General features: G+C 58.5%; 164 protein-coding genes, 2 tRNA genes and 2 riboswitches. Of the genes, 75 read left to right on the plus strand and 91 right to left on the minus strand.

Annotated elements, in window-relative coordinates:
* Positions 1-980: 980 nt before the first annotated feature.
* Positions 981-1691 carry a Crp/Fnr family transcriptional regulator gene (locus VF694_RS14665; RefSeq protein WP_039943950.1) on the plus strand — a complete coding sequence of 237 codons (711 nt, stop codon included), beginning with the start codon at positions 981-983 and terminating at the stop codon, positions 1689-1691.
* Here VF694_RS14665 and VF694_RS14670 read toward each other — a convergent pair.
* Together VF694_RS14670 and VF694_RS14675 are read right to left on the minus strand one after the other, a co-directional pair.
* A complete protein-coding gene (locus VF694_RS14670; protein WP_336579939.1) occupies positions 1630-2997 on the minus strand; it encodes a hypothetical protein in 1368 nt (455 codons plus the stop codon). The genes VF694_RS14665 and VF694_RS14670 overlap by 62 nt on opposite strands.
* Positions 2998-3001: 4 nt before the next feature.
* Positions 3002-3223 carry a DUF2249 domain-containing protein gene (locus VF694_RS14675; RefSeq protein ID WP_059318453.1) on the minus strand — a complete coding sequence of 74 codons (222 nt, stop codon included), beginning with the start codon at positions 3221-3223 and terminating at the stop codon, positions 3002-3004.
* 249 nt (positions 3224-3472) lie between these two features.
* Here VF694_RS14675 and ubiU point away from each other — a divergent pair, with 249 nt between their 5' ends.
* From ubiU to ubiT, 3 genes are read left to right on the plus strand one after another with little or no spacing between them, the layout of a single operon-like run.
* The gene (gene ubiU, locus VF694_RS14680; RefSeq protein WP_429643565.1) at positions 3473-4468 is read left to right on the plus strand and encodes a ubiquinone anaerobic biosynthesis protein UbiU; all 996 of its coding nucleotides are present in this window, start codon (positions 3473-3475) and stop codon (positions 4466-4468) included.
* A gap of 18 nt (positions 4469-4486) precedes the next feature.
* Positions 4487-5389, plus strand: coding sequence for a ubiquinone anaerobic biosynthesis protein UbiV (ubiV, locus tag VF694_RS14685; RefSeq protein ID WP_003804510.1), 903 nt, complete (start codon positions 4487-4489; stop codon positions 5387-5389).
* Positions 5390-5428: 39 nt separating this feature from the next.
* Entirely contained in the window at positions 5429-5911 is a 483-nt protein-coding gene (gene ubiT, locus VF694_RS14690; protein ID WP_003804509.1) for a ubiquinone anaerobic biosynthesis accessory factor UbiT, read from the plus strand.
* Here the strand turns inward: ubiT and VF694_RS14695 are convergent.
* The 9 genes from VF694_RS14695 to VF694_RS14735 all read right to left on the minus strand — a co-directional run bounded on the left by VF694_RS14695 (position 5908) and on the right by VF694_RS14735 (position 14547).
* Positions 5908-6657, minus strand: coding sequence for an anaerobic ribonucleoside-triphosphate reductase activating protein (locus VF694_RS14695; RefSeq protein ID WP_440164784.1), 750 nt, complete (start codon positions 6655-6657; stop codon positions 5908-5910). The genes ubiT and VF694_RS14695 overlap by 4 nt on opposite strands.
* Positions 6658-6661: 4 nt before the next feature.
* Positions 6662-6856, minus strand: coding sequence for an anaerobic ribonucleoside-triphosphate reductase (nrdD, locus tag VF694_RS14700; protein ID WP_440164787.1), 195 nt, complete (start codon positions 6854-6856; stop codon positions 6662-6664).
* A 175-nt stretch (positions 6857-7031) separates the two neighbouring features.
* Positions 7032-8918, minus strand: coding sequence for a ribonucleoside triphosphate reductase (locus VF694_RS14705; protein WP_440164789.1), 1887 nt, complete (start codon positions 8916-8918; stop codon positions 7032-7034).
* 320 nt (positions 8919-9238) lie between these two features.
* Positions 9239-9697, minus strand: a complete 459-nt coding sequence (locus VF694_RS14710) for an HIT family protein (RefSeq protein WP_059318456.1) — start codon at positions 9695-9697, stop codon at positions 9239-9241.
* A complete protein-coding gene (gene trpC / locus VF694_RS14715) occupies positions 9694-10494 on the minus strand; it encodes an indole-3-glycerol phosphate synthase TrpC (protein ID WP_426345448.1) in 801 nt (266 codons plus the stop codon). Before trpC ends, VF694_RS14710 begins: the two co-directional genes overlap by 4 nt.
* The gene (gene trpD / locus VF694_RS14720; RefSeq protein ID WP_003804497.1) at positions 10491-11525 is read right to left on the minus strand and encodes an anthranilate phosphoribosyltransferase; all 1035 of its coding nucleotides are present in this window, start codon (positions 11523-11525) and stop codon (positions 10491-10493) included. The genes trpC and trpD overlap by 4 nt, the downstream gene beginning before the upstream one ends.
* Before the next feature lie 4 nt (positions 11526-11529).
* Entirely contained in the window at positions 11530-12093 is a 564-nt protein-coding gene (locus VF694_RS14725) for an anthranilate synthase component II (RefSeq protein ID WP_003804495.1), read from the minus strand.
* A 38-nt stretch (positions 12094-12131) separates the two neighbouring features.
* Positions 12132-13652, minus strand: a complete 1521-nt coding sequence (gene trpE / locus VF694_RS14730) for an anthranilate synthase component I (protein WP_003804493.1) — start codon at positions 13650-13652, stop codon at positions 12132-12134.
* A gap of 214 nt (positions 13653-13866) precedes the next feature.
* Positions 13867-14547, minus strand: a complete 681-nt coding sequence (locus tag VF694_RS14735) for a phosphoglycolate phosphatase (protein WP_207307393.1) — start codon at positions 14545-14547, stop codon at positions 13867-13869.
* A 209-nt stretch (positions 14548-14756) separates the two neighbouring features.
* Here VF694_RS14735 and VF694_RS14740 point away from each other — a divergent pair, with 209 nt between their 5' ends.
* Positions 14757-16559, plus strand: a complete 1803-nt coding sequence (locus VF694_RS14740; protein WP_003804489.1) for a GGDEF domain-containing protein — start codon at positions 14757-14759, stop codon at positions 16557-16559.
* Between the two features lie 36 nt (positions 16560-16595).
* Here the strand turns inward: VF694_RS14740 and rpe are convergent, their stop codons facing one another.
* A complete protein-coding gene (gene rpe, locus VF694_RS14745) occupies positions 16596-17291 on the minus strand; it encodes a ribulose-phosphate 3-epimerase (RefSeq protein ID WP_003804487.1) in 696 nt (231 codons plus the stop codon).
* A 118-nt stretch (positions 17292-17409) separates the two neighbouring features.
* On the opposite strand from rpe, the gene apaG reads away from it, so the two are divergent.
* The 7 genes from apaG (at position 17410) to VF694_RS14780 (ending at position 26382) form a co-directional block, all read left to right on the plus strand.
* Positions 17410-17784: a Co2+/Mg2+ efflux protein ApaG gene (gene apaG / locus VF694_RS14750; RefSeq protein WP_039943828.1), complete on the plus strand. Its 375-nt coding sequence runs from the start codon at positions 17410-17412 to the stop codon at positions 17782-17784.
* 15 nt (positions 17785-17799) lie between these two features.
* Positions 17800-19095, plus strand: a complete 1296-nt coding sequence (gene mltA / locus VF694_RS14755; RefSeq protein ID WP_039943827.1) for a murein transglycosylase A — start codon at positions 17800-17802, stop codon at positions 19093-19095.
* Positions 19092-20285, plus strand: coding sequence for an FAD-dependent monooxygenase (locus VF694_RS14760; protein WP_440164794.1), 1194 nt, complete (start codon positions 19092-19094; stop codon positions 20283-20285). The genes mltA and VF694_RS14760 overlap by 4 nt, the downstream gene beginning before the upstream one ends.
* A gap of 39 nt (positions 20286-20324) precedes the next feature.
* Positions 20325-21056, plus strand: coding sequence for a DsbC family protein (locus tag VF694_RS14765; RefSeq protein WP_059318458.1), 732 nt, complete (start codon positions 20325-20327; stop codon positions 21054-21056).
* 312 nt (positions 21057-21368) lie between these two features.
* Complete coding sequence (locus tag VF694_RS14770; RefSeq protein WP_003804477.1) at positions 21369-22982, plus strand: EAL domain-containing protein; 1614 nt, start codon at positions 21369-21371, stop codon at positions 22980-22982.
* Between the two features lie 78 nt (positions 22983-23060).
* Positions 23061-24695: a methyl-accepting chemotaxis protein gene (locus VF694_RS14775; RefSeq protein ID WP_440164797.1), complete on the plus strand. Its 1635-nt coding sequence runs from the start codon at positions 23061-23063 to the stop codon at positions 24693-24695.
* Between the two features lie 109 nt (positions 24696-24804).
* Positions 24805-26382, plus strand: coding sequence for an alpha/beta hydrolase-fold protein (locus VF694_RS14780; protein WP_219235463.1), 1578 nt, complete (start codon positions 24805-24807; stop codon positions 26380-26382).
* Between the two features lie 510 nt (positions 26383-26892).
* Here VF694_RS14780 and VF694_RS14785 read toward each other — a convergent pair.
* The 25 genes from VF694_RS14785 to VF694_RS14905 all read right to left on the minus strand — a co-directional run bounded on the left by VF694_RS14785 (position 26893) and on the right by VF694_RS14905 (position 53701).
* On the minus strand, positions 26893-27681 hold the full coding sequence (locus tag VF694_RS14785) for a 2,3-dihydro-2,3-dihydroxybenzoate dehydrogenase (protein ID WP_059318462.1): 789 nt from the start codon (positions 27679-27681) through the stop codon (positions 26893-26895).
* 13 nt (positions 27682-27694) lie between these two features.
* Positions 27695-28333: an isochorismatase family protein gene (locus tag VF694_RS14790; RefSeq protein ID WP_003804470.1), complete on the minus strand. Its 639-nt coding sequence runs from the start codon at positions 28331-28333 to the stop codon at positions 27695-27697.
* A 14-nt stretch (positions 28334-28347) separates the two neighbouring features.
* Complete coding sequence (locus VF694_RS14795) at positions 28348-29553, minus strand: isochorismate synthase (RefSeq protein WP_440164801.1); 1206 nt, start codon at positions 29551-29553, stop codon at positions 28348-28350.
* A 64-nt stretch (positions 29554-29617) separates the two neighbouring features.
* Positions 29618-31015 (minus strand): YncE family protein, encoded by a 1398-nt coding sequence (locus VF694_RS14800; RefSeq protein ID WP_440164803.1) that lies wholly within the window; start codon positions 31013-31015, stop codon positions 29618-29620.
* 97 nt (positions 31016-31112) lie between these two features.
* Complete coding sequence (gene entS, locus VF694_RS14805; protein WP_219235469.1) at positions 31113-32363, minus strand: enterobactin transporter EntS; 1251 nt, start codon at positions 32361-32363, stop codon at positions 31113-31115.
* Between the two features lie 3 nt (positions 32364-32366).
* A complete protein-coding gene (locus VF694_RS14810; protein WP_440164805.1) occupies positions 32367-36290 on the minus strand; it encodes an amino acid adenylation domain-containing protein in 3924 nt (1307 codons plus the stop codon).
* A gap of 21 nt (positions 36291-36311) precedes the next feature.
* A complete protein-coding gene (locus VF694_RS14815) occupies positions 36312-36557 on the minus strand; it encodes a phosphopantetheine-binding protein (protein WP_003804459.1) in 246 nt (81 codons plus the stop codon).
* Positions 36554-38200, minus strand: coding sequence for a (2,3-dihydroxybenzoyl)adenylate synthase (locus VF694_RS14820; RefSeq protein WP_440164808.1), 1647 nt, complete (start codon positions 38198-38200; stop codon positions 36554-36556). The genes VF694_RS14815 and VF694_RS14820 overlap by 4 nt, the downstream gene beginning before the upstream one ends.
* Before the next feature lie 41 nt (positions 38201-38241).
* The gene (locus VF694_RS14825) at positions 38242-38928 is read right to left on the minus strand and encodes a 4'-phosphopantetheinyl transferase family protein (protein ID WP_440164809.1); all 687 of its coding nucleotides are present in this window, start codon (positions 38926-38928) and stop codon (positions 38242-38244) included.
* Between the two features lies 1 nt (position 38929).
* Positions 38930-39646 (minus strand): ABC transporter ATP-binding protein, encoded by a 717-nt coding sequence (locus VF694_RS14830; RefSeq protein ID WP_003804453.1) that lies wholly within the window; start codon positions 39644-39646, stop codon positions 38930-38932.
* Entirely contained in the window at positions 39643-40401 is a 759-nt protein-coding gene (locus VF694_RS14835) for an ABC transporter ATP-binding protein (RefSeq protein ID WP_440164810.1), read from the minus strand. Before VF694_RS14835 ends, VF694_RS14830 begins: the two co-directional genes overlap by 4 nt.
* The gene (locus VF694_RS14840; RefSeq protein WP_440164811.1) at positions 40398-41336 is read right to left on the minus strand and encodes a branched-chain amino acid ABC transporter permease; all 939 of its coding nucleotides are present in this window, start codon (positions 41334-41336) and stop codon (positions 40398-40400) included. Before VF694_RS14840 ends, VF694_RS14835 begins: the two co-directional genes overlap by 4 nt.
* On the minus strand, positions 41337-42206 hold the full coding sequence (locus VF694_RS14845) for a branched-chain amino acid ABC transporter permease (RefSeq protein ID WP_039943940.1): 870 nt from the start codon (positions 42204-42206) through the stop codon (positions 41337-41339).
* An 8-nt stretch (positions 42207-42214) separates the two neighbouring features.
* Positions 42215-43417 (minus strand): ABC transporter substrate-binding protein, encoded by a 1203-nt coding sequence (locus tag VF694_RS14850; protein WP_240208868.1) that lies wholly within the window; start codon positions 43415-43417, stop codon positions 42215-42217.
* A 251-nt stretch (positions 43418-43668) separates the two neighbouring features.
* Entirely contained in the window at positions 43669-44130 is a 462-nt protein-coding gene (locus VF694_RS14855) for a MarR family winged helix-turn-helix transcriptional regulator (protein ID WP_003804443.1), read from the minus strand.
* 124 nt (positions 44131-44254) lie between these two features.
* The gene (locus VF694_RS14860) at positions 44255-45067 is read right to left on the minus strand and encodes an ABC transporter permease (protein WP_237714456.1); all 813 of its coding nucleotides are present in this window, start codon (positions 45065-45067) and stop codon (positions 44255-44257) included.
* A 4-nt stretch (positions 45068-45071) separates the two neighbouring features.
* A complete protein-coding gene (locus VF694_RS14865; RefSeq protein WP_003804439.1) occupies positions 45072-45857 on the minus strand; it encodes an ABC transporter permease in 786 nt (261 codons plus the stop codon).
* The gene (locus tag VF694_RS14870; RefSeq protein WP_003804437.1) at positions 45854-46618 is read right to left on the minus strand and encodes an ABC transporter ATP-binding protein; all 765 of its coding nucleotides are present in this window, start codon (positions 46616-46618) and stop codon (positions 45854-45856) included. The genes VF694_RS14865 and VF694_RS14870 overlap by 4 nt, the downstream gene beginning before the upstream one ends.
* Positions 46615-47667: an ABC transporter substrate-binding protein gene (locus tag VF694_RS14875; protein WP_440164812.1), complete on the minus strand. Its 1053-nt coding sequence runs from the start codon at positions 47665-47667 to the stop codon at positions 46615-46617. The genes VF694_RS14870 and VF694_RS14875 overlap by 4 nt, the downstream gene beginning before the upstream one ends.
* The gene (locus VF694_RS14880; RefSeq protein WP_003804433.1) at positions 47664-48680 is read right to left on the minus strand and encodes a 3-hydroxybutyryl-CoA dehydrogenase; all 1017 of its coding nucleotides are present in this window, start codon (positions 48678-48680) and stop codon (positions 47664-47666) included. The genes VF694_RS14875 and VF694_RS14880 overlap by 4 nt, the downstream gene beginning before the upstream one ends.
* Positions 48680-49762, minus strand: a complete 1083-nt coding sequence (locus tag VF694_RS14885) for an NAD/NADP-dependent octopine/nopaline dehydrogenase family protein (RefSeq protein ID WP_003804431.1) — start codon at positions 49760-49762, stop codon at positions 48680-48682. Before VF694_RS14885 ends, VF694_RS14880 begins: the two co-directional genes overlap by 1 nt.
* A 164-nt stretch (positions 49763-49926) precedes the next feature.
* Positions 49927-50706 carry an alpha/beta hydrolase gene (locus VF694_RS14890; RefSeq protein WP_003804428.1) on the minus strand — a complete coding sequence of 260 codons (780 nt, stop codon included), beginning with the start codon at positions 50704-50706 and terminating at the stop codon, positions 49927-49929.
* Positions 50707-50712: 6 nt separating this feature from the next.
* Positions 50713-51846: an ABC transporter substrate-binding protein gene (locus tag VF694_RS14895; RefSeq protein WP_131071199.1), complete on the minus strand. Its 1134-nt coding sequence runs from the start codon at positions 51844-51846 to the stop codon at positions 50713-50715.
* Between the two features lie 13 nt (positions 51847-51859).
* Positions 51860-52645 carry an ABC transporter ATP-binding protein gene (locus VF694_RS14900; protein ID WP_440164813.1) on the minus strand — a complete coding sequence of 262 codons (786 nt, stop codon included), beginning with the start codon at positions 52643-52645 and terminating at the stop codon, positions 51860-51862.
* A gap of 3 nt (positions 52646-52648) precedes the next feature.
* Positions 52649-53701, minus strand: a complete 1053-nt coding sequence (locus VF694_RS14905; RefSeq protein WP_003804421.1) for a FecCD family ABC transporter permease — start codon at positions 53699-53701, stop codon at positions 52649-52651.
* Positions 53702-53784: 83 nt separating this feature from the next.
* On the opposite strand from VF694_RS14905, the gene VF694_RS14910 reads away from it, so the two are divergent.
* From VF694_RS14910 to VF694_RS14920, 3 genes are all read left to right on the plus strand, one after another.
* Complete coding sequence (locus tag VF694_RS14910; protein ID WP_440164814.1) at positions 53785-54552, plus strand: alpha/beta hydrolase; 768 nt, start codon at positions 53785-53787, stop codon at positions 54550-54552.
* A gap of 374 nt (positions 54553-54926) precedes the next feature.
* Positions 54927-58127, plus strand: a complete 3201-nt coding sequence (locus VF694_RS14915; protein ID WP_440164816.1) for a helicase-related protein — start codon at positions 54927-54929, stop codon at positions 58125-58127.
* Between the two features lie 180 nt (positions 58128-58307).
* A complete protein-coding gene (locus VF694_RS14920; protein WP_003804414.1) occupies positions 58308-59495 on the plus strand; it encodes a multidrug effflux MFS transporter in 1188 nt (395 codons plus the stop codon).
* A 7-nt stretch (positions 59496-59502) separates the two neighbouring features.
* Here the strand turns inward: VF694_RS14920 and VF694_RS14925 are convergent, their stop codons facing one another.
* Entirely contained in the window at positions 59503-60075 is a 573-nt protein-coding gene (locus VF694_RS14925) for a DMT family transporter (protein ID WP_059318479.1), read from the minus strand.
* Between the two features lie 89 nt (positions 60076-60164).
* Between VF694_RS14925 and VF694_RS14930 the strand changes: the two genes are divergently transcribed.
* Positions 60165-61067, plus strand: coding sequence for a LysR family transcriptional regulator (locus tag VF694_RS14930; RefSeq protein ID WP_440164859.1), 903 nt, complete (start codon positions 60165-60167; stop codon positions 61065-61067).
* A 161-nt stretch (positions 61068-61228) separates the two neighbouring features.
* On the plus strand, positions 61229-62203 hold the full coding sequence (locus VF694_RS14935; protein WP_230406236.1) for a FecR family protein: 975 nt from the start codon (positions 61229-61231) through the stop codon (positions 62201-62203).
* Positions 62204-62411: 208 nt separating this feature from the next.
* Here VF694_RS14935 and VF694_RS14940 read toward each other — a convergent pair whose 3' ends face one another.
* Positions 62412-63971: a TerC family protein gene (locus VF694_RS14940; RefSeq protein WP_059318481.1), complete on the minus strand. Its 1560-nt coding sequence runs from the start codon at positions 63969-63971 to the stop codon at positions 62412-62414.
* A 72-nt stretch (positions 63972-64043) separates the two neighbouring features.
* Complete coding sequence (locus VF694_RS14945; protein ID WP_153008917.1) at positions 64044-64394, minus strand: hypothetical protein; 351 nt, start codon at positions 64392-64394, stop codon at positions 64044-64046.
* A gap of 298 nt (positions 64395-64692) precedes the next feature.
* On the opposite strand from VF694_RS14945, the gene VF694_RS14950 reads away from it, so the two are divergent.
* The 4 genes from VF694_RS14950 to VF694_RS14965 are packed head-to-tail and all read left to right on the plus strand — an operon-like array spanning position 64693 to position 69202.
* Positions 64693-65430, plus strand: a complete 738-nt coding sequence (locus VF694_RS14950) for a sterol desaturase family protein (RefSeq protein ID WP_440164817.1) — start codon at positions 64693-64695, stop codon at positions 65428-65430.
* Positions 65427-66341: a fatty acid desaturase gene (locus tag VF694_RS14955; protein WP_003804385.1), complete on the plus strand. Its 915-nt coding sequence runs from the start codon at positions 65427-65429 to the stop codon at positions 66339-66341. The genes VF694_RS14950 and VF694_RS14955 overlap by 4 nt, the downstream gene beginning before the upstream one ends.
* Before the next feature lie 14 nt (positions 66342-66355).
* Positions 66356-68266 carry an iron-containing redox enzyme family protein gene (locus VF694_RS14960; protein ID WP_440164818.1) on the plus strand — a complete coding sequence of 637 codons (1911 nt, stop codon included), beginning with the start codon at positions 66356-66358 and terminating at the stop codon, positions 68264-68266.
* Between the two features lie 3 nt (positions 68267-68269).
* A complete protein-coding gene (locus tag VF694_RS14965) occupies positions 68270-69202 on the plus strand; it encodes a DUF6999 family protein (RefSeq protein ID WP_440164819.1) in 933 nt (310 codons plus the stop codon).
* Positions 69203-69325: 123 nt separating this feature from the next.
* Here VF694_RS14965 and VF694_RS14970 read toward each other — a convergent pair whose 3' ends face one another.
* The 10 genes from VF694_RS14970 to VF694_RS15015 form a co-directional block, all read right to left on the minus strand.
* Positions 69326-70168 (minus strand): branched-chain amino acid aminotransferase, encoded by an 843-nt coding sequence (locus VF694_RS14970; RefSeq protein WP_003804381.1) that lies wholly within the window; start codon positions 70166-70168, stop codon positions 69326-69328.
* Between the two features lie 131 nt (positions 70169-70299).
* A complete protein-coding gene (locus VF694_RS14975) occupies positions 70300-71070 on the minus strand; it encodes a fumarylacetoacetate hydrolase family protein (RefSeq protein WP_440164821.1) in 771 nt (256 codons plus the stop codon).
* Positions 71071-71076: 6 nt separating this feature from the next.
* Positions 71077-71742 (minus strand): aspartate/glutamate racemase family protein, encoded by a 666-nt coding sequence (locus VF694_RS14980; RefSeq protein ID WP_131071205.1) that lies wholly within the window; start codon positions 71740-71742, stop codon positions 71077-71079.
* Positions 71743-71749: 7 nt separating this feature from the next.
* Positions 71750-72388, minus strand: coding sequence for a flavin reductase family protein (locus VF694_RS14985; RefSeq protein WP_426345460.1), 639 nt, complete (start codon positions 72386-72388; stop codon positions 71750-71752).
* Between the two features lies 1 nt (position 72389).
* Positions 72390-73652 (minus strand): Zn-dependent hydrolase, encoded by a 1263-nt coding sequence (locus VF694_RS14990; RefSeq protein ID WP_440164822.1) that lies wholly within the window; start codon positions 73650-73652, stop codon positions 72390-72392.
* Positions 73649-75016 (minus strand): dihydroorotase, encoded by a 1368-nt coding sequence (locus tag VF694_RS14995; RefSeq protein WP_059318485.1) that lies wholly within the window; start codon positions 75014-75016, stop codon positions 73649-73651. The genes VF694_RS14990 and VF694_RS14995 overlap by 4 nt, the downstream gene beginning before the upstream one ends.
* Before the next feature lie 122 nt (positions 75017-75138).
* Entirely contained in the window at positions 75139-76647 is a 1509-nt protein-coding gene (locus VF694_RS15000) for an amidohydrolase family protein (protein ID WP_440164824.1), read from the minus strand.
* A gap of 2 nt (positions 76648-76649) precedes the next feature.
* Positions 76650-77468, minus strand: a complete 819-nt coding sequence (locus VF694_RS15005) for an ABC transporter permease (protein WP_003804367.1) — start codon at positions 77466-77468, stop codon at positions 76650-76652.
* The gene (locus VF694_RS15010) at positions 77468-78229 is read right to left on the minus strand and encodes an ABC transporter ATP-binding protein (protein WP_003804366.1); all 762 of its coding nucleotides are present in this window, start codon (positions 78227-78229) and stop codon (positions 77468-77470) included. The genes VF694_RS15005 and VF694_RS15010 overlap by 1 nt, the downstream gene beginning before the upstream one ends.
* Positions 78230-78294: 65 nt before the next feature.
* A complete protein-coding gene (locus VF694_RS15015) occupies positions 78295-79308 on the minus strand; it encodes an ABC transporter substrate-binding protein (RefSeq protein WP_440164825.1) in 1014 nt (337 codons plus the stop codon).
* Between the two features lie 150 nt (positions 79309-79458).
* Here VF694_RS15015 and VF694_RS15020 point away from each other — a divergent pair, with 150 nt between their 5' ends.
* The 19 genes from VF694_RS15020 (at position 79459) to VF694_RS15110 (ending at position 100059) form a co-directional block, all read left to right on the plus strand.
* Complete coding sequence (locus VF694_RS15020; RefSeq protein ID WP_003804363.1) at positions 79459-80367, plus strand: LysR substrate-binding domain-containing protein; 909 nt, start codon at positions 79459-79461, stop codon at positions 80365-80367.
* A 260-nt stretch (positions 80368-80627) separates the two neighbouring features.
* Positions 80628-81602: a substrate-binding periplasmic protein gene (locus tag VF694_RS15025; protein ID WP_219235498.1), complete on the plus strand. Its 975-nt coding sequence runs from the start codon at positions 80628-80630 to the stop codon at positions 81600-81602.
* An 85-nt stretch (positions 81603-81687) separates the two neighbouring features.
* The gene (locus VF694_RS15030) at positions 81688-82419 is read left to right on the plus strand and encodes an amino acid ABC transporter ATP-binding protein (protein ID WP_003804360.1); all 732 of its coding nucleotides are present in this window, start codon (positions 81688-81690) and stop codon (positions 82417-82419) included.
* Between the two features lie 8 nt (positions 82420-82427).
* Entirely contained in the window at positions 82428-83099 is a 672-nt protein-coding gene (locus VF694_RS15035) for an amino acid ABC transporter permease (protein ID WP_003804358.1), read from the plus strand.
* Between the two features lie 12 nt (positions 83100-83111).
* Positions 83112-83780: an amino acid ABC transporter permease gene (locus VF694_RS15040; protein ID WP_219235501.1), complete on the plus strand. Its 669-nt coding sequence runs from the start codon at positions 83112-83114 to the stop codon at positions 83778-83780.
* 14 nt (positions 83781-83794) lie between these two features.
* Complete coding sequence (locus VF694_RS15045; protein ID WP_059318488.1) at positions 83795-84700, plus strand: dihydrodipicolinate synthase family protein; 906 nt, start codon at positions 83795-83797, stop codon at positions 84698-84700.
* 833 nt (positions 84701-85533) lie between these two features.
* Entirely contained in the window at positions 85534-86091 is a 558-nt protein-coding gene (locus VF694_RS15050) for a methylated-DNA--[protein]-cysteine S-methyltransferase (protein WP_003804353.1), read from the plus strand.
* A gap of 125 nt (positions 86092-86216) precedes the next feature.
* Positions 86217-87707 (plus strand): aldehyde dehydrogenase family protein, encoded by a 1491-nt coding sequence (locus tag VF694_RS15055; protein WP_003804351.1) that lies wholly within the window; start codon positions 86217-86219, stop codon positions 87705-87707.
* A 113-nt stretch (positions 87708-87820) separates the two neighbouring features.
* Positions 87821-88693 carry a transporter gene (locus VF694_RS15060; RefSeq protein ID WP_301606473.1) on the plus strand — a complete coding sequence of 291 codons (873 nt, stop codon included), beginning with the start codon at positions 87821-87823 and terminating at the stop codon, positions 88691-88693.
* A gap of 31 nt (positions 88694-88724) precedes the next feature.
* A complete protein-coding gene (locus tag VF694_RS15065; RefSeq protein ID WP_003804346.1) occupies positions 88725-89897 on the plus strand; it encodes an amine dehydrogenase large subunit in 1173 nt (390 codons plus the stop codon).
* Between the two features lies 1 nt (position 89898).
* Positions 89899-90441 (plus strand): MauE/DoxX family redox-associated membrane protein, encoded by a 543-nt coding sequence (locus VF694_RS15070; RefSeq protein WP_003804345.1) that lies wholly within the window; start codon positions 89899-89901, stop codon positions 90439-90441.
* Between the two features lie 9 nt (positions 90442-90450).
* Positions 90451-91092, plus strand: coding sequence for a methylamine dehydrogenase accessory protein MauD (gene mauD, locus VF694_RS15075; protein ID WP_003804344.1), 642 nt, complete (start codon positions 90451-90453; stop codon positions 91090-91092).
* Positions 91076-91624: a methylamine dehydrogenase light chain gene (locus tag VF694_RS15080; RefSeq protein WP_003804342.1), complete on the plus strand. Its 549-nt coding sequence runs from the start codon at positions 91076-91078 to the stop codon at positions 91622-91624. Before mauD ends, VF694_RS15080 begins: the two co-directional genes overlap by 17 nt.
* A 137-nt stretch (positions 91625-91761) precedes the next feature.
* Entirely contained in the window at positions 91762-92262 is a 501-nt protein-coding gene (locus VF694_RS15085; RefSeq protein WP_003804341.1) for a hypothetical protein, read from the plus strand.
* A 118-nt stretch (positions 92263-92380) separates the two neighbouring features.
* A complete protein-coding gene (locus tag VF694_RS15090) occupies positions 92381-93331 on the plus strand; it encodes a helix-turn-helix domain-containing protein (protein WP_003804340.1) in 951 nt (316 codons plus the stop codon).
* A gap of 115 nt (positions 93332-93446) precedes the next feature.
* Positions 93447-94250, plus strand: a complete 804-nt coding sequence (locus VF694_RS15095; RefSeq protein WP_003804338.1) for a hypothetical protein — start codon at positions 93447-93449, stop codon at positions 94248-94250.
* A 31-nt stretch (positions 94251-94281) separates the two neighbouring features.
* On the plus strand, positions 94282-95358 hold the full coding sequence (hemE, locus tag VF694_RS15100) for a uroporphyrinogen decarboxylase (protein WP_003804336.1): 1077 nt from the start codon (positions 94282-94284) through the stop codon (positions 95356-95358).
* A gap of 285 nt (positions 95359-95643) precedes the next feature.
* On the plus strand, positions 95644-97737 hold the full coding sequence (locus tag VF694_RS15105) for a primosomal protein N' (RefSeq protein WP_440164827.1): 2094 nt from the start codon (positions 95644-95646) through the stop codon (positions 97735-97737).
* 246 nt (positions 97738-97983) lie between these two features.
* Positions 97984-100059, plus strand: coding sequence for a UvrD-helicase domain-containing protein (locus tag VF694_RS15110; protein ID WP_059318490.1), 2076 nt, complete (start codon positions 97984-97986; stop codon positions 100057-100059).
* Between the two features lie 322 nt (positions 100060-100381).
* Here the strand turns inward: VF694_RS15110 and VF694_RS15115 are convergent, their stop codons facing one another.
* The 8 genes from VF694_RS15115 to VF694_RS15150 form a co-directional block, all read right to left on the minus strand.
* Positions 100382-100618, minus strand: a complete 237-nt coding sequence (locus VF694_RS15115) for a hypothetical protein (protein ID WP_022983381.1) — start codon at positions 100616-100618, stop codon at positions 100382-100384.
* 697 nt (positions 100619-101315) lie between these two features.
* Entirely contained in the window at positions 101316-101420 is a 105-nt protein-coding gene (locus VF694_RS15120) for a glutamate synthase (RefSeq protein ID WP_440164828.1), read from the minus strand.
* A gap of 101 nt (positions 101421-101521) precedes the next feature.
* Entirely contained in the window at positions 101522-101626 is a 105-nt protein-coding gene (locus tag VF694_RS15125; protein ID WP_440164829.1) for a glutamate synthase, read from the minus strand.
* A 101-nt stretch (positions 101627-101727) separates the two neighbouring features.
* Positions 101728-101832 carry a glutamate synthase gene (locus VF694_RS15130; RefSeq protein ID WP_301606482.1) on the minus strand — a complete coding sequence of 35 codons (105 nt, stop codon included), beginning with the start codon at positions 101830-101832 and terminating at the stop codon, positions 101728-101730.
* Between the two features lie 101 nt (positions 101833-101933).
* Complete coding sequence (locus tag VF694_RS15135) at positions 101934-103406, minus strand: glutamate synthase subunit beta (protein ID WP_426345471.1); 1473 nt, start codon at positions 103404-103406, stop codon at positions 101934-101936.
* Positions 103407-103439: 33 nt separating this feature from the next.
* Positions 103440-108173 carry a glutamate synthase-related protein gene (locus tag VF694_RS15140; protein ID WP_131071212.1) on the minus strand — a complete coding sequence of 1578 codons (4734 nt, stop codon included), beginning with the start codon at positions 108171-108173 and terminating at the stop codon, positions 103440-103442.
* Positions 108174-108393: 220 nt separating this feature from the next.
* Positions 108394-109137: an enoyl-CoA hydratase/isomerase family protein gene (locus VF694_RS15145; RefSeq protein ID WP_003804325.1), complete on the minus strand. Its 744-nt coding sequence runs from the start codon at positions 109135-109137 to the stop codon at positions 108394-108396.
* Positions 109138-109150: 13 nt separating this feature from the next.
* Entirely contained in the window at positions 109151-110122 is a 972-nt protein-coding gene (locus VF694_RS15150; protein ID WP_003804322.1) for an NAD(P)H-dependent flavin oxidoreductase, read from the minus strand.
* Between the two features lie 245 nt (positions 110123-110367).
* Between VF694_RS15150 and VF694_RS15155 the strand changes: the two genes are divergently transcribed.
* Positions 110368-111600, plus strand: coding sequence for a CaiB/BaiF CoA transferase family protein (locus VF694_RS15155; protein ID WP_131071213.1), 1233 nt, complete (start codon positions 110368-110370; stop codon positions 111598-111600).
* Positions 111601-111631: 31 nt separating this feature from the next.
* Positions 111632-113167 (plus strand): 3-hydroxyacyl-CoA dehydrogenase, encoded by a 1536-nt coding sequence (locus VF694_RS15160; protein ID WP_336579920.1) that lies wholly within the window; start codon positions 111632-111634, stop codon positions 113165-113167.
* 257 nt (positions 113168-113424) lie between these two features.
* On the opposite strand, the gene VF694_RS15165 is transcribed toward VF694_RS15160, so the two are convergent.
* The gene (locus VF694_RS15165; protein WP_003804317.1) at positions 113425-114318 is read right to left on the minus strand and encodes a c-type cytochrome; all 894 of its coding nucleotides are present in this window, start codon (positions 114316-114318) and stop codon (positions 113425-113427) included.
* Between the two features lie 244 nt (positions 114319-114562).
* On the opposite strand from VF694_RS15165, the gene VF694_RS15170 reads away from it, so the two are divergent.
* A tRNA-Arg gene (locus VF694_RS15170) sits at positions 114563-114637 on the plus strand.
* A gap of 414 nt (positions 114638-115051) precedes the next feature.
* On the opposite strand, the gene VF694_RS15175 is transcribed toward VF694_RS15170, so the two are convergent.
* The 3 genes from VF694_RS15175 to gshA form a co-directional block, all read right to left on the minus strand.
* Positions 115052-115828, minus strand: a complete 777-nt coding sequence (locus tag VF694_RS15175) for a class I SAM-dependent methyltransferase (protein WP_003804316.1) — start codon at positions 115826-115828, stop codon at positions 115052-115054.
* Positions 115825-117879, minus strand: a complete 2055-nt coding sequence (locus tag VF694_RS15180) for a TonB-dependent receptor domain-containing protein (RefSeq protein ID WP_440164832.1) — start codon at positions 117877-117879, stop codon at positions 115825-115827. The genes VF694_RS15175 and VF694_RS15180 overlap by 4 nt, the downstream gene beginning before the upstream one ends.
* A 206-nt stretch (positions 117880-118085) precedes the next feature.
* Positions 118086-119669 (minus strand): glutamate--cysteine ligase, encoded by a 1584-nt coding sequence (gene gshA / locus VF694_RS15185; protein WP_131071215.1) that lies wholly within the window; start codon positions 119667-119669, stop codon positions 118086-118088.
* 208 nt (positions 119670-119877) lie between these two features.
* Here gshA and VF694_RS15190 point away from each other — a divergent pair, with 208 nt between their 5' ends.
* Positions 119878-120393 carry a hypothetical protein gene (locus VF694_RS15190; protein WP_440164834.1) on the plus strand — a complete coding sequence of 172 codons (516 nt, stop codon included), beginning with the start codon at positions 119878-119880 and terminating at the stop codon, positions 120391-120393.
* Here the strand turns inward: VF694_RS15190 and VF694_RS15195 are convergent.
* Positions 120323-120598 (minus strand): response regulator transcription factor, encoded by a 276-nt coding sequence (locus VF694_RS15195; RefSeq protein WP_003804311.1) that lies wholly within the window; start codon positions 120596-120598, stop codon positions 120323-120325. The genes VF694_RS15190 and VF694_RS15195 overlap by 71 nt on opposite strands.
* A gap of 203 nt (positions 120599-120801) precedes the next feature.
* Positions 120802-120880, plus strand: a riboswitch (SAM riboswitch).
* On the opposite strand from VF694_RS15195, the gene metX reads away from it, so the two are divergent.
* The 4 genes from metX to VF694_RS15215 all read left to right on the plus strand — a co-directional run bounded on the left by metX (position 120870) and on the right by VF694_RS15215 (position 124613).
* A complete protein-coding gene (metX, locus tag VF694_RS15200) occupies positions 120870-122114 on the plus strand; it encodes a homoserine O-succinyltransferase MetX (RefSeq protein ID WP_003804310.1) in 1245 nt (414 codons plus the stop codon). It overlaps the preceding riboswitch by 11 nt.
* On the plus strand, positions 122111-122746 hold the full coding sequence (metW, locus tag VF694_RS15205; RefSeq protein WP_003804309.1) for a methionine biosynthesis protein MetW: 636 nt from the start codon (positions 122111-122113) through the stop codon (positions 122744-122746). The genes metX and metW overlap by 4 nt, the downstream gene beginning before the upstream one ends.
* A gap of 11 nt (positions 122747-122757) precedes the next feature.
* Positions 122758-123987, plus strand: a complete 1230-nt coding sequence (locus VF694_RS15210; protein WP_059318496.1) for a muropeptide transporter — start codon at positions 122758-122760, stop codon at positions 123985-123987.
* 8 nt (positions 123988-123995) lie between these two features.
* Positions 123996-124613 carry a trimeric intracellular cation channel family protein gene (locus VF694_RS15215; RefSeq protein WP_039943818.1) on the plus strand — a complete coding sequence of 206 codons (618 nt, stop codon included), beginning with the start codon at positions 123996-123998 and terminating at the stop codon, positions 124611-124613.
* A 21-nt stretch (positions 124614-124634) separates the two neighbouring features.
* Here the strand turns inward: VF694_RS15215 and VF694_RS15220 are convergent, their stop codons facing one another.
* From VF694_RS15220 to VF694_RS15235, 4 genes are all read right to left on the minus strand, one after another.
* Entirely contained in the window at positions 124635-125369 is a 735-nt protein-coding gene (locus tag VF694_RS15220; RefSeq protein ID WP_059318497.1) for an LrgB family protein, read from the minus strand.
* The gene (locus tag VF694_RS15225) at positions 125366-125719 is read right to left on the minus strand and encodes a CidA/LrgA family protein (protein ID WP_003804305.1); all 354 of its coding nucleotides are present in this window, start codon (positions 125717-125719) and stop codon (positions 125366-125368) included. The genes VF694_RS15220 and VF694_RS15225 overlap by 4 nt, the downstream gene beginning before the upstream one ends.
* A gap of 145 nt (positions 125720-125864) precedes the next feature.
* Positions 125865-126359 (minus strand): RidA family protein, encoded by a 495-nt coding sequence (locus VF694_RS15230; protein WP_329956480.1) that lies wholly within the window; start codon positions 126357-126359, stop codon positions 125865-125867.
* Positions 126360-126452: 93 nt separating this feature from the next.
* On the minus strand, positions 126453-126830 hold the full coding sequence (locus VF694_RS15235) for a RidA family protein (RefSeq protein WP_059318498.1): 378 nt from the start codon (positions 126828-126830) through the stop codon (positions 126453-126455).
* 117 nt (positions 126831-126947) lie between these two features.
* Here VF694_RS15235 and VF694_RS15240 point away from each other — a divergent pair, with 117 nt between their 5' ends.
* The 5 genes from VF694_RS15240 (at position 126948) to VF694_RS15260 (ending at position 132538) form a co-directional block, all read left to right on the plus strand.
* The gene (locus VF694_RS15240) at positions 126948-127829 is read left to right on the plus strand and encodes an ATP adenylyltransferase family protein (RefSeq protein ID WP_440164835.1); all 882 of its coding nucleotides are present in this window, start codon (positions 126948-126950) and stop codon (positions 127827-127829) included.
* A 322-nt stretch (positions 127830-128151) separates the two neighbouring features.
* A complete protein-coding gene (locus VF694_RS15245) occupies positions 128152-128931 on the plus strand; it encodes a response regulator transcription factor (RefSeq protein ID WP_240208895.1) in 780 nt (259 codons plus the stop codon).
* 422 nt (positions 128932-129353) lie between these two features.
* Positions 129354-130151: a winged helix-turn-helix domain-containing protein gene (locus VF694_RS15250; protein ID WP_440164836.1), complete on the plus strand. Its 798-nt coding sequence runs from the start codon at positions 129354-129356 to the stop codon at positions 130149-130151.
* Between the two features lie 526 nt (positions 130152-130677).
* Positions 130678-132381 (plus strand): sodium:solute symporter family protein, encoded by a 1704-nt coding sequence (locus tag VF694_RS15255; protein WP_003804293.1) that lies wholly within the window; start codon positions 130678-130680, stop codon positions 132379-132381.
* 34 nt (positions 132382-132415) lie between these two features.
* Positions 132416-132538 (plus strand): putative transporter small subunit, encoded by a 123-nt coding sequence (locus VF694_RS15260; protein ID WP_003804292.1) that lies wholly within the window; start codon positions 132416-132418, stop codon positions 132536-132538.
* Between the two features lie 521 nt (positions 132539-133059).
* On the opposite strand, the gene VF694_RS15265 is transcribed toward VF694_RS15260, so the two are convergent.
* Complete coding sequence (locus VF694_RS15265) at positions 133060-133695, minus strand: threonine--tRNA ligase (RefSeq protein ID WP_039943925.1); 636 nt, start codon at positions 133693-133695, stop codon at positions 133060-133062.
* An 86-nt stretch (positions 133696-133781) separates the two neighbouring features.
* Here VF694_RS15265 and VF694_RS15270 point away from each other — a divergent pair, with 86 nt between their 5' ends.
* Positions 133782-134723, plus strand: a complete 942-nt coding sequence (locus tag VF694_RS15270; protein WP_059318501.1) for a LysR family transcriptional regulator — start codon at positions 133782-133784, stop codon at positions 134721-134723.
* Here the strand turns inward: VF694_RS15270 and VF694_RS15275 are convergent.
* Both VF694_RS15275 and VF694_RS15280 read right to left on the minus strand, forming a co-directional pair.
* On the minus strand, positions 134720-135244 hold the full coding sequence (locus VF694_RS15275; protein WP_059318502.1) for a carboxymuconolactone decarboxylase family protein: 525 nt from the start codon (positions 135242-135244) through the stop codon (positions 134720-134722). The two genes, VF694_RS15270 and VF694_RS15275, sit on opposite strands and share 4 nt — an antisense overlap.
* Positions 135245-135354: 110 nt before the next feature.
* Positions 135355-136686 carry an aspartate aminotransferase family protein gene (locus VF694_RS15280; RefSeq protein ID WP_059318548.1) on the minus strand — a complete coding sequence of 444 codons (1332 nt, stop codon included), beginning with the start codon at positions 136684-136686 and terminating at the stop codon, positions 135355-135357.
* Positions 136687-136867: 181 nt separating this feature from the next.
* Between VF694_RS15280 and VF694_RS15285 the strand changes: the two genes are divergently transcribed.
* A complete protein-coding gene (locus VF694_RS15285) occupies positions 136868-137728 on the plus strand; it encodes a MurR/RpiR family transcriptional regulator (protein WP_426345480.1) in 861 nt (286 codons plus the stop codon).
* Positions 137729-137733: 5 nt separating this feature from the next.
* The gene (locus VF694_RS15290; protein ID WP_440164838.1) at positions 137734-138771 is read left to right on the plus strand and encodes a C45 family autoproteolytic acyltransferase/hydolase; all 1038 of its coding nucleotides are present in this window, start codon (positions 137734-137736) and stop codon (positions 138769-138771) included.
* 69 nt (positions 138772-138840) lie between these two features.
* Here VF694_RS15290 and VF694_RS15295 read toward each other — a convergent pair whose 3' ends face one another.
* On the minus strand, positions 138841-139404 hold the full coding sequence (locus VF694_RS15295) for a cob(I)yrinic acid a,c-diamide adenosyltransferase (RefSeq protein WP_003804279.1): 564 nt from the start codon (positions 139402-139404) through the stop codon (positions 138841-138843).
* Positions 139405-139407: 3 nt separating this feature from the next.
* On the minus strand, positions 139408-139938 hold the full coding sequence (locus VF694_RS15300) for a GNAT family N-acetyltransferase (RefSeq protein ID WP_003804278.1): 531 nt from the start codon (positions 139936-139938) through the stop codon (positions 139408-139410).
* Between the two features lie 162 nt (positions 139939-140100).
* On the opposite strand from VF694_RS15300, the gene VF694_RS15305 reads away from it, so the two are divergent.
* Positions 140101-140355 (plus strand): copper-binding protein, encoded by a 255-nt coding sequence (locus VF694_RS15305; RefSeq protein WP_230406306.1) that lies wholly within the window; start codon positions 140101-140103, stop codon positions 140353-140355.
* Positions 140356-140600: 245 nt separating this feature from the next.
* On the opposite strand, the gene hslU is transcribed toward VF694_RS15305, so the two are convergent.
* The 5 genes from hslU to VF694_RS15330 all read right to left on the minus strand — a co-directional run bounded on the left by hslU (position 140601) and on the right by VF694_RS15330 (position 145157).
* Positions 140601-141938: an ATP-dependent protease ATPase subunit HslU gene (gene hslU, locus VF694_RS15310; RefSeq protein WP_059318504.1), complete on the minus strand. Its 1338-nt coding sequence runs from the start codon at positions 141936-141938 to the stop codon at positions 140601-140603.
* Between the two features lie 17 nt (positions 141939-141955).
* Complete coding sequence (gene hslV, locus VF694_RS15315) at positions 141956-142489, minus strand: ATP-dependent protease subunit HslV (RefSeq protein ID WP_003804273.1); 534 nt, start codon at positions 142487-142489, stop codon at positions 141956-141958.
* Between the two features lie 356 nt (positions 142490-142845).
* Positions 142846-143283: an RNA polymerase-binding protein DksA gene (gene dksA, locus VF694_RS15320; RefSeq protein WP_039943815.1), complete on the minus strand. Its 438-nt coding sequence runs from the start codon at positions 143281-143283 to the stop codon at positions 142846-142848.
* A gap of 82 nt (positions 143284-143365) precedes the next feature.
* Positions 143366-144466, minus strand: coding sequence for a CobW family GTP-binding protein (locus VF694_RS15325; RefSeq protein ID WP_003804269.1), 1101 nt, complete (start codon positions 144464-144466; stop codon positions 143366-143368).
* A 199-nt stretch (positions 144467-144665) separates the two neighbouring features.
* Positions 144666-145157: a Fur family transcriptional regulator gene (locus tag VF694_RS15330; protein WP_301606510.1), complete on the minus strand. Its 492-nt coding sequence runs from the start codon at positions 145155-145157 to the stop codon at positions 144666-144668.
* Between the two features lie 81 nt (positions 145158-145238).
* Between VF694_RS15330 and VF694_RS15335 the strand changes: the two genes are divergently transcribed.
* From VF694_RS15335 to VF694_RS15350, 4 genes are read left to right on the plus strand one after another with little or no spacing between them, the layout of a single operon-like run.
* Positions 145239-145388 carry a hypothetical protein gene (locus VF694_RS15335; RefSeq protein WP_162829365.1) on the plus strand — a complete coding sequence of 50 codons (150 nt, stop codon included), beginning with the start codon at positions 145239-145241 and terminating at the stop codon, positions 145386-145388.
* Positions 145389-145392: 4 nt separating this feature from the next.
* A complete protein-coding gene (locus VF694_RS15340) occupies positions 145393-146115 on the plus strand; it encodes a metal ABC transporter ATP-binding protein (protein ID WP_059318505.1) in 723 nt (240 codons plus the stop codon).
* Positions 146115-147017: a metal ABC transporter permease gene (locus VF694_RS15345; RefSeq protein WP_059318506.1), complete on the plus strand. Its 903-nt coding sequence runs from the start codon at positions 146115-146117 to the stop codon at positions 147015-147017. Before VF694_RS15340 ends, VF694_RS15345 begins: the two co-directional genes overlap by 1 nt.
* Positions 147014-148054 carry a metal ABC transporter substrate-binding protein gene (locus tag VF694_RS15350; RefSeq protein ID WP_440164840.1) on the plus strand — a complete coding sequence of 347 codons (1041 nt, stop codon included), beginning with the start codon at positions 147014-147016 and terminating at the stop codon, positions 148052-148054. Before VF694_RS15345 ends, VF694_RS15350 begins: the two co-directional genes overlap by 4 nt.
* Before the next feature lies 1 nt (position 148055).
* Here the strand turns inward: VF694_RS15350 and VF694_RS15355 are convergent, their stop codons facing one another.
* The 5 genes from VF694_RS15355 to VF694_RS15375 all read right to left on the minus strand — a co-directional run bounded on the left by VF694_RS15355 (position 148056) and on the right by VF694_RS15375 (position 152437).
* Entirely contained in the window at positions 148056-149009 is a 954-nt protein-coding gene (locus VF694_RS15355) for a tyrosine recombinase XerC (RefSeq protein ID WP_440164861.1), read from the minus strand.
* Between the two features lie 74 nt (positions 149010-149083).
* Positions 149084-149761 carry a DUF484 family protein gene (locus VF694_RS15360; protein ID WP_003804255.1) on the minus strand — a complete coding sequence of 226 codons (678 nt, stop codon included), beginning with the start codon at positions 149759-149761 and terminating at the stop codon, positions 149084-149086.
* 2 nt (positions 149762-149763) lie between these two features.
* The gene (dapF, locus tag VF694_RS15365; protein WP_131071226.1) at positions 149764-150687 is read right to left on the minus strand and encodes a diaminopimelate epimerase; all 924 of its coding nucleotides are present in this window, start codon (positions 150685-150687) and stop codon (positions 149764-149766) included.
* Positions 150688-150695: 8 nt separating this feature from the next.
* On the minus strand, positions 150696-151586 hold the full coding sequence (locus VF694_RS15370; RefSeq protein ID WP_301606519.1) for a lysophospholipid acyltransferase family protein: 891 nt from the start codon (positions 151584-151586) through the stop codon (positions 150696-150698).
* Entirely contained in the window at positions 151583-152437 is an 855-nt protein-coding gene (locus VF694_RS15375) for a lysophospholipid acyltransferase family protein (RefSeq protein ID WP_059318510.1), read from the minus strand. The genes VF694_RS15370 and VF694_RS15375 overlap by 4 nt, the downstream gene beginning before the upstream one ends.
* Positions 152438-152674: 237 nt before the next feature.
* On the opposite strand from VF694_RS15375, the gene metK reads away from it, so the two are divergent.
* The 4 genes from metK to metF all read left to right on the plus strand — a co-directional run bounded on the left by metK (position 152675) and on the right by metF (position 156819).
* Positions 152675-153838, plus strand: a complete 1164-nt coding sequence (metK, locus tag VF694_RS15380; protein WP_003804249.1) for a methionine adenosyltransferase — start codon at positions 152675-152677, stop codon at positions 153836-153838.
* 201 nt (positions 153839-154039) lie between these two features.
* Positions 154040-154131, plus strand: a riboswitch (S-adenosyl-L-homocysteine riboswitch).
* A gap of 73 nt (positions 154132-154204) precedes the next feature.
* On the plus strand, positions 154205-155602 hold the full coding sequence (ahcY, locus tag VF694_RS15385) for an adenosylhomocysteinase (RefSeq protein ID WP_003804247.1): 1398 nt from the start codon (positions 154205-154207) through the stop codon (positions 155600-155602).
* A gap of 42 nt (positions 155603-155644) precedes the next feature.
* Complete coding sequence (locus tag VF694_RS15390; protein WP_003804245.1) at positions 155645-155983, plus strand: phage holin family protein; 339 nt, start codon at positions 155645-155647, stop codon at positions 155981-155983.
* Complete coding sequence (metF, locus tag VF694_RS15395) at positions 155980-156819, plus strand: methylenetetrahydrofolate reductase [NAD(P)H] (protein ID WP_131071227.1); 840 nt, start codon at positions 155980-155982, stop codon at positions 156817-156819. Before VF694_RS15390 ends, metF begins: the two co-directional genes overlap by 4 nt.
* Before the next feature lie 140 nt (positions 156820-156959).
* Here the strand turns inward: metF and VF694_RS15400 are convergent, their stop codons facing one another.
* Positions 156960-157589 carry a 5-formyltetrahydrofolate cyclo-ligase gene (locus VF694_RS15400; RefSeq protein ID WP_003804239.1) on the minus strand — a complete coding sequence of 210 codons (630 nt, stop codon included), beginning with the start codon at positions 157587-157589 and terminating at the stop codon, positions 156960-156962.
* On the opposite strand from VF694_RS15400, the gene VF694_RS15405 reads away from it, so the two are divergent.
* Both VF694_RS15405 and VF694_RS15410 read left to right on the plus strand, forming a co-directional pair.
* A complete protein-coding gene (locus VF694_RS15405; protein WP_003804237.1) occupies positions 157588-159717 on the plus strand; it encodes a lytic transglycosylase domain-containing protein in 2130 nt (709 codons plus the stop codon). The genes VF694_RS15400 and VF694_RS15405 overlap by 2 nt on opposite strands.
* Positions 159718-159731: 14 nt before the next feature.
* A complete protein-coding gene (locus VF694_RS15410) occupies positions 159732-160874 on the plus strand; it encodes a tRNA CCA-pyrophosphorylase (protein ID WP_235587698.1) in 1143 nt (380 codons plus the stop codon).
* Positions 160875-161122: 248 nt separating this feature from the next.
* Here the strand turns inward: VF694_RS15410 and VF694_RS15415 are convergent, their stop codons facing one another.
* Positions 161123-162337 carry a class I SAM-dependent methyltransferase gene (locus tag VF694_RS15415; RefSeq protein ID WP_003804229.1) on the minus strand — a complete coding sequence of 405 codons (1215 nt, stop codon included), beginning with the start codon at positions 162335-162337 and terminating at the stop codon, positions 161123-161125.
* 4 nt (positions 162338-162341) lie between these two features.
* A complete protein-coding gene (locus VF694_RS15420; protein WP_003804227.1) occupies positions 162342-162563 on the minus strand; it encodes a hypothetical protein in 222 nt (73 codons plus the stop codon).
* A 118-nt stretch (positions 162564-162681) separates the two neighbouring features.
* Here VF694_RS15420 and VF694_RS15425 point away from each other — a divergent pair, with 118 nt between their 5' ends.
* Positions 162682-163224: a class I SAM-dependent methyltransferase gene (locus tag VF694_RS15425; protein ID WP_003804224.1), complete on the plus strand. Its 543-nt coding sequence runs from the start codon at positions 162682-162684 to the stop codon at positions 163222-163224.
* Between the two features lie 62 nt (positions 163225-163286).
* On the opposite strand, the gene VF694_RS15430 is transcribed toward VF694_RS15425, so the two are convergent.
* On the minus strand, positions 163287-164069 hold the full coding sequence (locus tag VF694_RS15430; RefSeq protein ID WP_440164843.1) for a sulfite exporter TauE/SafE family protein: 783 nt from the start codon (positions 164067-164069) through the stop codon (positions 163287-163289).
* A gap of 139 nt (positions 164070-164208) precedes the next feature.
* Positions 164209-167043 carry a phosphoenolpyruvate carboxylase gene (ppc, locus tag VF694_RS15435; RefSeq protein ID WP_131071230.1) on the minus strand — a complete coding sequence of 945 codons (2835 nt, stop codon included), beginning with the start codon at positions 167041-167043 and terminating at the stop codon, positions 164209-164211.
* Between the two features lie 163 nt (positions 167044-167206).
* Here ppc and ilvD point away from each other — a divergent pair, with 163 nt between their 5' ends.
* From ilvD to VF694_RS15460, 5 genes are all read left to right on the plus strand, one after another.
* Complete coding sequence (gene ilvD, locus VF694_RS15440) at positions 167207-169066, plus strand: dihydroxy-acid dehydratase (protein ID WP_440164845.1); 1860 nt, start codon at positions 167207-167209, stop codon at positions 169064-169066.
* A gap of 494 nt (positions 169067-169560) precedes the next feature.
* Entirely contained in the window at positions 169561-170388 is an 828-nt protein-coding gene (gene nadE, locus VF694_RS15445) for an ammonia-dependent NAD(+) synthetase (protein WP_440164846.1), read from the plus strand.
* A gap of 528 nt (positions 170389-170916) precedes the next feature.
* On the plus strand, positions 170917-171981 hold the full coding sequence (locus VF694_RS15450; RefSeq protein ID WP_003804212.1) for an AI-2E family transporter: 1065 nt from the start codon (positions 170917-170919) through the stop codon (positions 171979-171981).
* A gap of 308 nt (positions 171982-172289) precedes the next feature.
* A tRNA-Leu gene (locus VF694_RS15455) sits at positions 172290-172374 on the plus strand.
* Positions 172375-172771: 397 nt separating this feature from the next.
* Positions 172772-172963: a helix-turn-helix transcriptional regulator gene (locus VF694_RS15460; protein WP_311219480.1), complete on the plus strand. Its 192-nt coding sequence runs from the start codon at positions 172772-172774 to the stop codon at positions 172961-172963.
* 199 nt (positions 172964-173162) lie between these two features.
* Here the strand turns inward: VF694_RS15460 and VF694_RS15465 are convergent, their stop codons facing one another.
* Complete coding sequence (locus tag VF694_RS15465) at positions 173163-173564, minus strand: hypothetical protein (protein WP_440164848.1); 402 nt, start codon at positions 173562-173564, stop codon at positions 173163-173165.
* A gap of 150 nt (positions 173565-173714) precedes the next feature.
* Between VF694_RS15465 and VF694_RS15470 the strand changes: the two genes are divergently transcribed.
* Both VF694_RS15470 and VF694_RS15475 read left to right on the plus strand, forming a co-directional pair.
* Complete coding sequence (locus tag VF694_RS15470; protein WP_440164850.1) at positions 173715-174194, plus strand: helix-turn-helix domain-containing protein; 480 nt, start codon at positions 173715-173717, stop codon at positions 174192-174194.
* Positions 174195-174914: 720 nt separating this feature from the next.
* Entirely contained in the window at positions 174915-178550 is a 3636-nt protein-coding gene (locus tag VF694_RS15475; protein WP_440164851.1) for an AAA family ATPase, read from the plus strand.
* A 176-nt stretch (positions 178551-178726) separates the two neighbouring features.
* Here VF694_RS15475 and VF694_RS15480 read toward each other — a convergent pair whose 3' ends face one another.
* From VF694_RS15480 to VF694_RS15490, 3 genes are all read right to left on the minus strand, one after another.
* The gene (locus VF694_RS15480; RefSeq protein ID WP_440164853.1) at positions 178727-180715 is read right to left on the minus strand and encodes a hypothetical protein; all 1989 of its coding nucleotides are present in this window, start codon (positions 180713-180715) and stop codon (positions 178727-178729) included.
* 156 nt (positions 180716-180871) lie between these two features.
* Positions 180872-181969, minus strand: coding sequence for a plasmid replication initiator TrfA (locus tag VF694_RS15485; protein ID WP_440164855.1), 1098 nt, complete (start codon positions 181967-181969; stop codon positions 180872-180874).
* Positions 181962-182193 (minus strand): hypothetical protein (locus VF694_RS15490; RefSeq protein ID WP_440164857.1); only part of this gene is annotated, 232 nt, incomplete at its 5' end. The genes VF694_RS15490 and VF694_RS15485, both read right to left, overlap by 8 nt.

The following is a 182193-nucleotide window of genomic DNA, read 5'->3' on the forward strand; positions in this document are numbered from 1 at the left end:
ATACACCGGAACGATGCTGATCGTCTGGCCCCTGGGTTACGACTTCAGGCGTACCCCACCCCTTCCCAAGCCCGTTCTGGGCACCGTTTATTCCTTCTTGTTGCAGACTACGCCTCTTGGCCCAAGCCGATGGGGTCAGTCATTGCGTATGCTTCCTGGGCTTGAGGGTTGATGTTTAGTCCTCTGCGGGTGCTACCTGCACGATGGCAGCTCTACGAGGGGCGGGTTCAGCCTTAGCGGCTTGCTGAACCTCAGCCTCTCGCATCAATCCGTTGTCTATCTGCCGGGTGATCGCGCTACGCTTAGTGCTTCTAGGGTTTGCTGCTGTTGCGCAGCGTGAAGTTGCTTTTTTATTTATCTCGGCTCAGCCAGGCTTTAGCGACGCGGCTTGGCCGCTGGTTGCCACCAGATGGTGCCAAGTCCCAAGTCGGGTTACAACCTTCCGCTTTATCTAGCGGGTGGTTCACCGGTTATGTGTACTCCAGCCCCGCTCAATTTTTTAGCGACGGCATCCGACGGCCGAGATCAGATGGGTGTTCGGTCCGCTGTTTCTTCTACCTGCATTTCTCCTCCCCTGGCGCCCCTGAAATTCCCATTTTCCTATTTGGTATTGCAGCTATTCAGCCTGCGAAGGCGTATCACACCCATTCAGAATCGAAGTCGACTTGGAAACGAGGCCACTTCCTATCAACGCCACCCCTTGATATTCCCTATCACTAACATGGTCAAATTTGACCGCTTCCTGCTTGGATCTGCTCCTAAGTCATGCTGAACTAGCAGTTCTGACTGTTTTCTTACTTTCTCTCCAAGACCTCGATTTATCTGTTTGACGTGTATCAATCAGGCGCCGAGCAATGCTGAGCAGGCGGGAAAGGAGTATGTCAGTCTAGCGATGGTTCTACTTGATTCATGGAAAAGATATGGCGGCTCAAGATACGGCCTCACACACAGGCAATGATGATTTGTCGGACATCCGACTGATGCAGGGCGAAGGAGCTGGGCGTTGGAAGCGTATCCAGGCTCACTTGGCTCATCTGCCTATTTTCAAGGAGCTGCCGCTAGAGCAGCTTGAACCGATCGCCAAAGGTACTCAGGAAGTACACGCGTTACGCGGCACCACTTTGTTTCGTAGTGGTGACCCGTGCGTCGGGTTTCATATGTTGGTATATGGCCGAGTGAAGCTGGTGTTTGTTTCTTCATCAGGGGCAGAACGGGTGGTGCGTCTGGTCGGCCCAGGGGAGGGGTTTGGTGAGGCTTTAATGTTCATGGGCCGTAATTACATCGTGACAGCCCAGACACTCGTGGACTCTTTGCTCTTGCACATCAACAAGGACGCCTTGATGGAACAACTGGACAAGGGAAGTGATGTGGCGCGTTTGATGCTGGCCGGTTTAAGTGAGCGCTTATATCGTTTGATGGGTGAACTGGAAGCCTACACCTTGCACAACGGGGTGCAGCGCTTGGTCGGCTATCTCTTGCAGGAATGGCCAGGTGAGGAGGGCGTGCCGTTCAGAATTGACGTGGGCAAGTCCGTGATTGCTTCCCGTCTGAACCTGACCCCGGAGCACTTATCGCGCACATTGCGTGATCTGATGGACCGGGATCTGATACGAGTTCAGCGACGTAACTTTACGATTCTGGATAGTGCGGCCTTGCGGCAATACGGTGCTCTGCCTGATACGCGCGAATAGCGCGCAGGCTATGACGATAGCGCTGCCAGGCGGTCCAGAGATTCCAGCTCAAGGCTGTAAAAGACAACAGCAATGCAGGGGCTGCTACCCATGCGAAAGATGCGACTCCCAGGCTTGCCCCTGTCCAAAGCACCAGGCTTAGGCTGTGCAAGGCCCAATGTGCTCGGGCGGTGGACGCGGGGATGTAGTGAGCCGTCTTGGGAATCAACTGCAAGAGGGCGCGTGTGTGCTCGGTATTATCAGTGTCCATGCTGACATGCTCCTGTGCCTCGCGCCAGAGCAAAAAAGGCACGATGGTATAGAGCATTCCACAAACGACGGAACCTAAGGCTCCCATTATCAGCAAGACTCCCATGGCTAGCTCCGCGTTGGAGGCGGCGGGACTGTGGGCCCAGAAGTTCAAAAGGATCGCAACCACCAGACTGCTCAAGGAGCTGTACCAGAATAACGTGCTGGCCCCTGCTGTGGGGCGCTTGCGTTTCCAGAGTCGCGCCCAGGTAATCACTGCCCATAAGCCGTAGCTTAGAAAGATCAGATAGGTGACCAGATCACGCACGGGCAGCCAGGAGCCAGGCAAAGAGCTCAAGCCCCATTGGGCAATCAGCAATGCTCCTACGACCCAAGGAAGCCAACGCACCAGAGGCGCCGGGTAAAGTTCGGTGATTTGAAAAATAGGCAGCAGCTGGAACGACATGGCGATCAGCAGCAAGCCTGCCCAAGCGGCCAAACCCATCATCACGTGCAGGTTCAGCAGATTGGCGACCGCTTGTTCGTTTGTCAGGGCGACCAGCATGGCAAGCCCTGTTGAGACAGTCAGCAACAGACCCAGCATGGCCAGGCGGATAGGGGCGACGACCTCTTTGGCACCGCGAAAGATGTCACGCCGAGAGCGCCACAAGGCCAGCATGACAGTGAGCAGATAGCCGCCCAGAGCAAAGGCCAGACAAATGCCTGCCAGTGTGTACGCCCAGCGTTGCCAGCTCAGAAAGCCTGTCATCAGAAGTAGTGTGCCGGCGCCGAGCATGCTCCAGAAAATTAGCGCCCGACCGCGTGCCACCGGAATACGCACATTACAGGCCACTGCCAAAATATGTACCAAAGAGGCAAACATGGCGCTGCCCACGATTCCCAAGGTCCAGGCATGGGTTAAGGCCAAGATGGCCGGGTGCCAGCGGGAGTTGAATAGTTCCGGTCCGCTGTAGAGTGCCAGCATGGCGGCCAGTAGACCAAAAAAAGGGACGTTCGCAAACAGGGGCAAGGTCAGTGATAAAGAGGGGGACTGATCCAGCGATAAAGCGCGTTGCATAGACTTAGTTCCTGCGGATGATGAGCTGAAAGCCGTTTTCTGTTTGGGTGCCCTGGTAGTGAAAACCGGCACGACGCAGAATGTCATACAGGGGGAAAGGTTCTCTATCCAGCCACATGAGTAAAGTCTGGGTGGGGGCCAGCTCGGCCAGCACCTCCAGGCAATGCTCCAAAGGTTCAGGGGCGGGCAGGCCGCGTGTATCCAGCGTGATCTCTGTATGCGTCATCAAGACTCCAGCACAAAAGGCTTGGGAGGCATTGTGGACCATTCTGCCCGCTTATGGTGCAGACAAGGTGAGACTTGTTTGCCGTCGGTCAGGAGGTGGGAAGAATTTGATATGCGTTAAGGCCCCCCCGTTTCGGAGCAGGCATAGTGGTGGTCTTGTCGAGCCAGGATTCTGCCCTGGCCAGAGTGAAGATCGGGGAGTGTCATGAATACAGCGTTCACGGCTTTAGCCGCGTCTGATCAGCCGCAGATGGAATTGGTTTGCCCCGCAGGCAGCCTGCCCGCCTTGAAAGCGGCGATCGACAATGGGGCCGACAGTGTTTATCTGGGGTTCCGAGATGCCACCAATGCACGGAATTTTGCCGGGCTCAATTTTGATGCGCAGGCGATTGCAGAAGGCATTGATTATGCGCATCAGCGTGGCCGCAAAGTCTTGCTGGCACTCAATACCTATCCGCAACCCAATGCCTGGCAGCAGTGGCGCGATGCGGTGGACCGGGCAGCCGAGGCTCAGGTCGATGCGGTCATCATGGCAGACCCCGGTTTGATGGCGTATGCCAGCCAGACACATCCCAATCTGCGTTTGCACTTGTCGGTGCAGGGTTCAGCCACCAATCCGGAGGCCATCAGGTATTACCACCAGAACTTCGGTATTCAGCGTGTGGTCCTGCCGCGGGTTTTGTCCATGGCACAAGTGGAACAGGTCTGTGAGCAGGTCCCCGTTCAGGTTGAGGTTTTTGGCTTTGGCAGTTTGTGCGTGATGGTGGAGGGGCGCTGTGCCTTGTCCTCCTATGCCACCGGAGAATCGCCCAATACGCATGGGGTCTGTTCCCCCGCCGGGCATGTGCGCTGGGAACAAACAGATCGAGGCCTGGAGTCGCGTCTGAACGGAGTGCTGATTGATCGTTATCAGGAGGGTGAGAACGCGGCTTACCCCACTTTGTGCAAAGGGCGCTTTGATGTGGCGGGCGAAAACTATTACGCCCTGGAAGAACCCACCAGTCTGAATACCTTGTCCTTGTTGCCACAGTTGTTGGCGGCGGGTGTCAGCGCCATCAAGATTGAAGGCCGGCAACGTAGTCCCGCTTATGTCGCTCAAGTTACCCAGGTGTGGCGTCAAGCGATTGATTCGGCCAAATCCACGCCTGCCCGTTATTCAGTCCACCCCGCTTGGATGGGGGCTTTGAACAAATTGGCCGAAGGGCAGCAACATACGCTGGGTGCCTATTCTCGGCCCTGGAAGTAGAGCACGGGAGGCTCAAACATGAAATTATCTTTAGGCCCCTTGCAGTACTACTGGTCCCGCATCGCCACCATGCAGTTTTATGAGTCGGCCTGCGACTGGCCTGTGGATGTGGTGTATCTGGGCGAGACGGTATGTTCACGCCGTCACGAGTTACGGCTGGATGATTGGCTGGATATTGCGCAGATGCTGGCTCAGGCTGGCAAGATGCCGGTTCTGTCCAGTCAGGTCTTGCTGGAGTCCGGGCGGGACGTCAATACGCTACGCAAGCTTACCGAGCAGGCGGAGTACCTGGTTGAAGCCAATGATATGGGGGCGGTGCGTTTGATGCAGGGTCGGGACTTTGTCGCCGGCCCTTTTTTGAATGTTTATAACGGGCCCGTGCTGGATTTGATCGCCTCCCAAGGGGCGGTGCGCTGGGTGATGCCTCTGGAAATGGGCCGTGCAGGACTGGCGCAGTTGCAGCAGGACAGGCCTGCCGGTTTGGAAACCGAGGTCTTTGCTTTCGGGCGCCTGCCCTTGGCTTTCTCGGCCCGTTGTTTTGCCGCGCGTAATCGCAACTTGCCCAAGGACAATTGCCAGTACGTGTGCATGGACTATCCCGATGGTTTGTTGCTGGAAACACGGGAGGGGCAGGGTTTTTTGAACATCAATGGTATCCAGACCCAATCCGCCTGGGTGTACACCTTGCTGGAACAGATACAGGACCTGCGCGCCTTGGGTGTCGATATGCTGCGCTTGAGCCCGCAGTCTCAACATATGGATGCCGTCGTGCATTTGTTTCATGATGTGGTGCAGGGCCGTATCCAGGCATCAGATGCGCACGAGGATATGTTGCCCTTGCTGCCTGCCAAAGCCTGCAACGGATTCTGGCACGGTCGTCCCGGCTTGGAATGGGTGGCGCCGGTACCAGAGCGTTTTTAAGGGAGGGATGCAAGAGTGAATGAAATAAGGACACCTCGTTTGCCCGCTGTTGTGGCTGGTGTTGTAAGTCGTTTGCCCCCGTGGCCCGGCTCTCGTTTGTTTTGTACCGGCTTGAACGTGTTGATGCGCCCTCACGTGCCGACTGATGTGGCGGAACGATTGGAAGGGCGGGCGTTACGCATACAGGTGGCGGATGCGGGTTTGGCGTTTGACTACACCTGGCGCCAAGGAGCTTTTTACCCCCTGTCCGTACGCGCACAAAGTCCGGATTTGACCTTGAAAGCAGATCTTTGGGCGTTTTATCAACTTTTACAGCGGCAGGAAGACCCGGATACCTTGTTTTTTAATCGGCGTTTGTCGATTGAGGGCGATACGGAGCTGGGTCTGATGGTGAAGAACACTCTGGATGCTTTGGAACCTGATATTCTGCATCCCCGTGCCGTACTCAAGCAGGGCAAAGCGGCTTTACAGGATGTGCTGCGTCGTCCTATCCGAACGCCCGCTTCGTCCGAAGGCAGCTAAGAGCGCCGCACTTCAAAATGCGGAAACAGCTTTTGGAGCGTCTCTAACACTTCTGCGCCTGGGTAGGCCTCCAAAGCCTGCCCAGTTTCATTCAGAAAATTATCCTCACAGCCTTGTGTGCGGAAGATCTGCACGGCATAGCGCTGGACGCCCAGCTTATGTAAATGTTGCCCCAAGGCTTGTATCGAGGCCGGGCTATGCAACTGCGGGTGAAGGGTGCTGCGGCATTCAAACAGTGCCTCTCCGTTCAGTAGCAGCTGCAAGCTGCGCAAAGGTGCAGCCGCACTCTTGCTACGTTGGGTAATGGCATCGTATTGGCTGAACTCGGCTTTGATGTCCAGCCCTATCCAGTCGAGCCACGGGAGTATGGCCTGCAGTCGGGCTGGATGGGTTCCAGCCGTGTGCAGGCCAATTTTGAAGCCGAGTCTGCGCACCGCCTGGATTGCCGAGCCCAGGGCGGGGTCCAGGGTGGGTTCGCCGCCGCTAAAGACCACCGCATCCAGCAGGCCCACCCGGCGATTGAGAAAAACCATCAGATCGTCCCAATCAATGGCACTGTCAGTCGTACGCTCTTGTAAATGGGGGTTATGGCAGTAGCCACAGCGCCAGGGACAGCCTTGCACAAAGATGACAGCAGCGAGCTTGCCCGGGTAATCCGTGGCTGAGAAAGGAGCGCAGCCGCCCACTTTCAATGTCACGTTGTGAGTGTTGGCCTTTGGGTAAGGGGGGCGTGTGGCGTACGTCATATTATTAGCGGCTAGCCTGGCTGGAAGGGACGGCGCTGCTCAACGCAGTGCTGGTTTCTGTGAAGTAGCGTCGCTCATGAAATTCACCTTGCTTGCCAATATTGAAAGACGACATGGGACGGTGGTAGCCCATGACCCGTGTCCATATTTCGCAGGGCTGGCGCTCGGAATCTTGGAGAGTGATGGTTTCGGTGCTCATAAGAAAACTCCTTGGATAAAAGGGCCGTCACAAGGTCGGATGTGTTCGGCCACGGTGTGCCACGAGGCGGGTTAGCAAGTCGCGGTCAAGCTAAGTGGGTTGTCCGGATTTAGTGGGAATAGGCAGGACAAGTAGCGTTCGTTCAGGGGTGGCGGTCGGGTGTCCGAGAGCTGCTTTAGTAGGCGGATGCTTCTGGTTGGGCAGACACATTTACTTTTCGCGTTGCTGGTTCTTTGTCCTGCTCCTGCCTTTGTGTCTGTTGCGGCTTCGGTTTCTGCCCCTGTCCGGTTGGAGGGGTTTGCGGGTTCGGGCACGTCGGAACGGACGCTTCGTTGCGAGTCTGTGCGATTTTGTTGACCAGTAGTTCCTTGTCGCAGTGCGGGCAGAATTCGTGTTTCCCCGACAGATAGCCGTGTTTGGGGCAGATGGAGAAGGTGGGCGTGACGGTGATGTAGGGCAGGGAAAAGCGGCTCAGGGCTCGCTGCACCAGATTGCGGCAGGCATCGGTGCTGGACAGAGCCTCGCTCATGTACAGGTGCAACACTGTTCCCCCCGTGTATTTGCCTTGCAGCTCATCCTGGCGCTCCAGGGCTTCGAAGGGATCTTCGGTAAAGCCGACGGGTAATTGTGAGGAGTTGGTGTAGTAGGGCATGTGCGTGGTACCGGCCTGCAAAATATCGGGCCAGCGGGCGCGGTCTTCTTTGGCAAAGCGATAGGTGGTGCCTTCCGCAGGGGTGGCCTCCAGGTTGTACAGATGTCCGGTATGTTCTTGAAACTCCACCATGCGCTGTCGAATATGGTCGAGCAGACGCACCGCGAACTGGTGCCCCCAGACGGTACACAGGCTCTCCTGATCCTGGGTGAAGTTGCGGATCATCTCGTTAACGCCATTGACTCCCAGCGTGGAGAAGTGATTGCGCAAGGTGCCCAGATAACGGCGCGTGTAGGGGAACAGTCCTTGGTCCATGTGGTGCTGAATAACGGTGCGCTTGATTTCCAGGCTGTCGCGGCCCATTTCCAGCAGTTCATCCAGACGAGCAAACAGGCCGGCTTCATCGCCTTGATACAGATAACCCAGGCGGGCGCAGTTCAAGGTCACGACGCCCAGTGAGCCGGTTTGCTCGGCAGAACCGAATAAGCCATTGCCGCGCTTGAGCAGCTCGCGCAGATCCAGCTGCAGGCGGCAGCACATGGAGCGGATCATGTTCGGCTCCAGCTCGGAGTTAATGAAGTTCTGGAAGTAGGGCAGACCGTACTTGGCCGTCATGGCAAACAGGCGTTCGGCATTCGGGCTGTACCAGTCAAAGTCCCGGGTGATGTTGTAAGTGGGGATGGGGAAGGTGAAAGCCCGTCCACGGGCGTCGCCCTCGCTCATGACTTCGATGTACGCCTGGTTGATCATGTCCATTTCGGCTTGCAGGTCTCCGTAGCAAAACGGCATTTCTTCACCGCCGATTTGTGGCACCTGTTCGCGTAGGTCGTCGGGACACACCCAATCAAAGGTCAGATTGGTAAAGGGCGTTTGTGTGCCCCAGCGCGAGGGCACATTCAGGTTGTAGATCAGCTCTTGCATGCATTGGCGCACATGCTTGTAGTTCAAGCCGTCCTTGCGGATGAAGGGGGCCATATAGGTATCAAAGGAGCTGAAAGCCTGGGCGCCGGCCCATTCATTCTGCAAGGTGCCTAGAAAATTGACGACCTGGCCGACAGCACTACTGAGATGACGGGGAGGGCCGGATTCGATTTTGCCGGGCACGCCATTGAGTCCTTCATTCAGGAAGGTGCGCAAGGACCAGCCGGCGCAGTAGCCAGAAAGCATGTCCAGATCGTGGATATGCAGGTCGGCCTGACGGTGTGCCTGGCCGATCGCTTCGGGGTAGACATGACTGAGCCAGTAGTTGGCAATCATTTTGCCGGAGCTGTTCAGAATCAACCCGCCCAGCGAATAGCCCTGGTTGGCATTGGCTTGTACGCGCCAGTCCTGGCGGTCCAGATACTCGGTAATGGAGCGGATGATGTCCAGCTGAGCAACGGGACGCGACGCGGTTTCCTGGGTAGCCATATTGTTCACCAAAACCTATATATAGTGATTTTTACGATTCACGACACTATATATGGTGGTTTTTGGTGGGGCTAGGTGATTGTTGTCCAGGCTTGATCTAGGTTAATTTTGTGCTCGGAGCGACAAGGTCAAGGGGTGGCGGAACGAAGTCTTTGGGCACACCTTACCCTTATCCTTCTTAGGTGGGGATTGTTGAAGGCGAGAGGGTCGTGTTGCCAGGCGTAAAGAGGGGCTATGCTCTGCTACGCAAGCACACTGTTTGCGTGCAGGTAGCGCAAGAGCGGCTTGGCTCCTGCCGGTGGAGTCGCGCAGTAGCGTGTTTAGTGGTCGAACCGGGCTTGCAGCGCAGTACGCAGTGCCTGCTGATACTCGCTGACTTGCTCAAGCAGGCGTGCCTCATGGGAAGCCCAGCCTTGTTTCTGTTCTTCCGTGCGAGGGGGGGCGGGTGACCAGGCAGAATCCGGAAAGAACGGATCGTCCTTCCAGCGAGGAATGAGGTGCCAATGCAGATGCGGAACCTGATTCCCGAATTGAGCCAGATTGATTTTGGCGACTCCCAGCTGTTCACGCTGGATTTGCTCCACCACATAGACCGCCGCCATGAGGTGCTGCCGCTGTGCTTCAGACAGGTCTGTCATTTCAGCCACATGCTCTTGCCAGATCACCCGTGTATAACCGGGAAAGGGGCTGTCTGTGACGGCCAGTACCTGCAGCCCTGCGCCCGACCAGAGCAGTTGATCGGGCGTCAAGGCGCAAAGGGGGCAAGCGGGGGTGCTCATGCAGGCTGACCAAAGAACAGGTTCTGCAAGGCTACGCCTGGATCAGGTTCACGCATGAACGCCTCACCCACCAGGAAAGCCTGGACCTGGTTATCGCGCATCAGGGCGACATCCTCAAGGGTGTGGATGCCGCTTTCGGTGACAACGCGCTTTTCGCTGGGGATGAAGGGCAGCAGGTCCAGCGTGTTCTGGAGGTCGGTCTCGAAGGTGCGCAGGTTGCGGTTGTTGATACCCAGCAGGCTGGTTTTCATTTGCAGAGCAATATCCAGTTCGGCGCGGTCATGTACTTCAACCAGAACATCCATACCCAGCTCGTGCGCCATGGCTTCAAATTCCATCAACTGATCTTGCTCCAGGGCTGCGACGATCAGCAAGATGCAGTCTGCGCCCATGGCTCGGGCGTGAATGATCTGGTAGGGGTCAATAATGAAATCTTTACGCAGTACGGGTAGCGCACACACGGCACGCGCCTGGCGCAGGTGATCGTAAGAGCCTTGGAAATACTGGATATCCGTCAGGACGGACAGGCAGGCCGCACCATGGGCGGCATAGCTGGCGGCGATTTCGGTGGGGTTGAAATCGGCACGGATCACACCCTTGGACGGGGAGGCTTTTTTGACTTCCGCAATAATGGCTGGCTTGCCTTGGGCAATCTTGTCTTCAATGGCGCTGGCAAAGCCGCGCAGGTCGTTCCGGTTCTTCGCCTCGCGCAGCAGGTCGGACTCGCTGCGCAACTGGCGGGCGGTAACGACTTCAGCTCTTTTGGTGTCGAGGATCTTGGCCAGAATGTCGTTCATGGGTTTAACTTCCTTGTATAAGCGCGGAATTGTTCGAGTTTTTCGCGGGCGGCACCGCTGGCAATGGCCTCAAAAGCCATGCGCAGGCCTTGTTCAATGGAGTCGGCGTGGTTGGCAGCATAGATGGCCAGACCAGCATTGAGGCCAACAATATCACGAGCGGTGCCCTCTTGGTTATTGAGGGCTTCCATAATCATTACGGCGGATTCTTCTTTGCTGGAGACGCGAATGCTGCGGTTGGAGGTCATCGCCATTCCGAAGTCTTCGGGGTGAATCTCATACTCGCGCACTTGCCCGTCCTTGAGCTCACCCACCAGGGTGGCCGCTCCCAGGGAGGCTTCATCCATGCCGTCCTTGCCGTGCACGATCAGCACGTGTTTGGCCCCCAGGCGTTGCATCACGCGAACCTGAATGCCTACCAGGTCGGGGTGGAACACGCCCATCAACTGGTTGGTGGCACCGGCCGGGTTGGTCAGAGGACCCAGAATATTGAAAATGGTACGTACCCCCAGCTCCTTACGCACGGCAGCGACATTTTTCATGGCGCCGTGGTGAGCGGGGGCGAACATGAAGCCGATATTGGTATCGGCAATACTTTGCGCCACTTGCTCGGGTGAAAAGGTCAGGCGCACGCCCAAGGCTTCCAGCACGTCTGCGCTGCCTGAGGAGGACGATGCGCTGCGGTTGCCGTGTTTGGCCACTTTGACTCCGACGGAGGCGGCTACAAACATGGCAGCGGTGGAAATATTGAAGGTATTGGAGCCGTCCCCGCCTGTACCGCACATATCCAGCAATTCGTCGGGGTTAGGGGTAATCACAGGGGTCGCAAATTCGCGCATGACCTGGGCAGCGGCGGAAATCTCACCCACGCTCTCTTTTTTGACACGCAGGCCCATCAACAAGGCGGCTGCGATCTGCGGTGACATTTCGCCACGCATCAGCATGCGCATCAGATGCAGCATTTCATCGTGGAAGATTTCCCGGTGTTCGATACAGCGCACCAGTGCTTCGGTAGGAGTGATGGTGTTCATGATATTAGCGGTCCAGAAAGTTCTTCAGTAAGGCGTGGCCATGCTCGCTGAGCACCGATTCGGGGTGAAACTGCACGCCATAGACGGGCAGGTCGCGGTGGCGTACGCCCATAATCTCGCCATCTTCGGTTTGGGCGGTCACTTCCAGGCAGTCGGGCAGGCTGTCGCGCTCGATGGCCAGGGAGTGATAGCGGGTGACATTAAAGGGCGAGGGCAAGTTGCGGAACACATCCGTGCCCTGGTGGGTGATGGGGGAGACTTTCCCATGCATGATCTGTTGCGCACGGATAATGCGCGCACCAAAAGCATGCCCGATGGCCTGATGCCCAAGACAAACGCCCAAAATAGGCAGTTTGCCGGCAAAGTGCTGGATCAGGGCGACAGACAGGCCTGCATCCGCAGGGGATTTGGGGCCTGGCGAGACGCACAGATGGCTGGGATTCAGGGTTTCAATCTCTTCCAGCGTGACCTGGTCGTTGCGTCGCACCACTACCTCCTGCCCCAGTTCTCCAAAGTACTGGACCAGGTTATAGGTAAACGAGTCATAGTTATCGAGCATGAACAGCATGGGAATACTCCGGCAAAAAGAAAGTGGCAGTGGGGCGATTAAATAGGCTCGTCCAGACCGAATTGCACTTGTTCGGCAGCGCGGATAACCGCCCGTGCCTTGGCTTCGGTCTCTTGCCATTCTTTTTCTGGATCGGAGTCGGCCACAACGCCGGCCGCGGCCTGCACATACAGCATGCCGTCCTTGATGACACCGGTGCGAATGGCAATAGCCAGATCCATTTCGCCCGAGTAGCTCAGGTAGCCTGCAGCGCCACCGTAAACACCACGGCGTACGGGTTCCAGTTCATCAATGACTTCCATGGCGCGTACCTTGGGAGCGCCCGTCAGGGTGCCCGCCGGAAAGGAAGCACGCAAGACGTCCATCTGACTCATGCCGTCTTGCAGTTCCCCGCAAACGTTGGAGACCAGATGCTGTACGTGTGAATACCGCTCGATGGCCATGGTGTCAGTGACCTGGACTGTGCCGGTTTTGGCGATGCGGCCAATGTCATTGCGGGCCAGATCGATCAGCATCAGGTGTTCGGCGCGTTCTTTGGGGTCGGCCTTGAGCTCGGCGGCCAGTGCTGCATCGGCCTCAGGGGTGGCGCCGCGTTTGCGGGTACCGGCCAAGGGACGAATGGTGACGCGTTCTATATTGCGCCCATCCTGACGGTGCTCTTCTTGCCGCACCAGAATTTCTGGCGATGCACCTACCACCTGGAAGTCGTCAAAGTTCCAGAAGTACATGTAGGGAGATGGGTTGAGCGAACGCAGGGCACGGTACAGGGACAAGGGGGAGTCACGGAAAGGCTTGGTGATGACCTGGCCAATCTGCACTTGCATCAGGTCGCCAGCGGCAATGTAGTCCTTGGCGCGGGCGACGGCTTTCAGGTAATCCTCTTTATCGAAATCGCGCTCGCATTCGGTCTGCATGCTGGCGTAGGCGTAGGGAATCACCACAGGCGAGCGCAGTTTTTCACGCAGCTCTTTCAGGCGGCGCTTGGCCAGCACGTAGGCCTCGGGTTGGGCGGGGTCGGCGTAGACCAGCAAATAGGTGCGTCCGGCCAGGTTGTCCACAATCACCAGTTCGTCCACCTGCAGTAGCATGATGTCGGGCACGCCCTCTTCCTGATCGGCGGGGAAGGGCTTGCGGTTGGCGCCTAAAGACGGTTCGATGTGGCGAACGGTGTCGTAACCGAAGTAACCGGCCAGGCCACCTGCGAAACGAGGCATGCCAGGACGCAGAGCGACTTTGAAGCGGGCCTGGAATTGTTCGATGAATTCCAGTGGATCGCCTTCGGCAGTCTCCACCGGCTTGCCATCGTGCAGCACTTGGGTGTGACGCCCGTAGCTGCGGATGACGGTACGGGCAGGCAAACCAATAAAGGAGTAGCGACCGAATTGCTCGCCGCCCACAACCGATTCCATCAGGCAGCTATAACGTCCACCTTCGGGGCCGTTGTGCGCCAGTTTCAAATAAATCGACAGGGGTGTATCCAGGTCGGCGTAGGTTTCCGCAATCAGGGGGATGCGGTTAAAGCCTTCTGCTGCTAGGGCATTGAATTCTATTTCTGTCATTGGGATCTCGAGGGTCAGTGGGTACGACGAGCCGGACAGAAACAAAAAAAGCCCGGTCGTTGCGATTACCGGGCTTATTTCCTGGTGGCGCTACGCTGTGTACTACTTTGCAGGCGCGCCAGACTTCAAGGTTATATCTACCCGATACACGAACGCCACCAGCGCCAATAAGCGCCGTAGATGGTGGATGCGTGAGTGCGAGTAGACATGAATTTTATGACGTAAATATGGTGTTTCGTTGGTTGCGCAGCCAGATGGCCGCATCAGCAATAGAGGCAACTATACCATCGGAATCCAGGCTTTGCACATCCTTGCCTTCGTTATAGCCGTAAGGAACCAGCAAAACCGGGATGTGCGCCGCACGTGCCGCCTGGGCATCGTTCATGGAATCGCCGATGACCAAAGCCTGCTGGGGGCTGAGATTCATCTGTTCGCACGCATGCAGAAAGGGCAGGGGATCGGGCTTTTTGCGTGGGCAGGTATCGCCGCCCACAAGCAGTTCGAAATACGAGGCCAGCCCAGTCTGTTCCAGCAAGGGGCGGGCAAACTGTTCCGGTTTGTTGGTGACGACGGCCAGACGCAAGCCCTGATTTTTGAAGTCTTCCAATCCCTCTAGTACCCCGGAATACAGGCGGCTGTGTTGGCCATTGCACAATTGGTAATGGTAATAAAATGATTCCAGTGCCTGAGAGGGGTCGGCCAGCGGTTCGGGCAGGTCCGTTAAGGCGCGCTGCACCAGATTTTCCGAGCCTTTGCCCACGAAGGTGGCGATGCGTTCCTCCGGGAGCACAGGCAGACCGAAGTCAATACGCATGGCATTACACGCGGAGGCCAGGTCCGGAATGGTATCGAGCAGCGTGCCATCCAGATCAAACAGTACAGAGAAAATATTCATCTTTTTGTAGCGAACTTGTGACAAAATATTGTCAAATTCCTGTTAAGGTCGAGCAGAAAAGTTTTCGGAACATCGGGTTTTCATTTCGTTTGATTCATCATGTTAAAGCTCCTTACTGCGCGCGGGCTTATCAATTTAGTGAGCAAACCGTATTTTGGTACAAGATTGGCTTTCGATAGTCCGTTCAGTCAGGTCCTAGGAGCGGAAAGATGATGCTCGATACATTTCATCAGATTCTCGTAGAAAAACAAGTTACGCCGGTTTTTCAACCCATTGTGGATTTACAGTCGGGCTTGATTCTGGGCTACGAAGGCTTGATTCGGGGGCCGAAAGACACCAGTTTTTATTCGCCGCTGGCCCTGTTTGATGCGGCCCGGCAGTGCGGGCGTTTATGGGATCTGGAGGAGCTGTGCTGCCATACCCTGGTCAGCAGTTTTAATCGGCAGGGTCTGGCGGGCAAACTGTTTTTGAACTCCAGCCCGGATGTGGTGATGCGCATGTTGCCTTCGGCCCGTCTGGAGCCGCGTACCGGCATGCCGCAACTGCATGGTATTGACTGGAGCCGGGTGGTGGTGGAGCTGACCGAGTCCGAGCGTACCGACAGTTACGATTATCTGAACCAGGCCCTGGAGCTGTATCGGCAGGAAGGGCTGCAGTTTGCCATTGATGATCTGGGCGAAGGCTATGCCTCGCTGCGTTTGTGGTCCGAGTTGCGACCCGAATACGTCAAGATCGATAAGTATTTTGTACGCGATATTGATACCGATGTGCTCAAGCAGCAATTGGTCCGTTCCATTTGCGATATCGCCAGCCACGCGCAATCCACGGTGATCGCCGAGGGCATTGAGACGGGGGCGGAGCTGCGCACCTTGCGCTATTTGGGCGTGACCTGTGGTCAGGGGTATTTGCTGTGTCGCCCCCAGCCCAATCCACCTCCTCAGTTGGAGCCTGCCCAGGCTGCTTTGTTTGGCCCGTCCAGCCTACAGGTTCAGCGGCATGTGCATGGCCGCAATTCCATGAGTGTTCGACGCTTGCTGCGTCCGGCGCCAGCCGTGCCGGACAATACACCGACCAACCGCGTGTATGAACTGTTCCAAAGCCACCCCGATTTAAGTGCGGTGGCTTTGCTTCGAGGGGACAGGCCGACGGGCATTTTGCGTCGTAGCCAGCTCTACGACCAGCTTGCCCGGCCCTATCACCGGGAGCTGTATGGCAACAAGCCTTGCTCCCTGTTCATTGATACACCGCCGTTGATTGTCGATTGCGACACCAGCGTGCTGGAGTTGGGGACCTTGATGACACAAGGGGCGGGTGATGCGCTCAGTGATGGCTTCATTATTACGGGTGCGGGCGAGTATTTGGGCCTGGGCTCCAGCGTGGAGCTGATGCGCGAGATTACGCAGATTCAGATCATGACCGCCCGGTATGCCAATCCCCTGACGCAATTGCCGGGCAACGTGCCGATCGACGAACATATCGATGGTTTATTGCGCAACCGGCAAAACTTTGCGGTCTGTTATGCCGATCTGGATCATTTCAAACCTTATAACGATCTATACGGTTATCGCAAAGGCGATGAGCTGCTTCGCTCGATGGCGGAACTGTTTACCCGCTATACCGTAGCGCGCATGGACTTTGTCGGCCATGTGGGCGGAGACGATTTTATTCTGGTGTTCACCAGTCCGGACTGGGCCGAGCGTTGCCAGGGCATTTTGGACGAGCTGGAAAAAGAGCTGGAGTCTCTCTATCGCCTGGAGCATCGGCAGGCAGGCGGTTATATGGCGGAGAACCGGCAGGGCGTGCTGGTATTTCATCCACTGGTGAGCCTGTCTTTGGGGGTAGTGACGGTTGATGAGCCCGAGTTGTACTCGGGCTCCTTGATTGCGGAGCTGGCCAGCTCCGCCAAAGCGCAGGCCAAGCGCGTGCAGGGCAATGCCTTGTTTGTGGAGCGTCGCCGCCCCGACAGCCTGGTACGGCAGGGCGGCTACAGCCGCAATGCGATGTTGCAATAAACGCGTGCTCGGCCCGTCCCTGAGCAGGCCGGGTGATCAGGCCTGTTCGGCCAAGGCGATTTGCGCACGCATGTCGCGGATGACCTGGGCGTAATCGGGCTGCCCGAAAATCGCAGATCCGGCGACAAAGGTGTCGGCACCGGCGGCACGGATGGCGCCGATATTGTCCACCTTCACGCCTCCGTCAATTTGCAGCAGGATGGGCTGGCCTCCTTGCGCGGTCCAGGCATCAATGCGGGCACGAGCCTGACGCAGCTTGTCCATGGCACTAGGGATGAAGGCCTGTCCGCCAAAGCCAGGGTTCACGGACATCAGCAGAACCAGGTCCAGCTTGTCCATCAGGTGATCCATCCAGTTCAAGGGGGTGGCCGGGTTGAACACCAGGCCGGCCTTGCAACCGTGGTCACGGATCAGCGCCAGCGTGCGATCGACATGGCGGGAGGCCTCGGGGTGAAAGCTGATGTAATCGGCGCCCGCTTTGGCAAACTGGGGAATCAGCGCGTCGACGGGCTCGACCATCAGGTGTACGTCAATGGGAGCGGTGGTGTGGGGGCGCAGCGCGGCACAGACCATGGGGCCGAATGTCAGGTTCGGGACAAAGTGGTTGTCCATGATGTCGCAGTGAACCCAGTCGGCACCGGCGGCAATCACATTGCGGACTTCCTCTCCCAAACGGGCAAAGTCGGCCGATAAAATACTGGGAGCGATACGAGTGGAGCTGGCTTGGGACATAATAGGTGCCGTAAAGATTAGACATCACGAAAATCGTGGCCATATGTCATCATTATAGTTTCAAGCCGGGGGGCCGTGCAGCGCCCCGTGTATGTACAGCCGTAACCTGGAATCCATCATGAAGCCTGACGATATTGAGGTGCAGATCACGCCCCAGTACCTGCCTGAGCAATCCGAGCCCGATAGCAATCAATACGTGTTTGCCTATACCGTCCGGATTACCAACCATGGACAACAGACGGCCCAGATTATCAGTCGTCACTGGATCATCACGGATGACAACCAGCAGGTTCAGGAAGTGCGCGGTCTGGGCGTCGTAGGCCAACAGCCGGTTCTGGCTCCAGGCGAAACCTTTGAGTACACCAGCGGCTGCCCCCTGAACACGCCGTTTGGCACCATGCGCGGTAGCTACCAATGTGTTGGTGAAAATGGTGTGCCCTTTGAGGTCGCCATTCAGGAGTTCATCCTTTCTTCTCCCCGTACCTTGCACTAAGGGTCACCCCCAGCCATGAAGATAAAGTATTGCGTGCCAGCCGTTCTGCTGGCCTTGGGCGCCTGTTCCACTACGCCTGTGGACCGGGGTGCTTCGCCAACGGCTCCGGGTACTGCCGAAAGCGGGCCGGATATTGCACTGCAGCCGTTGCGCGTGCCGTCCCTGTCTGCCTTGCCCGAGACCCCGGCGCGTGCGCTGGCCGGGCGCTATCAGGCCGTGAACTGGTCGAGCCTGCCGGGCTGGCAGGCAGACTCGCTGGATCATGTCTGGAAAGGGTTTATCAATAACTGCAAGGGCCTGATGCGTCCTGTCAGTGGTTCGCTGGCCATGCCTGCTCGCGCCAACCCGCGAGCCTGGCAGCCGGTATGTCAGGCGGCGGCGTCCGCTGGACTGGATGCCAATACCCGGGATACGGCCGCGGTGCGCAATTTTCTGCAACAGCACCTGCAACCCTGGCGCCTGCTGACCGGCGAGGGCCAGGTGGCACAAAACACGGTCACAGGCTACTACGAACCCTTGCTCAAAGCCGCGCGCTCCCGTAGCTCCGGCTACCAATGGCCGCTTTTTGCCGCGCCCGATGATTTGCTGACGATTGATCTGGGGAGCTTGTATCCCGAGCTGGCAGGCAAGCGTATTCGTGGCAAGCAGGTTGGCAAGCGCATCGTGCCCTACGACACGCGTGAGCAGATCATGGCCCAGCCGGAGCGGCAGCCGCCTGTGATTGTCTATGCACAAGACCCGGTAGAAGGCTTCTTTCTGCAGATTCAGGGCTCAGGCCGCGCTATCTTGCCCGATGGGAGTGCGGTTCGTCTGGCCTACGCAGACCATAATGGCCGTCCATATGCCTCGGTAGGCCAATGGCTGGCCAAGCAGGGCGAGATGCCTTTGGCACAAACTTCCATGCAAAATATCAAGGCCTGGGCCAAGCGCAACCCGCATCGTGTCCAGGAAATGATGAACGTCAATACCGCCATGGTCTTTTTTAGGGAAGAAGCCATTGTGGACCCGGATCTGGGCCCCAAGGGCGCTTATGGCATCCCCCTGATCGGCTTGCGTTCCGTGGCCATTGATCCGACCTATGTGCCTTTGGGCACGCCGGTGTATCTGGCGACCTCGCAACCTGCCAGCAGCCAGCCCTTGCAACGGCTGGTCTTTGCCCAGGATACGGGGGCTGCCATCAAAGGCCCTGCTCGAACGGATCTGTACTGGGGCACCGGCGATGAGGCGGGTGCGCAGGCCGGACGCATGAAGCAGCAGGGGCAAATGTGGCTGTTGTGGCCACGTCAGGCAGGAGCACCAAGCGCGCGATGAAGAAAGAACGAATTGTTGTGTGTGGTGGCGGCCTGGCCGGGATGGCCTGTGCTCTGGGGCTGCGCAAGGCCGGATTTGAGGTCAGTATTTTGTCTCCGGCCTATAAGCCCATGCCATTGGCGGCCGGACAGTACCACCCCCGCGTCTATGCTGTCTCCGTAGCCAGCCAGCGTTTTCTGGCGCAGCTGGGGGCCTGGAATCTGATGTCAGCCCAGCGCATCTCGCCAGTCCAGGCCATGGAAGTGCATGGGGACGGCGGCGGTTGCCTGAATCTGCACGCCTGGCAGGATGCTCAGGACTGTCTAGCCTGGATTGTGGAGTCGGGCCAGATGGAGCAGGCGCTGTATCAGGCATTGCAAGTGTTTGGAGTGCCCTGGATTGAAGATCGCTTTGAGCGCCTGGAAGGCACTACCATGGTGACCGCCGGACAAAAGCGCATCAGCGCCGAGTTGTTTGTGGGGGCTGATGGTGCCCGCTCGGGCCTGCGTGCTGCCGCCGGCATTGAGCATCAGGGGCGTGAATACGGGGACGCAGGTCTGGTGGCCCATTTCAATGTAGAGCGCTCGCATCAGCACGTCGCCTTGCAGTGGTTTACAGGTGATTCGATTCTGGCGCTGCTGCCTATGCCCGATGTGGATGGCAAACCGCAAGTGTCCATGGTCTGGTCTGTACCGCAAGCGCAGGCGGACAAGGTACTGGCCCTGCCGCCGCAAGAGCAGGCCCAGTATGTACAAAACAGCCTGTTCTCCTTATCCAACGGCCGTCTGGGAGCGCTCGAACTGCGCAGTCCTGTCTACGGCTTCCCCCTGACTTTTGAACGCAGCGGCATGGTGGCGCCCGGTGTGGCGCTGGTCGGTGACGCCGCGCATCGCGTACACCCCTTGGCCGGTCAAGGCCTGAATCTGGGGCTGGGCGATATCGAAACCCTTATCAAGGTCTTGTCCGAACGTGGCTCCTATTACTCGGTCGGAGATATGCGCGTGCTCAATCGTTACAAGCGGGCCCGCGCCGAACCCATTGCTGCCATGCGAGCCGCGACCGATGGCCTGTATCGCTTATTTGCTGCGCCAGGGGCGCCGGTCTCCATGCTGCGCAATGTAGGCATGCAGGTCGTGGATCATTTGCCGTGGGTAAAACGCCGCCTGATTGCGCATGCTGCCGGAGTCAGCCCCGGTGCCCTCCTGTTTTAAGACCGCCCGAGTTTTGTCGATTAGCAAAGGATGTACGTCATGAAGTTGCCCCTTCGTTCTGTCTTGGCTCTGGCGCTCTTGTCGCTTGGCAGCCTGGTCCAGGCTGCCGGCCCTGCCAAAATAGACGCCCGTTTTGAAACGACACGCCAAGCCTTTGAGGCGGCTTTTCCGGGTGTGACGGTCGATGGCATCCGGGCCACTCCCTTTCCCAATTTGCTGGAGGTAGAGGTAGGGGGGACCTTGCTTTATACCGATCCCCAAGCCAGTTTTGTGATGCAGGGCTCTTTGCTCGATAGCAAAAGCCGGGTTGACCTGACCGAGCAGCGCATGCAGGAACTCAATCGTGTTTCTCTGGATGAGTTGCCCCTGGATAAGGCAATCAAGCTGGTGAAGGGTGACGGCAGTCGTCAAATGGTCGTTTTTGAAGATCCCAATTGTGGTTACTGCAAACGTCTGCATACGACGTTGCAGGAGATCGATAACGTTACGGTCTATAGCCTGATGTTTCCTATTCTTGGACCGGATAGTCGCCGTAAAGCGGAAGATATCTGGTGCGCTCAAAATCCCGCCAAGACCTTGAGTGATTGGATGGGAGGGGGAGTGCGCCCCGAGAAGGCCTCGTGTGAGCATCCCTTGGATCAATTATTGGCCGTGGGACAGAAATTGCGTGTTCAAGGCACCCCGGCGATTTATTTCGCGGATGGCAGCCGCGCCGATGGCTGGCTTCCTGCCGCGCAGTTGCAGTCTCGTCTGCAGGCGGCTGCCCAGTAATTATTTCGCCCCGTCTTGCGCTAGAACAACCCGCTCTTGAGCGGGTTTTTTTATGTCATAGTGTTATGAAAACTATAATTATTTATGAGGCACGATTTTAAAAGAACCTTGGCTGGAAAATAATCCTGTCGGGGTTTGCGGGGTAAGGCTGACGTTATTTTGAAGACAAAAAATTTCAAACGCCACATTTGACCATTCTTTACTTTGTGCTCTGTATTCTAGAAGTGATAATTCCAACTATTGATAAAAATAGTACTGTCGGCTCGCGCTGGGTGCGTCGCGAGACTGCTAATAATTAAATAGTAGGCGCTTATGGAACATGCACGCTGCGTGTTGATTGTTTTGGAAGAAGGCGAAGGCTTGCATTATTGGCTGGAGCAATTGCGGGTTTTCGGTACCAAAACAAGCGTTGTCAGATCTCTGGAAAAGGTGGCCGAAGCACGTCAGGCCCGGGCAGAGCTGTTGCTGTTCCCTGTTGAGGCCGGTTATGTCCCCTTGATGGTGGCCAAGCTGCGTAATGATTTTGGCTCCCTGGGGATTGTGGTGGTTCAGTCCGGCCTGTCTGCCAGTGCCCGCGTGCAGCTTTTGCTGACGGGGGCCGACGCCTGTCTGGCACTGGATGTGCAAGTGTCTGAGCTGATGGCCTGGTGCCATGCCGTGCGCCGCCGTAATGTGTACGCCGCTATTCATACTACCCAGACGGTGGAAGAGCCCCAGGACCCGGTCGGGCAGGAATGGACCTTGCGCGATAAAGGCTGGACCTTGGTGGCTCCTAATGGCGTGGGCCTGGAGCTGACCCATAGTGAACGCCAATTGATGGACGCCTTTGTCCGTCATGCCGACGCTCGTTTCAGCCGCGAGGATCTGATGCGCGACAAAGGCTTGGCCGCCAGCGACAGCCGGGCGGTGGACTCTCTGATCAGCCGTTTGCGCCGCAAGGCCAGCCGGGCCGGAATCGCCTTGCCGATCAAGTCGGTGCACGGTTGGGGCTACACCTTCACGGGCAAGCTCCTGGCCCAGCCCGAACCCCAGGACACGGAAGTCATGGAGTTTTACGCCCCGCGTGACGAGCAGGAAGCTGCTCAGCCTACCCCGGTGGAGTTGTTGCGTGCCCTGGAAACGCTGGATGTACTTGACCCGCGGGCCAGTGAAGCCTTGTCCTTCTCGTATCAGTTACGGGTGGCCACCGGCACGGGCCAGTACAGCGGGGTCGATGCCCAGGTGTTCTGGACCTCGCCCACCGGGCTGAGACTGTCGTCTGATCTGATTTTGCGCCATATGCCCGACTCGATACACCGCCAGGCCTTGTGCGAGTGGATGCTGCGCACCCTGATGGCAGATGTGCGCCGTTGGTGGCAGGACTATTCGCTGCGCGCCAGTCACATCGGTCTGAAGTTGCCCGTAGACATGCTCTTGCCTATTTACAAGCGCATACCTGGCCTGCTGCGGCAGTTTGAGCTGCAGCCGTGTTGTGTGGAGCTGGATTTATTCAGTGAAGACGAGCTGGAAGAGACACCGGAGCTGATCCAGGCCTTGCAGTATCTGAAAGACCATGAGATTCAGGTGTGGTTGACCAGTGCTGATATTGAAAACTACAAACTTAACCGTTTGCGCGGCTGGCCGCTTACTGGGGTCAAGCTGGAGGCCGACATCATTCAGCGCGCCTGCCGTGAGCCCACCTTTAAGGCCTTGCTGGAGACCGCTTGTCACTTGTTGAGCGAGCAGGGTTTCGAGCTGGTCATCAAGGGGGTGGACAATCTGGAGCAGCGCGATTTGGCCTTGAATCTGGAGCTGGGTCATTACCAGGGCCGTCTGACTTCGGAGCTGATGTCCGAGGACGGATTCCTGCTGACGTTGGCCAGTAGCGAACCCTCTTTCGGACAAGGTCCCGACTCGTCCCGACGGGTGAGTGGCAGCATTTTGTAAGCTGCCTTAGCATCCAGTCATCTCTATATGTAACTTTAATTAAGTATTCAAGCCCTAAGCCGTTACCCAGCTTGTCCGATGGGGCCTTCTCAACAGGCCGGCCGCCTTTCAGCGGTCGGTTTTTTGCGTATCTGGGACCTGTCTTTTCAGCGTTGCTCGGGGAATATGATGCGTTTGGGCTTGAAACAGAAGTTGTGGTTGCCATTGATCTTGGGGTTGATGGCATTGGTGGCGGTTTTTGTATTTGTGAACTATCAACTCTATCAGGCACAGATGGAGGAGCGAAAAAGCAGTTTGCAGCATATCGTCAATATCGCCGGGAGCATTACGCAGGACTACCAGCAGTTAGCCAGCAAGGGCGTACTGAGCAAAGAAGAGGCGCAAAAGCAGGCATTGCAGCGCATCAGCAGTATCCGCTTCGGACAGGAGGGCTATGTGTCGGTGTTGTCCTCCAGCGTTGTGTCCATTATGAACCCGACCCGCCCAGAGCTCGATGGTCAGGACGTCAGTGCAGTCGTCGACAGCAATGGAGTCCATCCGTTTACCGAGATGAGCCGCATCGGTCGCAATGGGGGCGAAGGTTTTCTGGAATATCACTGGCCCAAACTCAGCGACCAGAGCAATGCACCCAAGCTGGCCTTTGGCAAAGGCGTGCCCCAATGGGACTGGATACTGATCTCGGGTGTGTACATTGACAATATCAAGTCCCGCTTTCTGAGCAGCTTGCTGAACTCTTCAGTGGTGTTTGTCTTGATTGTCTTGCTGGTGTCGGCAGTGACGGTGTTTCTGGCACGCCAAATTCTTGCCGAACTGGGCGCCGAACCGAGCGTCTTGCATGAGGCGGCTCAGGCGATTGCTAATGGCGACCTGCGCGTTGCGCATTCCTTGCGCACGATTCCAGACAATAGCGTGATGGCCTCGCTGGAGCAGATGCGCTTGAAGCTGAATGATGTGTTGCGCACCTTGCAGCACAGTAGCGGCGTCATCGCGGACGATACCTCGCAACTGTCGGCGGGCAATCTGGAGCTGTCCAGCCGTACGACCCAGCAGGCGGCCGCCTTGCAGGAAACGGCCTCGGCCATGGAAGAGATGACGGGCACCGTGCGTATGAGCGAAGAAAACGCCATGCGCGCTGAAGAGGTGTCCAGTCAGGTGCAGAAAACAGCCCAGCATGGCGGCCAGATGGTCAGTGAGCTGGTGGACCGGATGGGTGCCATTCGTGATACCAGCGGTAAGGTGGCCGATATCACCACCGTGATTAACTCGATTGCCTTTCAGACCAATATTCTGGCCTTGAATGCTGCCGTGGAAGCGGCGCGTGCCGGTGAGCAGGGGCGGGGGTTTGCGGTGGTGGCCGGCGAAGTGCGTGCGCTGGCACAACGCACGACGGCCTCTGCACAGGAAATTGCCCAGTTGGTGGAGGCCTCGTCCAACAGCACGCGTGAAGGGGTACTGCTGATGGGGCAGGTCGGTGAGGTTATCGAGGAGATGGTCACGGGCAGCTCGCAGGTAATGACGATTGTGCATGAGATCGCCGCCTCGACCCGTGAGCAGACGATTGGTATCGAGCAGATCAACGTGGCGGTCGGACAACTGGATTCGGCAACCCATCAGAACGCGGAGATGGTCAATCAGGTTGCCCACACCTCCAGTGAGCTGCAGGATCAGGTGCAGGAGCTGGACCGACTGATTCAAGCCTTCCGTCTGGTTTGATAAAAGGGCTATCTGGCGCCGGCCAAGGGGCAGTGTCGATTATTTTTGATCGTATACTGCTCTTTGGGACTGGGCCTGGCCTGCGGCAAACCGGCATTTAGGAGGATGTATGTTGCGCGCACCTGTTGTAGCGATATTGATGGTGGGAATCGTTGAGTCGGCATGGGCGGCGGCGCTGCCTTCGGCTCAGGGTGAAGTTCAGGCGCACGAACATCATGAACGCATATTGAGTTTGCAGCAGAATGACCTGGTGCAAGGCAAATGGCAGCGCAATGGTGAGGTGGCGCTGGAGTTGTTTGGCCCTGATGGCACAGTCATTCGTCATTGGACGCATGCCCCGGAGCGGGGGAGCCCATTTGGTTTTGTTGCCGGGACGGCGGGCGAGTATCGTTTGCGCGTGTTGGGGCAGGGCCAATATCAGTGGCAGATCGAATCGGTGACGGCTGCGCAAGCGCCCGCCCAGGCCGAACCCTTGCAAGGGGATGTGATTCGCCAGTGGAGCATGCGTTTACGTGCTGGCGAACCTTCGCAGGGATTCTGGGATTATGTGCAGCGTGTCGGTTCCCCCTTGGTGGAGCGTTACAGCGCGACTCATGATCGTGTCACCTTTGTGTGGCGGGGTGCGCAGCAAGAGGTGCGTCTGCATGGCGGGCCTTTCGCGTACAGCGATCGCATGCATCGTTTGGGGGAGTCGGATATCTGGTATATCACCTACGACTTGCCGCGTGATGCCCGTTTTACGTACCGCATGGCACCGGATGTGCCCTATGTCGGCCAAGACCTGGCGCGTGAGGTCTTGCGGGCCGCATTGCAACGGGACCCTCACAATGCTCGGACCTTGCCGGAGAGCAGCAGCAATGTGTTTGAGGGCGAGTCGGTCGTACGTTTGACTCAAGCGCCTGCAGAAGTGGTGGCCCTGGAGCCACAGCAGGCCGGCCAAGGACAGTGGCGCACGGAACGTCTGCCCAGTCAGACCTTGGGCCTGGAGCGCCAAGTGCAGATTTATCAGCCTGCTGGTACCCATGCGCAGGATATAGAACATACCTTGATTTTGTTTGATGGCAGGGATTATCGAGATCTGGCGCGTGCACCTGCCATGTTGGATACCTTGATTGCCCAGGGACGCGTGAAACCCATGTGGCTGGTGCTGGTGGACAATCCCGGTATGGCGGAGCGCGCTCGTGAGCTGCCGCCTAACGAGGCCTACCTCAAATTTCTTGATAAGGAGCTGATGCCTTGGCTGAAGGCGCAAGGGGTGCAGTCCTCGGCAGACAAGACAACGATTGGTGGTTCCAGCTATGGAGGCTTGGCCGCCATGAATGCGGCGTGGCGTCTGCCGCAGTGGTTTGGCAATGTCTTGAGCATGTCGGGGTCGTTCTGGTGGGCTCCTGCCGGTCAAGAGCGGGGGCAGTGGCTGACGCGCCAGATGGCGGATTCACCTGCTGTGCCGGTGAGGATTTATATGAGTGCCGGGGTGTTTGAGTCTTCCGGCTCCAGCCGGGATGTCAGCCTGGTGCAGGCGAATCGTCATCTGGATGATGTGCTGCGAGCACGGGGCTATGACGTGCGTTACGTGGAAAGCGCGACGGCGCATGATTTTGTGGCTTGGAGGGATGCTTTGGCTTCGGGGCTGGAGCATTTGTTCGGGATTGTGCAGGGTGAAGCTCCGGTCGAGGACAAGAAGTAGCGGTAGCTGGACTTAGGCTTTGAGGGACGGGCTATAGGCGGGCTCAGGAGGCTGTGCCGGGGGGGGCTGCCCCGATCCGAACAGCAGGGTGGCAGTGCTCTTGAGTGGGCCTGCCTTCAACGGTTGTTGGCGGGGGCGGTTGGAACCGCTGGAGCTGCCCGATCTAGTTCACAGACTGGACGGAATTAAGACGTAGCTGATAGGAGGCTACCTGCATTGAGCAGGTCTAATCTGATGCTGACCTGACCTGACCTGACCTGACCTGACCTGACCTGACCTGACCTGACCTGACCTGACCTGATTCGATCCGATTTGACCTGACTGAGTCTGTCTTCATTGAGCCGCATTTACGATGTTTCGGTTCGCTCGTATTCTTCCTTGGCTTGGCAATAGGTGCTCAGTCCTTATCGACACTGTCACTCGTAGGGATGTGCGTATGCTTTTGTCCGGACTCGTTCTAATGGGTAATCAAAAAGGGCGGAATTTCCGCCCTTTTTTGCGTCTGGCTGTTTAGCCTTGGTCCAGTGTGGCACCGCCGTCCACGCGCAGGTCGGACAGGGTGATGTGGCTGGCGCGGTCCGAGAGCAGGAACAGGACGGCTTCGGCGATCTCTTTTGGGGTGGCGATTTTCTGCAAGGGGATGCCCAGCCGGTAGTTCTCTCCGGAGCCCGCGATGACGGTTTCACGCGAGCTGCCTTGTGCCCACATCGCTTGTTGCATGGGGGTGTCGGTGGAGCCGGGGGAGACGATGTTCACGCGGATGCCGTGTGGGGCCAGTTCCAGGCCCAGGCAGCGGCTCAGCTGGGTGACGGCGGCTTTGGAGGCGGCGTAGGCGCCCATGGCGATGCGAGGGGTGGCGGCGGAGTTGGAGCTGACGTTGACGATGGCGCCTTGTTGGCGCTCGATCATGCCTTTGGCCACGTTGCGGCAGACGTTAAAGACGCCGGTGGTGTTGATGGCAAAGATGCGATCCCATTGTTCGTTGCTCAGCTCGGTGATGCGGCCCATTTGCAGGACGCCCGCGACACAGGCTAAACGCTGAATGGGGCCCAGTTTTTCCTGCCCTTGGGCCAGCGCGGCATCGACGGCATCGGCTTGGCTGATGTCGACCAGGTGGCAGGAAACCCGATCACTGTATTCGGATTGATTCAGTTGGGTCAGGCCTTCGGCGTCCAGGTCCAGGGCGATGACGCGGGCGCCTCGCTCCAGTAGTAGGTGGGTGACGGCAGCGCCAATGCCACGAGCCGCGCCCGTGACGGCGATGCATTCACCTGCAAATTCTTGTGCGCTAGTGCTCATGTGTGCTTCCTGTTTAGCTTTGCAGGCTGTCCTGGATTTCGGCGCAGGTCAGGCTGACGCCGCAGCGTTGCGAGACGTGGCGAATGGCCATGTGGTGTTCTTCCAGCGAAAAGTCGGCCACGCCGTCGATGGCCAGGAAGGGCTGTACGTCTTGCATGAAGGCTTCCAGGGCAGTGCTCATGCAGCCGATGTGGGCGTAAACGCCGGTGATGATCAACTGGTCGCGGCCCAGATTGCGCAGTTGCTCGCGCAGGTCGGAGCGCTGGAAGGCGCTGTAGCGCCATTTGGTCAGCATGATGTCCTGCTTGGCGGGTGTCAGCTCGGGCACGACGGCTTGCTGGCTGTGAAATTCGCTGGCGGTCAGGCCTGGACCCCAGAAGTCGTTCAGCAAGGCGCGGTCTTTCTCGGGTTGTTCGGTAGGTTGAGCCGTGTAGAACACGGGAATTCCCCGCTTGTGGCAGACGTCGCGCAGGGCAGCGATGCGTTCGATTAGCATGGGAATAGGGGCCAGGCTCATATCGTATTTCTGCAGAAAGTAGGTCTGCATGTCATGAATGAGCAAGGCGGCACGATTTGCCTGTGGACGCCAGTTGACGCGGTTGGTCACGGGAGCTTGAGGCAGCTCGTAACTGGGCAGCGCGTGTATGGTCATGGTTCGTGTCTCCGTTAAAGTGCAATGTTTTGCGCCAGACCCAGTGAGTTGATCAGGGTCATGAGTTTGTTGCCGGTTTCCTGGCGTTCCAGAGCCGGTACAGAGCCTTCCACAATGCCCGCGCCCGCCGATAAGGTCAGACCTTGCTGGGTGTAGTGGCCGCAACGGATGGCCACGGCCCATTCGCCGTTGCCTTCGTGGTCATTCCAGCCGATCGCACCCGCAAAGTAGCCGCGATCAAAGACTTCGGTGGCTTCGATGGCCTGCATGGCGGGCTGGGTCGGCAGACCGCATACGGCCGGGGTGGGGTGCATGGCCAGGGCCAGCTCCAGAGAGCTGACGCCAGGGTCGCGCAAGCGGCCGCTGATGCGGGTGGACAGGTGCCACAGGTTGGCGGTACTGGTCAGGCTGGGGCCCTCAGGCACGTCCAGGGTGTCGCAGAACCGGGACAGAATGCGCACCACATCCTGGATGACGTAGGCATGTTCACGCCGATCCTTGCTGGAGGCCATCAGGGTCTGGGCGCTGGCCTGATCGCGTTGTGGATCGGCAAAACGCGGGGCCGTGCCCGCCAATGGGTTGACAGTAACCAGGTCGCCTTGGCGACGCACCAACAGTTCAGGACTGGCCCCGAAAAAGAGATCTGGGTCGTGCGCTGCTCCGCCCGGCAGGGGCAGGGCATAGGTGTAGCCGGCTGGATTGCTGTGGAGCATATTGCTCAACACGGTCTGACGGTCCAGGGCTTCATTCAGTGTGATGGTTACGGTACGAGCCATCACGGTTTTGGAGATGTTCTGTTCACGCATCGTGGCCAGAATGTGGCTGACGCTGTCTTCGTAGCCTTGGCCGTCGGGCAATAGCTGCTGGCTGGCGATTGTGTTGCGGGAGCGGGCCAGGGGTGGGCGCTGGACCGGGCGCCGCAATACGGGATCGCGCTGGTATGTGGTGGGCACACGCATATAAGCGTTGCGGGCAGGGTTAAAGGGAATCACGCCCAGCAAAAGCGGGGCGTGCAGTCCTTGCTGCGCAGCCTCTGACAACAAATCTTGGGCATCGCTGAGCAATTGTCCCTGAGCGTTATGGGTATGCCGCTCCAGTGCCGTGCCGTGTGCCATCAAACTGACGGTGGGAGAGGCAAAGACGCTGCTGTCGGCCTGGTAATGCTGTAACCATTTTTCAATGGTGGCGGGGCGGACGTGGTCGGCTATACGGCTGTTCATAGGAGTCCTTTTTGAGGGCAGGGGGCAGTGGCGTCCCTTTTTGTGAAAGGGACGCCTCAGGGGCTTATTTCAGATGAATGCGCGTGATGCGGTCAGCCGTCGGGTCATCCTTGCCTTTGGATTTGTTGACCAGGTAGGCATTGCCTTCACCGTCTACCGAGACATGGTTGGGGAAGCTGCCACCGTCCAGGTTGGCAACAATCTCACCGTTGCCGTTGACGGCAGTGACCGTGCCGGCACCGCGTGAGGCGACATAGGCCAGTGTCGTTTTGGGATCGAAGACCACATTCAGGGCGCCAGCCCCGATTTGGATGTCGTGCTGCACGGAGCTATCCTTGGCGTCCACGATCAGCAAGTTGTCGCTGCCCTGGGAGGCCACATAAATCTGGCCGTTTTTGCTATCCACCGCCACACCGGCAGCGCCTCGTGCGCCGGGCAGCGCGTAGACGGTCTGGGCATTGCCGTTGTTCAGGTCGACAATAATCAGCTCATTGGTGCTGGCGCTGACGGTGTACAGGCGACCGTTTTCGGCATCCAGAGCCAGACTCATGGGGCTGAGCGGACTGCGGGTCTTGGATTCCAGCTCAATCGGCTCCAGCGCAGTCAGTTTCTTAGTGTCAAAGACGGAAATCAGTTTGGAACCGGGCGACGAGACATAGGCACGCTGGGCTTGCTGGTCCACCACGACGTCACGGGCGTGGCTGGCGGCCCCTTGCTCAAACTGCTTGACCAGTTTCAGGTCTTTCTGACGGTAGACCGAGACCGTGTTGCTGCGGGTATTGCTGACCCAGACATTGCCTTGGGCGTCGTCCACGGCTACGCCGTATACCGCTTGTACCTGACCATCAGTCCGACCCTCCTGGGCCGCCGGGGTGACGCTGGCTTCGATTTTCAGGGTCTTGGGATTGACTTTGAGCAGTTGCGATTGCTTGACCGGCGGGCGGCCGACGGCCGAGGTCACAAACAGAGCCTGGCTTTTGGGACTGTAGGCGCTTTGATACAAGCCGGGAACCAGATGCTGCGATTGCAGTTCAAACTTGTCCTGACCGCTGAGCTCCACCTTAGGGGATACCTTCAGGTTGAAGATGCTGGCGGTCGAAGGTTTGCTCACTTGCATGACGACCGGATGCAGGCCCGTGGCCGCATCGGCCGGGATGGCCACTGTCGCACGCAGATTGCCGTCCTTGTCGGCGACCAGGGCTTCAGGCGTCAGCGTATGTCCGTTTTGCAGCAGGATGACTTCCTGGCCTGGTGTGAAACCGCGACCTGACAGTTGGGCTTCGCTGCCGGCATAGACCACGCCAGCAGCGTTCAAGGAGCCACGGAAATCTGCATCAGGCTGGTCAAAAGCAGGGGCGGCAAAGGCGTTGGCTAAAGACAGCGACAAAACCGCTGCGCTTAGGCCGGCTTTGCGTAGTAAGGCGGCAGGAGTACGACGAATGCAATTGACATTGATTAGCATTTTTTAATCCTAGATAAAGGTTCGGTCGACAAGACGGTCCATGCGGGAAGTCTTTCTACAGGCGTGCAGCAGACGTGGGTAGAGCAGAATCGGGGTCTCAGGCATGGGGCGGCCCATCCTGATTGCGGACCGAGCGCAGGCCCTGATTGAGCACGCCGAAACCACAGGCGACGGCGGCGCAGGCCAGTCCGCCAGCCGCGACGGCCACGGCTGGCCCCAGCAGGCGTGCCAGATAGCCCATCTGCAGATTGCCCAGTGCCTGACCCAGGGAGTATTGCGTCATCCACAGGCTGGAGACGCGGCCCAGCAGGTAGTCAGGGGTGTGGTGCTGCACCAGTGCCATGCGCATGATTTTGGAAATCGTATCGGCCGCGCCCATGATGGCCAGGCAAACCAGCGCCCATCCCAGGGACGCTTGCAGGGACAGTGCGGCAACGGCCAGACCCCACACCAGAACGGCGATCACGATGGCTGCGCCTGGGCGCGAGACCTGTCGGCACCAGCCGCTGGACAGCGCAGCCAGCGTTGCCCCCACCGCAGGAGCGGCGTAAAGGTAGCCGGTTGCCGTCGCTCCCATTTGCAAAATGGAGTCGCCCCACTCGGGCATCAGGGCAAGGGGAGTCGCCAGAATCAGGGCGGCTAGATCAATGAGCAGCAGAGCACGCAGCAGGGGGTGGGCGGCGACAAATGTCAGGCCGTCACGCAGGGATTGAAGTGCATTTTTCTGGGGCTGTTTGCCCGCTTGCGGCGGCAGCGGGGGCAGAGCGCGCAAGAGCAGGGGGGTGACGATGACCCCGCACAGCACAATCACATAGCAGAAAACCAGGCCGGGGCCAGAGATCAGGACGCCAGCCAGCGCGGGCCCAATAATGCCGCCCAGCTGCATAGCCAATCCGGAAAGAGCTGCCGCTGCCGCCAGTTTGTCACGACCGACCAGCGCCGGAGTGGCGGACATCATGGCCGGCACGCTGATGCCACCCGCGGCGCCGCCAATAGCGGCGGCTACGTAAATCAGCCAGATCTGGGGAGTGGGCAAGAGGGTGTTGAGCAAAAACAGCACGACGCTGATGATGTAGACACTGCGCGACCAGACCATCAGGCTGCGTCTGTCCAGACGGTCGGACAGAACTCCGCCGGCAATTAAGGCCAGCACCATGGGAGTGGCCATGGACACGGTCAGAAAGGCGACGGCGACACTGGATTTGCTCAGATCATAGAGCTGAACGCTGGCGGCCACCATCAACATTCCGGTTACCAGCACGGTGGCGGCACGGGCGAAGTAGGCAAAGCGAAATGCCCGGCTTTCGATCAGGGGTGAGATATCCAGAAAAAAACGTCTTACAGACATGGTTTATATATTGAGTTCAGGTTGGGCTTGTGCGTGTTCGGCACTTGCCATGGCCGTGTCCATCAGCGGAGCCATGACGGCCACGGCTTCAGTACCGGTCAAATGGGCGTGTAGGCAGGCGATGTCGTGGACCTCCAGCTGTTCTGCGTAAGGCTTCCACAAACCGGGATGCAATTGTGTGCCTGCGTGATCCAGCGCCGCGCGGAAATACAGCAGGGGGCCGTCATAGATGCGATGCTCGTGCAGGCGCACCAGGCGGTTATTGTTTTCCACCACCTGGAATACGCTGTCCAGACGCGTGTCGGGCAGCTCGGCCAGCGGGTGACCGCTGCGCTTGAGGAAGTCCACCACACCCTGACGCGTCAGGGAAACGTCGGGCAAGCTGTCCGGATCATGGCCCGCAATATGTAGCAGCGCCTTGTAGATGGCGTTGGGCTCGGGCGCCGGCTCGTTACGCCACGCATCGCTGGGGTAGGCGTCCAGCAAGGACAACATGCCTACCAGTTGGCCGCGACGACGCAGCTCGACGGCCATGGCCTGAGCAATAATGCCGCCCACGGACCAGCCTGCCAGATGGTAGGGGCCCCTAGGCTGAACGTGCTCGATACGATCTACATATACCTTGGCCATGGCGTCCAGGCTGCCATCCAGGTCCAGCGAGGAGTCAGACAGCACGCTAGCCTGTAAACCATAAACAGCACGGCCTGGGGGCAGATGACGCGCCAGCGCGCCATAGCACCAGGACAAGCCACCGGCCGGGTGAATCACAAACAGTGCGGGCTGATCGTTCTGCCCCGGACGCAAGGTGATGAGAGGACCAAAACCATCGGCGGTTGCATTGCCTGACTGATCCAGATGTCTGGCCAGGCGCGCAATGGTGGGGTATTCAAAAATAGTGCCAATCGACACGGCCTGACCGCGTGCTTCACGCAGCAGCAAGGCCAGCTTGGCGGCCAGTAAGGAGTGCCCGCCCAGGGCGAAGAAGTCGTCGTCGGCGTAAAAGGCCTCGCTGCTTCCCAGCACGCTGGCGAAAGCGGCGGCGATCTGGTGTTGAGTGGCACCTTCCAGCGGCAAACCGGCTGCACGCACTTGCAGCGCAGGCACCGGCAGGGCCTTGCGGTCCAGCTTGCCGTTGGCCGTCACCGGCAAGGCGTCCAGGCTGATCCAGGCGCTGGGCACCATGTAGGACGGCAAGTGCTCGCCTACATAAGCGGCCAGAGTCTTGTCCGTGCATGGGCTGTCTGCTTGCGGCACCCAGTACGCCACAATGGCCATGTGTCCGGGTACATCTTCACGAGCGATAACGGCAACGTGGGCCACAGCGGGGTGACGGGCCAGCAGAGCTTCAATTTCTCCCAGCTCGATACGTTGACCACGCAGCTTGATCTGGTGATCGGAACGACCCAGGAAAACCACGGCACCATCCTCACGCCAGCGGGCTACATCGCCGGTGGCGTACATGCGTTGCCCATGCAGGGCATAGGGGTCGGGTACAAAGCGTTCTTCTGTCAGATCCGGGCGGCCCCAGTAGCCTTGTGCCAGCTGACGGCCAGCCAGGTACAGATGACCAGCCACACCGGGCGGTACAGGTCGCAACTGCTCGTCCAGGATGTACAGGGCCGTGTTCCACACGGGAAAGCCGATCGGAACAGGCTGGGAGTGGTCTTCACGCGAAGCGGGCCAGTAGGACACGTCCACGGCGGCTTCGGTGGGGCCATACAGATTGTGCAGTTCGGCATTCAGCAGAGAGTGGAAGCGGTCGCGGGTAGCGGCCGACAGCTCTTCTCCGCTGCAAAACACTAGACGCGGCGCCAGTCCACGAGCAACAGGCTCATCCAGAAAAGCATTGAGCATGGAGGGCACAAAATGCAGCACCGTGATGTGTTGTTCGCGGATCAGGCGGGCGATATGGGCCGGGTCGCGGTGTGCTTGCGGGGGCGCCACGACCAAGGTCGCGCCCGACAGGAAAGGCAGAAAGAACTCCCACACCGACACGTCAAAGGTGGCGGGGGTCTTTTGCAAAATGCGATCACCGGCACCCATGCCGTAATGGGTTTGCATCCACACCAAACGGTTGACGATGGCGTCGTGGTTGACCAGCACGCCTTTGGGTGTGCCGGTAGAGCCGGAGGTGTAGATCAGGTAAGAGGGATCGTGCGGGCCTGCGGCGGTCCAGGCTTTTGCACTGCAAGCCTGTTCAGGCTGAGGAACCAGCAGGGAGGCGTTCAGCGTGCAATCGGGCTGGCCGACCAGCAGGCGCGGTTGAGCTGCCTGCAAGATGGTGTTCAGACGATCGGCAGGCTGGTCCAGATCCAGTGGCAAGTAGGCGGCCCCCGCGCGATGGATTGCGAGCAAGGACAGCACCAGCTCCATAGATCGGGGCAGGGCCACGGCCACGATATCGCCAGTTTGTACGCCTGCCAGACGCAGTTGCGCGGCCAGATTGGCCGTTTGCTCGTTGATCTGGGCGTAGCTCAGCTTCTTGCCTTCAAACTCCAGACCGGTTCGTTCCGGGTGGGCGACAAGCTGGGCCTGGATCAAGGCCCACAGCGTGGTTTCAGGAACCGGGTGAGCCGTCTGGTTGACGGCCTCAATCCAGTGATGATGTTCAGCATCGGTCAGGGTTGGTACGGCAGACAGGGTATCGGCCTGCAAAGCACGCAACAGGAATTGTTCCAGACGGACAAGATGGGTTTGAATCTGCTCGTCGGTGTACAAACGGGGGTTGGCTTCCACTTCCAAGCGCAGACCGCTGGCATCGGGTTGAGCGCGGAATGTGAAATTCAGATCTTCTACGGGCCCGGCGCACAGCACTGACTGGCTGGCACTCAGGCCCGCCTGCTCGTAGGGGGCGTCAAAGGGCAGCACGTTGATGATGGGGCCGTGCAGGCGGCGCATGCCGCCCAGCAAGCCCAGATCACGGCGCAGTTGCTCACTGCGATAACGACCATGACGACGTGCCTGGCGCAGTGCTTTGGCGACCTGGATCAGATACTGGTTTACAGGCAGGGATTCATCGATCTGCAGACGCAACGGGGCCACGTTCATGACCGTCGAAACAATGCGGGCGCTGATATGGCCCAGACGGCCCATCCAGGGCACGCCCACCGTGCATTCGTCCTGGCGGGTGTGACGGCGCACATAGGCGGCGGTCAGTCCCGTCAGAATGTCTGGCCAGCTGATGTCGCTGCTTTGTGCCAATGCTTGCAGGCTGGCCGTCAGCTCCGGTGTGACGGCGCTGCGTGCCAGCAGGAAATGATGGTCGCTCAAGGCCTGGGATTCGCTCAGGCTTTGTGCGGGTTGCGCATCGCTTAAGGTGTCCAGCCAGAACTGCCTGTCCTTGCTGCGGCGCTCGCTATCCCGATAGATTTGATCGTCATCTTGCAATAGAGTGAACGACTCCAGCTCATGCCCATGATCTTCACGGCCACTGAGCAAGGCCTGGTAGCGCTTGACCACACGCGTCTCGATCAATGCCATGCCATAGCCGTCCGCGGCCAGATGATGGATACGCTGATACCAAAGATGGTGCTTGGGCCCCAGCACAAACAGGATGTGTCGTGCCAGTGGTGCAACGGTCGGGTCCAGCGGAGTGCGCAGGTCGGCCATCAACAGGGTTTGGGCTTGTTCTGCACCATCGGCATGCGAGGACAGATCAACAACCTCCAGCTGAATCGGCTCTTGCGGGCGCAGATACTGGGCTGGGCCGTCGGGCGTATCGACCATGCGCAAGGTCAAGGCGTCGGCTTCTGCCAGCGTCAGATTGATGGCTCGGGCAAACAGCGCCGTGTCCAGCGCCGAATGAATATGCGTGCAGTGCCCGGTATTGAAAATCGGGTTAAGCGGGTCCAAACGCTGGGCGTACCAAAGACCTTCTTGTGCTTCGGTCAGGGGGCGCAATGGCAGTTCGGAAGGGGGGCTAAACATAAGCGTGTTGCAGTAAGAAAATCAGCGGCCGTTTTGTTGGGCACGCTCGATCAGCGACCACCATTGGCCCAGAGTGACCACGGAGGCCATTTCGGAAAATTCAATCGGCGCGCCCGCCTCGCGCCAGCGGGTGGCCAGGGTCATGACGCGCATGGAGTCCAGGCCCAGGTCGATCAGGTTGTCATCATCCAGAATGTCCTGGGGATCTTCGTGCAGCATGGCGGCAATATCGGCCCGCATGCGTTCCAGGGTAAGTGCTGTGCTCATGATTGCTCTTGTGTCGTGTTCTCGAGTTGTTCGCGCAGTTGGGCGCGCAGTTCCTTGCGGCTGATTTTCAAGGCCGCAGTTTCCATGAAACGATCCACAAACACGATCTGGTCCGGCACTTTGAAGTCGGCCAGACCGCGGCTGCGTATCCATTTCTTCAGTTCAATCGCGCGTGGTTTGTCATCCTTGGGGATGATGAAGGCACAGCTGCGCTCGCCCAGGAATTCGTCGGGCACCGATACCACGGCGGCGTCAAAGACTTGCGGGTGGGCCAGCAGATGATCTTCAATTTCCTCGGCGGAGATTTTTTCGCCCGCACGGTTGATATGGTCGGTGGCACGGCCCTGAACGATCAAATAGCCCTCTGGCGTCATGCGCACCACGTCGCCGGTGCGGTAAAAGCCGTCCTCGGTGAAGGAGCGGGCATTGGCCGACGGATTGTTGTAGTAAGCCCGGATCGTGTAGGGGCCACGAGTCAGCAGATAGCCAGGCTGGCCCGGGGCGACCGGATTGCCGTTGTCATCCACGATCAGTATTTCATCGTCCGGGCTGATAGGACGGCCCTGGGTGTTGATGATGATGTCCTGCGGATCGTCCAGGCGGGTGTAGTTCACCAGACCTTCGGCCATGCCAAACACCTGCTGCAAGGTCACGCCCAGCGTAGGGCGTACGCGTTTGGCCGCCTCGGCATTCAACTTGGCGCCGCCAACCTGAATGACCTTCAGCGAGTCCAGCCTGGCGTGGGTCTTGGTGGCCGCATCCATCCACAGCATCAGCAGCGGGGGAACCAGACTGGTGTCGGTCACGCCTTCGCGCTCGATCAGCTCAAAGCAAACGTCCGGGCTGGGGGCAGGACTGAGCACCACTTTGGCACCCGCATAGAGCGCACCCAGAAAGCCGGGCGAACTCATGGGGAAATTGTGTGCAATCGGCAAGGCGCCCAGGAACACACTGTTCTCGGTCAGACCGGCAATCTTGGCACTTTCGCGCAAGGTGTAGATGTAGTCGTCGTGCGTGCGGGGAATCAGCTTGGACAAGCCCGTGCTACCGCCCGAGATTTGCAGGAAAGCCACTTCGGAAGGCTGGGCCGCCGAGTCGGGCACGTCCACATCGGCCGCATAGCGTTGCAGTTGTTCCAGCGCGACAAATTCCTGAGCTTGGCCCACGATGTACACCTGCTCTACCTGAGGACAGCGCTCGCGCAGCTCGCGCACCAAAGGCAGATAATCAAAACCGGCATGCGTATCCACACCGATATAGGCGCGCGCCTGGGCAGTGTTGGCAAAGTGCTCGACTTCGGTAATGCGGTGTGCCGGCAAGACGTACACGGGCAGGAGACCTGCACGGAACAAGCCAAAGATAACGCTGACGAATTCAGGAATGTTGGGCAAGTGAACCAGAACCCGGTCGCCCTTGCGCAAACCGGCTTGCAGCAGGCCCGCCGCGATCTGGCTGGCGTACTGATCCAGCGCGCCGTACGTCCAGCGCTGGGTGCCGCCCACAATGGCTTCCCGCTCGGGGTGGCGTTGTGCTCGTGTGCGCAGCAAGGCGCCAAAGGTTTCTCCTTGCCAATGTCCTGCATCGCGGTATCGCTGGGCAAAGGCGTCAGGCCAAATTTGTTTAACAGGAATAGATGTCATCATGGTAATGAGAACTATTACATAAATAAGCAGGCTTGTCAGGTTTAGTCGTAGTCAGTCAGCTGGCTGTCAGGCAGTTGAGCGCTGTCCAGAAAGCGGATTGTCCAGGATGGAAAGGGAGTATTCAGGCAGACCGCAGCCGTGTAATTGGCGGCTGGCCGGCTGCTGTGTACGACCAGTCCCTGCAAGATGGGATGGGTGGATTGTACGGTGCAACCGCCCTGCGGGTGGGCGTTCAACCATAATTCTTGAGGCGGAATATGAAAGCCTGTTCCCGAATGCTTCAAGGCAGCTTCTTTGCCGCACCAGAGCGCGTAAAAGTCCAGATCGTTTTTTAGCCATGCACGTTCGGCGTGGACGCTGCAATGTTCTACCAGCCCGGCTCGCACGGGCAGCCGCATGGCTTCAATATCGACGCCTATGCTTTGATCGGCGATGCCCAACAACACGCGATCGCCGCTGTGCGACAGGCTAAAGTGCAGATCGGGGTTATCCAGATCCAGCACGGGCTTGCCATGCTCCAGGCTTTTGACAGGAACAGCGTGTGGCGCGCAGCCCAGCAGGGGAGCCAGAAAATGGCGCAAGGCACCGTGAGCCAGCAGGCTCAAGTGCTGGTCGGACTGGCGCTGGCGGCGGGCGATGGTGGCTCGCAGGCTGTCGGGAATCTGGTCCTGTAACCAGGATTCCAGGCCAGGGGCCAGGGGCAAGGACAGGCTATACACCGAGAACATGTCAAAGGCCCAAATGGCGTTGCAGCAGTGCGGCATCCTGACGCAACTGGGCCGCAGGGCCGTCGTAGACCAGATGGCCGTGGCCCAGCAGCAAGGCACGATCGGCCAGCTCCAGGGCCAGGCTCAGATTCTGCTCGGCGATCAGCACGGTAATGCCTTGTTGGTTCAAGGATTGCAGTTGGGGCAGCAAGGTATCTTGAATGGTCATGGGGGCCAGGCCCTCGCTAGGTTCGTCCAGAATGATCAGGGAAGACTGCGTCAGCAGGGCACGGGCCAGAGCCAATAACTGACGCTCGCCCCCGCTGAGCGCAGAGCAGGAGGATTGGCGACGCTCGTACAGCCGCGGCATGCCGTCGTAAATGCGTTCCAACGTCCAGCGGTCCCTGGTTTGCGGACGATGGGCCAGGCCAGCCAGACGTAGACTTTCCTGCACGCTCAACGTCGGGAAGCGCCCCCGCCCCTGCGGCACCAGGGCCATGCCCAGCAGGGCGATGCGGTACGTGGGCATGCCTTCAATGTCCTGACCCAGCACCTCAATCTGACCTTGCCACATGGGGCCCATATTGAACAAACAGTGCAGCAGGCTGGTCTTGCCCGCACCATTGCGGCCCAGCAAGGCCACGCTTTGCCCGACGGGAATGGACAGATTGATGTCGTGGAGGATGTCTGCCCGATCGTAATGGGCCGTCAGGCCGGAGATGCTCAGTGCGTTTTTCATACCGTCTCCAACGCCAGTTCGCCTAAATAGGCCTGTCGCGCACCCGCGTGCTGGCGCACGGCCTCGGGCGTATCGCAGGTCAGCAACATGCCGCCGGACAGCACGGCAATACGGTCACATTCTTGAAAAACAATATCAATATCGTGGCTGATCAGCAGCACGGCACATTGACCCCGCCTGGCATGGACCAGTGCCATGACGTCACGAGACTCGGATTCGGACAGGCCGGCGGTAGGCTCATCCAGCAAGAGTACGCTGGGTTGCTGAGCCAGGGCAATCAGTACATCCAGAATGCGCTGTTCACCATAAGACAGTGCGCTGGCCAGTTGATGGCCGCGGCCGGCCAGCGCGCTGTGTTCCAGCAGCGCCTGGGCTGCGTGCTGGCTGGCGGCACGGGCCGCTTTGCGTCCCCACCACTGGTAGCCACAGTCTTTCTTGATGCGTACTGCCAGGCTCAGGTTTTGCAGCAAGGTCAGCTCAGGGAAGATCCGGCTGGTCTGAAAGCTGCGCACCAGACCGTGACGAGCCCGCTCAATGGGGCCCAGGCTGCGCAGATCCTGGCCTTGTAGCAACACCTGGCCGCCTGTGGGGCGGGTAAGCCCGCTGATGATGTTGAACAGCGTGGTTTTACCCGCGCCATTTGGGCCAATCAAACCCAGCGTTTTGCCGGCGCGTAGTTCCAGACTGACGTCAGTCAGAATAGAGAGGCCGCCTACCTGCAGGGCCAGTTCGCGAGTGCTCAGTAAAACGCTCATGCAGACCTCTTGCGTCGTTCCGCCAGCCCATGGGGCATGAACAGAACCGTCAGCACAAAGATCAAACCCACCAGCAACTGCCACCGATCGGTATAGGAGCTCAGGTAGGTCTGGGCAAACAGATAGAACGTAGCGCCGATGAATGCGCCGCGCCAGGTACGTATGCCACCGATCACGCCCATGATGATCAGCGTGGCCGAGAAGCTCCAATGCACCTGCTGCGGGCTGACGTACTGATTCGCAAAGGGATACAGCCCGCCAGCGGCACCGGCTATCGCACCTGCAATCATGAAGGTGTAGAGGCGGATACGCCATGCCTGATAACCCAGGGCGGCCATCCGCAAAGGCTGGTCGCGCAGACCAGTCAAGGCCAGACCGATAGGAGCGCGGCTAAATGAGCGCAGCAACAACCAGCAGATGATAGCCAGCAGCAGGGCCAGAACCATCAAGGTATAGGGGGCGCTCAAGGGCAGTTCGCCCAGGCTCAGACGCGGGAAACCGCGCAGGCCATCGGCGCCGCCGGTGACATCCCGCCAGCGAAACGCCACTTCCCAAATCAGTTGACCGGTAACGAGCGTGGCTACCATGAAGAACAGTTCGGAGCTGCGCAGGCTGATCAGTGCCATCAATATGGACAGCAAAGTGCCTGCCGCCATGCCGACCAGAAGCATCAGGGGCAGGGATGCGCCCCAATACTGACTGCTGATGGCCGTGGCGTAGGCAGCAAAGCCAAAAACGGCGCCATGTCCCAGAGAGATCAGTCCCCCATAACCGATCAGCAGATTGATGCTGAGCACGGCGCAGCCGATCAATAGGGCTTCGGTGCCAAAGCGCCATAGAAACGGGTCGCCCCAGGCATGGCTGCTGAGTACGAGCAAGCAGGCCAGGGTGGGCCAAAGTCCAGTGCGCAGCTGGTGAATGTTGAGCGTGTTCATTTAAACCTGTCGGGTAGCGGACTTGCTCAGGCCGTTGGGCCAGCACAGCAATAGACCCAGCATCACGGCCAAGGTGGCGGCGTTGGCAAAGGCTGGGACCCAGACGCGTGCGAAGGTGGTGACAAAGCCCAGGATCAGTGCGCATAGCAAGGTGCCGCGCACTGAGTTCAGGCCACCAATGACCACAACCAGCAAGGCCAGCAACAGGATTTCTTCATCCAGACCGGGGTAGACCGACAGCATGCCTGCCCCCAACGCCCCGCCCAAGCCCGCCAGAGCGGCAGACAGGGCCATGCCGATGGCGAACAGGCGGCGCGAGTTCAAGCCCAGGGTTTCGACGATCTGCGCATCGTGCACACAAGCGCGAATGGCCGCGCCCCAGAGGGTGCGATCCAGCAGAAACCAGAACAGCAAGGCCAGCGTCAGGCCTGTGACGATCAGAAACAGGCGGTAGGTGGGAAAAGGCAGTCCCAAGATCCACACTCCGCCCCGCAGCACGTGTGGCAGCATGGGCGATAGCGTGTCGGCGCTGAAACCCCAGCGCATCAGGTCCGCCAGAATGACGGACAGGCCGTAAGTCAGCAGCACCTGCATCAAGTGGGTGCGCTGGTAAAAGCGGCGAAAGGGGAAGCGATCCAGCAAGAAACCCATCAGGCCGCACAGGGCAAAGGCGGCGGGAAAAGCTAGCCACCAGGGCGCGCCCGAAGCCAGCCACTGGACGCTGATATAGCCGCCCAGCAAAAAAAAGGAGCCATGCGTCAGGTTGATGAAGTTCATCAGGCTGAGCACCAAGGACAGGCCCAGCCCTGCCAGCATCAGCAGGGCTGAAAAAGACAGGGCATTGAGGATTTGGAGCAGAAAGTAAGACAAGGCGGAGCTCAAGAACGTGGGCCGGGGTCCTGGATGCGCTGGTAAGTGTGAACCACGGTGTTAAACGGGCGGCCCTGGTCGTCTTGTTCAACCCGGTTGACGTAAATGTCCAGAATTGACTGGTTGTTGCGCGGGTCAAACGCCATGGGGCCAAAGGCGGTGTGGATTGGCTGATCCAGCAGGGCTTGTTTGAAGGCGGCCTTGTTGGACAGATCGCCCTTGACCGCTTCCAGCCCTGCCTGGATGACCTGGCCGGTGACGTAACCGGCGGTGCTGGCCTCGCCGGGCAAGCGTCCCCGGCTGGCCTGGTAGGCGGCCACAAATTCCTGGGCCGCTGCCGCGCCTGGCGATTGGTGAAACGTGCTGACTCCTCCCAGGGCGGCCTTGCCGACCGTGGCAATTACGTCCTCTTGGTCATACAAGGCACCGGGGCCGACAATCTGGATTTTGCCGTGCAGCTGATAGTCCTGCATTTGCTGATGGAAGCGAACCGCATCAGCACCGGCCAGAAAGGTGTATACGAAGCGGGGGTTGCTGGCGGCCAGATTCATCAGGATAGGCGCGAAGTCCGGCGTACCCAAGGGGGTCCAGATGCGCTCCCCCAGGGTGCCACCCTGCTCCTGGTAGGTCTTGGCAAAATCTTCAATGTATTCGCGGCCTGCGGTGTAGTCCGAGCCCAGGGTGATGCCGCCGGATTTCTCGATCTGCTCAAAGGTCCACAAGGCGCCGGTGTGACCCAGCATCCAACTGGTTTTGGTGGGACGAAAGACGTAAGGGCTGGCTGCCCCCCGGGCCAGATCATTGGCTGCCGCATTGGAGATGAAGGTTGGCAGTTGGGCATCATGCACGATGTCACGAATGGCCAGCGCGATATTGGCGCTGATCACCCCGCCCAGAATATCGATCTGGTCGCGCTCGATCAGCTTGCGTACTTTACGGATGGCTTCGTCCGGCTTGCCGTGGTCATCTTCGACCAGCAATTGAACCTGGCGTCCGCCCATTTCGTGATTGCACTGTTTCAGCAACAACTCCAGGCCAGCCCGCATGCTTTCTCCCAAGGAGGCAAAGGGGCCGGACAAAGAGGTCAGCAAGGCAATTTTCAAGGGGCCGTCTTGCGCGCGAAGCAGGCGAGGGACGCCAAAGAGCAAAGGACCGGCCGCCGCGGCCAGCAATAGCCGACGACGTTCAGCGCGCGTAGAAGAAAGAGTCACGAGATCTTGTTTCCGTAAGAGAGCCACGGTTGCCTGGCAGGACATCTCAGGCGGGTGACTGCGATACTAAATGTTAATCATTATCATTTTATGGGCTTTTTACCGGTAAATAAAGGCTCCTTCAGGATGAAGGACGATTTCAAGTCTGGTTCACCGGCCGGACATGGCCTGTTTTTGAAGAAGGCGCAGTAGCCTGGGCATAAAAAAAGCGTCTACCTGGACGCTGGGGTGAAGCAAGGCAAGCACTGACCTTAGGGTGCCGCCCCGTTGATATTGGCGCGAATGCGGTTGAGAAATTGGCGCAGTAGGGCGAGCTCCTCAACCGAAAAGCCTTGAATGGCGCGGTGATGAATGTCCAGCGCGGCAGGCAGGACGCGCAGAAAATGCTGTCGACCCTGTTCATGCAGATGGATGAGCACGCGACGCTGATCCAGCGGATCAGCCTGGCGCGACAGGTGACCGGCGTTTTCCATAACGACCAGGGCGCGTGACAACGTGGTTTGATCCACGTCGGTGTATTGCGCCAGGGTGCTGACGCCCAAGCCATCGGTTTCATTCAGAAAAGCCAGTACCCGCCAATGCAGCAGAGTCAGGTCATGGCTGCGCAGCAAGGTCTGAAAGTCGGCATTCAAGGCCGAGGTGCTGCGATTGAGCAGATAGGGGATAAAGGTATCGTGCCCGGTATAGGCGTCGGTCAGAGGGCGGCTGGCCATAGTGAAGCGGCTTCCTTGAGGCAAAAAAAAGCAGGCTACCCGTTCTGAGTGATTGAGTCAGCCTGCGAAAACCCGGCCAGCGCTGCAAGGTGGCCGGGCAAGTGGTCAGTTCAGTCTTGATGGGTTAGTTCGTATGATCCACTTTGCGCTGTAAAGCGGCAATGGTCAGGTTCAGTGCGAAGCCCAGCACGCAGATCCAGACCAGGGGGACAAACATATCAATCGTGCGGTAGCTGCGTGCAGCGGCGGTCAGCATATGGCCCAGCCCGTCGGTAGAGGCAATCATCTCGGCCAGAAAGACCACCACACAGGCAATGACACCGGCTACTCGCACGCCGGCCAGCACGGTCGGGCTGATGGCAGGCAAAATGATTTTCCACAAACAGGCACTGCGGGATGTCCCCGCGGCACGGGCAGACCAGATCAGCTTGCGGTCCACCGTCTGCGCTGCCACCCAACTGGCCATCAGCACTGGGAAAATCGCATCCGAGACCACCAGTGCGATTTTCGATGAGCTTTCAAACCCCATGATGAGAATCAGCGCCGGATAAAGGGCGATTTTGGGAATAGGGGCCAGCAGACGGATCAGGGCATCGAGCAGAAAGGAGCTCCAGCGCGTCAGTTGAGCTGTCAGCGCCAGGCTTACACCGACCACGCAGGCGATCAGCAAACCACTGAGCAGGCGGTAGATCGTCATGCCCAGGTTGTGCCAGAAGTCGGCCTGAGCGGCCAGCTCCAGCACCCGCAAAAAAATGGCGGAGGGGGCTGGCAACAACTGCGGGCTGACCCAGCCCGAGCGAGTGCACAGTTCCCAGACTATCAGCATCAAGGCCGGACTGATGCACAAAGACAGTCCGGACCAGTCCCGGCGTTTGGCCGGGCGGCTTGGAGTAGAACGCCTAGCGTGTTCCGCTGAGGCAAGGGTTTTAGTGGTCATGGCGTCATCCTTTGTCCATCAGGCTTTGGGTGGAGTCATGCCAACGCGTGCAGCGTTTGCGAACAAACTCGAACAGGGCGTCGCAGGCAATGCCCAGTACGGCAAGCAGCATGATGACGGCATACACGGTGGAGTACTGCGCCATATCCATGGAGGTGAACAGCAGATTGCCTATGCCTTCCTGGCGCGCGATCATCTCGGAGGACACCATCACGATCAGCGCCATGACCACCCCCACGCGGCAGCCAATCATGACTTCAGGCAAGGAGGCGGGCAGCACGATCTTGCCCAGCCGCGCCAGCGGCCCCATGCCCATGGATTGGGCCACCCAGATCAGCTTGGGCTCGATACGGCTTGCGCCGTGATAGCTGTGATAGAGCAAGGGCAAGGACACCCCCAGCGCGATGACCAGAATTTTGGAAAAGTCACCCAGCCCGAACCACAGCATCAAAATCGGCATCAAGGCCGCTTTAGGCATGGGGTAGGCCAAGGCTACCAAGGGATAGAAGGCGGTATAGACCAGGCGACTGCGGCCCATGGCCAGACCCAGCGGTACTGCTACCAGCAGCGCCAGGGCGTAACCGGCAAACATGCGGCTTATCGATTGCAGGATAGCCGACCAGGCCATCGGGTCGCTGATCAGGGCCGGTACCTCATGCAGGGCTGCCCAGGGGCTGGGGAAAGAGTCCAGCCCTACCCAGCGGGCCAAGCCCGCCCAGACCAGCAGCACCAGGATGGCCGCCATGACCAGGCAGGCCCAGCGATGTTCATACCAGTGCTGGGGCGTCATGGATGGGCCTCCGCCATCAGGGATTGCTCCAGACGGATAATGGTTTCCTGATAGACCGGATTGCGTAGCAGTTCACTGCGGATACGGGGGCGGGGCAAGTCAATCTCCACCACCTCCTTGATGCGGCCGGGCGAGCCCGTCATGACAATGACGGTGTCGGACAGAAACACCGCCTCGTCCACGCCGTGCGTCACGAATACCACGGTATTGCGCAACTGCTCCCACAGACTGAGCAGTTCCGTTTGCAGGGTGACGCGGGTGTGGGCATCCAGTGCCCCGAAGGGCTCGTCCATCAGCAGGATGTCCGGCTCATAGGCCAGGGTGCGGGCGATGGCGGCGCGCTGACGCATGCCGCCGGACAGTTCACGCGGATAAAAGGAGGCGTATGGCCCCAGCTTGACTTTGTCCAGCCATTCGCTGGCACGCTGTTCGGCCTGCGCCTTGGGCATGCCTTGCTCACGCATGCCGTAGGCCACGTTTCCCAGGACGGTTTTCCAGGGAAACAGCGCGTACTCCTGAAACACCGGGCCGCGGTCCGGGCCCGGGCCGGTAATGGGCTTGCCCTTGACGCGAATCTGTCCGCTGGAGCAGGACTCAAAGCCTCCCAACATATAGAGCAGAGTGCTTTTGCCACAACCGCTGGGGCCCAGAATAGACACAAAACGCCCTGCCGGAATGCTCAGGGCGATGTCCTGCAGGGCGGTGTGGCTGCGGCCCTGCCGGGTGTTGAAGGTTTTGCCGACACCATCCAGTTCAATCATGGTGTTGCCTCGCGTAAATCAGCCCGGTAGAAGTCCTGCACGTTCAGCGCTTTTTTCAGGAAGCCGGCCTGGTGATAGCGATCGTAGGTCCCCTGAATCGATTCCAGATTGGGCTGCATGTCCGGGACACGTGCAAAGTCCTGGTCGGTGAACAGGTACTGTGCCAGCAAGTCCTTGGGCGCACGGGTGATCTGGGCGGTTACATCCACCGCCAGTGAGGGGTCTTTGCTGAGCATGCCCATGGCCGCTTTCAAATCCTGCACGTAGGCACGTACCACTTCGGGGTTGGCGTCGCTATAGGCTTTGCTGCAGGCTTCGAAAATCTGTACGGATGGGCTGGCCACTTCGGACAGGGAAAACAGCTTGCGCAAGCCACCTTTCTTCTCGTTCAGCAGGGCAAAGGGCTGGGCCATGGGACCGGCATCAATGCGGCCGCTGCGAATGGCGTCGGCGGCAGGCGGAAAGCCCGTTTCAACGATTTTCACGTCCTTGTCCGGGTCAATGCCGTTCTGACGCAGCCACAGCAGCATGTCGAAGTACACCCCGGCACCATAGGCATTGGTGCCGATGACCTTGCCTTTCAGGTCCGCCGCGGTCTTGATCGGGCTGTCTTCCTTCACGGCCCAGTAGACGGAGAAGTGATCATCGTCCGAGTGCACGTGCTGGGCCACGATATAGGCTTCCAGACCGCTTTCAATCGCACCATTGGCCAGCGACATGGGGGCCATGGTGGAACATTCCAGCACACCGGCCCGCATGGCTTGCACCATGGGGGAGGTGCCCTGGAACTGTGTCCACTGGATCTGGTATTTTTTGCCTAATTGTGGAAACAGCTCGGGGCGCTTGGCCATCAGATACTTGGCTTCCTCGCCCGGAATGGTCCAGCCTACCCGTAGGGTGGGGACTTCCTGAGCCTGGCTCAGACCATGACAGCTCATCAGGGCAAACAGCAAGGCAGCGGTTTTTTTCATCGTCGGGCCGCCCCAGGATGAAAAGCGCCCTCCTGGGGGGCAGCAAGCCGAAGGCGCAGCGTGGGAGTCTTTTTTCATTCCTGTGTCTCCTTGGCAAAGTGCTCGGCGCGGGCGGGGGCCAGGCCGATGTGATCCAGCATGCCCAGTACGCGGGCCAGCACGTCGCGTCGATAGGCGGGCTGCTGGTCCACTGGGTACTCGTGAAAGCCCTGTCCGCTGCGCAGACCGTTGCGTCCACTTTCCATATAACGGGTGATGATGTCGGGAACGGCGTAGCGCTCCGGGTCCAGGTTCTGCGACAGGTACTGGCCGGCGTGGTACAGAATGTCGTTGCCGCCATAGTCGATGAACTCGAGCACGCCGATGCTGGCAAAGCGGAAACCCAGACCGTAGCGGGTGGCTTTATCAATATCGGCGGCGCTGGCCACGCCTTCCTCAACCATGCGGGCCGCCTCATTCATGATGAGGGTCTGCAGGCGTGGCACGATGAAGCCGGGATGGCAGCCGCAGACCACGGGGACTTTCCCGATGGACTCCAGATTGCTTTGCAGACGGCTCAAGGTCTGTTCGCTGGTGCCGGGGTGGGCACTGATTTCCACCAGAGGAATCAGGAATGCCGGGTTGAGCCAGTGGGCATTGAGAAAACGCTCGGGGTGACTGAGCATGGGGGCCAGGTCGGAGGCCAGCATGGTGGAGGTCGTGGAGGCGATCAGCGCCTCGGGCCGGGCCAGTTCGCCAATGCGGCCCAGTGCGTCAGCCTTGGCCTCCCGGGTTTCGGGCACGCCTTCGTAAATCAGGTCTGCCTGGCCCAGCACCTGGGCCGCGTCGTTTAACGGGGCGATGCTGATGCAGGCCAGATAGTCGTCAATCTGCTGGGCTGCGAACATGCCCAGCTCGGCCAACTGCTCCAGCGTGGCGCGCAGCTCCTGGCGTATGTCGGCTTCCAGACGGGTGCGATCAGCAGGCTGACGGGGTTTGAAGTCCAGCAAGGTCACGGCGTGGCCGCGCAGCGCATAGGCCAGGGCAATGCCCCGCCCCATGCGACCTGCGCCCACCGCAACGATACTTTTGATCGGGGCGGGCGCGTTCATCAGGCTCTCCCGGCGTGCAGCATGGCTTGCAGTTGTTCGCGGTTCATCGTGTCCAGACCCAGGCTGGCCAGGGTGCGCCGGCCTTGACGCAGGTCTTCGCCCACGATGGCTCCGGCAATGGCCAGCAAGCCTTTGGTGACGGGGGCGTCCACACCGGCCCAATCGGCGACGGACGCAAAGAACGCCAGGCCCAGCATGGTGTCTTCCCGCATGTAGCGGTGCTCTTGCAGGTCGATCTTCTCGCGCCAGTCGCCGCTTTTCACCAGCTTGGAGTGCGAGGAACGGTCGCCATACATCCACTGATCGTTCTCGTAATGGTCAGACAGAGGGAAATGCGGGGCACCGTAGCCCAGCGCTTCACGAATGCGCATGCGCTCATTGTCCAGTTGCGTTGTTACCGCGCGCACCGAGGGCTGGGTGCCTTCGTTGTGGATATCCCAGGCCGGGAAATGCTCCAGCGGGCCGGCATTCATCATGATCAGTGGCGGGTGGATGATGGGGCCGGCATTCATCAGCGCGCCGGACAGGGCATCTTCGCAGCGCTCCACGCTGGGGAACACCTTGCCAATCACCGCCAGGGCGTGGTCGGTATTGCGGGCTGGGTAGACGCCGGTAGGCAAGCGGGTGGCGCGGGTAGTGATGTTGATGACGGTATCGCCATGCTTGCGGGCCAGCCAGGGCAGCGTGCCGGTTTCCGCCCAGCTGACATCGGCCTTGTTGCCGGTGCCGCGCACGATCTCGCTCATGATGAAAGAGCCAAACGTGCCGGGGGGCAGGAACACCACCTGGCCGTCTGTCAGGTGCGGAGCCATGGCGCGGGCAATATCTTCCTGGGCGATCGCAGGTGACGGGATCAGCACCAGATCGGCACCGGCGATGGCCTCGCCAATATCGGCGCAGATCTTGGCAATGGGAATTTCACGCTCGCCTGCTTCGTCTTTCAGCGTCATGACCGGACGGTCCAGCAAGGGCTGCAACTGAGCCGTATCCCGACGCCACAAACGGACCTCGTGACCCTGTTCGCTCAAGTCGGCTGCTGCCGCGTAACAACCGTGTCCGCCACCTAATACCGCTACCTTCATAATCTGTCTCCCATCTCTTTTGTAATTTCTATGCACTTGCATATAAATACAGACTAAAAGAAGTTGAGGCCTAAAACAAGGGGAGAAATGGGGGGAGTTACCCTAGGGCGGGAAAACTTGGATATGAAGTGAAAACGCGCGTCCTGCGCGCCGGGAGAACACGGCTAAGCCGCGCCACAAGCCAGTTCCAGGGCTCGTAAGGTGGCTTGTGCCAGAACGTGGCCGTGGCCGGCGCCGGGCAGAACATGCAGATTCGCCTGCATGCCTTGGGCTTGCAAGTGCGCTTGGAGTTGTCGCATGGTGGGCAGGGTAGGTACACCATTTTTGCGTCCTTCCGGGCCCGCTGCCTGAGCGCTCAGCGGATACCAGGCCTCGGAGGCACCGGCCAGAATATCCACCTGTACCGGCTTGCCCAATTGCTCCAGCAAAGTCCAGATCAGGGGATCGCGCCACCACAAGGACGGACTGGCGCACAGATAATGATGGATGGGCAGGCTCTGTTGACTAAGGGCGTACAGCACGAACAGACCCGCGTAGGAGTGGCCGTACAGGCTGATACGGGCACGGGTCAGTGCGGGCGCTACTCCTTGGGCCAAGGCCAGAGCCCTGCGCACTTGTTCGATCATGGCGGGTGCGCCACCGGCTTGCCACTCGGGAACGCGCGGATCTTCCCATAAGCCGCCGTCCGGGCCGGGCGGGGTGTAGTCCAGTGCGCGGTAACGGGTGATCTGATCGCGATCGCCTTGATAGCCCAGCGACAGAATCGCGCAGCGCTGCAAGGCGGGGTGGCCGCTTTCTTCCAGCAGTGGCAAGGTCCACTGACCATCAAGCAGGCACAGCACAGGCAGAGGGCCTTGTGCAGGCTTTCCGTCCGGCAGGCGCAACAGGACGTGATGGGGATGGCCGCCCGTGGGGGGCAGCTCCAGTGGAATCAGGCGCGACATGAAGGTTTAGGACGCGGGCTTTAGATCAATCATGTAAGTGCCTTCCATGGGCACGGTCAGAAAGCGCTGGTTTACTTCTTCCAGCGTTTTCAGGGCCGACACCCCTTCAAAGCGATCTGGATGAATCCAGCCTGCCAAGGCTTCGATGAAAATCATATGCAAGGGGGAGTCGTTGAAAGCGTGCCAGATACCGTGGCTGTTGCCGCTGCGCACGGCTGGCAAGGCCTGCAGACGGTTGCCGTCAATGATGGCCTGCAGGCTTTGACGCGCCTGATCTTCACTGACGCCCGTGCCAATGGTCAGCCCGCCGGAGGTGCTGCGCTTGCCGGCGCCTGTGCCGGTGGCCACATAAACCATCGGGGCGCGGGAGTGGATGTATTCAAAGTTCAGTTTGCCGGTAGCGCTTTTGAGTACATCCGCGCCAATATTATGGCCGCCTGCATAGCGGATCATGTCGTTGAAGGTGCCGGCGCCAGGCGAGTTGCAGCAGTCCGTGCTGCCGGCATGCGCATGCACGAAAACGGGCGGGTGATCGTCTTGGGGCAGATCCGTCAGTCGCTGGGCAACACCCTGCATGTGTTCTTCGTAAAACTGGATGAATTCCTCAGTGCGCTCCTTCTCACCAACGGCGTAACCCAGGGCGCGCAGGCTGGGCACGGTGTTCTCCAGCGGATTGACAAAGAAGTCGATGACAATGACGGGGACCTGGGCGGCGGTCAGACGCTGGATCAGGGCCGAGTCGCGCGTGTCCTGGCCGGGCGTCAGGCCGGCAAAGGCAGCGGTCAGCACCACCAGGTCGGGGCGCAGGGCCAGGGCTTGCTCTACCGAGAAGGTATCAGCCGTATGGCGTCCCACAACGGGGATGTTGGCCAGTTGCGGGTAGTGCTTCAGATAACGTTCATATTCGTTGGAAAAAGAGGTCTTGAACTCGTCCGACCAGCCCGCAATCAGCGTGGCCGGTTCGGGGTGAACCAGCGCCAGCACCGGAAAGTGTCGGGCCTGAGTCAGCACAATCCGTTTGGCCGGTCCGGGCAGGGTAACGGTACGGCCCATGACATCGGTGACTTCGATGGGCTGTGCGTTCACCCCCAAGGGCAGGAGCAGGCACAGCGACAGCAGCAGGTGGCGCAGGATGTTCATGGATTCTCCGAAGTCACAGCACAGGCTCTTGCAGCCCGTCGATAATGATTTGCAAGGTACCTTGCGAGCAACTTTCCACGCGGGCGCGCACGCCATAGGCCTGGGCCAGCGAGTGGGGGGTAATCACCTTGGAAGGCTCACCTTGCGCCAGCAGACCGCCGCCTTCAATCATCAGCGCGTAGTCGCTGTGGCGCAGGGCCACGTTCAGGTCATGCAGCACGATCAGGGTGATCAGATTGTTGTCGTGGGTTTCCTGGGCCAGCAGGTCCATGACATGGAACTGATAGTTCAAGTCCAGGGCGGACAGTGGCTCATCGAGCAGCAGCAAGGTGGGCTTGCGGATCAGGGCTTGCGCCAGACCGACCAGTTGTTTCTGGCCACCCGAGAGTTGGTCCAGATAGTGCATGGACAGGTGCGCAATACCCAGGCGCTGCAGGATGTGCAGGATGTGTTCATGGTCCACGTCCCGTGCATGGCCACCGGGAGCCGAGGCATTGGCAGCCACCAGTACCGATTCAAAGACGCGCAGGTGAACCGACGCGGGCAAGGACTGGGGCAGGTACACCACTTTTTGGGCCCGCTGCTCAAAGCTGGCACCGCTCAGTTCCTGGCCATCGAGCAAGACCTCGCCCGTGGTGGGCTTGAGCAGTCCTGCCAAGGACTTGAGCAGGGTGGATTTGCCGCTGCCGTTAGGACCGAGCAGGGCCACAAGCTGACCAGCTTGCAAGGGCTTGATGGTCAGCCGGGATAGAATTTCGCGTTTGCCGTAGGATAGGCTCAGATCGTGGACTTCAAGCATGGTTCACTTTATTTGGCGGCGCAGCACCACGCCCAGAAAGAAGGGCACACCCACCAGGGAGGTGACAATGCCGACCGGAATAATGATGCCGGGCACCATGTTTTTCGAGGCAATCGAGGCCAACGACAGAATCACTCCGCCCACCAGCGCGCTGCCGGGCAGGTAAAAACGGTGATCTTCACCAAACAGGCGGCGGGCAATATGCGGGGCAATCAGTCCCACAAAGCCGATGGTGCCGACAAAGGACACGGCCAGCGCGGCCAGCAGACTGATGCGCAGCAGGGACACCAGACGCAGGCGCGAAACATTGATACCAAAGCTGGCGGCGCGGTCCTCTCCCAGACGTAGGGCGGTCAGTTTCCAGGTATCGCGCAGGGACAGCGGCAAAATCAGCGCAAACACCGCCAGCATGATACCGACCTTGCCCCAGGAGGAGCGCGACAGGCTGCCCATGGTCCAGAACACCAGCCCTTGCAGGGCTTCGGCGCTGGCCACAAACTGCACCAGCGAGACCAGCGCATTGAATGAGAACACCAGCGCAATCCCAAACAACACCAGATTGGCAGTGCTCATCGCCCCCCAGCGCGCCACCGCGTCAAGCAGCAAGGCCGAAAACAGGGCAAATACAAAAGCGTTGGCCGCAATGGTCCAGGCCTGGGGAACACCGGGCAGCGACAGGTCCAGCACGATGGCCAGGGAGGCGCCAAAGGCAGCCGCCGAGGAAATGCCCAGCGTGAAGGGACTGGCCAAGGGATTATTCAGAATGGTCTGCATTTCCGCGCCTGACAGGCCCAGGGCCAGGCCAATGGCCATGGCCATGAGTGCATAAGGCAGGCGGATTTCCCAGACAATGACACGTGTGGTCGGATCGGACTGTTCCGGCTTGAACAGCGCGTGGCTGAGTTCGCCCAGGCTCAGGCCCGAGGGACCGAGCATGAAATCGGCCACAATCGAGGCCATGATGATCAGGATCAGGGCGCCCACCAGCAGCCAGCGCCGCTTGAGGATGTGTTGATAGTCGGCCAGCGCCGTGGCCGGAACAGCAGATGTGGACATTAAGTTTCTGAATGAGAACCGTTTACGCAGAAAGAAAGTATAGTTCATCGGCTACGCTTTGGCGTCATCACCGCGACTCTTTTATGCAGCTTGAACACCTAGACTATCTTTCGCCTTTGGGGCGTCATTATCGCCTGACCCTGGCCGTCCCCCTGGGCTCGGCCCCGGAAAGCGGCTGGCCGCTGGCCTGCGTGCTGGACCAGGCGCAGTTTCAGGCGGTGCTGGCCGCCGTACCCGGTGCGGCGCCTCTGTGCGGTGCGGTGCTGGGCGTGGGCTATGTCCAGGAAAATTGGCGCGAACAGGATTACACGCCCGGACCCGAGGGCGAAGCCGGGCGTGCCGATGATTTCCGGGTCTTGCTGCGCGATGTGTTTCTGCCCTGGGCGCACGGCAGGGCGCAACTGGATCCGCAACGCCGCTTGTTGTGTGGCCATTCGCTGGCCGGTTTGTTTGCCTTGCATGCGTTGGTGCACGAACCAGGCCTGTTCCAGGCCATGGCGGTATCCAGCCCTTCGGTGTGGTGGGGGGACGCCTATCTGGCCCGATTGCTGGCGCAGCCCCTGCCGCCGGCGGCCTTGACCGTCCCGGTGTCGATCACGGTCGGCGAATACGAACAGCGCCTGGGACCGGCCGAAGAGGCCCTGCCGGAACCGGCCCGCGAGCAGCGGCGTCAGCGTCTGCTGGAGCGCCGCATGGTCGATGGCGCGCGCGAGCTGGCGCGGGAGCTGGCTCAGCATCAGGGTGGGGAACCGCGCTTTCGCATGATACCGGGCTGCAATCACAGCCAGTCCGGTTGGGTCGCCTTGCCGCAAGGCTGTCTGGAATGGCTGGCTGATGTGTGGCCTCGCTGATCTTGTTTAGCTGAGCCGCTGTTTTGCTGCTGCGCTTGGCGAGGGCGCCGTGCTTGATGCCTTGTGCAAGCCGTCGTTCCCACGCGAAGGAAGGCAGTGTGACGGTTTCCTCGAGGCGGACCGCGGATGTGATTGGCTCTGCGCCATCTGCTGCGAGCCCAGTTTACTTTCTTTGCCTGCTTTGACTCGTTTGCTTGATGATTGTGGGCGGGGATTGTCCTATGTTTTCTTGCCCTCAATGACGTTTATTACGGTGATTGCCTGTATTCTCTGAACGTCCTAGAGCAGACCCGTATAATGCTGCTCATGCTTGCTGGAACCGGCTTTTCTGCCTTTCTCGTTCTCTTCTTCCCGTATTTTCAGGTCCCCGCCCTATGGCTGCGCGTCGCGCTTCGTCCGTTTCCGATTCTCCCGTCCCCACTCAAGCGGGCATGCTGCTCCATCCTCAATGGCTGGACTACCCGCGCCTGGAAGGCGTGGCTCGTCAGGTCGCCAAGAAAGCGCGTTATCAGGACCGGTCAGGCATACGGCGGATATGGCTGAAAGCCTGGCGCCTGCCGCAGGATGCCGCTTTTTTCAATCAGATCATCGCTGCCGAACTGGGTTTGAAGGATGCGGACCAGCGTCTGGCGTCCCAAGGGGTGCCCGAGCTTGTGATTGGCATCTTGCGCTTGCTCTATCAGATGAGCGTGGACAAGCTGGAAGCGGATGCGTATGAAGCCTTGCGTGAGCAACTGCTTGAACAGCGCGGCCGCTTGGCCGGGGCGATCGCGTCCCAGTCTTTGCCCTTGAGCGAGAACTGGCCGGAAGCTGAGCGTGGACCACGTTTGCAAGCGCTGCTGCAGGCCTGGCAGAGCTTGCCCTTGGCACAAACCTATTTGTGGCAGTTACAGGCTGAACAGCGCGACCGCGAGCAGCGTAGTCAGCGCTGGGAGCAGGCCCAGAAAGAACGTGAACAGGCGCGGCAAAAAGAACAAAGCGACAAGCAGCGCAAGTTCGATCACGCACAGGAGCGTTTGACGGCATGGTTAAAAGAGCAGGGTTGCGAGCCGCAACGCATTACCCTGGAGGCTTTTGAGGGCCTGCAAGCCGGTGAGCCTGCTCATTGGTTCCTGACGGTGTATGGCCGTAATGCCAGCGCCGCTGTGTTGACCCAGGAATTCAAGCTGGATGCCCAGCAGCAGGAGTTTCTGTTGCAGGCACAAGCCCAGCGTCAGGAACGTCAGCGTGAGCAGCGCCAGCAACGTTGGGCTTGGGAGCAGGAGTGTATCGGTTCCGAAGAAACCATGGCCTTGCTGGGGATTACCCGTCAGGAGTATGAGCTGTGGCTGGCGGACCGCCGTTTGCCCAGTACCAAGCTGGAAGTGCGCAGCGCAGCCGCTGGAGGGCGTGACCGCGTCGCCCATCATCCGGATTTACTGGCTGCGATAGATCAAAGCCAGATTGAGCAATGGCGAGAACAGCACGCCAGTACCCTGAGCAATCGTGAACGAGCGCAGTATCAGCGAGCCGCTGACCGCGCCCGCACGCAATGGCGTCAGCAACAAGTACTGAACCGGATCAGGACGCAGGAAGCGTGCGATTACGAGCTCGACCCGGAAGATCCGTTACGTCTGTGGTGGCACAAGGATGTGTGGCTGGCGGTGAATGTGCCCGTAGCGGGCGAGCGTCAGCATTGGCGCGCCAATGTACGCATGCAGGCGGCTGTGCCTTTGCCGCGTACCGGCTCGGAGCTGGATCGTCTGCCGGCGCGCGTGGCGGTCTTGTTCAATACGGCGGCTCAAAACCGTCTCTCCCAGCGTCTGGAAGATTCGCTGGATGCGTTTTTGCAAACCCAGCGCCCCCTGATTGATGGCTCGTCGTTTCTGGAACTGGCCAAGGCCTTGCGCATGGCCTTGGAAGAGGGCATCGAGCAAAAGGAAATCGAGGCCGGAGATTTTGAGAAGCGTCTGCTCAATGGCCCGGTGCGCCGCATTCTGGAGAGTGTGGAGCAGCAGCGTGCCCAGGACTTGATGCGTCTGGGCGATTTCCCGGAAATGTTCAGTCTGGCTCGTGGCATACGACGTCACCTGGTGTTTCGTTTGGGGCCGACCAATTCGGGCAAGACTCACGAGGCCCTGGAAGCGTTGATGGAGGCCCGCTCGGGGGTTTACCTTGCGCCCTTGCGCCTGCTGGCCATGGAAGTGCGCGATCGCTTGATGAATGCGGGCATCCCCTGCAATCTGGTGACGGGCGAGGAGCGCGTGATGGTGCCCGGCGCCCAGCACACCGCCTGCACGGTCGAGATGATGGACCCCACGATGGAAGTGCGCGTGGCCGTCCTGGACGAGATTCAAATGCTGCAAGACGAGCAGCGTGGCTGGGCCTGGACGGCAGCCTTGGTCGGTGTTCCGGCCCGTACCCTGTTTGTGTGTGGCGATGCCTCGGTGTTGCGCCCTTGTGAGCGGCTGGTGCGCTCCATGGAAGAGACCATGGAGCTGGAATTTACCGAACGCAAGACGCCACTGGAAGTGATGCCTTATCCGGTTGAGCCACCGCCCGCCACGGGCAGACAAGGGCGTCAACCTGCCGCCTGGCGTGGCCGCAAGGATCGTCAGCGTGAAGCGCAGGGAGTGTCCAAGGGCGATGCGGTGGTGGCCTTCACCCGTAAAGATGTGTTGACCTTGAGTGCCCGCTACCGCGCCCAAGGCTGGAAAGTGGCCACGATCTATGGTGCGCTGGCTCCGGAAGTGCGCCGTACCGAGTCCGAGCGCTTTTCCCAAGGCGAGGCCGATGTGCTGGTGGCGACCGATGCGATCGGCATGGGTCTGAACCTGCCGATTCGCCGTGTGCTGTTCTCCACGGTGCACAAGTTTGATGGCCGCTCCATGCGCGTCCTGAACGCCACCGAAATCCGCCAGATTGCCGGCCGTGCCGGCCGCTACGGTCTGTACCCCAAAGGGTATGTGGGGGCGATGGACCAGCAGGACTTGAACCACATCCGTACGCAACTGCAAACTGAGGCACCCAGTGTGGATCTGCGTTTGCCCATCGCGCCCAGCCCCGAGCATGTCCAGGCGCTGGCGGCTTTGCTGGATAACAACAATATTGGCGCGGTGTTGCAGTATTTTGCCCAGAAGGTGGCCTCAGACAGTCCTTTGTTCCAGACGGCCGGCCTGAAAGATGCCATCGAGCTGGGTTTTTGGGTGGACCGCCTGGCACCGAAACTGGAGTTGCGCGAGAAGTTCACCTTTGCCTGTGCGCCGGTCTCGGTGGATAAAGATACCGAGCTGGATTATTTCAAACGTTGCCTGTCGGCCTATGTGGCGCAACGGCCGATGGCCCTGCCCCCGGCGCCCTCCTGGCTGAAGTCGGCCAGTCCCTCGCGTCTGGAGGATGCCGAATTGTTGAGCAAGCAGATCAGTCTGTACGCCTGGTTCAGCATGAAGTTTCCACAGGTGTTCGACCAAGGGCCCTGGCTGCCGGAAGTGCGCTCTCAAGTCAGCCGCTTTATTGAACGCAGTCTTTTGCACCAAAGCGGCTTTGGGCAGACCAGCCGCGAGGCGTTTGGAACACCCTCGCCCGGCAAGCGCTGAACCGGTTGTTAATCCCGGTGTCAGCGCGTTGGCCCGGGCGCCTCCCAGGGATTCGATCCTGTCTGGGGCGTTTGATACACTATGCTCCGTACGGAGGTGTCCGTACGGTCCGGTTAAGGGGTACCATGCCCCTATCCCTGCGCTGTTGTCTGGCGCCCTCCCTGTTTTCCAAAGCTATCTATGAATTACCGCAAGCTGACCTTGGTGTTGGCGGCGTTGGCGATGCTAGGGCCTTTTGCTACCGATGCCTATCTGCCGTCCTTTCACCGCATTGGTGTCGAATTTTCTGTTGACCAGTCAATGGTTCAGCAGACCTTAAGTCTGTATCTGTTCGGTTTTGCTTTCATGAGCCTGTTCTGGGGCATGTTGTCTGACAGTTTTGGACGTCGCCCCGTGATTTTGGCCTCCCTGATCCTGTTTCTGATCGGTTCGATTGGCTCTGCACTGGCCCCCAGTTTTTCCTGGCTGCTGTTTTTCCGTATGGTGCAAGGCTGTTCAGCAGGAGCGGGCCGGGTGGTAGGCCAGGCCCTGGCACGAGACTGTGTGCAGGGCGTCACGGCCCAGCGTTTGTTTGCCCATATCACGATGGTGTTCAGCCTAGCTCCGGCGATTGCTCCCGTGTTGGGCGGCTACTTAAGCAGCTACTCGGGCTGGCGCTCGGTATTTTGGATGCTCACGGTGCTGAGCGTCGCGCTGATCGCCGTGTGTTGGCGCCAGTTGCCTGAAACCTTGCCCGTGGCCTCCCGTCAGCCCTTGAAGTTGGGGGTTATTCTGGCTAATTACGTGCGCGCTTTGAGCAATGGCCGCTTTGTGTTGGCGATCTCGGCGATTGCCTTCGCATTTGGCGGTTTTGCCTTGTACATTTCGTCGGCAGCCAGCTTTGTGATTGGCGTATTGGGACTGACGGAGACGGCATTTGCCTGGCTGTTTCTGCCCTTTATTGGTGGCATGCTGGGTGGCTCGATAATCAATGCGCGTTTTGCCGAGAAGCTGGCCCCGGCGCGCATGATCCGCCTGGGCCTGGGCTTGATGCTGGGAGGGGCGGCATTTAACACGGTGTACAACCTGCTGTTTCAGGCAGAGGTGCCCTGGGCGGTGATGCCGATTTTTGTCTATGCCTTTGGCATGTCCATGGCCTTGCCAGGCATGACCGTGGTGACGTTGGGGACATTTCCCAGCATGCGCGGCCTGGCCTCCTCGGTACAAAGTGCCTGGCAAATGCTCTTGTTTGCTACCGTGTCCGGCGTAGTGGCCCCGCTCCTGTTTGAGAGCGGTTTGTTGCTGGCGCTGGGCATGCTGGCGGCAGCGGCCTTGTCAGCCGGTTTTTGGTGGTGCAGCCAGTTCCGTTCTCAGTGCAAGCGGGCCTGAGTCGGCTTCAGGCGCGGGGCGGCGTGTTGGTTGGCGACTCTCGGGCTATCGCCTGATTCTCTGGCAGAGCTTCGCCGTGCTCGGCTGTGGCGTCTGGGCCCGAGGCCTTGCCGGTGGGTGCCGAGGGGGTAAACCATTGCACCAGTCCCATTCCGGCCAGAATCAGCAGCACGCCCAGAATGCGGCCCATAGGTACGGGACGGGGATTCAAACCCATCAGGCCATAGTGGTCGATCAGCATGGAGCTGAGCATTTGCCCGGCCACGACGCACACAATAAAGCTGGCCGCGCCCATTCGTGGGGTCAGGATCAAGGCCGCGCTGATGTAGATCACCCCGCCAATTCCGCCCGTCCAAACCCACCAGGGCGCCTGGGCCAATTGTGCGGTCACCGGTGCGGGGGCGCGCATCAGCCAAAGCGTGGGCAGAACCAAGGCGGCGCTGATGCACAGGGACACGAGCGTGGCCCAGAGTGGGTGACCTAGCATTTTTCCCAGGACGGCATTGCTGGCAGCCTGGAACGGCACCACCGTTCCCGCAAAAACAGCCACGAACAGGCTTATCAAAGCGGTACCGGACATAGACAACTCTCCATAGAAGGTAAAACCTTATCTTGCACTATTCGTAAAACTTATTGAAATTGATAGTGCGCACAGTCATTATTCGTTCTATGGATGAGCTACGTCGTATAGACCTGAATCTGATGCTAAGCCTGCATGCCTTGTTGACGGAGCAGCATGTGACGCGTGCTGCCCATCGACTGCATAAAAGCCAACCTGCGGTCAGTCACGCCTTGGCGCACTTGCGCCAGGTGTTTAACGATCCCTTGCTGATACGTCGAGGCTCGCGGCTGGAGCTGACAGCGATGGCGCTGCAATTGCAGCGTCCCTTGGAACAGGCTTTGCAGCAGCTCAATGCTTTGCTGGATACGGGTGGCTTTGACCCGGTCAGCGAGCAACGTGAATTTCGTCTGGCCATGTCTGATTACGGTGCGCAAATCGTACTGCCCCCCCTGATGCGACGTTTACGGCAGCAGGCACCGGGGATTCGGCTGGCGGTAAGCCAGGCCAGCCGCGAGGCCATGCTGGCCCAACTCAGTGATGGTGAGATTGATCTGGCCTTTGGCGTGTTCTCGGAAATGGCGGCCAGCTTGCAGGCGCAGACTTTGTTTGATGAGCATTTGATCTGCATCGCCGATCAAGCCAGCCTGAGCGGCGGGCAGCCCCCGGGCCTGGACGAGTGGTTGCAGCGTCCACATGTGTTGCTGGCCATGCGCCCCGGCGGCGAGAGCGAGGTCGACAAGGCCTTGAGCCAGCATGGCCTGCACCGGCAGATTGTGCTTTCCTTGCCGCACTGGAGTGCAGCGGCCCAGGTGCTGGAGGGCACGGACTTGATCCTGACAGTCTCCAGTCGTAGTGCCGAGCATTTACGCGATCAGGCCAGACTGGTGTTTTTCCAGCCCCCCCTGCCCATTCCCCCCGTCTTGTTTCAGCAGGTCTGGCATCGTCGCCGCCACACTGACCCTGCCCACGCCTGGTTGCGCCAGCAGGTGATGCAGTGCTGCCAAACCTAGGCTTTACCCTTTATGACGGCCTATTGCTTGACGATAGGCCCCGCAGTTTCCGACAATTTACGCTTACCGTTGAATTTCGCTTTTTATCCGTTTAAACGACGGGATAAAACGTTTGGATGACGCTCTGCGACCGGTGTGTCGCGTTTTTTTACTCATTGTTGATGAACCCCGCTACTGCCTTGAATCTGGATGAAGACACCTTGCACAAAGAGGCACGAGCTTGGGTCAGCCGCCTGAAAACGTCCTCGCTGACCTCTCGTCAGGCTCGGGAGCTGCGCCGCTGGTGTGGCCGCAGCCCGTCCCATGCGTCCGCCTTTGCTCATGCTCGCGAACTGTGGGATGCCATGCCCCAGCATCGCGAAGACTGGCTACGTGAGGCCAAGCTGACCCAAAAACGTGGCCATCGGCCTTTGCGCCGTGCCTTGCTGGGCGGCCTGCTGCTGGGTGGCGGTTTATACCTGGTCGCCAGGCCACCGTTGCAACTGTGGCCCTCGCTGGCAGATTTGCGTGCCGATTACCGTACCGGTGCGGGTGAGCAGCGGCGCGTGCAGTTGCTCGATCATGTCTGGCTGGACATGAATACGCGCAGTCGTTTGAATGTCAGCGATGATCCACATCTGGGCCGGGTCGTGGCCTTGCTTGAGGGCGAAGTGGAAGTGCGCCAGTCCGAACGTTCGGCATCGGTCTGTACCGTGTTTGCTGGTGCCGGGTCCATTCAGACTTTTAACGGCCGCAGCAATATTCGTTATGTGAATGGCGAAACCGAGGTGACGTGTTTGTCAGGCAGCGCCCAGGTGGATTTCGGTGGACAGGGTTATCGTCTGGCGGCCGGCGAGAGGCTGGTCTACGGACGCCACACCATCAGCGCGGTGCAAACCGTTCTGGAGAAGGATTTTCCTGCCTGGCGCCAGGGCCGGCTGGTCTTTCATGAACAGCCCTTGTCCCAGGTGGTGGCCGAGCTGAACCGATATTGGGCCGGGCACGTGATTCTACGGGACGCGTCCTTGGGTTCTATCCTGGTCAGCTTCGGGGTCAGTCTGGATAATTTGTCGGAGGCGCTGGACATCTTGCAGCAGCTCTACGGTCTGGATGCAATGCGTCTTCCCGGCGGGATTGCTCTGCTAAGTCGCGCCTGATTTTGGTACGCCCCCCTTGTCCTCGTCACAACAGGGCAGCGAATGCCGGTCGCCACCGGCATTCGTGAACAACAAGAGCTACATACAGCGCAGAGGATGCCTGTCATAGGTAACAAGGCCAGGGTAATACCCTGGCCTTGTTTGCTTGCGACCTGGAGGCGTTCCTGCAGACCCGCTCCAGTACGGCCGCTGTGTAGCGTGGTCGCCCTTATTCCTGCGCTTGCTCCGCTACGTGCAAGCGGCTGACGTGTACCGTGGCGATACGACGCTGGCTGACTTCGGTAATTTCAAAGCGCAGGCCCTCAGCTTCAACGACTGTGCCCACGGTGGGCAGGGAGTCCAGACGCTCCAGCAGGAAACCGGCGACCGAGTTGAAGCTGTTGTCTTTCAGGAGCAGATCGTCTGCTTCGACCGCCTGGGCCAGCAAGAGCAGATCTATGCTGCCGTCCACCTGCCACAGGTTGGGGCCGATCTGCTGGATGGCAGGCTGCTCGTCCTCGTCCGGGAACTCGCCGGCAATCGCTTCCAGAATGTCGATGGGTGTCAGCAAGCCCTCAATGGCGCCGTACTCGTCAGTGACCAGCACGAATTGGCCGTTGGACTGCTTTAGCATGGCAATCGCGCTCAGCACATCGGTGTGCTCGTGCACGATGATGGGTTCACGCAGATCCGGCCACAGCTTGACCTGTGGGTACTCGTCCAGATCCGCCAGCAGGTCCTTGGCGCGCGCTACACCGACGACCTGGTCCAGATCTCCCTGACAGACGGGCAAAAAGCTGTGGGGGGTCGCGCGCAACTGTTGACGCAAGGTGTCGGTGGTGTCTTCGATGTTCAGCCAGGTGATTTCCTGGCGAGGGGTCATCAGCGAGCGGATGGGGCGTTCGGCCAGACTGAGTACACCGCTGACCATATTGCGCTCTTCGGTGCGGAAGGTCTGTTCATCCAGATCCGGCTGGCCCTCGCTGCCACTTTCATCCTTGTCTTCATGCTTGCGGTTGCTGAGCATGCGCAGCACGGCCTCGGCGGTACGGTCACGCAAAGGGCGGCGCGACTCCGAACGCAGCAGGCTGCGGCGGGCAATCTGGTTGAAGAACTCGATCAGGATGGAAAAGCCAATAGCGGCGTACAGATAACCTTTCGGGATCTTGAAGCCCAGGCCTTCGGCGGTCAGCGTCAGACCAATCATCAGCAAGAAGCTCAAGCACAGCACCACCACGGTGGGGTGATTGTTCACGAAGGTGGTCAGTGGTTTGGAGGCCCAGATCATCAAACCGATGGAGATGATAACGGCCGTCATCATGACAGGCAGTTCGTCCACCATACCCACGGCGGTAATCACCGCATCCAGGGAGAACACGGCATCCAGCACCACAATTTGCGCCACCACCACACCAAAGCTGGCGTAAGCCTTGTTGGTGCTGGCGTGGTGACTGCCGCCTTCCAGACGCTCATGCAGCTCGCTGGTGGCCTTGAACAGCAGGAACAGGCCACCCAGCAGCAAGATCAGGTCGCGCCCCGAGAAACTGAGCGGGCCAATGGAGAACAGCGGCGTGGTCAGGGTAACCAGCCAGGAGACGATGGTCAGCAGACCCAGACGCATGATCAGCGCCAGAGACAGGCCGATCAGGCGAGCACGGTCACGCTGATGCGGGGGAAGTTTATCGGCCAGAATCGCGATAAAGATCAGGTTGTCGATGCCGAGAACAATCTCCAGCACCACCAGAGTTAATAAGCCGACCCATATGCTGGGATCGAGTAGCCATTCCATGATGTTGTCCTGTTAGACAGAGAAATAAGTGCAAAAACGCAAAACAAGCAGGGCGCAGGGGCGCGTCAGGAGTCAGACTCGTGGTGGACGATGCTCGGGGGCGAATTCGCAGCAAATAGCGGGCAGGGAATAAGGCGGGCAAGCCGAAGGCCAGGCATGCAGCCAGAACGACTGAACCGGGCAGGGCAAAGGGGTATCCGCATGGTCAGCGTACTGTTGCATGGGCGTATGCGCCAAAATGGCGCTGAGCTGCTGCAAAGGATGCTTTCCGGATTTGACTCGGTGGTCCACAGGCTCGGCCGCATCCGATTCGTGTTGAGCGAATAAGGCGGACTGACCACCTTGCACGGTTGCGTGGTAGTGAGAGCTGTAAGCCTGCAGGGGTAGGACGAGAAGTAAGACGACGACGAACCAACGTCTCATGGTGTCTAGGGAAAGTCTGTGACGACTCAGTATATCGTATGCGGACAAGTTCAAGGCAAGCGCAAGATCAAGTTCTGCTGTGTTGTGTATTCCTCACACAGGCGCCCTGGGTGAGTACCGGCTTCTCAATGGCACTGCCACGGAGCAAAAGTACACGGCTGTTGTTCCCGCGCCGGGCTGCTGCAAGTCGGCCTGGCGTGGGCCGCCTGGACGGCGGCAAGCAATTAGTAACTAAATTAACAAACGTGATTTTTCTGACCGCGCTAGCATTAGCACATTTTGTTACGTAGAGAGTGGAATGGGGCAGGCTTTTCAGGCCTTGAGCGTCTGGCAGGTAATGGGCGTGGGCTTATTGTTTTTCGGCGGCATCTACCTGCTGTTTGCACTGGTAACCCTGGCGCTGACACGATGGCTCTTGCCGGCTTTGGGCTGGGGGCGTCCTCTCGATACGCGTCCGTTGCGGCCCGGTCAACTGCGCCGGGAACTGAAGCAGTCGGGATCGGCCATTCTGATTTTCGGCCTGGGCATGGTGTTCCCCTGGGGGCTGCTGCAATTGGGCTGGGCGCGGTTGACGCCGGACGCCAGCGCCACCCGCATTGCCTTGGAAATCCTGGCCCTGATGATCTGGAACGATGTGCATTTCTGGGTGAATCACCGTTTGCTGCACACGCGTTGGTTGCGTCGTTATCATGGCCCGCATCATTCTTCTGTGGTGGTGACGCCGTTTTCCACCTACAGCTTTCACCCGCTTGAATCTCTGATGCTGGGCAATGTGATTCTGTTGCCGATGGTTGTGCATGATTTCAGCTTCTGGTCGCTCTTGTCGGTGCCCCTGTTCAGCCTGTTTTTCAATTGCATAGGCCACTCCAATTACGATTTTTTCCCCCATGTCTCCAGCCGGAACTGGTTGGCCGCCAGTCGTCGTCACCAGCGTCATCATGCCCAGTACAACGGGAACTATGGGTTTCAGTTCAGTTTCATGGACCGCCTGTTTGGCACGCGCCTGCCTGATCGCCCCGAGGAGGCGCGGGGATGAGTGCTGCGTGGCGTTTACGTCACCCGCGTGACTGGCAAAGCCTGCTGTACCTGATTGTCTACCCGGTCGTGGTGGTCGCGCTGTGGCGGGGTGGCTTCTCCTGGATTCTGTATGGCTTGCTGCTGTTTTTGACACTGGGTATGGGTGTCATCAACCACAATCATCATCATGTGCGCATGTGGCGAGGCCGTCTGCCCAATCGCCTGACGGATTTCTGGCTGACCCTGTTACAGGGCCATCCCGCTTGCGTGTTCTGGCCGGCGCATGGCTGCAATCATCATCGCTATAAACATGGACAAAAAGACGTGGCTCGTACCTACCGCTTCTGGCGTGGCGATACCAACGACGCGCTGGGCTGGTTGATGCACCCCTTTGAAGCCGTGCTTGCGCTGTATCCGGCAATTTATGCCTGGCTGGGCCGCCTGCGCCGACACTGGCCGGGTGTCTGGGGCTATTGCCTGGCGCAGTACGGACTGTGGCTGGGGAGTTGGACGCTTGCCCTGGCCCTGGACCCAGTCAAGGGTTTTTTATACGTCATCGTGCCGCAGCTGCATGGTTTGCACTGGCTCTTGACCACCAATTATCTGCAGCATGCCCATGCCGATGGCAGTCATCAGGCCCATCAGGGCGGTCAATTGAGCTACGCGCGCAATTTTGAGGGGCTGGTCAACCCCTTGCTTTTTAATATCGGCCTGCATGTGGCCCACCATGAGCATTCGCGTGCGCATTGGTCGGAGCTGAAGCGGCTGCACGATACCGAATACCGAGCCCGCACCCCCGAGACCTTGAATGAAGGGGGGCTGGTGCCCTATATGCTGCGTGTTTTTGTGTTGGGTCTGTTCGTGCCCCGCTACCGCAGTCAAACCATGAACGCCGTGGGCCAGACAACGCATTGGCGTGATGGCGTGTAATCAGGAGTAGTGTTATGCCCGTGGCCTTTGATCAGGTCGTGATTCATCAGGCTCAGTGGTTTATGCCCGGCGAGCCGGTCGACAACGCCGCAATGGACAAGTTTATCGCCCCGCTGAACCGTATTTCAGGGCGCATCAAGCAGCGCATTCTGGCCGAAAACGGTATTGCGCAGCGCTATTACGCCATTGGGGAGGATGGCAGTACGCGCTGGAGCAATGCCACCATGGCCGCTAATGCCGTGCGGGCCTGCCTGGAGCAGGCAGGTTTGACCATGGCGGATGTGGGCCTGCTGGCCAGCGGGTCCTCGGGCGGGGACTTGCTGATGCCCGGTTTTGCCAATGCCATTCAGGGAGAGCTGGCGGCCCCGCCCCTGGAAGTGCATTCCGTTCACGGGATCTGTGCCGCGGGTGTCACGGCGCTGCAGGCTGTTGCCCAAGGGATTGAGCTGGGCACACACCGTCACGGTGTGGCAGTAGCCAGTGAAATGCCCTCGCGCTTGTTCCGCCGTTCGCGCTTTGCGTCACAAGATTATCAGGCAGATTTTGACTCCCATTTTTTGCGCTGGATGTTATCCGATGGCGCGGGAGCTGCGTTACTCAGCCACCAGGATCAGATTCTGCCTACCACGCAGGCCGGTGTGCGTTTGCGTTTGCGCTGGATTCATCAAAAATCCTTTTCCGGCGATTATCCCGTATGCATGCAGCTGGGCGCGGCGCGTGATTCGACGCGCAGCCATCTGGATTACGACTCCTGGTCTCAGGCGGAGCAGGATGGCGCCTTGTCCTTGCGTCAGGATATCCGTTTGCTGCCTCATTTGTTCGATATCGGAATTCACGAATACGTAAAACTGGTGCGAGACGGTTGGGTTGACCCTGAGCGCATCAGCCATTTCCTGTGCCATTACTCGTCCGAGAAGTTCCTGCCCGTGGTGGCGGACTTGCTGGAGCAGGCAGGCCTGGGTATTCCTGCCGAGCGCTGGTACAGCAATTTGCGCTGGCGCGGTAATACGGGCGCAGCCTCGATTCTGATCATGCTGGCCGAGTTCATGCGCGATCGGACCTTGACGCCCGGCGAACAAATCCTGTGCTACGTGCCCGAGTCGGGTCGCTTCATGACGGCCTACATGCTGCTGGAAGTGGAGGCCTGCGATGCACCGGCCCCCGCCGTGTCCTACCCGTCTGCCAAGCAGGCGGCGTTGGCGTCCTGCGATCTGGTGGACATCGCTCCCCCGCACGACCCTGCCACGGCCCCACAAGGTTTGCGCGACTTGTTGACGCAATTGGCCCCTATCTGGCATGACTATCGTTCGCAAGTGTGGCGTACGCCTTTGCTGCGCAGCCTGCACGACGGCTCTATCCGGATGCAGGATTATCAGAAATGGATGGCCGACTGGATTCCCCAAGTACGGGAAGGGGCTAAATGGATGCGTGAAGCCTGCGACTCCTTATCGCCCGCCTACGCGCCCTTGGCAGAGCTGATTCGCCTGCATGCTGGCGAAGAGCAGGATGATTTCAACATTCTGTTCGAGGACTACCGGCACGCAGGCGGTACCGCTACCGAGATAGAGCAATTGACGCGTAATCCAGGCGGTCAGGCGCTGAATTCCTATTTGCATGCTCTGGCGGCCAGCCAGGACCCGATTGGCTTGCTGGGCGCGATCTACATTATTGAAGGTACCGGTCAGCGCATTGTGCCGGCCTTACTTCCCTTGCTCAAATCCGCGTTGTCGCTGGAGCCGGATATGTACCGCTTCCTGCACTATCACGGCATGAATGACGAGCATCATCTGGCCCGATGGCTGGTGGCGGTGGAATTGGCCCTGGACTGCGATGAAACAGGCCGTGCCGAGCAGATTATTATTGACACCGCGCGTCGTACCGCCGCCTTGTATCTGATGCAGTTCCAATACGCGAAAGAGTATTAAGACATGGACCCCATCCCGGATTTTTTAAGCAAACCGCATGACCCGCAGGACCCCAATCCCTGGCGGGCCCTGTATCTGGATCGCAGCACCCCCTTGCCAGACGAGGTCAAGCAGGCCTGGCTGACTGATTCCAGCTCGTCCTCGCGCCAGTATTTGTTGCCGTTTTTGCGGCCCCTGGCCCGTTTGACGATTGTGCTGATTCAGGTCGTTAAAACCTTTTTGCCGCGCAAATGGTCGCACTCGGGCCTGCTGCACCGCATTTTGGTGTGGGGCCTCAAGCGTTTTGTTTCGCCTCAGGCAAACTGGCTGATCTTGCGACACTTTCACCTGGGCTCACAGGTGCTGGCTTTTATTGCCGCCAACTCCCCCACCTCGGTGCCGACCACGCCGCTCACGCCCATGAATCTGGACGAATTGCGGGATCACACCTTTGTGAAGCACGATTTGAACCTGTTCAATTTCGTCATCCGTCTCAATCAGGCGTTGCGGGACAATCATCAGGAAATTGGCCCGCCGGAGCGGGTGGATTTTTCCATGATTCAGCCCGTGCCCCTGGTCTTGGAGGATATGCCCCAAGGTCCCTTGAACAAGGTGGACCTGCAAAGTGCCATCGAACTGTTCACGCCCTTGTATCAGTTGCTGCTGACCGATAACGACTTCTGGCGCGCGGCCAACTCCCTGCAGCTGGATGAGACCATTGGCATTTACGCGGCCAAGATCCTGCAGGCTCCTGAGCACCTGATTCTGGTGAACAATGGCCACCCTCTGGTGCCCATGTCGACCTTGCGAGCTGGCTACCGCCTGGTGCTGCACGGTCTGTCCACCGAGATGCTGCATAGCTTGCTCCATCAGATGAAGCAGGCGCAGGCGCTGCAGGAAAGTGCCCCGGTCGCCAATGAGCCACTGGACCCATGCACGGTTGATTCGCAGGCTTGATTACGAAACGGCTCATGATTGAGCCGTTTTTCCAGGGGCAGAGCCTGTCCCGGACACCCAGTTGTTCAGGCTCAAGACTCATCCGCCCCCGGTGTTCGTGGGGGCGGCGAGTCTGTTCGCCCCTTAATTGCGTTCGGTATACGCCATGTACAGCTCGTGAGCACGGGTTTCAACCGGGCCACGAGCATAGTGGCGGTCGTCAATGCGATTGCAGTGCAGGACCTTGCCGTAATTGCCAGTGCTGAATACTTCATCTGCTTCCAACACGTCTTGTGGCGTCAGGCTGGCTTCCCGCACCTCCATGCCGTCATCTCGCAGCAGCTGCAGGACACGTCGGCGGGTAATGCCGTTCAGGAATGTGCCGTTCAGTTCGGGCGTCAGCACGATGCCGTCACGCACAATCCACAAATTGGCGACGGCAAACTCAGCCACTTTACCCTTGGAGTCCAGCACGATGGCGTTGTCAAAACCGCGTGCGCTGGCATCGCGCAAGATACGCTGGGTATTGGGGTACAGGCAGGACGCCTTGGCATCGGTGGGAGCCATGGAGGGATCGGGGCGCAGGAATTCGCTGAATGTGGCGCTAAAGCCGCTGTCGTCCGGCATGGGAGATTCAAAAATATGAATGGCCAGTTGGCTCGTTGACGGATCAGGCTGGATAAAACCGCCGGGTGCGAAATACAGCAGCTTGATGTAGTAATCCGTCGTGTGGGACAGTTTTTTCAGGCCCTCGTGTACCAGGTCGACGGTCTGTTGGGGGGTCATCACCGGTTCCATGCCCAGGGTGATGGCCGAACGGTTCAGACGCTCACAGTGCAGGTCCAGATCCGGCGTATGGCCCTGAATGGAGCGGGCACCGTCAAACACCGTCGTGGCCATCCAGAAAGCGTGGTCAGTAGCGCCAATCAAGGGGGCGCTGGTGTCGCTCCATTGACCATTGGACCAGGTGATTTCGTTTTTGCTCATGGGGCCTTTCTCCGAATGTTGGGGTGGCGGGGCGGCAATGGATCGCGCCCGTGTACTTTTTGCAGTACACATCATAGAGAGTAAAAGCCCACTTGCGGTGCTATCCGATAGGCAGGCCGCTTCCGCTGGTGTCAGGCACAGATAAAGTCCAGTTCGCCTAGCCCTTGAATGGCCGCCTGAATCCGGTCTCCGGCAGTGGCATACAGCATGGGCAGGCAAGAGCCGGTAATGATGACTTGCCCCTTTTGCAATCCACCGCCATGATGGCTGCCTTGATTTGCCAGCCAGATCAGCAGCCGCGTCAACTCGCCAGCGGGGTTTTGAGTTGGGCCTTGTAGGGGTGTTTGCTGTCCGACCTGCAAGCGCGCCCACTGCGGCTGGAGTATTGTCCTGTCCTGTGCCGCCTTACCTTGGGCTTGATAGACCAGCGCACCATGACTGGCCAGATCTGCCAAGGTGGATAGGCGGCCTACCGTATCGCGTTGCGCAAAGCGGGACTCTACGATTTCGACCGCCACGCAGACTTGGCTGACCGCCTCCCAGATCTGCTCCAGCGAGTACGGGGCGTGACTGGGTGGCAGATCCTGTCCCAGGATCAGGCCAATCTCCACTTCCATGCCTCGCAAGTCCAGATCCGTGCCGACGGGCTCTGTTGGGTTGGCATGGCGAAAGCGCAGGGGTAGGGGCGCGCAGGTAGGGGGGGCCACTGCGGTGGCTGCACCTACTTTCCAGCCGCCGATAGGACCCAACACCTCCATTTGCAGTGCCTGGACAAGGTAGGCCTGCTCAAAAGACACCGGGCGTAGCGCTTCGGGCCAGTCCTGGATGGGGCGGTGTTCGTGGCGAGCCTGGAGCAGACGCCGTGCGCTTGCCAGACCGCTCGATTCTGGAGGGGCGTTCATCGACACTTACCAGCCTAGCAAGCAACGACCCAGGGCAACGGCCACGGTAGCCTGCGTGGGTTCCACGACGGCAATCCCCAAGGCTTGCTCCAGCGCCTCTCGTTGACTGGCCATGCCCGCGCAGCCGAGTACCACCACATCAGCACCGTGCTCGTCACGCAAACGCCGGCCGACTTCTGTCAGGCCTTGCAGGGTTCTTTGCTCGTCGGCCAGTTCTGACACGCTCATATTGATGGCCAGATCGGCAGCGAGGCGGTCGGTGACGCCCATGGCCCCAAAGTAGCGCAGGTGACGCGGGATGGAGGCCTGCAATATGGAGAGCACGCCAAAGCGTTGGCCCAGCGTCAAGGCGGTCAGCACGCCGGTTTCGGCAATGCCCAATACAGGCACATCCACCGCTTCGCGCAAAGTGTACAGGCCGGGGTCGCTAAAGCAGGCCACCACATAGGCGGCGGCGTCTTCTTGGACGCTCAGGGCCTGGGCGCGCAGGTGAGGAATCAGGGTGTCAATATCGGTTTGGCTTTGTACACCCGCCGGGCCTTGGGGCAAGCGCAGGCAGGAGATGGCCGGGCCATCGGCCAGACGCAGGGGCTGGACGGCACGGTCCAGGCCATCCGTTACGATCTGGCTGGAATTGGGGTTCAGAACGTAGATATGAGGGCGACGATTCATGATGTTTTTAGGTTTGGATGGGCGGCGGCCCGTTGTGATGGCTCAGTTTTTCTGATTGAAAGCGGCCTTGCAGGCCGACATACCAGTCCGAACCATGCAGGCGCCCGATCGGGTCGTAAGCGGCTATGTCAATGCGCCCGTCAGGCGTCAGGATGGCGTCGTCGCAGTGCAGATGCAGGATTTCGCCAATGACGATATGGCGTAGCGGGCCCAGGTCCAGTGCAGTGTGCAAGCGGCATTCAAACTGCACCGGGCATTGGGCGATACGGGGCGGCTGCACTTGTGCGCTGGGGGCCAGATCCAGGCCCGCTTGCAGGTGCTCGGCCTGTCCGGTCGGGTAGGCTATGCCGCAGATATTCATGGCGTGTGCCAGTTTCGCGCTAATCAGGTTCACCACAAACTGTCCTGTTGCCAGGATGTTGCGGGTGGTGTCTTTCAGGCCATCGGCAGAGTGCGCGTCGTTTTCCAGGCCCAGCGCCAAGACGGCAGGCTCTGAGCCCATCACATTGAAAAAACTGAAAGGGGCCGTGTTCACGCGCCCCTGCCGGTCACAGGTGGTGACCAGGGCAATGGGGCGCGGCAACACGGTGTTGACCAACAAGCGGTAGCGTTCGCGTTCGCCAAGCTGATCGCAGGACCAGTCCATGTCAGCTCTCCAGGTGCTGGTCCAACATGACAATGCTCTGATACAGCACGCGTGTACCGTCCAGCAACTGCTCGGAAGTAATCGATTCTTCGGGGCAATGGCTGCGACCATTCAGGCAGGGAATGAAAATCATGCCGATAGGGCCGCTGGGGGCCATGTAGACCGCATCGTGACCGGCTCCGCTGGGCATCACCATGCTCGGGTAACCCAACGCACTGGCGGCCTGCTCGATGATGCTCATCACATCGGGCGTGCAGTCCGTGGGCTTGGCCAGGCTGACTTGCGCCGCGTCCAGACCCAGGCCCATGGCCTCGATGTCCGGGCGCAACTGGGCCAGCAACTCCTCGGTGAAGTTCTGCATCAGCTCCTGGCGGTCGCTGCGTACTTCCACCATCATCTCCACACGGCCGGGTACGGCATTGGAGGCGTTGGGCGTCAGGTTCAGGTTGCCAATGGTGGCGACCAGATAGTCTGGCCCTCCCAGCGCACGGCGGGCCTTGCGGTCCACTTCACCGATGATCAGGCTGGCACCGACCAGGGCATCACGACGTATGTCCATGGGGGTGGTGCCGGCATGGTCAGGGCGACCGGTAATGATGATGCGATGGCGGCAAATGCCCACGATATTGCTAACCACGCCAATGGGCAGATTGCGCGACTCCAGCACGGGCCCTTGTTCGATATGCAGCTCGACAAAGGCGGCAGTATCGCCAGGGGCACGACGGGCCTGGGCCAGTTCCTGGGGGCGGCCGCCGATGCGGGCAATGCCTTGCGCCAGTGTTTCGCCCTGTGGATTGCGTTCGGCCAGCATGGCTTCGGACAGGACACCGCCCATGGCACGGCTGCCTACGCAGGACACGCCATAGTCGCTAGGTTCCTCAGACAGAAAATCCACCACTTCAAAAGGATGGTCCAGCTCGATGTCCTGCTCGTTCAGGCAACGGGCGACTTCCAGCCCGGCCAGCACGCCGATAATGCCGTCGTAGCGTCCGCCATACATCACGGTGTCGCAGTGTGAGCCGGTTGTAATCGGCGCCAGCCCAGGCTTGCGCCCTTCACGGCGACCGATCAGATTGCCGGCGGCGTCCATGCGTACGCTCAAGCCTGCTTGCTCGAACTGTTCCCGCAGCCACTGACGTGATTGCAGAAACAGTTCGGAGAAGGCGCGGCGGGTCCAGGGCTGGTCGGGCAATGTGAACCTTGCCAGCTCCTGGGTGCTGCGCCACAGGCGCTCCTGATTCAACAAGGGCATGGCCAGACTCATGACAATTCGCCTGCTTTGTGCGGACGGATGAACTGACCGTCGCCCGCGGCATTGCGTATGGTCTTGCCGTCCCAGGCCAGTTGTCCTCGCACATAGGTGGCTTCCACACGTACCTGAAACTCGCGGTCCTCAAAAGAACTCCAGGTCACGGCGGACAGGCTGGTGGACGGGTCAAAGCGGTAGGTGTCGGGTTTGACGATCACGATGTCGGCATCTGCACCTACATTCAGCGAGCCCTTGCGGTGTTCCAGCAGGAAGTGTTGGGCCGGGCCCCAGCACAATTGCTTGACGACCATGGTGGGGGAAATGCCGTGCTCGGCGCAGCCGGTCCAGAAGGCGGGCAGCAGCGTTTCCAGACCAGGACCACCGGAGGAGTTCTGAAACACGTTTTCAAACTGTTTGCGCTCCAGGCCCCAGCTTACGTGGTCGGAGGACACGAAGGTACATTCGTCGTTGGCGATGTGGGTCCAGAGCAGATCCATTTCCGCTTTGGGACGAATGGGTGGGTAGTGTTTGGTCTTGGCACCAAAGCGGCGGGTATGCTCCTCGTGGTTCAGCATCAGGTACTGCACGCAGGTTTCGATCGAGGCTTTGTGGCCGGCCCGGCGATACATATTGCAGATCTCAAAGCCACGCGACAGGGAGACGTGTACGGCGTGGGCACGGGCGCCGGTCTGGGCCCCGATTTCATAAATGGCGCTGGTGGCCAGGTTTTCGATCAGGGGGGTATGGGCGCGCAAGAACGCGTCCCAGCCTGTATCACCCGCTTCAACCATGCGCTTGATGTTCTTGCGGGTCAGCTCCTGGTCCTGGTTATGCACACCGCAAGCCAGACCGGAGGGGGCGATCAGGCGAAAGGCCTCCATCAGAATGTCTTCTTCCACGCGCGGGAAGCGGTTGGGGCTGGCTTCAAAGGTTGAGAATTTGAAACCGCAGACACCGCCTTCAATCAGGCCGGCGGCCGCTTCCAGACCGTGCTGGTCATTCAGGGTGCCGTAGCAGGCCACGTCCACATGGCAATCGCTTTCAATGCGGGCAATCTTGTCTTCCAGCTGCGGGCGGGAGGCCACGGGTTCGGGGTCGTCATAAGGCATTTCCACCATGGTGGTGACGCCACCGGCTGCCGCCGCCCGTGAGGCCCAGCCCAGCCCTTCCTGATTGGCCTGGCTGCCGGAGTGCACCTGACCGTCCAGCACGCCGGGCATGACCCACATGCCACGCGCATCCACATGTTCACGGGCTGAAGGAGCCGCGCCAATACCGCGTGCGGCCACCCGGCCCTCACGCACGGCGACCCAGCCGTCCGTGATGATGCGGTCGCGCTCAACAATATTTCCTCGTACTACCAGATCAAAATCGCTCATTGTCTTCCTCCTTGAAGGGCTCGGACCCGCCTAGCTCGCGTGTCCGCAATCGTGTTCGTTTCCATGATTGAAGCAAATCCATTCATGAATGTCGTATGCCTATTTATCTGTAAAACATAACGTCATGTTAAGTCTTGGCTGGGGTGTGCCCAGCGCTGCACGTGATAGCGGTCATGGCCCAGGCACAGGCAGAAAGAACCTACGGCCTTGGCCAGTTTTTCCGTGATGTGGCGCTTGTCGTAGGTATTGCGTGTGATGCGTTCCTGGGCCTGCTCCACTTGCTGTCGCAGGCGCGGCATATTCACTTGTGTTAACTGTCGGTCGAGCACGGCAAACCGGCCGTCGACCATTACGTGGCGCAGGGCCAGACCGTCTTCCAGATGCACGAGCTGATTGACCGTGTTGTTATGCGGAATCCAGTTGATATGGGCCAGATCCAGAAACACGATATCGGCCTTGCGACCCGGCTCCAGACGTCCCAGTTGCTCGCCCATGCCCAGGCAGCGGGCGCTGCCTTCGGTGGCCGCGTACAGCGCTTGTTCGGTGGTAATCCAGCGTTCGGTATTGGGGCCACGCACCTTGGATGAGAAGGAGGCCAGGCGCATGGCTTCGTACATGTTCTGGTTATCGCCACTGTTTGAGCCGTCCGTGCCCAGACCCACGGTAATACCGCGCTCCAGCATGGCATTCACATCGGCAATCCCATTGCCCAGACGCATATTGCTGCCGGGGTTGTGGGCCACCATGGCTCCGCGCACCGCCAGAATGTCCAGGTCGCGCTCGTCCAGCCAGATGGCGTGCGCCAGGGTGAAACGGGGCGAGATCAGGCCCAGCTTGTCCAGGTGTTGAACAATGGTGCTGCCATAACGTTTCATGCCGGTCAGGGCTTGCACATAGGACTCGCCAACGTGGCTGTGCAGGCCGATATCGCGCTCCGCGCTGATTTCACCACAGCTTTGCAGGAACTCGTCCGAACACAACATGGGAATGGTCGGGGCCAGGGCCACGCGAATGCGGTCGGCGTTGCGCTGCTGGTCCAGAAAGTCCGTCAGCCCCGATAGCGTGGCCCGGAATGATTGCGGTGTCAGTTGGGCCACAAACTTCTGCAAGTCCTGGGGCAGGGCTTCGATCAGGCCGGGCACGGACTGGTAAAAGGACAGGTCGGCCATCATGGGCGCGACCGTGGCCCGCATGCCGGCATCCACATAGGCCTGGGCCACGGCATTCATGCCTTCGGCAGTGGGTACAGGCACCTCGGAGTACAGGTCGTAGCTGGCGGTACAGCCCTTGAGCAGCATTTCGGCCGCATTGAGCTGCGTGCTCAGGTATTTGTCTTCCAGATGGCGGTCGCCATTGATCCAGGGGCCAGCCGTCAATAACAGTTCCAGTGACCAGCGATCTCCCATGGCCTTGGCATAGGTGCCATGGCCGTGAGTGTGGGCGTTGATCAAGCCGGGATGCAGCAATTGGTCGTCCGCTTGCACCACCGTGGCATCGACGGGGACGGGCAAGCCGGGCGGGCCCATGGCTTCGATCTCGCCATTCTTGATCAGGATGTCCAAAGGCTCGGCCTTGGCCTGGGCGTGGGACAGCACCAGGCCACCACGGATGACGGTATAAGGGGAGGTCATGATCAGCTCCGATTGTCTTTGATCGCCCACGGGAACAGGATGCGTTCGGCGGCGGAAATCACCTGGAAGAACACAATGCCCAGGACCGACAGGATGGCCATGGCACCGAAGGCAACCGGCGTCTTGAAAAAGGCGGTGGAGGTCGTGATCAGGTAACCCAGACCTTGGTCGGCCGCCACAAACTCGCCCACCACGGCGCCCACCACGGACAAGGTAATGGCCACTTTCAGGCCCGAGAAAATAAAGGGCACGGCAAAGGGCAGGCGAATGCGGAAAAACTCCTGCAGGCGGGTGGCGCGGCACGCACGCACCAGCTCAATCAGCTCGGGTGGCGCTGCCAGCAGGCCCGCCGTCATGGAGATCACCAGCGGGAAGAAGGCGACCAGAAACGTCACCACCACACGGGGTAACTCGGTGGGGCCGAAGATAATGACCAGGATCGGAGCCAGAGCCACCTTGGGGATGGATTGGGTCAGGATCAATAAGGGATAGATGGCCTGCTCAAAAAAACGTGAATAGGTAATCAGCACGGCCAGCGGGAAGCTCACCGCAATGGACAGCAAAAAGCCCAGCATGATGGTGCGCGTCGAGACCAGCGTATGCATCAGCATGGCTTCTTTCATCTGCATGGAGTCGGCCCAGATGCGCGAGGGGGCGGGCACCAGGTACTCAGGGATGTCAAACAGGCGGCTGGCCAGCTCCCACAAAATGACCACGGCAATCAGGGTGATGGCCGGGACGGTAATTTCATTGAAATCGCGCAGGCGTAGCCGTCGTTTATAGACGGGCGTGACGCCCAGGGTTTGAGCTTGCTCACTCATCACGCCACCTCGTGTTGGAAAATAAGTTCACGCACGGCAGCGGCACAGCGCGTAAATTCCGGTGTGCCCACCAGGGAAAAGTCACGTTCACGCGGCAGGCTCACGTCCAGAATCTCGGTAATCTGGCCGGGGCGTGGCGACATGACCACGATGCGATGCCCCAGCATGACGGCCTCGGAAATCGAGTGCGTCACAAACACGATGGTTTTGGGGTCTTCGTACCAAAGGCGCAGCAACTCCAGCGTCATGGTCTCGCGGGTCAGCGCGTCCAGAGCGCCAAAAGGCTCGTCCATCAGCACCACTTTCGGGTTGTGAACCAGTGCGCGGCAAATGGCGACGCGTTGCTGCATGCCACCAGACAACTGTTTGGGATGATGGTGCAGGAAATTGCCCAGACCTGCGGTGGTCAACAGGCGCGTGGCGCGGCTGCGGGCCTGATCGTCCAGGCAACCCATGATGCTGGACGGCAAGAGGGTGTTGTCCAGAATATTGGCCCAGGGCACCAGGGTCGGGGCCTGGAACACAATGCCGGTGTCCTGGCGGGGGTGGGCAACGATTTCATCATCAATACTGACGGTGCCGCTTGAGGGCATCAGCAAGCCGGCAATCAGGCGCAGCAGGGTGGATTTCCCGCAGCCCGACGCGCCGACGATGGCAATGATTTCGTTGTCCTGGATGTCCAGATTGATGTGTTTCAGTGCCTGAGTCTCGCGCTCGGTATGACGACCGTAGATCAGGTTCACGTCTTGAATGCGTATCACAATGCGCTCCTAGGGCGCGCGCCGGCCCGCCGGGGCCAGCCAGCGCTCGCGAAAATCAGCGTGGCTCAGGGCTTGGCCGTGCCGTTGGCCTTGACGATGAACTGGGTGTCGTAGGCTTGGTGATAGTCCCAGGCAGGGTCCAGGCTTTGTGCCTCCGCCACCGCTTCATAGGTGTTTTTCATGCGACCCTCTTCCAGGCTGCCGACACCGTGCTCCTTGCTGAAATCGGTGTAGATGTAGCCCAGCACGGCGTTCAGATTGCCCATGCAGTCATCCCGGTCAATTTCAGGATTGGCTTTGACGTGGGCCTGACAAGCCGTGTCCGGGTCCTTGCGGGCGGCGTCCCAGGCCTCGATGGTGGCGTTCAGAAAGTTCTGCACCATCTGTGGGCGTTCGGCCAGCGTCTTGTCAGTGGTGAAAACGGACAGGGCGTAGATGTTGAAACCCTGGTCGCTAAAGGGCAGCACCACGATCTCCTTGCCAAAACGCTTGGCCTGTTTGTTCTGGTAGTAGTAGTTGGTGGCCAGGAAAGGGGCGGCGTCCACTTTGCCGTTAATCAGCAGTGGCGCCATGGAAGAACCGTCGACGGTGACCCACTGAATCTTGTCGGGATCGGTATTGGCTTTGCGCGCCACCATGGGGAAGTACAGCTTGTGGCTGTTGCCGGGCGAGACGGCAATTTTTTTGCCCTCCAGGCCGGAGAAGTTGGTGATGCCCGAGTCCTTGAGCACAAACAGGGAATGGGCCGAGTGCGAGAAGGTGGACGCAATGGCCTTGATGGGAGTCTGGCTGTTCTGGCGCGAGGTCAGAATGGCGGAAATGTCGGCCAGACCAATATCGGCGGCACCACCGGCTACCTTCAGCACGGTGTCGCCCGAACCTGTGCCGCGGGTGATCTTCAGGTCTATGCCGTGTTTCTCGTAAATCCCGTTGGCAATGCCCGAGTAATACGGGGCATAGTCGCCGGTGGGAATGAAGTCCAGCATCAGATGAACGTTGTCAGCGGCGTGGGCGGTGGGCGCAGCAGCGGCCAGTCCCACGCCCAGCACCGCCAGGGTGCGAACAAGCAGGGTTTGCATGGTTTTGTCTCCGTGTCGTAGTAATGAGGCCGCTCTGTAAGCCCGGTGCGATCAAGGCGCGCCGGGATGGCAGCTTGAAAAAATTGAAACATAGGCCACTTAAAATGTCTTATGCTTATTTGTGCTCGAAACATAAGGCTACGTTAAGGGATGTTGCTCAATCTTCGTCAAATCGAGGTTTTTCGCGCCATCATGCTGACCGGCTCGATCAGCAAGGCAGCGCAACTGCTGAACGTGTCGCAGCCGGCCATCAGCCGCCTCCTGTCCTATACCGAATCACGCATTGGTCTGGTGCTGTTTGAGCGCATCAAAGGGCGGCTGTATCCCACGCCCGAAGCGCGTCGGCTCTATCAGGAAGTGGAGCAAGTCCATAACAGTGTGCAGCGGGTCAACGAGGTGGCGACCGACTTGATCGAAAAGCGTCATGGCAGCTTGCACATTGCCGTCAGTCCCAGTTTGGGACAGACCTTGATTCCCATGGCGGTGACGCGTTTTCGCCAGGCCTTTCCGGATGTGAAGGTCTATGTGCGTACCCTGATTTCCAGCGACCTGGTACAGGCTTTGGTCACGCAACAGGCCGAAGTGGGCGTGGCGATTGTGCCCCTGACCCATCCCAGCCTGCACGCCCAATCCATTTACGAAAACCATCTGGTGGCTGTGCTGCCAGCCAGCCATCCGCTGGCTGACAAGCAGGAGCTGGACGCCCGTGACCTGGAAGGTCTGGACCTGATTGGCTATGGCAATGACACCCCTTATGGCCAGATGGTGCAGCAGTTGTTCGGCAACCGTCCCGGCATACCGCAGCTGGCGGTAGAAGTGCGTCTGACTCATATTGCCTGTGCCATGGTGCAGGCCGGCGCGGGAATTGCGATTGTGGACGAACTGGCCGTGGCCGGTCGCGTCTGGCCGGATGTGGTGGTACGACCGATCAATCCGCGCACCACCATGCCCTTGCACATGCTGCATTCCAATGTGGTGCCGGTCTCGCAACTGGCACACGATTTCATGGAAATGGTGGTCTCGACGGCTTCCCGGGGCATGCGGGCGGGTTGGGCCTGAGTGGCTCGTTCATTACTCAAGCCCTAGTCCTGCACGGCGTCGCTGGCGCGTCGCCCCCTTTCTCATAGAGGAGTCTTGCTCCGGTTGCGCTATTGGCGCCTGCCGAACCTTGCCTGCAAACGCCGTGTTGTGCGGGCGGCAGCCTTATTGGCTTAATGCAATGTTATGAAGAGTTAATAAAAAAGCATATGACATCAAGGTTTCTCCAACCCTAGAATGAACGCACTACAAACAGAAAATAATGGCAAGGAGACAACAATATGCAAGGTGTAAACACCATTGCCGCGTGGGTCGCGGCTATTTCTCGCACACGTACTCCCTCTCAAGGGGGACATGCCCGTTTGGGACGTGCCCGTCTGGGACATGCCTGTCTGGGCAGGAAAGCGGGTGTGATGCTGGCGGCTGTCGCTGCAAGTCTGGCCTTGAGCCTGCCTGCACAGGCGGACAATCCCAATCAGGGCAAGAAGTTCAAAGTGGCCGCGGATGTGGGCCTGGTGCCGTTTTTCATGCGCGGCGCCGATGGCAAGCTGGATGGTTTTTCCAACGATCTGACCCAGGAAGTAGCCCAGCGCATGGGCTATGACGGTGCCGAGGTCATCGACACGCCGTTTTCCGCCATTTTTGCGGGCCTGTTTTCCAGTCGCTACGACATGGTGGCGGCGCCCACCAACACCACACGGGAACGGGCCGAGCAAATGCTGTTTGCCGAGCCGTATATGGCAGGCGGTCTGAGCTTTCTGGCTAAAAAAGGCGCAACGGTCAATACGCTGGATGATCTGAAAGGCAAGACGATTGCTGTCAATAATGGCAGTTTCTCGGATCGCTGGTTGCAGGATAACCAGGATAAATACGGCTACAAGATCCAGCGTTTCAACAAGAATACCGATGCGGTGCAGGCGGTGGCTATTGGCCGCGCGTTTGCCAATATGTCCGAAACGCCATTGGCCCGTTACATTGCCACGCAAACCCCTGCTCTGGCACCGGTGTACGACATGACGACCGAAGCCAACTATGCCTTTGCGTTTCGCAAGGACGATACGGCTTTGCGCAATCGTGTCGACGAAGTGCTGGAATGCATGAAGCAGGATGGATCGCTGTCCAAGCTGCACATGAAATGGTTTGGCACTGAACCCAATGCCGGCACCGCCATGACGGTGATCTTCCCCGGCTATGGCGTGCCTGATTATCCCGGCTACGAGCCCACCGGGCACACCCCCGACTGCTCCCGTCCTTAAGGCGCTTTTGCGCTGATTTTCCAGCTATACGGCCCTGCTGGGCCGGTTCCCGCCTGCCCGGATGGCAGGCGGTCAAGGAGCGACCATGAGTGAGATTGTCCGCATCCAGGGCTTGCGCAAATCCTTTGGGCAGGCCGAAATTCTTAAAGGCATAGACCTGAGCGTCAACACCGGCGAAGTTCTTGTGATGATTGGCGGGTCGGGTTCGGGAAAAAGTACCTGCCTGCGTTGCATCAACCGTCTGGAGACCCCCACCAGCGGCACGATTATGGTGGCGGGCAATGAAGTGACCTGCCCTCGCACCGATCTGAATCAGGTGCGCCAAAACATAGGCATGGTGTTTCAGGGCATCCATCTGTACCCGCATATGACGGCGCTGGGCAATGTGATGCTGGCGTTGCGCAAGGTGAAAAAAGTACCCAAGCCACAGGCCGAGGAACTGGCCCGTCATCACCTGGAGCAGGTCGGTCTGGCCCAGCGCATGGAGCACTATCCCAGCCAGTTGTCCGGCGGTCAGCAGCAACGTGTGGGCATTGCCCGTGCGCTGGCGCTGGAGCCCAAAGTCATGCTGTTTGATGAACCTACTTCGGGCCTGGACCCTGAACTGGTGGGGGAAGTGCTGAACGTGATGAAACGTACCCGTGATGCAGGCATGACCATGGTGATTGTGACCCACGAAATGCAGTTTGCCCGCGAGGTGGGGGACCGCATTGTATTCATGGACCAGGGTGTGATTCTGGATCAAGGCAGTCCCGAGGACATTTTGGGCCAGCCGCGTCACAAGCGCATTCAGGATTTTCTGAGCCGCATGCACTGAGGCCCGCCATGGAGCAGATTCTTTATTACTTCTTTAACTGGACGCTGATCAGCCCCTACCTGCCTGAGATATTGCAGGGCTTTTGGGTGACGCTGCAAATGGCCGTCATGACCGTGGTTCTGGGCACGGCCCTGGGTCTGGCACTGGCGGTGCTGCGCTGTTATGGCTGGCGTCCAGTCAATATCCTGATGACGCTGTATGTGGACGTATTCCGTGCGATTCCACAACTGGTCATTATTGTGTTGGTCTTTTTTGCTTTGCCGTCTGTGGGGATTGTGATCGATCCTATGCCAGCCACGGTGCTGGCCTTGAGTCTGGTGCTGTCCGCCTTTGCGGAAGAGATCTTTTGGTCCGGTATTGCAGCGGTGCCGACCGGGCAATGGGAAGCGGGGCGCTCGACAGGCATGGGTTTCAGCCAGACGCTGTTTGCCATCATCTTGCCGCAGGCCGTGCGGCTGGCGATTCCCCCACTGACCAATCGTGCCATCGGGATTACCAAAGGCACCACGCTGGGCTCGGTCATCGCTGTGCCTGAATTGCTTAACGTCTCCAGCAACATTCAGTCCACCATTGCCAACCCCACCGCCTTTACGGCCGGGGCCTTTTTGTTCTGCCTGATTTTCTTCCCCTTCGTGTATCTCACGCGGGTGCTGGAACGGCGCTATGCGATCAAATCGTAGGAGGGATGCGCGATGGAATTGATCGATACCTTCCTCAATCCGACGATTCTCGCCGCCAGCTGGCCCTTGTTGCTGCAGGGCTTGTGGCTGACCATCAAGCTCTCGGTCATTATCGTGCCGCTGGCTGCCTTGCTGGGTCTGGTGATTGCCGCTGTGCACTATCAGCAGCATCGCTGGCTGAACCGGCTGATTTTGCTGTACGTGGACTTTTTCCGGGCCTTTCCGCCTTTGGTGCTGCTGATCTTCATTTATTACGGCCTGCCGTTCCTGGGCCTGCCTCTGAATGAGTTCTCTGCCACGGTGCTGGCCCTGGTCCTGAACAGTAGTGGCTATTTTGCGGAGATTTTCCGGGCGGGCCTGGAGTCGGTGTCACCGGGGCAAAATGAGGCGGCTCGCTCGACGGGACTGAATGCCCGCCAGGCCATGGCCTATGTGGTAGTGCCGCAAGGTGTGCGAAATGTGATCCCTGATCTGGCCAGCAATACGCTGGAAGCTATCAAACAGACCTCGATTGCCTCGGCCGTGGCCTTGCCCGAGCTGTTGCGCTCGGCCCAGATCATGCAGGGTGAGACCTACAGCCAGACACCGCTGGTCGCGGCCGCGCTGATTTACTTCATTCTTCTCTGGCCCTTGGTACGCATGATTTCGCGTATGCAAAAGCCGTTTGTCATTCCACGTTGAGCCTGAGTGTCATTATGAAAAATAAAGGTGTCTTTTCCATTTGCCCGACCCCTTTCAAACCGGGTGGCGAGCTGGATTTGCAAAGCCTGGTCAGTCTGGTGAATTTTCAGCTGGAGGCCGGTATACACGGACTGGCGATTCTGGGGGTGATGGGCGAGTTGCATAAGCTCAGCACGTTCGAGCGTCGGCGTGTTATTGAAACGGTGGTGGCCGGCGTGCGTGGCGCAGTGCCGGTCTGGGTGGGGGTGCGGGCCATGGGAACGGCAGCCGCGGTGGAGCAGGCTCGCAGTGCCGAGGACCTGGGAGCAGATGCCATCTTTGTCGCACCCCTGGCCGGGGCGGACGACGAGATGCAGGTGTCTTTTTATCGCCAGATCGTGCAGGCCATTCGTATTCCCGTCGTCATTCACGACTTTCCGGAATTGTTTGCAGCCCGTATCAGCCCGGCTTTGGCGGTGCGGCTGAAAGAGGAGGCGGGAGTATCCATTCTGAACTCCGAAGATCCCCCTGTCGGCCAGAAAATCACCGCCGTGCGGGGTTTGTCAGGGGATGCCTTGCCCATTTTGAGTGGCTTGGGCGGCATGCATTTTCTGGAGGAATTGCAGCGGGGTGCCGATGGTGTCGTGACAGGTTTCTCCTTTCCGGAAATCCTGCTCAAAGTCTATGCGCTGTATCGGCAAGGCGAGCAGCAAGAGGCCGCGCGTGTGTTCGACCGTTATTGCTCGCTGATCCGTTACGAGTTTCAACCGCTAGTGGCACTGGCGCTGCGCAAGTATTCCTACATGCGCCGTGGCATCATCGCCTGCGACGCCACCCGCGATCCAGCCACGGCGCTGGATCACCTCAGCCGTGACGAGTTCGAGGCTGTGGTACGCCGTGTGGGCCTGGACTTGACCGTCACGGGTGTGCAAACCGTTTAAACCTTGCTGCACTTGTTGTCATTGCCGGATAAACATCGAGAATCCCCTCGCTGTTTATCCGTTTTTTATTTTTTGCTTGCGTCACTTCTTCTTCTTCTTCTTCTTCGTTTTGGGCCCTGGTAGAGCGGAGCTGCGTCCGAAGCAGGAGGCTGGTGAGATAAGGAAACAAGGAGCGCAAAAGTGGCTGCATGTTTAGAGAGTGTCTCGTGAAAACGCCGGTCTGGGCCGGAGGGCCGTCCTCCGGGCTTGGCTCCTTGTCGGTGCTACGCACCGGTACCCTGGTCAGGCGAGCTATTCGAGCGCGTCCTGAACTCGCGAAAGTGCCTTGTCCCCCGGACAAGGCACAAGCATTGCGCTCAAACAACAGGACGCTTGAACCCCGAATAGCCAGCCTGCCTGCGGCAAGAAGCCTGAATCGCCCGGAGGACGGCCCCCCGGGCCAGACCGGCTCACAATGACTATTAATACAAGCCCTGCCTGCTTCTAGGGCCTGGCCGTAGGTGGTTCTTTCGGCTTATGTAGCGGCGTTAGGGGCTTGAGGGTGTCGAGGTTTGCGTGTTGATCGTCACTCCCATCCGTTAGCGGTGGGTGTGGGCAGACACAAAAGTACAAGCCAACTCCTAACTATTGAGTGCCTGACGCTTTGTGGGAGCATGCGCCTTGCTTGGAGTATCCCGCTCAACAAACTGTCGTGCGTAATCTGGAGTTTGTCATTTTCATTTGTCGATTCTCTTTGACGCTAAAGCCCAAGCTGCCTGGGTGTTGTCCGCGTTTTTGAAGAGGCTCGAGTCGCGCAGTATGATCAAGCATTCTGCCTTTGGACCGGAATTGCCATGTTTGCCTATGTCGGGCTGCGTACGGCCTGCTTTGACACGCCTTTAGGGACGATGCGTCTGTTGGTCGATGCTCAAGGTGCTTTGCTGCGTCTGGACTTCGAGCAAGAGACCGTGCATGGCCTGACCGCCGAGCAACGGGCCGGTCTGGTGCCTGCACCGGAGCTGGCCTTGCCGGTACAGGCACAACTGGATGATTATTTCGCCGGTCGTCGGCAGCAGTTTGATCTGCCCTTTCGCCTGCAAGGCACCGAGTTCCAGCAACAGGTCTGGCAGGCTTTGCTGACCATCCCCTACGGCCAGACCTGGACCTATGGTCAGATGGCCGATCATCTGGGCCGCCCCAAGGCCGTGCGCGCGGTCGGTCAGGCCTGTGGCCTCAATCCCATCAGCATCATCGTGCCCTGCCACCGCGTGCAGGGAGCCAATGGCATGTTGACCGGCTTTAGTTCCGGCTTGCATCGCAAAGCCAGCTTGCTGCACTTCGAACGCCGCGTCCATGTGAGCGGCGTGGGCGACATTCAAGCCAGCCTGCCCGCCCAGCTCGATTTGTTCTAACGCAGGTCGGGGTGCACTCCGTACCCAAATCAACAAGCCCTCGTGCACAGAATCACAAGTCTGGGCTTGGCCTCGTCCCTATACTGGATTCGTGAAGAATCAACTATTCCGTGTGGAGACAGACTATGGGGCAGGACGTACAAGCCGAGCGTAACGCGATTCGCGAACACATGATTATTGACGGCAAACCCGTCACTGAATCTCAAGGACCCACGATACCCGTCTACGATCCCGCCACGGGACACGTGATTGCGCATCAGCCCGAGGCTGGTGTTCAAGGCGTAGACAGGGCCGTGCGGGCCGCCCGCCAGGCTTTGGAGCAGGGCGAATGGAGCAAGATGCTGCCTGCCCAGCGTGAGCGCCTGTTGCTGCGTCTGGCTGATCTGGTCGAAGCTCATGCCGACGAACTGGCTCGTCTGGAAACCTTGAACAATGGCAAGCTGCTGTTCTTCTCCTACGGTCTGGAAGTGGGTGCCAGCGCACAATGGCTGCGTTACATGGCCGGCTGGGCCACCAAGATCAGTGGTGAGCTACTGTCGCCTTCCATCGCTTTTCCACCCGGTATCAATTACCACGCGTATACCCGTCAGGAGCCGGTAGGGGTGGTGGGGGCGATTGTGCCCTGGAACTTCCCGCTCTTGATGGCAGTGTGGAAAATCGCCCCGGCCATGGCCGCTGGCTGCACCGTGGTTCTCAAGCCCGCTGAGGAAACCCCGCTCACGGCCATCCGTCTGGCCGAACTGGCTCTGGAGGCCGGTTTTCCCGCTGGGGTGATCAACGTCATCACGGGTCGTGGCGAGAGCACGGGCGCGGCACTGACAGCACACCCCGACGTGAACAAGATTTCCTTTACTGGTTCCACGGAGGTGGGCAAGTTGATCGGCCATCAGGCCGTCAATGACATGAAGCGCATGTCTTTGGAGCTGGGCGGCAAGTCACCTGTGGTCATCATGGACGATTGTGATGTGGACATGGCCATTCAAGGGGCGGCCAATGCCATTTTCTTTAACCAGGGGCAGGTGTGTACCGCCGGTTCGCGTCTGTTTGTACAAAAAGGCATTTATGAGCGCGTGGTGCAGGGCGTAGCCGATCTGGCGTCCTCCATGACGCTGGGTTCGGGTTTTGAGCAGTCCACCCAGATTGCGCCGCTGATCTCGGCGCGCCATCAGCAGCGCGTGCAGAACTACATCGACGTGGGTCGTCAGCAAGGGGGACGCATGTTGGCGGGCGAGGGCGCGCGTCCTGAGCAAGGCTATTTTGTACGCCCCACGGTGTTTGCCGATGTGGCCCCCGATGCCCGCATCATGCGTGAAGAGATTTTTGGGCCGGTGGTGGTCGCCACGGCGTTTGATTCGGAGGCGCAGGCATTGGCACTGGCCAACGATACGGACTTTGGCCTGGGCGCCAGCGTCTGGAGCCAGGATCTGGCCCGCGTTCAGCGTTTGACTGCGGGCATCAAGGCCGGAACCGTGTGGGTCAACACGCATAACATGCTGGACCCCAGCATGCCCTTTGGGGGCTACAAGCAATCGGGCCTGGGTCGGGAGCACGGGCGTGCGGCCGTAGAGGCTTACCTGGAGACCAAATCGGTCTGCATGGCCTACCCGGCCGCCTAGCGAAAAGCCGAGCAAGGCCTGGAGGTCGGCATGACAAGGCCTTGAGCGGATTCAGTACACGGGCGCGAACACAATAACGATACCGTTCGCGCCTTCTTGAGGAGACAACAATAATGATTGCAATCGTGCAGCGTACCGCTCTGGCCTTGGCCTTGGGCGGCGTCAGTGTCGGGGCCGCCTTTGCCGGGGACCCCAGCGCACGGGACTGGATTCCTGCTCCGGTAGGGACCAATGTTCTGGCCGTTTACATGATGGGGCTGAAATCTCACGGGTTCTACGATCAGGGCGCCCGTCTGGCAGACAGCCCCAAACTGAGTGTGCAAGGCATGGTTTACCGCCAGATGCACTATCGCGAACTGGCCGGTAAAACGGTGCAGTATGAGCTGATTGTGCCTGGCTTGCGCACCACCCTGGATGTGCCCGGAGCACCGCGTGACCGCCTGACTGGTATTGGCGATGTGACCGCCGGTGCCGCGGTCTGGCTGCACAATGATCCCGACAATCGATTCTGGTTTGCCTGGGAGCCCTTCATTACCGCACCGACGGGTCGCTACCACGGCTCACAGGCCGATGTGTCTGCCGGCAAGAACCGCTGGAGCACCGTACAGGATTTTGCAATCGTCAAAGGTTTCGGGGAATCCTCGTTTGTGGAGGGCGTGGCGGAGTTTGAATTCTTTGGCAATAACAAGAACTACTACGGCCAGACCCTGAAAAAAGACACGGCAATCCGCTTGATGGCGTTGGTGTCCACCAACTTGACTGAGAAAACGTATGTGGGTTTGCGCTACCGCTACGAAACGGGCGGTCGCGAGCGGGTCAATGGGCAAACCACCGTCACGCGGGCGCGCAACCATCAACTTGCAGCCGAGATCACCCATCAGTTGACGGATGCCCATCAGGTGCAACTGCAATACATCCATGATTTGAAAGTCGAAAATGGCCCGCGTATGCGCGGCCTGCAATTCCGTTATGCCTATGCGTTCTGACAGCGTGGACGCCCATGAGGAGAGACATCCAATGAAGTCTAAATTTAAAGTATCGACTGCCGCCGCTTTGCTGGGCTTGCTGGCGCTGGGCGGTGGCGCACAAGCCCAGGACAAGCCGCGCGAGGTTCTGACAGGCGGGCACAGTGTGTCTGCCCCGCAGGAAAATCGTATCTATGTCATGGACTCGGTGTTCATGCACCTGACCGAAAGCCGTGTCCATGTTTATGACTACACCACGGGCAAATTCCTGGGCATGGTGCCAACGGCCTTTAACGGTCATGTGCAGTTGTCCAATGATGGCAAGAAAATCTACACCATGACGACCTACCACGAGCGTATTACCCGCGGTAAGCGCTCGGACGTGGTGGAGGTCTGGGATGCCGACAAGCTGACCTTTGAAAAAGAGATCGCTTTGCCGCCCAAGCGCGTGCAGGGCCTGAACTACGATGGCCTGTTCCGTCAGACCACGGATGGCAAGTTCATCGTGCTGCAAAATGCCTCGCCAGCGACCTCGATTGGTATTGTCGATGTGGCCAAAGGCGATTATGTGGAGGACGTGACTGCCGCTGCCGGGTGCTGGAGCGTGATCCCCCAGCCTAACCGGCCACGCAGTTTCATGACCATTTGCGGCGATGGCGGCTTGCTGACCATCAATCTGGACGAGAACGGCAAGGTGGCCAGCCAGTCGCGCAGCAAGCCCATGTTCTCCGTGAAGGATGATCCAGTCTTCATCGCCCCGGCCCTGGATAAGGACAAAGCCTATTTCGTCTCCTATTACGGCAATCTCTACAGCGCCGATTTCAGTGGAGATGAGGTCAAGGTAGAGGGCCCCTGGTCCATGCTGGACGACGAGGACAAGGCGGGCAACTGGGTGCCTGGCGGCTACAACCTGGTGGGCCTGCACCGTGCCAGCGGCCGTATGTACGTGTTCATGCACCCCGATGGCAAAGAGGGCACCCATAAGTTCCCTGCCGCCGAGATCTGGGTTCTGGACACCAAGACCAAAAAGCGGATCGCCCGTATTCCTGGTCGGGATGCCTTGTCCATGACCATCGATCAGCAACGCGATCTGATGCTGACGCTGGACGGTGGCAATGTGAATGTCTACGACATCAGCCAAGCTGAACCCAAGCTCTTGCGCACCATTGAAGGCGCGGCAGAAGCCTCTTTGCAGGTTCAGTTCCACCCGGTGGGAGGGGCTTGATATGGACCCCGTCCTGACCTACGCCAGCCTGGCGTGTCTGGCTGTGCTGATGGGGCTGGGCGCCCTGGACAAACTGCGCCACTTCAGCTTGTTTGAGGCTGCCGTGGGCGCCTACCGCCTGTTGCCCGAAGCCCTGGTGCGTCCGTTCAGTGTGTTGTTTGTGGCCGCCGAAGCCCTGAGTACGCCCTTGCTGTTGTGGCCGGCCAGTCGTTCGCTGGGGGCGGTGCTGGCTCTATGCGTGTTGCTGGTCGCCACCAGCGGGATTGTGCTGAACCTGCTGCGTGGCCGTCGCGATGTGGATTGCGGCTGCTCGGGCCTGGGTGAGTCTTCCGGCGGCCTGTCCTGGTGGCTGGTGGCGCGCAATGCCGTGCTGGCTGCGCTGGCGCTGGTCAGTGGTGATTGGGCGAGTGATGGTGCCCGTGAGCTGGTCTGGGTGGACGGCTTGACGTTCTTTGGTACCACCTTGGCCTTGTTGGGGCTGTATTACGCGGCCAACCAACTGATCGAATCCCATCTGAAATTTCAGAAAATGCAGAATTCCTAGGAGACCTCAATGACCGCTTTACTGATTTCCAATGTCATTTTGTGGGTAATCGTACTGGCCCTGGTGCTGGTGGTGCTTGCCCTGTCGCGCCAGATCGGCGTGTTGTACGAACGGGTCGCTCCCATGGGGGCGCTGACCATGGACAAGGGGCCGCAAGTGGGTGATGCTGCCCCGGTGATGGAGCTGCAGGACCTGCGTGGTCGAGCAGTCTCGGTCGGGGTGGCCGGCCCGCGCAGCCAACTGATTTTCTTCATGTCCCCCACCTGCCCGGTATGCAAGAAGCTCCTGCCGATTCTGAAGTCCATTCAGGGTTCGGAAGGCCAGTGGGTCGATATTGTGCTGGCCAGTGATGGTGAGATGCCCGAGCACCTGGCGTTCTACCAGAAAGCGCAACTGGATGCCTTCCCCTACGTTCTGTCCACCCAGTTGGGCATGGGTTTTCAGATCAGCAAGCTGCCCTATGCGGTTCTGATCGACGAGCAGGGTGTGGTGCGCGGCAAGGGACTGGTCAATTCGCGTGAACAGCTCGAAAGCCTGTTTACCGCCAAAGACCTGGGCGTGGCCTCGGCGCAAGAATACTTGGCCGGCGACTCGGGCATGAAGCAAGTGCAGGTATCACGAAAGGAGAACGTCAATGCGTTGGCTGGATAAATTTGGGGAGAGTCTCTCCCGTTCTGTGGCCCACAAGACTTCGCGTCGCAGCGTGCTGCGCTCGGTGGGCAAGTTAATGGTCGGTTCGGCCTTTGTGCTGCCGGTCCTGCCTGTGGCCCGCGCTGCGGGCGGCGGTAGCAACAGCAGTGCTGCGGATCACCTCAGTTTGAATCCCGATCTGGCCAATGAAGACGAGGTGAACTCCTGCGACTACTGGCGTCACTGCGCGGTGGACGGGTTCCTGTGTTCGTGCTGCGGTGGCACAACCACCACCTGCCCGCCAGGATCAACGCCTTCGCCCATTTCGTGGATTGGCACCTGCCACAACCCGCATGATGGCAAGGACTATCTGATCAGCTACCACGACTGCTGCGGCAAGACCGCCTGCGGGCGCTGCCAGTGCAACACGCAGACCCGCGAGCGCCCCGGTTACGAGTTCTTCCTGCATAACGATGTCAACTGGTGCATGGCAAACGAGAACAGTACGTTCCATTGCACGACATCGGTGTTGGTGGGTTTGGCGAAAAACTAAAACAAGCCGCCAGCGTGCCCACGCTCTGCAAGAAGGGATCTTTGGGTCGCTTCTTTGCCGGGTGTGGGCTCGTTCTTGGGCTTGAGCATGGTGAGCGGCGGCCTGGAAGGCGTCCGCTCCACGAAGGAGGCATCACTGTGTGGACATCGTTGCGCCTGGCCTGTTTGGGCGCCGTACTCCTGGCGTTCACGCCTTGGGCTCAGGCCCAGGAAGAGATGGCCGGAACGGGCGATTACTTGCAAAGCTCCCAAGCTTTTAAAGACTATATGCTGCAATGCGCGGGCTGCCATCGCTATGACGGTCAAGGCTTGACGCATCGTGGGATTCCGGATTTCAACCGCTCTATCGGCCTGTTCACGCGTTTGCCGGCGGGGCGGGAATACATGATACGGGTGCCCGGCGCGTCGCAGTCGCAATTGGACAATGCCGACTTGGCGCGTGTGCTGAACTGGATCGTGGCCAAGTTCAGCCCGGAAGACATCACGCCCGAATACCGGCCTTTTACCTCTGCCGAGGTGGGGGCTTCACGAGCGCAACGCTTTGACGATGTGCTCAAGGCGCGTACAGCGTTGACCGCCAAAATGAACCGCATGGGTCTGGAGCCTGCTCCTTACCTGTACGGTTCCATGGAACGCTGAAACAGCGGGTTAACGTCCGTAGACGCTTGGATTTTTTAGGGCTATAAGAAAAGGGGGCATGTCATGCTCTCATCCCGATCATTAGCGTTGGCCGCAAGGGCCCCCCCAGGCAATGTCCATGTTATTGCGCACTCCCTCTGCCTCTTTCAAGAGCCTTGCCGCTTGGCAGGAAGTGGTGTGCGCGTACTTTGTGCCCCTGGAGGTACAGCCCGACTCGCGTCGGGGCTTTTCCAACCGTGCGGCAAGCGATCGCATGGGTTCGGTCGATGTCATGGAGCTATGTACCAGTGCGCAGCGTGTGCGGCGCACTCAGGCCCTGGCAAGCCGTTCCGAGCAGGCTCTTTACAAGGTCACCTTGCAGATCAGCGGCAGCAGCCAGATTGAACAGGATGATCGCAGCGCTATATTGCATGCCGGGCAGTGGGGCATTTATGACACCACCCGCCCCTATGAAGTCGCCGTGCAGGATCAATCCCATTTTCTGGTCCTGCAGTTTGAGGAGGAGCGTCTGCTGCCTTGGCTACCCTGGCTGAGCGATGCGGTGGCCCGTTCCTTTTCCGCCACCACAGGCCCCGCCCGGATTGCCATGGACATGCTGCGGCTGGGTTTGCAAGAGCGCGGGCATTTGTCACCCTCGGCCTTGAGCGAACTGTCTCAGACCGTGATTCGCATGATGGCGCTGAGCCTGGCCGACGGACGCCCGGTGCCCAGCGAGTCCGCCCTGGACGAGGTGCGGCGTGGCCAGTTGCTGCAAATTCAACAGTATGTGCAGGACCATCTGGGGGATGCGGGATTGAATGCGCAGTCTCTGGCGCTGCAGTTCCGCATTTCGCGGCGTTATCTCTACAAGCTGTTTGAATTGTGCGGGCAGGCGCCCGCCGATTACATCATGGCTGCCCGCCTGGAGCGCGCCTGTCAATTGCTGCTCGATGGCAAGCCGGGTCGGCAGATCAGTGAGCTGGCCTGGCAGATGGGTTTTTCCGACGCGGCGGTGTTCAGCCACGCGTTTCGCCGCCGCTACGGCGTGTCCCCCAGTGAGTGGCGTCGCAGCCGTCTGTGCGGGGATTAAGTATAGCTACGTAGGCGCAAGTCCGACTTATCGCAAACGGGTCGGATTCCTATTCTAGAAGCTCACGATCTAGAGGCGACCCGTGGGGTACGCCCAGCTTCTCAAGGACAGTTTTATGCGTCTACACCTCGATTGCGCTTTGTTGCACACCCATCCTGACTGGGCCCGCAATTTGCAGGCCATCATTCCCCCTTGCGAGCGTTTGCAATTGCACCTGTTGCAGGCCCCGCCGGCCACCTGCCCCGATCAGGACTACCTGTTTTTACGCCGCTCAGCCGCCTTGCTGTTGCGATTTGACGCCTGTCTGATACCGATCGAAGCGGCCACCCTGATCCACGTGCGCCGCGCCTTGTCTGCGGCCCGAGGTCACCTGCCGGTGCCGGTCTTTGGCCTGGTGCGTGCCACCATCAAGGCTGCCGCCTTGACAGACCTGCTGGAGCTGGGCCTGGCCGACTATGTGCGCGAGCCTTTATGCCTGGACGATCTACGTGCCCGCATCCATCGCCAGCGTTTGCAGTCCTCATCCCATGCTTTGAATGAACCGGGACTGTCCGGTCGGATACACTATAGGGTGCAGGAAAACCAGGATCTGGTCCTGCACCCCGGCCCAACGGAGCAGCGCCTGTCGCAAACGATCTTGCAACAGGAGGGGACGACGCTGGAAGCCTATGCCGCTGCGGTAGCCTCGCGCTATGCCTGCAGCCAGGAGTCTTTCAAAGTTGCCAAGGGACGGATAGTGGCCCGCTTCGAGCAGGCTTACATCCATGCCGCCCTTGATCGCCATCGCGGTAATATCGCCATGGCAGCCCGCTCCGCGCAAAAGCACCGGCGTGCTTTCTGGGCACTGATGCGCAAGCACCATATCGATGCGGCACGCTTTCGATCCGCGTCAAGCCCAGACGACGAACACGATGGTTAAAATTAACAGGCATTTTTCAATAGGGATTGCCGTGTCTTTACCTCAATTAAAAAACGATGTTTTCCTGCGCTCGCTGTTGCGCGAACCTGTGCCCTACACCCCCATCTGGCTGATGCGTCAGGCCGGGCGTTATTTGCCTGAATACAATGCCACCCGTGCCCAGGCTGGCTCCTTCATGCAACTGGCTCAGAATCCCGAATTTGCGTGCGAAGTCACCTTGCAGCCCTTGCGCCGTTTCGATCTGGATGCCGCCATTCTGTTTTCGGACATCCTGACCGTGCCACACGCCATGGGCCTGGGTCTGGATTTCGTCGCCGGTGAAGGCCCACGCTTTGCGCGTCCCGTGCGCAACGAGGCCGACGTCATGGCACTGGAAGCGCCGGACATGGGCAAGCTGCAATACGTGTTTGACGCGGTCTCGCTGATCCGCAAGGAGCTGGACGGCAAGGTGCCGCTGATCGGTTTTGCCGGCAGTCCCTGGACAATCGCCTGCTACATGGTTGAAGGCCAGGGCTCGGATGACTACCGCCTGGTAAAAAGCATGATGTATCAGCGTCCGGACCTGATGCACCGCATGCTGGAAATCAACGCCCAAACCACCTGCGAATATCTAAACAATCAGATACGCGCCGGTGCACAGGCTGTGATGCTGTTCGACAGCTGGGGCGGCGTGCTTTCCGACTCCCTGTTCCAGGAGTTTTCCCTGGCCTATACCCGCAAGGTGGTCGATGGCCTGATTCGCGAGCACGATGGCCAGCGCGTTCCCGTCATTGTCTTTACCAAGGGCGGTGGCATGTGGCTGGAAGATATCGCGGGCTGTGGTGCGGATGCCATGGGCGTAGACTGGACAGTGAATCTGTCCCGAGCCCGTGCTCGTATCGGCGACAAACTGGCCCTGCAAGGCAATCTGGATCCCATGACCATGTTCGGGGGTGAAGAGGCCATTCGCCGGGAAGCCCGCCGTGTGATCGATGACTTCGGTCCCGTGGGCCAGGGCGGCCACGTGTTCAACTTCGGTCATGGCATCTCGCGTTTTACCGATCCGGAAGCCGTGGGCATTCTGGTGGATGAAGTGCATTCCTACAGCCGTCGCCATCACAGCGTTTGATCCTTATTGCGCACAAGCTGAGACAGCTTGTGCGCAAAGTTATACACACAGTCCGACTCAGTGTTGAGGCCTTGCTATTTAAGGTTCGATTTCAATACCTGATTTTAATTGTTTGATATCTCTAGGTTTTATCTTTATTCCAGAGATATTGAAAATTAAATTGTATCTGTGCTTGCTTCTTTGTATTTTTTGTTCATGTCATTTTCCCCAAAGTTATCCACAGGCTGCTAAGCTCTTGACTTATCAGGCTTTCAGCCCGGCCAGCCCTTTTTTGAAACACCATCCATGACCGCCACCCCAGACGCTATTTCTGCATCGGCAAGCACCGGGCCTTTCTGGCTGCATGTAGCCCTGGACGTTCCCCTTGAGGGGGTGTTTGACTATCAGCACCATGAGCCTGTGCAGGTTGGACAACGGGTGATTGTGCATTTTGGGCGGCGGCAGATGATAGGCGTTGTGGTGGCGTTGCCCGAGCAACCTTCCTATCCGCCCGAGCAGGTCAAAGCGATTGATCAACTGCTGGATGACTTGCCTCCTTTCCCGGAGGACTGGTTGCGGATGGCGCGCTTTGCGTCTACCTATTACCACCGTCCTCTGGGTGAGGTCATGATGCCATCCTTGCCGGGGCCCTTGCGCAAACTCTCCGCCTATCTGGGCAAGCGGTCTGCAGGGGGGCCAGTACTGCGCATGGCCAAGCGCAAGGAAAAGAAGGTGGAACCGGTGGACAGCGATGTCCTGCCTGTGCTCAATGCCGAACAGCAAGCTGCGGTGGATGGCATTGTGGCCGCCAAACCCGGTAGCTGCATCTTGCTGCACGGGGTAACGGGTAGCGGTAAAACCGAAGTCTATATGCGGGTGCTGGAACACGCGTTGGCTGCAGGCCGGCAGGTCTTGTTTATGGTGCCTGAAATCAATCTGACGCCCCAGTTCGAGCAAGTCCTGCGCGCCCGTTTGGCGCGCGTCTTACCGGGCGATGTGCTGGCTGTCCTGCATAGTGGCCTGTCCGAAGGTGAACGGCTGCGTTCTTGGTTGCGCGTCAATAGTGGTCAGGCGCGTATTCTGCTGGGAACACGGTTGTCCATCTTTACCCCCATGCCTGAGCTGGGCCTGATTATCGTGGATGAGGAGCACGACGCTTCTTACAAGCAGCAAGATGGCCTGCGTTACTCCGCGCGGGACTTGGCCGTATGGCGTGGTTATGACCTGAAAGTACCGGTGGTGCTGGGTTCAGCGACCCCTTCGCTGGAAAGCTGGAATCACGCCCGGCAAGGGCGTTATCGTCTCTTGAGTCTGCCCAAACGGGCGCGTGAGGTTTCCCTGCCGCGGGTACGGCTGGTCGATACCCGGCATTTGCGTCTGGAGTCCGGTTTTTCGCCGCAACTGTTGGATGCCCTGGAAGCTTGTCTGGAGCGTGGTGAACAGTCGCTGGTTTTCATTAACCGGCGGGGCTACGCACCTGTGCTGCATTGTGCGTCCTGTGGCTGGCTGTCCCAATGCCCCCGTTGTACGGTTTATACCGTGCTCCATAGGCAAAATGGCTTCAAGCACAATTTGCAATGTCATCACTGCGGCTATCAGGCCCCAGTGCCACGTGCCTGCCCCGATTGTGGCGATCAGGACCTGCAACCCATGGGTCGTGGCACGCAACGGATCGAAGAGTTTCTGGGCGAGCGTTTTCCCAATGCGAGACTGGTGCGTATCGATGCCGACAGCACCCGCTTGAAGGGCAGTGCGCAACAATTGTTCGAGCAGGTGCATGCGGGCGAAGTGGACATTATGGTGGGCACGCAAATGGTGGCCAAAGGTCATGACTTCACGCGTCTGAGCGTCGTCGGTGTACTCAATGCCGATGCCACGCTGTTTGCACATGATTTTCGGGCGCCAGAACGTTTGTTTGCTCAGTTAATGCAGGTTGCGGGTCGGGCTGGCCGTCACACGGAAGGGGCGGATGTCATTATCCAGACGGGCTACCCGGAGCAGGCTGTCTACCAGAGTTTGATCAGGCACGATTACATAGGCTTTGCTCAAAGCGCCCTGAGCGAGCGCGAATCCGTGGGTTTGCCGCCTTTTGCTTATCAGGTGCTGTTGTCAGCCGAGGCGCCACAGTTGGCGGATGCCCTGCGTTTGTTGACCCAGGCGCGTCGCCTGCCCGAAGACCACCCCAATGAATTTCCCGGTGCGGATCAGGTTTTCCTGTACGATCCAGTGCCGTTGCGCGTATTGCGCGTTGCCAAGGTCGAGCGTGCCCAGTTGCTGCTGGAAAGCGCTCATCGTCCGGCTTTGCAGGCCTTTGTGCGCTACTGGGGGCCACAGGTTGCGCAACTGGCCAAACAGCACAAGGTGCGCATTACGATTGAGGTCGACCCCCTCGAGATTTAAGGTTCCACAGGCTCAGGTATGTAGAGAGACAGTAGGAGCGTCTCGGGTACAGCAGGGTGTATCCTTGTGCGCTATGCGGCGGTACCGCATGCTGTCATGCCGTTGTACCTTGCCGCCGCTGTCTTTCTGAGCCAGCCTGTCGTTTTGCATCAAACCGTACTCGGACTGGCCGGGATGTCACCTTTAGCGCTGCTTGTTGTTTGGCCTTGAGCCTCGTTTTCTTGCCTAGTACTCACTGATTCCACCATGACTACCTCCGTCACTACACCAGGCCATACCGTCCCCACTGACCTGAACGCCATGCAACGTCAGGCTGTGTTGTATATGGATGGGCCCTGTCTGGTGCTGGCTGGGGCAGGGAGTGGCAAAACACGAGTAATCACGCAGAAAATCGCCTATTTGCTGCGCGAGTGTGGATATACCGGCCGCCAAGTGGTGGCGCTGACTTTCACCAATAAAGCCGCACGTGAAATGAACGAGCGGATTCGCGCCTTGGTGGACCCCAAGCTGCTGCGGGGGCTGACCGTCAGCACGTTCCACTCTCTGGGCCTGCGCATGCTGCGTGAGGAGGCTCAGCACGTGGGTTTGAAGCCGCGCTTTTCCATTCTGGACGCGAATGATGCCCTGGCGATTATTCAGGAGCTGTTGGCCACCACGGACAAAGGGCGCCTCAGATCCGTGCAACAAGAGATCTCCTTGTGGAAGAACGCCTTGATGGGGCCTGACCAGGCAGAGCGTGCCGCGAACTCACCCAGCCAGATAGAAGCGGCCCGCATTTACCGAGACTATGCGGCCACCTTGATTGCCTATCAGTCGGTGGATTTTGATGACCTGATTCGCTTGCCTGCGCAATTGATGCAAGACAATCAGGAAGTGTGCGAACGTTGGCAGCGTCGGGTGCAGTATTTGCTGGTGGACGAGTATCAGGACACCAATCTTTGTCAGTATCAGTTGGTGCGCTCCCTGACAGGGCAGCGCAACATGTTTACAGTGGTCGGCGATGACGATCAGGCGATCTATGCCTGGCGCGGCGCTACCGTGGAGAATCTGGCGCAGTTGCCTAAGGATTATCCCGAGCTGAAAGTCATCAAACTGGAGCAGAACTATCGCTCCGTGCAGCGAATCTTACAGGCAGCCAATAATGTCATTGGCAACAATCCGGTCGTGTTCGGAAAAAAACTGTGGTCCGATCTGGGTTTTGGTGAGCCCATTCAGGTTCATGTCACAGACGACGAGCAGCATGAGGCCGACTCGGTGGCCATGCGTATCTCGGCAGAGCGCTTCGAGCGTCAGGCCGAATGGCGTGATTTTGCGGTGCTGTACCGCGGCAACCACCAGGCCCGGATCTTTGAGCAGGCGCTGCGTAATTTGCGTATTCCTTACACCATCTCCGGCGGGCAAAGCTTTTTCGACAAGGCCGAGATTCGCGACATTCTGTCGTACTTGCGCATTGTGGCTAACGAGGATGATGACCCGGCATTCATCCGGGCGGCCACCACTCCGCGTCGGGGGATAGGGCAAGCCACGTTGCAGGTGCTGGGTCAGTTTGCGGCAGAACAAAAGCTGTCTTTGTTTGCGGCCGTCTCACCACTTGCGCTGACAGATCGCTTGCCCGAGCGGCAGTTGGAGCCTTTACGCGTGTTTGCGCAGTTTATTGGGCGTATTCAGCAACGAGCGGATCGGGTAGAAAGCGAGCAGGAAGGACATGACACGGCTGTCAGCGAGCTGCTGGACGAACTGCTGCGAGCCATCGATTACGAGCGCTATCTCTACGATATGTTCGACGAACGCCCTGCACAGACCCGTTGGGAAAACGTGCTGGAGCTGATTACCTGGTTGAAGTCCAAAGCGGCAGACGATGAGCTTAGTTTGAATGATCTGGTGCAGCGAGTCGCCCTGATCACCATGCTGGAACGCGGTGAGGACGATGACCCGGATGCGGTCAAATTGTCCACGCTTCATGCTTCCAAGGGGCTGGAGTATCCGCATGTGTTTTTGGTGGGGGTGGAAGAAGGGCTGTTGCCGCACATCGGGCGCGATGACGAGGATATAGACCCGGATAAAGAAGCAGATATTCTGGCCCAGCGTATTCAGGAAGAACGGCGTCTGATGTATGTGGGCATTACCCGTGCACAGCGTAGCTTGCGCTTGAGCTGGTGCAAGAAACGTAGACGTGCGCGTGAGAATCTGGTGCGCGAGCGCTCCCGCTTTATTGATGAGATGAAGATCGAAGACCCCGGTGCGCAGGAAGATCCGGCGCAGGCGGCCTTGAGTCCCAAGCAGCGCCTGGATATGTTGAAGAACTTGTTGAACAAGTCTTGAGCGCTTTGCCTTGATTGAGAACGCTTGGGTTCTCGGTCTGGACTGGGGGGGGCTGGGTTGTCCTGCAGGCCCGCTTTTGCGGGCCTTTTGCATGGTTTACATCATCAGAAGCGGTATTGCCTTTGTAAAAGCCAGTCTCTTTCTTGGGGGACAAGCCGTGAGGTGCTGACGCCCGTTGATCTAAGATCTTGGGCTGTGCGTCGGGGTGCGCTGTTGGAAACGCAGGTTTGGCAGGCGCAGAAAAAACAAAAGCCTGCTAAATCAGCAGGCTTTTCAACATCAAGCGGTGTTTTGCTTGAGCGGTACGACGGTGATGCGTGGCTTACCAGTAGCTGGCCGACATGCGGGAATCACGGATGCGGGCTTCGTTCAAGGCGCGGGTCAGTTCGACCATGTACTTGAACACCACGTTTGCGGCTTTGGAAACTTGTTTGGCCGCTGCTTTGGTCAGTGCAGTTAAAGACACGGATTCACCATTTTCCAGGGCGTGCTGCATTACCCCACGCTCAACAGCATCACTCCAGTGGATGTAGTGCGAGTAAGTGGTCATGGTAGACATTTGCTTTCCCTTTAAGGTGAAGGTCTAAGTTACGAATCCTCATTATAGGGTTTTCCCTAGTTTTTAAGCAAGGGTAAACCCTAGGGGGTGGGGTGGCTTGTGGTTTTTAAGGGAAAACCCTAGATTTCTGATGAATCTTGTTTGGAATCAGAGGGTTGTGGTGGCTTGGTTTGGGTTGGTTTGGATCGTTTTCGTGGGGGGCTTCCTTGCGGCAGTCCTTGCTGGCGGGGGACGGGGGTGGAGCGGAAGCCTGCCGGTGCTGCGCACCGGTACCCTTGTCTGAGCCTGTCGTAGGGCGCTCCTTGAACTCGTTCGGTGGTTTGTCCCCCGGACAAACCACAAGCGCCGAACTCAAACAGCAAGGCGCTTGCATCCCTACGACAGCCTCAGACGGCGGCAAGCTCCCTGATTGCTCCAATCCCGTCCCCCGCCAGCAAGGACTTCAGAATGGTGGCCGCCAACCGCCAACCGCCAATAAGCTCCCGCGGTGTTGTCTTTAATCTGCCGCTTCACGGCTAGAGCTAGTGACTGTGGATCGATAGCCTGTAGGCTGATTGCAAACGGCAAACGGCAAACGGCACATAAGATCCTGTAACGTCGCTTTGCGTTGTTAACGGGCAGGGCCCATTCGCTCAAAGACAAACAGCCAACCGTTTCTCGCGGCTGGCTGTTTGCTTGCTGGCGCTGCCACGAGGACTTAGCGGTGCAGTGTCGAACTTCCCATCAGGAACTCGTCTACGGAACGGGCGCACTGGTGACTTTCGCGGATGGCCCAGATGATCAGGGGCTGGCCGCGTCGCATGTCGCTTCGCGTTGTTAACGGGCAGGGCCCATTCGCTCAAAGACAAACAGCCAACCGTTTTTCGCGGCTGGCTGTTTGCTTGCTGGCGCTGCCACGAGGACTTAGCGGGGCAGTGTGGAACTTCCCATCAGGAACTCATCGACGGAACGGGCACACTGGCGACGTTCGCGGATGGCCCAGATGATCAGGGGCTGGCCGCGTTGCATGTCGCTTCGCATTGTTAACGAGCAGGGCCCATTCGCTCAAAGACAAACAGCCAACCGTTTTTCGCGGCTGGCTGTTTGCTTGCTGGCGCTGCCAAGAGGACTTAGCGGGGCAGTGTGGAACTTCCCATCAGGAACTCATCGACGGAACGGGCACACTGGCGACCTTCGCGGATGGCCCAGATGATCAGGGGCTGGCCGCGTCGCATGTCGCTTCGCGTTGTTAACGGGCAGGGCCCATTCGCTCAAAGACAAACAGCCAACCGTTTCTCGCGGCTGGCTGTTTGCTTGCTGGCGCTGCCACGAGGACTTAGCGGGGCAGTGTGGAACTTCCCATCAGGAACTCATCGACGGAACGGGCACACTGGCGACCTTCGCGGATGGCCCAGACGATCAGGGACTGGCCGCGTCGCATGTCGCCGGCGGCAAAGACTTTGGCGCGGCTGGTTTGGTAGTTGTCGGTGTTGGCCGCAACATTACCGCGCTGGTCGGCTTCTACGGCGAAGGCGTCCAGCACTTGCCGCACGGGCGCGGTAAAGCCCATGGCCAGCAAGACCAGATCGGCTGGGAAGGTCATTTCGGAGCCAGCGATAGGGTTCATGCTCATGCGGCCTGTCGATGGATCGGTTTTCCATTCCACGCGCACGGCGCGCAGTTCTTTGACATGGCCGTTTTTGCCTTGCAACTCGACGGTGTTGATGGCCCAGTCGCGCTCGCAGCCTTCCTCGTGAGAGGAGGAGGTACGCAGCTTCATGGGCCAGTAGGGCCAGGTCAGTTCCGTGTTTTCCTGCTCGGGCGGGCGGGGCATCAGTTCAAATTGGGTGACGGATTTTGCGCCCTGTCGTGTGCTGGTGCCGACGCAGTCCGAGCCGGTATCGCCACCACCAATGACCACCACATGCTTTCCTTGGGCACTGATGGCAGGTGCGCCGCGCGAACCGGCCACCTGCTGGTTCTGGATGCGCAGAAAGTCCATGGCAGGATGCACACCTTGCAGTTGGCTGCCGGGTGCGTCCAGCAGGCGCGGGGTTTCCGAGCCGCCTGCCAGGACAATGGCATCAAATCGCTGTTCCAGTTCGGAGGGTGATAGCACGGTCAGGCCGGGCTCCTGGGCAGCTTGGTCCTGCGTCTGGCCAATGTAGGTAGAGGGGGAAAATTGCACGCCCTCGGCCTGCATTTGTGCGATACGACGATCCAGCAGGTGTTTCTCCAGCTTGAAATCGGGAATGCCGTAGCGCATCAGGCCTCCAATCCGGTCGCTTTTTTCGTACACCGTCACGTCGTGGCCTACGCGCGCCAATTGTTGGGCACAGGCCAGCCCCGCTGGGCCGGAACCGATGACAGCGACGCGTTTGCCGGTTTTTTGGGTGGGCACTTGGGGAACCACCCAACCTTCTGCCCAGCCTTTGTCGATAATGGCGTGTTCAATGGATTTGATACCGACCGGGACGCGGTCGATATTCAAGGTACAGGCGGCCTCGCAGGGAGCGGGGCAGATGCGGCCGGTAATTTCCGGAAAGTTGTTGGTGGAGTGCAGCACGTCCAGCGCTTCTTTCCACTGCTGGCGGTACACCAGATCATTCCAGTCGGGAATGATGTTGTTGACCGGGCAGCCGTTGTGGCAGAAGGGCACACCGCAATCCATGCAGCGGGCCGCCTGCTGACCGGCCTGTTCGTCATTCAATACCTGGACAAACTCTTTCCAGTGCTTGACCCGCTTTAAAGGAGCTTCCACGGCTTCTTGCAGACGTTGAAACTCAAGAAATCCAGTCGTCTTTCCCATGATGTGTCGTTTCCTGATGGTGATGGGAAGGGTTCAGGCCGAAGCCGAACGGCGGGTTTTACTGCTTTTGGGGGTAGTCTTGCCCGTTGACGGGCTTTGCCACAATTCGCTCAGGGCACGACGGTATTCGCGTGGAATGACCTTGACGAACTGTGCGCGGGCGCTGTCCCAGTCTTTCAGCAATTCGCGGGCCTGGAAGCTGCCCGTGGCCTTGAAATGTTCCTGGACCAGCGTTTGCAAGATGGCATCGTCGGTCTGACGCTCGCTCTGGGCGCTGCGGCTGTGCCATTGGGCCATGCTGCTGTTCATTTCTTGCTCGGCCTTGCTCAGGACTGGCTCCAGATCCACCATGCCCGGGTTGCAGCGTAGTTGCAGACGACGTTGCGGGTCCCACACATAGGCCACGCCCCCGGACATGCCGGCAGCAAAGTTGCGTCCCACTTCGCCCAGCACCACCACGGTGCCGCCGGTCATGTATTCGCAGCCGTGATCGCCTACCCCTTCCACGACGGCACTGGCACCGGAATTGCGGACGGCAAAGCGTTCGCCAGCGACGCCATTAAAGTAAGCCGTACCGGCCAGGGCGCCGTACAGGACGGTGTTGCCCACGATGATGTGATCCGGACCGTAACCACGAAAGTCGTTGGGCGAGCGCACGATAATGCGTCCACCGGACAAGCCCTTGCCTACGTAGTCATTGGCCTCGCCCACCAGATCCAGGGTGATGCCCTGTGCCAGGAAAGCGCCAAAGCTCTGGCCCGCCGTGCCTTTGCACTGAATGTGCAGGCTGTCGTCAGGCAGGCCCTGATGGCCGTACTTCTTGGTGAACACGCCCGAGAGCATGGCGCCCACACTGCGGTTGCGGTTGCGTACCGGGGTAATGAAGGACAGTGGCGTACCGTGGTTCAGGGTGACGGCGCTGCGCTCGATCAGTTGGCGATCCAGCGTGTGTTCCAGGTCATGATCCTGGGTGGCGATCTGACGGGGCGACTCCTCGTTTTCAACTTTGTGCAGCAGACGCGAGAAGTCCAGACCCTGGGCTTTCCAGTGCTCGATGCCGCTGCGCATATCCAGCCAGTCGCTGCGACCGATCAGATCGTCAAAGCGGCGCACACCCAGCTTGGCCATCAGTTCACGCACTTCTTCGGCAACGAAGAAAAAGTAGTTCACCACGTGCTCGGGCTTGCCTTTGAATTTGCGGCGCAAAACGGGGTCTTGGGTGGCCACACCTACCGGACAGGTATTCAGGTGGCATTTGCGCATCATGATGCAGCCTTCCACCACCAGCGGAGCCGTGGCAAAGCCAAACTCGTCAGCCCCCAGCAGCGCGCCGATTACCACATCGCGGCCGGTCTTCATCTGGCCGTCGGCTTGCACGCGGATGCGGCTGCGCAAGCGGTTCAGCAGCAGAGTCTGCTGGGTTTCAGCCAGGCCCAGTTCCCAAGGGGTGCCGGCATGTTTGATGGAGGACAGCGGCGAGGCACCGGTGCCGCCGTCGTGACCGGCAATCACAATGTGATCGGCCTTGGCTTTGGCAACCCCGGCCGCCACCGTGCCCACGCCGACCTTGGATACCAGCTTCACGGAGATGTCTGCCTGCGGGTTCACGTTTTTCAGGTCGTGAATCAGCTGGGCCAAATCTTCAATGGAGTAAATATCGTGATGAGGTGGAGGCGAAATCAGGCCGACACCGGGTACCGAGTAACGTAGCTTGGCGATGTACTCGGACACTTTATGGCCAGGCAACTGCCCGCCTTCACCGGGCTTGGCCCCTTGGGCCATTTTGATCTGGATCTGATCGGCGCTGCACAGATACTGGGCTGATACGCCAAAACGGCCAGACGCAACCTGCTTGATGCGTGAGCGTAGCGAATCGTTTTCCTGCAGTTCGATATCGGCATAGACCCGGTCCTGGCCTAATACGCTGGCCAGCGTGTCACCTTGGCGGATGCCACTTTTGCCATGCTGCATTTCGTGTTGATAGCGCAGTTCATCCTCGCCACCTTCACCGGTATTGGATTTGCCGCCGATCCGGTTCATGGCCACGGCCAGCACGGCGTGGGCCTCGGTGGAGATCGAGCCCAGCGACATGGCCCCGGTTGCAAAACGTTTGACGATTTCACTGGCGGGCTCGACTTCGTCCAGGGGAATGGCCTTGGCCGGGTCCAGACGCAGCTCGAACAAGCCGCGCAGCGTCATGTGACGGCGGCTTTGCTCGTTGATGAGCTGGGCGTATTCCTTGTAGGTGCTGTAGTTCTGGCTGCGGGTGGCGTGTTGCAGCTTGGCGATGGTGTCGGCCGTCCACATATGGGCTTCGCCCCGCACACGCACGGCATACTCGCCACCGGCTTCCAGCTGGTTTTCCAGCACGGGGTCTTTGCTGTAGGCGGCGCGATGCTGGCGCAGCGCTTCTTCGGCGACCGTGAAAATATCAATCCCTTCTACCGGACAGGAGGTGCCCACAAAGTATTTGTCTACCAGTGTCCGCGACAGACCGATAGTCTCGAAAATCTGGGCTCCGGTGTAGGACATGTAGGTGGAGATGCCCATTTTGGACATGACCTTGTACAGTCCCTTGTTGATCGCCTTGATGTAGTAGCCCTCGGCTTGAGAAGCATCAATCTGGTTGACTGGGTCCTGGGCCAGATGTTGCAGGCTTTCAAAAGCCAGCCAGGGGTGCATGGCTTCGGCGCCATAGGCACCCAGCAGCGCAAAGTGATGTACTTCGCGGGCCGAGCCGGTTTCCACGACCAGACCGGTGCGGGTACGCAGACCGATACGGATCAGGTGTTGATGGATGGCCGAGGTCGCCAGCAGGGCAGGGATGGCCACATGTTCGGCGTCGCAGCGGCGATCCGTCAGAATCAGGATGTTGTAGCCGTCGCGCACGGCATCGGCTGCCCGGGCGCACAGCGCAGCCACACTGGCTTCAATGCCCTCTGGTCCCCAGGCGCTGGGGTAGATGATATCCAGCTCCTGACTACGGAACTTGCCATTGCTGGCCGCTTCAATGCGCCGGATCTGGTTCATGTCAGCCGGACTGAGCACGGGCTGGGATACTTCCAGACGCAGCGGCGGGTTGACGTTGTTGATGTCCAGCAAATTGGGTTTGGGGCCAATGAAGGAGACCAGCGACATCACCATTTGCTCACGAATCGGGTCGATCGGTGGGTTGGTGACCTGGGCAAATAGTTGCCGGAAGTAGTTGTAGAAGGGTTTGGCCTTGTCCGATAACACGGCCAGGGGCGCATCGTTGCCCATGGAGCCGGTTGCCTCTTCGCCCTTGCTGGCCATGGGCAACAACACGACTTTGATGTCCTCCTGGGTCCAGCCAAAGGCCTGTTGCTGATCCAGCAGGTCGCGGGTCGCCAGTTGGGGACGCACGCCGGGCACGTTGGGCAGGGAATCCAGGCGCAGTCGCAGTCGTTCAATCCACTGCTTGTAGGGGTGCGTATTGGCTAACTGGGACTTGATTTCGGCATCGTCAATAATGCGGCCCTGCTCCAGATCGATCAGCAGCATTTTGCCCGGCTGCAGGCGCCATTTCTTGACAATGCGATGCTCGGGAATAGGCAGCGTACCGGCTTCGGAGGCCAGCACAATCATGTCGTCATCCGTGATGACGTAGCGGGCTGGACGCAGGCCATTGCGATCGAGCAGCGCGCCGATTTGCAGACCGTCGGTAAAGGCAATGGCCGCAGGGCCATCCCACGGTTCCATCTGGGCGGCGTAGTACTCGTAAAAGGCACGACGGCTCTCGTCCATCTCGGCATGCTGCTCCCAGGCCTCGGGCATCATGATCATCATGGCGTGCGGCAGGGAGTAGCCAGCCATGACCAGCAGCTCCAGACAGTTGTCGAAGGTGGCGGTATCCGACTGGCCTTCGTAGACGATGGGGTAGAGTTTTTGCAGATCCGAGCCCAGCACGGCCGATTCCATGGCACCTTCACGGGCACGCAGCCAGTTGAAGTTGCCTTGAACCGTGTTGATCTCGCCATTGTGGGCGATCAGGCGGTACGGGTGAGCCAGAGGCCAGGCCGGGAAGGTATTGGTGGAAAAGCGCTGGTGTACCAGGGCCAGGGCGGAGCAGGCACGAGGGTCGGCCAGATCGCGATAATAGCGGCCCACCTGGTCGGCGAGCAGCAAGCCTTTGTAGACGATGGTACGCACCGAGGCGGAGGCCACAAAATACTCCTGGCCGTGGGCCAGGGCCATGCGGTAGATGGCATGGCTGGCGGTCTTGCGGATCACATACAGCTTGCGCTCCAGTGCGTCCGGCACCATCACATCCGGACCGCGGCCGATAAACAACTGGCGAATCACCGGCTCGTTAGCCTTGACGGTCGGCGACATGGGCATGGTGCTGTCCACCGGGACATCGCGCCAGCCCAGCATGTGTTGGCCTTCAGCACGTACGGCCCGCTCCAACTCCTGCTCACAGGCCAGGCGGGACGCGGTTTCCTTGGGTAGAAACACCATGGCAACGCCATATTCGCCGGGGGGCGGCAGGGTCACGCCCTGGGCGGCCATTTCTTCGCGGTACAACTGGTCGGGGATCTGGATCAGAATGCCTGCACCGTCGCCCATCAGAGGGTCTGCGCCGACTGCGCCGCGGTGATCAAGGTTTTCCAGGATTTTGAGGCCTTGGGTGATGATGGCGTGGCTCGCCTGGCCTTTGATGTGTGCGATAAATCCGACGCCGCAGGCGTCGTGTTCATTAGCGGGAAGGTACAAGCCTTGGGCTTGGGGGGGACAGGAGTGTGTCATGGGCGTATCCGCAAAGAACGTGTTAAAGCGGTGCATTTGTTGCAGCGCAAAAAATAAAATACAGCGATTTTTTTTTTATGCGCAAGAATTTTTTGCGAATACGGTAAAAAAAATTAGGGACCTGCGCTTGCAGGCCCCTTATCACCTCTTTTGAATCGGGGTCAGTGTGGCAAGATCGCTGCACATGCGGGTTTGCGCAGAAATCAGGCTACCGGTGCGGCTACTTTTCGCTGCGGTTCTGGCGCATTTGCCCCAGGATGTGCAAGGCCTCCTCGCCTTCCAGCAGTTGGGAAAACAGTTTGCGTTCCCGCTCCAGCACGTCCAGCAAAATCTCGCGCTGGGGCTCGCGCAACAAGCGTTTGCTGGTGCGCAAGGCAATGGGCGGCTGCTCGGCCAGTGCATGGGCGCAGGCACGGGCAGCTTCCAGGCTGTTGCCGTGGTCGGTCAGCTCGGTGAGCAGGCCGTCTTGCAGGGCCTGCTCGGCACTGAAGCCTTGCGATAGCAGCAGCCATTCATTGGCACGGCGCTGTCCTACGTATTGGGCCAGCAGGTGGCTGGATGCCCCTTCCGGGCATAGTCCCAGGGCGGTAAACGGCATGCGCAAGCGAGCGTCGCGGGCCGCATAGACAAAGTCCGCGTGCAGCAGCAAGGTGACCCCAATGCCCACGGCATGGCCTTCCACGGCCACAATCAGAGGAATATCGGCCTTGACCAGACTGCGCAAGAAGGTGATCGGCGGCGGCTCGGTGGTGTTGCGTACCGTGGCCAGATCGGAAATGTCGTTGCCCGCGCAGAAATGTTCGCCCGCGCCGGTCAGAATCAGGGCGCGATATTGTCGGTTCTGATCGGCCTGGTCGATGATCTCGGCCAGCTCTTCGTACATGGGGCCGGTCAGGGCATTGCGTCGCTCCGGTCGGTCCAGAATGACTTCCAGCCAAGGACCGGCGTCATGAGTGCGTATCATGGCGTGCTCCTGTTCAGGCGAAGGGGGAGGCCAGCAGCGCAGCCTTGGCCTGCTGATATTCGCGATGCAAACGGGCCACAATCTGGGCAGTAGACTCGACCGAATCAATGCCGCCGATGCCTTGGCCGGCTCCCCAGATATCGCGCCAGGCCTTGCTCATGCCCGAGCCAAAGGCGGTATCGGCCACTTTCTCGGCATCGAGCTTGTCCGGGTCCAGCCCAGCCGCCCGGATGCTGTCCTTCAGGTAGTTGCCCGGGATGCCGGTAAACAGCGGGGTGTAGACGATATCGGCGGCGCGGCCTTTGACGATCATGTTCTTGTAGTCGTCCGAGGCATTGGCTTCGGTGCTGGCAATAAAGCGCGTGCCAATGTAGGCCAGGTCGGCACCCATGGCCTGGGCGGCCAGAATATCGCTGCCCCGGCTCATGGCGCCGGACAGCGCAATCGGACCGTCAAAAATCTGCCGGATCTCGTTGACCAGTACAAAAGGGCTCAGGGTGCCGGCATGGCCGCCGGCGCCCGCCGCCACCACAATCAGACCGTCCACCCCGGCCTCCAATGCTTTCTCGGCGTGACGCAAGGTGGTCACGTCATGAAAAACCTTCCCTCCCCAGGCATGTACGTGCGGCACGATCTCCTGCGGGGCGCGCAAGCTGGTGATGACCAAGGGCACTTTGTGGTCGGCGCATACCCTCAGATCCTGCTCCAGCCGGTCATTGGATTGATGAATGATGTGATTGATGGCGTAGGGGGCAATGCGGCGCTCGGGATGGCGCTCGCGCAGCTCGGCCAGGGTGTCCTCGATTTCGTTCAGCCAGTCCTTGAGCTTTTCCTGGGGACGGGCATTGAGGGCCGGCACGGAACCAATGATGCCGCTGGCGCATTGAGCAATCACCAGGGCGGGGTTCGAGACGATGAACATGGGCGCTGCCATCACAGGCAGGGTCATAGATTGATAAAGCTGCTGCGTTAATGCCGAAGGCATAAGGTCGGTCTCCTATTATCGAATGATGTGCCCCGCCTCTTGATGGGGTGGGGTCCTGCAAGGAAGATCTGCCGCTGATAATCTATCGTCACCTATTCTAGGATGCTTTATCGTAGCCGGACGTGGTGCGCTGCACAAATGTCCTCCGGCTCGAAAATGACCATTGTTTGAGCACTTTTTCTGTCCGTAGACCGGACTAAGAAGACCTGGTGCACAATAAGCAACTTGAAGGATTTTTGTCTGCTATGACCACGACTGAACGAAAAGCGCCTTTGGCCGGATTGCGTGTTCTGGACTTGACGCGCGTGCTGGCAGGTCCCTGGTGTACCCAAAATCTGGCCGATTTAGGTGCAGAGGTCATCAAGGTTGAACGCCCCGGTACCGGGGATGACACCCGGGGCTGGGGGCCTCCCTATCTAAAGGATGGTCACAGGGCGGACACAGATGACGCGGCCTATTTTGGAGCGGCCAATCGCAATAAAGAGTCTATCGTGCTGGATATCGGCACTGCACAAGGTGCGGATCTGGTGCGCCAGTTGGTCAGACGCTGCGATATTCTGGTGGAAAACTTCAAGGTGGGTGGCCTGAAGAAGTACGGTCTGGACTACGAAAGCCTGCAAGCCATCAACCCGGCCCTGATTTATTGTTCGATTACCGGCTTTGGGCAGACCGGCCCCTATGCAAGCCGCCCGGGATATGACTTCATGATCCAGGGGCTGGGTGGTTTGATGTCCCTGACCGGAGAGCCAAGGGGGGAGCCGCAAAAAGCGGGGGTGGCGGTGGCCGATGTCATGACGGGCATGTACGCCACGGTAGCCGTTCTGGCGGCTGTGGTGGAGCGTCATCGCAGCGGCCTGGGGCAGCACCTGGATATTGCCTTGCTGGATTGTCAGGTGGCCATGATGGCCAACCAGAATATGAATTACTTATGTACCGGACAGGCCCCGCAGCGGCCCGGCAATGCCCATCAGAATCTGGTGCCCTATCAGGTCTTTGAGGCCAGTGACGGGCACTTGATTGTGGCGGTGGGCAATGACGCCCAGTTTCGCAGCTTTGCGCAGGAGCTGGGGCATCCCGAATGGGCCGATGATCCCCGTTTTTCGCGCAATGCCGGGCGGGTCATGCACAGGGATGAACTGGTGCCCATGTTGGCGCAGGTCATGCTGAGCCGGACGCGCGATAGCTGGTTGCAGGCGCTGGAAGCCGTGGGTATTCCCGCCGGGCCCATCAATACGATGGAGCAGGTGTATCAGGACCCACAGGTGTTGGCGCGTGGTTTGCGCCTGGACTTGCCGACCGGGCAGGGGGGCAGTGTACCTTCGGTGGCCAGCCCCTTGCGTTTGTCAGCCACGCCGGTGCAGTACCGCAGTGCGCCGCCACGCCTGGGCGAACATACCCGCGAGGTCCTGGCGCGTGTGTTGGAGCTTACGCCCGACAAGGTCGAGGCCCTAGTGACCGGCTCGGCTGAGCAGGCTTAATTTTTATTGCTTTTCGATCAGGTTGTGAATCATGAAACAGATACAAACCATCGCTATTGTTGGCGCAGGTGCCATGGGACGGGGCATTGCTCAGATTGCCGCCCAGGCTGGCAAGCAGGTCCTGCTCTATGACCTGAATGCGGACTCGCTCAAGGCCGCTTTGGCCGATGTGCATGCCGTCTGGAGCCGTTTGCAGGAGAAAGGCCGCATGACGGCTGAGCAGGTGCAGTCGGCCACAGCATGTTTGCAAACGGCCAGCGATTTGCAAGGCCTGGCCTCTGCCGATCTGGTCGTTGAGGCCATCGTGGAGCGTCTCGATGTCAAGCAGGGCTTGTTGCAGCAATTGGAAGAGATTGTCTCGGCCGATTGCGTGCTGGCCTCCAATACCTCCTCGCTGTCCATTACCGCGATTGCGCAAGCCTGCCGCCACCCTGAGCGTGTGGCGGGCTACCATTTCTTTAACCCTGTTCCCTTGATGAAAGTGGTTGAAGTCATTGATGGTTTGCGCACCTCTCCTGACGTGGGCGATGCTCTGATGCAGGTGTCGCGCGAGATGGGCCATACGCCTGTACGCGCCAAGGATATGCCCGGCTTTATCGTCAACCACGCTGGTCGCGGCATGAACATCGAGGGTTTGAAGATTGCCCAGGAGTGCGTCGCGCCTTTCTACCAGATTGACGCCATCATGCGCGAGCAGGCTGGTTTCCGCATGGGGCCTTTTGAACTGCTGGATCTGACCGCGCTGGATGTGTCGCACCCGGTGATGGAGTCCATCTATCGCCAGTTCTACGACGAGCCGCGCTTTCGTCCTTCGCCCATTACAGCGGTGCGTCACGCCGGCAAGCTGTTCGGCCGCAAAAATGGCGAAGGTTTTTACAAGTATGAGGATGGCAAGAAGCAGGTTCCGCAAGAGCCTGCCGTGCCTGTCGTGACCTCTTTCGCGCCCGTGTGGGTCTCACCCTACCACGAACAAGGCCAGGCTCGTGCGCTGCAATTGCTCAATGAGTTGGGCATGACGGTAGTCGATGGCGATCAGCCTCCTGCCGATGCCTTGATCTTGCTGACACCTTACGGTGAGGATGTGGCCAGCCTAGTGTCCCTGCATGGCCTGGACCCGGCCCGCAGCGTGGCGCTGGATACCTTGTTCGGTCTGGAAAAAGGCCGTCGACGTGTGTTGATGTGCTCGGCGGCGACAACGCCAGAGTGGCGTGATCAGGCTTGGGCCATGCTGGCCAGCGATGGGACTGCCGTTAGTGTGATTGAGGACTCGGCTGGCTTTGTGGCGCAGCGTCTGGTGGCCACCATTGTGAATATTGCCAGTGATATTGCTCAGCAGCAGATTGCCACCCCGTCGGATATCGATGCCGCAGTACGCCTGGGTTTGGGTTATCCGCACAATGGCCCATTGTCCATGGGGGACGCCGTCGGTTCGCGCGATCTGCTCGATGTGCTCAATACCCTTCAGGCCGTGACCGGTGATATGCGCTACCGCGCCAGCCCCTGGCTGCAAAGGCGTGTGCAATTGGGCTTGTCCTTGACGGCATTGCCTTTGTGCAAGGCGCAGTAAAGCGGAGCTGGCGCGATGGTCAGACTGCGCTGCCTGCTCGTTGGCAGGTTTGAGCTGGTCTGACCCATAGCTTGCGCTTGCTAAAGCCTGAATCCGCATGATCGCCGGATTCAGGCTTTTTTATACATGCCACTTTTGTGTCGACTGCCTCCGTGCCGGTCAGCAGTACGATAGCCAGCGCAAAGAAAAAGCCCGATGAATATTCATCGGGCTTTTTATGCAGAGGCACTGTGCGATGACAGGGCCTTGGCGCAGTCTTATTTGGCCGCGTTGACCATGTGCTGGATGGCTGCACGAAGTTCTTCGTCCGAGGCTTGCGAACCACCGCGTGGGGGCATGGCGCCCACACCGTGAATAGCCTTTTGAAGCATCGTGTCCATACCGGTTTCGATATAAGGTTTCCAGGCGGCCTGATCACCAAACTTGGGCGCACCGGCTACACCGGCCGCGTGACAGGCGAAACAAATGGTGTCGTACAGCTTGATGCCAGCAGGGTCGACCTTGCTATCGTCAGCGGCAGCGACTTGGCTGGCCTCAGGGGCAGCGGCAGCAGCAGGAGCCTGGGCAGGCTTGCTGTCCTCGGCCGCTGCCGCTTCAGGCTTGGCATCGGCCTTCTCGCCTTCTGGAGCAGGGGCTTCGGGTTCTTTAAAGTCGGCGCCGGCAGCGTTGGCCATGTAGACAACGGCACGAGCCACTTCTACGTCATCCAGCGAGGGGTTGCCGCCTTTGGCGGGCATGCCGCGAATACCATGAATGGCATTTTTGACCAGTTCGTCCTGACCCAGCTTGAGCAACTCGCCCCAAGCACCCTTGTCGCCAAACTTGGGCGCGCCGGCTACACCGGCACCGTGACAGGCAGTACAGGTGGTTTCGTATACTTGCTGACCGGTTTTCAGTTCTTTTACCGCGTTGGCGTCCACCAGCTTGAAGCCGGCCACAGGCTGGATACGTGCGGCAATGGCCTCTGGAGACAGGGCGGCCGAACCAGCGCCTGTGCTCATGGTGGAGGTGACCAGACTGACCAGCATGACAATAATCGCGATGGGCACCAAGAAAGCCAGAGCCACGGTCACAAGCAATTGTTTAGGGGTTTTGATCATGGCTGAGTGACCCTCGTTGTGTTCTTCGGGTTTTTGTTCCGTGTTGCTCATTATCGGATCCTGCGAGTTCGTACAAGAAATGACGGGAGGGCCTTATACAGGCCACCAATAAAGGCTTGCGCCTACCTAAGGGGTGTGCGCAAGGACGTGTCTAGCAAGCCACCGACCCAGATCGCGCAACCATGGATTATAGCGGACTGTATCGCTCTTGTATCCGACTCTTGATCTGGCATACATATAATTGCCGTATAGATACTGAAAAAAAGTTCAAAGTCGCGCTACAATAGCGAGCTTGGCGTCCGTAGTTCAATGGATAGAATTAGGGTTTCCGAAGCCCTCGATACAGGTTCGATTCCTGTCGGACGCGCCAGAATTCCTTGTTGATGCGGCTCTTTACGTGCTTGCTTCCTGCCTGTCGGGGTGTTTTCCTCGTCTGAGCGTGACTGTAAAAAGCAGCCTGTGGCTGCTTTTTTTGCGTCTGTTGCTTGCGCCTCTGTGGCGCTCGACATGAATAGCTGGAAGTGGCCTAAGGTTTGATATCAATCATTTGATCTAGGACAAAATGACGTTGCTCCTTGTGTTTGGAGCGCGGATGGTATCCCTGGCTTTCAAGGAGCACCGATTGTCCGGGCAAGAAGCAGGGCCGTGATCTGAACGGGCAGGGGCATAGCCCGGACATCGGTTCGGTTAACCAGGGTCTCGATAAAGCGACCTGTCCGTGCAGCGTTTTTAAGACATAAAGGGGCCGTAGCCCCTTTGTATCTTTCCTGTGCTGCTTTCTTTTTTAAGCAAGTTCGGCGCAAATCACATAGTCATGACCATGACGCAGGCCACCCAGGGTGTGATTCAGGGCCAGGGCGCGCCGACGCAAGGCTTGAACATGCTCGGACAAGGCGACTGCCAGTGTGCGATCCTGCAGGCGACGCAACCGTCCGTCACACATATCCAATTGGCTGTGGATAAAGCTGTCTCCATAACGGATGGCAAAGCGCTGCGCATCCACACAGCGGTATCCCGCCTGTCGCAAATGGCGCAGCACCCAGTCCATCGGATACTCGCGATACGGGCGCTCACCGGCCAGTAGCAGGCAGGCATCGCGCAAGCGGCCGATCTCCACGATCAGCTTGCCGGCCGGATCGGTACTGCTGTAGGGCACATAAGGTTCCAGCCCAATGAGGTAGAGACGCTGGCCGGTCAGGGGTCGCAGGCGGCTGAACAGTTGATCCTGGGTGTAAGGGGCAAAGCCCTCAATGGCGCCCAGCAAATAGTCCGCCAGCACCGTGTCAAAGCGTTCACCTTGCAGGAACGACGGGTCGCTCCAGTTGCCGACCAGCAGCCGGTCCTGGGGGCGCTTCTGATCCCCCAGTTCGCGTGTCACCTGCTCGGCCATGCTGGGCGAGGCGGTAATGGCCGTCCAGCGTGCCGTGTCCAGGGTCAGCAGCCAACGCAGCGAGCCCTTGCCGGTGCCGGCATCCAGAAAGTCGCCCCAGGGACGCTCGCCCTGCATGTCGGCCACGATCTGGTAGAGCCGGCTCCCCGTGTGGATGGCGGTCTTGCTCAAAACTCCACCTGTATTCCAGCCAGGATGTTGCGTCCCATCAGCGGCGCCTGACGGGCAATGAAAGAGGTATGGCGGTAGGCCAACTTGTTCAGCAGGTTATTTCCCCTTAGGTAAAAGGTGTAGGTGTTCTGAGCGCTATGCAGGCGGTAGCTTAAACCCATGCTGAGCAAACCGTAAGAGGGTGACCGTAGCTCATGGTCAGCCAGTCGGTTTTGGGCAAAGGTGTGGGTGTAGCCGACAAAACCCGACCAGTTCTGCCAGTTCAGATCGGTGCGAATACCCAGACGGGCGGCCGGTATGCGTGGCAGGTTGCGGCCAGGGTCTTGCAGTTTGCCACGCACCAGATCGCCATGGACGCTGAACGAAGCCCAGGAGGTGACGGGGTAGGAGGCCTGCGCTTCCAGGCCCCAGAACTGCGCTTTGCCCTGACTGTACTGGATCAGTTGAAAGTCTTCGTGGCGGTCCAGACTGTGGCCGTAAATGTAGTTGGCGCTGCGCGTGTAGAAGGTGCGCAGATCAAAACGCAGATCGCCCAGATGCTTTTGCAGCCCCAGATCCAGAGTGTGGCTGGTTTCCCGATCCAGATTGGGATCGCCGCGCTCATAGCTCAGCGTGGCAAAGTGCACGCCTTTGGCAAACAGTTCCTGGGCCGTGGGCAGGCGTTGCGAACGCGACAGGGACACGGTGGCGGCATACTCGGGGGCAAAGTCCCAGACAGCGCCCAGGGAGAAGGAGGTGGCAGTGCCTGTGCGGCGCTCCAGGGTGTTTGAGTCCGGCGTGACGCTTTGCCATTCCTGGCGTGCGCCCAGTTCCAGCCGCCAGTTGTCCCAGTTCAGGCTCTCGAGCAGGAACAAGCCCTGGCTGCGAGTACGGGTGGGCGGGATGAAGTTCTCCGTGCCGTCGCGCGAGGCAAAATCAGACTGGCTGGTTTGCAGGCCAATGACGCCTTCAAAAGGCCCCCAGGGCTGGTGCTCCAGTTCCAGCCGCGTGTCGTAGCCGCGATTGGTGAAGCGGGTGCCAACTTTATCGCCGTCTTTTTCCACATGCCGGTAGTTGGTGGAACCGGCGCGCAGGCGAGCCCGTTTGAAACCGGGCAAAGGATCACGCAGTTCGCCGCGCAGGTCAACGCGCTCGGTGCGCAGATGCGCTGTCGCAGCGTGCTCATGGTCCTGATCGTAGCCATGGTCGTGATCGTGGCCGTGATCGTGGCCGTGGCCGTGGCCACCGCAATGCAAGGTGGCACCGTGCGGGTGGCAGTCTTCGTATTCATGGCTGTGGCCGGGCAAGCCATAACTGCCTTCCCGATAGGAGTACGCGGCCCCGATGTAACCGCGCTCGCCAATAAAGGACAGGCCGACACTGCCAGTGTCCGTACGGGAGTCGGAGTCTTTGACGCGGCTGTCGGTCCAGTTGGGCACGCGATAGTCACGGCTGCGGTGCGAGGCCCCTTCTACGTGTAAGGCGATATTGCCCTGACCGGCTGTCATGTCGAATGCGCCGACCCGGCCTCGATCGGCTGTGGAGCCTTGGGCGCGGACTGAGCCTTCAAACCCTTTTTCGGGGATCGCCGTGGGAATCTTGCGGTCCAGCACGTTGACCACGCCCCCGATCGCACCGCCGCCATACAGCAGGGCGGAGGGCCCGCGCAGTACTTCAATGCGTTCTGCTTGCCAGGTGTCGACCGTAATTGTGTGGTCGGGGGAGATGGCAGAGGCATCCATCACTTCGGCGCCGTCGCTGAGCACTTTGACGCGAGGCGCAGTCTGGCCACGAATGACCGGTCGGCTGGCACCGCTGCCAAAGCTGTCGACGTGGATGCCCACTTCCCCATTGAGCAGTTCACCCAAAGTGCTGCTACGGCGCAAATCCAGCTGGGGGCCTTGCAGCACCGTGCTGGCTGTGGCCAGTTCTGTCTGTTGCAAGGCCAGGGGGCTGGCGGAGATTCGGATCGGGGCCAACTGAGAGACAGGGGGTTCAAGCTCATTGGCTTGTGCTGAGGCGCAAAGCGCGAGGGCCAGCGCCAATGGCAAGGGGCGGGGACTGAAGTGCATCTCATCTTCCGGAAAGTTAATTTTTGAGATGTTATAACATAACAATAACTGGTTGAAACAGTCGGAAAACCAGGCTTGGTCGTGGGGGAAATGGGGGTGGGTAACGTATAGGACACGGGGCCGTGCGGCTGACCAACTCGGCCCCTGGTTGTTGCCAGGTAAAAAAATGCCGCCTTCAGGAGGCGGCTCGGCAAGCGATGAATAACTTAACGGTTCTGAATTTCCGGGGGAATGAGGTTGCGCTCGTAGCGCTGGACATAATCTTCAAAGGACTCTTGATCCTGGGCTTCAATATCCAGCTGGGCCTGCAAAGAGTCGGCGGCCTGCTGTTCGAAAGCGGCTTGCTTGTCAGCCGGCAAAGGATGGGCCAGCAGGCTGGCGTGGTGTTCGCGGCTGCGCTGTAGGGCGTAGTCATGAAAGCTCAGGCCCGTCTCGTGTAAACGTTTCAGTAACTGGGCCGACGGTGTCCGTTCCGGATCGTCCAGTTTACGCATTTGTGCCTGCACGGCTTGGGTATGGCCGTCTGTATCCAGGGCGTGATCCAGCATGTGTGCGTAGGGTAAGAGGGACTCGAGAATCTCCCGTCCCCATTGTTGCAAGCTGACCGCTTGTTTTTGCTGGTTGGTCAACATCAGGCCGGGGCGACGGCCTTCACGCACGACGGTGGCAAAGTTGTTCTTGCTGTCCTGACAGTAGCCACCGTCCGGGAAAAAGGGGCTGTCTTGCACGGCACAGAACAGCAGGAAGGTATCCAGAAAGCGACAGGTTTGCTCGGATATGCCAGTAGGGGATTCGGGGTCGATATCCAGGCAGCGTACTTCGATGTACTCCACACCGCGCTGAGCCAGGGCGGTGGCCGGGCGTTCGCTGCGCTGGGTTGTGCGCTTGGGGCGGATGCTGGAGTAGTACTCGTTTTCAATCTGCAGGATGTGGGTGTTGAGCTGAATCCACTCGCCATCACGGTGCGTGCCCAGCTTTTCGTAATCCGGCCAAGGGGTCACGGCAGCGTGATACATGCGCATCACAAAGGTGTCCAGGTCGTTGTAGCAAAGCTGAAGCTCGGCTTGGGCTTCCTTGTTGTGATAGCCCAGGTCGCTCATGCGCAGGCTGGTTGCCCAGGGCATGGTCAGCGTGTCGTCGTCGATCTTGTCCAGATTGTTGCTACGACCTTGCAGGAAGTTCGCATCCAGCACGGGCGAGGCGCCAAACAGATACATCAGCAACCAGGAGTAGCGTGTGAAATTGCGAATCAGCGCCAGGTAGCCATTGGAGCGTTGGTCTTGCAGATTGTCGCCGCAGACGTTCAGCAAGGGCCAGATGCCGTCGGGCAGGGAGAAGTTGTAATGCACCCCGGCAATACACTGCATGGGTTTTCCATAGCGTTCGGCCAGGCCGCGACGGTAAACATGCTTGAGCATGCCCGTGTTGGAGGTGCCGTACCAGGCAATGGCAATCTCCTTTTCGGCGGGCAGCAAGGCGGGCATGGACTGGTTCCAGATGATTTCCTGATCCAGTTTGCCGGCGACAAAGGTATGAATATCGGCCAGCTCTTGCAGCACGTCCTCAACCCGGGCTTGCGGCTCGGTAATCAGCTCCAGCAGGGCCTCGGCGTAATCGGTGGTGATGTGGGCATTGGTAAGGGCAGAACCAATGGCGCGGGGGTGGGGAGTCTTTGCCAGCTGGCCCAGCGCATCAACGCGCAGTCCTTCTTTCTCGATGCCTCGCAAGATCCCCTTCAAGATATCGGGGTTCTGTTGCAGGGCAAGGCGGCGTTCGTGGCTGGTGTTCATGGTGGTGTTTCCCACTTTCGAAATCGGATGCAAGATACGGGACTTTTCAAGGGGCCTGGGGCCGTCTATAAATAGTAGTCCGACCAAACTTGCTTTGTTAAGTTGCGCCAAAAGGCGAATCGGGCAGGGCGAGTATAAGGCGGCTGTTCAGGCAGCTGATGAAAAGCATGAAACGGGATATGGGATTAGCACCATGATAATCAGGCGCATGACCGCCGTACTGGCGGCCTTATGGATGTTGGCGGCCTGCAGTCCGGAGTTTAACTGGCGCAAGGTTCAACTTGAGCAAACGGGCTTGTCAGCCATGTTGCCCGGCAAGCCAAGCACCAGTCACCGCGTGTTGGATTTCGAGCAGTACCCGCTGGATTTTTACCTGACGACGGCGACCGCGGGTGGGCAGATCTATACCGTGGGTCATGTGATTCTTCCTGCGCAATTGCAACAGGACCCAGCCGCCCGTGAGCGCCTGTACGAGGCGCTGCATGAGTCCTTGCGTGCAAAATTCGTCCCGGATGGGCAGGCCAGTCAGAAAAGCGCCGTGCAGATCCCGCCACCTGGCCAGATTTTTTACATGACACGCGATGTGGGCGGCGTGGCGTTGCGCCTGGATGCGATGATCCGTATGGAGCCGGGCTGGCTGGTGCAGGGCTTTGTTATGACGGATTCCGGTAAGGCGCCGGATGCGGCTCAGGCAAAGATTTTCTTTGACGGCTTAGCTCGCTAGCGGGGTCGCCGCTGATCAGGCGCTGTTGCAAGGCCAGGGTAATGGCGGCCTGGCGGCTGTAAACCCCCAGTTTGGCGTAAGCGTTCTGGAAATGAAAGTTGATCGTGCGCTCAGTAATGCCCAGGATGATGCTGATTTCCCAGCTGGTCTTGCCATGGGCAGCCCAGTTCAGGCAGGACTGTTCGCGTGAAGTTAAATACGTCACGGTAAAGCCATTCCTCATGCATTCGTGGTAAACGTCGCGCCAATGTACTCAAATTTAGCTTAGCTGGCAGACCGATGAACATGGAAATAATGATGCAAATCAAAGCATTGTCTGTTTCCCGAACGGATCTTTAGGCACAGTGGCGAAGGGAGGCGGCCTGCCTGGTTTGGACGACGCGCTGCAGCGATGCTAGAATTTTGTCTTATACGTTTTGCGCCGATTTGCCTGATCCGCTTGCGGGCGCTCCATAAATCCAGCTAAAGAGGTCCAGATGGCCACTGATTCCGTCCCCTGCGCCAACGTTGGCGCCCCTAGCCCATCCTGCGGATTGATCCCCGAAGGTTCTGTGGGCCCTGTACAAGCCGAACTCATTGCGTTTGATGAACCGCTGCACCTGCGCAGCGGGCAAGTGCTGCCCAGCTACGAGCTGGCCGTCGAGACGTACGGCACCCTGAATAAAGAGCGCAGCAACGCGGTCCTGGTGTGTCATGCGCTCAATGCCTCGCATCACGTTGCCGGCTATTACGATGACGATCCCAAAAGCGTAGGCTGGTGGGACAATATGGTCGGTCCCGGCAAGGCCGTGGATACGGATCGGTTTTTTGTCATTGGCGTCAACAATATTGGCTCCTGTTTTGGTTCTACGGGGCCGTCCAGCATCAATCCCGCTACCGGCAAGCCCTGGGGCTCCGAGTTTCCCGTTCTGACCGTGGAGGACTGGGTACGTGCCCAGGCGCGTCTGGCCGACTATTTTGGCATTCGCAAGTTCGCGGCCGTCATGGGAGGATCGCTGGGTGGCATGCAAGCCTTGAGCTGGGCGATCAGTTGCCCCGATCGCGTCGAGAACTGTGTGGTTATTGCCAGCACACCGCGCCTGTCAGCGCAGAATATTGCGTTTAACGAAGTGGCCCGCAGTGCCATTTTGTCTGACCCGCAGTTTCATGGCGGCAATTATTACGAGCATGGCGTGGTACCCAAGGCCGGACTGGGCGTGGCCCGCATGGTGGGCCATATCACCTACCTGTCTGATACCGTCATGGCCGAGAAGTTTGGCCGCACCCAGCGTGCGCCGGCGCAAGGTGGCGAATACCACTACAACTATGGCGTGGAATTCGAGGTCGAATCCTATCTGCGTTATCAGGGAGAGAAGTTCTCACGCTACTTTGACGCCAATACCTACCTGATCATTACGCGGGCCCTGGATTACTTTGATCCGTCCCGTCCGTATCAGGGGGATCTGAGCAAAGCCCTGGAAAACGTGATGGCCAAGTTCCTGCTTGTTTCCTTCACCACGGACTGGCGTTTTTCGCCCGAGCGCTCGCGTGAAATTGTGCAGGCCCTGCTCCGTAACCAGCGTCAGGTGACCTACGCTGAAATCGATGCTCCGCATGGACATGATGCTTTCTTGCTGGAAGACCCCCGCTACCATGCGGTCGTACAGGGATACTATGATCAGATCGCCGTTAATTTGGGCTTGCCTGCGCGCACGCGCACGACGGGGGTGCTGGCAGAATGACTAAGCCGCAAACACAAGTGGCCGCCGCCATGTTAAGACCGGATTTGCTGCGCATTGCGCAGTGGATCGAGCCCGGCTCGCGAGTGCTGGACCTGGGCTGTAACGATGGGACCTTGCTGGCACATCTGCGTGATACGCGTCAGGTCGTTGGCACAGGGGTGGAGCTCAATGATCAGTTCGTCATTGCGTCGGTCCGCCGGGGTGTCAACGTCATTCAGCAAGATCTGGAAAAAGGTCTGGCCCTGTTTAGCGATCAGCAGTTCGATACCGTGGTTCTGTCCAAGACCTTGCAGTCCATGCACCATACGGAGCACATCTTGCGTGAGATGGCGCGGGTGGCGCGGTATGGTATCGTCTCGTTTCCCAACTTCGGTTACTGGCCGCACGGCTGGAGCATTTTGCGTGGCCGCATGCCTGTGACCGGTGAAATGCCTTACCAGTGGTACAACACGCCCAACATTCATTTGTGCACCATGAAAGATTTTCAGGATCTGGCTCAGGCAGTGGGCGTACGTATTCTTGATCGTGTTGCATTCAATGGCGGTCATACGGTTCGTTTTTTACCGGGCTGGCGCAGTACCCTGGCTGTCTACCGTTTCGAATCCCCCCATTTTCTTGGTGCTTCGCGCTAACAAGGCCTGACGTGTCACGTGTCTATACCAGTCCCCGAGTCTTGCCTTTGCTGATTCTGGGGTTCGCCAGTGGCCTGCCCCTGGCCCTGGTGTCAGGCACTTTGCAGGCCTGGGCCACCGTGGAACAGGTCTCGCTGACCGAAATCGGGTTCTTGACCCTGGTGGGCTCGGCGTACACGCTGAAGTTTCTCTGGGCTCCCCTGATTGACCGTTATGCTCCCCCCTTCATGGGGCGTCGACGTGGCTGGATACTGCTGACCCAATTGTTGCTGGCGGGCTCGATTGCCGCGATGGGCCTGTTTTCCCCTTCCGTGAATCTGACCGCACTGGCTTTGCTGGCCGTGTGGGTGGCTTTTTTGTCCGCCACACAGGACATTGCTTTTGATGCCTATTGCACGGACGTGCTGCAGGCCCACGAGCGTGCGGCGGGAGCGGCCGTCAAAGTCATGGGGTACCGCATCGCCATGATTGTTTCCGGTGGCCTGGCGCTGATCCTGGCCGATCGCTGGTTGGGCTGGGCCAATACCTATTTTCTGATGGGTGCCTTCATGGCACTGTGCGCGCTGGTGACCTTGGTGTCCCCCGACCCTCAGGAACAAAGCCGCCCGCCGCGCAGCCTGTCCGAGGCGGTGGTCGCGCCTTTGGCGGATTTTTTCTCTCGTCCAGGCGCCTGGAGCGTGCTGGCCCTGATTGTGCTCTACAAATTGGGGGACGCCTTTGCCGGCGCCTTGTCCACTACGTTTCTGATTCGTGCGGCCGGCTTTACCTTGTCGGAAGTCGGCACGATCAACAAGGTGTTTGGTCTGGCGGCCACAGTGGTCGGGGCCTTGATGGGGGGAGCGATCATGGCCCGCCTCGGGCTTTACCGGGCCTTGATGATTTTCGGGCTGCTGCAGGCCGTCTCCAACCTGGGTTATTGGCTGATCGCGATTGAAACCGCGCCGTCCATGTGGCTGATGGGCATGGTGGTGGGTCTGGAAAATCTGTGTGGTGGCCTGGGGACAGCGGCCTTTGTCGCCTTGCTGATGGCCTTGTGCAACCGAACCTATTCAGCGACTCAATTTGCCTTGCTGTCGGCCTTGTCGGCAGTGGGCCGCACCTATCTGGCCGGCCCGTTGACACCGCTGCTGGTTCAGACCCTGGGATGGCCAGGCTTTTTTATCTGTACGGTGTTTATTGCCGTGCCCGGTTTACTGATGCTGCGGTGTTATCGCGGCCTTATTCAACAGCTTGATGCGTAAAAAATATCATGCTCTTACTTGTTCTCTACATTATTGCCATTACTGCAGAGGCGATGACCGCCGCCCTGGCGGCAGGCCGTCGTGACATGGACTGGGTTGGCGTGTGTACCATCGCCTGCGTCACGGCCTTGGGGGGCGGTTCCGTGCGGGACGTGCTTCTGGGGCATTATCCGCTGACCTGGGTGCAGCATCCCGAGTATTTGTGGATTACGGCAGGCGCGGCCATCTTGACGGCCTTGATCGCTCCGATCATGCGACGTTTGCACAGTCTGTTCCTGCTGCTTGATGCCATGGGGCTGGTGGTCTTTACCGTGATCGGCTGTCAGATCGCGCTGGAGATGCAGTTACCCATTACGGTGGTGCTGCTCAGCGGCATGATTACCGGCTGTGCCGGGGGTGTTTTACGCGACATTCTCTGTAATGACATCCCCTTGCTGTTGCGCAAGGAGATGTATGCCAGCGTATCCATGCTGACCGGCGCTTTATATCTGGGTGCCCAGCACCTGGACTGGGACCCCTACGTAACCTTGCTGGGCCCCATGATTATCGGCTTGAGTTTCCGCATGCTGGCCCTGCATCGTAATTGGCAGATGCCCCGCTTCGTCTATCGAGACGAGTGGCGTTAAGCTCAGCCTGCCTGAGTGGGCTCAGACCATGCCCAGCCAGCGCAAGATCAGGGGCACGAAGGGCACCAGTATGGCAGTCATGATTCCATTGAGGCTCAGGCCAATGGCCGAGAAGGCCCCGATTGTTTCATGGACCTGCAAGGCGCGAGCGGTGCCAATCGCGTGTGCCGTCACGCCCACGGCAAAGCCGCGGGCTTCGGGGCGGTCAATGCGCAGCAGGTTCAGCAGGGGGCGTGCCATGATGGTGCCGGCGATGCCGGTAATCGCGACAGCCACGGCTGCCAAGGAAGGCTGGCCATCAAACTGCTCTGCCAATGCCATGGCAATGGGCATGGTGGCCGACCGAGGGGCGACCGACATGATGGTTTCCATCGATCCACCCAAGGCCCAGGCAATCAGAACCGTACTGAAAATAGCGGTGACTGAACCGATCAGCAGCGCAATCGTCAAGGGTTTCCAGATTTTGCGCAGCTGACGCAACTGGCTGTAGAGTGGCACGGCCAGGGCGACGGTCGCCGGGCCAATCAGAAAGTGAATGAATTTGGCGCCCTCGAAATAGACTGGGTAGGGCGTGCGGGTCAGCATAAGCAGAGCGACGATGACCAGTACGGAGACCAGAATCGGCAGCAAAAAGGGGCTGCTCCCCGATTGACGATACATCCAGACCGAGCCCGCGTAGACCGAGCAGGTCAGGGTGAGCCACAGCAAGGGGGAGCTGGACAAAAAGACCCAGATTTGAAACAGTCCGTCGGTCATTTTTCTTCTTCCTGACGGTTTTTGAGCAAGCGGTTAAGCACCAGAGCCGTCACCACCATCGTGATGACGGTGCCACCCAGGGTGGCAATCAGAAAGGGCTGCCATTCATCGGCCACCCGATCAAAATACAGCATCACGCCGGTGACGGCGGGAATGAACAGCAGCATCAGGTTCTGCAGCATGACACTGGCCGTGCTCTCGAGGGCGGCCGGAACCCCGCCACGGATCAGCAAGGCGGCCGCCAGCAAAAGCATGCCCGCCAAGGGGCCGGGCAGCGGTAAAGACAGAGTCTGCACCAGGACTTCGCCGAGTAACTGAAAGGCGAACAGGGCAGTAATCGCGTAGATCATGACAATATCCGTAAAGCACGAAAACGCCAGGCGGCAAGCCTGGCGCAGGTAACAAGGTCTGGCTGAGGGTGCTAGTGTGCCATACAAGCCAGTCAGGCAGTAGACGTGCTGCTTATATGGAATTGGCTATGGCAAGTTCGTCGTATCAATGCTTGGCGGCAGGGGGTTTGGCGCCTGTCCAGGCCTGGACTTCGATTTCAACATCCACCCCGCCTGCCAGTTTGGCTTGTACCAGAGAACGGGCCGGGAAGTTGCTGCCCAGGCGTTCCTTATAGACTTTGTTGAACTGGTCGTACAAGGCAATATCGGACAGATAGACGGTGGCTTTGACCAGCTGGTTCAGGTCGGCGCCGGCCAGGGCCAAGGCCTCCTCAATCCGGTCCAAGGTGGCATTGGTTTGATCCTCAATGCTGCCCCGCACGATCTCGCCTTTCTCGTTCAGCGGAATTTGCCCGGACAGAAACAGAAAATCACCGGCCTGCACGGCGCGGGAAAAGGGCATGTCCGCATCCGCCAGAAAGCGTTTGATTGCCGTCGGTTCTGTGCTCTTGCCTGTGCTTGCGGCATAAGCGGTGCTGATGCCCAGTCCTGCGACCGAGCAAACCAGCAAAGTGTGACGGGCCAAAGCAAATAAACGCATCAGAATTCTCCTTGGACAAGGGGGAATCCAGTGTGCCACAGTCGAGGCCGGGCAGCGTTAATTAATGTGACGGCCCGTCGGCCTCAAGGTTGCTTAAGCGCGATCGCCCAACCAGGCCTGGACTTCGATTTCCACGTCCACATTCTTGGCCAGCTTGGCTTCAACCAGCGAGCGGGTGGGCAAGGTGTCGCCAAAACGTTCGGCATAGACCTTGTTGAAGTCAGCAAACAGGGCCATATCGGACAGCCAGACTGTGGCTTTGACCACGTCGGCTAAGGTGGCGTTGGCCAGTGCCAGGCCTTCGATCAGGCGATCAAAGACGGCGTGGGTCTGGTCCTGGATGGAGCCACGTACCACTTCGCCCTGGGCGTCGTAAGGGATCTGACCGGACAGGAACAGAAAACCGCCAGCGATGGTCGCACGCGAAAAAGGCAGTGGCAGTGGGCTGGCAATACGGCGGATACCGGACATGGAGTACTCCTGATAGGGATGGTGGAAAAGTCGGTCAAGGCAGCAATGCGTGTTTGTTCACGTCTCTTGCCTACAATAAGGCGTCACTATACAACTTCAAATGAGGAGCGAGACGACGTGAGCAAGGAAATTTTGCAACGCCTGGACCAACTCAGCCAGGCTGCGCTGGCCAGCGGGGATTTGTTGCCTGTGCAAGCTCAAGAAGAGCTGATGCACGATCAGGGGCTGACGTTTTTTGTGCGTTGGGTGTCCACTCTGGCGGCCAAGGATGCAGCCAGCGTCTCGATCCCGGGCGGGCCGCGCGACCCCAATTTCAATCCTTTCCTGCCCCCAGCACCGGCATTGACCGTAGCCGATGCCAGCCCCACCCATAATATAGTGCTGAACAAGTTCGCGGTCTGTGATTTGCATCTGGTGCTGGCTGACAAGGTGTTTAGCGAGCAGCTGAGTCCTTTGCGCGACATTGATTTTCAGGTTCTGGCGGATTTTTTGGCCCTGCAGGGCGGGCTGGGGTTTTACAACGGCGGCGGACCGGCCGGAGCCAGTCAGCGGCACAAGCATACGCAATGGGTCCCCCCGGCAGAGAGCAACGGCTCTTTGGCTTTGTATCTGGATGAGCTTCCTGCTCAGGCCCCGGTTGGCAGCGTGCATCGGCACCCGGCATTGGTCTTTGAGCACTGCTTTGTGCGCCTGTTGGAGACGCAGGACCCGACCGCTTTGAGCAGCAGCTTGTTGAGCGCTTACCAGCTTGCGTGCAAGGAGTTGGGTCTGGTCACGGACGAACAGGGTTTGTTACCGCCCCATAATATGCTGGCCGGTCAGGGCTGGCTGCTGGTGGTGCCGCGTAGCGTGGAGCTGGTGGATGGCATCTCGGTCAATGCCCTGTCGTATGCAGGCTGCATTTATGTCCGCACTCCCGAGCAAATCGAGCGAGTGCGGCAGATAGGCCCTTTAGCTGTTCTGGCTCAGGCTGCCTACGCCAGCACGCGTCAGGCTTGAGTTCCCTGGTCGCTGAGCAGGATGAGACCCGCTGCGGCGGGGTTTTTTCTGCTCTGCTGTCACATTTTGAATCCCTATTTATTATTAAGAAACATCAGGCAAATATGGGGATTTCATACAAATTGATTTTCGTTTCATTTCATTTTGGTAAAGAATTAATGAATATAAACAGCAATTTATTGAAATAATGTAACTTTGTTTTTTGAAAAGAAGGGAAATGAGGCGTTTCGAAAATAGAGCCATTCAGGTATAAGCCTCTTAACTAATAGAACCATCATCGGTTTGAGCAATGTAGGCTAATCTATCTAAAGGTGAATGGCTTATGCATGTCTCGTCGGATGCCCATATTCTTTTTATTGCACCCGAACCCTTCGGAGCCATGGATCTGCTGGTGTTATTGCGCACCAGTTTTGGCCGGGTCAGTTTTGCGCTTGATGCCCAGCAAGGCTTGGCACGCTGTCTATCACTGCGGCCCGACTTTGTGCTGAGTGATTACCATCTGCCTCGTTTGAGAGGGGATGCCTTTATGCGATTGCTGCGCGCCAATCCACAAACCGCCGCCATACCGGTTGTGTTCTTATCCGTCCTGTCCTGTGCCGACAGCCAGTTAATGGCCTTGCGCAGCGGGGCGCGCGATTTCCTCGATTATCGAACGAACGTACAACTGGTGCTCGAGCGTATTCGTCTGCATCTGGGGTTGAGAGAAATACAACCAGAGAGCGTGAGCAGGGAACGTCGGCGCTTGCTGGAACGGGGCAAGGAGTCGTCCCCACGCACCCCCTTGGTAGAGACAGTGCAGCAGCATGTACGCGACAATTTATCGGAGCCGCTCAGCGCCGAGAATCTGGCGGCCTTGTTCGGCACAAGTGCCCGGCGTCTGAATGCACTTTTCAAAGCGACCTGTGGCGTGACGGTGCACGATTACGTGCGCTCCACCCGGATGGGCTATGCCATGCACCTGTTAACGCATACCGACATGGCTGTCATCAATGTGGCTGTGGAGTCTGGCTATGTGAATCCGGCCAATTTTTCCACTGCGTTCAGACAATATAGCGGCCTGTCTCCCTCGGTCTATCGGCAGTGCAATAGATCTAATATTTAAATTGACTTTGAAATTTAAAAAAATAATAAATTTTTGTCTTGTGCAACGATTCAAATGGGTTTAGTGGAAATTCAAAGGTAATTATTAAAAAGCAGTAAGAGAATAAACACAGCCGGATGGGTTAGGGGTTCGGTAAGACTTTTCTGAGTATCCAGATTTAATCAATCGCCATAACGGTGTGAGGGGCGGTTTTGCGCCCTGAAACCGGCATGCGTCAGCGCGTACGGCGGCTCTGAACTTATCCAGGGCTGTTTGCAGGCAAATTCTGCCACTATCACGAATGCCGTGGCTGCTGGCTGTGTTAGTGCCGGGAATACTTGATCTTGCGGTCCCTGACGCGATCGCGGCACAGCGCTTTCTAAGCCAGGTTCAAGGGTAAAAAAAACATAAAGAGCCTGAAGAGGCCAGCAAGGATGGGGACGATGACGGTTGAGCAGATTTTTCTGTTGTATGACGAACTGACGGGCCTGCAGAAGATCGCACGGGAGGCGGAGCAGTGGGGCGTGCGGGTTCAGATAGTTGGAACGATAGGGCAGTGCCTGTCAGTGGCATCGGCAGCGGATGTGCAGGCGGTCTTTGCCTTGTCGTGTCAGGCAGACAAGGTTTTTTTGCATATCAATCGCCTGCGCATGGTCTTTCCCGCCTCAGGCATTATTGTCGTGCGACGAGCCAAGACGGCGGGTTTGGAGCGGGGGCATCTGATGCTGGCAGGGGCCGATGCCTGTTTCGATCAGGAGGCCCTGCCGGTCGAGGTGGTGGCCTGCGTTCAAGCCTTGCGTCGACGCGGCTATGCCTTGCGGCAAAGCGTGGCGCTGACCGAGCCGAATCGCTCCAAAGAAGCACTGGTCGTGTCAAAAACGGGCCCGGAATCCGACTCCTCCTTATGGGAACTGATGGAAGACGGATGGACCCTGCTCAGCCCGCGCGGTCAGCCTGTAATGCTGACTCGGGGTGAGCGCCGTATTGTCTTGGCCTTGTTCGCTCTCAGTCCGCAAACCGTAGCGCGCGACCGTTTGTTTCTGCCGGAGGAAAAGGGCGGGGCACAAGTGCGTTCTGTGGATGTTGTCATCAGCCGTTTGAAACGCAAATTGTGGGCTCTCGGCGAGGAGCTGCCGATTCGCTCCGTGCGTGGTCAAGGCTACGCGTTTGTGGGCAGCGTCCCGGCAGTCTGTCAGGAGCTGGCGCGTGAAAGCCTCCGTAAAGACGGGGTTTACGACTGACGGGGACAGGACGGAGAGGGGCTTTTTCGATGCTGAAACGGCATGATATAGACCCTAAAATTTTAAATATGTATAATTAGTCGCTCTGGTTCATGGAACCAGCTTCTCGAACTGACCGCTCAGGTGCGACAAAATCGCATAAAAATAGCGGTCTGTTCTTCAACAGGTTGTTGCACAACAACCCGGCTTTTTAGTCCGAAACACCTTGCCCGACCTTCTGGTCGCGGAACAACCAGCCGACTGTCCTGGCGGACATCGGCCTGCAACAGAGCGGCTTGTCTCTGGCCATATTGATTTTTGTCCGGCCCGCAGACTTGCCGTAATGTGAGGCACTTTGCGTTGTGTCTTGCTTTTTCTCGCTTCGGCTTGTGCCGAGGGCGGGAGCGTGTGCGCGCGCGTTCGGTTTGGGTGCTTCGGTTCAGGTCCTGGGATCGGTGCCGCCCAGCGCGTTATGGCGGAATCGGCACGCATGCGAGCGGGGAAGGCTTGGCCAGACTTCCCGCCGCAGAAGAGAAAGGGAAAAGACATGCAAGAGGCGGAGTTTTTTACACTTTCAAGCACCACGGCAATCTTGCTGCTGCTTGGTTTTTATGGCGCGACATTCTTGATGTCGCTCATGATTGGTCAGAAGAAAGAAAATGTGGACGGATACATGGTATCCAATAGTGCAGTGGGCTTTGGCCTGGCGGCGGCCAGCATGATTGCCACCTGGGTATGGGCCGCGTCGTTTTATGCCAGTGCGACCTCAGGCTACAAGTATGGCTTGTCCGGGCCTTTGCATTACGGGCTGTGGGGTGCCTTGATGATTCTGTTCATCTATCCCTTTGGGAGGCGGTTTCGCCAGTTGGCGCCGCAGGCGCATACCTTGGCCGAGGTGCTGCACGCGCGGCACGGCTCGTCCAGTCAGATGATTATGGCGATTTCCAACGTGGTGGGAAGTGGCATCAGCCTGATGGTGAACTTCACGGCCGCTGGTGCGTTGGTCTCGATCCTTAGCCCTCTGACATTCATTCAAGGTGTGCTGATCGCCGGGCTGGGTGTGTTGTCCTACACCTTGTGGTCGGGATTCCGCGCCTCGGTCATGACCGATTTTGCGCAACTGGTGGCCATGATCCTGTCGGCTGTCATTATTATTCCGCTGATTTTTTTCAATGCTGGTGGTCCAGAGATGGTTCAGGCCAACTGGTGGCGCCTGGACTCCGAACAAGCGAATTTCTATTCGACCAAAGCGATTTTGGAGCAAGGGGCTCCCTACTTTGTCGCGGTACTGGCCTATGCGATTGGTAACCAGACCATCGCGCAGCGCCTGTTTGCCGTGCGTGAAGATCTGATCAAGCCTACCTTTCTGACCGCCACCATTGGCTATGGCGCGGTGGTGATTGGTCTGGGCATGTTGGGACTGCTGGCCCTGTTCACCGGTCTACAGCCTGTAGACGGCAATATGAATAACATCATTCCACAGATGGCATCCACGTATTTGCCACCCTTTGGCATTGCCCTGTTTTTTATTCTGGTTATCGGCTCCCTGTCCTCCACCGCGGACTCGGACCTGGCGGCCCTGTCGGCCATCATGATGACGGATATCTATGCCAAGAACATTGCTCGCGGTCGACCCAACCCCACTCGCATGTTGTGGTGGGGCCGTATCACCATGGTGGTCGCCACGATGGTGGGGGTGATCTTTGCCAGCTTGCGTCTGGATATTCTGGTCATGCTGGTGTTTGTGGGCGCACTGTGGGGGGCAATCGTCTTTCCGGTCATCGTCAGTTTCTACTGGGACCGAGTCACCAACAAGGCGTTTAGCTGGTCGGTCCTGTGTGCCGTGGTGCTGTTTACGATTGTGCGCTTTGAGCTGATCCCCATTGAGGGTGTGGTAGCCGTGTTCTACGAAATAAGCGCTTCGATTGGGGGAGGCGTGGTGGCCGGTCTGATGGCGTTCGCTTTTTTCAACAGCCGTATTGCGATTGCGGTGGGGGTGATTGCGACCGCGGTTCTCTTGCCCAACTTTATCGGTTTCTTGCGTGAGTACATCGTGCTGCTGGGTTCCTTGACCGCTTACGGAGTCAGCGCGGTGGTGTGTGTGGCATTGAGTCTGCGCAGCCAGGAGCGTTTTGATTTTTCCGTGCTGGCCGAGCGTGTGCAGTCGTTTCACTATGACGACACTCCCGCGCCGGGAAAGCAGAAAACGCGGCAGTCACAACAAGGCGAACCCGCCTCGGCCCGCGCCTGAGGGCAGGTTTAAACGACGTAGAAAGGAGAACACGATGCTGATGACAATTTACTTTTTGGTCTGGCCTGTGATGTCGGCCATCATTCTGGTCTTGCTGTTGGGTAATCTGATTCGTGATTGGCGCATGGCCCGCAAGACGGGTCAGTCCATGGTCTAAAAGCAGCAACCCCGTCCTCAGTTGCAGGACGGGATTTTTTTTGAGGGGGGCCGGGGCAAGGCCGGAGGACAGACCAGAGTGCAGACTCCGGACGCTGTTCATGTACACCCTCGACGACGGATTGCCGGCGTGCCCCGCCGCCCGCCGCTGCGTTGTAGGCCGGTTCTGGCAATGCATCCCCGGATGGCTGATACCTTGCTCCGCTTTGTCCGTCTGACGCAGAGGGGCTGCTCGCCGGGCCTGCAAAAGCTAAAGCCGATATTCCTGTCACTTGGCATCTGTCGATGATGAATAAGGCCATGGATCTGGGTTTTGTGAAGCGTAAGCATCAATAGGCGGTGCCAGTCTCAGATGCGGACTTGCTCATCGAGTGGTATCCGTCTGCGCACAGTGTGCCAAGGCGCTGGCCCTATAGGCTGGGTTTGGCTGTCGTGTGCCGATAAAGAATAAAGATGTTTACTTTTTTTGATGCTTTCTGCTGATGGCTGGAAATAATCAATAGACTAAATTTTGATTATTCATTAATCGAGTATTTCATAATGAATTCTCAATTCATCTTTTTTATTTTTGATACGGGTTATGGTCAATCCATTTAATTCTGCCGTATTTTCAACATGCGTTCCGCCGCAGGGATACTGGCCCAGCTTGCCAATTGCAATCTGACGGTGCCCCTGATGAATGTGGATGGAAATAGGGTGGGCCAACTGAATTTGTTCCCTGCAGCGGGCCGATAAGTCTTCCAGGCTAGGAGGCAGCGCATTGTTGGACTGACGAAACACGAGCCGTGCCTCGCCCGGCCAGTGATGCGCCTTGATCGCTTGCCAGCCAGTCTGCTCAAGCAGATGGCCGATCAGGTGGCCGGCCGTATGCAAACGTGCATGCGCAAGCCTGTGCATCTGATCGATTTTCATTTCTACCGGCCCCAAGGGCAGGCTCACCGGTAGATAGTGCAAAACCTGTCCGTCGCGGTTTTGGGTCACATGCAGAACTTCGTGTCCGTTTAATGTGCCTTTGTCGCAAGGCTGACCACCACCTTGGGGATGGAATAAAGTTTTATCCAGCCGAACGACATAACGCTCATTTTCCGAGTGATAACACTCGAGGATTTCTGTTTTGCCAATAAGTTTATGGCTGGTCAAATATAATTTATCGTGCATTTCATAATCAATGGGTGGGTGCTCATGCATTGTAGGCGTAGTAGACCCCCCTGATAATTGCAATTCAACGACATAATTTATTCCCTATGAGCACAAGTAACCTCACTTCCTTGATGAGCGACATGGTGGTGTTTGTCAAAGTCGTGGAGACGGGCAGTTTTTCCGAAGCTGCTCGCCAGCTGGGCAATACACCCTCGGCAGTCAGCCGTTCCATTGCACGTTTGGAAAAAGGGCTGGGAACCCGGGTGCTGCAGCGCACCACGCGTAAACTGCGCTTGAGTGACAGCGGTCAGGCAATTTATGAACATGCGCGTGACATGTTGGCCTGCGCACAAGCAGCGATGGAAATATCGGGGCAGTTTCAGACGGAGCCGGAGGGTCTTATACGCTTGAGTGTTCCTAAAGCGGTGGGGCATTTTCTGATTCATCCGCACATGCCTGACTTCTTGACCGCGTACCCCAAAGTGAACGTGGTGATGAGTCTGGATGACCGCTATACGGACCTGATCGACGATCAACTGGATCTGGCCATTCGTATCACCGACCAGCCGCCGCCGGGTTTGATGGGGCGGCATCTGAGCGATATTCGACATGGTCTGTATGCCAGCCCGGACTACGTGGCGGCACACCCGTTGCCCACGCATCCGCAGCAGTTGCGCGAGCACAGTTGCATCTATTTAGGGGAAGCGCCGAGCGATTCTCGCTGGCGTTTCAGCAAGGGCGGTAAGGTTTTGAACGTGACGGTTAGCGGCCGCTATGCGGCCAACCACACCGGAGTCCGGCTCGACGCCGTAGAGCGAGGGCTGGGAATCGGCAGCCTGCCGCGCTTTGTCGCCAAGGGAGCGGAGCAGCAAGGGCGTATCGTACGCGTCCTGCCCGATTGGGAGTTCCGGACGCAATACTGTGGCGCCCTGTGGGCGCTGTATCCGCCCACTCGCCATTTACCCCCCAAACTGCGGGCGATGGTGGAGTTTCTGGCGGGGCGGCTGGGAGGGGGTAAAGGGGAGGTCTGGGGGCCGTCGCCTTAACGGGCATCATCCGAATGGATGTGCAGGGCTTCCAGAAAACGCGACACCATATTGTAGGTGGCGATGGTGGCCGTCAGCTCAACGGTCAAGCGTTCATTGAAATGCTGCCGTATGGCCTGGAAGATGGCAGGCTCCACTTGTACCTGCAGGGTCATGGCATCGGTATAGGCCAGTACGGCACATTGAATGGGTGTGAACTGATCAGAGTCCTGCCAGTTGGATAAAGCATCGAGCTGCGCCTGACTCAGGCCCTCTGCAAGGGCGATCGGGGCGTGCTGATCGGCTTCGTAGGGAGCGCGGTTCAGCAAGGCCACGCGCATGATGACCAGTTCGCGCAAGTCGCCCGGCAGACTGCTGTGGTGGCGTATGCCGGTCAGGTGATTGAGCCAGCCCTTGGCAATGGGCGGGCTGTGCAGCAGCATCTGGTACAGGTGCAGCACGCTGCCGCGTTCGGCAATAATTTGCTCGACCAAGGGAGCCGCATCGGGGGCGCTCAGGTCTGCATAAGGTAGGCGGGCCATGATTCTCCTTTCTGTGTTGAGGGAAATGGCGGCATGTAGGCCGCCAGTTATAGGACAGAGCGCTGGCTCCTTGTCACCTGCTCGGGTGGTCAGGCAGACGCTCGGGACGTTCAGGCTTGACGAGGCAGGACGCGTTCCAGGGTGTGTGTCAGCCGCTTCACGATCTCGTGAATATCCGCTTCCGTGCAGATAAAGGGCGGTGCCAGCAAGATATGATCGCCGTGAACCCCATCAATGGTGCCGCCCATAGGATAGAGCATCAGCCCCTGTGAAAACGCCTCTTGCTTGATCCGCGCATGCGTTTTCAGGCCGGGGTCCAATGCCTGTTTGCTGGCCTTGTCCTGTACCAGTTCAATACCAACGAACAGGCCGCGACCGCGGATATCGCCCACATTGGGATGCTCGTCCAGAGCCTGGTGCAACTCACGACGCAGTTGTTCGCCCCGTTGGCGTACATTTTCCAGCAACTGCTCGTGTTCAATCACTTGTTGCACGGCCAGGGCGCCGGCGCAGGCCGTCGCGTGCCCCATATAGGTATGACCATGCTGGAAAAAGCCCGAGCCGTTCAGGATGGCCTGATAGATCCGGTCACTGGCCAGCATGGCGCCGATCGGTTGATAGCCGGCTCCCAGCCCCTTTGCAATGGCCATGATGTCCGGTACAACGCCATCCTCTTCACAAGCGTACAGGTAGCCGGTGCGGCCCATGCCTGACATGACCTCGTCCAGAATCAGCAAAACGCCGTGCTTGTCGCAGACCTGACGGATTTTTTTCCAGTAATCGCCCACGGGTGCCAGGGCACCGGCGGTTGCGCCAACAACGGTTTCGCCTACAAAGGCGGCCACATTTTGGGGCCCGAGACGTTCAATGGTGTCGTCCAGTTCCTGGGCCAGCCGGTCGGCGTATTGCTCGTCGCTTTCATGGCTGCCTTGATCGCGGTAGGGGTAACAGGGGGAGACATGCTGGGCAGGAGCGAGCAAGGGCAGGAAAGGCTTGCGACGCCATTCGTTGCCGCCGATCGCCAGTGCGCCCAGCGTATTGCCGTGATAGCTTTGGCGACGTGCGATAAAGATATGGCGTTCGGCTTGACCTATTTCCACGAAATATTGTCGAGCCAGCTTCAGGCTGGCTTCCACCGCCTCGGAGCCGCCGGACAGAAAATAGACATGGTCCAGATCGCCGGGCGCACGGCTGCTCAGAAAGTCCGCCAGACTCTCTGCGGCCTGGCTGCTGAAAAACGAGGTATGGGCGTAAGCAATCTGATCGAGCTGATGCTTGATGGCGTCAATCACGACAGGGTGACTGTGTCCCAGGCAGGAGACGGCTGCCCCGCCGCTGGCGTCGATATAGGACTTGCCTGTGCTGTCAATGATATGGATGCCATCGCCTTTGACTGCATAGGGCAAGGTTTGTTTTGGGTTGCGATGAAAGACGTGTGTCATGGCGCAGATCCGGAAAGTAAACGCATAAGGGTTTTCAACGTATGTTGAAACTATAATAATACTTTCAACAAATAAATCATCTTTGTTGAGGTGGCAGGGGTGGATAAAGACCTCACTGTTGCGTTCAGACTGCATTTGTACCCGATATATACTTGGTATCCCTTTTTAAGCGTGTTGGCCCATGAACTCCTTGAGCACTTTGACCGAGCGTATTCAGGCGGCTTTTGCCTGCATGTCGCCCCAGTTTCAGCAAAGCGCGCGCTATGTGCTTGATCACGCCGATCAGGTGCCCTTGATGTCCATGCGACAGTTGGCCGTACAGGCCCAGGTGCAGCCGGCCACGCTGCTGCGCTTTGCCCGGTCTTTGGGCTTTGATGGTTGGGCGCCGTTCAAGGCCGTATTCACCCAGGCCCTGCACGGTCAGGGGGCGCGACGCTATGCCGAGCAAGCCCGCGCCGTGGTGCGCAACCGCCGCAAAGAAGACCGCCTGGCGCAGGTGCTGACCGTGCAAATGGATAATCTGGCCGTATTGCGGGAGGTCAACGAAACGCGCTTGCCTCAGGCCGTGGCGCTGCTCAGCAAAGCCAAGCGGGTGTTTGTGGCAGGGTTCAGGGCCTCTTTCGCGCCCGCGTTTTCTTTTCATTACCAGTACCGCCTGTTTCGCCCCTCGATTGCCTTGTTGCGCGGCGAGTCCGGCACCCTGGATATGGATTTGCGGGCCCTGCAAAAGGGCGATGTGCTGGTCTTGTTCGGTTTTGCTCCCTATTCCCAGGAAGCGGTGTTGGCTCATGGGGCAGCCCAGCAGGCGCAGGCACATATTCTGGCGATTTGCGACAGCTTGCTTGCCCCTATTGCGCAGCAGGCAGATGCCACATTATTGTTTGGAACCGACAGCCCGTCTTTTTTTCCTTCTCTGGTTGCCGCTCAGGCGCTGGTCGAGGTCTTGCTGGAACAGGTTCTGGCCAAGGCGGGCAGTCGTGCTGTAAGCGGTATTGAGTTGGTTGAAAATCAATTGCACCAGTCTGGTGCCTACTGGAAATAGACGCGATGGCTAAGTTGTCCTATCTGGAGTTAACTGGTGGTCCCAAAGAAATTGGCCATTCTTTGGGACGTTTTGGAGCCCCCGCCGTGCATGCCTATTTGCTCAGCTCAACAGCTTGGCAAGGCATCATGCAATTTAAGGGGACGGCTGTTGCCGCTGAGCTGGCGCAGTATACCGAGCGTTATTTTCCCCGAATATGGACCGAGCTCCAGGGCCTGGCATTGGGTCTGGAGCTCCCCTTTGAGGACGTGTTTTTGTGGAATTGCCGTGGCGATTTGTGGGCCATGGCCCCGGACGGCTGCACGACCGTGCAGTTGCCAGCCCAGGGTGAGCCTCGACTGGTGCACAACGAAGACGGTGACCCGGGTTTTGTCGGTTATTGCGGGGTGGGCAAATTCATTCCTGACAGTGGCATGTCATTTGTGTCGTTCCTGTATCCGGCCTCCTTGCCCGGGCACAGTTTTGCCGTGACGCAGGCCGGGCTGGCCATGACGGTCAATAATGTCCGCGCCCGCCATGTCACCCCTGGCGTGCCGCGTATGGTTCTGACCCGCGCCATGCTGGATCAGCCTGACCTTGATCAGGCAGTGAGCCTTTTGCAGGACCATCCCCGCTCGGGAGCGTTTCACCTGAGCCTGGCCCAGCGGGGCGATACGCGCCTGCTAAGCGTGGAGTTCAGTGCGCAGGCCGTTTCGGTCCAGACAATTGAACGCAATCAGTTGCATGCCAACCACGCTGTGCACGAGTCCATGCAAGGGTTTGAACAGCGTATTACCCGATCCTCCGAATTGCGCCAGGAGCGCGGCGACGAGTTGCTCTTGCAAGCCGGTTCAGCCGTCGACCCCTTGAAAGTTCTAGCGGACCAGCACCACGTGCAGTTCCCAATCTGGCGTTGTGACCCTGATGACAGTGACAGGGAGAACACCTTGGCAACCGTGGATATTCAGGTGGGCAGCCAGTCTCTGAAATGGCAGGTCTACGAAGATCCGACCGATCAACCCGTGCTGACCTTTGCGGATGTCACCCGCATCGATCAGGTCTGAAGATGAAAATAAACAGGGCCCTGTCAATGCAGGGCCCTGTGCGCAACGGGGTAACGCGCTACGACGCAATCAGCTTGTGGACGATTCGTGGCGCTTGGGTTCCCAGAGGACATCGGGGCGGCCCGCATGGCGGTTGAGGGTACGCGCCAGCACAAACAGCAAATCCGACAGCCGGTTCAGGTACAGGCGTGGACCATCCTGTGGCAAGGCCTCCGAAGGGACGGCCACGACACTGCGCTCGGCACGTCGTGCCACGCAACGCAGCACATGCGCCTGTGCCGCGGCCGGACTGCCGCCGGGCAGAATAAATTCCTTCAGTATCCCCAAGGGTTCGTTGTAATGGCGTATTGCCGCATCCAGGCGCTCCACATGGACTGAACCGATGACCTGATGGCCAGGAATGCACAGCTCGGCTCCCATATCGAACAGATCGTGCTGGATATCGGAGAGCAGGGCGTCGACATCTTCGGGCAGCTCCAGGCTGCGCAGCACACCAATATGGCTGTTCAGCTCATCCACATCGCCCAGGGCGTGAATCAGGGCTGCGGTTTTGGGCAGGCGGCTGCCATCGCCCAGGCCGGTCGTCCCGTCGTCGCCCGTGCGAGTGCTGATAATGGAAAGTCGTGTGGACATAATTTAGCCTTGTGCTTCTGCGGGCACGGGTGTGCCATTGGCCATATTGACCAGGGCCTCTCCGGTGACACGCACCACGCGCCAGTCTTGCAACACCTGGGCGCCTTGATGCTGATAAAAATCAATGGCGTTCTGGTTCCAGTCCAACACCACCCATTCCAGGCGGCCGCATCCCTGAGTCACCGCCATCTGCGCTAGATGGCGCAGTGCTGCGGCACCCAGACCTTTTTTACGGTGGGCAGGATCGATGTACAAATCCTCCAGATAGATGCCGCGGCGATCCAGAAAGCTGGAGTAGTTGTAAAACCACATAATGTAAGAAATTATGGTGTCGGGCTGGCCCTCAGGGGTGATGACCAGACAGTAGGCGCTGGGCTCATCCGAGAAGAAACTGTTGCGCAGCGACTCGGCGCTGGCCTTGAAAATATGCTCCAGTTTCTCAAAGGAGGCCATATCGCGCATCAGGCCCAAAATGGCGGGAATGTCGGCGGGAGTGGCTGGACGCAGCACATACCCTTTAATAAATTCGCTCATGCTTTTGCAAAGGTTTAGCGTTATGCTTGATCGGAAACAGACGCAGCAGGCGTCCGAAAGTAGGCATTATGAGCTAATTGTTCAGCTCTGCCCAATTTGCAGGAGTGAAAAATGACGTGGACAAAACGGGGCGCGGCTCTGGCGCTGGGAGCCTTGGGAGTCATGGCTGGATCGGCTTATGTCGTGGTGGCCCAGGCCCAGGAAGCCAGTGCATCGGGCGAAGTTCGTCGACTGGACACGGCAGCAGGCAAAATCACCATCAAGCATGGTGAGATCAGCGAACTGGAACTGCCCGCCATGACATTGGTGTACAAAATTGATCCTGCCTTGCTGGCCGACATCAAACCGGGCGACAAGGTGAAATTCACGGCCAAGCGTGACGGCGGGGATTACGTGGTCATCAAGATCAGTAAATAAGCCGTGTCAAAAACCATATGAAAAGCCGGGTTCGCCCGGCTTTTTTCTGCCCCAGGCAATCAGGCGGTCGGTCACGGTATGTAAAGTCGCGTGATAAGTGTAGAGGCGGTCGACATAGAGGGCCGACGAGTGGGGCGGGATGGGCAGCGACGCTTGGTGCTCTGGACTTGCAGGGAAATGGGACGGGATAAAAAACGGGGGCAGATTCTTCTGCCCCCGTTTGTGCTACTACGACTGTCCGCCGCTTACAGCACGTAGCGTGCCAGATCCTGGCTAGCTGCGGTTTCCTGCAACTGCTTGTTCACATAATCGGCGTCGATGACCACACTTTGCTCACCGTGGCTGCCAGCGCTGTAGGACAGTTCTTCCAACAGTTTTTCCATGACGGTGTACAAACGACGGGCGCCGATGTTTTCGGTGCGTTCGTTTACATCGAAAGCCAGTTCGGCCAGACGCTGGATGCCGTCTGGGCGGAAGTCCAGTTTTACGTCTTCGGTGCCCAGCAAGGCGGTGTATTGCTTGGTCAGGGACGAATCGGTGGCCGACAGAATCTGCACAAAATCTTGAGCGCTGAGCGATTCCAGTTCCACACGAATAGGGAAGCGGCCTTGCAGTTCGGGAATCAGATCCGAGGGGCGGGACAAATGAAAGGCGCCCGAGGCAATGAACAGGATGTGATCGGTCCGCACCACACCGTATTTGGTGGTGACGGTGGTGCCTTCTACCAGCGGCAGCAGGTCCCGTTGCACGCCCTGGCGGGAGACGTCGCCGCCACTGCCTTGGCTTTCGCCGCGCGCGGTGATCTTGTCGATCTCATCCAGGAATACAATCCCGTTCTGTTCGGCATTGGCTACCGCGGCCGTGCGCAAATCGTCCTCGTTCACACGACGGGCAGCCTCTTCTTCGGTCAGTTGCTTGAAGGCTTCCTTGACCGTCAGCTTGCGGGCTTTGGTCTTTTCCTGGCCTAGGCCGGAGAACATGCCGCGTAATTGCTCGGTCATTTCTTCCATGCCGGGAGGGGCCATGATTTCCATGCGAGGCATGGCCTGGGCCATCTCGATTTCAATCTCGGTATCGTCCAGCTTGCCTTCACGCAGGCGCTTGCGAAACACTTGGCGTGCCGAGTTATCTTCACGCTGCGGTTGGCCGTGGGCATCGCGCGAGGGCGGCACCAGCACGTCCAGAATGCGGTCTTCAGCGGCTTCCTCCGCCTGAGTGCGGACACGGCGCATCTCGATCTCGCGGGTTTGTTTGACCGAAATATCCACCAGATCGCGGATGATGGTTTCGACGTCACGGCCCACATAACCCACTTCCGTGAATTTGGTGGCCTCAACCTTGATGAAAGGCGCATTGGCCAGCTTGGCCAGACGGCGGGCGATTTCGGTTTTGCCCACGCCGGTGGGGCCAATCATCAAAATGTTCTTGGGCACGATCTCGCTGCGCAGGGGCTCGGCAACCTGCTGGCGGCGCCAGCGATTGCGCAGGGCCACGGCCACGGAGCGCTTGGCCTTGCCCTGGCCAACGATATGCTTGTCCAGTTCGGAGACGATTTCTCCGGGAGTCATATTAGGTGTAGACATGGTGGTGTATCCGGCTGTCAGAGTGTTTCGACGATATGGTTCTGGTTGGTATAGATGCACAGATCACCTGCGATCTCCAACGATTTCTTGACGATGTCGGCAGGTGCCATATCGGTGTTTTGCAGCAAAGCCAGGGCTGCGGATTGCGCATAGGAGCCCCCCGAACCAATGGCAGCCAGGCCATGCTCGGGCTCCAGCACGTCGCCATTGCCGGTCAGCACCAGCGTGTGCTCTTTGTCCGCCACCAGCAGCATGGCTTCCAGACGGCGCAGGACGCGATCGGTACGCCAGTCGCGCGTCAGTTCGACGGCAGCGCGCAACAGGTTGCCCTGATGCTTTTCCAGCTTGGCTTCAAAGCGTTCCTGTAGGGTGAATGCGTCGGCAGTCGCGCCGGCAAAACCGGCCAGGATGCTGTCGTTGTACAAACGGCGGATCTTGCGGGCCGTGCCCTTGATGACAACATTGCCCAGGGTGACCTGACCGTCGCCACCGATGGCGACTTGATCTCCGCGGCGTACACAGACAATGGTAGTGGCGTGAAATTGTTCCATGATTTCCTTCCTTTAAGTTCTCCATCTGGGGGCCGGGTAAAAAATTTCAAGCGCGTGACAGCAGGAAGTTTTTTCAGGGCCTGGCGGGAGTTTGTCTTTGGGCAAGACAGAGGATAAGCGGGACGGAGGGCCAGGCCGTGCATGGCGCACTCAGCACGGTTCGGGCTGTGCCGCTTGTCAGGCTGCCCGCCCGCCGCCAGTTCTGCGTGTCAATCCGCTTTAGCTGCTGCGGGTTCGCCTGGGCCTACGTGTTTCCTGGCTGATTCGCCTGGCGGGGCGCGTGAAACGCAGGGGCAAAAAAAACCCGCCAGAATGATCAGGCGGGCTTTTTGTCGGGGCATGAGCGAATCAGCCTATCAGTCCCCAAACATCTTTTGACGCTTCTCGCGACGTTCCTGGGCTTCCAGCGACAGGTTGGCGGTCGGGCGGGCCAGCAAACGGGGCAGGCCGATCGGCTCGCCGGTTTCCTCACACCAGCCGTATTCGCCCGATTCGATCAGGGCGATGGACTGTTGCACTTTCTTGAGCAGCTTGCGCTCGCGATCGCGGGTTCGCAGTTCCAGAGCGTGTTCTTCCTCGATCGTGGCACGGTCAGCTGGGTCAGGAACGAACTGGGTCTCACGCAGGTTTTCCGTGGTGGCACCCGCATTGGCCAGAATTTCCTGCTCAAGCTGGCGCAAACGATGCTTGAAAAACTCCAGCTGGGCGGCGTTCATGTAGTCTGACTCAGGCATCGCCAAAAGCTCCTGCTCGGTCAGCAGGGTTGTAGTACTGTCATGTGACTTAGTTGCCATGATGCTTACCTCTTGTTGACGTCTGGGAGCCTGTAACTGTCGTCACGCGCAATCGCTCCGCATTTACTGAATAATTATTAATTCAGACCAGGCAATTCTCCAGGCCCTGGGTGAATATATCTTGGGGCAGCTTGCGGCCAATAAAGACCAGCTTGGTGCCTTTCTTATCTTTGGCCAGCCAGGCATTGCCGGGCTCGGCGCTCATCATCATGTGTACGCCTTGAAAGAGCATACGACGATTGATGCCCTTCAGATACAGAATGCCTTTATAGCGCATCAGATCTGGTCCAAATACCTGAACAATGCCCGACAGGAAATCTTCGAGGCGTTCGGGGTCAAAAGGACGATCCGAACGGAACACGAAGGCTCCGATTTCGTCATTGTGAGCGGCGTGTCCGTGGTGATGATGGTGGTGATCGTGGCCGCAGCCCGGACCGCACTCGCCTTCATCGCCGTGGGCATGATCGTGGTGATGATCATGGTCGTCAGCCGCATCGGGATGCTGCTCTGCCAGGAATTGCGGATCAATGTCCAAAATGGAGTTCAGGTTGAAACCGCTGACTTCCAGCAAATCCTTGATATCGGTTTCACCAAAGTGAACCGGCGTAATGGTGGCGCGCGGATTGATACGGATCAGACGGGCGCGCAGGGCCTCGTACTCGGCATCGTTGACCAGATCTTTTTTGGAGATCAGCAGGCGGTCCGCAAAGCCAACCTGTTTCTGGGCTTCTTCCTGCTGGTCCAGCGTGGCCATGCCATGTTTGGCGTCCACCACGGTGATGACCGCGTCCAGCCGATAGTAGTCGGCAATATCATCGTCCATGAAGAAGGTCTGACAGACCGGGCCGGGGTTGGCCATGCCGGTGGTCTCGATGATGACGCGTTCAAACTTCAGCTCGCCCGCCTCGCGACGCACACGCAAATCGTTCAGGGTGCGCATCAGGTCGCCACGTACCGTGCAGCAGACGCAACCGTTGCTCAGCTCAACGATTTCTTCTTCGGAGTCCTGTACCAACAACTCATTGTCGATGCCTTCCGGTCCGAATTCGTTCTCGATGACGGCAATGCGTCGACCGTGATATTCGCTCAGGATGCGCTTGAGCAGCGTGGTCTTGCCAGCGCCCAAAAAACCAGTCAGCACCGTGACTGGAACCATGTTTTTCAGATCTGATGCCGCGTTCATAAACATGCCTCGCAGTGGCGGGCGAAAGGTACAAGGCACGGCCCTTGCCGCGGCTTCCTGTACCCCCCTGCTCCGCACGAAAACAACGTGCGATTACATCACAGCCTTGCCTGTTGGGCAAACGGTGATCTGTAAAAATTCACAGAGGTTTGCCAATCGATCGAGGAATATATACTGATTGGCGGCAAAATACCATGTTTTAGCGGGCAGATAAGGGTTTTCGCTCGTTTTTAGCCGCGACGCAACGCTGGCACACGCCGCGCAGCTCGGTTTCGTGGCCCGACAGGGCAAAGCCGGCACCGCGTACGCAGTCAGCCAGCCTTTGGCTCAGGTCCGGTGCGCACAGTTCCACCACGGTGCCACACTGGGTGCAGACAATCAGCAAGTCGTGGGGGTGGCCGCCGGCATCCACACAGGCAGTCCAGGCATTGACGGCATCCAGACGGTGGATCAGGCCTTCCTCTGTCAGAAAGTCCAGGGCGCGGTACACGGTAGGGGGCTTGGCCCCAGGCTGGAACTCGCGAACCAGATCCAGCAGTTCGTAGGCGCGCAAACTGCGCTGGGCCTGAATCAGGATTTCCAGTACCTGACGGCGAATTGAAGTCAGCCGTTTGCCGCGCTCCAGGCAAAGCTGGTCCGCGGTAGCAAGCTGGTCTTCAATGGCGGCGGGCGTAAGAATATGTACAGGCATGGCGCTTGATGGGTTGTTTGTTATGTTATAACATCTTTAGAGAAATTAAATATCCTCATCCAGCCGCATTATCCCTGTTTCATGTCCTGTCCTCAATTTCCCTCGACTTTCCGCAGTCCGGCGCCGCGCCGTTCGCTCTTGCTGGCCTCGGCCGGGCAGCGCGTACTGGGCGCTTTGTGCGTGGCTGCTGCGCTGTGGCTGCTGACGGCCTGGGCCATGGGCGCGTGGTAAGGGCATGAGTTCACATCAGACCTTGATCGAGCTGGATCATGTGGCGCTGGGCTGGAAAGACAAAATTGCTCTGCGTGATATCAGCGGTTGCTTTACCCGAGGCTCCTTGACAGCCATTGTGGGGCCAAACGGGGCGGGCAAGTCCACCTTACTCAAAGGCTTGACCGGGCAGATCAATCCGCTCAAGGGGCGGATTGTTGTCGATAGTGGCTTTTTGAATGAATTGGCCCTGTTGCCGCAGATGGGGGATCTGGACAAGAGCTTTCCCGTGACGGTGCATGACCTGGTTGCCATGGGGGCCTGGAAGCGGGTCGGAGCCTGGGGCGGTTTCCCCAGGGCGGAGCATGAGCGGATTGCCCATGCGCTCGAACAGGTCGGTCTGGCGGACTTCGCCCGGCGTTCCATTGGCACCTTGTCGGGCGGGCAGCTACAGCGTGCCTTGTTTGCGCGCATGATCATGCAGGACGCCCAGATTCTGTTGCTGGACGAACCCTTTGCCGCGGTGGATCGCGCGACATCGGATGAATTGATGAGCTTGATTCTGGATTGGCATCAACAGGGCCGTACGGTCATGGCCGTGCTGCACGACCTGGATATGGTGCGTAGCTGCTTTCCGCAAACGGTGCTGCTTGCCGGACAAGTTGTTGCCTGGGGGGAAACCGAAGCCGTGCTGACGCCGGAGAATCTGCATCTGGCCCGGCATTTGTGCGCGGGGGACTATCTGTGATGGCACTCATTGATGTTCTGTTCGGCCCTTTCATGGACTTTGGCTTCATGAAGCGCGCTCTGGCCGGCTCCTTCGCCCTGGCCGCAGCGGCCGGGCCGTTGGGCGTGTTTCTGGTGCTGCGTCGCATGAGTCTAATGGGCGATGCCATGGCGCATGCCATTTTGCCTGGGGTGGCGGTGGGGTTTCTGACGGCCGGCCTGTCTTTAAGTGCGATGGCCATAGGGGGCATGATTACGGGCCTGGTGGTGGCCTTGCTGGCCGGATTGGTCGCGCGCCTGACTCCACAGCGTGAGGACGCCAGTTTCGCCGCCTTTTATCTGGTGTCTCTGGGGTTGGGGGTGCTGCTGGTGTCGCTGCGCGGCTCCAATATGGATTTGATTCATGTGCTGTTTGGGACGGTACTGGGCCTGGATGATGCGTCCTTGCTGCTGGTCACCAGCAGCACGACGGTCACCTTGGTGATCCTCGCGCTGGTCTTTCGGCCCCTGGTGCTGGAGTGCATGGACCCGATTTTTTTACGCACCCAAGGGGGCCGCGGCTCGCTGGTTCATATGCTGTTTTTGTTCATGCTGGTCATTACCCTGGTGGCCGGCTTTCAGGTTCTGGGGACCTTGATGGTGGTGGGGATCATGATGCTGCCCGCTGCCTCGGCCCGGTTCTGGGTGTATTCCGTGGGCCGGCAAATGCTGGTGGCGGCCTTGCTCGGCATGATCAGCGCGTATCTGGGCTTGCTGTTTTCCTACTACTACAACGTGCCGGCCTCTCCCGCGATCATTCTGGCGGCTGGTGCGTTTTACTTTCTTTCCATCACCTTTGGCCCTCAAGGCGGTTTGCTGCGTGCGTATTCCCAATGGCGCGCGCGGCGTCGGCGCATGGCCTCTCTCTTGGAGCATGATCGATGAAAATGCGAGACATTCATTCAGGCCGCGCCGTACTGGCGCTGGGCTTGCTGGCACTGAGCCTGTCCGTACAGGCGGAACCCTTGCGCGTGGTCAGCAGCTTTTCGATCCTGAACGACATGGTCAAGGAGATTGGCGGCGACAAGGTGATAGCCAGCACGATTGTGCCCGCCAATGGTGACGCCCATGCCTTTGAGCCACGCCCCAGTGACGCCAAGTCTCTGGCCAATGCGCAATTGCTGGTAATTAACGGTCTGGAGTTCGAGACCTGGCTGCCCCGTTTGCAGCAGGCCGCGGGTTATCAGGGCCCGCAGGTCGTGGCTACGGCGGGCATTACGCCCTTGGCGTTTGAGGGCGGTCACGATGACCATGCCGACCACGACCACGACCACGACCACGACCACGACCACGATCATGATCATGCCAAGGAACCCGCCCACGCCCATGAGGCCGGACATGCTCCACAGGGCGAGAAAGAGCCCGGCACCCATGATGATAGCCATCAGCATGGCAGTCAGGACCCACATGCCTGGCAAAGCCTGGCCTTGGCGCAAATATATGTGCGCAATATCAGCCAGGGGCTGGAGCAAGCGGACCCAGCCAATGCGGACTACTATCAGCGCCGTGCCAAGGATTATGCGCAACGCATTCAGGAACTGGATGATTCCATCAAGGCTCGCCTAGAGGCAGTGCCGGTCGACAAGCGCAAGGTCATTACGTCCCACGATGCCTTCTCCTACATGGGCAAGGCCTACGATATTCGCTTTATTCCTCTGGTGGGCGTCTCCAGCCAGGCGGAGCCCTCGGCGCGAGACATTGCGCAAATTGTTCAGCAGGCTCGTCGTGAACAGATTCAGGCCATTTTCGTGGAAAACACGGTCAGCGCGAAGCTGGTAGAGCAAGTTGCGCGTGAAACTGGGGCGAAAGTGGGCGGGACTTTGTATTCCGACGCCTTGGGGGAGCCCGGCTCCGGCGTGGACACCTACTTGGGCATGATGCGCTCAAACACGGATCAACTGGTCAAGGCCTTGCAGCCCTGATTTATTCATCCGCCTGCTCACTGGTCCGCTGCTTGCGTTGTGCCCGAGGGTGGGCCTGATCGTAAGCCTGGGCCAGGTGCTGAAAGTCCAGCCGTGTATAGATCTGGGTGGTAGAGATATTGGTATGACCCAAGAGCTCCTGTACCGCCCGCAAGTCCTGGGCCGATTGCAGCAAATGGCTGGCAAAGCTGTGACGCAGGCTATGGGGATGCACATGGACGGGCAGGCCGCTGGCTCGGGCGTAGTTTTCCAGTTCCTGCTGGACGACACGCGGGTGGATCCGCGCTCCTCGTGCTCCCAGAAACAGCGCGGCATTGGCATCTGCGTTAGGGGCCAGCGAGGCCAGAATCGGACGTTTTTTCAGCCACGCCTGCAAGGCCTGGGCGGCCTTCTCGCCAACCGGCAGGCGCCGCGTCTTGCCACCTTTACCACTCACAAGCAGTTCGCGCTCTTGCAGCAATAACCAGCTTTTGGATTGATGCTGGGGGCTTTGGTGATAATGGGTGTCCAGGCTGACCAGTTCGGCCAGGCGTAGTCCGCTGGAATAAAACAGCTCGAACATGGCCTGATTGCGCAAACTGACCGGATCGTCCTGAATAGGTGCGCTGACGTGGTCCAGCAGTTGCTGGGTCTGGTCTACGGACAGTGCTTTGGGCAGAGGTCGGCCTATCCGGGGAGCCTTCAGGCTGGCGGCAGGATTCAAGGGCCAGCCCAGCGCTTGGGTACGCGACTGATAATAGCCGCGCCAGGCAGCCAGAATGCGGGCCAGACTGCGTGGTGCCATGCCTTGGGCATGCAAGCGGGCCGCGGCCTGCCGTAACTGGCTTTGATTTAGCGTGTCGGGGTCGGTGCCGGGATACTGCGCCAGCAAATGACGTAAGTCGTTCCGGTACGCACTGAGAGTGTGTTCCGAATAGCGTTTTTCCTGCCTGAGTTGATTTAGCCAGTTTTGCATGGCCGGACTGAGCACCGGGTGGGCGACAGATTGCCCTGGCGAGTGGTCCTTGCTAGCGGTGTAGTCTGGTTTTTTCAGGCCGGACATTCGTTTTGATTAATACGGCTGGGTTTGTGTAAACGCTGCAAGGCCGCGCTGCACAGTTCGCCGATGCCTTCCAGAAAGTCGGTGCCCATATCGACGGTAAAGCGAGAGTCCTCGGGGGAACCCAGCACCAGCAGGCCAAACAAGGTATCGGATTCGGGGAATCTCAAGGGCACGATCGCCACTGACTGGGCATCCTGCTGCAGGTCAGCCAGAAAGTCTTGTTCACGCCGGGGACCGCAATAGGGTTTGAGCAAAGTATAGGCCCAACTGACCAAGGGGTCATCGGCCAGTACCTCGTCCGGATTCCAGCAATGCAGGCGCACGACTGGCATCTCGAAGATGCGTTCCAGGCTGCTGCAAATCAGAGCGGGCAAGGCCGCGGGATCAGACTCGGCCAGCATCTGGCAGTTCCATTGATGCAATTGGCGCGAGATTTTTTCATTGCCCCGGGCATTGGCCACCAGCATGGCCAGTTGGCGTTCGGTTTTCTTGCCGCGTTCGCGCAGCAGCATGATCTGGCGCTCGCCCAGGGAAATGGCGCGGCTTTGATGCGGGTGGGGCACCATCAGTTTGGCAAAAACGTCGGCGTGTGCGTCGAAAAAATCAGGGTTGGCTTTCAAAAACTGGGCCACGTCCACGGCGCTAAGGCTGTTGGGGGTATCCATGTCTAGAAGGTTTCCTTTCTGGCTACGGATGCACACAGTGCATCAATATCGACTTGTCCGGTAAAGACGGTTTGGGCCGGGCCGCTCATGCGTAGCGCCTGTCCGTCCCATTCAATGCGTAGACTGCCTCCACGAGTATCAACGACAACCGGGCTTTGGAGCAATCCCCGGCGTATGCCTGCCACCACAGCCGCACAGGCGCCGGTCCCGCAGGCCAGCGTTTCACCCGCACCGCGTTCGTAGACGCGCAGCTTGATATGGTGGGGATCAAGAATTTGCATGAACCCGGCGTTGACCTTGTGGGCAAAACGGGGGTGGGACTCGATAAACGGGCCGACCGTGGCAACGGGAGCCTGCTTGACGTCATCGACTACTTGCACCGCATGGGGATTGGAGATGGACACCAGCGACAGGGAGACGGGTTCGGCTTGATCGGGCACGGGCAGCAGCCACAGCGTATCCTCGCCCTGAGCTTTCTGTTCCAGCCCGCTTGGGTCAAAAGCAACATCGGCCGGCGTAAATCGGGTGGTGCCCATCATGACCTCCACGCCGCGCTCCGGATCATCATTCAAGCTGATGATGCCGGTGCGAATTTGCGCACGCAAAGGGTTGGCCGACGACAGGCCTTGCTCATGCACGAAGCGGACAAAGCACCGCGCGCCATTGCCGCAATGTTCGACCTCGCCGCCGTCGGCGTTGAAGATCCGGTATCGGAAGTCGGCGCCGGCTTCGGTTGCCGCCTCCACCAGCAAAATCTGATCGGCACCAATCCCGAAATGGCGATCTGCCAGAGCGCGGGCTCGTTCCGGTGTCAGTTCGATGTCCTGCGTCACACCATCCAGCATGACAAAGTCATTGCCCGCACCGTGCATTTTGCTGAAATGCCAGATTGTGGCTGCGGGTTGGGGTGCAGGAGAGCGATACATGATGGGGCCTAGTAGATGCCGGGTTGCCCTTCAGGGCGGGTTTTGAAGCGTCGATGTACCCAATAATACTGCGGCGGGTCCTCGCGCACATAGTTTTCGATCAGGGCATTCATGCGTTCGGTGGCCTCTTCCAGGCTGCCTTCACCCGGAAAGTCGGCCATGGGTTCCAGCACCTGAATATGGTAGTGGCCGGTTTGTGCGTCCAGTCGCGAAATCACCGGAATGACCAGCGCGTCCTGGTTTCGGGCGATCTGCGCGGTGGACAACAGCGTGGCCGCCGGAACATTGAAAAAGGGCACGAACGCCGCGCCTTTGGTGCCGAAATCCATATCGGGCAGGTAATAAATTGGCTGACCCTTTTGCAGCGCGCGCATCAGGCCGCGAATACCGTCCTTGCGTGAGATCAGCGGCACCGAGGAAAAGCGGCTGCGGCCTTCATACATCAGGCGATCCACATGGGGGTCGCGTTGCGGAGTGTAGAACGCCACCAAGGGTGAAATGGACATGGACAGTCGTGTGCCCGCTGCGTCCATCCCCAGGAAATGCGGGACCAGCAGCATGACCTTGCGGCCTTGTTCCAGGGCTTGGGTAATGTGTTCTTCGCCCGTCAGGTGCAGGGTGTTCAAAATGGTGCTGGGCAGGCCGAACCAAAGCAGGCCCCGGTCCAGATAGGATTGAGCCAGCAGGCGAAAGTGTTGCTTTTCCCATTCACGACGGGTGTTTTCGGGGGTGTCGGGAAAACACAGGTCCAGATTGGTACGCACAATATGCCGGCGGCGCGAGGCAAAGCGATGTACTAGTCCGCCCAGCACAGTGCCCCAACGCTGGCGCGTGCGTACCGGGACACGACCAAAATAGGAAAAAACGGATTTGAGCAGCGGGTAAGAATTAAAACTCATGGGGTGGTATCGCCAGGCAAAGGGGGCGCATCGTGAGGAATTTTGTAGCGGTTATAGCCCCACAGGTATTGGGTGGGGAAGCGCCGGATCATGGTTTCCATGGACTGGTTGATCAGGGTAGCCAGTTCTGTCGGGTCCTCGGGCAAGGGCTCGGGCAGACGCAAGGTATGGATATGCCATCCACGACCTTTGGGCAGGCGCTCGGCAGCAGTCACAATCACAGGCACGTTGGATTGGCGTGCCAGCTTGCCCGCCAGCGTCATTGTCAGGGCAGGGCGACCAAAGAATGGCGCCCATACACCATCTCCGCCGCTGGGAACCTGATCGGGCAACATGCCGACCGACTCGCCCCGGCGAAAAGCACGAACAAATTCGCGCACGCCTTTCATGTTGGCGGGGACGGCATGCATTCCTGGTAATTCGCGCGACGCTACCATCAAGGGCTCCAGGAAGGCTTGGCGGGGGGGGCGGAACATGACGGTCAGCGGTCCTAAACCGGCCAGATAGCGCGCAATCATTTCAAAGCAGCCCAAGTGTGGGGTCAGGTAAAGCACACCGCGCCCTTCGGCATGGGTAGTCTGGAGCAGGGTGGGGTCGTCCGCAGTGCAACGGGCCAGGCACTTTTCCGGATACAACCAGACGCGTGGCGTTTCCAGGATCATGGCGCCGGTTTCTCCGGCCGCTTGTCGAAAAAAAGCGGGGGAGTCGTAACCCGCTTGCCGACAGTGGCTTTGCAGACGGCGGCGATAGCGTCCGGGAAAAGCGTAAATCAGGCGTCCGATTCCTTTGCCCAGCCCATGCAGGACGGGTAAAGGCAGACGAGCCATCAGACGTAAAAGTGCCGCGAGCATGGGCCTGGCAATCCTTTAGTGTGAAGTTTTGCTGAAATAAATACGTATTTTCGCTTAAAATGGAATGTATCGCTGAGTTAAACGACAACTTGCGGAGCGATCAGGCAGCAATCTGCCCACTATAAACCGCTAAAGCGTCGCGCCCCGTCTATCGTATCCACATCGCTGGCTTCGAGGTGCAACGCAGTTTGTTCAACCTCGTGCTGATTATCAGCCCTTATCCAAGGAAGCTACGCTGTGAACCACAACGACTTTCTCTTTACGTCCGAATCCGTCTCTGAAGGGCACCCCGACAAGGTTGCCGACCAGATTTCCGACGCCATCCTGGACGCGATTTTCGAGCAGGACCCGCAAGCGCGTGTTGCCGCTGAAACCCTGTGCAATACCGGCCTGGTGGTGCTGGCCGGCGAGATCACGACCCACGCCAACGTGGACTACATCCAGGTAGCCCGTGACACCATCAAGCGCATTGGCTATGACAATGGCGACTACGGCATCGATTACAAATCCTGCGCGGTTCTGGTGGCCTATGACAAGCAATCGCCCGATATCGCCCAGGGCGTGGACCGTAGCCCTGAAGAGCTGCTGAACCAGGGTGCCGGCGACCAGGGCCTAATGTTTGGCTATGCCTGCGACGAAACCCCTGATCTGATGCCTGCTCCGATCTGGTATGCCCACCGTCTGGTGCAACGCCAAAGCGAGCTGCGCAAAGATGGTCGTCTGCCCTGGTTGCGCCCGGATGCCAAGTCCCAGGTTACCTTCCGCTATGTGGACGGCCATCCTGCCGAAGTGGACACCGTGGTGCTGTCCACCCAGCACGCGCCTGAAATGTCCCAGAAGGACATTCACGAAGCGGTCATTGAGCACATCATTCGTCCATGCTTCCCATCGGATCTGTTGACCGAGAAAACCCGCTTCCTGGTGAACCCCACCGGCAAGTTCGTGATTGGTGGTCCTCAAGGCGATTGCGGTCTGACTGGCCGCAAGATCATTGTGGACACCTACGGCGGAGCCTGCCCGCACGGTGGCGGTGCCTTCTCCGGCAAGGACCCCTCCAAGGTGGACCGTTCCGCGGCCTACGCGGCGCGTTACGTGGCCAAGAATATTGTGGCCGCCGGTCTGGCGCGTCAGTGCCAGGTGCAGTTGAGCTACGCCATTGGCGTGGCCGAGCCAATCAACATCACCATTTACACCGAAGGCACGGGTGTGATTCCGGATACCGAAATCGCCAAGCTGGTGCGCCAGCATTTTGACCTGCGCCCACGCGGCATTATTGACATGCTGGATCTGCAGCGTCCCATCTACTCCAAGACAGCCGCCTATGGTCACTTCGGCCGCAGCGAGCCTGAGTTCAGCTGGGAGGCCACGGACAAGGCGCAGATTTTGCGTCAGGCCATCTAAGCCTTTTGGGCGAACAGGCAAAGGCCGCATGAGCGGCGCTTTGCAGACGTAGTATCGCGTTGTGGGTTCCCGATCCGGGTGCCCGCAACGTGGGCTGAGGCGGGCCAGACTCGGACTCAGACAAAGAAATGATGTTTTTTACCAGTGAGGCTGTCTTCCCAAGAGGAGCCAAACAGGTACAATCACCAACAGTAAATTGCCATCCTCGAGGGGCGTTGCGACAAGACACTGATCTTGCCAGGCTCGGGGTATGGATAGGTGGTATCCACCTTGGAGAACGACGCTCACCACGACCCGCATGGCGGGCTGCTGGTGAGATTCATTTGCTCTCCGTGCAGTCCGCGTGCCGTATAACGGAGCCCGACTGTGACTTTTACCGATTACAAAATTGCCGATATTTCCTTGGCTGAATGGGGCCGCCGCGAGCTGACCATTGCCGAGACCGAAATGCCTGGCCTGATGGCCACCCGCGAGGAATTTGCCGCCTCGCAGCCCCTGAAGGGCGCACGCATTGCCGGCAGTTTGCACATGACCATTCAAACCGGGGTGCTGATTGAAACCCTGACGGCTCTGGGCGCTGAAGTGCGCTGGGCCTCGTGCAATATCTTTTCCACGCAAGATCACGCTGCTGCGGCCATTGCCGCCTCCGGTGTGCCCGTGTTCGCCGTCAAGGGTGAAACCTTGGAAGAGTACTGGCAGTACGCCCACGACATTTTTGACTGGCCCGGCGAACAGGCCAACATGATTCTGGACGATGGTGGCGACGCCACCCTGTTGCTGCATCTGGGCGCCCGTGCTGAAAAAGATCTGTCCGTTCTGGACAATCCCGGCAGCGAAGAAGAGCGCGTCATGTTCGCCTCCATCCGCGCCCGTCTGCAAAACGACAAAACCTGGTATTCCACCCGCCTGGCCCAAATCAAGGGTGTGACTGAAGAGACCACCACAGGCGTGCACCGTCTGTACCAGATGGCCAAGAAAGGTGAGCTGGCTTTCCCTGCCATCAACGTGAACGACTCGGTGACCAAGTCCAAGTTCGACAACCTGTATGGCTGCCGCGAGTCCCTGGTGGACGGCATCAAGCGTGCCACGGACGTGATGGTTGCCGGCAAGATCGCGGTGGTGTGTGGCTTTGGCGACGTGGGCAAAGGGTGTGCGCAAGCGTTGGCTGCCTTGCGCGCCCAGGTTTGGGTCACCGAAGTGGACCCCATCTGCGCCCTGCAGGCCTCGATGGAAGGCTACCGCGTGGTAACCATGGAAGAAGCTGCCGACAAAGCAGACATCTTCGTGACCGCGACAGGCAACTACCATGTCATCGACCGCTCGCACATGGAACGCATGAAAGATCAGGCCATCGTGTGCAATATCGGTCACTTTGACAATGAAATCGATGTGGCCTCGGTGGAAGACCTGGAGTGGGAAGAGATCAAGCCCCAAGTCGATCACATCATTTTCCCCGACGGCAAGCGCATCATCCTGTTGGCCAAAGGTCGTTTGGTGAACCTGGGCTGCGCAACTGGGCACCCCTCGTTTGTGATGTCGGCGTCGTTCACGAACCAGACCATTGCACAAATTGAATTGTTCACCCGTGGCGAGCACTACGAAGCAGGTAAAGTATATGTACTGCCCAAGCACCTGGACGAGAAAGTAGCTCGCTTGCACCTGAAGAAACTGGGTGTGAACCTGACTACCTTGTCCCAGGCGCAGGCAGATTACATCAACGTGCCTGTGCAAGGGCCCTTTAAGGCTGAGCACTACCGCTACTAAAACACACCGGCGTCTTCGGACGCCTGTTCTTGGAGCCCTATCATGACTTTGCTACTTGTCTGGATCCTGAATGCTGTTGCTTTGCTGGTTGTTGCCTACATCCTGCCCGGTATTACCGTGGCCTCGTTTGGCTCAGCCCTGATTGCGGCGCTGGTATTGGGCTTGCTCAATACGTTGGTCAAACCTTTGCTGATTGTGCTGACCTTGCCCATTACCATTGTGACCTTGGGTTTGTTCCTTCTGGTACTGAATGCCTTGGTGTTCTGGTTTGCCGGTTCTATTCTCAAAGGGTTTCAGGTTGAAGGATTCTGGTGGGCGGTGATTGGGGCGATCGTCTACAGCCTGGTTTCCGGGCTGCTGTCGGGATTGTTAATTAAATGAGCAAGAAGCAAACCTTGAGCCTGGAGTTTTTCCCGCCGCGCGATAGCGCGGCGCAGGAAAAACTGGTGCGCACTGCCAAGACCCTGATGGGCTTGAATCCGGCCTATGTCAGCATGACGTTTGGAGCCGGTGGCTCCACACGTGCTGGTACGGTCGATGCGGTGGCATTGCTGCAAAACCTGGGCTTGGATGTGGCACCGCACCTGTCGTGCATCGGTACGGCTCCGGCCCAGTTGGGCGAGATGCTCGATACCTACCGCGATCAGGGCATACGCCGTATTGTTGCCTTGCGCGGCGACTTGCCCTCGGGCATGGGCGGTGACACGGGTGAGCTGCGCTATGCCAGTGATCTGGTGTCCTTCATTCGAGAGCACTATGGCGAACACTTTCACATCGAAGTGGCTGCCTACCCTGAAATGCATCCTCAGGCCACCAGCCTTGAGGAAGACCTGGGTCACTTTGTGAACAAGGTCAAGGCCGGGGCGCATGGCGCAATCACCCAGTATTTCTTCAACCCGGATGCCTACTTCAGTTTTGTGGAGCGGGCCCAGGCTCAAGGTGTCACCATTCCGATCACGCCGGGCATCATGCCGATTACCAACTCGTCTCAGTTGCTGCGTTTTTCGACCATGTGCGGTGCGGAAGTGCCACGCTGGATTCGTTTGCGACTGGCCGATTTTGGTGATGATCGGGCATCGATTCGCGCTTTCGGGATCGATGTGGTGGCGCGCTTGTGTCAGGATCTGCTCGATGGCGGGGCGCCGGGTATACACATGTACACCCTGAACGGGGCCGATGCCAGCATGGCTATCTTGCCGAATCTGACTTGGCGTTAAGTTCTCCAGCATCAAAAAAAACCCGCCAGATGGATTTGGCGGGTTTTTTCATGACCCGGCTCAATGGCTCACACCGAGCGTTGCGTCATACGATGCGCGGCGCGGGGGGGCCGGCAAAGCCGGGTTGGCGAACCAGGTGCTTATAGCTGCGGTGCAGGTACGGCCCAGCCTTTGTCGGTCAGCACACTGTCCAGCCGTTGGTCGTGGGGGGCGGGCTGATAAGGCAGGCCCGACAGGTCGCCCACTGCCCAGGCAATACCAATGCTGGTAAAGGCATGGTTTTGCGCTTTTAGCGCCGCCAGGGTCCGGTCGTAGTACCCTTTTCCATACCCTAGGCGGTCGCCTTGGCGGGTGTAGCCCAAAGTAGGGACCAGGACAATGTCCGGTTGCAGGGTTTGGGAGGAGCTCGGGATTTCTATGCCGTAGCGCCCTTTTTCCATTTTCGTCTCGGGTGTCCACTGAACAAAGCTCAGGGGAGCGTCCGCTTCTTTGACGACAGGAAGACAGACATTGAGGCCTTCTTCTTCCACCCATTGAACCAGCAAAGGGCGCAGGTCCGGTTCGTCGGCCATTGGCCAGAAAGCTGCAATGGTGGTGGGTTCGGCACGGCCTTGTTCACGCAGGCGAGTGCGGTTGGTGGCCAGCCAGGTGAACAGGCGGCCCCGGATCAGCAGGGCGCCCCGGTTGGTGTCAATGGAGGGCTGCCCGGCTCGCAGGTCTTTTAGTCGCGTGCGCAGCGCGGCTGCGTTATGCTCTACGTTCTGAATCATGGGTGATTTTCTAAAGGCCGTCACTATGGGTATCAACCAGCTAAAGTACCAGAAAACACCAGCTTGGGGCATGGCCGGCGCGCTTCCACGTCCGTCCTTGAGCGCCCTGGTGGTGTTCGCACTGGGTTTGGTCGGCTGTGCGGGTTCGCCCTCGCCGCAGGCCCAGACCCATTCCCCCGAAGCGACAATCACGAATCAAGCCGTACTTGTGCAGCCTGCCAAAGAGGCGGTACGGCGCTGGGATCGCGTCCCGCCTGTTCCGCCGGTGGCACGCCAGGCGCTGATCGACGCGCGGCAAGCCATGCAGGCCAAGCGCTGGAGTGCGCTTGACGCCCTGGCCCCCGTGGCAGCAGACGATCCCGTCCTGGGTTCCTATGCCCAATACTGGCGGCTGCGTCGCCTGTTACAGGACTCGACCACGCCGGTGCCAGACGAGCAAGTCCGTTTGTTTTTGGCCGGCAATCAAGACGAATACCTGGAAAATCGCCTGAAGTCTGATTGGATCGTGGCGGCAGCACGGGCAGGTAACTATGCGCTGGTGCGTGAACTGGCGCCCGTGCATGCGCCCAGCTCGGCGGTGAAGTGCGCCGTGGCGACAGCCCGGAACGTGGCCGGAGAGTCGGTCGATGTCGACGATCTGCTGGCTTCTTTTGCGCCCAGCCAGGCTTGCTGGTCCGCGCTGGATCAACTGTACGCCCGCAAAGTGATCAGCAAGAATCAGGTCCGTGACCTGATGCGGGACGCGCTTGAAAACAACCGTACTGCTCAGGCCCGACGCCTGGCGGCAATTATTTTCACCGCGCCGCAGATGAAGGATTACACCGCCTTGATGGCCTCGCCACAAAAATGGCTCGACCGTAATGTGAACAATAGTTCGGTCAATCCCGAACTGGTGTCGCTGGCCTTGTCTCGCCTTGCCCGCGGTCAGCGGGATTCGGCAGCAGCCTATATCGATCGCACCTGGGCGGGCAAGATTCCCCAGGAAAACCTGAATTGGGTCTGGGGCCAGTTTGGTCTGGTCAGTGCCTTGCGGGTGGAGGATGATGCGGCCAAATGGTATCGCCGCTCCGGTCGTACCCCCATGACGGATTACAACAACGCCTGGCAAGTGCGCGCCGAGTTGCGTCAGGCCACGATCGACTGGAAGCAGGTGGCTGCAGCCATCGATAAAATGAATGATGCGCAAAAGGCTGAGCCGGTTTGGGTGTACTGGTCAGGACGTGCGCATGCGGCCTTGGGACATAAAGACAAGGCTCGTGCCCTGTTTCAGTCCATTGTGGGAGACCTGGGCTTTTATGGGCAACTGGCAACCGAGGAGTTGGGGCTGACCCCGTCCTTGCCGGCGCAACCGCAGCCTTTGACGCCTCTGGATATGCAAGATGCTCGTACCAATGCGGGTCTGTTGCGCGCGGTGGAGCTGTTCAAGCTGGGCTGGCGTCCTGAAGCGGTTCCCGAGTGGAATTTCGCTTTGCGCGGCATGAACGACAGGCAGTTGCGTGCGGCGGCCGAGTTTGCCCGCGAGCAGCATATTTACGATCGGGTGGTCAACACGTCCTTGTTGACCAAGAACGAGATCGACTTCAGCCAGCGTTTTATTGCTCCTTTCGAGGGGCGCGTGACCGAGCAGGCCAAATCCATCAATCTGGACCCAGCCTGGGTGTATGGTCTGATTCGTCAGGAATCGCGCTTTATTACCGATGCCCGCTCGGGTGTGGGGGCGTCGGGCCTGATGCAATTGATGCCCGCCACCGCCAAATGGGTGGCCAACAAGATTGATATGCACGATTTCTCGCCGGCACGGGTGAATGAGTTCGAGGTAAACACGGTATTGGGTACCAACTACCTGAACATGGTTCTGGGTCAACTGGGCGGGTCACAGGTATTGGCCTCGGCAGGTTATAACGCGGGACCTGGCCGTCCCATTCAATGGCGTTCGCGTCTGAACGGGTCGGTTGAAGGGGCCATTTTTGCGGAAACCATCCCCTTTACCGAGACACGCCTGTACGTGAAAAATGTGCTGTCCAACGCGAACTACTACGCCATGATGTTCAGTGGCCGGCCTCATTCGCTGAAGGATCGCCTGGGTGTTATTGCTCCTGGCGGAACGACGACGGCGTCCTTGCCTTGAGGATGGCCTGCTCCATGCTTGATGACAGACAACGTGCAGCCCTGGCGGCCCTGATGGGGCCGCCAGATCCGCTGCTGGCGGGCTTGCAGGTGTATGTGGTCGGCGGCGCGGTGCGTGACGCCTTGCTCGGTTTGCCGGCCGGCGACAAGGACTGGGTGGTGGTGGGCGCCCGACCCGAAGACATGGCTGCGCGCGGCTTTGTCCCGGTAGGCGGCGATTTTCCTGTGTTTTTGAATCCTCACAGCAAAGAAGAGTTCGCGCTGGCCCGGACTGAGCGCAAATCAGGTCGCGGCTACAAAGGCTTTACTTTCTACACGGGTACCGATGTCAGTCTGGCCGATGATTTGCGTCGTCGGGATCTGACCATCAATGCCATGGCGGTGGATGCAGCGGGCAATCTGCATGATCCTCTTAATGGGCTGGCAGATTTGCAGGCCCGCTTGTTCCGGCATGTTGGCACCGCTTTTAGTGAAGATCCCGTGCGCCTGTTACGCCTGGCACGCTTTGCTGCGCGCTTTGTCCAGTTCACGGTGGCTGATGATACCTGGGCCTTGGCGCGCGAGCTGGTGGAGCACGGCGAGGTTGACGAGCTCGTGCCCGAACGTGTTTACCTGGAGGTGGCCAAGGGCCTGTCTGCCAGTCAGCCTGCCCGGATGTTTGAGGTGCTTCAGGAGGTGGGGGCGTTGGAGCGGATCATGCCCGCCCTGACCTACAACGAGCAGGTCGGTCAGCAGGTTCAGATCGCCCGAGATCGGCAGTTGGATCTGGCAGGATGCTTTGCCGTGCTGTGCCATGTTTCCGAGACGCCCGCACAGGTTGCTGAGCAGATACGTGCACCGTCTGAATGGCGTGACCAAGCCCGTTTATTGCCCGTTCTTTTAAGTAGTCCAGCCTTGTTGCAGCCCCGCTCGCAGCCAGAGTTCGCCTTGCAGGTCATGGAGTCTTTGGATGCTTTGCGTAAGCCTGATCGTTTCCAGCAACTGATTCAGGCCGCTGCCTGTTTGAAGGCCGTTCCCGAGCAGGATTGGGACACCTTGCGTCAGATTATGGCCAGTGTGGATGCAGGGGCTGTTGCTGCGCAACACAAGGCTGAACCTGGCAAAATCCGGGAGGCAGTGCGCGCTGCCAGACTGGCGGCCCTGGAGCAGTCGCTCTAGCGTTCCTTCGCTACAGGCCGTGTGCAGGTTCCCGCTTTGGCCGATGCAGCCCATCGATCGCTTAACTCGTCACCTTGTCTTCGCGACAAGGTGAAGGGTGATCCGCAGAATCACAGTCGTACTGCAGCCAAAGGACGGTTGGGCGCGCTTAACGGACGCTCAAGATGGCAGGGTCGATATCTTGCCATTTCATGGGCAGGGGTCCCGCCCCTGGGCAAGCGGCTTTCAGGGCTCGACAGGCAATGTGTTTACAGGCGCTCGCGTCGATCTCCGCTCATTGTTCCTAGTACCGGGGCCGGAATATCACGCCCGATAATCAGCACTTTGAACAACTCGCCCATTTCCGCCTCAGACAGCAGCTTGTTGGCAGCACTCATGGTCTGCGCCCATTGCTGCTGGGCGGCAGGGGAGGGATCGTCGGGAGGGGAGGCCAGGTAGTGCGTAATACCGCAGTTCATCAGGAACCGGGCCTGGCTGGTATAGCCCAGCACATCCAGCCCTGCCTCCAGAGCGGCGTCAGCCATGGCTGTGAAGTCCACGTGGGCGGTAATGTCTTGCAGACCCGCCAGCACCAGAGGTTCGGCATGGGCAAAATGACGGAAATGGCACATCAAGGTGCCTTTATCGCGTTGTGGGTGGTAGTACTCGCGCTGTGGAAACCCGTAGTCGATCAGAATGGCAGCGCCGTGCTTTAACCAGGTGCCCATGCTACGCACCCAGGCTTCAGCCTGCAGATTGATCTCGGACAGGTAAAAAGGCTGCGCCTGAACACGTTCGGCGACCAGCAACGCCAGATGTTCAGGAGCGGGCCGGGTTGCCAGATAGAAGGGCGCGGGCAGGCCCTGGGCGGTGCTGTCGTCTGCGGCAATGACGCCCACTTCCAGCACCTTGCCCTCTACGTCAAAGGTGAACAGGCTGACGGGCATGGCGTCCAGAACTTCATTGGCAATCACGCAGCCCTTGAAGCTATCAGGCGTGCTGTCCAGCCATTGCACTTGAGCCTGCAGGCAAGCCAGACGTTCTTGCTGGCGGGCGCGCAAATCAGGGGATACTTCCAGAATGAAATACTGCGGTTCGATGCCTTGCTGGCGCAGTTCGGTAATCAGCGCGTAAGCCAGGGCGCCGCTGCCCGCGCCAAACTCCAGAATGGACAGGGACTGGCTGCCTGCCAGGACTTCTTTGACCTGATGGCTCAGGGTTTGTGCAAACAGGGGCGAGAGCTCCGGCGCAGTGGTGAAGTCTCCTGTTGGCTGATTGCTGCCGAATTTGGTGCTGCCGCCGGTGTAATACCCCAGATGCGGTGCGTACAGCGCATGGTGCATCCATTGATCGAAGGGCAAAAAGCCGCCTTCATCTTCAATGCGCTCCAGCAGGTAGTGGTTGACCTGCGCAAGGTGCTTTTTCAGCTCGTCCGACAGTGGGGGCAGGCCGTGTGGCAGGGCGGGGGCGGACAGTACATTCATGGCGTCAGTGGGGCTTGTCGTTAGGGGTCTCGGAAGAAGCCGGGTTGGCGCTTCTTGCGCTGGCTTTTTTGGCCTGGGTCACTTGGTGCAGGGTGCGGATCATGCCCACCAGCATCCCAATCAGGATGGACGTGGCTGCAGCCAGGATGAAGTTGCCGTAGATAAACCATAGTGGCAGGCACAGAACGGCCATCAGCAATATGGGTTTTTGCAGCAGGACTTTCATACACCCTCAAAAAATAGCGTGGAATCCGGGCCAATTGTAGCCCAGGCCAGCGGGGAGCTTGAGCTTGTCCCCCGCTGCGTTACCATGAGCGTTTTGTCTGCTGAGCAAAGAGGTAAGGATGAACGACAGGGGACAGGCCAGCGCCTGGTTACAGGCTTGGGCCCACTTGATTCCCAATCCGGGCACCGTCCTGGATGTGGCCTGTGGCCGGGGGCGCAATGCGCGCTGGCTGGCCCAGCGCGGCAATACCGTCATTGGTGTGGATCGGGACCCGGAGGCGGTAGCGGCTACCTCGCCCTACGGTGAAATTGTCCAGGCTGATATTGAAAATGGTCCCTGGCCGTTTGCGGGGCGCAAGTTCAACGCGCTGGTGGTGACCCGGTATCTGTGGCGTCCCTTGGTGCCGACATTGCTGGAGAGCCTGGAGCCGGGCGGGGTTCTGGTCTACGAAACCTTTGCGGTGGGGAACGAGCGCTACAACGGGCCACGTAATCCGGACTTCCTGCTGCAGCCTGGGGAGTTGCTGCGTTGGTGTGTCGACCTAGATGTCGTGGCTTATGAGCATGGTTTTCAGGCTGAGCCGGACCATATTGTTCAACGTATTGTGGCTGTGCGGCCGCGGGACGGGGGCTCGTTCAGTGACTACCGGCTCAATCCGTAAAAGAGGGGTGGCATCAGGTGTGAATTGCCGAGTCGGCAGGACCTTGCGTTTCGTCCCCTGTCCTAAAACAGATAGGTGCGGGCCAGCATGGACAGGGCGACCAGGGCAGTCAGAATGCTAAAGCCTTGCTGTAGACGCACAGGAGGAATACGGGGAGCCAGTTGTCGACCTATCATCATCCCACCCATGGCGGCGGCTACAAACACCCATCCGCTAAGAGGAATGACGGCCCCCTGAGCCAGGCTCATGCCGGAGGCGCTCAAGGAGATAAGGGCGATCAGCATCAGCGAGGTAGCGACAATGCTGTGCATGGACAGATCGCTAAAGCGTTTCAAGGCGGGGACGATCAGGAAACCGCCGCCTACCCCCAGCATGCCCGAGAACAAACCGGCCACTGCGCCAATGGCAGCCAAGGTGAGCGTGCCAAGGGGTGTCCAATGCAGGCGCCCTGTTGTGGGGTTCACGCAGCAGGGTGTGTGGGCATGTTCCGTTACGGTGGGCCGCCGCAGCATCTTGGTGGCAATCCACAGCATGATGAGCACAAACAGGGTTACCAGTACCTTTTCCGGTAAAGCGTGGCTGATGCTCACACCCAGTGACGTCACCAGCGCGCCTGTCACGGCCATGAAGACGGCTGCACGATAGCGCACGATATGTTTGTACAGGCCGTCCAGCGCACCCAGCAAAGCGGCCGCGCCCACGGCCAGCAAGGCGACGGGAGTGGCCGCCGTCATGCTGTAGCCCATGCCCAGCACCAGGGCGGGCACGGCCAGAATTCCCCCGCCTGCGCCTGTCAGGCCCAGCGACAGACCAGTGAGCATTCCCAGAATGATTGCAAGTACCATAAACCAGAGGGCGTGATCCCGGTAAGGATCACGCCTTATACAAAAAGCGACGTAATGGCTTATTGTACGCCTTTAACTTCTTTTGGAAATTAGCTTATTTATAAAAGTAATTAAAAAAGCCGATTTTCTGGTTTCTGCTTTAGCCCGAGTTACGCAGCCCTGCGGCAATGCCGTTAATCGTCAGGTGGATGACGTGTTGCTTATTGACACCACTGCGCGTTGGCTGACTGGCTTTTTGCCCTTGGCGGCGATGGCGGCGCAGCAGTTCCACCTGCAAGTGATTCAGCGGGTCAATATAGGCAAAGCGTTCGGTCAGGGCATCTCGCAATGCCTGATCGTGCGCCAGCAGCTCATGACCGGTAATTTCACGGAACAGTCGGTGGGTGAGCTCGAACTCGTCGCGGATTTGCGTGAAGATGGTCTCGCGCAGCTCCGGGTCTTCGACCAGCCCGGCGTATTTCAGGCCGATGTCCAGGTCTGTTTTTGCCAGCACCTGTTCCATATTGGAGAGCAGGGTACGGAAAAATGCCCAGTCCCGTGCCATGGCTTGCAGCTGGGCCAGGCGCTTGGCACGGTTCAAGCCATCATCGGGCAACCCTGATTCCAGGTAGCGATGCAAGGCGGTGCCCATGCCGTACCAGCCTGGAATGGGCAGGCGGCATTGTGCCCAGGAAAAACTCCAGGGAATGGCGCGCAGGTCTTCAATGCTTTGCGTGGCCTTGCGAGACGAGGGACGCGAACCAATGTTCAGGCCGGCAATTTCCTTGATGGGCGTGGACTGGAAGAAGTACTGATCAAAATTGGGCGTGCCGTAGACGAGCTCGCGATAGCTTTGATGTGCTTGCTCGGACATCCAGGCCATGATTTCGCCGTAGGCGGCCAGATGTTCGTCATCATTCGGTGCCCCTTTGCGTGCGCCCAGACTGGCTTCTAGCGTCGCAGCGACAAAGAGCTCCAGATGCCAGCGCCCCACGTCTGCATCTTTGTACCGTCCCTGAATCATCTCGCCTTGCTCGGTCAGACGGATCTGGCCGTTCACGGTGCCCGGAGGTTGGGCCAGAATGGCGTCGAAGCTGGAACCGCCGCCTCGGCCTACCGAGCCGCCACGGCCGTGGAACAGTCGCAGACGGATTTTGCGGCGCGAGAACACCTGGGCGAATTCACGTTCGGCACGGTACAAGGTCCAGTTGGAGGTCAGGTAACCGCCGTCCTTGTTGCTGTCCGAGTAGCCCAGCATCACTTCCTGCACACTATCCTGGGCATGGCGTACACGCTGGCGTATTTCTGGCATGTCCAGCCATTCCTGCATGATTTGCGGGCCCCGTTCCAAGTCGGGGATGGTCTCGAACAGGGGAACGACCATCAAACCCTGGTGTTCAGGCTCATCGGAGTTGGGCACGATCAGCCCGGTCTCCTGCTGCAATACCAGCACTTCCAGCAAGTCGCTCAGCGTTTCAGTGTGCGACACAATCGTCTGCTCCAGAGCCCGGGCGCCAAAGCGGCGACGACATTCGGCCGCTTTGCGCAGGATGGACAGTTCTTTTTCGGTTTCTTCCGAGTAGCGATACCAGGGCGAGACCAGGGGGCGGTGATGGCGCAGTTCGGAGCGCAGCAAGTGGACACGGTCCTCTTCGGACAACTGGCGGTAGTTGACCGGTTCGTCCTTGTACAGTGTGCCGGCCACGCGAAACAGCTCGTCCAGCACGCGTTCGTGGACATCGGAGCTTTGGCGCAGATCCAGGGTGGCCAGATGAAAGCCAAACACTTCCACGGCTTGAATCAATTCGTTCAAACGCAGGCCGGCAATGGCGCCGCCTTTGTTTTCTGCCAGCGAGTCCGCGATGATCTGCAAGTCGGCCTTGAACTCCTGGGGACTGGCGTAGGGCGGGGCGGCGTAAGTGGGGCGATCGGCCAGATCGCGACCTAGCAAGGTTTGCGCCGTGGCAGCCATACGGGCGTACAGATGGATGAAGCTGCGACGATAGGGCTCGTCCACCCGGTGTGGCGAGCGGTCCTGGCTGCTGGCCGACAAGGCCGCCAGGTCTTTGCTGACCCGATTTAACGCGTCGGACACCGAGATTTCCGTACCGAGCAGACGAATCTGTTCCAGATAATGCTGAAGGGCGCGGGTGGACTGACGCAGTACCGCCTGTTCAACTGTCTCCGGGCCTACATTGGGATTACCGTCACGGTCGCCACCAATCCAGCTGCCCATGCGCAAAAAAGCGGGAAGGGCTCGGGTTTTCTGATCCAGCAGGCTTTTCTTGCCCGGTTCCAGCAGGCGGTCCAGATCGTGGTAGAGCTGGGGGATCGTAGGCAAAAAGGTGGAGCCGTAATAGGCCAGCGCATTGTCGATCTCGTCCAGTACGGTCAGCTTGTGATCGCGCAGCATGCGGGTTTGCCACAGCAGCGACACCAGACCGGTCAGCTTCTCCTGGGTGCGGGCCGATTGCGCGGCGCTGGCCTTGTGGTCCAGGCCGTTTAGCTCATCGGCAATCGCCATATGCACGGCCAGGGTACTTTGGCGCTGAACTTCGGTTGGGTGAGCCGTCAGCACCGGCATCACACATGCCTCTTGCAGATAACGGCGAATTTTCTTGGCGCTCAGGCCCTGATCCATCAGGGTCTGGATGGCGTGCTGCAGGCTGCCCAGCAATTTTTCCGGGTCCTGCTCTTCGCGGCGACGATTCTGGTCGCGGTCCTCGGCAATGTTGGACAAGTGCAGAAAGTAGGCAAAGGCACGGGCCACTGAGCGGGCCTGGGCATCGTTCAGCTTGGGAATGTCTTTTTCCAGAATCCGTGCTTGCTGCGGATCGTGTTCACGTCTGAAACTGACGGCAGCCCTGCGCAAGGCTTCAATCAGCGTGAAGGTCGCCTTTCCTTCGCTGTCACGAATCACCTCTCCCAGGGTCTTGCCCAGAAAGCGGATGTCCTGTCTGAGCAGGTTGGAAAGGTCAGGCACGGCCTGCGGCATAATCAATCTCCTGTTAACTAAGGGGTTTTGCTGCAAAGGATTCTGGGTGCCAGATCGGTAGCTGCCCTATGGTAAGACGCCTGCCCGACCTTGACGCGCACAAAGCGCCTTGGGACGTTTATGATAGGTATCTTTACATAATTTTCCTGTTCAGAGAGTAGTCATGCCCCAATATCGCTCCCGTACCTCGACACACGGTCGGAATATGGCCGGCGCGCGTGCCCTGTGGCGCGCCACCGGTATGAAAGACGAGGATTTCTCCAAACCGATCATTGCGGTGGTGAACTCCTTTACGCAATTCGTACCGGGTCACGTACACCTGAAAGACATGGGTCAGTTGGTGGCCCGTCAAATTGAAGCGGTTGGTGGCGTGGCAAAAGAGTTCAACACCATTGCGGTGGACGACGGTATTGCGATGGGCCACGGCGGCATGCTCTATTCCCTGCCTTCGCGCGAACTGATTGCCGATTCGGTGGAGTACATGGTCAACGCGCACTGCGCCGATGCCATGGTGTGTATCTCCAACTGCGACAAAATCACCCCCGGCATGTTGATGGCCGCCATGCGTCTGAACATTCCCGTGGTATTTGTGTCGGGCGGACCGATGGAAGCGGGCAAGGTCTACTCGCCAGATGGCAAAACCGTGGTGCAGAAGCTGGATCTGGTCGATGCCATGATTCAGGCAGCCGATCCCAACGTGAGCGATGAACAGGCCGAAGCCGTGGAGCGTAGCGCCTGCCCCACCTGTGGTTCCTGTTCGGGCATGTTCACGGCCAATTCCATGAACTGCCTGACCGAGGCGCTGGGCCTGTCCCTGCCGGGTAATGGCACCATTGTGGCGACGCACGCGCGTCGCCAAGGCCTGTTTGAGCGCGCAGGCAGCCTGATCGTGGATCTGGCCAAGCGTTACTACGAGCAAGACGACGAATCCGTTCTGCCCCGCAACATCGCCACCTATCAGGCTTTTGAGAACGCCATGACGCTGGACGTGGCCATGGGCGGTTCCACCAACACCGTTTTGCACTTGCTGGCCGCAGCCCAGGAAGCCGGGGTGGAATTCACCATGGCCGATATCGACCGCATCTCGCGCCGTGTACCTTGCCTGTGTAAAGTTGCGCCTGCCACCCCCGAATACCATATGGAAGACGTACACCGCGCAGGTGGCATTATGGCGATTCTGGCCGAGCTGGCTCGGGCTGACCTGCTCAATCTGGACGTGGGCAACGTACACAGCGGCACCTTGCGTGAAGCCATCAAGCGTTGGGACGTCAAGGGCGACAACGTCAAAGCCATCAACGACTTCTTCCGTGCTTCCCCTGGCGGCATTCCCACCCAAGTGGCCTTCAGCCAGGACCGCTACTATCAGGAACTGGACACCGATCGTGCCAATGGCTGTATTCGTGACAAGGCCCATGCTTACTCGCAAGACGGCGGGCTGGCCGTGCTGTACGGCAATCTGGCCATCAACGGGTGCATTGTTAAAACGGCAGGTGTGGATGAAAGCATCCTGACCTTCACTGGCACAGCTCGTGTTTACGAAAGCCAGGACGATTCCGTTGCCGCCATTCTGGACGGTGTGGTCAAGGCGGGTGACGTGGTCATCATTCGCTACGAAGGCCCCAAAGGTGGCCCCGGCATGCAGGAAATGCTGTACCCCACCTCCTACCTGAAATCGATGGGGCTGGGCAAAAGCTCGGCGCTGTTTACCGATGGTCGCTTCTCGGGCGGGTCGTCCGGCTTGGTGATTGGTCATGCTTCCCCGGAAGCGGCCGAGGGCGGCAATATCGCCCTGGTACAAGATGGCGATACCATCGAAATCGATATCCCCAACCGTCGCATTCACCTGGCGATCAGCGATGAGGAATTGGCGGCACGCCGCGCCGAAATGGAATCGCGTGGTGCCAAGGCCTGGAAACCCGTGAACCGCGAACGGGTTGTGTCGCAGGCCCTGAAAGCATATGCCGCGCTGGCTACTTCGGCAGACCGTGGTGCTGTGCGCGACGTGTCGCAACTGGATCGTTAAGCCTATTTAAGGTCTAGCTGATGAAACCCCATCTGTTCTGGCAGATGGGGTTTTTTTATGGGTTTTGAGGGTGGGGCTGGTGTTGATCTTCGTATAAACGTAGCCCAAGCCCGCAGCCCCTGGCTCCAGGCGGATGGCTTGCCGATGCTGCGCACCGCTACCTTTGTCTGAGTTTGCCTTCGGGCGCACGCTGAACGCGCGCGATAGCTCATCTGCCGGACGTACTATAAGCGTCGCGCTTAAACAGCAGAGTGCGTGAATCCCGAAGACAGACTCCCCCTGCGACAAGCTGTCTGACTCGTCTGGAGCCAGGGGCTGCGGGCTTGGGCGGCTTTAGAGGAGCAACAGTCCCTGGTTTTCTGTTGTGTTGGACTTTCTGGCCCAGCACAGCTTGCTTACGCATTAAATAACGGGAGATGCCTCTCTCGTCTGGCACAGTTTCTCCAGTCCTTTACAATCGAATTATTGTTCACTTTGTGTAGAGAGCCTGCGCCATGACTGATGATCAACGCGCTTTGCAAGCCAGTATTCGTGCGGAATTGGGAATGATGGATCATTTCGACGTTCAGCAGGAAATTGAACGTCGCGTCCGCTTTCTAAGTGACTATCTACTGCGCACCGGTTGCCGTAGCCTGGTCCTGGGGATTAGTGGGGGCGTGGACTCCCTGGCGGCAGGATGCCTGTCTCAGCGCGCTGTCGAGCAGGCGCGGGAGCAAGGCCATCAGGCGCAGTTTATTGCTGTCCGTCTACCCTACGGTGAACAGGCCGATGAGAAAGACGCTCAAGGAGGCCTGAAGGTCATCAATCCCGATCAGACGCTGGTTGTGAACGTGAAGCCTGCCTCGGATGCCATGCTGGAACAGTTGCTGGCCTCCGGCCTGACATTTCGTGATGCGGCGCAGCAGGATTTTTTGATGGGCAATATCAAAGCTCGCCAGCGCATGGTGGCTCAGTATGCCATTGCCGGGGCCAGGGGGGGGCTGGTGGTCGGTACCGATCACGCCGCAGAGGCCTTGATGGGGTTTTTTACGAAATTCGGTGATGGCGCCGCAGACATTACCCCCCTGGCGGGCTTGAACAAACGACGTGTACGTGCTCTGGCCTCCGCGATGGGGGCCCCTGATGATTTGGTCTTTAAAGTCCCGACCGCCGACCTGGAAAGCCTGACTCCCTTGAAGCCGGACGAGGAGGCCTTTGGAGTCAGCTACGAGCAGATCGATGACTTCTTGGAAGGTAAAGTCATTGATGGCGAGGCGACACAGATCATCATCAAGACATTCCGTGCATCGGCGCATAAACGCGCCTTGCCGGTGGCGCCCTGATCGGGGAGGATAAGGGATGATCGGCCTGCGCTTACCGACTCTCGTGCTGAGAGGGGCCCACTTCCCGGACTGATAAACACAATAAAACGCCCAACGGCATGGTGCCTTAGGGCGTTTTTACGTCTGCCTGGATAGCGGGGCGAGTCCACCTTCCCAAGCTGGCCCCAAGCCTCCTGTCCGCCTATCGGTATACCAGACCCTGCTTGGTGAAAGAAGCGTTTAAGCGGTTTCACAGCAGCAGGAGTAGACTTGGCAAAACGTGGTGCGAAGCAGAACACACGAAGGGCAAAGAGCCGCCTCGCTCAAGTCAGGTAGCCTTCCCCTTTCATACTGCGACAACCCCCGTTCTGATGAGTCTTGACCTGTGCGGATCGCGCCTGCGGCCCCAACCCTGTCATAAGCTGAAGAACCGTGATCAGCTTGTTGTAAGAAACGGGTATTCCTTGGCCTGCGATCATGCTATCGTCAAAAAAACTTTCGGGCACCGACCCATGCCCAGACCAATAGACAAGAGGGTCTCCACCGTTTATGCAACCCGTCTTACCCGCATTTCTCATCGCTCGCTGGCTATTGCTGCTCTTGCTGGCCGCAGGCGTCTATTTTTTGAAGGGATTTCTGGTCCCTGTTCTGGCCGCACTTATCATTGGCCTGGCCGGTTGGCCTTTATATAAACGCCTGGTCGTCCGGTGCAATGGACGTAACGCATTAGCCGCCACCCTGGCCTTGCTGGTCGTCATCGTCGTGCTGGTTGTGCCCTTATCCCTGGCCTTGTCCTTTGCCATTCAGGAAGCCAGCAGCTTTATCACCTGGGCGCTGGCCGCCAACCGCTACGGCACACCCACGCCCGAGTGGATCAAGGCCATGCCACTGGTGGGCGAACGTCTGACCGCGTATTGGCAGCTCTATCTAGGCGAACCCCATGCACTGGGTGAACTGGTGGAAATGGTCAGCGGCCAGCATCTGGGCAATATCTACCGCATGGTGCTTTCCGCCACCGGCAACGTGTTCCACTTGTTGCTGACCGTATTGTTCATGCTGATCACGCTGTTTTTTATTTTCAAAGATGGCGACCGCTTACTGGCTCAGCTGGACATCGTGGGCGAACGCATCCTGCCGGGTCGCTGGCAGCGTTTCTCCCGCGTCGTACCCGCAACCGTGAACTCCACGGTGACCGGCATGGGCCTGATTGCCTTGGGAGAGGGTGTAGTCCTGGGGATTGCCTATTGGATTGCGGGTGTGCCGTCACCCGTATTACTGGGCGTTATCACCGGCTTCATGGCGCTGATTCCCGGTGGCGCACCCTTGTCCTTCACCCTGGTCTCGCTTTATCTGGTCGGTTCAGGCCACCTGGTTGCGGGCGTCAGCCTGTTTCTGTGGGGCGCAATCGAACTGTTCATTGTGGATAAAACGCTAAGACCTCGCCTTGTCGGCGGCCCGGTAAAACTGCCTTTTCTGCCCACCTTCTTTGGTCTGGTGGGCGGGGTTCAAACCATGGGTATTGTGGGTTTATTCATCGGCCCGGTTTTGATGGCCTTACTGGTCGCGATCTGGCGTGAGTGGATACGTAACGGACAGGTGGCCGCTGCGGACTAGCCCCTTCACGCCGAGCAGAAGACGGAGCAGGCCAGGGCAATGCACCTGGCCTGTTTTTTTGCAGGCCTAGGAAGGTGAATCAGACCAGGCCGGGCAGAACTCAGGCCTTGTGAAAAGGGCTTGTCATAACTTAAGCAACTGTGACAAAGCGGGCGGAAAAGATGCAATAAAAGGGGAGTTGGACAGAAGATCGGCCGAGCTGGCGCTGAAACAAAAAAAATTGCCTGGGTACTTGCCAAAATCTTCAAAAATCTGCGTATAATAACAATCTTTCCTTCCAAGCCTGGATTCCCAGGTTGCCATACCTAGCCCGGGTGGTGAAATTGGTAGACGCAGGGGACTCAAAATCCCCCGCCGCAAGGCGTGCCGGTTCGATTCCGGCCCCGGGCACCACTCTGATAACTCATTGATTTTCAATGCAATCTCTAGCTAACCTCCACGGTTCGGCTAAATCTCCCTTGTACACAGTTTTTTCTTGTGCACAGTCCTGTGCACAGTATTTTTGCCTTTGCAAATTACTGCACCCAGGTTGCGAGTTTCGATTGCATCTCACCTGGTACGCACCCTCTACTCGCTACGCAAGCAGTTGCTTACCCGGACAAGCATCTTTCGGGCACTGACGCACTTTCTCTGAAAGTGCCCCCATCATCCTACCCTTGCCTTCCTATACTCAGCCGGACGTCAGAAGACGCCACCGGACCCAACGATGCTCCCCTATCGCTTGGTAGAGGAATACATAGAGGTACCAAGGACAATCTTCCGGATTCACTTTGGGGGAAGGAATTGAGTAATGCATACAACAGAGTCTTTTTTACGCATCCGCGATGTACTGGCGATCATTCCCGTTTCTCGGGCAACCTGGTACGTAGGCATCCAAGCAGGACGATATCCAGCACCAGTGAAGCTAGGCCCTCGAGCCTCGGCCTGGCGACGCAGTGACATTGATCGCCTAGTTGCGACGCTGAGCGAGAATGCAGAGTAGCGCTGCCCTCAGATGAGCAGCCATTCGGTTGACCAACGCATATGCCCAACCGAGAAATAGATAAGCCCGAAGCGGTGACTGCTGCTTCGGGCCTGGGTGCGAACCTTCCTTCGCTGACACTGTACTCACGAATAATGTGAGTGCCATCCTGTCATAACTTCCGCTGAGCTAGTGACATACCTTGCAGCCACCCATCAGACTAGCTAAGCGGCCGCATGAGCAATAGGTCGTCCAGCTCACTCATTGAAAGGCTGTAGACTGGCCGATCTAATTCAAAAAAGACCTGGCCATCGATGAGCCGAACCGCCAGAAAGACCGGACAACTGGCCTCCGGCGCATCCTCGCCGTCGTGATCATTAGGATTGAGCAACGTGAGCGCTTTCGCGCACTCCGCGAGCAGAGCCCGGATAGAAGAGGCAGAGCTCTCTAACTGGTTCAGGCCGGCGGCTGCACCCAGAGTCTCAATAGACACAGTCAGAGTCCCACCGGTACCTCGCTGAAGGCCCAGCAAGATCAAAATACGAAGAATCCGTTTTGCTGGCTCGCTCAAGCAGTCAGTATCAAACGCGTTAGGGTGAAAGTCGGTCATCGTACGTTCCATGAAAAAATCCTGGAGCATATTTTTTGGCGTCTAGCGTGGAGAAATTATCGCCGGTGGCGTCAGGCTCCCACTATTGGTGGTCGAAAGTTAGGTGCCGACGTGACCTATACGTGATAGGGCATGTGCCCGATCACAAAATAGGCAATCAACATGAGAAAGGAAATAGAACAGAAGGGCCATCATCTGAGGCTGGCGCTTCGTACGGCCATGCATGAGAGATCCCACGGCACGTCATACGTCGCAAAGCAAGTGGGAATCAGCCAGAGCTATCTGTCAGAGCTCATGAGGGGTGATAAACCGATGGAGCAAGTTAGCGATAAGCACTTGAGAGCATTCGCTGCTTACCTGGGCGTACCTCCAGTCGCTGGGTTTGTACTTGCAGGCAGACTCGATGCGTCGGACTTCCTTGAGGTTATCCCCTCATTGGAAGATAGGCTAGAAAAGACGTTGAGGTTGGTATGTGAGTCACCATCGGCAGCTGAGGCTCAGATCCAGGAAAGCGATCTAGCGACGTTGCCAGTACCTGTGAAGATGCTAATTGTCTTGCTGTACCAACAAAATCAACAGGCTGATCTCTTCCGACCCTCGCAGGCCTGGTGGGAGTCTAGGCGTATTGTTTTCCAGGACTAAGTAAATGTACTTTGCCCCCTATTCACGGTCTGACTAGGGGGCATTTTTCTCAACAAATTTAGGGGGAGTCAAAAAAAACGACCCATTGCTGCCGTTTAAACCTCGCCGGAGTATACCTGCTGTGCAGCGGATAACGCCGCCCGCGGATAACCGCCTCAGACAGTGAACACGTCATAGCACAAGGCACGAGATGCGACTTTCTGGATGTTGGTAAATCGAGGAGGCGTGTCGCTTTCGAAAAGCTTAGGGCAAGCCCCGAAATCAATATCTCTGCTAACCGAAATTGACTCTTTCGAGGTGACGGCAATCCAAAATCGACGTTCCTCATAAACCTTTTTGGTAAGCATAAACGCTAGTGCACTCTGTATCTGGTGATTCGAACTTTTAAGCACTAACATACTGCACAGAACAAACCGTATCAACTTGTAGATTGGTACGGAACAAACGGAGGAGGACAAGATGACAGTGCCAAGCCGCCAGCTTCACCTGCACACACTGGAAAGCCTGTGTGTCGACTTAGTGTCCGGTTTATCAATCGGAGTGGGAAACAGCGGGGAGACATTCCGGCTTCGGTCTGACGCTTCTCGAGGAATCTTGTCCTGGTATGGGCGTAACAGACCGAAGTGGGCTGCAAATGTCCAGACTGTCGATGTTGAAGCCATTGTCGATGCGGCTGGCACCGTGCCACCCAACTCACAGGGTTCAAGCCACGCTCAGGCTTTGGCAACAACTCCCCGTCGATTCCTGCTTAAGTCGATAAAGGCACATCAATTTGCAGGCCTGCATCATGCAGGCACCTCCAAAACCAAGCCGGATGACTTTGAGTTTGAGTTCAGGGAAGGTGTGACTCTCTTCGAGGGTTATAACGGATGTGGGAAAACATCCCTTCTAAACGCTATTATCTGGGCCCTGACCGGAGAGGTTCTGCGACCGCAGCGGGCACCAGAGCCAGCGAACAAAGATTTCGATTTCGAGGTTGACAAGAACAGCACCCACACTGCTCCACCCGTAGTCCCACTTCCTGACCCCGCACTTGAAGCCCTTACTACCAAAGCAATTCCTGTAGACACGTGGGTTGAATTGGGGTTCGAAGACCAAGACAAGAAAAAATACCAAGTTCGTAGAAGTCTGAAACGTGCCGCCCGAGATGTCTTGAAGGAAGAAATAACCGGCATCGCTGAACTTGGCCTCGACCCCATCAGTACACGAGTCGGAACAACCATGCCTGGCATTCTTCCATATGTACAAGTCGGGTCCTCCTCGGCACTGGGTAAAGCCATTTCAGAGCTCACCGGTATGGCCCCACTCGTCCACCTTGCCAACCATGCCGGCAAAGCAAAGAAAAAGATTGATGGTGATTTGTCGAAAGCTAAACGGAACCAGATTGAGGGCACAGATGAGGCCTATCTGCGCTCACGAACCGACTTGGTTGAACTAATTCGCAAGCACAACCTAGCTATCAAGGAAGGTGACGTCCCATTACCTTCAGACGATTCGACTATCGAGACCAAGCTGGAAGAGTTATCAACCAAGCTAGACAAGCTCAAAGAGGACGGACTCAATCACGCAAAACAAGTCCTTGGTGAAACATTTGATGCTCGAGATGCCGTGCAGAGGTCAAATTTAGTCAGCAGCATCGCGCCAGCCCTGAGCGCTGTTACCAGGCTGGGCTCACTTCCTTCGATGGCACGTTTGGGCGGGCTCACGAAGCTCACAGAAGCAGACACAAAGCAGGTGCGTGAGTTCGTTACTGAAGTACGGATTGAGGCGTCTAAACTGGTGGAGATTGCTGCGGAGCCAGATAAGGCCGCTCGACTGCGCCTCTACTCTCGCGTAGCTGCATGGCTAAGTGACCATCCAGGCTTAGTACATGACGATAACAACTGTGCAGTCTGTGGACAGGGCCTCACCGGCATCGTAGACAGCATCACTGGTCTGATGGTGAAAGAACATCTCGATGGAGCCGCAAAAGAGGGAGACTTTGCTGGCAAGACCTTCAGTGCTTGGGCAAAACACGTACTCGGCGAATTCGCAACTCTGCTTCCCGAATCTCTCGCTTCAGAAGTTAGACTCGAACCGCCCGAGGGACCGACATCGCTTATACGACAAGCATTAGTTGAAGAGCTGTTTAATGATACAGCCTTCTCAGGCAGCCTCAGACCACTTGGAGAGCAGGTAAGTAGTGCTTGCGACCGCGCCTTTCAGGCATTCCCTGCATTCGACTTCACTGCACCGCCGGATTTAGGCGCCGGGCGTCAAGAGTTCCAAGAGCTCAACCAGTTCATTTATCGCGTCGAACGCGCTTTGGCCTACTCCAGTTGGCGGACGAGCGCGAAAGATGCTGTAGCGAATTTTATGCGAGAGGTGGTCGGACAAGCTGCGACCGGAGAGCGGCAGACCGAACCAGATTCTTTGATGGGCCAGTTGCACAAACTACAGACCATGGTCACCGCAATTGAGCCAGTCGACGATGCCGCGGTGAAGCATGAGCGCATGCTATCTGATATCAAACAACGTCGAGGATTCGAGCGACGACTAAAGGCCTACGATGAAGCGAGCCTAGCCTTACAGGAGTGCATAGCAGTCGGTGATCTTGTTGAGCAACAAGTAGCTCAGCTACAGCAGCAGCTTCACACCACTGCCTCTCACTGGCGCAACAAAATTTATTTAAGCGCATTTCCCGCCACCAGTATGGAATTAGTCGATTCTCGAATGAGCGGTGGAGGTGACCTCCAACTTTTAGTTGGGGCACCCAGAGTCGCCGCACCCGCACAGCACGTATCAAACGCGTCTGCCCTCCGAGCAAGTTTGCTCGCCTTCTATTTGGCCTACTGGCAGCACATGCTCAAAGAGCGTGGAGGTTTGCAGTTACTGGTTATGGACGACCCACAAGAGCTGCTTGATGGTGACAACCGTGACCGTCTTGCTGACGCAGTACACGACATCTTCAAAGCCAACGCCCAACTGGTATTGACCACACATGACACCCGTTTTGCGATGGCAGTAGCGAAGCGTACACAGCTGAAGTCCGTGCCATTGAACCACCAGTACGTACACCCTGCTACAGCTAGGAGAGGCACCATATTTCTTACTCCTAGCGTTGCCAAGGTTCAGCAACTCCTCGACCGTTTCAACGCAAACCCCGACGACCCAGGGGCCGCTCAAGACTACCTTTCTGAGTGCCGCATCTTCCTGGAGGGGCGTATGGGAGACCTTTTTGATGACCGCACCTATCCTGCGGCCACGACGGCTAATTTTTCTCCCACCTTGGTAGACCACTTAAGCAGGCTCCGAGGCTTGGTGAAGACCGCCCCAAACGAGTTGTTCAAGAGCTCAGCCATTACTACGTTCGTCAACGATCCGGCGCTGAAGGACGGCGCCCCGCCCCTGATTCTGCTCAACAAGAGCCATCACCGGGATAAGTCAGCGATTCGTCCTAAAGAGGTTTACGACATAAAGGCTGAACTCGACCGACTACGGCAACGCGTTGAACGAGCGCACGAGGAGTTCCGTAATTTCAATCGCCGGGAACCTCTGGTGCCGCCAGCAAATGAGCTTGCGTCATTGAGCCCGGCCACAGTACCTTCATTCCGAATTCCAGTAGTGGCGTCGCTCAAAGCGTTCGTCAGAGATGCCACATACGGTGACTCCCAAGAAGCTGAGCTCGAGGAAATCACCTCAGACTGGTTCAAATCCAAGGCATTCTTCTACGTCAGGTCGAACACCCTAGGCTTCGCCGGTCCACAGGGCAGCATTGCTATCGTCGACCTGGATGCAGCTACGCCGGGCGATCGTCAGTTAGTTATCGCACGAGTTGGGAAAGAAACTTACGCCCGCAGGCTATTAAGGCCAGATAAGTCCGAGTTTGTCGCACTGGCCGCAGAGACCCCCGACCCTCGCAAGAGCCCGCCGACTCAGTTGCTACGGGAGCAGCAGGTCTCACTGCACCCTATTGTTGGGTTGCTCTTCGGCGATCTCGCTAACGTGCCCACATCAAAGACAGAGGCTGCACAGATATTGGAAGCTCCCCAACTCCTGAAAGTCCGAACTGCGTACCGCATTAAGGAAGAAAGTGCCATTCCACTTGCACTTCCCGGACAGGTGGCGCTCGGCGGAGCAGCAATTCCATTGGATGAGCTCGATGCTCATATCGACGAGTACGTGGCATTGCACCTTAATGATGGCACTAACCTTTTCAAGCGAGTAGGAGAGCGACTTCCATCACCACTTCAACATCTACGGAAATTTGAAACTATCGGAGGGCTGGGAGTGGCTGATGTTATAGCAATCGGGTGCGAGCACAATGGCTTTAAATCGGTCGTGCATGCTGTGTCTGTCATCGGCGTGCTGCACTAATAAGATGATGAGCGATCGTTACGACGTCAAAATGGCAACCTTTTGCTCCTCCATGTCAGCTTCCTGTCGATAGTAGCCGCTCACGATACCCGGCTTGACACCCGTTATCCATCATCCTGACCCTCCTTTGGGTACTGCCCCCTGATATCCTGAGCGGCACACACCAGCAAACGTTCCTACATCCGCTTGAACGAACTATCCAGCAACTCAGCCATGCGCTCACTACCATCGTTTGAGCGCAGCCATGCATAGTGGCGCTCTACCGTTACAGGGCGATCATTGAGCACCAGCGCAGCTGTCTTGTAGTCCCCTCCATCCGCTTTCAGGATCGATGTTGCGACAATATGTCGAAAGGCATGCGCACGGACACCGACGCAGCGCACAAGGTACCGCGCCGTGAGCCTGGCCACATGCCGGCTCAACCCCTCCCATGGCCTATGCTCCGTAACGCCATGAGAAGACATCGCCAAGAAAACTAAGTCAGTCGGCTCGCGCAATAGTTTGGGACGGAAAATGAACAGGTAACGCTCAATATCTCGCCAGGCAGACGCATGGACCTGGCTGTCATAATCCCGGTCACCAGCAGCACCTTTCACGTTCTTGAACTTCGCCCTTGAGATGCGAACCCACCATGACTTATCAGGACGCTGGTAAAGCTCGCCCGTGTTATCGGCTCTCCAGGTCAAGCTTGCGAGCATACGAAACCGCAACGGGTTGCTTATCAACACCCTCAGCAACACCAAGTCACGGGCCCAAAAAGCCTCTCTGCGAGGCTGACCGACAGGGCGATCGGCACGAATCCGCTGGATCATATCGGCCATGGCATCCATGGGCTGCGTGGCTTGCAGGATGTGCTTCAGTGGCTCCATGGAAGATCTTGAAGCGACAACCTCACCCTTGTAGGACTGATTCAATTGATCGAGCAATTCAAACTGACGCTGACACAATGCCTCCCAGTCGTAACCCCAGTACTTCTGCGGGAGTGTTTTCAGGAGCTCAGGGCGTTGCCGCAAGTAGCCGACCTCAGGACGCACCACCGACCCAATGAAGCCAAAAAACTGCGGCACTCCGCGACTCAGTACTCCCACTCGTTTGCGTTGCCATTCTATGTATTGCTCGATGTAGTCTGGCACGGCCAACCACGCCATTGTTTCGGCAGTCTCTTTAGCCATGCCTAACCCGCCTTCGTTTTTGTCAAGACCAAGCCAGCCGAGGTAAGACGCCGTCTTGTGCCAATTGATTCTCGCGGTAGCGACTTCTCGACCATCCAGAAACTCAAACCAACTCGATGGTCTAAGCGGTGTGATGGGGCAGGGGGAAAACCGCCACTTGGCCAAACGGCTGCGTTTATAGCTTGGTACGGCTGATGTTTTATACCGGAGAAATTCGGTCCACTGCTCTCGTAACAATGATCCCTCCTCAGGCTTTGCGCAGAACGGCAACTTAGTGAGCTCCACAATCTTTTGATTGAACGGCACAGGAGCTGGCGTGCCGCCGACAGTTGGCTTGAAACCGTAAGGACGCATCCCGGAAAGGTTAACCAGTAGATTCCTCTCTAGGCCGAAAAAGCCTTCTAGGCGCAGAAGGTAGCGAGCACTGCCGGCGCGAGGAATCTTTCCGCGCAACCAGCCCCAGAGCATGTCTTTTGGGATGCCTGCTCGTCTTGCTACGTGGGCGACGGGTAAGTCTGCAATTACGCTTCGGAGTGTCTCCTGGAACGGCGTCTGACTGCCGGCGCTAAGGGCAGCTGTTGTGTCCAGCTCGACGACGGCCTCCTTCCAACGTCGCATCATTGAGCGATTGTTGGAAATATCTCGGTTCGACTTGCCTTCGTCTGCCAAATAGTTGAAGAAGCGCTCCAGGGCCTCAATGTGGCTAACGCGCATCTCACTGCCGATGACATCATCCATGCTCAAGCGATTGGCCCGTAGAAAGCTTCGCAGTACGGTCGCGCGGTTTGCCGCGGTCTGCGCATTGATGGTTTGGATCTCGACTTGACGATTCAGGTTTTCCAGTAGGGTTTGATAGGTTAATGGTTGGCTCATAAATCTCTTTCTAGCCGAACCACCTTGGTTTTCTGCCGTCTGCGAAGCAGTTATAGACGACGGAGTGAAATACCTGACGATTTTGTAATCAACTGATTTGTTTGATTTTTTTCCTTTCACGGGTTTCCACCTTTGAGCTGCAAAGGGGCACAAACCTCAGGTAATCATCGAGCGAAGGTGGCTCAGCAAAAAAAGCTTCGCCTCCTGTATAGGCAAATGAGCCGAACCATGACCAGAATCACGTCCGTGCGATGAGCTTGGTGAGTGACTGAGCTACTACACAGATTTCCAATCCACCTTGTGCACTTCAACCTTCATGCCATCCGCTGTGAAACGATATTCAGCAATCTGGCACGATCGTGGCGTACCAGGAGCCTTGAGCTTGTCGAGCGCCTCACACAACCCCTTCCGGAAATTGCTGAACCTGGACTCGTACCCAGAAAGGTCATAGAGCTTCTTCACTTCGAGCCAAAGCGGAGCTTGATGCGTCGCATAAAAGCTTGCCAACCACCCCTGGAGCCCAGTGTAGTGCGCCATCTTTTGATCAAACCCCGTCCATGCTCCAGGACCAAAAAGCTCAGCAACAGACTCTCCCACTCGTAACCATAGACGGTCGCTACCCATAGGCCGCCCTACCCTGAGCAGCGATCCGGCACCCTGTTCGCTGTCTTCGAATGAAGCCGAGAGAAGCTTGGGTACCTCAAGGTTTAGTCGCTCTCTCCGGATACGCAGTTGAGCAAAGCTCAGGCGCAACAAGCTTGCTCGTATCGAGCGATGAAGAATGGTGCTGTATGAGCGCCCCATCCTCTGCGAAAATTCATAAAAGTTGGTTTCCACATACCTGCTCTCCACCTCGCGGGAAAGAGGACGCTCGCGGTAGTAGTCTAGGCATGTTGCATAGACTACTCGATCGAACTGGCAAAGCTCATATCCGCTAAGCTCAACCGTCACATTGTTAAATGAAGCGATTTTCTTGTTGGCAACAAGCAAGGATGTATCACCCGTTAGAACCTGCTCATTCTTTGCCTGCACCGTACGATTGCTGGAGAACAGTGAACAACGCAGTAATTCGTGTGGCATGACTTGGACGAAATCAGACAGGCTCGGCAAGTAAGTGTCTGCACCGTGTCGAGTCGCCTGACGGCGCCGTGATAAAGCGACCTCTGCCTTGGTGGCATTCGACGGCAAAGTCTTGACGGGATCATCGTTCCCTTTGATGTGTCGCTCGCTGGATCGCGCCAGGGAAGATAGCGTATTCGACGCTTCGAGCAACTTCTCTCGAGCCAGAGGGGCAGCATCCATCGCTGCCTTTGCAGTGGCGTCCGCAAGAACGCGAAGCTTTTGGGTACGTGAAGCGTGCTGGAACTTAGTCATTCTTCCTACCATCCTGGTTCAGACGCACAAAGCTGGTCATCAAAGACCGCAAAACTTCTGATGCGTTATAGCCAAGCTCTTGGCATGTGTCCTGGAAGCTACCGCGCACACCTTCGGGAACTCGGAAGACTACTTGAACTGTCTCGTGACGAGACACCTTCTTCTTGACGGACGATATTTCTGCGCGACTCATAAGCTTGAAAGAAAATTGAATTCCAGTGTAT

Origin of the sequence: Alcaligenes sp. Lyrl_28, assembly GCF_051948705.1 — a bacterium.
Taxonomy (GTDB): Bacteria; Pseudomonadota; Gammaproteobacteria; order Burkholderiales; family Burkholderiaceae_B; genus Alcaligenes; species Alcaligenes ammonioxydans.

Coding starts and splice junctions, on each gene's coding strand:
- VF694_RS15190 (WP_440164834.1), top strand. CDS start 119,878: ATGACCGCCGTACTGGCGGCCTTATGGATGTTGGCGGCCTGCAGTCCG.
- VF694_RS14955 (WP_003804385.1), top strand. CDS start 65,427: ATGAGTGCTGCGTGGCGTTTACGTCACCCGCGTGACTGGCAAAGCCTG.
- VF694_RS15390 (WP_003804245.1), top strand. CDS start 155,645: ATGACTTTGCTACTTGTCTGGATCCTGAATGCTGTTGCTTTGCTGGTT.
- entS (WP_219235469.1), bottom strand. CDS start 32,363: ATGTCTGTAAGACGTTTTTTTCTGGATATCTCACCCCTGATCGAAAGC.
- VF694_RS15345 (WP_059318506.1), top strand. CDS start 146,115: ATGGCACTCATTGATGTTCTGTTCGGCCCTTTCATGGACTTTGGCTTC.
- VF694_RS15155 (WP_131071213.1), top strand. CDS start 110,368: ATGACCACGACTGAACGAAAAGCGCCTTTGGCCGGATTGCGTGTTCTG.
- nadE (WP_440164846.1), top strand. CDS start 169,561: ATGACTGATGATCAACGCGCTTTGCAAGCCAGTATTCGTGCGGAATTG.
- VF694_RS15070 (WP_003804345.1), top strand. CDS start 89,899: ATGGACCCCGTCCTGACCTACGCCAGCCTGGCGTGTCTGGCTGTGCTG.
- VF694_RS14875 (WP_440164812.1), bottom strand. CDS start 47,667: ATGAAAAAAGACTCCCACGCTGCGCCTTCGGCTTGCTGCCCCCCAGGA.
- VF694_RS15040 (WP_219235501.1), top strand. CDS start 83,112: ATGGAATTGATCGATACCTTCCTCAATCCGACGATTCTCGCCGCCAGC.
- VF694_RS15090 (WP_003804340.1), top strand. CDS start 92,381: ATGTTATTGCGCACTCCCTCTGCCTCTTTCAAGAGCCTTGCCGCTTGG.
- VF694_RS15375 (WP_059318510.1), bottom strand. CDS start 152,437: ATGCTCGCGGCACTTTTACGTCTGATGGCTCGTCTGCCTTTACCCGTC.
- VF694_RS15050 (WP_003804353.1), top strand. CDS start 85,534: ATGTTTGCCTATGTCGGGCTGCGTACGGCCTGCTTTGACACGCCTTTA.
- VF694_RS15215 (WP_039943818.1), top strand. CDS start 123,996: ATGCTCTTACTTGTTCTCTACATTATTGCCATTACTGCAGAGGCGATG.
- VF694_RS14930 (WP_440164859.1), top strand. CDS start 60,165: ATGGATGAGCTACGTCGTATAGACCTGAATCTGATGCTAAGCCTGCAT.
- VF694_RS14765 (WP_059318458.1), top strand. CDS start 20,325: ATGAAGTTGCCCCTTCGTTCTGTCTTGGCTCTGGCGCTCTTGTCGCTT.
- VF694_RS15005 (WP_003804367.1), bottom strand. CDS start 77,468: ATGAGTGAGCAAGCTCAAACCCTGGGCGTCACGCCCGTCTATAAACGA.
- VF694_RS15325 (WP_003804269.1), bottom strand. CDS start 144,466: ATGAACGCGGCATCAGATCTGAAAAACATGGTTCCAGTCACGGTGCTG.
- VF694_RS15425 (WP_003804224.1), top strand. CDS start 162,682: ATGAACGACAGGGGACAGGCCAGCGCCTGGTTACAGGCTTGGGCCCAC.
- VF694_RS14800 (WP_440164803.1), bottom strand. CDS start 31,015: ATGCTAATCAATGTCAATTGCATTCGTCGTACTCCTGCCGCCTTACTA.
- VF694_RS14935 (WP_230406236.1), top strand. CDS start 61,229: ATGAACCCCGCTACTGCCTTGAATCTGGATGAAGACACCTTGCACAAA.
- VF694_RS15255 (WP_003804293.1), top strand. CDS start 130,678: ATGCAAGAGGCGGAGTTTTTTACACTTTCAAGCACCACGGCAATCTTG.
- VF694_RS14890 (WP_003804428.1), bottom strand. CDS start 50,706: ATGTCGCGCCTGATTCCACTGGAGCTGCCCCCCACGGGCGGCCATCCC.
- VF694_RS14820 (WP_440164808.1), bottom strand. CDS start 38,200: ATGATGACATCTATTCCTGTTAAACAAATTTGGCCTGACGCCTTTGCC.
- trpE (WP_003804493.1), bottom strand. CDS start 13,652: ATGACAGAAATAGAATTCAATGCCCTAGCAGCAGAAGGCTTTAACCGC.
- VF694_RS14920 (WP_003804414.1), top strand. CDS start 58,308: ATGAATTACCGCAAGCTGACCTTGGTGTTGGCGGCGTTGGCGATGCTA.
- VF694_RS15250 (WP_440164836.1), top strand. CDS start 129,354: ATGACGGTTGAGCAGATTTTTCTGTTGTATGACGAACTGACGGGCCTG.
- VF694_RS15265 (WP_039943925.1), bottom strand. CDS start 133,695: ATGCACGATAAATTATATTTGACCAGCCATAAACTTATTGGCAAAACA.
- VF694_RS14665 (WP_039943950.1), top strand. CDS start 981: ATGCAGGGCGAAGGAGCTGGGCGTTGGAAGCGTATCCAGGCTCACTTG.
- VF694_RS15220 (WP_059318497.1), bottom strand. CDS start 125,369: ATGACCGACGGACTGTTTCAAATCTGGGTCTTTTTGTCCAGCTCCCCC.
- VF694_RS15410 (WP_235587698.1), top strand. CDS start 159,732: ATGCTTGATGACAGACAACGTGCAGCCCTGGCGGCCCTGATGGGGCCG.
- VF694_RS14970 (WP_003804381.1), bottom strand. CDS start 70,168: ATGAGCAAAAACGAAATCACCTGGTCCAATGGTCAATGGAGCGACACC.
- VF694_RS15260 (WP_003804292.1), top strand. CDS start 132,416: ATGCTGATGACAATTTACTTTTTGGTCTGGCCTGTGATGTCGGCCATC.
- VF694_RS15145 (WP_003804325.1), bottom strand. CDS start 109,137: ATGATACGCACTCATGACGCCGGTCCTTGGCTGGAAGTCATTCTGGAC.
- VF694_RS14740 (WP_003804489.1), top strand. CDS start 14,757: ATGATGCTCGATACATTTCATCAGATTCTCGTAGAAAAACAAGTTACG.
- VF694_RS15430 (WP_440164843.1), bottom strand. CDS start 164,069: ATGGTACTTGCAATCATTCTGGGAATGCTCACTGGTCTGTCGCTGGGC.
- VF694_RS15335 (WP_162829365.1), top strand. CDS start 145,239: ATGTCCTGTCCTCAATTTCCCTCGACTTTCCGCAGTCCGGCGCCGCGC.
- VF694_RS14885 (WP_003804431.1), bottom strand. CDS start 49,762: ATGAAGGTAGCGGTATTAGGTGGCGGACACGGTTGTTACGCGGCAGCA.
- VF694_RS15360 (WP_003804255.1), bottom strand. CDS start 149,761: ATGGATACCCCCAACAGCCTTAGCGCCGTGGACGTGGCCCAGTTTTTG.
- VF694_RS15270 (WP_059318501.1), top strand. CDS start 133,782: ATGAGCACAAGTAACCTCACTTCCTTGATGAGCGACATGGTGGTGTTT.
- VF694_RS14975 (WP_440164821.1), bottom strand. CDS start 71,070: ATGAACGCCCCTCCAGAATCGAGCGGTCTGGCAAGCGCACGGCGTCTG.
- VF694_RS14695 (WP_440164784.1), bottom strand. CDS start 6,657: ATGACGTACGCCACACGCCCCCCTTACCCAAAGGCCAACACTCACAAC.
- VF694_RS14770 (WP_003804477.1), top strand. CDS start 21,369: ATGGAACATGCACGCTGCGTGTTGATTGTTTTGGAAGAAGGCGAAGGC.
- VF694_RS14995 (WP_059318485.1), bottom strand. CDS start 75,016: ATGAGCGATTTTGATCTGGTAGTACGAGGAAATATTGTTGAGCGCGAC.
- VF694_RS14840 (WP_440164811.1), bottom strand. CDS start 41,336: ATGAACACGCTCAACATTCACCAGCTGCGCACTGGACTTTGGCCCACC.
- mauD (WP_003804344.1), top strand. CDS start 90,451: ATGACCGCTTTACTGATTTCCAATGTCATTTTGTGGGTAATCGTACTG.
- VF694_RS14705 (WP_440164789.1), bottom strand. CDS start 8,918: ATGGCTACCCAGGAAACCGCGTCGCGTCCCGTTGCTCAGCTGGACATC.
- VF694_RS14670 (WP_336579939.1), bottom strand. CDS start 2,997: ATGCAACGCGCTTTATCGCTGGATCAGTCCCCCTCTTTATCACTGACC.
- VF694_RS15295 (WP_003804279.1), bottom strand. CDS start 139,404: ATGTCCACACGACTTTCCATTATCAGCACTCGCACGGGCGACGACGGG.
- metF (WP_131071227.1), top strand. CDS start 155,980: ATGAGCAAGAAGCAAACCTTGAGCCTGGAGTTTTTCCCGCCGCGCGAT.
- dksA (WP_039943815.1), bottom strand. CDS start 143,283: ATGGCAACTAAGTCACATGACAGTACTACAACCCTGCTGACCGAGCAG.
- metW (WP_003804309.1), top strand. CDS start 122,111: ATGACTAAGCCGCAAACACAAGTGGCCGCCGCCATGTTAAGACCGGAT.
- VF694_RS15230 (WP_329956480.1), bottom strand. CDS start 126,359: ATGCGTTTATTTGCTTTGGCCCGTCACACTTTGCTGGTTTGCTCGGTC.
- VF694_RS15235 (WP_059318498.1), bottom strand. CDS start 126,830: ATGTCCGGTATCCGCCGTATTGCCAGCCCACTGCCACTGCCTTTTTCG.
- VF694_RS15300 (WP_003804278.1), bottom strand. CDS start 139,938: ATGAGCGAATTTATTAAAGGGTATGTGCTGCGTCCAGCCACTCCCGCC.
- VF694_RS15095 (WP_003804338.1), top strand. CDS start 93,447: ATGCGTCTACACCTCGATTGCGCTTTGTTGCACACCCATCCTGACTGG.
- VF694_RS15130 (WP_301606482.1), bottom strand. CDS start 101,832: ATGCGACGCGGCCAGCCCCTGATCATCTGGGCCATCCGCGAAGGTCGC.
- VF694_RS15035 (WP_003804358.1), top strand. CDS start 82,428: ATGGAGCAGATTCTTTATTACTTCTTTAACTGGACGCTGATCAGCCCC.
- VF694_RS14725 (WP_003804495.1), bottom strand. CDS start 12,093: ATGCTGTTCATGCTCGATAACTATGACTCGTTTACCTATAACCTGGTC.
- VF694_RS14895 (WP_131071199.1), bottom strand. CDS start 51,846: ATGAACATCCTGCGCCACCTGCTGCTGTCGCTGTGCCTGCTCCTGCCC.
- VF694_RS14905 (WP_003804421.1), bottom strand. CDS start 53,701: ATGTCCACATCTGCTGTTCCGGCCACGGCGCTGGCCGACTATCAACAC.
- VF694_RS14860 (WP_237714456.1), bottom strand. CDS start 45,067: ATGACCACTAAAACCCTTGCCTCAGCGGAACACGCTAGGCGTTCTACT.
- VF694_RS15080 (WP_003804342.1), top strand. CDS start 91,076: ATGCGTTGGCTGGATAAATTTGGGGAGAGTCTCTCCCGTTCTGTGGCC.
- VF694_RS15055 (WP_003804351.1), top strand. CDS start 86,217: ATGGGGCAGGACGTACAAGCCGAGCGTAACGCGATTCGCGAACACATG.
- VF694_RS15110 (WP_059318490.1), top strand. CDS start 97,984: ATGACTACCTCCGTCACTACACCAGGCCATACCGTCCCCACTGACCTG.
- VF694_RS14910 (WP_440164814.1), top strand. CDS start 53,785: ATGCAGCTTGAACACCTAGACTATCTTTCGCCTTTGGGGCGTCATTAT.
- VF694_RS14965 (WP_440164819.1), top strand. CDS start 68,270: ATGGACCCCATCCCGGATTTTTTAAGCAAACCGCATGACCCGCAGGAC.
- gshA (WP_131071215.1), bottom strand. CDS start 119,669: ATGAACACCAGCCACGAACGCCGCCTTGCCCTGCAACAGAACCCCGAT.
- VF694_RS14780 (WP_219235463.1), top strand. CDS start 24,805: ATGTTGCGCGCACCTGTTGTAGCGATATTGATGGTGGGAATCGTTGAG.
- VF694_RS15305 (WP_230406306.1), top strand. CDS start 140,101: ATGGCTGGATCGGCTTATGTCGTGGTGGCCCAGGCCCAGGAAGCCAGT.
- VF694_RS15150 (WP_003804322.1), bottom strand. CDS start 110,122: ATGCCTTCGGCATTAACGCAGCAGCTTTATCAATCTATGACCCTGCCT.
- VF694_RS14925 (WP_059318479.1), bottom strand. CDS start 60,075: ATGTCCGGTACCGCTTTGATAAGCCTGTTCGTGGCTGTTTTTGCGGGA.
- VF694_RS14900 (WP_440164813.1), bottom strand. CDS start 52,645: ATGCTTGAAGTCCACGATCTGAGCCTATCCTACGGCAAACGCGAAATT.
- mltA (WP_039943827.1), top strand. CDS start 17,800: ATGAAGATAAAGTATTGCGTGCCAGCCGTTCTGCTGGCCTTGGGCGCC.
- VF694_RS14950 (WP_440164817.1), top strand. CDS start 64,693: ATGGGGCAGGCTTTTCAGGCCTTGAGCGTCTGGCAGGTAATGGGCGTG.
- VF694_RS14825 (WP_440164809.1), bottom strand. CDS start 38,928: ATGTTCTCGGTGTATAGCCTGTCCTTGCCCCTGGCCCCTGGCCTGGAA.
- rpe (WP_003804487.1), bottom strand. CDS start 17,291: ATGTCCCAAGCCAGCTCCACTCGTATCGCTCCCAGTATTTTATCGGCC.
- VF694_RS15105 (WP_440164827.1), top strand. CDS start 95,644: ATGACCGCCACCCCAGACGCTATTTCTGCATCGGCAAGCACCGGGCCT.
- VF694_RS14795 (WP_440164801.1), bottom strand. CDS start 29,553: ATGAACAGCCGTATAGCCGACCACGTCCGCCCCGCCACCATTGAAAAA.
- VF694_RS15065 (WP_003804346.1), top strand. CDS start 88,725: ATGAAGTCTAAATTTAAAGTATCGACTGCCGCCGCTTTGCTGGGCTTG.
- VF694_RS14960 (WP_440164818.1), top strand. CDS start 66,356: ATGCCCGTGGCCTTTGATCAGGTCGTGATTCATCAGGCTCAGTGGTTT.
- trpD (WP_003804497.1), bottom strand. CDS start 11,525: ATGAACACCATCACTCCTACCGAAGCACTGGTGCGCTGTATCGAACAC.
- VF694_RS14870 (WP_003804437.1), bottom strand. CDS start 46,618: ATGATTGAACTGGATGGTGTCGGCAAAACCTTCAACACCCGGCAGGGC.
- VF694_RS14775 (WP_440164797.1), top strand. CDS start 23,061: ATGGGGCCTTCTCAACAGGCCGGCCGCCTTTCAGCGGTCGGTTTTTTG.
- VF694_RS15275 (WP_059318502.1), bottom strand. CDS start 135,244: ATGGCCCGCCTACCTTATGCAGACCTGAGCGCCCCCGATGCGGCTCCC.
- ilvD (WP_440164845.1), top strand. CDS start 167,207: ATGCCCCAATATCGCTCCCGTACCTCGACACACGGTCGGAATATGGCC.
- VF694_RS14760 (WP_440164794.1), top strand. CDS start 19,092: ATGAAGAAAGAACGAATTGTTGTGTGTGGTGGCGGCCTGGCCGGGATG.
- VF694_RS14855 (WP_003804443.1), bottom strand. CDS start 44,130: ATGGCCAGCCGCCCTCTGACCGACGCCTATACCGGGCACGATACCTTT.
- VF694_RS15120 (WP_440164828.1), bottom strand. CDS start 101,420: ATGCGACGCGGCCAGCCCCTGATCATCTGGGCCATCCGCGAAAGTCAC.
- nrdD (WP_440164787.1), bottom strand. CDS start 6,856: ATGAGCACCGAAACCATCACTCTCCAAGATTCCGAGCGCCAGCCCTGC.
- VF694_RS14865 (WP_003804439.1), bottom strand. CDS start 45,857: ATGACGCCCCAGCACTGGTATGAACATCGCTGGGCCTGCCTGGTCATG.
- dapF (WP_131071226.1), bottom strand. CDS start 150,687: ATGTATCGCTCTCCTGCACCCCAACCCGCAGCCACAATCTGGCATTTC.
- VF694_RS15350 (WP_440164840.1), top strand. CDS start 147,014: ATGAAAATGCGAGACATTCATTCAGGCCGCGCCGTACTGGCGCTGGGC.
- VF694_RS15115 (WP_022983381.1), bottom strand. CDS start 100,618: ATGTCTACCATGACCACTTACTCGCACTACATCCACTGGAGTGATGCT.
- VF694_RS14710 (WP_059318456.1), bottom strand. CDS start 9,697: ATGAGCACCCCCGCTTGCCCCCTTTGCGCCTTGACGCCCGATCAACTG.
- VF694_RS15330 (WP_301606510.1), bottom strand. CDS start 145,157: ATGCCTGTACATATTCTTACGCCCGCCGCCATTGAAGACCAGCTTGCT.
- VF694_RS15045 (WP_059318488.1), top strand. CDS start 83,795: ATGAAAAATAAAGGTGTCTTTTCCATTTGCCCGACCCCTTTCAAACCG.
- VF694_RS15025 (WP_219235498.1), top strand. CDS start 80,628: ATGCAAGGTGTAAACACCATTGCCGCGTGGGTCGCGGCTATTTCTCGC.
- VF694_RS15015 (WP_440164825.1), bottom strand. CDS start 79,308: ATGCAAACCCTGCTTGTTCGCACCCTGGCGGTGCTGGGCGTGGGACTG.
- VF694_RS15470 (WP_440164850.1), top strand. CDS start 173,715: ATGAGAAAGGAAATAGAACAGAAGGGCCATCATCTGAGGCTGGCGCTT.
- VF694_RS15465 (WP_440164848.1), bottom strand. CDS start 173,564: ATGGAACGTACGATGACCGACTTTCACCCTAACGCGTTTGATACTGAC.
- hslV (WP_003804273.1), bottom strand. CDS start 142,489: ATGGAACAATTTCACGCCACTACCATTGTCTGTGTACGCCGCGGAGAT.
- VF694_RS15280 (WP_059318548.1), bottom strand. CDS start 136,686: ATGACACACGTCTTTCATCGCAACCCAAAACAAACCTTGCCCTATGCA.
- VF694_RS15460 (WP_311219480.1), top strand. CDS start 172,772: ATGCATACAACAGAGTCTTTTTTACGCATCCGCGATGTACTGGCGATC.
- VF694_RS15165 (WP_003804317.1), bottom strand. CDS start 114,318: ATGAGCAACACGGAACAAAAACCCGAAGAACACAACGAGGGTCACTCA.
- VF694_RS15020 (WP_003804363.1), top strand. CDS start 79,459: ATGTTGCTCAATCTTCGTCAAATCGAGGTTTTTCGCGCCATCATGCTG.
- VF694_RS15450 (WP_003804212.1), top strand. CDS start 170,917: ATGCAACCCGTCTTACCCGCATTTCTCATCGCTCGCTGGCTATTGCTG.
- VF694_RS15420 (WP_003804227.1), bottom strand. CDS start 162,563: ATGAAAGTCCTGCTGCAAAAACCCATATTGCTGATGGCCGTTCTGTGC.
- VF694_RS15405 (WP_003804237.1), top strand. CDS start 157,588: ATGGGTGATTTTCTAAAGGCCGTCACTATGGGTATCAACCAGCTAAAG.
- VF694_RS15285 (WP_426345480.1), top strand. CDS start 136,868: ATGAACTCCTTGAGCACTTTGACCGAGCGTATTCAGGCGGCTTTTGCC.
- VF694_RS15340 (WP_059318505.1), top strand. CDS start 145,393: ATGAGTTCACATCAGACCTTGATCGAGCTGGATCATGTGGCGCTGGGC.
- VF694_RS15140 (WP_131071212.1), bottom strand. CDS start 108,173: ATGACACACTCCTGTCCCCCCCAAGCCCAAGGCTTGTACCTTCCCGCT.
- VF694_RS14980 (WP_131071205.1), bottom strand. CDS start 71,742: ATGAATCGTCGCCCTCATATCTACGTTCTGAACCCCAATTCCAGCCAG.
- VF694_RS15415 (WP_003804229.1), bottom strand. CDS start 162,337: ATGAATGTACTGTCCGCCCCCGCCCTGCCACACGGCCTGCCCCCACTG.
- VF694_RS15355 (WP_440164861.1), bottom strand. CDS start 149,009: ATGCAAAACTGGCTAAATCAACTCAGGCAGGAAAAACGCTATTCGGAA.
- VF694_RS14810 (WP_440164805.1), bottom strand. CDS start 36,290: ATGTTTAGCCCCCCTTCCGAACTGCCATTGCGCCCCCTGACCGAAGCA.
- VF694_RS14790 (WP_003804470.1), bottom strand. CDS start 28,333: ATGACCATACACGCGCTGCCCAGTTACGAGCTGCCTCAAGCTCCCGTG.
- VF694_RS14785 (WP_059318462.1), bottom strand. CDS start 27,681: ATGAGCACTAGCGCACAAGAATTTGCAGGTGAATGCATCGCCGTCACG.
- VF694_RS15290 (WP_440164838.1), top strand. CDS start 137,734: ATGGCTAAGTTGTCCTATCTGGAGTTAACTGGTGGTCCCAAAGAAATT.
- apaG (WP_039943828.1), top strand. CDS start 17,410: ATGAAGCCTGACGATATTGAGGTGCAGATCACGCCCCAGTACCTGCCT.
- ubiV (WP_003804510.1), top strand. CDS start 4,487: ATGAAATTATCTTTAGGCCCCTTGCAGTACTACTGGTCCCGCATCGCC.
- VF694_RS15370 (WP_301606519.1), bottom strand. CDS start 151,586: ATGAGTTTTAATTCTTACCCGCTGCTCAAATCCGTTTTTTCCTATTTT.
- VF694_RS15000 (WP_440164824.1), bottom strand. CDS start 76,647: ATGACCTCCCCTTATACCGTCATCCGTGGTGGCCTGGTGCTGTCCCAC.
- VF694_RS15485 (WP_440164855.1), bottom strand. CDS start 181,969: ATGACTAAGTTCCAGCACGCTTCACGTACCCAAAAGCTTCGCGTTCTT.
- VF694_RS14675 (WP_059318453.1), bottom strand. CDS start 3,223: ATGACGCATACAGAGATCACGCTGGATACACGCGGCCTGCCCGCCCCT.
- VF694_RS14815 (WP_003804459.1), bottom strand. CDS start 36,557: ATGAGCACAGCACTTACCCTGGAACGCATGCGGGCCGATATTGCCGCC.
- VF694_RS15160 (WP_336579920.1), top strand. CDS start 111,632: ATGAAACAGATACAAACCATCGCTATTGTTGGCGCAGGTGCCATGGGA.
- VF694_RS14735 (WP_207307393.1), bottom strand. CDS start 14,547: ATGAATATTTTCTCTGTACTGTTTGATCTGGATGGCACGCTGCTCGAT.
- VF694_RS15225 (WP_003804305.1), bottom strand. CDS start 125,719: ATGATCTACGCGATTACTGCCCTGTTCGCCTTTCAGTTACTCGGCGAA.
- VF694_RS14880 (WP_003804433.1), bottom strand. CDS start 48,680: ATGAACGCGCCCGCCCCGATCAAAAGTATCGTTGCGGTGGGCGCAGGT.
- VF694_RS14915 (WP_440164816.1), top strand. CDS start 54,927: ATGGCTGCGCGTCGCGCTTCGTCCGTTTCCGATTCTCCCGTCCCCACT.
- VF694_RS15135 (WP_426345471.1), bottom strand. CDS start 103,406: ATGGGAAAGACGACTGGATTTCTTGAGTTTCAACGTCTGCAAGAAGCC.
- VF694_RS14945 (WP_153008917.1), bottom strand. CDS start 64,394: ATGAGACGTTGGTTCGTCGTCGTCTTACTTCTCGTCCTACCCCTGCAG.
- metX (WP_003804310.1), top strand. CDS start 120,870: ATGGCCACTGATTCCGTCCCCTGCGCCAACGTTGGCGCCCCTAGCCCA.
- VF694_RS15125 (WP_440164829.1), bottom strand. CDS start 101,626: ATGCAACGCGGCCAGCCCCTGATCATCTGGGCCATCCGCGAACGTCGC.
- VF694_RS15060 (WP_301606473.1), top strand. CDS start 87,821: ATGATTGCAATCGTGCAGCGTACCGCTCTGGCCTTGGCCTTGGGCGGC.
- VF694_RS14985 (WP_426345460.1), bottom strand. CDS start 72,388: ATGGACTGGTCCTGCGATCAGCTTGGCGAACGCGAACGCTACCGCTTG.
- hslU (WP_059318504.1), bottom strand. CDS start 141,938: ATGTCTACACCTAATATGACTCCCGGAGAAATCGTCTCCGAACTGGAC.
- VF694_RS14835 (WP_440164810.1), bottom strand. CDS start 40,401: ATGAGCGTTTTACTGAGCACTCGCGAACTGGCCCTGCAGGTAGGCGGC.
- ubiU (WP_429643565.1), top strand. CDS start 3,473: ATGGAATTGGTTTGCCCCGCAGGCAGCCTGCCCGCCTTGAAAGCGGCG.
- VF694_RS15180 (WP_440164832.1), bottom strand. CDS start 117,879: ATGCACTTCAGTCCCCGCCCCTTGCCATTGGCGCTGGCCCTCGCGCTT.
- VF694_RS14990 (WP_440164822.1), bottom strand. CDS start 73,652: ATGAGTCTGGCCATGCCCTTGTTGAATCAGGAGCGCCTGTGGCGCAGC.
- VF694_RS14830 (WP_003804453.1), bottom strand. CDS start 39,646: ATGAAAAACGCACTGAGCATCTCCGGCCTGACGGCCCATTACGATCGG.
- VF694_RS15400 (WP_003804239.1), bottom strand. CDS start 157,589: ATGATTCAGAACGTAGAGCATAACGCAGCCGCGCTGCGCACGCGACTA.
- VF694_RS15030 (WP_003804360.1), top strand. CDS start 81,688: ATGAGTGAGATTGTCCGCATCCAGGGCTTGCGCAAATCCTTTGGGCAG.
- ppc (WP_131071230.1), bottom strand. CDS start 167,043: ATGCCGCAGGCCGTGCCTGACCTTTCCAACCTGCTCAGACAGGACATC.
- VF694_RS15245 (WP_240208895.1), top strand. CDS start 128,152: ATGCATGTCTCGTCGGATGCCCATATTCTTTTTATTGCACCCGAACCC.
- VF694_RS14940 (WP_059318481.1), bottom strand. CDS start 63,971: ATGGAATGGCTACTCGATCCCAGCATATGGGTCGGCTTATTAACTCTG.
- trpC (WP_426345448.1), bottom strand. CDS start 10,494: ATGAACGACATTCTGGCCAAGATCCTCGACACCAAAAGAGCTGAAGTC.